170 protein-coding genes, 2 tRNA genes, 6 pseudogenes and 1 riboswitch (1 of these 179 only partly in view) are annotated in these 203364 nt (G+C 72.4%); of the genes and pseudogenes, 70 read left to right on the forward strand and 108 right to left on the reverse strand.

The annotated features are described in order from the left end of the window. From ABZ861_RS00240 to ABZ861_RS00255, 4 genes are all read right to left on the reverse strand, one after another. Positions 1-47: the 5' portion of a hypothetical protein gene (locus tag ABZ861_RS00240; protein WP_361621135.1), read on the reverse strand. The gene continues 196 nt to the left of window position 1, outside the view; only the first 47 of its 243 coding nucleotides appear in the window; its start codon is at positions 45-47; its stop codon lies off the left edge, out of view. Next, on the reverse strand, positions 47-499 hold the full coding sequence (locus ABZ861_RS00245; RefSeq protein WP_361621138.1) for a hypothetical protein: 453 nt from the start codon (positions 497-499) through the stop codon (positions 47-49). Before ABZ861_RS00245 ends, ABZ861_RS00240 begins: the two co-directional genes overlap by 1 nt. A 136-nt stretch (positions 500-635) precedes the next feature. Beyond that, entirely contained in the window at positions 636-2105 is a 1470-nt protein-coding gene (locus ABZ861_RS00250) for a HAMP domain-containing sensor histidine kinase (protein WP_361621141.1), read from the reverse strand. Beyond that, on the reverse strand, positions 2102-2797 hold the full coding sequence (locus ABZ861_RS00255) for a response regulator transcription factor (RefSeq protein ID WP_361621144.1): 696 nt from the start codon (positions 2795-2797) through the stop codon (positions 2102-2104). Before ABZ861_RS00255 ends, ABZ861_RS00250 begins: the two co-directional genes overlap by 4 nt. Before the next feature lie 291 nt (positions 2798-3088). Here ABZ861_RS00255 and ABZ861_RS00260 point away from each other — a divergent pair, with 291 nt between their 5' ends. After that, positions 3089-4924, forward strand: a complete 1836-nt coding sequence (locus ABZ861_RS00260) for a glycoside hydrolase family 18 chitinase (protein WP_361621147.1) — start codon at positions 3089-3091, stop codon at positions 4922-4924. 106 nt (positions 4925-5030) lie between these two features. Here the strand turns inward: ABZ861_RS00260 and ABZ861_RS00265 are convergent, their stop codons facing one another. The 25 genes and pseudogenes from ABZ861_RS00265 to ABZ861_RS00385 all read right to left on the reverse strand — a co-directional run bounded on the left by ABZ861_RS00265 (position 5031) and on the right by ABZ861_RS00385 (position 32495). Next, positions 5031-5477 carry a DUF2550 domain-containing protein gene (locus ABZ861_RS00265; protein WP_361621150.1) on the reverse strand — a complete coding sequence of 149 codons (447 nt, stop codon included), beginning with the start codon at positions 5475-5477 and terminating at the stop codon, positions 5031-5033. 174 nt (positions 5478-5651) lie between these two features. Next, positions 5652-6029, reverse strand: coding sequence for a F0F1 ATP synthase subunit epsilon (locus tag ABZ861_RS00270; protein ID WP_361621153.1), 378 nt, complete (start codon positions 6027-6029; stop codon positions 5652-5654). A gap of 130 nt (positions 6030-6159) precedes the next feature. After that, entirely contained in the window at positions 6160-7608 is a 1449-nt protein-coding gene (gene atpD / locus ABZ861_RS00275) for a F0F1 ATP synthase subunit beta (protein WP_361621156.1), read from the reverse strand. Continuing rightward, positions 7608-8525: a F0F1 ATP synthase subunit gamma gene (locus tag ABZ861_RS00280; RefSeq protein ID WP_361621159.1), complete on the reverse strand. Its 918-nt coding sequence runs from the start codon at positions 8523-8525 to the stop codon at positions 7608-7610. The genes atpD and ABZ861_RS00280 overlap by 1 nt, the downstream gene beginning before the upstream one ends. Positions 8526-8546: 21 nt before the next feature. Continuing rightward, entirely contained in the window at positions 8547-10139 is a 1593-nt protein-coding gene (gene atpA, locus ABZ861_RS00285; RefSeq protein ID WP_361621162.1) for a F0F1 ATP synthase subunit alpha, read from the reverse strand. A gap of 136 nt (positions 10140-10275) precedes the next feature. Then, complete coding sequence (locus ABZ861_RS00290; RefSeq protein ID WP_361621165.1) at positions 10276-11091, reverse strand: F0F1 ATP synthase subunit delta; 816 nt, start codon at positions 11089-11091, stop codon at positions 10276-10278. After that, positions 11088-11648, reverse strand: coding sequence for a F0F1 ATP synthase subunit B (locus ABZ861_RS00295; protein ID WP_361621168.1), 561 nt, complete (start codon positions 11646-11648; stop codon positions 11088-11090). Before ABZ861_RS00295 ends, ABZ861_RS00290 begins: the two co-directional genes overlap by 4 nt. Positions 11649-11687: 39 nt before the next feature. Beyond that, positions 11688-11930, reverse strand: coding sequence for a F0F1 ATP synthase subunit C (locus ABZ861_RS00300; protein ID WP_361621171.1), 243 nt, complete (start codon positions 11928-11930; stop codon positions 11688-11690). An 80-nt stretch (positions 11931-12010) separates the two neighbouring features. Beyond that, complete coding sequence (gene atpB, locus ABZ861_RS00305; RefSeq protein WP_361622384.1) at positions 12011-12781, reverse strand: F0F1 ATP synthase subunit A; 771 nt, start codon at positions 12779-12781, stop codon at positions 12011-12013. A gap of 273 nt (positions 12782-13054) precedes the next feature. Continuing rightward, the gene (locus tag ABZ861_RS00310) at positions 13055-13492 is read right to left on the reverse strand and encodes a hypothetical protein (RefSeq protein WP_361621174.1); all 438 of its coding nucleotides are present in this window, start codon (positions 13490-13492) and stop codon (positions 13055-13057) included. A gap of 322 nt (positions 13493-13814) precedes the next feature. Beyond that, entirely contained in the window at positions 13815-15197 is a 1383-nt protein-coding gene (locus ABZ861_RS00315; protein WP_361621177.1) for an MraY family glycosyltransferase, read from the reverse strand. Between the two features lie 173 nt (positions 15198-15370). Continuing rightward, positions 15371-16609, reverse strand: a complete 1239-nt coding sequence (gene glyA, locus ABZ861_RS00320; RefSeq protein ID WP_361621180.1) for a serine hydroxymethyltransferase — start codon at positions 16607-16609, stop codon at positions 15371-15373. Positions 16610-16718: 109 nt separating this feature from the next. Next, positions 16719-17396, reverse strand: coding sequence for a protein-tyrosine-phosphatase (locus ABZ861_RS00325; RefSeq protein WP_361621183.1), 678 nt, complete (start codon positions 17394-17396; stop codon positions 16719-16721). Then, a complete protein-coding gene (locus tag ABZ861_RS00330; protein ID WP_361621186.1) occupies positions 17393-18040 on the reverse strand; it encodes an L-threonylcarbamoyladenylate synthase in 648 nt (215 codons plus the stop codon). Before ABZ861_RS00330 ends, ABZ861_RS00325 begins: the two co-directional genes overlap by 4 nt. Before the next feature lie 55 nt (positions 18041-18095). Next, positions 18096-18935, reverse strand: a complete 840-nt coding sequence (prmC, locus tag ABZ861_RS00335) for a peptide chain release factor N(5)-glutamine methyltransferase (RefSeq protein ID WP_361622387.1) — start codon at positions 18933-18935, stop codon at positions 18096-18098. Positions 18936-19007: 72 nt separating this feature from the next. Then, positions 19008-20078: a peptide chain release factor 1 gene (prfA, locus tag ABZ861_RS00340; protein WP_361621189.1), complete on the reverse strand. Its 1071-nt coding sequence runs from the start codon at positions 20076-20078 to the stop codon at positions 19008-19010. Between the two features lie 104 nt (positions 20079-20182). Further along, a complete protein-coding gene (gene rpmE, locus ABZ861_RS00345; protein ID WP_093834436.1) occupies positions 20183-20407 on the reverse strand; it encodes a 50S ribosomal protein L31 in 225 nt (74 codons plus the stop codon). A 234-nt stretch (positions 20408-20641) separates the two neighbouring features. After that, positions 20642-21781, reverse strand: a complete 1140-nt coding sequence (locus ABZ861_RS00350; RefSeq protein WP_361621193.1) for an LCP family protein — start codon at positions 21779-21781, stop codon at positions 20642-20644. A 483-nt stretch (positions 21782-22264) separates the two neighbouring features. After that, positions 22265-24304 carry a transcription termination factor Rho gene (gene rho / locus ABZ861_RS00355; RefSeq protein ID WP_361621196.1) on the reverse strand — a complete coding sequence of 680 codons (2040 nt, stop codon included), beginning with the start codon at positions 24302-24304 and terminating at the stop codon, positions 22265-22267. A 407-nt stretch (positions 24305-24711) separates the two neighbouring features. Beyond that, on the reverse strand, positions 24712-25629 hold the full coding sequence (gene thrB, locus ABZ861_RS00360; protein ID WP_361621199.1) for a homoserine kinase: 918 nt from the start codon (positions 25627-25629) through the stop codon (positions 24712-24714). 881 nt (positions 25630-26510) lie between these two features. Then, entirely contained in the window at positions 26511-27569 is a 1059-nt protein-coding gene (thrC, locus tag ABZ861_RS00365; protein ID WP_361621202.1) for a threonine synthase, read from the reverse strand. A 6-nt stretch (positions 27570-27575) separates the two neighbouring features. After that, a complete protein-coding gene (locus ABZ861_RS00370) occupies positions 27576-28868 on the reverse strand; it encodes a homoserine dehydrogenase (protein WP_361621205.1) in 1293 nt (430 codons plus the stop codon). Positions 28869-29224: 356 nt separating this feature from the next. Then, complete coding sequence (lysA, locus tag ABZ861_RS00375; RefSeq protein WP_361621208.1) at positions 29225-30616, reverse strand: diaminopimelate decarboxylase; 1392 nt, start codon at positions 30614-30616, stop codon at positions 29225-29227. 22 nt (positions 30617-30638) lie between these two features. Further along, positions 30639-31928, reverse strand: a complete 1290-nt coding sequence (nrtL, locus tag ABZ861_RS00380; RefSeq protein WP_361621211.1) for an ArgS-related anticodon-binding protein NrtL — start codon at positions 31926-31928, stop codon at positions 30639-30641. A gap of 101 nt (positions 31929-32029) precedes the next feature. Continuing rightward, positions 32030-32495: pseudogene (locus ABZ861_RS00385) on the reverse strand (response regulator). Positions 32496-32674: 179 nt separating this feature from the next. Here ABZ861_RS00385 and ABZ861_RS00390 point away from each other — a divergent pair. The 3 genes and pseudogenes from ABZ861_RS00390 to ABZ861_RS00400 all read left to right on the forward strand — a co-directional run. Next, a tRNA-Arg gene (locus ABZ861_RS00390) sits at positions 32675-32746 on the forward strand. Positions 32747-33676: 930 nt separating this feature from the next. Continuing rightward, positions 33677-34024: a pentapeptide repeat-containing protein gene (locus tag ABZ861_RS00395; protein WP_361621214.1), complete on the forward strand. Its 348-nt coding sequence runs from the start codon at positions 33677-33679 to the stop codon at positions 34022-34024. A 174-nt stretch (positions 34025-34198) separates the two neighbouring features. After that, positions 34199-34291: pseudogene (locus tag ABZ861_RS00400) on the forward strand (IS5/IS1182 family transposase); the annotation flags it as partial. A 188-nt stretch (positions 34292-34479) separates the two neighbouring features. Here ABZ861_RS00400 and ABZ861_RS00405 read toward each other — a convergent pair. Then, positions 34480-35475, reverse strand: a complete 996-nt coding sequence (locus tag ABZ861_RS00405; RefSeq protein ID WP_361621217.1) for a YafY family protein — start codon at positions 35473-35475, stop codon at positions 34480-34482. Positions 35476-35573: 98 nt separating this feature from the next. Between ABZ861_RS00405 and ABZ861_RS00410 the strand changes: the two genes are divergently transcribed. Next, positions 35574-35972 carry a VOC family protein gene (locus tag ABZ861_RS00410; RefSeq protein ID WP_361621220.1) on the forward strand — a complete coding sequence of 133 codons (399 nt, stop codon included), beginning with the start codon at positions 35574-35576 and terminating at the stop codon, positions 35970-35972. A gap of 23 nt (positions 35973-35995) precedes the next feature. On the opposite strand, the gene ABZ861_RS00415 is transcribed toward ABZ861_RS00410, so the two are convergent. The 3 genes from ABZ861_RS00415 to ABZ861_RS00425 form a co-directional block, all read right to left on the reverse strand. Continuing rightward, positions 35996-36559: a DUF3761 domain-containing protein gene (locus tag ABZ861_RS00415; protein WP_361621223.1), complete on the reverse strand. Its 564-nt coding sequence runs from the start codon at positions 36557-36559 to the stop codon at positions 35996-35998. A 618-nt stretch (positions 36560-37177) separates the two neighbouring features. Next, complete coding sequence (locus ABZ861_RS00420) at positions 37178-37909, reverse strand: hypothetical protein (RefSeq protein ID WP_361621226.1); 732 nt, start codon at positions 37907-37909, stop codon at positions 37178-37180. A gap of 226 nt (positions 37910-38135) precedes the next feature. Further along, complete coding sequence (locus ABZ861_RS00425; protein ID WP_361621229.1) at positions 38136-39215, reverse strand: Ku protein; 1080 nt, start codon at positions 39213-39215, stop codon at positions 38136-38138. Positions 39216-39335: 120 nt separating this feature from the next. Between ABZ861_RS00425 and ligD the strand changes: the two genes are divergently transcribed. After that, complete coding sequence (ligD, locus tag ABZ861_RS00430; RefSeq protein ID WP_361621232.1) at positions 39336-40229, forward strand: non-homologous end-joining DNA ligase; 894 nt, start codon at positions 39336-39338, stop codon at positions 40227-40229. 117 nt (positions 40230-40346) lie between these two features. Here ligD and ABZ861_RS00435 read toward each other — a convergent pair whose 3' ends face one another. Next, positions 40347-41186 carry a nuclease-related domain-containing protein gene (locus ABZ861_RS00435; RefSeq protein WP_361621235.1) on the reverse strand — a complete coding sequence of 280 codons (840 nt, stop codon included), beginning with the start codon at positions 41184-41186 and terminating at the stop codon, positions 40347-40349. Positions 41187-41559: 373 nt separating this feature from the next. Here ABZ861_RS00435 and ABZ861_RS00440 point away from each other — a divergent pair, with 373 nt between their 5' ends. From ABZ861_RS00440 to ABZ861_RS00450, 3 genes are all read left to right on the forward strand, one after another. Then, the gene (locus ABZ861_RS00440) at positions 41560-42411 is read left to right on the forward strand and encodes a hypothetical protein (protein WP_361621238.1); all 852 of its coding nucleotides are present in this window, start codon (positions 41560-41562) and stop codon (positions 42409-42411) included. Beyond that, positions 42408-43772: a HAMP domain-containing sensor histidine kinase gene (locus ABZ861_RS00445; protein WP_361621241.1), complete on the forward strand. Its 1365-nt coding sequence runs from the start codon at positions 42408-42410 to the stop codon at positions 43770-43772. The genes ABZ861_RS00440 and ABZ861_RS00445 overlap by 4 nt, the downstream gene beginning before the upstream one ends. A 249-nt stretch (positions 43773-44021) precedes the next feature. Then, positions 44022-44561 (forward strand): SH3 domain-containing protein, encoded by a 540-nt coding sequence (locus ABZ861_RS00450; protein ID WP_361621244.1) that lies wholly within the window; start codon positions 44022-44024, stop codon positions 44559-44561. Positions 44562-44931: 370 nt separating this feature from the next. On the opposite strand, the gene ABZ861_RS00455 is transcribed toward ABZ861_RS00450, so the two are convergent. Beyond that, a complete protein-coding gene (locus tag ABZ861_RS00455; protein ID WP_361621247.1) occupies positions 44932-46041 on the reverse strand; it encodes a ferritin-like domain-containing protein in 1110 nt (369 codons plus the stop codon). Between the two features lie 153 nt (positions 46042-46194). Between ABZ861_RS00455 and ABZ861_RS00460 the strand changes: the two genes are divergently transcribed. The 4 genes from ABZ861_RS00460 (at position 46195) to ABZ861_RS00475 (ending at position 49911) form a co-directional block, all read left to right on the forward strand. After that, the gene (locus ABZ861_RS00460; RefSeq protein WP_361621250.1) at positions 46195-47133 is read left to right on the forward strand and encodes a diiron oxygenase; all 939 of its coding nucleotides are present in this window, start codon (positions 46195-46197) and stop codon (positions 47131-47133) included. 291 nt (positions 47134-47424) lie between these two features. Continuing rightward, positions 47425-48081 (forward strand): helix-turn-helix domain-containing protein, encoded by a 657-nt coding sequence (locus ABZ861_RS00465; RefSeq protein WP_361621253.1) that lies wholly within the window; start codon positions 47425-47427, stop codon positions 48079-48081. A 194-nt stretch (positions 48082-48275) separates the two neighbouring features. Next, the gene (locus tag ABZ861_RS00470; RefSeq protein WP_361621256.1) at positions 48276-48593 is read left to right on the forward strand and encodes a hypothetical protein; all 318 of its coding nucleotides are present in this window, start codon (positions 48276-48278) and stop codon (positions 48591-48593) included. Positions 48594-48702: 109 nt separating this feature from the next. Next, positions 48703-49911: a C40 family peptidase gene (locus tag ABZ861_RS00475; RefSeq protein WP_361621259.1), complete on the forward strand. Its 1209-nt coding sequence runs from the start codon at positions 48703-48705 to the stop codon at positions 49909-49911. 130 nt (positions 49912-50041) lie between these two features. Here the strand turns inward: ABZ861_RS00475 and ABZ861_RS00480 are convergent, their stop codons facing one another. From ABZ861_RS00480 to ABZ861_RS00500, 5 genes are all read right to left on the reverse strand, one after another. Beyond that, positions 50042-51310: a styrene monooxygenase/indole monooxygenase family protein gene (locus ABZ861_RS00480; RefSeq protein ID WP_361621262.1), complete on the reverse strand. Its 1269-nt coding sequence runs from the start codon at positions 51308-51310 to the stop codon at positions 50042-50044. A gap of 40 nt (positions 51311-51350) precedes the next feature. Then, positions 51351-51941 (reverse strand): ATP/GTP-binding protein, encoded by a 591-nt coding sequence (locus ABZ861_RS00485; protein ID WP_361622390.1) that lies wholly within the window; start codon positions 51939-51941, stop codon positions 51351-51353. A 61-nt stretch (positions 51942-52002) separates the two neighbouring features. Beyond that, positions 52003-52428 (reverse strand): DUF742 domain-containing protein, encoded by a 426-nt coding sequence (locus ABZ861_RS00490; protein WP_361622393.1) that lies wholly within the window; start codon positions 52426-52428, stop codon positions 52003-52005. 8 nt (positions 52429-52436) lie between these two features. Beyond that, the gene (locus tag ABZ861_RS00495) at positions 52437-52937 is read right to left on the reverse strand and encodes a roadblock/LC7 domain-containing protein (protein WP_361621265.1); all 501 of its coding nucleotides are present in this window, start codon (positions 52935-52937) and stop codon (positions 52437-52439) included. After that, the gene (locus tag ABZ861_RS00500; RefSeq protein ID WP_361621268.1) at positions 52934-56158 is read right to left on the reverse strand and encodes a nitrate- and nitrite sensing domain-containing protein; all 3225 of its coding nucleotides are present in this window, start codon (positions 56156-56158) and stop codon (positions 52934-52936) included. The genes ABZ861_RS00495 and ABZ861_RS00500 overlap by 4 nt, the downstream gene beginning before the upstream one ends. 413 nt (positions 56159-56571) lie before the next feature. Between ABZ861_RS00500 and ABZ861_RS00505 the strand changes: the two genes are divergently transcribed. Then, on the forward strand, positions 56572-57360 hold the full coding sequence (locus tag ABZ861_RS00505) for a hypothetical protein (protein WP_361621271.1): 789 nt from the start codon (positions 56572-56574) through the stop codon (positions 57358-57360). A gap of 266 nt (positions 57361-57626) precedes the next feature. On the opposite strand, the gene ABZ861_RS00510 is transcribed toward ABZ861_RS00505, so the two are convergent. Beyond that, positions 57627-58097 (reverse strand): MarR family transcriptional regulator, encoded by a 471-nt coding sequence (locus tag ABZ861_RS00510; RefSeq protein WP_361622396.1) that lies wholly within the window; start codon positions 58095-58097, stop codon positions 57627-57629. Between the two features lie 339 nt (positions 58098-58436). Between ABZ861_RS00510 and ABZ861_RS00515 the strand changes: the two genes are divergently transcribed. Next, positions 58437-59258 (forward strand): lysozyme, encoded by an 822-nt coding sequence (locus ABZ861_RS00515; protein ID WP_361621274.1) that lies wholly within the window; start codon positions 58437-58439, stop codon positions 59256-59258. A 139-nt stretch (positions 59259-59397) separates the two neighbouring features. Here ABZ861_RS00515 and lon read toward each other — a convergent pair whose 3' ends face one another. Together lon and ABZ861_RS00525 are read right to left on the reverse strand one after the other, a co-directional pair. Then, the gene (lon, locus tag ABZ861_RS00520) at positions 59398-61839 is read right to left on the reverse strand and encodes an endopeptidase La (protein WP_361621277.1); all 2442 of its coding nucleotides are present in this window, start codon (positions 61837-61839) and stop codon (positions 59398-59400) included. A 244-nt stretch (positions 61840-62083) separates the two neighbouring features. Further along, positions 62084-62767, reverse strand: coding sequence for a rhomboid-like protein (locus ABZ861_RS00525; RefSeq protein WP_361621280.1), 684 nt, complete (start codon positions 62765-62767; stop codon positions 62084-62086). 833 nt (positions 62768-63600) lie between these two features. Between ABZ861_RS00525 and ABZ861_RS00530 the strand changes: the two genes are divergently transcribed. From ABZ861_RS00530 to ABZ861_RS00560, 7 genes are all read left to right on the forward strand, one after another. After that, positions 63601-64278, forward strand: a complete 678-nt coding sequence (locus ABZ861_RS00530) for a spermidine synthase (RefSeq protein WP_361621283.1) — start codon at positions 63601-63603, stop codon at positions 64276-64278. Positions 64279-64400: 122 nt separating this feature from the next. Continuing rightward, positions 64401-65138: a response regulator transcription factor gene (locus tag ABZ861_RS00535; RefSeq protein ID WP_361621286.1), complete on the forward strand. Its 738-nt coding sequence runs from the start codon at positions 64401-64403 to the stop codon at positions 65136-65138. Continuing rightward, positions 65135-66247 carry a HAMP domain-containing sensor histidine kinase gene (locus ABZ861_RS00540; protein ID WP_361621289.1) on the forward strand — a complete coding sequence of 371 codons (1113 nt, stop codon included), beginning with the start codon at positions 65135-65137 and terminating at the stop codon, positions 66245-66247. Before ABZ861_RS00535 ends, ABZ861_RS00540 begins: the two co-directional genes overlap by 4 nt. Before the next feature lie 276 nt (positions 66248-66523). After that, positions 66524-70414 carry a multifunctional oxoglutarate decarboxylase/oxoglutarate dehydrogenase thiamine pyrophosphate-binding subunit/dihydrolipoyllysine-residue succinyltransferase subunit gene (locus ABZ861_RS00545; protein WP_361621292.1) on the forward strand — a complete coding sequence of 1297 codons (3891 nt, stop codon included), beginning with the start codon at positions 66524-66526 and terminating at the stop codon, positions 70412-70414. Positions 70415-70526: 112 nt separating this feature from the next. Further along, complete coding sequence (locus tag ABZ861_RS00550) at positions 70527-70700, forward strand: DUF6104 family protein (protein WP_361621295.1); 174 nt, start codon at positions 70527-70529, stop codon at positions 70698-70700. Positions 70701-70964: 264 nt separating this feature from the next. After that, positions 70965-71873, forward strand: coding sequence for a DUF4097 family beta strand repeat-containing protein (locus tag ABZ861_RS00555; RefSeq protein ID WP_361621298.1), 909 nt, complete (start codon positions 70965-70967; stop codon positions 71871-71873). Position 71874: 1 nt separating this feature from the next. Beyond that, positions 71875-72921 (forward strand): helix-turn-helix transcriptional regulator, encoded by a 1047-nt coding sequence (locus ABZ861_RS00560; protein ID WP_361621301.1) that lies wholly within the window; start codon positions 71875-71877, stop codon positions 72919-72921. Between the two features lie 117 nt (positions 72922-73038). Here ABZ861_RS00560 and ABZ861_RS00565 read toward each other — a convergent pair whose 3' ends face one another. From ABZ861_RS00565 to ABZ861_RS00580, 4 genes are all read right to left on the reverse strand, one after another. After that, the gene (locus ABZ861_RS00565) at positions 73039-73599 is read right to left on the reverse strand and encodes a Clp protease N-terminal domain-containing protein (protein ID WP_361621304.1); all 561 of its coding nucleotides are present in this window, start codon (positions 73597-73599) and stop codon (positions 73039-73041) included. Then, a complete protein-coding gene (locus ABZ861_RS00570; protein ID WP_040248424.1) occupies positions 73599-73808 on the reverse strand; it encodes an HTH domain-containing protein in 210 nt (69 codons plus the stop codon). The genes ABZ861_RS00565 and ABZ861_RS00570 overlap by 1 nt, the downstream gene beginning before the upstream one ends. A 72-nt stretch (positions 73809-73880) precedes the next feature. After that, complete coding sequence (locus tag ABZ861_RS00575) at positions 73881-74846, reverse strand: zinc-binding dehydrogenase (RefSeq protein ID WP_361621307.1); 966 nt, start codon at positions 74844-74846, stop codon at positions 73881-73883. A 504-nt stretch (positions 74847-75350) separates the two neighbouring features. Beyond that, positions 75351-76574 (reverse strand): NADP-dependent malic enzyme, encoded by a 1224-nt coding sequence (locus ABZ861_RS00580; RefSeq protein ID WP_361621310.1) that lies wholly within the window; start codon positions 76572-76574, stop codon positions 75351-75353. Between the two features lie 556 nt (positions 76575-77130). Here ABZ861_RS00580 and ABZ861_RS00585 point away from each other — a divergent pair. From ABZ861_RS00585 to ABZ861_RS00595, 3 genes are read left to right on the forward strand one after another with little or no spacing between them, the layout of a single operon-like run. Further along, entirely contained in the window at positions 77131-78102 is a 972-nt protein-coding gene (locus ABZ861_RS00585; protein WP_361621313.1) for an ABC transporter substrate-binding protein, read from the forward strand. Positions 78103-78135: 33 nt separating this feature from the next. Then, complete coding sequence (locus ABZ861_RS00590; RefSeq protein WP_361621316.1) at positions 78136-79071, forward strand: amino acid ABC transporter permease; 936 nt, start codon at positions 78136-78138, stop codon at positions 79069-79071. 50 nt (positions 79072-79121) lie between these two features. Beyond that, positions 79122-79874, forward strand: a complete 753-nt coding sequence (locus ABZ861_RS00595) for an amino acid ABC transporter ATP-binding protein (protein WP_361622399.1) — start codon at positions 79122-79124, stop codon at positions 79872-79874. 71 nt (positions 79875-79945) lie between these two features. Here ABZ861_RS00595 and ABZ861_RS00600 read toward each other — a convergent pair whose 3' ends face one another. Continuing rightward, positions 79946-80722 (reverse strand): class I SAM-dependent methyltransferase, encoded by a 777-nt coding sequence (locus ABZ861_RS00600; RefSeq protein WP_361622402.1) that lies wholly within the window; start codon positions 80720-80722, stop codon positions 79946-79948. Between the two features lie 115 nt (positions 80723-80837). Here ABZ861_RS00600 and ABZ861_RS00605 point away from each other — a divergent pair, with 115 nt between their 5' ends. Continuing rightward, a complete protein-coding gene (locus tag ABZ861_RS00605) occupies positions 80838-81467 on the forward strand; it encodes a CGNR zinc finger domain-containing protein (protein ID WP_361621319.1) in 630 nt (209 codons plus the stop codon). Here the strand turns inward: ABZ861_RS00605 and sodX are convergent. Continuing rightward, positions 81371-81805 (reverse strand): nickel-type superoxide dismutase maturation protease, encoded by a 435-nt coding sequence (sodX, locus tag ABZ861_RS00610; RefSeq protein WP_361621322.1) that lies wholly within the window; start codon positions 81803-81805, stop codon positions 81371-81373. The two genes, ABZ861_RS00605 and sodX, sit on opposite strands and share 97 nt — an antisense overlap. Positions 81806-81967: 162 nt before the next feature. Between sodX and sodN the strand changes: the two genes are divergently transcribed. Next, positions 81968-82363, forward strand: a complete 396-nt coding sequence (gene sodN, locus ABZ861_RS00615) for a superoxide dismutase, Ni (protein ID WP_361621325.1) — start codon at positions 81968-81970, stop codon at positions 82361-82363. A 7-nt stretch (positions 82364-82370) separates the two neighbouring features. Here the strand turns inward: sodN and ABZ861_RS00620 are convergent. Next, a pseudogene (locus ABZ861_RS00620) lies at positions 82371-83311 on the reverse strand (site-specific integrase); the annotation flags it as partial. Here ABZ861_RS00620 and ABZ861_RS00625 point away from each other — a divergent pair. The 3 genes and pseudogenes from ABZ861_RS00625 to ABZ861_RS00635 form a co-directional block, all read left to right on the forward strand. Next, positions 83312-83869 (forward strand): annotated as a pseudogene (locus ABZ861_RS00625) (DUF3631 domain-containing protein); the annotation flags it as partial. Positions 83870-84047: 178 nt separating this feature from the next. After that, the gene (locus ABZ861_RS00630) at positions 84048-84752 is read left to right on the forward strand and encodes a hypothetical protein (RefSeq protein ID WP_361621328.1); all 705 of its coding nucleotides are present in this window, start codon (positions 84048-84050) and stop codon (positions 84750-84752) included. Then, complete coding sequence (locus ABZ861_RS00635; RefSeq protein WP_361621331.1) at positions 84742-86460, forward strand: mobilization protein; 1719 nt, start codon at positions 84742-84744, stop codon at positions 86458-86460. Before ABZ861_RS00630 ends, ABZ861_RS00635 begins: the two co-directional genes overlap by 11 nt. A gap of 24 nt (positions 86461-86484) precedes the next feature. Here the strand turns inward: ABZ861_RS00635 and ABZ861_RS00640 are convergent, their stop codons facing one another. The 6 genes and pseudogenes from ABZ861_RS00640 to ABZ861_RS00665 form a co-directional block, all read right to left on the reverse strand. Continuing rightward, positions 86485-87015: an ATP-binding protein gene (locus ABZ861_RS00640; RefSeq protein ID WP_361621334.1), complete on the reverse strand. Its 531-nt coding sequence runs from the start codon at positions 87013-87015 to the stop codon at positions 86485-86487. A 47-nt stretch (positions 87016-87062) separates the two neighbouring features. After that, on the reverse strand, positions 87063-87929 hold the full coding sequence (locus ABZ861_RS00645) for a glycosyltransferase family 2 protein (RefSeq protein WP_361621337.1): 867 nt from the start codon (positions 87927-87929) through the stop codon (positions 87063-87065). Then, positions 87930-89159 carry a glycosyltransferase gene (locus ABZ861_RS00650; protein ID WP_361621340.1) on the reverse strand — a complete coding sequence of 410 codons (1230 nt, stop codon included), beginning with the start codon at positions 89157-89159 and terminating at the stop codon, positions 87930-87932. Continuing rightward, on the reverse strand, positions 89156-89860 hold the full coding sequence (locus ABZ861_RS00655) for a hypothetical protein (RefSeq protein WP_361622405.1): 705 nt from the start codon (positions 89858-89860) through the stop codon (positions 89156-89158). Before ABZ861_RS00655 ends, ABZ861_RS00650 begins: the two co-directional genes overlap by 4 nt. Next, complete coding sequence (locus ABZ861_RS00660; RefSeq protein ID WP_361622485.1) at positions 89857-90477, reverse strand: hypothetical protein; 621 nt, start codon at positions 90475-90477, stop codon at positions 89857-89859. Before ABZ861_RS00660 ends, ABZ861_RS00655 begins: the two co-directional genes overlap by 4 nt. 88 nt (positions 90478-90565) lie before the next feature. Continuing rightward, positions 90566-91012: pseudogene (locus ABZ861_RS00665) on the reverse strand (glycosyltransferase); the annotation flags it as partial. A gap of 148 nt (positions 91013-91160) precedes the next feature. Between ABZ861_RS00665 and ABZ861_RS00670 the strand changes: the two are divergent. From ABZ861_RS00670 to ABZ861_RS00695, 6 genes and pseudogenes are all read left to right on the forward strand, one after another. After that, positions 91161-92132, forward strand: coding sequence for a helix-turn-helix transcriptional regulator (locus tag ABZ861_RS00670; protein ID WP_361621343.1), 972 nt, complete (start codon positions 91161-91163; stop codon positions 92130-92132). After that, positions 92129-92692 (forward strand): peptide deformylase, encoded by a 564-nt coding sequence (locus tag ABZ861_RS00675; RefSeq protein ID WP_361621346.1) that lies wholly within the window; start codon positions 92129-92131, stop codon positions 92690-92692. Before ABZ861_RS00670 ends, ABZ861_RS00675 begins: the two co-directional genes overlap by 4 nt. A 38-nt stretch (positions 92693-92730) precedes the next feature. Next, a complete protein-coding gene (locus tag ABZ861_RS00680; RefSeq protein WP_361621349.1) occupies positions 92731-93240 on the forward strand; it encodes an NUDIX domain-containing protein in 510 nt (169 codons plus the stop codon). Between the two features lie 207 nt (positions 93241-93447). After that, entirely contained in the window at positions 93448-95652 is a 2205-nt protein-coding gene (locus ABZ861_RS00685) for an AAA family ATPase (protein WP_361621352.1), read from the forward strand. Between the two features lie 500 nt (positions 95653-96152). After that, positions 96153-96692, forward strand: a pseudogene (locus ABZ861_RS00690) (NUDIX hydrolase). Between the two features lie 241 nt (positions 96693-96933). Next, a complete protein-coding gene (locus tag ABZ861_RS00695; RefSeq protein ID WP_361621355.1) occupies positions 96934-97509 on the forward strand; it encodes a YdeI/OmpD-associated family protein in 576 nt (191 codons plus the stop codon). 183 nt (positions 97510-97692) lie between these two features. Here ABZ861_RS00695 and ABZ861_RS00700 read toward each other — a convergent pair whose 3' ends face one another. The 3 genes from ABZ861_RS00700 to ABZ861_RS00710 form a co-directional block, all read right to left on the reverse strand. Then, positions 97693-98343, reverse strand: a complete 651-nt coding sequence (locus tag ABZ861_RS00700; RefSeq protein ID WP_361621358.1) for a GNAT family N-acetyltransferase — start codon at positions 98341-98343, stop codon at positions 97693-97695. Between the two features lie 204 nt (positions 98344-98547). Next, complete coding sequence (locus tag ABZ861_RS00705) at positions 98548-99741, reverse strand: family 2 encapsulin nanocompartment cargo protein polyprenyl transferase (RefSeq protein WP_361621361.1); 1194 nt, start codon at positions 99739-99741, stop codon at positions 98548-98550. A gap of 115 nt (positions 99742-99856) precedes the next feature. Then, entirely contained in the window at positions 99857-101263 is a 1407-nt protein-coding gene (locus ABZ861_RS00710; RefSeq protein WP_361621364.1) for a family 2B encapsulin nanocompartment shell protein, read from the reverse strand. Positions 101264-101440: 177 nt separating this feature from the next. Here ABZ861_RS00710 and ABZ861_RS00715 point away from each other — a divergent pair, with 177 nt between their 5' ends. Beyond that, complete coding sequence (locus tag ABZ861_RS00715; protein ID WP_361621367.1) at positions 101441-102388, forward strand: pyridoxal-phosphate dependent enzyme; 948 nt, start codon at positions 101441-101443, stop codon at positions 102386-102388. 606 nt (positions 102389-102994) lie between these two features. Here the strand turns inward: ABZ861_RS00715 and ABZ861_RS00720 are convergent. Then, positions 102995-104590, reverse strand: a complete 1596-nt coding sequence (locus ABZ861_RS00720; RefSeq protein ID WP_361621370.1) for a Na+/H+ antiporter — start codon at positions 104588-104590, stop codon at positions 102995-102997. Between the two features lie 66 nt (positions 104591-104656). On the opposite strand from ABZ861_RS00720, the gene ABZ861_RS00725 reads away from it, so the two are divergent. The 3 genes from ABZ861_RS00725 to ABZ861_RS00735 all read left to right on the forward strand — a co-directional run bounded on the left by ABZ861_RS00725 (position 104657) and on the right by ABZ861_RS00735 (position 106809). Next, complete coding sequence (locus tag ABZ861_RS00725) at positions 104657-104917, forward strand: UBP-type zinc finger domain-containing protein (RefSeq protein ID WP_361621373.1); 261 nt, start codon at positions 104657-104659, stop codon at positions 104915-104917. Positions 104918-105202: 285 nt separating this feature from the next. Continuing rightward, complete coding sequence (locus tag ABZ861_RS00730; protein WP_009190566.1) at positions 105203-105619, forward strand: anti-sigma regulatory factor; 417 nt, start codon at positions 105203-105205, stop codon at positions 105617-105619. A gap of 17 nt (positions 105620-105636) precedes the next feature. Beyond that, the gene (locus ABZ861_RS00735) at positions 105637-106809 is read left to right on the forward strand and encodes a SigB/SigF/SigG family RNA polymerase sigma factor (RefSeq protein WP_361622408.1); all 1173 of its coding nucleotides are present in this window, start codon (positions 105637-105639) and stop codon (positions 106807-106809) included. 178 nt (positions 106810-106987) lie between these two features. Here the strand turns inward: ABZ861_RS00735 and ABZ861_RS00740 are convergent, their stop codons facing one another. Then, entirely contained in the window at positions 106988-107440 is a 453-nt protein-coding gene (locus ABZ861_RS00740) for a hypothetical protein (RefSeq protein ID WP_361621376.1), read from the reverse strand. Positions 107441-107555: 115 nt separating this feature from the next. Here ABZ861_RS00740 and ABZ861_RS00745 point away from each other — a divergent pair, with 115 nt between their 5' ends. Both ABZ861_RS00745 and ABZ861_RS00750 read left to right on the forward strand, forming a co-directional pair. Next, positions 107556-108524, forward strand: a complete 969-nt coding sequence (locus tag ABZ861_RS00745; protein ID WP_361621379.1) for a diacylglycerol kinase family protein — start codon at positions 107556-107558, stop codon at positions 108522-108524. Positions 108525-108844: 320 nt separating this feature from the next. Then, positions 108845-109102: a WhiB family transcriptional regulator gene (locus ABZ861_RS00750; protein ID WP_003992873.1), complete on the forward strand. Its 258-nt coding sequence runs from the start codon at positions 108845-108847 to the stop codon at positions 109100-109102. A gap of 216 nt (positions 109103-109318) precedes the next feature. Here ABZ861_RS00750 and ABZ861_RS00755 read toward each other — a convergent pair whose 3' ends face one another. Next, entirely contained in the window at positions 109319-110785 is a 1467-nt protein-coding gene (locus ABZ861_RS00755) for a PAS domain-containing sensor histidine kinase (RefSeq protein ID WP_361622411.1), read from the reverse strand. Between the two features lie 783 nt (positions 110786-111568). On the opposite strand from ABZ861_RS00755, the gene nagB reads away from it, so the two are divergent. Continuing rightward, positions 111569-112354, forward strand: coding sequence for a glucosamine-6-phosphate deaminase (nagB, locus tag ABZ861_RS00760; RefSeq protein WP_361621382.1), 786 nt, complete (start codon positions 111569-111571; stop codon positions 112352-112354). A 454-nt stretch (positions 112355-112808) separates the two neighbouring features. On the opposite strand, the gene ABZ861_RS00765 is transcribed toward nagB, so the two are convergent. The 4 genes from ABZ861_RS00765 to ABZ861_RS00780 form a co-directional block, all read right to left on the reverse strand. Beyond that, entirely contained in the window at positions 112809-114677 is a 1869-nt protein-coding gene (locus ABZ861_RS00765) for a glycoside hydrolase family 3 N-terminal domain-containing protein (RefSeq protein WP_361621385.1), read from the reverse strand. Positions 114678-114686: 9 nt separating this feature from the next. Then, positions 114687-115604: a carbohydrate ABC transporter permease gene (locus ABZ861_RS00770; protein ID WP_361621388.1), complete on the reverse strand. Its 918-nt coding sequence runs from the start codon at positions 115602-115604 to the stop codon at positions 114687-114689. Continuing rightward, positions 115601-116587: a sugar ABC transporter permease gene (locus ABZ861_RS00775; RefSeq protein ID WP_361621391.1), complete on the reverse strand. Its 987-nt coding sequence runs from the start codon at positions 116585-116587 to the stop codon at positions 115601-115603. The genes ABZ861_RS00770 and ABZ861_RS00775 overlap by 4 nt, the downstream gene beginning before the upstream one ends. A 147-nt stretch (positions 116588-116734) precedes the next feature. Continuing rightward, the gene (locus ABZ861_RS00780) at positions 116735-118018 is read right to left on the reverse strand and encodes an extracellular solute-binding protein (RefSeq protein WP_361621394.1); all 1284 of its coding nucleotides are present in this window, start codon (positions 118016-118018) and stop codon (positions 116735-116737) included. Between the two features lie 459 nt (positions 118019-118477). On the opposite strand from ABZ861_RS00780, the gene ABZ861_RS00785 reads away from it, so the two are divergent. The 6 genes from ABZ861_RS00785 (at position 118478) to ABZ861_RS00810 (ending at position 125737) form a co-directional block, all read left to right on the forward strand. Continuing rightward, positions 118478-119242 carry a GntR family transcriptional regulator gene (locus ABZ861_RS00785; RefSeq protein ID WP_361621397.1) on the forward strand — a complete coding sequence of 255 codons (765 nt, stop codon included), beginning with the start codon at positions 118478-118480 and terminating at the stop codon, positions 119240-119242. Between the two features lie 248 nt (positions 119243-119490). Further along, positions 119491-119787, forward strand: a complete 297-nt coding sequence (locus ABZ861_RS00790; RefSeq protein ID WP_361621400.1) for a DUF3311 domain-containing protein — start codon at positions 119491-119493, stop codon at positions 119785-119787. Beyond that, positions 119784-121403, forward strand: a complete 1620-nt coding sequence (mctP, locus tag ABZ861_RS00795; protein ID WP_361621403.1) for a monocarboxylate uptake permease MctP — start codon at positions 119784-119786, stop codon at positions 121401-121403. The genes ABZ861_RS00790 and mctP overlap by 4 nt, the downstream gene beginning before the upstream one ends. A gap of 106 nt (positions 121404-121509) precedes the next feature. Continuing rightward, on the forward strand, positions 121510-122016 hold the full coding sequence (locus ABZ861_RS00800; RefSeq protein WP_361621406.1) for a GNAT family N-acetyltransferase: 507 nt from the start codon (positions 121510-121512) through the stop codon (positions 122014-122016). 27 nt (positions 122017-122043) lie between these two features. Then, positions 122044-122219, forward strand: a riboswitch (cobalamin riboswitch). Between the two features lie 123 nt (positions 122220-122342). Continuing rightward, positions 122343-124718, forward strand: coding sequence for a ribonucleoside-diphosphate reductase subunit alpha (locus ABZ861_RS00805; RefSeq protein ID WP_361621409.1), 2376 nt, complete (start codon positions 122343-122345; stop codon positions 124716-124718). Continuing rightward, on the forward strand, positions 124709-125737 hold the full coding sequence (locus ABZ861_RS00810) for a ribonucleotide-diphosphate reductase subunit beta (protein WP_361621412.1): 1029 nt from the start codon (positions 124709-124711) through the stop codon (positions 125735-125737). The genes ABZ861_RS00805 and ABZ861_RS00810 overlap by 10 nt, the downstream gene beginning before the upstream one ends. 76 nt (positions 125738-125813) lie before the next feature. Here the strand turns inward: ABZ861_RS00810 and ABZ861_RS00815 are convergent, their stop codons facing one another. The 8 genes from ABZ861_RS00815 to ABZ861_RS00850 form a co-directional block, all read right to left on the reverse strand. Next, positions 125814-127190 (reverse strand): cytochrome P450, encoded by a 1377-nt coding sequence (locus ABZ861_RS00815; RefSeq protein ID WP_361621415.1) that lies wholly within the window; start codon positions 127188-127190, stop codon positions 125814-125816. Then, positions 127187-128224: an epi-isozizaene synthase gene (gene cyc1 / locus ABZ861_RS00820; protein WP_361622414.1), complete on the reverse strand. Its 1038-nt coding sequence runs from the start codon at positions 128222-128224 to the stop codon at positions 127187-127189. Before cyc1 ends, ABZ861_RS00815 begins: the two co-directional genes overlap by 4 nt. A 423-nt stretch (positions 128225-128647) precedes the next feature. Further along, positions 128648-129298 (reverse strand): peptide deformylase, encoded by a 651-nt coding sequence (gene def / locus ABZ861_RS00825; protein WP_361621418.1) that lies wholly within the window; start codon positions 129296-129298, stop codon positions 128648-128650. 87 nt (positions 129299-129385) lie between these two features. Beyond that, positions 129386-130366 (reverse strand): hypothetical protein, encoded by a 981-nt coding sequence (locus ABZ861_RS00830; RefSeq protein WP_361621421.1) that lies wholly within the window; start codon positions 130364-130366, stop codon positions 129386-129388. Between the two features lie 396 nt (positions 130367-130762). Further along, complete coding sequence (gene rsrA / locus ABZ861_RS00835; protein WP_361621424.1) at positions 130763-131080, reverse strand: mycothiol system anti-sigma-R factor; 318 nt, start codon at positions 131078-131080, stop codon at positions 130763-130765. Beyond that, a complete protein-coding gene (locus ABZ861_RS00840) occupies positions 131077-131766 on the reverse strand; it encodes a sigma-70 family RNA polymerase sigma factor (protein ID WP_361621427.1) in 690 nt (229 codons plus the stop codon). Before ABZ861_RS00840 ends, rsrA begins: the two co-directional genes overlap by 4 nt. Positions 131767-132251: 485 nt before the next feature. Next, on the reverse strand, positions 132252-132893 hold the full coding sequence (locus tag ABZ861_RS00845) for an alpha/beta family hydrolase (protein ID WP_361621430.1): 642 nt from the start codon (positions 132891-132893) through the stop codon (positions 132252-132254). A 1-nt stretch (position 132894) separates the two neighbouring features. Continuing rightward, positions 132895-133848, reverse strand: a complete 954-nt coding sequence (locus ABZ861_RS00850; protein WP_361621433.1) for an SOS response-associated peptidase — start codon at positions 133846-133848, stop codon at positions 132895-132897. A gap of 51 nt (positions 133849-133899) precedes the next feature. On the opposite strand from ABZ861_RS00850, the gene ABZ861_RS00855 reads away from it, so the two are divergent. The 4 genes from ABZ861_RS00855 (at position 133900) to ABZ861_RS00870 (ending at position 137739) form a co-directional block, all read left to right on the forward strand. Beyond that, a complete protein-coding gene (locus ABZ861_RS00855; RefSeq protein WP_361621436.1) occupies positions 133900-134622 on the forward strand; it encodes a M50 family metallopeptidase in 723 nt (240 codons plus the stop codon). A 197-nt stretch (positions 134623-134819) separates the two neighbouring features. Beyond that, positions 134820-136220 (forward strand): 3-phosphoshikimate 1-carboxyvinyltransferase, encoded by a 1401-nt coding sequence (gene aroA, locus ABZ861_RS00860; RefSeq protein ID WP_361621439.1) that lies wholly within the window; start codon positions 134820-134822, stop codon positions 136218-136220. Positions 136221-136238: 18 nt separating this feature from the next. Further along, positions 136239-137249 (forward strand): ribosome small subunit-dependent GTPase A, encoded by a 1011-nt coding sequence (gene rsgA, locus ABZ861_RS00865; protein WP_361621442.1) that lies wholly within the window; start codon positions 136239-136241, stop codon positions 137247-137249. A 166-nt stretch (positions 137250-137415) separates the two neighbouring features. Next, the gene (locus ABZ861_RS00870) at positions 137416-137739 is read left to right on the forward strand and encodes a multidrug efflux SMR transporter (protein WP_361621445.1); all 324 of its coding nucleotides are present in this window, start codon (positions 137416-137418) and stop codon (positions 137737-137739) included. 52 nt (positions 137740-137791) lie between these two features. On the opposite strand, the gene ABZ861_RS00875 is transcribed toward ABZ861_RS00870, so the two are convergent. Continuing rightward, entirely contained in the window at positions 137792-138409 is a 618-nt protein-coding gene (locus ABZ861_RS00875) for a helix-turn-helix domain-containing protein (protein ID WP_361621448.1), read from the reverse strand. Between the two features lie 241 nt (positions 138410-138650). Here ABZ861_RS00875 and hisN point away from each other — a divergent pair, with 241 nt between their 5' ends. The 3 genes from hisN (at position 138651) to ABZ861_RS00890 (ending at position 140742) form a co-directional block, all read left to right on the forward strand. Beyond that, entirely contained in the window at positions 138651-139451 is an 801-nt protein-coding gene (gene hisN, locus ABZ861_RS00880) for a histidinol-phosphatase (protein WP_361621451.1), read from the forward strand. Positions 139452-139715: 264 nt separating this feature from the next. Then, positions 139716-140117 (forward strand): CBS domain-containing protein, encoded by a 402-nt coding sequence (locus tag ABZ861_RS00885; RefSeq protein WP_361621454.1) that lies wholly within the window; start codon positions 139716-139718, stop codon positions 140115-140117. 208 nt (positions 140118-140325) lie between these two features. Continuing rightward, entirely contained in the window at positions 140326-140742 is a 417-nt protein-coding gene (locus tag ABZ861_RS00890) for a Fur family transcriptional regulator (protein WP_361621457.1), read from the forward strand. A 239-nt stretch (positions 140743-140981) separates the two neighbouring features. Here the strand turns inward: ABZ861_RS00890 and ABZ861_RS00895 are convergent. From ABZ861_RS00895 to ABZ861_RS00905, 3 genes are all read right to left on the reverse strand, one after another. Next, positions 140982-141055: transfer RNA gene (locus ABZ861_RS00895), tRNA-Met, on the reverse strand. Between the two features lie 57 nt (positions 141056-141112). Then, the gene (locus ABZ861_RS00900) at positions 141113-143011 is read right to left on the reverse strand and encodes a tetratricopeptide repeat protein (protein ID WP_361621460.1); all 1899 of its coding nucleotides are present in this window, start codon (positions 143009-143011) and stop codon (positions 141113-141115) included. A 269-nt stretch (positions 143012-143280) separates the two neighbouring features. After that, positions 143281-146274 carry a UPF0182 family protein gene (locus ABZ861_RS00905; RefSeq protein ID WP_361622417.1) on the reverse strand — a complete coding sequence of 998 codons (2994 nt, stop codon included), beginning with the start codon at positions 146272-146274 and terminating at the stop codon, positions 143281-143283. A gap of 186 nt (positions 146275-146460) precedes the next feature. Here ABZ861_RS00905 and ABZ861_RS00910 point away from each other — a divergent pair, with 186 nt between their 5' ends. Further along, positions 146461-147003: a PPA1309 family protein gene (locus ABZ861_RS00910; RefSeq protein WP_361621463.1), complete on the forward strand. Its 543-nt coding sequence runs from the start codon at positions 146461-146463 to the stop codon at positions 147001-147003. A gap of 60 nt (positions 147004-147063) precedes the next feature. On the opposite strand, the gene ABZ861_RS00915 is transcribed toward ABZ861_RS00910, so the two are convergent. The 4 genes from ABZ861_RS00915 to ABZ861_RS00930 all read right to left on the reverse strand — a co-directional run bounded on the left by ABZ861_RS00915 (position 147064) and on the right by ABZ861_RS00930 (position 150473). Beyond that, positions 147064-148161, reverse strand: coding sequence for a PDZ domain-containing protein (locus ABZ861_RS00915; RefSeq protein ID WP_361621466.1), 1098 nt, complete (start codon positions 148159-148161; stop codon positions 147064-147066). Positions 148162-148304: 143 nt separating this feature from the next. Beyond that, complete coding sequence (locus tag ABZ861_RS00920; RefSeq protein WP_361622488.1) at positions 148305-148526, reverse strand: hypothetical protein; 222 nt, start codon at positions 148524-148526, stop codon at positions 148305-148307. Positions 148527-148674: 148 nt separating this feature from the next. Beyond that, positions 148675-149136 (reverse strand): molybdenum cofactor biosynthesis protein MoaE, encoded by a 462-nt coding sequence (locus ABZ861_RS00925; RefSeq protein WP_361621469.1) that lies wholly within the window; start codon positions 149134-149136, stop codon positions 148675-148677. Positions 149137-149360: 224 nt separating this feature from the next. Continuing rightward, the gene (locus tag ABZ861_RS00930) at positions 149361-150473 is read right to left on the reverse strand and encodes an SDR family oxidoreductase (RefSeq protein ID WP_361621472.1); all 1113 of its coding nucleotides are present in this window, start codon (positions 150471-150473) and stop codon (positions 149361-149363) included. Between the two features lie 190 nt (positions 150474-150663). Here ABZ861_RS00930 and ABZ861_RS00935 point away from each other — a divergent pair, with 190 nt between their 5' ends. Both ABZ861_RS00935 and ABZ861_RS00940 read left to right on the forward strand, forming a co-directional pair. Beyond that, on the forward strand, positions 150664-152208 hold the full coding sequence (locus tag ABZ861_RS00935) for a zinc-dependent metalloprotease (RefSeq protein ID WP_361621475.1): 1545 nt from the start codon (positions 150664-150666) through the stop codon (positions 152206-152208). Beyond that, complete coding sequence (locus ABZ861_RS00940) at positions 152205-152747, forward strand: NUDIX hydrolase (protein ID WP_361621478.1); 543 nt, start codon at positions 152205-152207, stop codon at positions 152745-152747. Before ABZ861_RS00935 ends, ABZ861_RS00940 begins: the two co-directional genes overlap by 4 nt. 216 nt (positions 152748-152963) lie before the next feature. Here the strand turns inward: ABZ861_RS00940 and ABZ861_RS00945 are convergent, their stop codons facing one another. The 4 genes from ABZ861_RS00945 to ABZ861_RS00960 form a co-directional block, all read right to left on the reverse strand. Beyond that, positions 152964-153719 carry an AIM24 family protein gene (locus ABZ861_RS00945; RefSeq protein ID WP_361621481.1) on the reverse strand — a complete coding sequence of 252 codons (756 nt, stop codon included), beginning with the start codon at positions 153717-153719 and terminating at the stop codon, positions 152964-152966. A gap of 16 nt (positions 153720-153735) precedes the next feature. Next, entirely contained in the window at positions 153736-154416 is a 681-nt protein-coding gene (locus tag ABZ861_RS00950; RefSeq protein WP_361621484.1) for an AIM24 family protein, read from the reverse strand. Positions 154417-154428: 12 nt separating this feature from the next. After that, a complete protein-coding gene (locus ABZ861_RS00955; protein ID WP_361621487.1) occupies positions 154429-156108 on the reverse strand; it encodes a TerD family protein in 1680 nt (559 codons plus the stop codon). 220 nt (positions 156109-156328) lie between these two features. Beyond that, positions 156329-156949, reverse strand: a complete 621-nt coding sequence (locus ABZ861_RS00960) for a M48 family metallopeptidase (protein ID WP_361621490.1) — start codon at positions 156947-156949, stop codon at positions 156329-156331. A 387-nt stretch (positions 156950-157336) separates the two neighbouring features. On the opposite strand from ABZ861_RS00960, the gene ABZ861_RS00965 reads away from it, so the two are divergent. Both ABZ861_RS00965 and ABZ861_RS00970 read left to right on the forward strand, forming a co-directional pair. Further along, complete coding sequence (locus ABZ861_RS00965; protein WP_361621493.1) at positions 157337-158551, forward strand: ThiF family adenylyltransferase; 1215 nt, start codon at positions 157337-157339, stop codon at positions 158549-158551. Further along, positions 158544-159908 (forward strand): AarF/ABC1/UbiB kinase family protein, encoded by a 1365-nt coding sequence (locus ABZ861_RS00970; protein WP_361621496.1) that lies wholly within the window; start codon positions 158544-158546, stop codon positions 159906-159908. Before ABZ861_RS00965 ends, ABZ861_RS00970 begins: the two co-directional genes overlap by 8 nt. Positions 159909-160383: 475 nt before the next feature. Here the strand turns inward: ABZ861_RS00970 and ABZ861_RS00975 are convergent, their stop codons facing one another. The 4 genes from ABZ861_RS00975 to ABZ861_RS00990 all read right to left on the reverse strand — a co-directional run bounded on the left by ABZ861_RS00975 (position 160384) and on the right by ABZ861_RS00990 (position 163946). Then, a complete protein-coding gene (locus ABZ861_RS00975) occupies positions 160384-160707 on the reverse strand; it encodes a hypothetical protein (RefSeq protein ID WP_361621499.1) in 324 nt (107 codons plus the stop codon). Continuing rightward, positions 160704-161072 (reverse strand): WhiB family transcriptional regulator, encoded by a 369-nt coding sequence (locus ABZ861_RS00980; protein ID WP_361621502.1) that lies wholly within the window; start codon positions 161070-161072, stop codon positions 160704-160706. Before ABZ861_RS00980 ends, ABZ861_RS00975 begins: the two co-directional genes overlap by 4 nt. A gap of 173 nt (positions 161073-161245) precedes the next feature. Then, on the reverse strand, positions 161246-161527 hold the full coding sequence (locus ABZ861_RS00985; protein WP_361622420.1) for a hypothetical protein: 282 nt from the start codon (positions 161525-161527) through the stop codon (positions 161246-161248). 193 nt (positions 161528-161720) lie between these two features. After that, on the reverse strand, positions 161721-163946 hold the full coding sequence (locus ABZ861_RS00990) for an ATP-dependent DNA helicase UvrD2 (RefSeq protein ID WP_361621505.1): 2226 nt from the start codon (positions 163944-163946) through the stop codon (positions 161721-161723). A gap of 235 nt (positions 163947-164181) precedes the next feature. Here ABZ861_RS00990 and ABZ861_RS00995 point away from each other — a divergent pair, with 235 nt between their 5' ends. Beyond that, a complete protein-coding gene (locus ABZ861_RS00995) occupies positions 164182-164424 on the forward strand; it encodes a mycoredoxin (RefSeq protein WP_188276013.1) in 243 nt (80 codons plus the stop codon). A gap of 109 nt (positions 164425-164533) precedes the next feature. On the opposite strand, the gene nudC is transcribed toward ABZ861_RS00995, so the two are convergent. The 5 genes from nudC to ABZ861_RS01020 form a co-directional block, all read right to left on the reverse strand. Continuing rightward, on the reverse strand, positions 164534-165478 hold the full coding sequence (gene nudC, locus ABZ861_RS01000; protein ID WP_361621508.1) for an NAD(+) diphosphatase: 945 nt from the start codon (positions 165476-165478) through the stop codon (positions 164534-164536). Positions 165479-165631: 153 nt separating this feature from the next. Next, complete coding sequence (locus ABZ861_RS01005; protein ID WP_361621511.1) at positions 165632-167035, reverse strand: dipeptidase; 1404 nt, start codon at positions 167033-167035, stop codon at positions 165632-165634. A 10-nt stretch (positions 167036-167045) separates the two neighbouring features. Next, the gene (locus tag ABZ861_RS01010) at positions 167046-170651 is read right to left on the reverse strand and encodes a UvrD-helicase domain-containing protein (protein ID WP_361621514.1); all 3606 of its coding nucleotides are present in this window, start codon (positions 170649-170651) and stop codon (positions 167046-167048) included. Positions 170652-170861: 210 nt separating this feature from the next. Continuing rightward, positions 170862-174164, reverse strand: coding sequence for an ATP-dependent DNA helicase (locus ABZ861_RS01015; protein ID WP_361621517.1), 3303 nt, complete (start codon positions 174162-174164; stop codon positions 170862-170864). Positions 174165-174488: 324 nt separating this feature from the next. Continuing rightward, entirely contained in the window at positions 174489-174878 is a 390-nt protein-coding gene (locus tag ABZ861_RS01020; protein WP_361621520.1) for an MGMT family protein, read from the reverse strand. 185 nt (positions 174879-175063) lie between these two features. Here ABZ861_RS01020 and ABZ861_RS01025 point away from each other — a divergent pair, with 185 nt between their 5' ends. The 3 genes from ABZ861_RS01025 to ABZ861_RS01035 all read left to right on the forward strand — a co-directional run bounded on the left by ABZ861_RS01025 (position 175064) and on the right by ABZ861_RS01035 (position 181488). Further along, on the forward strand, positions 175064-177976 hold the full coding sequence (locus ABZ861_RS01025; protein ID WP_361621523.1) for a lysylphosphatidylglycerol synthase domain-containing protein: 2913 nt from the start codon (positions 175064-175066) through the stop codon (positions 177974-177976). Positions 177977-178129: 153 nt separating this feature from the next. Continuing rightward, positions 178130-179674 carry an alpha/beta hydrolase gene (locus tag ABZ861_RS01030; RefSeq protein ID WP_361621526.1) on the forward strand — a complete coding sequence of 515 codons (1545 nt, stop codon included), beginning with the start codon at positions 178130-178132 and terminating at the stop codon, positions 179672-179674. A 269-nt stretch (positions 179675-179943) separates the two neighbouring features. Continuing rightward, complete coding sequence (locus tag ABZ861_RS01035; protein WP_361621529.1) at positions 179944-181488, forward strand: alpha/beta hydrolase; 1545 nt, start codon at positions 179944-179946, stop codon at positions 181486-181488. Between the two features lie 71 nt (positions 181489-181559). Here ABZ861_RS01035 and moeZ read toward each other — a convergent pair whose 3' ends face one another. The 12 genes from moeZ to ABZ861_RS01095 all read right to left on the reverse strand — a co-directional run bounded on the left by moeZ (position 181560) and on the right by ABZ861_RS01095 (position 197287). Next, the gene (gene moeZ, locus ABZ861_RS01040) at positions 181560-182738 is read right to left on the reverse strand and encodes an adenylyltransferase/sulfurtransferase MoeZ (protein WP_361621532.1); all 1179 of its coding nucleotides are present in this window, start codon (positions 182736-182738) and stop codon (positions 181560-181562) included. 63 nt (positions 182739-182801) lie between these two features. Then, positions 182802-183551, reverse strand: a complete 750-nt coding sequence (locus tag ABZ861_RS01045; RefSeq protein WP_361621535.1) for a spherulation-specific family 4 protein — start codon at positions 183549-183551, stop codon at positions 182802-182804. Then, entirely contained in the window at positions 183539-184498 is a 960-nt protein-coding gene (locus tag ABZ861_RS01050) for an NAD-dependent epimerase/dehydratase family protein (RefSeq protein WP_361621538.1), read from the reverse strand. Before ABZ861_RS01050 ends, ABZ861_RS01045 begins: the two co-directional genes overlap by 13 nt. Before the next feature lie 205 nt (positions 184499-184703). Next, entirely contained in the window at positions 184704-185876 is a 1173-nt protein-coding gene (locus ABZ861_RS01055; RefSeq protein ID WP_361621540.1) for a hypothetical protein, read from the reverse strand. A gap of 269 nt (positions 185877-186145) precedes the next feature. Then, a complete protein-coding gene (locus ABZ861_RS01060) occupies positions 186146-188056 on the reverse strand; it encodes a DUF3492 domain-containing protein (protein ID WP_361621542.1) in 1911 nt (636 codons plus the stop codon). A 228-nt stretch (positions 188057-188284) separates the two neighbouring features. Further along, entirely contained in the window at positions 188285-190006 is a 1722-nt protein-coding gene (locus ABZ861_RS01065) for an ABC transporter ATP-binding protein (RefSeq protein ID WP_361621544.1), read from the reverse strand. Continuing rightward, the gene (locus ABZ861_RS01070) at positions 190003-191001 is read right to left on the reverse strand and encodes an ABC transporter permease (RefSeq protein ID WP_361621547.1); all 999 of its coding nucleotides are present in this window, start codon (positions 190999-191001) and stop codon (positions 190003-190005) included. Before ABZ861_RS01070 ends, ABZ861_RS01065 begins: the two co-directional genes overlap by 4 nt. Then, positions 190998-192086 (reverse strand): ABC transporter permease, encoded by a 1089-nt coding sequence (locus ABZ861_RS01075; RefSeq protein ID WP_361621550.1) that lies wholly within the window; start codon positions 192084-192086, stop codon positions 190998-191000. Before ABZ861_RS01075 ends, ABZ861_RS01070 begins: the two co-directional genes overlap by 4 nt. A gap of 4 nt (positions 192087-192090) precedes the next feature. Further along, complete coding sequence (locus ABZ861_RS01080) at positions 192091-193809, reverse strand: ABC transporter substrate-binding protein (protein WP_361621553.1); 1719 nt, start codon at positions 193807-193809, stop codon at positions 192091-192093. 186 nt (positions 193810-193995) lie between these two features. Beyond that, the gene (locus tag ABZ861_RS01085; protein ID WP_361621556.1) at positions 193996-194088 is read right to left on the reverse strand and encodes an Ms4533A family Cys-rich leader peptide; all 93 of its coding nucleotides are present in this window, start codon (positions 194086-194088) and stop codon (positions 193996-193998) included. 56 nt (positions 194089-194144) lie between these two features. Beyond that, the gene (locus ABZ861_RS01090; protein ID WP_361621559.1) at positions 194145-196244 is read right to left on the reverse strand and encodes a DUF3152 domain-containing protein; all 2100 of its coding nucleotides are present in this window, start codon (positions 196242-196244) and stop codon (positions 194145-194147) included. Between the two features lie 8 nt (positions 196245-196252). Next, on the reverse strand, positions 196253-197287 hold the full coding sequence (locus ABZ861_RS01095) for an alpha/beta hydrolase (RefSeq protein ID WP_361621562.1): 1035 nt from the start codon (positions 197285-197287) through the stop codon (positions 196253-196255). Between the two features lie 234 nt (positions 197288-197521). Between ABZ861_RS01095 and ABZ861_RS01100 the strand changes: the two genes are divergently transcribed. The 4 genes from ABZ861_RS01100 to ABZ861_RS01115 all read left to right on the forward strand — a co-directional run bounded on the left by ABZ861_RS01100 (position 197522) and on the right by ABZ861_RS01115 (position 199691). Further along, complete coding sequence (locus ABZ861_RS01100) at positions 197522-197749, forward strand: hypothetical protein (RefSeq protein ID WP_361621565.1); 228 nt, start codon at positions 197522-197524, stop codon at positions 197747-197749. 330 nt (positions 197750-198079) lie between these two features. Beyond that, positions 198080-198721: a TetR/AcrR family transcriptional regulator gene (locus ABZ861_RS01105; RefSeq protein ID WP_361621568.1), complete on the forward strand. Its 642-nt coding sequence runs from the start codon at positions 198080-198082 to the stop codon at positions 198719-198721. Positions 198722-198847: 126 nt separating this feature from the next. Further along, entirely contained in the window at positions 198848-199075 is a 228-nt protein-coding gene (locus ABZ861_RS01110; RefSeq protein WP_361621571.1) for a DUF3107 domain-containing protein, read from the forward strand. Positions 199076-199421: 346 nt separating this feature from the next. Beyond that, on the forward strand, positions 199422-199691 hold the full coding sequence (locus ABZ861_RS01115; RefSeq protein WP_361621574.1) for a hypothetical protein: 270 nt from the start codon (positions 199422-199424) through the stop codon (positions 199689-199691). Between the two features lie 401 nt (positions 199692-200092). Here the strand turns inward: ABZ861_RS01115 and ABZ861_RS01120 are convergent, their stop codons facing one another. Beyond that, positions 200093-200848, reverse strand: a complete 756-nt coding sequence (locus tag ABZ861_RS01120) for a ferritin-like fold-containing protein (protein WP_361621577.1) — start codon at positions 200846-200848, stop codon at positions 200093-200095. A gap of 492 nt (positions 200849-201340) precedes the next feature. On the opposite strand from ABZ861_RS01120, the gene ABZ861_RS01125 reads away from it, so the two are divergent. Continuing rightward, a partial coding sequence (locus ABZ861_RS01125; RefSeq protein ID WP_361621580.1) for a DEAD/DEAH box helicase occupies positions 201341-203364 on the forward strand: 2024 nt, incomplete at its 3' end.

A 203364-nucleotide genomic window follows, 5' to 3' on the forward strand; every position in this document is an offset into this window, starting at 1 on the left:
GCGAGCACGGCCGCCGCGGCGCCGGCCGCGATCCGCCGGGCGCGCATCAGCCGGCCTTCTTGCCGTTGCCGTGCGCCTTCTTGCCCATGTCGTTCGCCTTGCACCAGGTGTGCACGGAGGCGAGGTCCTTCTTGCGCTGCTCCAGGTTGGTCCGCAGCTCCTTGCGGTGGTTCAGGCGGTCCTGGAGGTAGGTGGCGATCGCGGCGTGGTTCGCCTTCTTGGCGTTGTCGATCCGCTTCTCCAGCCGCGCCACCGAGCCGCGGGTGCCGACGCCCGCGTCCAGCCGCTTCAGCGCCCGGTCGATGCGCCGGTCCAGCTTGGGCACCCGCTTGCACAGGGCGTGGGCGCCGTCGCCCTTGGGGCCGGCCTTGGCGGCGCCGCTCTTGGAGGGGGTCGCCGTGGGGGTGCTGTCGGCCGAGGCGGCGCCCGCGGTGCCCGCGAGGACCGCCGTGACCGCGAGTCCCGTGAGCAGCGTCCGAGTTCCTCGTCGTGCGTCCATCTGCTTCTCCGTCTCTTTCCGTCCGGCTGTCCGACGTCGCGCCGGGCGGATCCGGCCGGCCTCATGTCCGGCGTCGCCGTCCGACAGCGTGTGCCGTCGTGCCGCACGGCCCGTCGTCCGCGCGGCACGATGAACGTTAGAGACGTTCTTTGGGGAAACTCTGTGACCGTTTCGTCCCCGCCGATCCGGCGGCGGTGATCAGCCAGTCCCGCCGTTCGGGCAGCCCGCCGTCGCCGCGCGGCAGCCGCACCGTGAAGCGCGCTCCGCCGCCGGGCGCGTCCGTGACGCTCACCTCGCCCCGGTGCAGGGCGGCCTGCTGGGCGACCAGGGTGAGGCCGAGCCCGGAGCCCGCGCTGTCCGGGCCGCGCCGGAAGCGTTCGAAGACCCGCTGCCGGGCCTCGGGCGGCACGCCGGGCCCGTGGTCGTCCACCGTGATCAGCACCTGGTCGCCGGCCGCGGCGACCCGCACCGCCGCGCGGGTCCGGCCGGCCGGGTCGTGGCCGTGGGCCAGGGCGTTGGCGAGCAGGTTGTCCAGCAGCAGCCGCAGTCCCCGCTCCCAGGCGTGCACGGTGAGCCCGGCCGGGGCGTCCAGGGTGAACACGGAGTCCGGGGCGCGGCGCGCGGCCTCGGCCACGGCGGCGCCGGCCACCTCGGCCACGTCGACGTCGGCGAACGCCTCCGCCTCCACCAGGTCCCCGCGCCCCAGCTCGCGCAGCGTCACCAGCAGGCCGAGCAGCCGGGCGTGCTCGTGGCGCAGGTCGCCGAGGATCTCGGTGCGGTCCAGCTCGGGCAGGTCGGGGTGGCCGGCGAGGATGTCGAGGTTGGTGCCCATGCTCATCAGCGGGGTGCGCAGTTCGTGCGCGGCGGCGGCGGAGAAGGAGCGGGCGGTGTCCAGGGCCTCGGCGGTGCGGGCGGCCTGCTCGTCGTAGCGGGCGAGGACGGTGCGCACGGTGGCGGCCAGGTCGTCGACCTCGGTCACGCCGGTGGGCCGGTGGTCGAGGCGGGCGGCGGAGACCCGCGGGTCGAGTCCGGCGGTGCGGCGGGTGAGCCGGCGCAGCGGCGCCCCGGCGCCGGCGGCCAGGCCCCAGGCGAGCAGGCCGGACAGGGGCGCGGCGAGCAGCGCGGTCAGCACCACCCGGCGGCGGACCGCCTTGAGCTGGGCCTGGTCGGCGGTGTCCGGGGAGGACACCCACAGGGTGCCGTCGGCCGCCGGGCCGCCGACCGGCCGGGACAGCACCCGCCAGCCGCGGCCGCCGGAGCGGACGGTGACCGGCCGGGGCGCGGAGGCGGGCAGCCGGATCCCGGCGTCCGGTTGCGGGCCGCCGCTGAACACGGCGTCCCCGGCCGTCACCCGCACGCCGACGTCCAGGGCCGCGCTGAACAACCGCCGCTCCCGGTTGTCGGCGACCTTCGGGCGGCCCCCCGTGCTCGCGCGCACCAGGGCGCGGGCCTCCGGGGCGATGGCGGCGGCCCGCTGGCGCAGGTGCTCGTCCTCCACCCGGTGCAGGTCGCGTGCGACCAGGTGCAGCAGCAGCCAGCCGGAGGCGGCGACGAGCAGCGGGACGGTGCAGCCGACGGCGAGCCCGATCCGGGTGGAGAGCCTCACACCGCCCCCCGCAGCACGAAGCCGACACCGCGCACGGTGTGGATCATCCGGGGCCGTCCGCCCGCCTCCAGCTTGCGCCGCAGATAGGAGACGAAGGTGTCGACGGCGTCGGTGCGCACGTCGAAGTCGTAGCCCCAGACGCGTTCCAGGAGCTGATCGCGGGTGAGGACCAGCCCGACGTTGCGGGCCAGCACCTCCAGCAGCTCGAACTCGCGCCGGGTCAGGTCCAGCGTCCGGCCGTCGCGCTCGGCGGTGCGGGCGGCGGGGTCCATCACCAGTCCGGCCACCCGCAGCACCTCCCGGGCGGCGGGCGGGCTGCGCCGCAGCAGGGCGTGCAGCCGCAGCACGAGTTCCTGGAGGGCGAACGGCTTGACCAGGTAGTCGTCGCCGCCGGCCTGGAGTCCGGCGATGCGGTCGGCGGTCTCGTCGAGCGCGGAGAGCATCAGCACGGGCAGGTCCTCGCCCTGCGCGCGCAGCCGGGTGCACACGTCGATGCCGCTCATGCCGGGCATCGACACGTCGAGGACCAGGACGTCCGGCGGTTCCTGCCCGAGGGCCGCGAGCGCCTCGGCGCCGCTGCCCGCGCTGCGCACCGCGAACCCGCTGAGCCGGAGTCCGCGCTCCAGGGACCTGCGTATCGCCGCGTCGTCGTCGACGACCAGCACCGCCCCGGCCCGTCCCGCCTGTGTCATCCGTCCTCCTCACCGCCCGGCCAGCGTACGGCCCTCTCCTGTGCGCCGGTCCCGGGCGGCCCCCTCGGGGACCCCGGCGCGGGGGTGCGGCGCGCGCACGAGCGGCCGGAGCGTCCGCCGCGGCCGCGTTCAAGCAGCCTGTGCGGCACCGGAGTTGGAGAGCAGAGAGTTCGCTTCGCGCACTGGTCCAGACCTATTGACCTCTGGTCCGGACCTTCCTACTCTCGCAGCACCGTGGGCATGAAGGCTCAGTCATGTCCCTGTCCTCTCTCTCCCGAGAAGGAGGCGCGCATGCGCTTCAGACACAGAGCCGCGGCAGGGTTCGCGACCCTGTTGCTCCCCCTCGCCGGCCTCGTCGGGATCTCGGGCCACGCCCAGGCCGCGGCCGACGTCTCCTCGGCCACCGCCGTCTTCGCCAAGACCAGCGACTGGGGCACCGGCTTCGGCGGCCAGTGGACCGTGAAGAACACCGGCAGCGCGGCCATCAGCTCCTGGACCGTGGAGTGGGACTACCCCTCCGACACCAAGGTCACCTCCGCCTGGGACGCCACGGTCACCAACTCCGGCACCCACTGGACCGCGAAGAACGCCAACTACAACGGCGCCCTCGCCCCCGGCGCGTCCGTCTCCTTCGGCTTCAACGGCGCCGGCGGCGGCGCCCCGTCCGGCTGCCTGGTCAACGGCGGGAGCTGCGACGGCGGCCCGAGCGCCCCCGGCGACAACCCGCCCTCCGCGCCGGGCACGCCGACCGCCTCCGCCGTCACCGACACCTCGGCGCGGCTCGCCTGGAGCGCGGCCACCGACGACAAGGGCGTCAAGAACTACGACGTCCTGCGCGACGGCACGAAGATCGCCACGGTGACGACGACCTCGTACACCGACACCGGTCTGAGCGCGGGCGCCGACTACTCCTACTCCGTGCTGGCCCGGGACACCGCCGACCAGACCGGCCCGGCCAGCGGCTCGGTCGCCGTGCACACCACCGGCGGCACCACCACACCGCCCCCGTCCGGCGGCGCCAAGGTCAAGCTCGGCTACTTCACCGAGTGGGGCATCTACACCCCCAACTACCAGGTCAAGAACCTGGTGACGTCCGGCTCCGCGGCCAAGATCACGCACATCAACTACGCCTTCGGCAACGTCACCGGCGGCAAGTGCGCGATCGGCGACTCCTACGCCGACTACGACAAGGCGTTCACCGCCGACCAGTCCGTCAGCGGCGCCGCCGACACCTGGGACCAGCCGCTGCGCGGCAACTTCAACCAGTTGCGCGAGCTGAAGGCCAAGTACCCGAACCTCAAGGTGATCTGGTCCTTCGGCGGCTGGACCTGGTCCGGCGGCTTCGGGGAGGCGGCCAAGAACCCGGCGGCCTTCGCCCAGTCCTGCTACGACCTGGTGCACGACCCGCGCTGGGCCGACGTCTTCGACGGCATCGACATCGACTGGGAGTACCCCAACGCCTGCGGCCTGTCCTGCGACGCCAGCGGCCCGGCGGCCTTCAAGAACGTGATGGCCGCGCTGCGCGCCAAGTTCGGCACGCAACTGGTCACCGCCGCCGTCACCGCGGACGGCTCGGCCGGCGGCAAGATCGACGCCACCGACTACGCGGGCGCCAGCCAGTACGTCGACTGGTACAACGTGATGACGTACGACTTCTTCGGCGCCTGGGACGCCCAGGGCCCCACCGCCCCCCACTCCCCGCTCACCTCCTACAGCGGCATCCCGAAGCAGGGCTTCACCACCGCCGACGCGATGGCCAAGTACAAGGCGCAGGGCGTGCCCGCCGGCAAGCTGCTCCTCGGCATCGGCTTCTACGGCCGCGGCTGGACCGGCGTCACCCAGGACGCCCCCGGCGGCACGGCGACCGGCCCCGCGGCGGGCAGCAGCGAGGCCGGCATCGAGAACTACAAGGTCCTCAAGAACTCGTGCCCGGTCACCGGCGCCGTCGCCGGCACCGCCTACGCCCACTGCGGCAGCAACTGGTGGTCCTACGACACCCCGGACACCATCCGGTCCAAGATGGCCTGGGCCAAGAGCCAGGGCCTCGGCGGCGCCTTCTTCTGGGAGTTCAGCGGCGACACCGCCGACGGCGAGCTGGTGAGCGCGCTCAGCAGCGGCCTGTCGTAGGCCCCGCCCGCCCCCAGACGAACCGAAGCTCCCCGCAGAACCGAAGCTCCCCCCGGCCCAGGCCGGGGGGAGCTTCGCCGTCTCGCACAGGCGCCGCGCGGGCGGGCTACGCGACGTTCACCCGCTGGCCGGGCGGGGCCGCCTCCAGCCAGGCGAGGAAACCGGTCAGCGCGTCCTCGCTCATCGCCAGCTCCAGGCGCGTGCCCCGGTGCAGGCAGGTGAGGATCACGGCGTCGGAGAGCAGGGCCAGCTCCTCCTCGCCCTCGGGCAGCCGGCGGCCGGCCACCTCGATCGACCCCCGCTCCAGCGTGCGGCGCGGGCGCAGCGCGTAGGAGAAGACACGGAACCACTCGACGCGGTCGCCGTTGTAGCGGGCGACGCCGTAGCTCCAGCCCTTGCCGCTGACGTCGGGCTGGTCCGCCAGGTCCCAGCGCAGGCTGCAGTCGAAGGTGCCGCCCGAACGCTGGATGATCCGGCGCCGCAGCCCGAAGACGAAGAGTCCCACCAGCACGAGCGCGACCGCGACCGCGCACACAGTCAGAGCGAGGACCACCGGCACCGACCTCCTCGTCTCCTAGGCACTGCTAGGTAATGGAACGGAAAAAACACCCGCATCCACCTCAGCCGCGGCCGGTACCGGATTGCTCCGGTACCGGCCGCGGCTGAGATGGCGAACTCACCGGGTGCTCCCCCCGTGCCGGGACGGCCTGGCGGGAGCCCCCATGACTCATCGCACCGACGTCGCCGCCCGCAGGCGGACGTCCGCTCGGCGCTCGGCGGTGGCGTCGCCCTCCGCCTTCGCGCGCTCCAGCTCCCGCTCGGCGCGCTGGACGTCGATCTCGTCCGACAGCTCGGCGATCTCCGCCAGCAGCGACAGCTTGTCGTCCGCGAAGGAGAGGAAACCGCCGTGCACCGCGGCGACGACCGTGCCGCCCTCGCGCGTGCGGATGGTCACCGGGCCCGACTCCAGCACACCGAGCAGCGGCTGGTGACCGGGCATGACGCCGATGTCGCCGGACGTGGTGCGCGCGACGACCAGGGTGGCCTCGCCGGACCAGACCTGGCGGTCGGCGGCGACCAGCTCGACGTGCAGCTCAGCAGCCAAGAGTGGCTCCTCGGGTCACCACCCGGCGGTAGTGCCGGGTGTCAGGATCAATTCTAAGGGGCGTGGACGAGGGGGCGGGACACGCCCGCCCCCTCGGACGGGCGCCAGGGCCCGCCGTGAGCGCGGCGGCTCAGGAGACGCCCAGCTCCTTGGCGTTGTTCTTCAGGTCCTCGATGCCGCCGCACATGAAGAACGCCTGCTCCGGGAAGTGGTCGTACTCGCCGTCGCAGATCGCGTTGAACGCGGTGATCGACTCCTCCAGCGGCACGTCCGAACCGTCCACGCCGGTGAACTGCTTGGCGACGTGGGTGTTCTGGGACAGGAAGCGCTCCACGCGACGGGCGCGGTGCACGACCAGCTTGTCCTCCTCGCCCAGCTCGTCGATGCCGAGGATCGCGATGATGTCCTGGAGGTCCTTGTACTTCTGCAGGATGTTCTTCACGCGCATGGCCGCGTTGTAGTGGTCCTGCGCGATGTAGCGCGGGTCCAGGATCCGGGACGTGGAGTCCAGCGGGTCCACGGCCGGGTAGATGCCCTTCTCGGAGATCGGACGGGAGAGCACCGTCGTCGCGTCGAGGTGGGCGAAGGTGGTCGCCGGGGCCGGGTCGGTCAGGTCGTCGGCGGGGACGTAGATCGCCTGCATCGAGGTGATCGAGTGACCGCGGGTCGAGGTGATGCGCTCCTGGAGGAGACCCATCTCGTCGGCCAGGTTCGGCTGGTAGCCCACCGCGGACGGCATGCGGCCGAGCAGCGTGGAGACCTCGGAGCCGGCCTGCGTGAAGCGGAAGATGTTGTCGATGAAGAACAGCACGTCCTGCTTCTGGACGTCGCGGAAGTACTCCGCCATCGTCAGGCCCGCCAGGGCCACGCGCAGACGGGTGCCCGGGGGCTCGTCCATCTGGCCGAAGACCAGCGCGGTCTTGTCGATGACGCCCGAGTCGCTCATCTCGTCGATGAGGTCGTTGCCCTCACGGGTGCGCTCGCCGACGCCGGCGAACACCGAGACGCCGTCGTGGTTGTTGGCGACGCGGTAGATCATCTCCTGGATGAGCACCGTCTTGCCGACGCCCGCGCCGCCGAACAGACCGATCTTGCCGCCCTTGACGTACGGGGTCAGCAGGTCGATGACCTTGACGCCGGTCTCGAACATCTCGGTCTTCGACTCGAGCTCGTCGAAGTTGGGCGCCTTGCGGTGGATCGGCCAGCGCTCGCCGTCGTACTGGGCGTCGACGTTCAGCACCTCGCCGAGGGTGTTGAACACCTTGCCCTTGGTGAAGTCGCCGACCGGGACGGAGATGGCCGAACCCGTGTCGGTCACCGAGGACTGGCGGACCAGGCCGTCGGTGGGCTGCATGGAGATCGTCCGGACCAGGCCGTCGCCCAGGTGCTGGGCGACCTCGAGGGTCAGGATCTTCTTCGCGCCCTCGTTCGCCGGGTCGGAGACCTCGACCTTGAGGGCGTTGTAGATCTCCGGCATCGCGTCGACGGGGAACTCCACGTCGACGACCGGGCCGATGACCCGCGCGACGCGGCCGGTGGCCACGCCCGCCGCAGCGGTCGGCTCAACAGTGGTGGTCATTAGTCGTCACTCCCCGCGGTCGCGTCGGCCAGAGCGCTGGCGCCACCGACGATCTCGCTGATTTCCTGGGTGATTTCGGCCTGGCGGGCCGCGTTGGCAAGACGGGACAGCGTGTTGATCAGCTCGCCCGCGTTGTCGGTGGCCGACTTCATCGCGCGCCGCGTGGCGGCGTGCTTCGAAGCGGCCGACTGGAGCAGCGCGTTGTAGATGCGGCTCTCCACATAGCGCGGCAGCAGGGCGTCGAGGACGTCCTCCGCCGAGGGCTCGAACTCGTACAGCGGAAGGATCTCGTCCTTGTTCCGCGACGGCGCCGCGACCTCGTCCAGACGCAGCGGGAGCAGCCGGGGGTCGACCGCCGTCTGCGTCATCATCGAGACGAACTCGGTGTAGACGATGTGGAGTTCGTCCACGCCGCCGTCCGCCGTCTCCCTCTCGATGGACTCGATCAGCGGCGCCGCGACCTTCTTGGCGTCCGCGTACGTCGGCTCGTCGGTGAAGCCCGTGAACGACTCCGCGATCGTGCGCTCGCGGAAGTTGTAGTGGGCGATGCCGCGGCGGCCGACGATGAACGTGTCGACCTGCTTGCCCTCGCGCTCCAGGCGCTCGGTCAGCCTCTCGGCGGCCTTGATGGCGTTGGAGTTGAAGGCGCCGGCCAGACCGCGGTCGCTCGTCAGGAGCAGGACCGCGGCGCGGGCCGGGTTCTCCGCCTCGGTGGTCAGCGGGTGCTTGGTGTTCGAACCGGTGCCGACCGCCGTGACCGCGCGGGTCAGTTCCTGCGCGTACGGCGTGGACGCCGCCACCTTGCGCTGCGCCTTGACGACGCGCGAGGCGGCGATCATCTCCATCGCCTTGGTGATCTTCTTGGTCGCGGTGACGGATCGGATGCGACGCTTGTAGACCCGGAGCTGGGCTCCCATGAGTCAGGTCCCTTCCTTACGTCACTTGGCGGCAGCGGGCGGAGCGTCCTCGCCGAGCAGCTTGCCGTCCGAGGTCTCGAACTGCTTCTTGAACTCCGCGATGGCGTCGGCGATGGCCTGGAGGGTGTCGTCGGACATCTTGCCGCCCTCCTTGATGGAGGTCATGAGGCCCTGCTCCTTGCGGTGCAGGAACTCCAGCAGCTCCCTCTCGAAGCGGCGGATGTCGTTGACCGGAACGTCGTCCATCTTGCCGGTGGTGCCGGCCCACACGGAGACGACCTGGTCCTCGGTGGACATCGGCTCGTACTGGTTCTGCTTCAGCAGCTCGACCATGCGCTGGCCGCGCTCGAGCTGGGACTTGGAGGCCGCGTCCAGGTCGGAGCCGAAGGCGGCGAACGCCTCCAGCTCGCGGAACTGGGCGAGGTCCACGCGCAGCCGGCCGGAGACCTGCTTCATCGCCTTGTGCTGGGCGGAGCCGCCCACGCGGGAGACCGAGATGCCCACGTTCAGCGCGGGGCGCTGACCGGCGTTGAACAGGTCCGACTCCAGGAAGCACTGGCCGTCGGTGATGGAGATGACGTTGGTCGGGATGAACGCCGACACGTCGTTGGCCTTGGTCTCGACGATCGGCAGACCGGTCATCGAACCGGCGCCCATGTCGTCGGAGAGCTTGGCGCAGCGCTCCAGGAGGCGGGAGTGCAGGTAGAAGACGTCGCCCGGGTAGGCCTCGCGGCCCGGCGGGCGGCGCAGCAGCAGGGAGACGGCGCGGTAGGCGTCGGCCTGCTTCGACAGGTCGTCGAAGATGATCAGGACGTGCTTGCCCTGGTACATCCAGTGCTGGCCGATGGCGGAACCGGTGTACGGGGCCAGGTACTTGAAGCCGGCCGGGTCGGACGCCGGGGCGGCCACGATGGTCGTGTACTCCAGCGCGCCGTTCTCCTCCAGCGCGCGGCGGACCGACGCGATGGTGGAGCCCTTCTGGCCGATGGCGACGTAGATGCAGCGGACCTGCTTGTTCGGGTCGCCGGTGCGCCAGTTGTCGCGCTGGTTGATGATCGTGTCGACGGCCAGGGCGGTCTTGCCGGTCTGGCGGTCGCCGATGATGAGCTGACGCTGGCCGCGGCCGACCGGGGTCATGGCGTCGACGGCCTTGTAGCCGGTCTCCATCGGCTCGTGCACCGACTTGCGCTGCATGACCGTGGGGGCCTGAAGTTCGAGGGCGCGGCGGCCGTCGGTCTCGATCTCGCCGAGTCCGTCGATCGGGGCGCCGAGCGGGTCGACCACGCGGCCGAGGTAGCCCTCGCCCACGGGGACCGACAGGACCTCGCCGGTGCGGGTGACCGGCTGGCCCTCCTCGATGCCGCTGAACTCGCCGAGGACGATGGCACCGATCTCGCGCTCCTCGAGGTTGAGGGCGAGGCCGAGGGTGCCGTCCTCGAACTTCAGCAGCTCGTTGGCCATGGCCGAGGGCAGGCCCTCGACCTTCGCGATGCCGTCGCCGGCAAGGCTGACCGTGCCGACCTCTTCGCGCGAGGCCGCGTCCGGCTTGTACGACTGGACGAAGTTCTCCAGCGCGTCCCGGATCTCCTCCGGCCGGATCGTGAGCTCCGCCATCTGGGTTCCCTGCTCTCCTTGTTGGGCCCGAAGTTTCACTTGGGGGTTGCGAGTCACGGGACTCCCCCCATAAGAGGTGAATCCTCTGCACGGCCCAACCAGGGCCGTCGTGTACGTCTTACGTGTTGAGTTGCTGCTAGCTCGCCATGCGGCGGCCGGCGTCGTCGAGCCGGTCCGCGACGGAGCCGTTGACGACCTCGTCGCCTACCTGCACCCGGAGGCCGCCGACCAGCTCGGGGTCCACGTCCAGGTTGAGGTGCATCCGGCGCCCGTAGAGCTTGGCGAGGGCGGCGCCGAGGCGCTGCTTCTGGCCGTCGCTCAGCGGGACCGCCGAGGTGACCACGGCGACCATGCGGTCACGACGCTCGGCCGCCAGCCTGGACAGGGACTCCAGTCCCGCTTCCAGGCTACGTCCCCGCGGCGCGGTCACAAGGCGCGTCACGAGCCGCTCGGTGACGGGCTCCGCCCGGCCGCCGAGCAGTCGGCGCAGCAGTTCGGACTTGGCCGAGGCGCCCGCGGTGCGGTCGGTCAGCGCCGCGCGCAGCTCGGTGTTGGAGGAGACGATCCGGCCGAAGCGGAACAGCTCGTCCTCGACGTCGTCGAGCGAACCGGCCTGCTGGGCGGCGGTGAGGTCGGCGAGACTCGCCAGCTCCTCCAGCGCGTCCACCAGGTCGCGGGACTGCGACCAGCGCGAGCGCACGATGCCGGACACCAGGTCCGCGGTCGCGCCGCCGACCTGGCCGCCGATCAGGCGCTGGACCAGCGCCGCCTTGGCGTCGGCGGGCTGCGCCGGGTCGGTGAGGGCGCGGCGCAGGCCCGGCTCGCGGTGGAGCAGCGCGGTCACGGCCGCCAGCTCCTCGGCGAGCCGCGCGGCGTCGACGGAGGAGGAGTCCGTCAGCGCGTCCAGACGCTCGCGTGCGGCGGTCAGAGCCTCGCGGCTCGCTCCGTTCATCGTGCCGCCTCGGCCTTCGATGCGGCCTCGTCGAGCCCGTCGAGGAAGCGGTCGATCACACGGCTCTGCCGGGCGTGGTCCTCGAGGGACTCGCCGACGAGCTTGCCGGCCAGTTCGGTGGCGAGCCTGCCGACGTCCTGGCGGAGCGAGGCCGCGGCGGTCTTGCGGTCGGCCTCGATCTGGGCGTGGCCGGCGGCGACGATGTCCTCGCGCTGCCGCTGGCCCTCGGCCCGCATCTCGGCGATGAGCGCGGCGCCCTGCTCCTGCGCCTCCTGGCGCAGCCGCGCGGCCTCGTGCCGGGCCTCGGCGAGCTGAGCCTTGTACTGCTCAAGGACGCTCTGGGCCTCGACCTTCATGGCGTCGGCCTCTTCGATACCGCCTTCGATCGCCGCTCGGCGCTCCTCCAGAACCTTGTTGATGTTCGGAAGCAGCTTCTTCCAGAAGAAGAAGAACACGATGGCGAAGGCGATGGTGCCGACGAGCAGCTCGGGGCCGGCCGGGATGAGCGGGTTCTGCTCGGTCTCCTCGGCCGCGAGCTGTGCCAGGTTGGCGATCACATCAATGCCTTTCGTCGATTCGTGTCGGGTAAGAGCTGATTACTTACCGAACACGAACGGCATAACGATGCCGATGAGGGCGAGCGCCTCACAGAAGGCGAAGCCCAGGATCTGGTTGGCGCGGATCAGACCGGCCGCCTCGGGCTGGCGGGCCAGGGCCTGGGTGCCGTTGCCGAAGATGATGCCGACGCCGACGCCGGGGCCGATGGCCGCGAGGCCGTAGCCGATGGAACCGAGGGAGCCGTGGACACCGGTGGCGGCGAGGGTCTGGAGAGCGGACATGCCGGTTCTTCCTTCTCTTTCATGGACCGGTGGGGGTTGGCCACCGGACGTCTGGAGGTGGTGGAGGCGAGCGGTGGGGCTCAGTGCTGCTCGGCGAGAGCGCCCTGGATGTACGAGCAGGCCAGGAGGACGAAGACGTACGCCTGGACCGCCTGCACGAAGAGCTCGAAGCAGATCATGGCCATCGTCATCACGAAGGAGACGCCGGCGGCCGGGACCATCCAACTGTTCAGCAGGTACCAAGAGGCGACGGTGAACATCACCAGCATCAGGTGGCCGGCGAACATGTTGGCGAACAGTCGCACGGCGTGCGTGAACGGGCGGACGATCAGGTTCGAGAGGAACTCGATGACCATGACCAGCGGGAGGACGGCGCCGAGCGACTTGTCGTAGCCCGTGACGTTCTTGAAGAAGCCCACGAAGCCGTGGCGCTTGAAGGTCAGTCCGACCCAGAGGATCCAGACCAGCGCGGCCAGCACGACCGGGAAGGCGAAGACCGAGGCGACCGGGAACTGCGCCAGCGGGATCACGGACCAGATGTTCATGAGCCAGATGAAGAAGAAGAGGGAGACCATGAGCGGCACCCACTTCTCGCCCTCGCGCTTGCCGAGGGTCTCGTACACGATGCCGCGGCGCACGAAGTCGTAGCCGGCCTCGCCGACCATCTGGAGCTTGCCCGGGACGACCTTGGCCTTGCCGAAGGCGGTCCAGAAGAAGACGACGACGAGGGCGGTGGTGACGAGCGCGAGCAGCATCACCTTGTTGAACTCGAAGCCCCCGACCGTGGCGAGCGGCTTGAACAGGAAGGAGTGCAGGCCCGGAGCCGGGAAGCCGCATCCGTTGTCGGACAGGATCCGGCAACTCCAGTCGAAGGCGAGCTGGGTCTGGTCAGCACTCACCGCGGGCTCCTTCGGCGTGACGCATGGGTACGGCAACCTCGTTGTGTCGGCGCGGCGTGCGGCCGCGGATCGGCACCGGACTGGTGTGACGGATGGGGGGGCGGCTGAAGGGCATCGAGCCTCGCGATCGCGCGGGCCTCAGCTCAGGCGCCCGCGTCCGCGATGCCGCAGTTGGCACCGGACGATAGCAGGAGATCCCCCGGGCCCTTATCCCGCCCCTACCCCTCACGACGACGGCCCGGTCTTCTCGTGCCGGTCGCTGTGCGCGGAGTCCGGGTCGATGTAGAAGATCTTGGCCTTCATGTGGGCGCGCGCCTGGGCGGCCATCCACACGACGGTCGCGACGACGAGCGTCACGGCGAACGCCTTCGGGCTGAACAGGGAGGTGTTCTTGAAGACGGCGACGAAGATCAGCAGGAGCAGCAGTTGGGCGACGTAGAGCATCAGGCCCATGGCCTGGAAGAGCTGCGGGAGCGTCTTCGCCGTCCACTGGAGCACGTAGAGGCCGATGCCCATGAACAGGATGGCCAGCACGGCGCCGACGGCCGCCCCCAGGGCGCCCTGACCTCCCGCGACCGCCGCGCTCACGGCGACGGCGATCACGCCGGCGGCCGCTGTGGGCACAGCGATCGACAGGAGGTTCCGGGCGTCACGAGAGGGCATGGCGGCAACTCCGCTTTCACAGGGGGCAGGTGTCGTCATGGACGAGCGTAGTCCCGGGGCGAGTGATCGAGATCTCACGCCAACGGACCATCGCACTCAGGTCCTTCGGCGCTCTCCGGGGTTCTCGTGAACCGTATCACAAACTATTTGATGAGGTCTTTACCTCATCCGTGTGCTGGCCGTCACACATGAGAGTGAGGCCGCGCGTCTGTGCAGGAACCGGGGTGACTTGTCTGGTATCAGGGGCTTCGTACCCCCTTCGTAGCCCCATGAGAGAGCAACGCCTTAGTCAGATTCTTACCTTGGAAGGGTCACGCCGGCGTCAGCTCGGCGTGCTGGCCTTCCGTCCGTCGCGGACCCGCGCACGGTGATCGACGGCGGTCGCGCCGTTCGCTCCCGCCACCCCGGCCATGCTCGCCACGGCCGCGGCGGTGCGCTCCCCCGGCTCGGGATCGGCGGACGGCTCGGCGGCGGCGTGCGCCGCGGGGGCCCCGGCGTCGGGGGTCGCGAGGGCCCCGGCGTCGGCGGCCGGGCGTCCGCGGCGGCGGTAGCGCGGCGGCACGAAGCGCTCGGCCCAGCGCGGGGCGCGCGGCGTGAACCGCGGCAGCAGGAGCAGCACCAGTCCGATGGAGCTGAGCAGCGCGACGCCCAGCACGATCCACATGGACGCGGAGTTGACCGAGTAGCCGAGCGCGCCGAAGCCGATCAGCGCGGCCCAGAAGTACATGATCAGCACGGCGCGGCTGTGCGAGTGGCCGATCTGGAGCAGGCGGTGGTGCAGGTGGCCCCGGTCGGCGGCGAACGGCGACTGACCGCGCCAGGTGCGCCGCACGACCGCGAAGACGAAGTCGGAGGCCGGGATCGCGATGATCGTCAGCGGCATCAGCAGCGGGATGTAGACGGGCACCATCGCGTGCACCGCGTTGCGCTCGGAGCCGGAGAACAGCTTCATCACGTCCGGGTCGACCTGCCCGGTCACCGAGATCGCGCCCGCCGCGAGCACCAGCCCGATCAGCATCGAGCCCGAGTCGCCCATGAACACGCGCGCGGGGTGCATGTTGTGCGGCAGGAAGCCCAGGCACATGCCCATCAGGACGGCCGCGAACAGGGTGGCCGGGGCGGCGGCCTCGATGCCGTACGAGTACCAGATGCGGTAGGCGTACATGAAGAACGCGGCGGCGGCGATGCACACCATGCCCGCCGCCAGGCCGTCCAGGCCGTCCACGAAGTTGACCGCGTTGATGGTGATGACCACCAGCGCCACCGTAAGCAGCGTGCCCTGCCACTGGGTCAGCGCCACCGTGCCCACACCGGGCACCGGCAGCCACAGGATCGTCAGTCCCTGCATGACCATCACGCCGGCGGCGATCATCTGGCCGCCCAGCTTGATCAGGGCGTCGATCTCGAACTTGTCGTCCAGGACGCCGATCAGCCAGATCAGCGCCGCCCCGGAGAGCAGCGCGCGCGGCTCGTTGGACTTGGCGAAGACCTCGTTGAGGTTGTTCAGGTGGTCGGCCACCAGGAGACCCGCGCACAGGCCGAAGAACATCGCGATCCCGCCGAGCCGCGGAGTGGGCTCCCGGTGCACGTCGCGTGCCCGGATCTCCGGCATCGCTCCCGCCACGATCGCGAACTTGCGCACCGGCCCTGTCAGCAGGTACGTCACCGCGGCCGTGATGCAGAGCGTCAGCAGGTATTCACGCACAGGCTTCCCCACAGGTCTCGCTGGCCATCTCCGCCCCACCCTAGCGACGCAGGCATATGTATGGGGACTTACGGGTAACGACGATGGTTGCATGAACGGCGGCCGACGGCGGCCCGGGGCCCGGCGCGGGCCGCTCCCGTCCGGTCCGCCCCCGCTCAGGCGGGGGACGGCGGTCAGGGCGGGTAGGGCGGGAACCGTCCGGTGAGTTCGCGCACGTCCACGCGGGCGCGCGCCGGATCCAGCTCGCCGCGCAGCACCTTGCCGCACAGCAGCGCGATCCGCCGCATCTCCTCCTGCCCCATGCCCTGGGTGGTGACCGCCGCGGCGCCCAGCCGCAGCCCGCGGGCGTCGGCGTGCGGCAGGGCGCAGCAGTCCAGCACGATGCCGGCCGCGGCCAGCAGCCCGCGCGCGGCCCGCGCGTCCACGCCCAGCGGCGCCGGGTCGGCGGTGATCAGATGGGTGTCGGTGCCGCCGGTGGTGAGGTGCAGCCCCTCGGCGCCCAGGTACGCGGCCAGCACCCGGGCGTTGGCGACCACCTGGTGGGCGTAGGCCGCGTACGCCGGGGAGGCCGCCTCGCCGAACGCCACGGCCTTCGCGGCGACCGCGTGCATCTGGGCGCCGCACTGGGTGAAGGGGAACACCGCCCGGTCCACCCGCTCGGCCAGGTCGGCGCCGCACAGGATCATGCCGCCGCGCGGCCCGCGCAGCACCTTGTGGGTGGTGGCGCACACCACGTCGGCATACGGCACCGGGCTGGGCGCCGCTCCCCCGGCGACCAGGCCGAGGGTGTGCGCGGCGTCCGCGATCAGGTAGGCGCCCACCTCGTCGGCGACCTCGCGGAAGAAGGCGTGGTCGAGGTGGCGCGGGTAGGCGATCGACCCGCACACGATCGCCTTGGGGCGGTGCGTGCGGGCCAGGGCGCGCACCTGGTCGTGGTCGATGAACCCGGACTCGGCGTCGACGCCGTAGCCGACGAAGTCGAACCAGCTCCCGGAGAAGTTCGCGGGCGAGCCGTGGGTGAGGTGGCCGCCGTGCGGCAGTCCGAGGGCGAGGACGGTGTCGCCGGGGCGCAGCAGCGCGGCGTAGGCGGCGAGCACCGCGGAGGACCCCGAGTGCGGCTGCACGTTGGCGTGCTCGGCGCCGAACAGGGCCTTGGCCCGCTCCACCGCGAGCCGTTCGGCCACGTCGACGATCTCGCAGCCGCCGTGGTGCCGGGCGCCGGGGTAGCCCTCGGCGTACTTGTTCGCCAGCGGCGAGCCGAGCGCGGCCAGCACTGCGGGCGAGGTGAAGTTCTCCGCCGCGATCAGTTGCAGGGTCGTCGACTGCCGCTCCAGCTCCGCCAGCAGCAGCTCGGCCACTTCCGGATCCTGCCGGAGCAGGACATCGGCCTCGGGGGCGGGGATGACCGACATGGGCGGGCTCCGGGCGGTCGACGGCGGCGTACGTCCAATGTAGGCCCGCCCCGCACGCTCCGCGCGGTCGCCTGCGCCTCGCGGGCGCGCCGGCGCCTCCCGGGGCGTCTCAGGCCCGCGCCGGCACTCCCGTCAGCGCCGTCACGACCGGATCGAGCGCCTGGTGTATCTCGTCGCCGATCGACCGGAAGAAGGGCAGCGGCGCCCCGTAGGGGTCGTACACCTCGTCCGCCTCGGCGGTGGGGGCGAGCAGCCAGCCGCGCAGCGCCGCGGCGGCCCGGACCAGGGCCCGCGCGCGCTCGACCATTCCCTCCTCCAGCGGGGGCAGCGTCGCGGGGTCGATCGCCTTCACCAGGCGGGTGAACTCCTTGAGCGTGAAGGTGCGCAGGCCCGCCGAGTGGCCCATGGAGATCACCTGCGCTCGGTGGTCGCGGGTGGCGGTGAGCACCAGGTCGGCCGTGATCACGTGCTCGTCCAGCAGTTCGCGGCCGGTGAAGCCCGAGGCGTCGGCCCCGAAGTCCGCGAGCACCGCCTCCGCGTTGCTCTCCATCGGCGCGCCCTCGTGGCCCCAGGTGCCCGCGCTCTCCACGATCAGGCCGCCGCCCGCCGGGTCGCCGAGCCGGTCCGCCAGGAAGTGCCTGGTCAACCGCTCGGTGATGGGCGAGCGGCATACGTTGCCGGTGCTGACGTGGAGAATCCGGAAGGCGCCGTCGGCGCCGCCGGGCTGGGCCGGGAACCGGGTCGCGTCCTGCCCGCCTATGCCGCGCCCCGCTTCGGGGGCCGTCAATTCGCCACCTCGAGGTCGGGGACGACCTTCCTCAGCTCCTCGGGCGTCAGCGCGCCCGCGCGGAGCAGCACGGGCACCTCGCGGGTCACGTCGACGATGGAGGACGGGACGTTGCCGGGGGTGGGGCCGCCGTCGAGGTACACGGAGACGGAGTCGCCGAGCATGTCCTGGGCGGCGTCGCAGGTCTCCGGCGCGGGGTGGCCGGTGAGGTTCGCCGAGGAGACGGCCATCGGACCGAACTCGCTCAGCAGCTCGATGGCGACCGGGTGCAGCGGCATCCGCACGGCGACGGTGCCCCGGGTGTCGCCGAGGTCCCACTGGAGCGAGGGCTGGTGCCGGGCGACCAGGGTCAGCGCGCCCGGCCAGAACGCGTCGACCAGCTCCCAGGCCATCTCCGAGAAGTCCGTGACCAGGCCGTGCAGCGTGTTCGGGGAGCCGATGAGCACGGGCGTGGGCATGTTCCGCCCGCGGCCCTTGGCGGCGAGCAGGTCGGCGACGGCCTCGGAGGAGAACGCGTCGGCGCCGACGCCGTACACCGTGTCGGTGGGCAGCACCACGAGTTCGCCCCGGCGGACGGCGGACGCGGCCTCGCGCAGACCCGTCACACGGTCGGTCGCGTCATTGGTGTCGTATCGCCGTGCCATGGTCAGCGGTCCTCCTCGTACGCGTACTGCTGGTCTGTGGTCCTGGTGGGCGCGGTCACGGCAGCGCCTTGCGGGCGGTGGCGAACCGGGGCCGGTTGTTCAGGTCGGGGTGGTCGGCCGCGTCGGCCCAGCCCCGCTCCTCGGCGAAGATCCACGGCACCTGGCCGCCCTGGGTGTCGGCGTGCTCGATCACGACGACCCCGCCCGGACGCAGCAGCCGGTGGGCGGTGCGCTCGATGCCCCGGATCAGCTCGAGGCCGTCCTCCCCGGAGAACAGCGCCAGCTCCGGGTCGTAGTCGCGGGCCTCGGGGGCGACGTACTCCCATTCGGTGAGCGGGATGTACGGCGGGTTGGAGACGACGAGGTCGACCTGGCCGTCGAGGTCGGGGAACGCGCTCAGCGCGTCGCCCTGGCGCAGGTCGACCCGGGAGCCCTCGGTGTTCTTGCGGGTCCAGGTCAGCGCCTCCTCGCTCAGCTCCACGGCGTGCACGCGCGAGCGCGGCACCTCCTGGGCGAGGGCCAGGGCGATGGCGCCCGAGCCGGTGCACAGGTCGACGATGCACGGCTCGACCACGTCCATGGCGCGCACCGCGTCTATCGCCCAGCCGACCACGGACTCGGTCTCCGGGCGCGGCACGAAGACGCCGGGGCCGACCTGGAGCTCCAGATAGCGGAAGTAGGCGAGTCCGGTGATGTGCTGGAGCGGCTCGCGCTGCTCGCGCCGGGCGACGACCTCCCAGTAGCGGGCGTCGAAGTCCGCGTCCTTCACCGAGTGCAGGGCGCCGCGTTTGACGCCGTGCACGAACGCGGCCAGCTCCTCGGCGTCGGTGCGCGGCGAGGGCACGCCGGCGTCCGCCAGCCGCTGGGTGGCCTGGGCCACCTCGGCGAGCAGCACACTGCGGGGACTGGGGGGGCGGCCCCCGGGTTCTAGCTGCACGCAAGTCCTCCGGACGTCCTCGTACGAGCCTTACGCGGCCGCGAGCTTCGCGGCCGAGTCCGCGTCCACGCAGGCCTGGATGACCGCGGCCAGCTCACCGTCGAGGACCTGGTCGAGGTTGTACGCCTTGAAGCCGACGCGGTGGTCCGAGATGCGGTTCTCCGGGAAGTTGTACGTGCGGATCTTCTCGGAGCGGTCGACGGTGCGGACCTGGCTGCGGCGGGCGTCCGCGGCCTCCCGCTCGGCCTCCTCCTGCGCCGCGGCGAGCAGCCGGGAGCGCAGGATGCGCATCGCCTGCTCCTTGTTCTGGAGCTGGCTCTTCTCGTTCTGGCAGGAGGCGACGACGCCGGTGGGCAGGTGTGTGATGCGCACCGCGGAGTCGGTGGTGTTCACGGACTGGCCGCCGGGGCCGGAGGACCGGTAGACGTCGATGCGGAGGTCGTTCGGATTGATCTCGACGTCGACCTCCTCGGCCTCCGGGGTCACCAGGACGCCCGCGGCCGAGGTGTGGATGCGGCCCTGGGACTCGGTGGCCGGCACGCGCTGCACGCGGTGCACCCCGCCCTCGTACTTCAGGCGGGCCCACACGCCCTGGCCGGGCTCGCTCTGGCCGCCGCGGGCCTTCACCGCGACCTGCACGTCCTTGTAGCCGCCCAGCTCGGACTCGGTGGCGTCGATGATCTCGGTCTTCCAGCCGACGCGCTCGGCGTAGCGCAGGTACATGCGCAGCAGGTCGCCGGCGAACAGCGCGGACTCGTCGCCGCCCGCGCCCGCCTTGATCTCCAGGATGACGTCCTTGTCGTCGCTGGGGTCGCGCGGGACGAGCAGCAGACGCAGCTTCTCGGTCAGCTCCTCGCGCTGCTTCTCCAGCTCCTTGACCTCGGCGGCGAAGTCGGGGTCGTCGGCGGCGAGTTCGCGAGCGGTGCCGATGTCGTCGCCGGTCTGCTTCCAGGAGCGGAACGAAGCGACGATCGGGGTCAGCTCGGCGTACCGCTTGTTCAGCTTGCGCGCGTTCGCCTGGTCGGCGTGGACCGACGGTTCGGCGAGCTTCTTCTCCAGGTCGGCGTGCTCGGTGACGAGCTCCTCGACGGCCTCGAACATCTTTCGGCTCCTGATACGGCGGGACGGGAAGGCGGGCGACCAAAAACGCCGGTCCCGGCGCACCCCGGCGACGGGGCGGCCGTGGACCGGCGAATGGGGGCTCGCTACTTCTTGGAGCCGGCGGCAGCCTTGCCGAAGCGGGCCTCGAAGCGGGCCACGCGGCCACCGGTGTCGAGGATCTTCTGCTTGCCCGTGTAGAACGGGTGGCACTCGGAGCAGACCTCGGCCCGGACGGTGCCGGAGTCGATGGTGCTGCGGGTGGTGAACGACGCGCCGCAGGTGCAGCTCACCTGCGTCTCGACGTACTCGGGGTGGATGTCGCGCTTCAAGGTGTCTCCTAGGTTCGGGAGGGCGCCGGGTCGCAGACCGCGGGATGCGGGAGCGTGAACCGGAGCCGACGGACCAGTCTGCCAGGACTGGCGCCTTCTCCCCAAACCGGGGGGTCCGGCCGTCTATTCCCCGCCCGTCGCGACGCCTCCCGCCGCACGTCCCGCGATGCCTCCCGGCGCACGTCTCGCGGCACGTCCCGTGGCACGTCCCGGGCGCGGGCGCCGGAGCGCCCTCTAGGACGATGTGACGACGCCCGCGGCGCCGCCGCTCGCCGTGCCCTCGCGGGCCGCCTCGGGGACCGGCCGGTCGGCCTTCAGGGCGTTCCACACCAGACGGGCCTTGCGCTGGTCGACGACGACCCGGTTGGCGTCGGCGGTGTCGTACTGCACGGGCATCGTGACCGTGCTCATGTGCGAGGAGTCGACGCCCTTGAGGCCGTCGGCGAAGGCGATCAGCCGGTTCACCGAGCCGATGTCGGAGTCGGTGGTGACGGTCCTGGTGGCGGTGTCGGCGAGGTCGTAGAGCCGCTTGGGGTCGCTGAACAGGCCGATGTGCTTGACCTGCGATACCAGCGCCTTGACGAACGCCTGCTGGAGCTGGATGCGGCCGAGGTCGGAGCCGTCGCCCACGCCGTGCCGGGTACGGACCAGGCCGAGCGCCTGGCGCCCGTCGAGGGTGTGCGGGCCCGCGGCGAGGTCGAGGTGGCTGTTCGGGTCGTGGATGGCCCTGGCCGTGCTGATCCGGACGCCGCCGAGGTCGTCGACGAGCTTCTGGAAGCCCTTGAAGTCGACCTCCAGGTAGTGGTCCATGCGCATGCCGGTGAGCGACTCGACGGTCTTCACCGCGCAAGCGGCCCCGCCGGTGGAGTACGCCTCGTTGAACATCACGTCGCGGGCGGCCGGGTGCGCGTCGCCGCGGGAATCGGTGCACTCGGGGCGGTCGACGAGGGTGTCGCGGGGGATGGAGACCACGGTGGCGTTCTTGTGGTCCTCGTCCACGTGCACGATCATCGCCGTGTCGGAGCGGGCGCTGCCGTCGTCGGCGCCGCCGCCCAGCTTCTCGTTGCCGCCCGCGCGGCTGTCGGAGCCGAGGACCAGGATGTTCTCGGCGCCGGTGGCGGCCTTGGCGGGCCGGTCGGCGCCGAGCGCCTGGTTGATGTCGACCGTCTTGAGGTTGTCGTTGAGCTTGTAGTAGAGGAAGCCCGCGCCGGCGCCGCCGAGCACGACGATCCCCGCGGCCGTCCAGGCCGTGGCCGTCAGCGCCTTGCGCCGTCTCGCGAGCGGCGTGCGGCGGCCGCCCTCGGCGGCGCCGCGGGCGCTCGTGGAGCCGGACTCTCCCGGTGTGCCGGGACCCGGCGTGCTCTCGGCGGACATGTGCTCCTCAGCTCTCGTCTCCGGTCGGTCACCCCCTGCGTCAGGGTTCGGCCACCCGCATCGCACCATCGTCGCTCGAATGGAGGGACGGGGGAACTCGAGCCAGCGTTGCACAACGCTCCGTATCGATCGTGTACGGATACGGCGACGCAGCGTAGGCGACGGTGCGGAGAGCCCCCGCCTCACCTGCGGTTCCCGCATCCGGCCGAGATCACGCGCTGTCGGCGCCGTGAGTGAGACCTGTGGCAAAGCTCTCGCGTGGTCCGGCCCATGGGCCGGGAGCGACGGAAGGCGCGCCGCCGCGGGGAGGACAGCCGGGAGCGGCGGAAGGCCCGCGGCGGCGAGGAGGACGGCCGGGCGACCGGAGGCGCGCGGCCGCGGGCACGGCGGCCGGGCGTCTTCGCGCACCCGGCGACCGCCGCCGCCGACACGGCGAAGGGCCGCCCCCGTGCGGGAGCGGCCCTTCGGGCTGATCGCGAGGACTCAGTCGCCGTTGCCCGGCGTCGGGGTCGTCTTCTGGATCTGCATCAGGAACTCGATGTTCGACTTCGTCTGCTTCATCTTGTCCAGGAGCAGTTCGATCGCCTGCTGCTGGTCGAGCGCGTGCAGCACCCGGCGCAGCTTCCAGACGATGGCCAACTCCTCGTTGCCGAGCAGGATCTCCTCCTTGCGGGTGCCGGACGCGTCCACGTCCACCGCCGGGAAGATGCGCTTGTCGGCGAGCTTCCGGTCGAGCTTCAGCTCCATGTTGCCGGTGCCCTTGAACTCCTCGAAGATCACCTCGTCCATCCGGGACCCGGTCTCCACCAGGGCGGTGGCGAGGATGGTCAGCGAGCCGCCGTCCTCGATGTTGCGCGCCGCGCCGAAGAAGCGCTTCGGCGGGTACAGCGCGGTCGAGTCGACGCCGCCGGAGAGGATGCGGCCGGAGGCGGGCGCGGCGAGGTTGTACGCACGGCCCAGACGCGTGATCGAGTCCAGCAGCACGACGACGTCGTGGCCCAGCTCCACCAGGCGCTTGGCGCGCTCGATGGCCAGCTCGGCGACCGTGGTGTGGTCCTCGGCCGGACGGTCGAAGGTCGAGGAGATGACCTCGCCCTTGACCGACCGCTGCATGTCGGTGACCTCTTCGGGACGCTCGTCGACGAGGACGACCATCAGGTGGCACTCGGGGTTGTTGTGCGTGATCGCGTTGGCGACCGCCTGCATGATCATGGTCTTGCCGGTCTTCGGCGGGGCCACGATCAGACCGCGCTGGCCCTTGCCGATCGGCGACACCAGGTCGATGATCCGGGTCGTCAGCACACCGGGGTCGGTCTCCAGGCGGAGCCGGTCCTGCGGGTACAGCGGCGTCAGCTTGGTGAACTCCGGCCGTCCGCGGCCGTGTTCGGGCGCCATGCCGTTGACCGAGTCCAGGCGGACCAGCGCGTTGAACTTCTCGCGCCGCTCGCCGTCCTTCGGCTGGCGGACCGCGCCGGTGACGTGGTCGCCCTTGCGCAGGCCGCTCTTGCGGACCTGGGCGAGGGAGACGTACACGTCGTTCGGGCCGGGCAGGTAGCCGGAGGTGCGGATGAACGCGTAGTTGTCGAGGATGTCGAGGATGCCGGCGACCGGGATCAGGACGTCGTCGTCGGTGATCTGCGGCTCGGACACCTCGTCACGGCCGCGGCGGCCGCGACGGTCGCGGTAGCGGCCGCGGCGGCCGCGGCGGCCGCCCTCGAAGTCGTCGTCGTCCTGCGGACCGACGGCGCGGTCCGGCCGGCCGCCGCTCTGCTGCTGGCTCTGCTGCTGACCCTGCTGGCGCTGCCCGGCCTGCTGGTCGTCGCCCTTGCCGCGACGGTCGCGGTCCCCGGCGCGCTCACGGTCTCCGCCACGGTCGCGGTCCCCGCCGCGGTCGCGGTCTCCGCCGCGCTCTCGGTCGCGGCCTCGCTCGCGGCGGTCGCGGCGGCGGCCCTCGCCGTCGCCCGCGTCGCCCTTGGCGTCGCCCTGCTGCTGGCCCTGGGCCTGCTGCTGCGCGGGGGCCTCGGACTTCGCCTCGCTCTTGGCCTCGGCGACGACGGTCTCGGGGCTGCCCGCCTCGGCAGCCCGGCGCCGGCGGCGGTCCGCGGGAGCGTCCTCGCTGGCCGGCTGGCCGGGGATGTCGATCTGCTGCTGAGCGGCGGCCTGGTCGGCCGGCGCCTCGGCCGCCTTCTTCGCGGCGGGCGCCTCGTCGCCGGTGCGGGCACGGGAGGTGGCGCGGCGCTTCGGCTTGGCCTCGGCGGCCTCGTCGGCCTTCGCGGGGGCGGCGCCCCCTCCGGCCTGCGCGTCCTTGATGACCTCGATGAGCTGGCTCTTGCGCATGCGCGCGGTGCCCTTGATGCCGAGGCCCGAGGCGACCTGCTGAAGCTCGGCCAGCACCATGCCGTCGAGGCCGGTACCGCGGCGCCGCCGCGAGCCGGCACCAGCAGCAGGCGCGGAGGCGTCCGTGGCGGGCGCGGCAGCGGTCTCCTCGACACGTGCGCCCATCAGATCGGTGGTGTCGCTCACGAAGGGTCCTTCCCTGGAGCGGACGTCGGCCTGTCTGGCTCGGCGACCGTTTGTGCTGTCCGGCGGCGGTCCTGGCTGTACGGATCGCGCCGGGGCGGTGGTCCGCCCGGAACGGCGGAAGAGATAACTGGTGAGTGGCGCTGCCCCGACGGGCCGTGGCATCGAGTGTCACGTGGCGTGGTAGCGCCTGTTCCGGAGCGTGCCCTGCGGACCGCTCAGCGCTCGCGTACGGCGTACTGCCCAGGCACGGAGTACGGAACACGGAGTGGCGTGGGGAGCTCCCGGAAGAATGTCAGTCCCGGACGGGGACACGACGCACCTCGCCATAGTGAGGTCGGGTGCAGACTTGAGATTAACACTACCGGATCCAACAAACATTCCCCCTCTCGAAAACCGGCAATCGCGTGTCAGCCCGACAGCGGCATCACGCTCGCGCCCTGCCGGTCCAGGCTCAGCCGGTTGGCCGCCCATTCGGGTCCCGCGAGCCGCTCCACCTTGTCGGCGCTGTCCGCGTCGGCCAGCGCCATCACCGTCGGTCCCGCGCCGGAGATGACCGCGGGCACGCCGTCGGCGCGCAGGCGCTCCATCAGCGCCGCGCTCTCCGGCATCGCCGAGGCGCGGTACTCCTGGTGCAGGCGGTCCTCGGTGGCGGGCAGCAGCAGCTCGGGGCGCCGCGTGAGGGCCTCGACGAGCAGCGCGGCGCGGCCCGCGTTGACGGCCGCGTCGACGTGCGGGACGGTGCGCGGGAGCAGGCCGCGCGCGGTCTCGGTCAGCACCGGCTTGCCCGGCACGAAGACCACCGGAACGACGGAGTCGCCGGGGTCCATCCTGATGGCGCGCGCGGCGCCGGCCTCCATCCAGGACAGGGTGAACCCGCCCAGCAGACAGGCCGCCACGTTGTCCGGGTGGCCCTCGATCTCGGTGGCCAGCTCCAGCAGCGCGGTGTCGTCGAGCCGGGCCTCGCCGCCTATGGTCACCGCGCGCGCGGCGACGATGCCGGCGCAGATGGCGGCGGAGGAGGAGCCCAGACCGCGGCCGTGCGGAATGCGGTTGGCGCAGACGATCTCCAGCCCGCGCGGCTGTCCGCCGAGGACGTCGAAGGCGGCGCGCAGCGCTCGTACCAGCAGGTGCTTCTCGTCGCGCGGCAGCGTCTCGCCGCCCTCGCCCGCGATGTCGATGTGCAGCCCGGAGTCGGCCACCCGGACCACCACGTCGTCGTAGAGCCCCAGCGCGAGGCCGAGGGCGTCGAAGCCCGGCCCGAGGTTGGCGCTGGTGGCGGGGACGCGCACCCGTACGGCGGCGGCGCGGAACGCTGGACCGGCCATCGCTCGTTGACTCTCCTTGCACTGCGTGAGGGCGGGGGACGCGACGGAATCCGGCGGAGTCCGGCAGCCCTTCGCCCGACGTTCACTGGGGGTTCGACTGGGGAAGCGGGAGGTTCGACTGGGGGGATACGGCTGGGGGGTTCGACTGAGGGTCTCGGCTTGGGGGGCGGCTGACGTCCGGCCAGCCGGGCGTGCCGCGGGGCCTGCGGGTTGCGACCGCGCGGACGACGCGGCGGGCCCGGCTGGGCATATGCGGCGGGCGGGTTCGCCACAGCCTATCGAAGGAAGGTTCTGTGGCGACATAGGGCGCACGGGAGGCGCACGAAGCGTGTCGCAAGCCCCTCGTGCACCCGTATGAGCGCCCCTGGGTGGCGACGCTTCGGGCGCCGCCGCGCGAGGTCACGGGGGTGCGCGGGGCGCGCGGCGCGCGGCGCGGGGCGCGGGGCGCGCGGCGCGGGGCGCGCGGGGCCGGGCGGCGACGCGGCGCCCGCTGCGGCGGCGTCACGCCTCGGCACCGGGGGCATCACGCCTCGCGCCCGGGGGCGTCCCGCCTCGGGCCCGGGGGCTCCCGGCTCCTCCGCCGTCCCGCACCTCCGCCGGTGCGCCGTATCGCCGTTGGGCGTGTACGCCGGTGCGCGGTCGGGCGTGCCCGACGGTGCGCCGTCCCGCCCGGTGCGCGGTTGAGCGTGTCCGCCGGGGCGTTGTACCGGCGGTGCGCGGTCGGGCTCGTCCGCCGGGGCGTCGTACCGCCGTTGCGCGGTCAGGCTCGTCCGCCGAGACGTCGTACCGCCGTTGCGGCCGTCCGTCGCGCCCGGTGCGGCTCGCTTCGGCGCCTCGACGGGGGTGCGGCCCGCTTTTCGGCGTCTCGGCGTCTCGGCGGGTCAGGTCAGGCCCAGCCGTTCCGCCGCCGTGGCCGCGTCGACCGGGACGGTGACCGGCTGCGGGGCGCCGGCGACGGCCCAGTCGGGGTCCTTCAGCCCGTTGCCGGTGACGGTGCACACGATCCGCTGGCCGGGGTCCACCTCGCCCTGCTCGGCGGCCTTCAGCAGACCGGCGACCGAAGCGGCCGACGCCGGCTCCACGAAGACGCCCTCTTGGGCGGCCAACAGCCGGTAAGCGCGCAGGATCTCACGGTCCGTCACCTCTTCGATCGCGCCGCCTGACTCGTCCCGCGCGGCCAGCGCGAACGCCCAGGAGGCGGGGTTGCCGATGCGGATCGCGGTGGCGATGGTGGACGGGTCCTTGACGACCTCGCCGCGCACGATCGGGGCGCTGCCGGACGCCTGGAACCCCCACATGCGGGGGGCCCTGCTGGAGACGCCGTCGGCGGCGTACTCCTTGTAACCCTTCCAGTAGGCCGTGATGTTGCCCGCGTTCCCGACCGGGAGGACGTGGATGTCGGGCGCGTCGCCGAGCATGTCCACGATCTCGAAGGCGGCCGTCTTCTGGCCCTCGATGCGCACCGGGTTGACCGAGTTGACCAGCGCCACCGGGTAGTCGTCGCTCAGCGCGCGGGCGAGGGTGAGGCAGTCGTCGAAGTTGCCGTCGACCTGGAGGATCTTCGCGCCGTGCACAAGCGCCTGGCCCATCTTGCCGAGCGCGATCTTGCCCCGCGGCACGAGCACCGCGCAGACCATGCCGGCCCGGACGGCGTAGGCGGCAGCGCTGGCGGAGGTGTTGCCGGTGGACGCGCAGATGACGGCCTTGGCGCCCTCCTCCTTCGCCCTGCTGATCGCCATGGTCATGCCCCGGTCCTTGAAGGACCCGGTCGGGTTGGCGCCCTCCACCTTCAGGTGGACCTCGCAGCCGGTGCGCTCGGAGAGCACCTGCGCGGGCACGAGCGGCGTACCGCCCTCCCGAAGCGTCACGACCGGCGTCGCGTCGGACACCGGCAGCCGGTCCCGGTACTCCTCGATGATTCCGCGCCACTGGTGGGTCATCGCTGGTTACTCTCCTTCAACCCGCATGATGCTGGCGACGCCCCGCACGGTGTCGAGGCTGCGCAGCGCCGCGACGGTGCCGGTGAGGGCGGCGTCGGACGCGCGGTGGGTGACGACGACGAGAGACGCCTCGCCGTCCTTGCCCTGCTGGCGGACCGTGTCGATGGACACGCCGTGCTCGGCGAACACGGTGGCGACCTGGGCCAGGACGCCCGGCTTGTCGGCGACGTCCAGGCTGATGTGGTAGCGCGTGACGACGTCCCCCATGGGCGAGACGGGCAGCGCGGCGTACGCGGACTCGCCGGGCCCGGTGCTCCCGCTGAGCCGGTTGCGGCAGACGGCCACCAGGTCGCCGAGCACGGCGGAGGCGGTGGGCGGACCGCCGGCGCCGGGCCCGTAGAACATCAGCCGGCCGGCCGCCTCCGACTCGACGAAGACGGCGTTGTAGGCGCCGCGCACCGAGGCCAGCGGGTGGCTGAACGGGATCATCGCGGGGTGCACGCGCGCGGTGACGGACGCTCCGTCCGCGGCCCGCTCGCAGATCGCGAGCAGTTTGATCGTGCAGCCCATCTCCTTGGCGGAGGCGAAGTCGGCGGCGGTGACCTCGGTCATGCCCTCGCGGTGGACGTCGTCGAGGCGGACCCGGGTGTGGAAGGCGATCCCGGCGAGGATGGCGGCCTTGGCGGCGGCGTCGAACCCCTCGACGTCGGCGGTCGGATCGGCCTCGGCGTAGCCGAGCGCGGTGGCCTCGTCGAGCGCTTCCTGGTAGCCGGCGCCGGTGGAGTCCATCTTGTCGAGGATGAAGTTCGTGGTGCCGTTGACGATGCCGAGCACCCGGTCGACCTTGTCCCCGGCGAGGGATTCGCGCAGCGGCCGGATGAGCGGAATGGCCCCGGCGACGGCGGCCTCGTAGTAGAGGTCCTGGCCGTGCTCGCCGGCCGCCGCGTGCAGGGTGGCGCCGTCCTGGGCGAGCAGGGCCTTGTTGGCGGAGACGACGGAGGCGCCGTGCTCGAAGGCGGTGGTGATGAGGGTCCGCGCGGGCTCGATGCCGCCGATGACCTCGACCACGACGTCGATGTCGCCCCGTTTGACGAGGGCGGTGGCGTCGGCGGTGACGAGGGCGGGGTCGACGCCCTCGCGCACCCGCGACGGGCGGCGGACCGCGACGCCCGCCAGCTCCACGGGCGCACCGATCCGGGCGGCGAGGTCGTCGGCGTGCGTCGTCATGAGGCGCGCCACCTCTGAGCCGACGACCCCACAGCCCAGCAGCGCCACCCTCAGCGGACGCGTACGCATCATGCGACCTCGTTTCCTCATGCCGTGCACGGTGGGACCAGTCTCACCCACCGGATCGGAGTTTCCGCCGGTTGTCCGGATAGTGAGATTCATATTTCATTTCCAGCGGATCGTTTCGGCGAAGATCCTCCGGCTTCGGCGGAGGTCATCCGGTTGCGGCGGAGGTCATCCGGTTGCGGCGGAGGTCATCCGGTTGCGGCGGAGGTCTTCGGCTTCGGCGGCGGTCGTCGGCTTCGGCTTCGGCGGCGGTCGTCGGCTTCGGCTTCGGCGGCGGTCGTCGGCTTCGGCTTCGGCTTCGGCTTCGGCTTCGGCTTCGGCGGGGATCCTTCGGCGCCGCTCGCGCGAGGGGCGCCGGCGGATCAACCGACGTCGAGTCGCAGCAGGTCCTCCTCCGTCTCGCGTCGTACGACGACCCGCGCGGCGCCGTCGCTCACGGCGACGACCGGCGGCCGCAGCGCGTGGTTGTAATTGCTGGCCATGGAGCGGCAGTAGGCGCCCGTGGCCGGTACGGCGATGAGGTCGCCGGGCGCGAGGTCGGCCGGCAGGAACGCGTCCTTGACCACGATGTCCCCGCTCTCGCAGTGCTTGCCGACGACCCGGACGAGCATCGGCTCGGCGTCGGAGGCGCGCGAGACCAGCGCGACGCTGTACTCCGCGTCGTAGAGCGCGGTGCGGATGTTGTCGGACATGCCGCCGTCGACGGAGACGTAGGTGCGCAGCCCCTCCAGCGGCTTGACGGTGCCGACCTCGTAGAGGGTGAAGGCGGTCGGGCCGACGATGGCGCGGCCCGGCTCGACGGAGATACGGGGGGTGCGGAGCCGGGCGGCCTCGCACTCGCGGGAGACGATCTCGGTCAGCGCCTTGGCGATCTCGTGCGGCTCGCGCGGGTCGTCGTCAGCGGTGTAGGCGATGCCGAGGCCGCCGCCGAGGTCGATCTCGGGCAGCTCGACGCCGTGCTCGTCGCGGACGTCCTTCAGCAGGCCCACGACGCGGTGCGCGGCGACCTCGAACCCCGACATGTCGAAGATCTGCGACCCGATGTGGCTGTGGATCCCGATCAGCTCCAGCCCGTCGAGCTGGAGGGCCCGCCGCACGGCCTCGGCGGCCTGGCCCCCGGCGAGCGGGATGCCGAACTTCTGGTCCTCGTGCGCGGTGGCGATGAACTCGTGCGTGTGCGCCTCGACTCCGACGGTGACCCGGATCTGGACGGGCTGGCGGCGGCCCAGCTCCCGCGCGACGTGCGCGACCCGCACGATCTCCTGGAAGGAGTCGAGCACGATCCGCCCGACGCCGGCCTCCACGGCCCGCCGGATCTCCGCGGACGACTTGTTGTTGCCGTGGAAGGCGATGCGCTCGGCGGGCATCCCCGCGGACAGCGCGGTGGCCAGTTCGACGCCGGAGCAGACGTCGAGGTTGAGCCCTTCCTCGTGCAGCCACCGCACGACCGCCCGGGACAGGAACGCCTTGCCCGCGTAGAAGACGTCGGCGTCCTGCCCGAAGGCGGTGCGCCAGGCGCGGGCGCGGGCGCGGAAGTCGGCCTCGTCGAGGATGTAGGCGGGGGTGCCGAACTCCTCGGCGAGCCGCGTGACGGCGATCCCGCCGACGCGCACGACGCCGTCCTCGTCGCGGCCGACGGTCTGCGCCCAGATCTTGGCGTCGAGGGTGTTGAGGTCGGCGGGCGGGGCGGAGTAGTGGCCCTCGGTCAGGACGTCGGCGTAGCGGGGACCGGCGGGATGTGCGGAACGGCTCATGTCGGTGTGTCTCTCTGGCTTCTCAGAGGTGGTCGGGTGCGTCGATGCCGAGCAGGGACAGGCCGCCGGCCAGCACCGTCCCGGCGGCGACGGCGAGCGCGAGCCGGGCGCGGTGGGCGGCCGAGGGTTTCTCCTCCCCGAGCGGCAGCACGCCCGGCAGCAGGGGCAGCACGGCGTCGGCGACGGCGACGAGATGCCGGGCGAGACGGTCGGGGGCACGGTGCGCGCCGGCCTGGGCGAGCACGCGGGGGTGATCGGAGAGCGCGGCGAGCAGGTCCTGACCCGTGGGGTCTCCGTGACTGGGTGGGTTTCCGTGACGCGCGGGGTCTGCGTGACGGGTTGGATTTTCGGGACGCGCGGGGTCTGGGTGACGGGTTGGGTTTTCGTGACGCGCGGGGTATTCGTGACGCGTGGGGTCTTGCTGACCTGCGAGGCATGAGGCAGCACCCATGGGGTCTGTGGCGCTCGTGGGGCGGCCGAGGGCGCCTGGTTCGGGGGCGAACCCGAGGTCGGCGGCGTTGCGGAGCAGCGCCCGAGTGCGGGCGTGGGCGTACCGGACGCGGAAGAGGGGGTTGCCCTCGCGCTGGAGGAGGTGGGTCTCGTCGATCCGGGGCCGGTCGTGCCCGGCGGGCTGGAGCAACGCCCAGCGTCCGGCGTCCCGCCCGAGGGCGAGCAGCCCGGCGATGTCGTCGGCGGCGACGGGCACGGGCCGGACGACGGCGGACATGGGCCGGACGACGGCGGGCACGGGCCGGACGGTGGCGTCGAGGGGCGCCGGCCCGGACTCGTCCACGTGCGCGCCGAGCACGTCCGCCCAGGCGGGCGGGACCGGCTGATCGCGAGGGGTCAGGACGAGGGCGCCCTGGGAGCGCAACAGCCGGGCGGCGACCTCGCCGACGACGAGCGCCCGAACGTCGGCCGCGCAGTGCAGTCGGTGGACCTGTCCCGCGGCCGCCTGCCCGAACCCGTACCGCTGCCCGAGACGCAGCACCTCCGCGACGAGCCGCGCGGCGGCGGAGTCGGCATCGGAGTCGCGCAGGCTGATGTTGAGGAACCCGGGCCCGGTGACGACGACGTCGCGAATGCCGTCGGCGTCGAGGAGATGCGCCCGCAGCGTCTCGGCGACCCGGTGGGCGGGCTGCCCGGCCGCTCGGGCGAGCTGGAGGGCGACGCTGGTGGCGTAGTCCCCGCATCCTCCGGCCCCCGGCCGCGTGACCACGACGCGCTCCGGCGCCTCCGCGCTCAGCTCCCCCAGCTCAACAGCACGACGCACCGCGCACAGCACGGTACGGGAGAGTTCCACGGGCGTCACGGGACAAGCGTAGGGGAGAAGGGGGGTGACCATGCGAGCCGGTTTGGGGTGGGTATCGGCATGTGGACGGGAGGGCGGTCATCCGCTCCCTTGACCGGCGGTCATCCGCTCCCCTGACCGGCGGGCTCGGTGTCCCCGGACCCGCCGGGGCCGACCCCTATCCCTCCGCCGCCTCCGGGCCCGCTCCCCCGCCCGTCGACCAACTGGAGGACCACCCGAACGAGTTCCGAGGGATCGAAGGGCTTCGCCAGGAAGGCGTCCACGCCGACGTCGAGCCCGGTCTCGACCTCGTACGTCGAACAGGCGCTGACGATGGCGAGAGGCAGATCACGGGTACGGGGATCGGCGCGCAGCCGCGCGGCGGTCGCCAGCCCGTCGAGCCGCGGCATGACGACGTCGAGGGTGATGACATCGGGCCGCACCTGGTGCACCACGTCCAGACACTCGGCACCGTCGGCCACGGTCACGACCTCGAGACCCTCAAGCTCGAGGTTGACCCTGATTAGCTGCCGGATGACCTTGTTGTCGTCCACAACAAGCACCCGGCCGGAAGCCCCTGGCACACATCCGAGAGTAGGTCGGGCCCGGCCGCCGCGTCCCGGTTTTCCCGACTTCCACCCCCTGGGGTGACAGCACCGTCCCGAACGGACGCCCCACCACGCACGGCGCCCCGCAAAACGTTCATGACCACCCCCCACGAGCTGGTAGTGTTCTACCCGTCGCCGCGCACACAGCGCGCCCGACCCGCCCCCGTAGCTCAGGGGATAGAGCAACGGCCTCCGGAGCCGTGTGCGCAGGTTCGAATCCTGCCGGGGGCACTTCGCCTCAACCAGCACGATGATGCGGTTGACCAGCGCAGATGCCAAGCATGAAGAGCGGGCCCCAGTCTCACTGGGTCCCGCTCTTTGTCGTTGGCTCGCGCTGACTGCGATAGACCTGCGCGCACCCTCCGCCTTGTGGCCATGTGCATCCCCGCGAGAAGATCCCGACGAATCTTTGCCGCTAGGGGGCCGAAGGTGCGGACGAGGTCAGAGGTGGTTCGGGCCGTTGAAGCTCGATGGAGGAGAAGCCGCCGGTGGGCGGCTGCAGCCGTCGCCATAGTTATCGGGACAGCAGGTGCCCTCATACTCATACTGGGTCCGATCTCCTGGTTTGTGGCTGGCGAGACAGTGCAGCATCTATCCGGAACCGATCGAGCTGATGCGATAAACGCAGTCCGGCAAACGGTCCTAGCCGCCATAGCGGGCGCAACTGTCTTCGCTGGCCTTGCTTACACAGCACGCACATATCTTTTGTCGCGTCGAGGACAAGTGACTGACAGGTATCGGGCTGCAGTCGAGAATCTCGCCTCGGACAAGCTGGAGGTGCGCCTGGGAGCTGTCTACAGCCTCGAACATGTGCTATCAGAGTCTGCAGTGGACCACGAGGCGATCGTCAGAGTGTTGGCGGGGTTCGTAAGGCACAACACACACAGAGGCGCGACAGCCCCGTCTCCAACTCTTCCTGAGCAGCGGAACGGACGCGAGGTCGCATTCAATGAGAGCCCTGAACTCTCCGCAGACATACAGGCTGCGGTTGAGGTTCTGGCTCGCCGACCAAAACGGCCTGAAACCCGGCGCCTCGATCTTCGCCATGCGAAGCTGGCCGGGCTCAGTCTGCGACACTTCGAATTCGAATCCCCGCCACGCCTGGAGTGGATGTTCCTCACTGCAGTAGACCTTCGTCAAGCTGATCTACGAGGCGTGGTCATGAAGGGTAGCATTCTCAACACCGCAGATATGTGCTTTGCGTGGCTTATCGAAGCGCGATGCGATCAGGCAGCCATGTTCAGAGTTGACCTGCGCGGCGCATTCCTGAAAAAATCAACATTTGTCGAAACTTCTCTTGACGGGGCAGATTTGCGGGAAACGAGTGGTCTGACAGCTCAGCAACTTGCCCCAGCATTCATCGATGTCGAGACCCGTCTCCCCGACCATTTGGCGAATGATCCCTGGGTGGCCGCAAGGCTAGCTGACTGTGTGGCGTGGGCGGAGGAAAATGGTGCGAATACCTGCCCGCCGCCCACGCCACAGCCGCCAACCTCAGCATCCATTTGAGATTGACTGCGCCTGACAGACGCTCCGCACTTTGAAGTCGACGCTCACTCCTGTCAGGCGAGCTCCGCCTCGATCTTCCTGTTCACGACCTCTTCTTGATCGTAGATCCGCCCCTCGTCGACGCAGTGGATCACCTCGGGCAAGTTGCCGACCCGACGAGCGACCTCGGCCACGGGCACCTCAGCGTTCAGCCACAAGCACCGCCGGCACGGAGTGAACGTACAGGCGGTCACCGATCCCGATGGCCGACTGCTGTGGCTCTCACCCACCACCTCTCCCGTTGGGCCAGTAGAGGCGTTTCGCTCCCCGCCGACGATGTATCGACGCTGATCGAAAGTCACGTCACCAGCAGTCGCGCCTCTGTCGTCCTGGAGAAGTTGGCGCAGAGCGAGTGCGAACCAACAGCGTCACGTGTCTCCAAATCGAGCTGTTTTCACGCGCGCGCCACCGGGCTCTCACAGACGTGGGCTTCTGCGGGCCGAGTTCGCGAGGCGGGTGGCGAAGGCTTCGGTGAGGCTGCGGAGTTCGGCTGGGCGTTCGATGACGAAGGGGCGGTCCAGTGCGGCGAGGGCTGCGGGGAGCCAGTCGAGGCGTTCTGCGCGGAGTTCGACGCGGCACCAGTGCTCCGTCGGCGGGGACGCCGGGGGCGGGAGTTCGTTCACGACAGCGACGCTGGCGGGGAGTCGGGTGTGGATCTGTTCGGCCGTCGCCTGAATGCGCAGGGTCACCTCGTGCCGGTACGGGACCGTGGCGAGCCCCGTCAGGACGCGGCTCGCCGCGTCGATTCCGGGGGGTGGTTCGAACGAGCCGGGCAAGGCTCTCACATCGGTGACGCGATCCAGTCGGAAGATCCGGTCCTCGCCTGTTGAGACGTCGGCGGCCGTCACGTACCACCTGCCCGAGTGGGCGACGACTCCGTACGGGTGCAGGGTGCGCTCGCTGCGTCGGCCGTCGCCGGCGGTGTACCGGATCATGATCGGCCGGTGATGGTGGACCGCGTCGGCGATCGGGAGGAAGGTCCCGGGTTCCGGGGCAGGCGCCGCTCTGCCGGGCGGATCCGTGAAAGCGAGCGCGCCGAGCACGGCGTCGAGCCTGCGGCGCAGTCGCTCGGGCAGCACTCGCCGAATCTTGGCCGCCGCCGTCTCACTCGCCGTCTCCGCCGTCGCCGTCAGGCCCGATCGCCGGCCGGCTTCCAGGCCGAGCAGCACGGCGAGCGCTTCGTCGTCGCTCAGCATGAGCGGGGGCATGCGGTAGCCGGGGGCGAGCCGGTAGCCGCCGTAGCGGCCGCGCACCGACTCGACGGGCACGTCTAGGTCGACGAGCTGCTGTGCGTAGCGCCGCACGGTGCGTTCGTCGACGTTCAGCCGGGCGGCGAGTTCGGACACGGTCCGGAGGCCGCCTGACTGCAGAAGCTCCAGCAGGGTGAGGACGCGGGCGAGGGGGCGCTGCATGCGGGGAAGTCTTCCGTAGATACCGGGCGGGTTCTGCCCGGTATCGGTCGTAGCGTGCGGTCACGAGCACCGACCGGCCAGACCAGAGGAGAGAACCCGTGCACTTCACGTCCGTCCGCATCATCACCGACGACGTCGCCCGCCTCGTCGACTTCTACGAGCGCGTCACCAAGGCGTCCGCCGCCTGGGCCAACGACGACTTCGCCGAGATCAGGACCGCCTCGGTCACCCTCGCGATCGGCAGCACCCGCACCGTCCCCCTGTTCGCGCCCGGCGCCGCCCGCCCGGCCGACAACCGCAGCGTCATCCTCGAGTTCCTGGTGGACGACGTGGACAGCGTGCACAAGGACCTGAGCGGCTTCGTGGAGGACTTCGTCAACGAGCCGACCACGATGCCCTGGGGAAACCGCTCGCTCCTGTTCCGCGACCCCGACGGCAACCTCGTCAACTTCTTCACCCCGGTCACGCCGGCCGCCATCGAGAAGTTCGCGCGCTGAGGACGGCACGGCGCCGGGTGCGACTACCGGTAGAAGACGGCCACGCCGCCGTGATGCGAGCAGGCCCCCTGATGGTGAGCGGCGTACGAGTACGTACCGTCGTTGCACAGCGCCGTCGCACCGTTGCCCGCTGAACTGGAGCCGCCCGACGAGCCGGAGTCGCCCGACGAGCCGGACCCGCCGCCGGACGACGATCCGCCAGACGACGATCCCCCGGACGTCGAACTACCCCGGACTCCCGACCCCGCGGCAGCGGCGTGCGCGGTGACGGTCACCGTCGTCTTGACCGTCTTCGTCACCGTCGGCCCCGGCTTCGGCGTGGCGGTCTCCGTCGCCGTGGCCGTCGCGGTGACCGTGATCGTGGGCGTCGGCCGCACCTTGGCGTCAGCCACCGACTTCGTCGTGTCGGCCGCCGACTTCGTCGCGTCCGGGTTGTGGCCGGCGGCGCCGGCGCTGCCCATGCCGATGAGGAACGCCAGGCCCAGGGCGGGCAGTACGAATCGCTTGCGGGCCCACTTGGGTGCGGGACGGGCGGCGGGCGGCCCAGGCGGAGGCTGGAACGGCGGCTGAGACTGGTAGTGGCTCATGAGGTCCCCCCTGGTGAGTCCGTGAGGGGCGAAGCTATCTACGCGGACGCATCAGATGTGAGGGATTGGTAAAGACGGTGACGGAGTTGTGACAATCCAACGCTCAACTACCCCTCGCGCCAGCGGCCTCCACCCGCCCGAGCCGCCGCCCCGCCACTTCACTTCGCCACTCCACTCGGCCAACTCCGTGCCGTTGACACTGCTTTGCCGGAGCGCGTGGCGGGGCCCGGGAGACGTATCCAGCTCCCGGGCCCCTGGGGTGCCACCCCTGTGCACACGCCGGTGGCGTTTAAGAGTGCGGATCAGTCAGTCAAGCCGTCGTGTTCTTCCATTGAACTACCGCACCGTGCAGAGGTGCAGACGAGAGTTGAACTCGCATCCGGCGGCGGTCGTCCGTACTCGGTCGATCCGGCGATCGGTGGCGAATGCTGAAGCTGGAGCGAGAGTCTGAGTCTGATCGCGGTCACGGTCCTTCGCCGTCACCCCGGGATTCAGGCTGAACGTCAGTTTCAGCTTGCGCCCGTGACGCGGACCGGATTCTCGTCCGGCTCGCGCCTGGTGCGCACCCCCGCGCTCGCACGCGGGGGCGATCATGGGGCTACCCGGTCCGCCTGCGGTTCAGGCGAACAGGTAGCCGAACACCGCGTCGCCGACCCGCTGGTCGACGACCTCCGTGCCGTTGGCCTCCTCGCGGGCGAACTTCACCGCCTGCTGGAGCTTCTCCACCCGGTCCAGCAGCTCGTTCACCCGCCGGGCGGGCAGCGCGCCGGAGAACTTCACCGTCGTCCAGTACCCGATCGGCACGTCCTCGTAGTAGACCTCGACCTGGGCCGGGTGCTTGTCGGTCGCCTCGGCCTTGACGTGGTTGCGCGGGACCTTCTTCGTGCGGATCGTGCGGACCGGGTCCGTCTTCCACCAGTCCGTCGACGGGTCCAGCGACCAGGACTCGGCCCCGTCCAGCACCGGCAGCCTCTTGACGAAGGCGTGCAGCTCGGTGAGCTGCTTCTCCAGGAACAGCAGGTAACTGACGGGCGCCTCGCCGACGATGGTCCGGCCGTCCACCGTCACGTCCGCGCGAGCCGTGCAGTTCGCCCAGTCCTTCGTCGCCGTCACGTCGAACAGCCGCGTCAGCGAAGCGGACATCTCCCGCAGGATCTCCTCGCCCCTGACCTGCACCCGGGTGGACTCCGGCGGCAGTTGCTCGCCCTCCTCGTCCTTGGGCTGGTAGGCGCGCGAGATGCCGGCGAGCAGCGCGGGCTTCTGCACCTTCTGGTGCGCCGCCGCGCCGTCCTGAACTGCCTTGCTCTTGACGCCCTTTTCGACGGCGATGATCTGATTGAGCTTCGTCACAGCTCCCCCTTCGAACAGGAGCAACGTAACTCAACGGGAAACGGACATCATCTGGTTTTCGTACGAGAGCCGGTGTCCGCCCGCCGGGCCGCTCACGCCGTCCGGCCGCCGGAGCCGCTCACGCCGTCCACTCCGCCGGGGCAGCCGCTCACTCCGCCCGCCGGGGCCGCTCACGCCGTCCGGCCGCCGGGGCCGCTCACGCCGTCCACCCCGCCAGGGCAGCCGCTCACGCCGTCCGCTTCCGGGCCGCCGTCTTCTTCGCCGGGGTCTTCTTCTCCGTCTTGGCCGCCGTCTTCTTGGCCGGCTTCGGCGGCGTCTTCGCCGCGGCCTTCGTGTCCGAGGCCGCCTTCCCGTCCTGCCGGGCCGACTTGGACGACGGCGCCGTCTTCTTCGCCGTCGTCTTCTTCCGCGGCGCCGCCTTCCGTGCGGCGGCCTTCTTCTCCGGCTCGGCGCGCGGGAGTTGCCTGACCTCGGCCTTCTCTCCCTCGTCGGCGGCCCTCCCCGGGGGCGCCTCGCCGTCCTCCTCCTCGCCCCGGGAGTGACGGGCCGCCCGGACGCTGTTCTCCAGGGCCGCCATCAGGTCCAGGACCTTGCCGCCGCGGGCCGGTTCCGGCGTCTCCGGGGGCTGCTCGCCGGTGGCCTTGGCGGCGATGACCTGCTCCACGGCCTCCCGGTACTCGTCGTGCAGGTCGTGCAGGTCCACCTCGCCGAGCGTGTCCATCAGGGCGTCGGCGAGGTCCAGTTCCTTGTCGCGGACCGTCACGTCCACGTCCGGGGCCACTCCCTGCGGGGCGCGGATCTCGTCGGGCCAGAGCAGGCCGTGCATGACGATGACGTCGTCGGCCACGCGCAGCATGCCCAGGCGCTCGCGGCCGCGCAGGGCGAACTTCGCGATGGCGACCCGGTTGCTGCGTCTGAGGGCCTCCCGCAGCAGGGTGTACGGCTTGGCGGCGGGGGCGCCGCTCGCGGCGAGGTAGTAGGCGTGCTCCATCTGGAGCGGGTCGATCTGGTCGGCCGGCACGAAGGCCACGATGTCGATCGTCCGCGCGGTGGGCAGCGGCAGATGGGACAGGTCCTCGTCGGTGATCGGGATGATGGCGCCGTCCGAGTCCTCGTAGCCCTTGCCGATCTCCGCCTGCGCGACCTCGCGGTCCTCCAGTTCGCACACCTTGCGGTAGCGGATGCGGCCGCCGTCCTCCAGGTGGATCTGGCGGAAGGAGATGGCGTGGCTCTCGGTGGCGTTCACCAGCTTGATCGGGATGCTGACCAGGCCGAACGAGATGGCGCCGTTCCAGATGGATCGCACGTGCAGCACCTTCCGGGCGGATCGTCAGAGCGGGTCGTCAGGGGGCGGGGCGTCGTCGAGAGGAGCGACGGGTTCGGCGTTCCGCGGCAGAATCGGCGTTTCGCGTGGTTTTCTTATCATATGGTGCCGATCACGGAGGTGGAGGGGCGACGGCTCGCGCTCAGCAACCTGGCGAAGGTGCTGTATCCCGCGACCGGGTTCACCAAGGGCGAGGTGCTGCACTACTACGCCACCGTCGCCGAGGTGCTGCTCCCCCATCTGCGGGACCGGCCGCTGTCCTTCCTGCGGTATCCGGACGGGCCGGGAGGGCAGGTCTTCTTCACCAAGAACGTGCCGCCCGGTACGCCCGAGTGGGTGACGACCGCCGAGGTGCCCCGCTCGGAGGGGCCGGCCCGGATGGTGCTGGCGCAGGATCTGCCGAGTCTGATGTGGGCGGCCAACCTGGTGACCGAGTTCCACACCCCGCAGTGGCTGATCGGGGCGCCGGGGGCGGCCGACCGGCTGGTGTTCGACCTCGACCCCGGCCCGCCCGCCGACGTCGTGGACTGCTGCGAGGTGGCGCTCTGGCTGCGCGAGCGGCTGGCGGCCGACGGGATCGAGGCGTACGCCAAGACCTCCGGCGCCAAGGGGCTGCATCTGCTGGCCGCCGTGCGCGGGGCCGTCTGCGAGCAGACCTCGCGATACGCCAAACAGGTGGCCGTCGAGGCGGAGGCCGCCCTGCCGGGACTGGCGCTGCACCGGATGACGCGGAGTCTGCGGCCGGGCAAGGTGTTCGTCGACTGGAGCCAGAACGCGGCCCGGAAGACGACCGCGGCCCCCTACACGCTGCGGGCCCGGGACACGCCTACGGTCTCGGCGCCGGTGACCTGGGACGAGGTCGCCGCGTGCCGGTCGCCGGAGCGGCTGGAGCTGCGGGCGGCGGACGTCGCTCCCCGGCTACGGGAGTACGGCGACCTGCTCGCCCCGCTGCTGAACCCGCGGACAGCGCGCCCGCTGCCTGGGGAGGGCCGCTGAGCGGGCTGCTGGTCGTCAGCGCGGCCGCTCACCCGGCCGGACCGCGCTCACCCCCGCCGCGCGCCCCGCTCACCAAGCCACCTGCTCACCAAGCCACCCGCACATCAAGCCCCCCGCTCACACCCGCCCCCACGTGTTCCGGTCGCGGGCCGTCGCGTACAGCGCCTCCACTTCCGCCGGTTTCAGCAGGCCGCCCGAGCGCGCCAGACCCTCGATCTCCTCGTCGCGCAGAATGCGCACGGCCCGCGGCGGGACGGTGATCCGCAGCTCGGCCGGGGCCGTCAGGGCCAGGACCGGGCAGACCTCGGCGGTCAGCGCGTAGGAGGCGCGGTCGGCCAGGGAGCGGGCCAGGCGCAGCAACGGCGCCGGTGCGCCGCGGCCGAGCGCGACGAGCGGATCGCTCACCCGTACGCGCTGCTTGCGGGCATGCACGGCGAGCACGGCGAGCAGGCCGCCGGGGCCGATCGCCAGGTGGTGGATGCGGTCGCCGCCGGGCAGGACGACCGAGTGCAGGGTGCGCCAGCCGGCGCCGTCCAGGCGGTCGAGGGCGTCGCCGACGGCCTGCTCGGCGCCGAGGGCGCGGCGGCGCGGGTCGGGGCGCAGGCGATGGGCGGGGCCGGGTTCGCGGTCGAGCGCGATCAGCAGGGCCTCGCCGGGGCGGTTGGGCGCGAGGTCGTCGTCGGGGTGCAGGCTCAGGCGGGCCAGTTCGGCCGGGGTCGGGACGGGCGGCGGGCCTACCGCGACCGGGCCGGTGAGGAAGGACCCCAGGGCGTCCAGGACGTCCTCCCGCGCGTCCTCGCTGAGCAGGTGGACACGGGCGGCCTCACGGTCGTACCAGGCGACGTTGTGCCCGTCGGGGCGGCAGACGTAGAGCCGCTCCTGCCCGTGCCGCCGGGCCGGTATGACGCGCAGGCCGCCTGGTCCGCGAGGTCCGGGCTGTCGACGTGGTCCGCTCATGCACCATCACCCCTACGACCATGGGAGCAGGCGGGGCGCCCCGGGGCAAGAAGTCGGCCGGACGGGCGATGACGGAACCGGCCGAACTGTCGTCCCCCGTTCCCCGGCGCGTGCCCTCCCCGGCCGCCGCCGTCACCCGGTCCCGCCACCTGTCACCGTCACCCGGTCCCGTCAGCCGGTCCCGCCACCTGTCACCGTCAGCCGGTCCCGTCAGCCGGTTCCGACACCCGTCCCCGTCACCCAGTCCCGACGCCCCTCCCCCACAGCCGTCCCGGACGCCCCGTCCGTGCACGAGAATAAAAAGGACTTCCGTACGAATAAGGTGTACGAGTCGTCCGCCGTCCCCCTCCCGCCCCGAGCCGACCGGAGAGCAGTGTTCCGCAGACGTCCCGCCTTCGTCGTCGCCCTGGTCGCCCTGCTGCTGGCCACGGCGGCGGCCTGCGGCGACGCGGCCGGGCTGCGCTCGGCGGGCGCCACGCCGACGGCGGTCAGCCCGGCCCGGCTCTGGCCCACGCTGCGGCCCGCGGCCAGCCCCGCCTGGCCGTACGGCGAGATGCAGATCGAGACGGTCAAGGGCGTCGGCGCGCCCGGCGAGGACATCCGCAAGGTGGACCCGGTGGCGATCGTGCGGGCCGAGGTCGCGGCGCACCCGGACGACTACCGGGCGGCGAAGGCGCCGTACCGCGAGACGGCCGCGCGGCTGGCCGACTGCGGCGAGGGCGGCGCGCTCGGGAAGCGGTGCCCCGTGCTGACGCCGTACTACCGCGATCTCACCGGCGACGGGCGCGAGGACATGATGCTGGGGTTCCGCCTGTACCCCACCGACCAGACGGCGGTCCGCGTCTACGCCTTCGAGGGGCGCCGGCTCGTGCAGGTCTTCGCGGACGACGACGCGGTGATCGGCGTGGAGCTGGCCGGACGGACGGTGATCATCCGCTCGCCTGCCGGGATCGCCGGGTACGAGTACCGCACCACCTGGGCGTGGGACGCACAGCAGCGGGCGATGGTGTTCTCGCGGGACGAGTTCCTGCGCACGGGCACGCACAAGCCCACTCGCGCGCACACCCCGGCGCCCACCGCCCGTCCCTCGCCCGTCCCCCGGCTGTCGCCGGCCCCGGGCGCGACCCCTTCGGCGGCGTCGCCGCCGTCTCCGGGGGGCGCCGCGTCCTCGGCCGGGGCCTCCGCAGCCGGGGCCTCGCCCGCGTCCTCCGCGAGCGGGCGATGAGGGCGTCGCTGCCCCGGTGGGCCGGGCCGCTGGCGTTGAAGGCCGCGGCGTTCATCACGGTGATGTGCTGTGCGCTGGCCGCGCTGCTCGGCGTCCTGGTGCACGTGTCGGTGACCGACCAGACCGTCGGCCAGGCGCGCGACCTGGCGCTGTCCCGGCTCCAGGACGCGACGACGGCCTTCGAGTCGGGGGACGCGCTGCCGCCGGGCGCCGGCGTCGACCCCGTCGGGCTGCCCCCGGCGCTGCGGCGGCTGGCGGCCGCCGGACGGCGCGGCACGATGGTCGCGCGGCGCCACGGGCAGCCGACGATGTGGGCCGCGGGCCCCGCCGACGGGGGACGGACGCTGGCCGTCGAGGTCGACTACGCGCAGCAGGCGCGCACCATCGCCGGGCTCGACGACTCGATCCTGTGGTCCTCGGGGCTGGCGATCGGGGCGACGCTGATGGTGGGCGCGTTCGCGGTGACCCGGGTGACCCGGCGGCTGCACGCCACCGCACGCGTCGCCCGGCGGATCAGCGCCGGCGACCTCGACGCCCGCGTGCACGACCCGCACACCCGGGACCCCTCCCGCCCGCAGGACGAGGTGGCCGCGGTCGCCGCCGCCCTGGACTCGATGGCGTCGTCGCTCCAGGGCAAGCTGCTGGCCGAGCAGCGGTTCACCGCGGACGTGGCGCACGAGCTGCGCACCCCGCTGACCGGCCTGCACGCGGCGGCCGAGCTGCTGCCGCCGGGCCGACCCACGGAACTGGTCCGCGACCGGGTGGCCGCGCTGCGCACGCTGACCGAGGACCTGCTGGAGATCTCCCGCCTGGACACCGGGCGGGAGCGGCTGGAGCTGGACGGCGAGCGGCTGAGCGCGGTGGCGGAGCGGGCGGTCCGGGCGGCGCGCGCCGCGGGATCGCCCCCGACCGGCACGGCCGCCGCCCCCGAGAGCGCGGCGGAGGGCGACGTACGGCTGCGGGTCGTGCGGGACGTGCACGTGGACACCGACCGGCGGCGGCTGGAGCGGGTCCTCGGCAACCTCGTGGCCAACGCGCTCACGCACGGCAGGCCGCCGGTGGTGCTGACCGTGGACGGCCCGGCCGTCAGCGTGCGGGACCACGGCGACGGCTACCCGGCCTACCTCGTGGAGCACGGCCCGCAGCGCTTCCGCACCGAGGGCGGGGCGACGGGGCACGGCCTCGGCCTGACGATCGCCCGGGGGCAGGCTGAAGTGCTCGGCGCCCGGCTGGACTTCGCCAACGCGGCGGACGGCGGCGCGGTGGCGACCCTGACCCTGCCGCAGACGCCCCCCGAGCCACCGGAGCCGCCGGAGCCACCGGAGAGGCAGTCCGGCCCCGGCGCGGTCGGCTCAGCGTGAACACCGGCGGGCCCTCAGAGACGCCTGGGACGTCAGAGACACCCGAGACGCCCGAGACGCCCGAGTTCAGCGCGCACGCCTCCCTCCGCCGGGCGGCCGAGTCGCTTCACCCGTCCTGACGTCCCCTCATGTAACGGCGTCTCCGATGGCGCAGCACAGGGGGGCACAGCCGTCCCTACGCTCCTAATGTGGCGATCAGTCAGGTGTGTCCGCTGCTGCGGGCCGCGTCGCCTCTGGTGGAGGTCCTTCATGTCCCTGCGCTCCCCCCTCACCCGGCTCGCCGTGGCGGCCGCCGCCGGGGCCCTGCTGGCCGCGGCCTCGGTCGTGCCCGCCGTCGCGCTGAACGGTCCAGCCGGCGCCGGGCCGTCCCCGAGCGGCGGCAAGGGCGCCGGCACGACCGCCGGGGCGCCCGCGGCCAAGCCCGCGCGGGCCGCCGCCGCGCCCCAGGCCGCGGCACGCCCGCAGAGCGCCGGGACCTCGGCCGCGGCCAAGCCGCACACCTCCGGGACCTCGGCCGCGGCCGAGCCGCACACCTCCGGCGACGACGGCGCGTCGTACACCCGGGGGCGGGTGACGGCCCGCGGCGGCCTCGTGCTGCGCAGCCGGCCGGACCAGGGCAGCCAGGTGATCGGGTACGCCCGGCAGGGCGAGATCGTGCGGATCTACTGCCGGACGCGCGGCCAGTTCGTGCGCGGCAACCCGGTCTGGTACCTGCTCGCCGGCGGCGTCTGGGCGTGGGGCTCGGCCCGCTACATCGAGCCCCTCGGAAGCGCGCCGTGCTGGTGCTGACGCCGGACGAAAGGGCCGCCCCCTCTGGAGGGTTCGGCTAGGGGCGGGCACGACGCGTCTCGGTGTGCCCGCGCTCCTCGCGCACGAGGCGGTGCGACGACGGGCGCCGCACACCGCGCGTACGGATGCCGCGCGCCGCGCCGCCACCCCTCGGCAGCGGCGCGGCGCGGCGCGCGGACGTCGGCGGCGGTACGGCGGCGTCCCTCGCTAAGGCGACGAAGGACGCGGCGCCGCGCCCGCAGCACCAGCACCAGCACCAGCACCAGCACCAGCACCAGCACCAACACCAACACCAACACCAACACCAACACCAGGCGTAACGCCTCCCCGGCGGGAAGGCGAGACCACGGGCACCTGACGTGCCGGAGCGTCAGTCGCCGCTCCTCCCCTGCTCGATCGCCTCCGCGACCTCGGCCGACCGCTCGCGTTCCTCCGCCGCGAAGCGTTCCGCGTCCAGCTTCTCGGCGATCTCCTCGTCCTGGGCCATGAGCTGGTCCAGGTTGGAGTCGCCCAGTTCGAAGACGCCCATGTCGACGTACGCCTGTTGCAGGCGCTTGCCCCACAGGCCGATGTCCTTCACGCAGGGGACGATCCGGCTGAAGAGCAACTGGCGGAAGAGCCGCAGGAACTCGGAGTTCTCGCTCAGCTCGTCGGCCTCGGCACGCGGCACGCCGAAGTTCTCCAGGACCTCGACGCCGCGCAGCCGGTCGCGCATCAGGTAGCAGCCCTCGATGACGAACTCCTCGCGCTCGCGCAGTTCGGCGTCGGTGAGCTGCCGGTAGTAGTCGCGCAGCGCCATGCGGCCGAAGGCCACGTGCCGGGCCTCGTCCTGCATGACGTAGGCGAGGATCTGCTGGGGCAGCGGTTTGTCGGTGGTGTCGCGGATCATGCCGAAGGCGGCCAGCGCCAGGCCCTCGATGAGGACCTGCATGCCGAGGTAGGGCATGTCCCAGCGGCTGTCGCGCAGAGTGTCGCCCAGCAGCGACTGGAGGTTGTCGTTGATCGGGTAGAGCATCCCGATCTTCTCGTGCAGGAAACGGCCGTAGATCTCGGCGTGCCGGGCCTCGTCCATGGTCTGGGTCGCCGAGTAGAACTTCGCGTCCAGGTCGGGCGCGGACTCCACGATCCGCGCGGCGCAGATCATGGCGCCCTGCTCGCCGTGCAGGAACTGGCTGAACTGCCAGGACGCGAAGTGCCGGCGCAGCTCGCCCTTGTCCCGGTCGGTCATCTTCGCCCAGTACGGGGTGCCGTAGAGGGTCATCGCCTCCTCGGGAGTGCCCAGAGGATCGTAGGGATCGACGTCCAGGGACCAGTCGATGCGCTTCTGACCGTCCCACTGCTTGTCCTTGCCCTTCTGGTACAGGGCCAGCAGCCGGTCGCGTCCGTCGTCGTACTCGAAGCTGAGGCGGGCCGCCCCGGTCGCGGGCACCGACCAGTGCGCCCCGCCAGGGTCGTTGGCGTACAGATCGAAAGTCGGCATACCTGGCAGGCTCACATGTAGACGGCGGGTCAACAAGTCGTGTGCAAGGGATTGACGAGCTTACTGACAAGCAGTCTCATAAGAGCGGGACGACCTGACTCCTGAGTAACCGCTCGATCCAGCCACATTCCCCTGCGACGAGGTGGGACAGCCATGACGACCGTGCCGGAAGCCGACGCGCTCGCCGGACCGCGCGACGCGCTCGGTCTGCTCAAGGACCGGGAGCAGGTCGCCGAGCGGCTGCTCGCCTCCTCCGCCCGGCACTCCTTCGATCCGGACGAGGAACTGGACTGGGAGGCCCCCTTCGAGGAGGGCAAGTGGTTCTGGCCGCCGGAGCTGGTGTCGCTGTACGGCACCCCGCTGTGGAAGCGGATGGGCGAGGAGCAGCGGATCCTGCTCTCCCGGCACGAGGCCGCCGCGCTCGCCTCGCTCGGCATCTGGTTCGAGCTGATCCTGATGCAGCTCCTCGTCCGGCACGTCTACGACAAGGCGGTCACGAGCGCGCACGTGCGCTACGCCCTGACCGAGATCGAGGACGAGTGCCGGCACTCCAAGATGTTCGCCCGCGTCATCTCGCGCGGCGGCACGCCCTGGTACCCGGTGAGCCGCGCGCACCACCACCTCGGCCGCCTGTTCAAGACGGTCTCCACCACCCCCGGCTCCTTCACCGCGACCCTGCTCGGCGAGGAGGTCCTGGACTGGATGCAGCGGTTGACCTTCCCGGACGAGCGGGTGCAGCCGCTGATCCGCGGGGTCACGCGCATCCACGTCGTGGAGGAGGCGCGGCACGTGCGCTACGCCCGCGAGGAGCTGCGCCGGCAGATGCTGACGGCGCCGCGCTGGTCGAAGGAGTTCACCCGGGTCACCTCCGGCGAGTTCGCCCGGGTGTTCTCGGTCGCGTTCGTCAACCCCGAGGTGTACGCGAACGTCGGCCTGGACCGGCGAGAGGCCATGGCCCAGGTGAGGGCCAGCGGCCACCGGCGCGAGGTCATGCAGTCGGGCGCCAAGCGGCTCACCGACTTCCTCGACGACATCGGGGTCCTGCGGGGCCCCGGACGGCGGCTGTGGAAGGCGTCGGGACTGTTGGCGTAGTCGCGGAGCGCGGACGGCACGCGGACGCCGGGGGGGAACCGCGCGGGCGCGGGGAGCGGGGCGCGTGAGTGCGGGGAGCTTGCCGCGTGAGCGCGGGGAAGGCGCCGCGGGGGCGCGGGAAGCGGAGGACTCCAAGGCGGCGCAGGCGCTGGTGACGTGAAGGCGCCGTGCGGGCGCGGGAAGCGGGCGTCGGCGGCCCCGTTCCCGGCGTCCTCGGCGGAGGCGCCGCGCGGGCGCGGGGAGCACGCGGGCCAGGGGCCGCCGGGCCGGGCGGCGATTACGCTGCGTCTCATGAGCCCTGCCGCGCCCTCTCCCGCCTACCGCCGCCTCAGCGTCGAGGAGCGCCGCGCCCAGCTCCTGGACGCCGCGCTGTCGCTGTTCGCGCACCGGGCGCCCGAAGAGGTGTCGCTGGACGACGTGGCGGAGGCGGCGGGAGTGTCCAGACCGCTGGTGTACCGGTACTTCCCCGGCGGCAAGCAGCAGCTCTACGAGGCCGCTCTGCGCTCCGCCGCCGAGGAGCTGCGGCACTGCTTCGACGCGCCGCGCGAGGGGCCGCTGCTGGGCCGCCTCGGCGGCGCCCTGGACCGCTACCTGGCGTTCGTCGACTCCCACGACGCCGGGTTCACCGCGCTGCTCCAGGGCGGCAGCGTGGTGGAGACGTCCCGCACCAGCGCCATCGTGGACGGGGTGCGCCGGGCCGCCGCCGAGCACATCCTCAGCCACCTGGAGGTCACCGACCCCGGGCCGTGGCTGCGGATGACGGTCCGGGTGTGGATCACGGCCGTGGAGGCGGCCTCGCTGATCTGGCTGGACGAGGGCAAGCAGCCGCCCGCCGCCGACCTGCGGGACTGGCTGGTCGAGGAGTTCACCGCCGTACTGGCGGCGACCGCCGCCCGCGACGAGCAGGCCGCCGAGCTGGTGCGCCGCCTCGCCCCGGCGGACGGCTGACACCGGGCCCGCCGTACGGCCGACGCCGGGCCCAACGGACGGCGGACACCGCGCCCGGCGGACGGCGGACACTGTGCCCGGCGCATGGCTGAGACTCGCCCCGGCGCATGGCCCACACCAGTGCCGGCAGACGGCCGACACCGGTCCCGGCGCATGGCTGAGACTCGTCCCGGCCGATGGCTGACACTGTTGCTGTGAGAAGCGAAGACACCCCGTTCGAGGGCGGCCCCATGGACGGCCGGGTGCTGCCCGTGCTGCTCGGGCCGACCGGGCGCCCGCCGAAGACGTACCGCATCCCGGTGCCGGACCCGGCGGGCGGGCCGCCCGCGGTGCTCGTCTACCGGCTGACGCCTCGCGGACCCGCCGGGCGGCTCGGACTGCCGCGCGGCTGGACGTACACGTTCGACCCGGACCCCGGGGCGGACACCGGCCGGCTGCGGTGGCCGTGGTCCCGGCCGGAGCCCCGTCAGGACCCGCGCACCGGCGCCGAGGGCGAGCCGGGAGACACCTAGGAGTGACGCTGTTGCGCCGCCCGGCGCAACACGGCCACGCGCAGTCGGTTCATACGTCGAATCTGCACGGTGTGGAGCGGACGGACCGCCCCGCACCGGAGGTGATGACGTGTCGGCGAAGGTGCTGCGCCTGGTGTGCACAGCGACGGTGGCGGCGCAGGCCGCGCTCGTCCCGGCGGCCGCTCTGGCCGTGCCCGGACCCCCCGCACCGGGACGGTCCGCCGTGACGGCGCCGGGGGCGACCCCAGCCGACGGGCCGGGTGCCGGGAGCGCGCCCGCGGCCCCCGCGGCGCCCGCGGCCGCCGGGCAGCGGACCACCGCCGCCCTGCTGACGGACTTGCAGAAGCTGTACCGGCAGGCCGAGCAGGCCACCGAGACCTACGACGCCGACGCCGAGCGACTGGTGAAGCAGCGCGCCGAGGCGGACCGGCTGAACGCCGCCCTCACCCGCGCCCGCGTCGCCCTGCGAGAGGGCCGCACGGCGGCCGGACGGCTCGCCCGGCAGCAGTACCAGGGCGGCAGCGGCCTCTCCCCCTACCTGCAACTGCTGCTGGCCCGCGATCCGCAACAGGCCCTGGACCAGGGGCACGTCATCGGGCAGGTCGCGCGGGAGCGCGCCGCGACGGTGGCCCGGCTCGCGGCGCGGGAGAAGGACGCGGACGGCCTCGCCCGCCGGGCGCACGCGGCCCTGAGCGCCCAGTTCGCCGTCGCCCTACGCGAGCGCAAGGCCCGCGACGACGTGCGCGGCCGGCTGCACGCCGTGGAGGGGATGCTCGCCTCGCTCAGCGGCGGACAGCTCGCCGCGCTCGCCGCGTTCGAGCAGAACGGGGTGCTTCAGGCGCAGCGCAAGCTCATGACGTCCGGGGCGCTCGGCACGGACCGGCCGCCGACCGAGGCGGGCGAGCGGGCGGTGAGCTACGCGGTGCGGCAGGTCGGCAAGCCCTACCAGTGGGGCGCGGCGGGCCCGGGGGCCTACGACTGCTCCGGACTGACCTCCCAGGCGTGGGGGCACGCCGGGACCGCGATCCCGCGCACCAGCCAGCAGCAGTGGGCCCGGCTGGAGCGGGTGCCGCTGAACGCGCTGCGCCCCGGCGACCTGGTCGTCTACTTCCCCGAGGCCACCCACGTCGCCCTCTACCTCGGCCGCGGCATGGTGGTGCAGGCGCCGCGGCCGGGCGCGAAGGTGAAGGTGTCGCCGCTGGCCGGCAACCCGGTGCTCGGTGCGGTCCGGCCCGACCCGGGCGAGGCGCCCCTGCGGCGGTACGCGCCGCCGAAGCTCTCCGGGGGAACGCTGGGCGGGCCGGGCGTCAAGCTGTAGGGCTCCCGTCCCCCGCGCGGCGCCCGCCCGGACGGCGGACGACGGGAGCGGGACGCCGGACGCCGCCGCCACGGCCGTGACCGTGGCCGTGACCGGAAAGGCGAGCGGGTGCGCCTTTCCGGTCAGCGCGCTACGCCGCCGACCCGGCGCCCGCGGCGACCTCGGCGAGGTAGCTCTCGGTCTTCGCGGGCTCGTAGAAGAAGTCCTCGAAGTCGGCCGGGTCGTCGAAGCCGTTGGCGAAGCGGTCGGCGACCGGCTGGAGCCGGCCGGCGGCGCCGATCAGGTTCAGGATGTGCTCCGGCGGCGGGGCCAGCATCGCGTTGGTCCACTTGGTGACGTGCTGGGCGGTGTTCCAGTACCGGTCGAACGTCTGCCGCATCCACTCCTCGTCGAACGGCCGGTCGCCGTGTTCGAGGATCGACGCCAGGTAGGCGGCGGCGCACTTGGCGGCCGAGTTGGAGCCCTGGCCGGTGATCGGGTCGTTGGCGACGACGACGTCGGCGACGCCCAGGACCAGGCCGCCGCCGGGCAGCCGGCCGATCGGGTTGCGCACGGTCGGCGCGTAGCGGCCGGCGAGGGTGGCGCCCGCGTCCGTCAGCTCCACGCGCGCGGCCCGCTCGTACTCCCAGGGCGTGAACGTGCGCATGAGGTCCAGCGTCAACGCCAGGTGCTGGGCGGGGTCCTTGACGCCTGCGAAGGCGTCCAGCGGGCCGCCGGGGACGCCCTCCCAGAACAGGATGTCGGCGCGGCCGGAGAGCGTGTACGTCGGCATCACGAACAACTCGCCGACGCCCGGGACCAGGTTGCAGCGGACCGCGTCGAACTCCGGGTGCTCCGGGCGCGGGCCCAGGCCGTGCACGTAGGAGACGGCCAGCGCGCGCTGCGGCTCGGTGTACGGGGACCGGCTCGCGTCCCGCCCGAACATCGACACCAGCTCGCCCTTGCCGGCCGAGACCAGCACGAGATCGTAGGCGCGGGAGAAGTAGTCGAGGTCGCCGACGGCGGCGCCGTGGATGACGAGCTGGCCGCCGCGCTGGGCGAAGGTCTCCATCCAGCCGGCCATCTTCACCCGCTGGTCGACGGACTGCGCGTAGCCGTCGAGCCGCCCCACCCAGTCGATCACGCGCTGCGAGGGCCCGGGGTCGAAGGAGCCGGGGGCGGCGACCGAGACGCCGAGCCCCTCGATCCTGGGCGCCTGCGACTCCCAGAAGTTGAGCTGAAGGTCGCGCTCGTGCTGGAGCGCGGTGGGGAACATGCACTGCGTCGACATGACCCGGCCGGCGCGGATCTCGTCCGCGGTCCGGTTGGACATCAGGGTGACCTCGTACCCGTGCGACTGGAGGCCGAGGGCGAGCTGGAGACCGGACTGGCCGGCCCCCACGACGAGTATCTTCCGCATGCGGGTGACGCCTCCTACGACTTCTGAACTGCCCGAGGGGTCATTGGGGGGATTCCTCGAGCGCGTGGGCGACGAGCGCCAGCAGGGTCTCGACGGCCGAGATCCTGCGCCGCGCGTCCATGATCATGACAGGTATGTGCGCGGGGACCGTGAGCGCTTCCCGCACGTCGTCGGGGTCGAACCGCTCCGTGCCGTCGAAGTGGTTGACCGCCACCACGTACGGCAGCCCGCAGCTCTCGAAGTAGTCCAGCGCCGCGAAGGAGTCCTTCAGGCGGCGGGTGTCGGCCAGTACGACGGCCCCTATCGCGCCGCGCACCAGGTCGTCCCACATGAACCAGAACCGCTGCTGCCCCGGCGTGCCGAACAGGTACAGCACCAGGTCGTCGTCGAGCGTGATGCGGCCGAAGTCCATGGCGACGGTGGTGGTCGACTTGCCCGGCGTGGCGGTGAGGTCGTCGGTCTCCGCGCTGGCCTCGGTCATCAGCGCCTCGGTCTGCAACGGCGTGATCTCCGAGACGGCGGTGACCATGGTGGTCTTCCCCACGCCGAAACCGCCGGCCACCACGATCTTCGTGGCGATCGGGGCGCGGCTGCGGTCCGTCTGCCAGGGCTGCACGGTCTCCTCGGGCACGGCGGCCGGGTAGCCGCCGTAGGGGGCGGCCGCCGGGAAGCCGGGCCCGGAGACGGCGGAGTCAGAGACGGCGGAGTCCACTCAGCACCCTTTCCAGCAGCGCGCGGTCCGGACGGCCGGCGCCGTGACCGGTCCCGGTTCCGTACACACGGATCTTTCCCTGGTCCGCGAGGTCGCTCAGGAGCACGCGGACCACGCCGAGCGGCATCTTCAGCAGCGCGGCGATCTCGGCCACCGTGCGCATGCGGCGGCACAGTTCGACGATGGCCAGCATCTCCGGCATGACCCGGCCGGCGGGGGCGCCGCCGTTCGCCAGCTCCTTGCGCTCCTCGGCGGCCTCCAGGGCGGCCGTGCTCCCGACGAACGTCTCCACCAGGAGGACGTGTCCGAAGCGGGTGCGTCCGCCGGTGAGCGAGTAGGGGCGCACGCGGGCGGGTGTGCGGTCCCCGCCGCGCACCGGGAGCCGCTGTCCCGGCCAGCCGCTCATCGCACTGCTCATCGGGCGCTCCCCGCCGCATCGGACTCCAGGGACCTGCGCAGCTCGCCGCGCAGCTCGGGCGTGAGCACGTGTCCGGCGCGGCCGACGAAGAGCGCCATGTGGTACGCCACCGCGCTCATGTCGCACTCCGCGGAGCCGTGCACGCCGAGCAGCGAGCCGTCACTGATCGACATCACGAACAGGGTGCCCTCGTCCATCGCGACCATCGTGTGCTTGACGGCGCCGGAGTCCATCAGCTTGGCCGCTCCGACGGTCAGGCTGCCGATGCCGGAGACGATGGTGGCGAGGTCCGCGGCGGAGCCGCGGGGTCCGCCGTGGGCGGCGCCGGCCCGGCGGGCCTCCTCCAGGCGCTGCTGGTCGGAGGAGAGCAGCAGCAGGCCGTCGGAGGAGACCACGGCGACCGACTCGATGCCGGGCACCTCCTCCACGAGGTTGGTCAGCAGCCAGTGCAGGTTGCGGGCCTCGCTGCTCAGTCCGAAGGTGGTGGGCGCTGTCAACTGCTTGCCTCCTCGACGGTGCCCCCCGTGGCGTCTTCGACGTGCGGGTGTCCGGCGGGCGCCGGCCGCTGGTGCTGAGCGGTCCGTTCGGCGATCTCCGCCTCCACCTCCCGGTAGCCCGCCTGGGCTCCGCGGCGGAAGCCGCCCAGGCGTCGGCGGAGGGCGTCGGCGTCCACGGATCCGGTGCGCTGGCGGGGGGCGTGGGTAGGGGTCGTGCTCTTGGGGGTCCGCTTGGGCAGGCCCCTGGCGGTGACGGGGTCCTCGTCCGCGCCGACGACCCGCTCGTGCACCGCGTCGGCCGGGCCGGGGGGCGCGGGGGCGTGCGGCAGGGGGGCGTGCGGCGCGGGGTCCGGTGCGGCTGCCTCGCGCGGCGGCGCGCGGAAGCCCTCGGCCGCAGGCGACGGAAGCAGGAGTTCCATCGTCGTCTCGACGGGGGACTCCGGCGGCGCCGCGCCGGGCAGGGAGGCCGCCGCGGGCAAGGGAGCGGCGGCGGGCGCGGGCGCGGACCTCGCGAACGGGTCGCTCAGAGGTCCGGGTACGGGGAAGGGCTCGGCGGGGGGTCCGGGCGCGGCGAAGGGATCGCTCTCCGATCCGGGCGCGGCGAACGACTCGCTGGCGGGGGCGGCCGCCGACGCGGGTGCGGGGCCGGGGGCGGCGCAAGGCTCGGCTGTGGGTCCGGGCGCGGCGAAGGGGACGCCTTCCGACCGAGGCGCGGGGAACGGCGCGTTGGCGGGTCCGGACGCCGGGGCGGGCGAGGCGCCGGGTGCGGCGAAGGGCTCGGCTGTGGATCCGGGCGCGGGGAACGGCGCGCTGGCGGGTCCGGGCTCCGGCACGGCGCCGGGTGCGGCGTAAGGCTCGGGCGCGGCGAATGGCTCGCCCGCGGGTTCGCGGGCCGGAGTGGGCGCGGGTGCGGCGCCGGGGGCCGCGTAGGGCGCGCTCGGGGGCCGGGGGGTCTCGGACTGCCGTACCGCCTGTTCCGCCAGGGTCAGCAGCGGGTCGGCGGGGCCGTCCGTGGGGCGGCCGGGCAGGACGTTGGAGTTCGCCTCGGCGTAGGCGCCCGGCAGGGAGTAGCCCGCGGCGGCGCTGTGCGCCGGACGGGGCGCGGGGACGGCGGCGGCGGGGGCGGCCGCCAGCAGCGGCCGGGGGACGACGACGACCGCCGCGGCGCCGCCCTGCTTCTGCTCGCGCAGCCGCACCCGGGCGCCGTGCCGGTGGGCGAGACGGCCCGCCACGTACAGGCCGAGGCCGAGACCGTCGTCGGTCTCCTGGTCGTAGGGGGTCTCCGGGTCGAACTCGGCGAGGCGGGCGTTGAGCCGGGTCATCCGGTCCTCGGCGATGCCGATGCCCTCGTCCTGCACGGAGAGCATGATCTCGCCGTTCTCCAGGAGCCAGCCGGAGACCTCCACCGGCTGGTCGGGCGGCGAGAACGAGGTGGCGTTCTCAAGGAGTTCCGCCAGCAGGTGGGAGAGGTCGTCGGCGGCGAAGCCGGCCACGTGCGCGTGCGGCGGCAGCACGGCGATGCGCACGCGTTCGTAGCGCTCGATCTCGCTGACCGCGGCGCGCACCACGTCGACCAGCGGGACCGGGCCGGCGTGCTGCTGGACGCGTTCGGCGCCGGCCAGGACGAGGAGGTTCTCGCTGTGCCGGCGCATGACCGTGGCGAAGTGGTCCAGCTTGAACAGGGTGGCGAGCCGCTCCGGGTCCTGCTCGTGCTCCTCCAGGCCCTCGATGACGCCGAGTTGGCGCTCGACCAGGCCCAGGGTGCGCAGCGCCAGGTTGACGAAGGTGGCGCCGATGCTGCCGTGCAGCCGCTGGAGCTGGACGGCGGCGGCGTCGAGTTCGGCGCGCAGTTCCTCGCGGGCGTCGGCCGTCTTCTGGCGCTGGCCGACCAGGTGCTTGCGGTCGGCCTCCAGGGTGGCGACCCGCTGGGCGAGCGCGAGGGCCTGGGCGTGCAGCGTGTTGACGGAGCGGACGACCTGGGCGAACTCGTCGTCGCGGCCGGTGAACGCGATCGGCGCCTCGGCGCTCGCGTCCTCGGCGGCGGCCAGCCGGGCCGAGCCGCGGCGGAGCGCGGACAGCGGGCGGGTGAGGGTGCGGGCCATGGCCGTGGCGACGCCGAGGGAGACCAGGAGCAGCGCGCCCAGCAGGGCGACGCGGATCTCCAGCCCGGTGACGTCGTCGTCGCGGAGCGCCGCGAGGTCCTTGGTGCGGTGGTCGTAGAGCGAGGACTCCGCGCCGCGCATCAGGTCGACCCGGGCGGACAGGGCGGCGTCGACCTTGGCGCTGCTGACGGCGAGGTCGGAGTCGGAGAGCGACGCGGCGGCGGTGAGCTTCTTCAGGTAGCCGTCGGCGGAGTCGACCTCGGGCCCGGTGACCGTGGAGTCGTAGGAGGCGCGGGCGGTCTCGGGGGCGGTGTCGCGGAACTCGGCGAGGGCGGCGTCGGAACGGACCCGGGCCTGCTGGGCGGCGGCGCTCAGCGCGTCGCGCTGCCGGGAGTCGGCCGAGGACGACGAGCTGTGGGCCGGCAGGCCGGTGACCGGGTCGACGCCGCTCCGCGCCGAGTGGGGCACGTGCAGCGCCGCGAGCAGCAGTCCGCGGGCGGCGGCGGCCTGCTGGACGGCGGTGTCCAGCTCGGCCAGGGAGTACGCCCCGCCGCCCGCGCGCGACGTCATCCGCTGGGCCAGTTGCTCGGCGAGCCGGTGCAGGTCGGCGATGACGGCGGAGTACGCCTGGTGGGCCTGGAGGGCGCTGCTCTGGCCGGTGAGCGCCGCGTGCCGCACGGCCGCGATGCCGTCCAGGTCCGCGCGCAGCCAGCCGGGGGCGGCGTCGGCGGTGCGCAGTTCCTCGGTCTGGCGGTCCACCCGGGTGCTGCGCTGCTCGGAGGGCGCCTGGGACTTGGGGCGGCCGGCGGCGACGTAGGAGGTGACCTCGTCGCGCTCGTCGGCGAGGGAGTGGGCGAGGGCGAGCGCGTCCTCGGTCTGCCCGGCGAGGGTGACGAGGCCCTGGGAGTCGCTCAGTCGCCCGGAGGCGGCCACGACGGAGGGGGCGCCGGCCGCGGCGACGGCCGCGGCCACCACGGCGACGGCGACGATGAGGCGGTTGCGCACATGGGTCGGGCGGCCCTTGCCCACGGGGGCGGAGGCGGAGGCGCCGGGCGGCTGCACCGCTCCCCCCGCGGTGGCGGTCTGCCTGCCTGTGCGCCGAGGCCGCTTTTTCTGCACCGGTGCTCGCACTCCTGTACTCGTGTACTCATGGGCCCGGACGCCGCACCGTCCCCTGATGCGACGGGTGCGTACGCCCTCCCCGCTCTCGTCTTCTGTTCGAGCTGGGGACCCGCGTCGGTTTCCGACCCTCCCAGTGCCGGTGGGCAGTGGGCCCGCATCGTCCGACCGGCCACCCGAAGGAGTGAACCCCGGCGAGGAGTTGGCGGGCAAGTCGCCGCGGACCGGTGCGGGGGCTCGTGGCCTGGGCCGGTTGGACGTCGGCCGCAGGCTTTGGCAGTATTCGCCGCCACGCCTTCCCGGAGTGATCCATTCCGCCGTAAAACAGGCACCTGACCTGCGACGTCACGTCAGACCCAAGGTCACTGCGGGGCTTTGGCGCGGTATGTGGAGGGCTCGTGCAGACTGACCGGATGCGCACTGAGGTTGTTTCGGAGCCCGGCGGTCCGGATCGTCCGAACGAGGACTTCGCCGCCCTCGCCCTGCCCGCCTCCGGACAGGGCGGCTGCCTCGTCGTCCTGGACGGCGTGACGCCGCCGAGGACGGAGACGGGCTGTCTGCACTCCGTCCCCTGGTTCACCGCCCGGCTGGGCGGCGCGTTGACCGAACTGACCGTTTCACGCGGAGATCTGACGCTGACGGAGATCCTTGAGCACGCCATCAGCCGTACAGCTCAGGCGCATTCGCTCACCTGTGACCTTTCTCACCCGCGCACTCCGCAGGCGACCGCGGTGCTGGCCCGCTGGTCAGAGGGCCTCCTGGAGTACCTGGTGCTGTCCGACTCGGCGCTCCTGCTGGAGCACGACGACGGCCGGGTCGTCCCCGTGCTCGACGACCGGCTGGCCCGGCTGCCCCGGGCCGCCCTCGCCACGGACGCGCTGGTCGACGCCACCGTGCGCAACAAGGAGGGCGGCTTCTTCACCGCGGCGGCCGACCCCTCGGCGGCGGAGCGGGCGGTGACGGGCACGGCGCCGCTGAGCGGGCTGCGGGCCCTGGCCGCGCTGTCGGACGGGGCGGCGCGCTGGGTGGAGACGTTCCGCGAGGGCGACTGGGCGCAATGCCTCGGCCTGCTGCGCAAGGAAGGGGCGCGCGCCCTGGTGGATCGCGTACGGGCGCTGGAGGCGGTCGACCGGGAGGAGCGGGCGCTGCTGGGGCGGAACAAGACGCACGACGACGCGACGGCGGTCTTCGTGGAGCTGTGAGCGGCGAGCGGCCGCGAAGCGGCGCCGCCCGCGACCGGCCGCCGCTTCGCGGCGCACGCCTGCCCTTCGGCCACCGGCGCCCCACGGCCGACGTCCGCCCCACGGCCGGTGCCCGCCGCACCGCCGACGTCCGCCCCACGGCCGACGTCCCCCCGCACCACCGATGTCCGCCGCAGCGCCGATGTCCGCCGCGCGGCGGACGGTTCCTCTCCGACCGGCGCGCTCGCCGTCCCGTCGTCCTCCCCGCGCTCGGGCGGCGGCGCGGGCTACCTCTCCGTCTTCTTCGTGACGCTGTTCAACTCGTGCAGCAGCCGGGCCAGTTCCGAGACCTCGCGGCGGTCCCAGTGGGCGAGCTGACGGACGTAGCGGGCGCGGCGGGCCTCGCGCACCCGGCCGACGCGGCCGCGGCCCTCGGGGGTGAGGGCCACCAGCCAGGCGCGTCCGTCGGCCGGGTCCGGTTCGCGCTGGACCAGGCCGAGATCCTCCAGGGCGCGGAGCTGGCGGGACATGGTGGCCTTGCCGACGCCCACGTACCCGGCGAGCGCGGTGGCGCGCTGGCCGCCCGCCTCGTCGAGCCGGACCAGCAACCCGTAGGCGGCCGACTCCAGATCGGGATGGACCTCGCGGGCCATCTCGCCCTGGCTGGCGCGGGCGCGTCGCAGCAGCACCGTCAGCTCCCGCTCCAGGGAGAGGAACTCGCGGTCCGCGCCGCCGGGCGGCAGACCGCCGGCGCCCACTGGCCGCTCCTCGTCTCCTGCGTCTTCCCGCACGTCAGCCCCTGCCTGGTGTTTCCCGGTCCTGAAAGTTTCCGTCCCGCGCCGCCATCGCCGCAGCTCCGTCAGTATTTCGCAGGCGTAGACCAACGGCAGCCCCCGGCGCCTCTTCCCACGGCCGGGTCTACGTGCGTAGCTTCTCAGTTGACCGCACTGAGTGGCATGCCCACGCCACGATCGTCCCGGGCGGGTCCTCCGCGTCCCGCCCTCCCCCTCCTCCCCTCGCTCTCCCCCGCTCCCCCCGCGCGACCGTGGGCCTGCCCCCGTCTCCCCACCGAGCACCACCGAACTCGGAGGCACGTCATGCCCGTGCACAGACCCGGAGCGGCCCGCGCGCGACGACTCGCCGTCGCCGGAACCCTGCTCGCGTCGCTCTCCCTCCTCCTGGCCACCCCCTCCTCCGCCGGCACGGCGCCCGCCCGGGGCTCCGCCTACATGGGCATCGGCGTCCTGGCCCACGACGGCCGCGGCAGCGGCACGTCCCACGACCTGAGCGCCGCCCAGACCGAGGGCGTCGACGTCGCCAAATACCAGGGCAACGTGGACTGGCCCACCCTGTGGAACAGCGGGGTGCGCTGGGCCTACACAAAGGCCACGGAGGGGACGTACTACACGAACCCCTTCTTCGCCCAGCAGTACAACGGCTCCTACAACGTGGGCATGATCCGCGGCGCCTACCACTTCGCGACCCCGGACACCACGACCGGCGCCGCACAGGCGAACTACTTCGTCGACCACGGCGGCGGCTGGTCCCGGGACGGCAAGACCCTGCCGGGCGTGCTCGACATCGAGTGGGACCCCTACGGCGACGCCTGCTACGGCAAGTCGGCGAGCGCGATGGTGAGCTGGATCGGCGACTTCCTGAACGCCTACCGGGCGCGCACCGGCCGGGACGCCGTGATCTACACCGCCACGAGCTGGTGGACCCAGTGCACGGGCGACTACGGCGGCTTCGGCGCCGTCAACCCCCTGTGGATAGCCCGTTACGCGGCCGCCCCGGGGACGCTTCCGGCGGGCTGGGGCGTGCAGACGATGTGGCAGTACACCTCGACCGGCCCGACCGTCGGCGACCACGACAGGTTCAACGGCGCGCTGGACCGGGTGCAGGCGCTCGCCAACGGCTGACCTCCGCGCTCGCCGGGGCCCCGAGGGGGGGGTGGGCGAGCGCGGCTCAGGCCCGGGAGCCCCTGGGGGCTCGGCGGGCGCGGCTCAGGCCCGGATCTCCCTCACGAGACCCGGGCCTGAGCGCGTCCGGCGGCGTCCGTCACGCCGCCGCCGGAACCTCCCGCGCCGCGCCGTTCGCGGCCGGCGCGAGCGCCAGCTCCAGGACCTGGCGGACGTCGGTGACGGCGTGCACGTCGAGCGCGTCCAGCACCTCCGCCGGGACGTCGTCCAGGTCGGGCTCGTTGCGCTTGGGGATGATCACGGTGGTCACCCCGGCGCGGTGCGCGGCGAGCAGCTTCTGCTTCACGCCGCCGATCGGCAGCACCCGCCCGGTCAGCGAGACCTCGCCGGTCATCGCCACGTCCGTGCGCACCAGCCGCCCGGAGAGCAGCGAGGCGAGCGCGGTGGTCATCGTGACGCCCGCGCTCGGGCCGTCCTTGGGGACCGCGCCCGCCGGGAAGTGAATGTGCACGCCCCGGTCCTTGAGATCGCCCACCGGCAGCTCCAGCTCGGCGCCGTGGCTGCGCAGGAAGCTGACGGCGATCTGCGCGGACTCCTTCATCACGTCGCCGAGCTGACCGGTCAGGGTCAGTCCCGCCGCGCCGGTCTCCGGGTCGGCCAGGGACGCCTCGACGAACAGGACGTCGCCGCCCGCGCCGGTCACCGCCAGGCCGGTCGCCACGCCCGGCACCGCCGTGCGGCGCTCGGCCGGGTCCTGCGCGGACTCCGGGACGTGGTGCGGCCGCCCGATCAGCGCCCGCAGATCGTCCGCGGCGACGGTGAACGGCAGCTCCCGCTCGCCCCGTTCGTGCTGAGCCGCGATCTTGCGCAGCAGCCGTGCGACGGACCGCTCCAAGGTGCGCACGCCCGCCTCCCGGGTGTACTCCGCGGCCAGCCGGCGCAGCGCGCCGTCGTCGATCGCGACCTCGTCCTGCCGCAGGCCCGCCCGCTCCAGTTGGCGCGGGAGCAGGTGGTCGCGGGCGATGACGACCTTCTCGTCCTCGGTGTAGCCGTCCAGGCGGACGATCTCCATCCGGTCGGCCAGCGCCTCCGGGACGGCCTCCAGGACGTTGGCGGTGGCGAGGAACACCACGTCCGACAGGTCGAGTTCGACCTCCAGGTAGTGGTCGCGGAAGGTGTGGTTCTGGGCCGGGTCGAGGACTTCGAGCAGGGCCGCGGCCGGGTCGCCGCGGAAGTCGGAACCGACCTTGTCGATCTCGTCCAGCAGCACCACCGGGTTCATCGACCCGGCCTCCTTGATCGCCCGGACGATCCGGCCGGGCATCGCGCCGACGTACGTGCGCCGGTGGCCGCGGATCTCCGCCTCGTCGCGGACGCCGCCGAGGGCGACCCGCACGAACTCACGTCCCATGGCGTGGGCCACGGACTGCCCGAGGCTGGTCTTGCCGACGCCGGGCGGCCCGACCAGCGCGAGCACCGCGCCGCCGCGCCGGCCGCCGACCACGCCCAGGCCGCGCTCGCCGCGCCGCTTGCGCACCGCCAGATACTCGACGATCCGCTCCTTGACGTCGTCCAGGCCCGCGTGCTCGGCGTCCAGTACCGCCTGGGCGCCCTGGATGTCGTACGCATCTTCGGTGCGCTCACTCCACGGCATCTCCAGCACGGTGTCCAGCCAGGTGCGGATCCAGGCGCCCTCGGGCGACTGGTCGGAGGCCCGCTCCAGCTTGTCGACCTCCTTCAGGGCGGCCTCGCGGACCTTCTCGGGCAGGTCGGCGGCCTCGACGCGCGCCCGGTAGTCGTCGGACTCCTCGCCCTCCGCGCCGCCGGCCCCTCCGTTCAGCTCCCGCAACTCCTTGCGCACGGCCTCCAACTGGCGGCGCAGCAGGAACTCGCGCTGCTGCTTGTCCACGCCCTCCTGCACGTCCTTGGCGATGGCCTCGGCCACGTCCTGCTCGGCCAGGTGGTCGCGCAACTGCTGGGCGGCGAGTCGCAGCCGGGCCACCGGGTCGGCGGTCTCCAGCAGGACGAGCTTCTGCTCGGTGGTGAGGAAGGGCGAGTACCCGGAGTTGTCGGCGAGGGCGGAGACGTCGTCGATGGCCTGCACCCGGTCGACGATCTGCCAGGCGCCGCGCTGGCGCAGCCAGGCGGTGGCCAGCGCCTTGTACTCCTTGACCAGTTCGGTCGCCTGGCCGGGCAGCGGCTGCGGCACGCTCTCCTCGATCCGGACGCCCTCGACCCAGAGCGCCGCGCCGGGGCCGGTGGTCCCGGCGCCGATCCGCACGCGGCCGCGGCCGCGGATCAGGACGCCCGGGTCGCCGTCCGCCGTCCGGCCGACCTGCTCCACCGTGCCCAGCACGCCGGTCGTGACGTACGTCCCCTCGATCCGCGGCACCAGCAGCACCGTGGGCTTGCCCGGCTCCGCCCGCGCGGCGGCCTGGGCGGCCTCCACCGCGGCGCGCACCTCGGCGTCGCCCAGGTCCAGCGGGACCGCCATCCCGGGCAGCACGACCTCGTCGTCGAGCGGCAGCACGGGCAGGGTGAGCGGTGTGCGCGCCTTGGAACCGGCAGACTCAGCAGCCATGATCTCCCCTTCGGCAGTCAAGTTGAGTTACGCCGACTCAATGCACGGCAGGGGCGGGATGTTCCCGGGGCGCCGTTCGCTGTGAGCGATCACCCGGGGACCTGCCGGGAAGACCTGGAACGCGCACGGGAGCGCACGAGAGCGCACTGGGCCGCCCGGGAGGGCTCGGGACCGCACTGAACCGCACGGGAGTGCTCGGGAGGGCACCGCCGGGAGTGCTCGCAGGGGCACGAGAGCGCTGAGGTCAGCGAACGCCGCGTGCCCGGTCGCGCAGCGCCGGGCGGCTCGCCACGCCGAGAGCGAGGGCGAGGAGGTGCCCGCAACTCGTCATCGGATCCGCGAACGTGAGCAGGTCCTGCGCGGCCGCCGCGGTGAACACGGCCAGCAGGGACCAGCGCGGCCACGGCGGCATGAGGCCCGTCAGGGCGCCGACGCACGCGGCGACGCCGAAGCTGACGCCGTAGTCGAGGCGGTGCAGCGCGCTGCCCGGAAGCAGTCCGGCCAGCACCGCGAGCCCCACCGGGACCTCGGTGGCGAGGGTGGCCACGACGTGCCCGAACGCGAAGACCCCGGCCGTGCGCAGCGCGCCGACCCGGCGCTCCAGCGCGGTGAGCACCAGCAGGAAGCACAGGGAGTAGGGCGAGGCGATCCCGCCCGCGACCCACAGCGCGCTGGCGGCCAGCACCCGCACGGGATCGCGCACGAGGTGGGCGACGTCCGTGCTGGAGTCGCGCAGGAGGGCGTGCACCACGGAGGGGTCGGCGTAGCGGGCGACGAGCGAGGTGACGACGAGCACCGCCGCGTAGCCGAAGGTGAACGGGACGGCGGCGGGGTCGGGCAGCAGCCGCCCGAGCCGCAGGACGCGCAGACGGCCGAACGCCTCGCGGGAACCCGGGCCCCGAAGCCGCGCGCGAAGACGGCCGACCACGTCGGCGGGACCTTCGAGTTCCGTGACGCCGGCGGGGGTTGCGGGGAGGGCTGCCGGCGCTGCGGCAAGGGCGGGGGCCGCGGGGACGGCTAGGGGCGCCGACGCTACGGCGACGGCGGGGGCGGCGAGGGACGCGGAGGCGGCGAAGGCAGCCGACGCTGCCGGAACGGCGGGGGTCGCGGGGGCGGCGAGGGGCGCCGACGCTACGGCGGTAGCGGGAGTCGCGGGGACGGCGGCCGTCGGGACGACCGGATCGCGGGGACCCGCGGGCGCGGGAACGGGCCTGGCGGCAGGCGGCCCGGCGGGCGCGGGAACGGGCCTGGCGGCAGGCACCGCGGCGGGCGCGGGAACGGCCCTCGCAGCAGGCTGCCCGGCGGGCGCCGCGGCAGACTCCGCGACGGGCGCCGTCCGCGGGCGCCGCGGCGGCATGCCGTCCGGGACCGGCGCGGTCGCCGGGTCGGCCGTCGCGGTCCGCTCCACGGTGGCACTCCTTCCGTCCGGCCCCGCCCAGTGCGCCACGGGAGCCTCTTGCGCGACCGGCGCGCCCCATGAGCGCCGGTCGAGGGCGCCGCCTCGCGCACCTAGGGGGCGCCGTCCGGCTCCCGTCGCCCCGAACAGGGAACGTGAGCCGCCGCGCGCACGCGCCTTCAGGCTCCCGATCCCGGGCGCCGGGGGACGCGCGGCGACGGCACGCGACGACGGCGCCCCATGACGCATCGTCAGCCGCAGCCGCCCCATGCGCACCCGCGAACCCTCTTCAACCCGTTACCCGCTCACGCGCCGACCACCGCAATTCACAGGAATGTGACGCCCCGTTGGGGCAGGATGCCCCCATGACCGCCGCGTACGAGCCTCCCGTGGTCCTCGACCGCCGCGAGGGCCCGCACGGCGAGGTCGTCCTGCGCCGGCACGGCGGACTGCTCCAGATCATCGCCAACGGCTGCTTCCTGATGGACACCTCCGACGGCCGGTCGGAGCGGCTGCTGATCGACGCCGCCCTCGCGGCGCTGGACCGGCGGCCGCGCCCGCGCGTGCTGATCGGCGGCCTGGGCGTCGGCTTCTCCCTCGCACACGCGGCCGCCGACCCGCGCTGGGGAGGGATCACGGTGGTCGAGCGGGAACGCGCGATCATCGACTGGCACCGCGGCGGCCCGCTGGCCGAGTTGACCGCGGACGCGCTCGCCGACCCGCGCACCGAGATCGTCGAGGCCGATCTGACCGACTACGTGTATGAGACATCCACCACGTTCGACGCGCTCTGCCTCGACATCGACAACGGCCCCCGCTGGACCGTCACCGAGGACAACCGGAAGCTGTACGCGCCGGACGGACTGGCGAGTTGCGCACGGGCGTTGACGCCCGGAGGCGTGCTCGCGGTGTGGTCGGCCCAGCCGTCCGAGGAATTCGAAGGATGCTTGCGCAATGTCGGGTTCCAGCGGGTGCGCACCGAAGAGATCCCGGTTGCCCGGGGCGTTCCGGACGTCGTGCACCTCGGCATCGGGCCTGGATAGCAAAGGCGCGGTGACTCCCCGTACGCTGCACTCCTGACGCCGATCATTCAAGCGTCAATCGCAACCATGCGCAGTCAAGGAATCACCCCTCGGATTCCGGAAGTACACCTCAGGGGCGGGCGATGGAGCAGACACACACCTCCCACAACGGCACGACGGCCGGGCCCGGCGCACAGCGCCGGGTCCTGGTGGTCGAGGACGACCAGACCATTATGGAAGCCATCGCCACGCGCCTGCGCGCGGAGGGCTTCGCAGTGCAGACGGCGGCCGACGGGCCGTCCGCGGTCGACACCGCGGAGGCATGGCAGCCCGATCTGCTGATCCTCGACATCATGCTGCCCGGCTTCGACGGGCTGGAGGTCTGCCGCCGCGTGCAGGCCCAGCGCCCGCTGCCGGTGCTGATGCTCACCGCGCGGGACGACGAGACCGACATGCTGGTCGGGCTCGGCGTCGGCGCCGACGACTACATGACGAAGCCGTTCTCGATGCGGGAGCTGGCCGCGCGGGTGCACGTGCTGCTGCGCCGCGTGGAGCGCGCGGCGCTGGCCGCGACGACGCCGCGCACCGGCATCCTGCGCCTGGGCGAGCTGGAGATCGACCACGCGCAGCGGCGGGTGCGGGTGCGCAGCGAGGACGTGCACCTGACGCCGACGGAGTTCGACCTCCTGGTGTGCCTGGCGAACACCCCGCGCGCGGTGCTCTCCCGCGAGCAGTTGCTGGCCGAGGTGTGGGACTGGGCGGACGCCTCCGGGACCCGCACCGTCGACAGCCACATCAAGGCGCTGCGCCGCAAGATCGGCGCCGAGCGGATCCGCACCGTGCACGGCGTGGGCTACGCGCTGGAGACGCCCACCCCATGAGCGGCGGGCCGGGCGCTCGGAGGGACCCCGCGCAGTCGTGGGGCGGCGTAAGCCCGTTCTCGGTCAAGACCAAGCTGGGCGCGCTGGTCGTCATCTCGGTGCTGATCACCACGGGTCTGTCGATGATCGCGGTGCACACCAAGACCGAACTGCGCTTCATCATGGTCTTCTCGATGATCGCCACCCTGCTCATCACGCAGTTCGTGGCGCACTCGCTCACCGCGCCGCTGGACGAGATGAACGCGGTGGCCCGCTCCATCTCGAACGGCGACTACACCCGCCGGGTGCGCGAGAGCCGCCGCGACGAACTGGGCGACCTGGCCCAGACGATCAACCGCATGGCGGACGAGCTGGCCGCCCAGGACCAGCAGCGCAAGGAACTCGTGGCGAATGTCTCACACGAGCTGCGCACCCCGATCGCGGGGCTGCGCGCGGTGCTGGAGAACATCGTCGACGGGGTGACCGAGGCGGACGCCGAGACCATGCGCACGGCCCTGAAGCAGACCGAGCGGCTGGGCCGGCTGGTGGAGACGCTGCTGGACCTGTCCCGCCTGGACAACGGCGTGGTGCCGCTGAAGACGCGCCGCTTCGAGGTGTGGCCGTACCTGTCGGGCGTGTTGAAGGAGGCCAACATGGTGGCCTCCGCCCGCGCGGGCATGGCCTCCGGCTCCGGCGGCCACACCCGCACGGACGTCCATCTGCACCTCGACGTCTCCCCGTTGGACCTGACCGGCCACGCGGATCCCGAGCGCATCCACCAGGTGGTCGCCAACCTGATCGACAACGCCGTCAAGCACAGTCCGCCGCACGGACGGGTGACGGTGAAGGCGCGGCGCGGGCCGCGGCCGGAGTCGCTGGAGCTGGAGGTGCTGGACGAGGGTCCCGGCATCCCCCGGTCGGAGTGGCACCGCGTCTTCGAGCGCTTCAACCGGGGCGCGGTGAGACGGCCGCACGGTCCGGGCAGCGACGGCGGCACCGGACTGGGCCTGGCGATCGCCCGCTGGGCGGTGGATCTGCACGGCGGCCGGATCGGCGTGGCCGAATCCGAGCGGGGCTGTCGGATACTCGTCACCCTTCCGGGGGCCCTCCCCGGGGCACAGTTGACGTAAGGTTCGATCCGGAACCGCAAGATCCACGCGCGTTCGCGCAGCCGGACACGTGTGATCAGGCAGGGGCCCGCAGCCCGCGGCGGCCGGGCCCTGCCCAAGTCGTCCCGCGCGGCGGCGAACCACGCTTGTTTCCCGCCATTTCAAGCCCCGAAACACAGCTTTCCATGTGACTTACGCGACGATGAACGGACCCGACCTGACCTTCGCGGTCTTGGAGGCGTAGCCTTGATTCCCGCTGTCCATCACCTTGTGAAGCGGAAGAGGGCGGTTGCCGCCGTGTCGCCACAGTCCCCCAGTAACTCGAGCATCTCCACCGACGACCAGGCCGGGAAGAACCCCGCCGCCGCGTTCGGTGCCAACGAGTGGCTCGTCGACGAGATCTATCAGCAGTACCTCCAGGACCCGAACTCCGTAGACCGCGCCTGGTGGGACTTCTTCGCCGACTACAAGCCGGGGGCAGCCGCGGCCGCCTCCTCGGCCCCGTCGGGTGCTGCGGCCGCGGGGGCCGCAGGAACCGCCGCGACGTCCCAGCAGGCGCCCGCCGCCCCGGCCCGGCCCGCGCAGCAGGCCCTGGCCGCCGCCCAGCCCGCCGCCGCACCGGCCGCCCCGGCGCAGCCCGCCGCCGCTCCGGCGCAGGCCGCAGCCGCTCCGGCGCAGCCCGCCGCGAAGGCGCAGCCCGCCGCCGCTCCGGCCCAGCCCGCCGCGAAGGCCCAGCCCGCGCAGGCCCCGGCGCCCGCGAAGCCCGCCGCCGCGCCCGCGAAGCCGGCCGCGAAGGCCCAGCCGGCCGCCGAGGCGCCCGCGGGTCCCGAGATGGTGACGCTGCGCGGTCCGTCCGCCGCGGTCGCCAAGAACATGAACGCCTCCCTGGAGCTGCCCACGGCCACGTCCGTGCGCGCGGTCCCGGTGAAGCTGCTGTTCGACAACCGCATCGTCATCAACAACCACCTCAAGCGGGCGCGCGGCGGGAAGATCTCCTTCACGCACCTCATCGGCTACGCCATGGTCCAGGCGATCAAGGCCATGCCGGCGATGAACCACTCCTTCGCTCAGAAGGACGGCAAGCCCACCCTGGTCAAGCCGGACCACGTCAACCTGGGCCTGGCCATCGACCTGGTGAAGCCCAACGGCGACCGCCAGCTCGTCGTCGCGGCGATCAAGAAGTCCGAGACGCTGAACTTCTTCGAGTTCTGGCAGGCCTACGAGGACATCGTCCGCCGCGCCCGCGAGGGCAAGCTGACGATGGACGACTTCTCCGGCGTCACCGTCTCCCTCACCAACCCCGGCGGCCTGGGCACCGTGCACTCGGTGCCGCGCCTGATGCCCGGCCAGTCGGTGATCATGGGCGTCGGCTCCATGGACTACCCGGCGGAGTTCCAGGGCACCTCCCAGGACACCCTGAACAAGCTCGGCGTCTCCAAGGTCATGACGCTCACGTCGACCTACGACCACCGGGTGATCCAGGGCGCCGCCTCCGGCGAGTTCCTGCGCCAGGTCGCCAACCTGCTGCTCGGCGAGAACGGCTTCTACGACGAGATCTTCGAGGCGCTGCGCATCCCCTACGAGCCGGTCCGCTGGCTGAGGGACATCGACGCCAGCCACGACGACGACGTCACCAAGGCCGCCCGCGTCTTCGAGCTGATCCACTCCTACCGGGTCCGCGGCCACGTCATGGCCGACACCGACCCGCTGGAGTACCAGCAGCGCAAGCACCCCGACCTGGACGTCACCGAGCACGGGCTCACCCTGTGGGACCTGGAGCGCGAGTTCGCCGTCGGCGGCTTCGCCGGCAAGTCGATGATGAAGCTGCGCGACATCCTCGGCGTGCTGCGCGACTCGTACTGCCGCACGGTCGGCATCGAGTTCATGCACATCCAGGACCCCAAGCAGCGCAAGTGGATCCAGGACCGCGTGGAGCGCCCGCACTCCAAGCCCGAGCGCGAGGAGCAGCTCCGCATCCTGCGCCGGCTGAACGCGGCGGAGGCGTTCGAGACCTTCCTCCAGACCAAGTACGTCGGCCAGAAGCGCTTCTCCCTGGAGGGCGGCGAGTCCGTCATCCCGCTGCTCGACGCGGTCATCGACTCCGCGGCCGAGTCCCGCCTGGACGAGGTCGTCGTCGGCATGGCCCACCGCGGCCGGCTGAACGTGCTGGCCAACATCGTCGGCAAGTCCTACGCGCAGATCTTCCGCGAGTTCGAGGGCAACCTCGACCCGAAGTCGATGCACGGCTCCGGCGACGTGAAGTACCACCTGGGCGCCCAGGGCACCTTCACCGGCCTGGACGGCGAGCAGATCAACGTCTCGCTGGTCGCCAACCCCTCCCACCTGGAGGCCGTCGACCCGGTCCTGGAGGGCGTCGCCCGCGCCAAGCAGGACATCATCAACAAGGGCGGCACGGACTTCACCGTCCTGCCGGTGGCGATCCACGGCGACGCGGCCTTCGCGGGCCAGGGCGTGGTGGCCGAGACCCTGAACATGTCGCAGCTCCGCGGCTACCGCACCGGCGGCTCGGTGCACATCGTCATCAACAACCAGGTCGGCTTCACCGCCGCCCCGGAGTCCTCGCGCTCCTCGATGTACGCCACCGACGTAGCCCGCATGATCGAGGCCCCGATCTTCCACGTGAACGGCGACGACCCCGAGGCCGTCGTCCGGGTCGCGCGGCTGGCGTTCGAGTTCCGCCAGGCGTTCAACAAGGACGTGGTGATCGACCTCATCTGCTACCGCCGTCGCGGTCACAACGAGTCGGACAACCCGGCCTTCACCCAGCCGCTGATGTACGACCTGATCGACAAGAAGCGCTCGGTGCGCAAGCTCTACACCGAGTCGCTGATCGGCCGGGGCGACATCACGCTGGAAGAGGCCGAGCAGGCGCTCCAGGACTACCAGGGCCAGCTCGAGAAGGTCTTCACCGAGGTCCGCGAGGCCACCTCGCAGCCCGCCGCCGGCGACTCCGAGGAGCCGCTGGACGGCTTCCCGGTGCCGGTCCCGTCGGCCGTGTCCGCCGAGGTCGTCAAGCGGATCGCCGAGTCCCAGGTCAACGTGCCGGACCACATCACCGTCCACCCGCGCCTGCTGCCGCAGCTCCAGCGCCGGGCGGCCATGGTGGAGGACGGCACGATCGACTGGGGCATGGGCGAGACCCTGGCCATCGGCTCGCTGCTGCTGGAGGGCGTCCCGGTCCGGCTGTCCGGCCAGGACTCCCGCCGCGGCACCTTCGGCCAGCGGCACGCGGTGATCATCGACCGCGAGACGGGCGAGGACTTCACCCCGCTGCTGTACCTGTCCGAGGACCAGGCCCGGTACAACGTCTACGACTCGCTGCTGTCCGAGTACGCGGCCATGGGCTTCGAGTACGGCTACTCGCTGGCCCGGCCCGAGGCGCTCGTGATGTGGGAGGCGCAGTTCGGCGACTTCGTCAACGGCGCCCAGACCGTCCTGGACGAGTTCGTCTCCTCCGCCGAGCAGAAGTGGGGCCAGACCTCCGGCGTCACCCTGCTGCTCCCGCACGGCTACGAGGGCCAGGGCCCGGACCACTCCTCGGCCCGCCCGGAGCGGTTCCTCCAGCTCTGCGCGCAGAACAACATGACGGTCGCCATGCCGACCCTGCCGTCGAACTACTTCCACCTCCTGCGGTGGCAGGTGCACAACCCGCACCACAAGCCGCTGGTCGTCTTCACCCCGAAGTCGATGCTGCGCCTGAAGGCCGCGGCCTCGAAGGCGGAGGAGTTCACCACGGGCCAGTTCCGCCCGGTCATCGGCGACGAGTCGGTCGACCCGAACGCGGTGCGCAAGGTCGTCTTCTGCGCGGGCAAGGTCTACTACGACCTGGACGCCGAGCGGAAGAGGCGCGGCGCCACGGACACGGCGATCATCCGCATCGAGCGGCTGTACCCGCTGCCCGGCGCCGAGCTTCAGGCGGAGATCAAGAAGTACCCGAACGCCGAGAAGTACCTCTGGACCCAGGAGGAGCCGGCGAACCAGGGCGCCTGGCCGTTCATCGCGCTCAACCTGATCGACCACCTGGACCTGGCGGTCGGCGCGGACGTGCCGCACGGCGAGCGCCTGCGCCGCATCTCCCGTCCGCACAGCTCGTCCCCGGCCGTGGGCTCCGCCAAGCGGCACCAGGCCGAGCAGGAGCAGCTCGCGCGCGAGGTGTTCGAGGCGTAAGCGGCGTCCCAGGCGTCGTCGGCGCGTTGTCGGCGCCTGTCACCGGCGGCCGGGCCGCATCCCCAGTACGGGGGTGCGGCCCGGCCGTCTGTGCGCACTTATCCTTGACCTCATGTACTTCACTGACCGGGGCATCGAAGAGCTGGAGAAGCGGCGGGGCGAGGAGGAGGTCACCTTCGAGTGGCTGGCCGAGCAGCTTCGCGCGTTCGTCGATCTCAATCCGGACTTCGAGGTGCCGGTGGAGCGGCTGGCGACGTGGCTGGCGCGGCTGGACGACGAGGACTAGCCGAGGACCAGCCGAGGACAGGACCAGCCGCGGACTGAGAGCACGACGTGTAGCCGGCACACGGCGAGCAGGCCGAGGCCGATGAGGGGCGCCCCGCGGGGCGCCCTTTCGCGTTGGCTCTTGACTTTCCGTATCCGCGATATATCGTGTGTGACAGAGAACGCGATAGTGCGTGTCCTGACGCTCTCCGGTCGTGCCCCGCCACGTTCCGCACCGCACCGCCGCCTTCAGCCCCGTTCAGCCCCGTACGAGGAGGTACGCACCATGTCCGAGTGGTCCGTGGGCGAGCCCAGCAAGCTCACCTTCGACGAGCCCGTGACCGAGCTTCACGTCCGCGTGGTCAACGGAACGGTGAACGTCGTAGGCACCGACGAGAGTTCCGCTCGCCTGGAGGTCTCCGCCCTCACGGGTCCGCCCCTGGTGGTCAGCCAGCGCGGCGGGGTGCTGACGGTGGCCTACGAGGACCTGCCCTGGAAGGGCTTCCTCACCTGGCTCGACCGCAAGACCTGGCGGCGCAGCGCCGACATCTCCCTGGCCGTCCCGGCGAGCGCGCGCGTCGAGGTCGGCGTGATCGGCGCCGCCGCGATGGTCTCCGGGATGGACGGGCACACGGACGTCAAGGGCGTCCATGGGGACGCCACTCTGGTGGGCGTCACCGGCCCGGTCCGCGCGGACACCGTGTCGGGGAGCGTGGAGGTGCAGGCCCTCTCCGGGGATCTGCGGTTCCACTCGGTCTCCGGCGACCTGACGGTGGTGGAGGGCGCCGGCGCCTCGGTGCGGGCGGACTCGGTCAGCGGGTCGATGATCGTCGACCTGGATCCCGCGGGCCGCGCCACGGACGTGAGCCTGACCAACGTCTCGGGTGAGATCGCCATCCGTCTGCCCCACCCGGCGGACACGGAGGTGGAGGCCAACACCGCGAGCGGCTCGGTGTCCAGCGCCTTCGAGGATCTGCGGGTGAGCGGGCAGTGGGGCGCCAAGCGCATCACCGGCCGCCTCGGCACGGGCCACGGCAAGCTGAAGGCCACGACGGTCTCCGGCTCCATCGCCCTGCTGCGCCGCCCGCCCGCGGAGGACGCGGCCTGGGACGCCGGCTCCGCCGCCGGCCCCACCGGACCCGAAGGCCCCGCCGACGGCACGACCGACGGCACGACCGGCAAGAAGGTGCTCTGACATGCCCCCCGTCTTCGCCCATGGCCGCCTGCGCCTGTATCTGCTCAAGCTGCTCGACGAGGCCCCGCGCCACGGCTACGAGGTGATCCGCCTGCTGGAGGAGCGCTTCCAGGGGCTGTACGCGCCCTCGGCGGGCACCGTCTACCCCCGCCTCGCCAAGCTGGAGGCCGAGGGCCTGGTCACGCACACCACCGAGGGCGGCCGCAAGGTGTACGCCATCACGGACGCGGGCCGCGCCGAGTTGGCCGACCGCAGCGGTGAACTGGCCGATCTGGAGCTGGAGATCCGCGAGTCGGTCGCCGAACTGGCCGCCGAGATCCGGGCCGACGTGCGCGGCGCCGCGGGCGATCTGCGGCGCGAGATGCGCGCGGCCGCCTCCGAGGCCCGGCAGGGCTCCGGCCGCGCCGCCGCGGACGGGGCCGACGACAAGGAAGCGTGGCGCACCGCCAAGGAGGAGATGCGCCGGGTCAAGCAGGAGTGGAAGGAGCAGGCCCGGCGGGCGAAGGACGAGAGCCGCCGCGCCCGCGAGGAGGCGCAGCGGGCCCGGCGCCAGGCCCGGGAGGCGCAGGACCGGGTGCGGACGCAGGCGCAGGAGGAGTTCCAGCGCATCGCCCGGCACGTGCAGGACCAGGTGCAGGACCACTTCGCGCACGGCGACTGGCCCACGGGGGTGCGCGAGGGCCTCACCCAACTGGCCAAGGAGTTCGGCGAGTTCGGCAAGGACTTCGGGAAGGATCTGGGCGGCAACCTCGGCTTCGGCCGTCCGGCGGGCGGCACGGACACCGTGGGCGGGACGGAGGCCGCGGGCGCGCGGTACACGTTCTCCCCGGGGGACTTCCCGGCGGAGTACGAACCGGCCTGGTCGCACGAGGACTCCACTGGCGACCCCGCACGCGACCTGGACCGGCTGCTGGACCGCTTCCGGGACGACATCCGCGACGCGGCCCGCGACCACGGGGTGAGCGCGGACCAGGTACACGACGCCCGCGGCCACCTGTCAGCGGCAGCGGCCCGGATCGCCGCGGTACTGCGCAGCCCGACACCCTGACGCGCCGCGGCGGGCGAGCGCGCCCCGGATCCCGGCCGCCGCTCGACGCCGGGCGTGGCCCGGACCCCGAGGCGGCGTATCGGATGCCCGGCGGCGGAGCCCGGCGGCCGGAGCCTGTCAGCCGGCCGCTCGCGTGTCGCCGTGGAGGACGCGGGTCAGGGCGGCGTGCGTGACGCCGTGGTCGGCCAGGATCTCGGCGGGCAGGCCGGGGCGGGCGGTCAGCGCGAGGAGGATGTGCTCGTCGCCGATGTGCCGGTCGTGGAGGGACACCGCCGCGCGCAGGGCGCCTTCCAGGGTCTCCTTGGCGCCGCGGCCGAAGGCGCGGCGGCCGGTCCACCAGCCCTTGCCCGGCCGGTCGCCGGACATCGCCCCGACGCCGTGCGCCTCCTCCACCCGCGAGACGATCTCCGAGACGTCGATGCCGAGGCCGGCGAGCGCGTCGGTCTCGGCCCGAGACAGCCCGGCCCGGCGCCGCGCCGCGCGCAGCTCGCCGCGGACCGCGTCTTTGTGCCGGTCGAGCCCGAGCGCCGCCAGCGCGAAGGACGCGCGGCTCGCTTCCCGGTCGAGCAGGGCGAGCAGCAGGTGCTCGGCGTCCACGACGCGCGCGCCCGAGTCCTCGGCGTGGCCGACCGCCCCCCGGACGACGGACCGGGCGTCCTGCGTGAATCGTTCGAACATCACTGCCTCCCGTACTTCTTGTGCACAGCCTGCCTGCTGACGCCGAGTTCGGCGGCGATCTCCTGCCAGGACCAGCCCTGGTTGCGTGCGCTGCGCACCTGCACCGCTTCAAGTTGTTCGAGCAGTCGGCGCAGCGCGGCCACGGCGCGCAGCCCGATCCGCGGGTCGCGGTCGCCCGCGCGCTCGGCGAGGTCCGTCGCTTCGGTCATGACGTCAACTTACATTGACAGGGCCGGTCACGTCAACTCGGGTTGACAGTGGCAGGTCAGGGGCAGCGGCGCTCAGGAGGCGGTGAGCACGATCTTGCCGAACTGGTCGCCCGACTCCAGGCGTTCGAAGCCCTCGCGGGCCCGGTCGAGGGGCAGCACCTCGTCGATGACCGGGCGGACGCCGGTGGCGGCGCAGAAGGAGAGCAGGTCCTCCAGTTCGTCCTTGGTTCCCATGGTCGAGCCGACCACCTTCAGCTCCAGGAAGAAGATCCGGGTCAGTTCGGCGTGCGAGGGCCGGTCGCCGCTGGTGGCGCCGGAGATGACGAGCGTGCCGCCGGGGCGCAGCGACTTCACCGAGTGCGACCAGGTGGCCGCGCCGACCGTCTCGATCACGGCGTCCACCCGCTGCGGCAGCCGCGCGCCCGCCTCCAGGGCCTCCACCGCGCCGAGTTCCACGGCCCGCTTGCGCCGCGCCTCGTCCCGGCTGGTAGCGAAGACCCGTAGCCCCGCCGCCTTGCCGAGCACGATGGCGGCCGTGGCGACGCCGCCGCCGGCCCCCTGGACGAGGACGGAGTCCCCCGGGCGCACCCCGGCGTTGGTGAAGAGCATGCGGTAGGCGGTGAGCCAGGCCGTGGGAAGGCAGGCGGCCTCCTCGAAGGACAGCCCCTCGGGCTTGGGCAGGACGTTCCAGGTCGGTACGGCCACCTGCTCGGCGAAGGTCCCCGGGTAGCGCTCGGTCAGGATGGAGCGGGGCTCGAAGGGCCCGACCCCGTGGCCGCTCTGTCCGATGACGGAGTGCAGGACGACCTCGTTGCCGTCCTCGTCGACGCCTGCGGCGTCGCAGCCGAGGATCATCGGCAGCCTGTCCTCGGACAGGCCGACGCCCTTGAGCGACCAGAGGTCGTGGTGGTTCAGGGAGGCGGCTTTGACGTCGACGGTGCTCCAGCCGGGGCGGGCCTCGGGGGCGGGACGCTCCCCCGACTCCAGGCCGTTCAGCGGCCGGTCGCGGTCGATTCGGGCGGCGTAGACAGCGAACATGACCTTGACGATAGGGGCGCTCCCACGCTCACGGAACCAGCGACCCCTGTGACACACACCCTCTTGCCAAGCCGCCCGCACCAGACCCGCGCTCCCGGACAACGGGCCCAGGCCCCCCGCCCCCTGCCAAGCCGCCCGCCGGACTCGCGCACCGCCCGGCGCCGAATCGCACCGGCATGCGCCAGGACCCCACCCGCCCGGGGGTGGGGCCCTGCCGCTCACGTCCGCGTGCGACGGCCCGGGGAACCGGCACCGCCCCCAGCGGGCCCGGCCTCGCCCCCAGCGACCCGGGAGTCCGGCACCGCCCGCAGTGGACCGCTCAGCCCGCCCGGCGCCGCCCCTGACGGCCCCGGCACGCCGAAGGGCCCCACCCGGCCGAGCAGACCCCACCAGGCCGGCAGGCCCCGCGCCGCCTGGCAGGCCCCGCCCCGCCGGGCACCCCCCCCCATGCGGCAGGACCCCACCCGCCCAGGTGGGGCCCTGCCGTTCACGTCCGCGTGCGCGTCAGCGCCGGGCCACGCCCTCCGCGCGGGCGGCCGCCGCGACCGCCGCCGTCACCGCGGGGGCGACCCGCTCGTCGAACGGTGACGGGATGACGTAGTCCGCGGCCAGGTCGTCCCCGACGACCCCGGCCAGCGCCTCGGCCGCCGCGATCTTCATTCCCTCGGTGATCCGCGACGCCCGCACCTGGAGCGCGCCGGCGAAGATGCCGGGGAACGCCAGGACGTTGTTGATCTGGTTGGGGTAGTCCGAGCGGCCGGTGGCCACCACCGCCGCGTACTTGTGCGCGACCTCCGGATGCACCTCGGGGTTCGGGTTGGCCATGGCGAAGACGAAGGCGCCCTCGGCCATCGCCGCCACCGCCGACTCCGCGACCGTGCCGCCGGAGACGCCGATGAAGACGTCGGCGCCGGCCAGCGCGTCCTCCAGGGACCCGCTCAGCCCCGCCTTGTTGGTGAACTCGGCCAGCTCGCGCTTGACCGGCGTCAGGTCGGCCCGGCCGGAGGACACGACGCCCTTGCGGTCGGCCACCGCGACGTCCCCGATGCCGGCCTCGACGAGCATCTTGGCGATGGCGACGCCCGCCGCCCCCGCGCCGGAGATGACGGCGCGCAGCTCGCCGATCCCCCGCCCGCTCAGCCGCGCCGCGTTGCGCAGCGCCGCCAGCGTCACCACGGCGGTGCCGTGCTGGTCGTCGTGGAAGACCGGGATGTCCAGCCGCTCTTGGAGCTTGCGCTCGATCTCGAAGCACCGCGGCGCCGAGATGTCCTCCAGGTTCACGCCGCCGAAGGACGGCGCCAGGCGCACCACGGTCTCGACGATCTCGTCGGCGTCGGTGCAGTCGAGGGCGATCGGCACCGCGTCCACGCCGCCGAACTGCTTGAACAGGATCGCCTTGCCCTCCATCACCGGAAGGGAGGCGTGGGGTCCGATGTCCCCGAGGCCGAGCACGGCCGTCCCGTCGGTCACGACGGCGACCACGGACGACTTCCACGTGTACTCGTTGACCAGGTCCGGCTGCTCGGCGATGGCGGTGCACACCCGCGCGACGCCGGGCGTGTACGCCAGGGACAGGTCGTCCTTGTCACGGACCGGCACGGTGGCCTGCACTGCCATCTTGCCGCCACGGTGCAGCGCGAACGCCGGATCGAAGGAGTCGAGCGGCTCTGCCCCGCCGTCCCGGTCCGTGCCGCCGTCGCTGCGAGGATTGACGATCTCCGCTGCCACTTGGTTTTACCCCTTAATCGTTCATGGTGAGAGGGTGGCCACTCCTGGTGAGGGGTGGGCGGGACCGCGTGCGACCCCATGAGCGATGCGTTCGGGCCGTACGCGACGGGCGCGCCGCACACGCGCCCTGAAGCCCCGGATGAGGGGTGTAAAGAACCTTCTTACCGGACGAACGGGGCCGACGACGAGTCCATACCGCCAAGGTCACATGACAGGGCGCCGACACCTGGCGCGATATGGGGACAAGTCCCGGCCGACGGCTCGACGGGGCCGCGCATTCACCCGTACGCCATGACCCGGTCGGCCGCACGGCGGGAGGAAGCCGGAGATCCTCCGGCGGAGAAGGCGCCCGCGAGAGCACGTGAGACGGCGCGGCGCCGACAGGCCGAACGGCAGCGGCTCACAGGCCGCCCGTTATCCGATTTTGACATCGCAGGTCCCCTGAACGGACCTGCCCGAATGGCAAGATGCGTCAACCACACGGGGTCGCGACACCCGAGGGTGTGCACGCGCCGACCCCATCGGCAGCTCCACCGATCCGCCGGAGGAACCCACCATGACCGCAGGCTCCACCCGCCGCACCACCGCCGCGCACACCCGTCTGGCCGCGGTCGGCGCCATCGCGGTCGCGGGCGCGCTGCTGCTCACCGGCTGCGGTGACCAGACCACGGACAAGAAGACGTCCTCCGCGGGCGCGTCGTCCGGCGGCGCGTCCACCGGCGCCCCGCTCGCCGGCAAGCTGCCGGCGTCCGTCCGCGACAAGGGCGTCGTCAAGGTCGGCTCCGACATCGCGTACGCGCCGGTCGAGTTCAAGGACGGCTCGGGCAAGGTCGTCGGTCTGGACCCCGACGTCGCCGCCGCCCTCGGCAAGCAGCTCGGCGTCACCTTCGAGTTCCAGAACGGCACCTTCGACGCGCTGCTCACCGGCATCCGCTCCAACCGCTACGACATCGCCATGTCCGCGATGACCGACAACAAGAGCCGTCAGCAGGGCGTCGACCCGACCACGGGCAAAAAGGTCGGCGAGGGCGTCGACTTCGTCGACTACCTGACCGCGGGCGTCTCCATCTACACCCGCAAGGGGGACACCGGCGGCATCGCCTCCTGGTCCGACCTGTGCGGCAAGAAGATCGCCCTGGAGCGCGGCACCGTCTCGGAGGACCTCGCCAAGAGCGAGACGAAGAAGTGTCCGAGCGGCAAGAAGATCACCATCGAGGCGTTCGACGACGACCAGCAGGCCCAGACCCGGCTGCGCTCGGGCGGCGCGGACGCGGCCTCCTCGGACTTCCCGGTCGCCGCGTACGCGGTGAAGACCTCCGGCGGCGGCAAGGACTTCCAGGTGGTCGGCGACCAGGTCGAGGCCGCCCCGTACGGCATCGCCGTCGGCAAGAGCAGCACCCAGCTCCGCGACGCGCTCCAGGCCGCGATGAACGCGATCATCAAGAACGGCGAGTACCAGAAGATCCTCCAGAAGTGGGGCGCCCAGGACGGCGCCGTCAAGGAGTCCGTCGTCAACGGCGGCAAGTGACCGCGCCCGAGCGGCCGCTGAAAGGCTTCACCCGTGAGTGCTGACATAGACACGACGGCGGGTCCCGAGGACGCGCCCCCGGCCCGGCCCGAGACCGTCAAGGCGATCCCGGTCCGGCACTACGGGCGGTACGCGACCGCCCTCGTCGCCATCGCCGTCCTCGTCGCGATCGTCTACGCGTTCGGCCAGGGAAAGATCAACTGGCATGCCGTCCCCGACTACTTCTTCGACCACCGGATCGTCACCGGCGTCGGCAAGACCCTGCTGCTGACCGTCCTGTCGATGCTCATCGGCATCGCCGGGGGCATCGTCCTGGCGGTGATGCGCCTGTCGAAGAACCCGGTGACCTCGGCCATCGCCTGGTTCTACATCTGGTTCTTCCGCGGCACCCCGGTCCTGGTCCAGCTCTTCCTCTGGTTCAACCTGGGCCTGGTCTTCGAGTACGTCGACCTGATGCCGTTCTACAAGGACTACTGGTCGAACTTCATGACGCCGCTGCTGACGGCGCTGCTCGGCCTGGGCCTGAACGAGGCGGCCTACATGGCGGAGATCTGCCGCGCCGGGCTGCTCGCCGTCGACGAGGGCCAGACCGAGGCCGCCCACGCGCTGGGCATGAGCCACGGCAGGACGCTGCGCCGGATCGTCATCCCGCAGGCGATGCGGGTGATCGTGCCGCCGACCGGCAACGAGGTCATCAACATGCTGAAGACGACCTCCCTGGTGGCGGCCGTCCAGTACCCGGAGCTGTTCCGCTACGCCCAGGACATCGGCCAGGTCTCCGGCGCCCCGGTGGAGATGTACTTCCTCGCCGCCGCCTGGTACCTGATCATGACCTCCGTGCTGAGCGTGGGCCAGTACTACATCGAGCGGTACTACGCCCGCGGCTCCAGCCGCAGCCTGCCGCCGACGCCGTGGCAGAACGTCAGGGCGCATCTGACGTCCTTCTCCAGCAGGAAGGCCGCGGCATGACCGAGGAGCTACCCCAGCAGGAGGGCGCCGCGGACGGCGCCGCCGCCGCGATGGTCAGGGCCGAGGGCGTGCACAAGTCCTTCGGTCAGGTCGAGGTGCTCAAGGGCATCGACCTGGAGGTCAGACCGGGCGAGGTGTTCTGCCTCATCGGCCCCTCCGGCTCCGGCAAGTCCACCTTCCTGCGCTGCATCAACCACCTGGAGAAGATCAACGCGGGCCGGCTGTACGTCGACGGCGACCTCGTCGGCTACCGCCAGCAGGGCGACCGGCTCCACGAGCTGCGCGACCGCGAGGTCGCCCTGAAGCGCCGGGACATCGGCATGGTCTTCCAGCGCTTCAACCTGTTCCCGCACATGACCGCGCTGGAGAACGTCGTCGAGGCGCCGGTGCAGGTCAAGGGCATGGCCAAGGGCGAGGCGCGGGAGCGGGCGATGCGGCTTCTGGAGCGCGTGGGCCTGGCCGACCGGGCCGGGTACTACCCCTCGCAGCTCTCCGGCGGCCAGCAGCAGCGGGTGGCCATCGCCCGTGCGCTGGCCATGGACCCGAAGCTGATGCTGTTCGACGAGCCGACCTCGGCGCTGGACCCGGAGCTGGTGGGCGACGTCCTCGACGTCATGCGCGACCTCGCCGAGTCCGGCATGACGATGGTCGTGGTCACCCACGAGATGGGCTTCGCCCGCGAGGTCGGCGACAGCCTGGTCTTCATGGACGACGGCGTGGTGGTCGAGTCGGGCCGTCCGCGGGACGTGCTGACCGACCCGCAGCACGAGCGCACGCGCTCGTTCCTGTCCAAGGTGCTGTAGCCGCTCACGCGCGGGGGCGGTGCGCGGACCGTTTCGGGTCCGCGCACCGCCCCTCGGCGCGGCGGCCCGCGTCACCTCACCGCGAGCAGCAGCGTGTCCGACGGCGAGCACCACACCGGCCGCGCCTCGGCGAAGCCCTTCTCGCGCAGCGTGCGCGCGTGCCAGGCGGCCGACGGCATGTCCCCGTCGGCGTGCTCGCCGTAGATCTCGAACCGGCGGGCCGTGGGCCCGGCCAGCGCCGGGTCCTCGGCGGCCAGCCGCCACCACTGGGCCCAGTCCAGGACGCCGTCCCGCTTGGACTGCTCCATCCGGGCGTGCCGCTGGGCGTGTTCGGCCGCGTTGATCCTGGGGGTGGTCTCGTCGGGCATGTGGTCCGCGTTCATGAAGACACCGCCGTCGCGGACCAGTTCCGCGACCTGGCCGTAGAGGGCCGCGAGGGGGTCGGCGTGCAGCCAGTGCAGGGCCGTGGCGGTCAGCACGGCGTCGTAGGAGTCGTACGGCAGCTTCGCCGGCCAGGCGGGGTCTTTGAGGTCGGCGGTCACGAAGGCCGCGCGCTCGTCGCCCTCGAAGGCGCCGCGCGCGATGGCGAGGAGCGCCGGATCGAGGTCGACGCCGGTGCTGGTCGCGCCGGGGAAGCGGTCGAGCAGGCGCGCGGTGATACTGCCGGTGCCGCAGGCCAGGTCGAGGACGCGCGGCGCCGTGCCTGCCAGCGCCTCGACCATGTCGAGCATGATGCGGAAACGGTCCTCGCGGTCGGGCATGTACCACTCCTGCTGGCGGTCCCAGCTCTCCTGCCACGTCCGCCAGTCCGCGCCCGCCGCGGTGGCGTCCGTGCGCGTGCGCGTCATCCTCGTGTGCGTCATCGCTGACTCCCCTGAGCCCCGTCGCGTAATACCCTGAAAGCGCGACCGTCTGTTACCCGACCGCTTTCCAGACCATAGAACGTCTCAGTAAGGACTACAAGTGGAACTGGCCTATTACTCGGACTATGCCGTACGCCTCGTCAACACCGAGGAGCCGGCCCGGGGCAAGGACGACCTGACGTCGGTGGAGGCGGTCCGCGACCTGTTCGGCGCCAACGCCTCGGCGGCCCGCCGCGCCACCGACACGGACGTCACGCGCTTCCGCTCGGTGCGCTCCCGGCTGCGCGCGGTGTTCGACGCGGCCGACCAGGGCGACGAGACCCTCGCGGTGGCCCTGCTGAACTCGCTGCTGCTGGAATTCCCGGTGAGCCCGCAGGTCTCCGGGCACGACCACCGCGACGACGACGGCCGCCCGCTGTGGCACATGCACCTGGCCGACCACCCGTCCAACGCGACCGCCGGCTACGCCGCCATCGCGGCGATGGGCCTGGCCTTCCACCTGACCGAGTACGGCGTGGACCGCCTCGGCCTGTGCGAGGCCGCCCCCTGCCGCAACGCCTACCTGGACACCTCGACCAACCGCTCGCGCCGCTACTGCTCCGACCGGTGCGCCACCCGCGCCAACGTGGCCGCCTACCGGGCCCGCAAGCGCCTGGAGGCCGACCGGTCGGCGAGCACGGGCCTGGCCGCCGACAGCGCCCAGCGCACCAGCGCCAGCGGCGAGCGGTGACCGGACCCGCGCGGCCGGTAGCGGAACCGCACGGTCCCCAGGACCAGCTCCCGGGGCACGCTCCCGTAGTCGGTGCTGTCGCCGCCCGCGTACGGGTTGTCGCCGAGCACCCACCAGCCGCCCTCGCGCAGCTCGGCGGCGCGCTTGACCACCAGCAGGTCCTGCTGGAACGGATGGCGCAGGACGACGACGTCGCCCGGCCGGACACGGGCCCCGTAGTGCACGACGAGCCGGTCCCCGTGGGCGAGCGTCGGCGTCATGGAGGGCCCGGTCACCTCGGCCAGCCCGAAGGGCAGCACGGCGGCCCTGCGCTCGCTCTCCTGCGACGGCTCCGGCATCCTCGGCGCCTCCCCCGTCCGTTCCCGTACCAGTCTCAGTCCTGTACCAGTCTCAGTCTGACCCTGGACTTTTGTCCTAAGCCCCAGGGGGCACTCGGGAAAACAAGCCTTGCACGGAGTAATGTCGCACCTGAGAAGACGATCACGAGGAAGGAACGCTCCATGCTTTCCCGCCTGTTTGCCCCCACGGTCAAGGTCAGCGCGCACTGCGACCTGCCCTGCGGCGTGTACGACCCGGCCCAGGCCCGCATCGAGGCGGAGTCGGTGAAGGCCGTCCAGGAGAAGATGGCCGGCAACGACGACCCGCACTTCCAGACGCGCGCCACCGTCATCAAGGAGCAGCGCGCCGAGCTGGCCAAGCACCACGTCTCGGTCCTGTGGAGCGACTACTTCAAGGCTCCGCACTTCGAGAAGTACCCCGAGCTGAGCCAACTGGTCAACGACACCCTGAAGGCCCTCTCCGCCGCCAAGGCCTCCACCGACCCGGCGACGGGCCAGAAGGCCCTGGACTACATCGCCCAGATCGACAAGATCTTCTGGGAGACGAAGAAGGCCTGATCTTTGGCTAGGCCGTCTGACCTGCGATTTCGCCGGTCAGGCTTCCTACCGGTCCGCACCCGGTCCGCAGGCCGCCGAGCACGGCGTCCACGACGGACCGGGTGCGGTCTTCTTCGCCCGGCCACAGGTGCGCGTAGATCCGCAGCGTGATGACGGCGGACGCGTGGCCGAGGCCGAGCTGCACCTGCTTGACGCTCGCGCCGCCGGCGATGAGCGCGGAGGCGTAGAAGTGCCGCAGGTCGTGGGTGACCATGTGCGGCAGCTCGACGGCCTTACGGCCTTCCCGCTCGGCCACCCTGTTAGCGCCTGCCTGGAGCGCCTTGCGAGCCCCGTTCCACTCGGTCTTCCACCGCCGGTAGTTGAGCGGCTCCCCCTCCTCCATGGTGAACAGCCACTCCCTGACGGACGCGCGGCGAGATGCGCGAGGAGCGCGTCGGTGACGACCTCGCCGACGGGAACCGTGCGGCGGGACTTAGCGGTCTTCGGCGGGCCGATCCTCCCGGACTGCAGCCGCTGCCGCTCGACGCGGATGATGCCGGCCTTGAAGTCGACGTCCGATACCTTCAGGCCGAGCAGCTCGCCGATGCCCAGCCCTGATCCAGCGAGGGTGACGATCGCCGCGCGGATGTACGGCGGCATCACCCGCGCCATCGCCTCAACCTGCTCGACCGTGGGCGGGGTGACCTCCTCGTCCGGCATGGCCGGGAGGGTGATCCGGCGGCACGGGCTGGAGGCGATGACCTTGTCGTCCACGGCCGCCGCCATCACGCGCACGAGGACGTCGTGGACGTTCCGGACACTGCCGGGGCCGAGCTGGTCGGACAGGCGCTTGAAGAGCACCTGTATGTCGTTGCGGCGTATCGCCGCCATGGACCGGGCCCCCAACACTGGTACGAGGTGTAGCCGGAGCGCGTTGTCGGTGATGCGCTCACCCGCCTCGCTCGCGATGTGCCGAAGATGCCCGTCGAGGACCGTCCCGCCGACACCTGGGAACCGCTGGTCATCGTCGCCGATCTCGCCGGTGGACACTGGCCCGCGCGGGCTCGTGCCGCCTGTCTGGCGATGACGCGCAACGAGGTGGTGCAGGACGAGCAGACGACCCTGAAGACGCGGCTGCTGCGGGACATCCGCCGTGTCTTCGATCAGGAGGGCGGCAGGGAGGCTCTGCGCAGCCAGGACCTGCTCGCCGTGCTGATCCAGGACGCCGAGGCTCCGTGGGCGGAGTACGGCACCAAGGGGCTCAACGCCTACCACCTGGCGAACCTGCTCAGGGACTTCGGCATCAGCCCGGCCAACCACCGGTTCGAGAACGGCAGGCAGGCCAAGGCGTACGCCCGCAACCAGTTCGTGGACGCCTGGGCCCGCTACTGCCCTGACTCCGGCCAACCGGCAGCATCCACCGAGCAACCGACCGGCCTCACCCGGGGCAAGCCACCTGCCCCTCCGTGCGGGTCGCTCCCCACCGGCCCGCCCATCGGACCGGGAAGCCCCCGGCCTGCTCGCTGACACCCGAACCGTAGCGATCCGTCGCATCCGTCCCCGCGCAGGTCAGCGCGGGGACGGATCTCCTCGCCGTTACGGATCACCCCGTAGCAGCGGCTCTCTCCGTACCTGTGCTGACCAGCCATGCGACGGAGGCGACGGAGGCGACGACACCACCCCTCACGACTCACGGAGCACCACCATGCCCGAATCCAACGCTGACGACACCACCTCCCGTCGCCGCAGGAAGCTCTTCAGGCTCACCCGACGACCAGCAGCAAGCTGGAGCGAACGAGCCTCTAACGAGGCTTCGTCCGCGCTTGCCCCCGCCCCAGGGGCGGCGGAGGACAAGGCCGAGCGCCAGGGGGCGCCCGAGCCGAAAGAGGAGGTGGCCGAGGACTCCTGCCAGCCTGCAGCCGACTCCGCTCCTCGCCGTACGCCGGCCGATGCCCCACCGCTCGTCGAGCAGCCCTCCTGGCGGGACCTCGACGCCCCCGCCCTGCCCGCGCAGATGAACCGCAAGCGCACCGTGGAGAAGCGCGACCAGGAGAAGACCATCCGCTTCACGCGCACCGCGGTCCAGGTGATCAGCGCCGCCGCTCAGCAGCGCGGTCAGAGGTTCGCCGGATTCGTCGGGGACGCGGCCCTGGCCGTCGCACGAGGCACAGCAGGGATGCTCGGCAGCCCGGAGGACGATCCTCTGCGCCCGCTGATCGAGGCCGTCGAGGCGCACACGGTCGCACTCAACCGCATCGGCAGCAACCTCAACCAGATCACCGCAGCCATCAACCGAGGGACCGTGCCCGAGCGAGCGGAAGCGGTCCTCGACCACGTCGAGCAAGCGGCACAGAACAGCTACCACCTCATGGACCAGCTCCTCGTGGAAGGCGCGCTTCATGGTTCCTGATATCCCCACCGGCTCCGACAGCCGCGGACTGATCGCCTACCTCTTCGGCCCCGGCCGCCGCGACGAGCACACCACCCCCCACATCGTCGCCGCCTGGGACATGGCCGGCGCTCCCGATCCCGGCCGCGACCCGGCAGCCACCTACGCCCAGCTCGCCAGGCGACTCGACCACCACGTCGGCCTCCGCATCCGCGAGCTCGGCGGCAAGAAGCCACCGCAGCACGTCTGGCGCTGCCCGGTCCGCACCGCGCCCGGTGACCGCTACCTCACCGACACCGAGTGGGCCGAGGTCGCCCGCCGCGTCGTGCACGCCACGGGCATCGCCCCCGACGGCGACGAGAGGGCCTGCCGATGGATCGCGGTGCGTCATGCCGACGACCACATCCACATCATGGCGACCACCGTCCGCGCCGACGGACGCCGCCCCCGCACCCACCAGGACGGCCGACGGGCTCAGGCGGAGTGCCGCAGGATCGAGGCCGAGTTCGGCCTGCGCCGCCTGAAGTCCGTTGACCTCACCGCGCCCCGCACCCCCACCGGCGCCGAACGCGCCAAGGCCGAGCGCCAAGGCCAAGCGGTGACGGCACGGCACTGGCTGCGCGAGCGGGCGTACGCGGTCGCCGCCGCCGTACACACCGAGGCCGACTACTTCACCGTGCTGCAGTCCCTCGGCATCAAGATCAAGACCCGCCTCGGCCCCGAGAGCGGCGACGTGATCGGCTACAGCCTCGCCGCACCCGGCGACACCAACAGCGCCGGCGACCCCGTCTGGTACGGCGGCTCAAAGCTCGCCCCAGACCTCTCCATCAACCGCCTCCGCGAACGTCTCCCCGACCAGGAGAAAGCCGACCGCCCCCGGTTCGCGGCAGACCCCGCCGAGCCGTGGCAGCACACCATCACCGCGATACAGACGGCACACACCGCCCTCGACTCCGACGACGATGCCACTGCCCAGGCCCACCTCGCCGCCTTCGGCGACGCCCTCTACAACATCGCCAGCGCCTCACCCGGCCCGCACCGCGCAGAGCTCCGCGCAGCCGCCTCGGCCTTCAACCGCGCCCGCCGATCCGCCACCCGCGCCGACCACCAAGCAGCCCACGCCCTGCGCGCGGCCGCCAAGGAGCTCGCCTACGCCTCCAACGAACCCGGCGGACTCGCCATCGCCCTGCTCTTCGCCACCGTCCACCTGGCCCGCGCCGCCGCCAAATGGCACGAGCAACGCGGCCACCAACAGCAAGCCGCAGCAGCCGACGAAGCCCTCCGCCACCTCCAAGCCGGCTACCAGCAGGCCGCCACACCCGTCCTGGCAGACCTGACCCGCCGCGCCCCACGCCCCGAGACCGCCCACCACTTTGAACAGGACCTCCGCGCCGCCCTCCCCGACCACGCCGACCGGATCCTCGCCGACCCCTCCTGGCCTGCGCTGACCACGACCCTCGCCCGCGCGGAAACCGACGGCCACAACGCGCGCCATCTTCTGGCTGAGGTCTCCGCCCAGAGGGAACTTGTCAGCGCCGAACATCCGGCCGAGGTCCTCAACTGGCGCATCACCGCTCAACCGAACAAGAGGGCTCAGGCGGCGCGCAGGCGAAGCACCACCGAGGGTGCTTCCGCTCGGATCGCTGAGGTGCGGGGCCTCGCACCAGCGGTACCCCGTGCGGCCCACGGCGTTGGCCCAGCGCGCGGGAGCCAGAAGCCCGCCCGGTGATCTCCCGTCGGCCTGAGACCGTGCTCAGCCCTCGGCGTGGTCGGCCGCTGTCAAGGCTGCGAGGAGCACGCCGAGGTCTCCGCTGTAGACGATCATCTCCTCGCCCTCTCCAGGCGGGTCGAATCGGGCGAAGAAGTCGTCGAGGGCTTCTGGGGTGACCGCGAGGGCGTTGGCGTCCTCACGCCGGTTGCGCTCGGTCAGGCGCCGCAGCAGCTCGGCACGGTCAGCCGGCAGGTAGACGACGAAGGGGTGGCCGCCCGCGTCGCGGGCGGCCTGTCGCCAGGCGTCGCGCTCGGCACGGCGCCACAACCCGTGGTCGAGGACGACGTCGTTCCCCGCCCTGATCTCCTTGACGAACCTCTGCTGGATCGCCTCGACGACAGGACGTTCGCGCTCGAAGTAGGTGTGCTCGGGATAGTCCACTCCGTAGCGACCGTGCAGGCGGTGGACCTCCTCGTCGACGGACAACCGGGTGAAGCCGTGGCCGGCGAGGCCCTGGGCGACGGTGGTCTTCCCAGAGCCGGTCAGGCCGGCAAGGAGAACGGCGAGGGGCACGTGGCCATCCCTTCCGGGGCGAGCGGGCGCGAGCAGAGGGAATTGTCTCAGTCCTGGCCGGTTCGCGTGTACGGCCGCCAGCTCGTGAAGATGCCGCGAGCCTCGGCGGGCCAGCCGAACGGCATCCGGTCCAGGCTCACCCGGCGGAAGGCGAACCGCGGGTCGCTGATGTTGATCGCGCCGCCGTTCCGGCCGACGTGTGTCAGCAGGCGGCTTGCCTCATCACGGACAGCCGGCGTGCGCTCCTCCCAGGTGCCCGAGGCGAAGTGCTGGACTCGACGGCGAAGGTCGTCCAGGACGCCCGAACGCCACTTGAAGTGGTGGACGGCGCAGATGCGGTCGTCATCGGGCCGATGACCGGGAGCCCGGTGGTTACCGGAGGCCACGACCACATTGTGGCGGGCAAGGACGATCTTCCTGGGGTCACCGTGCAGGAGTCGGTGGGTGAGGTGGCCGCCGAGGGGAAAGGCGAGGTCGAGCCCGCCTTCGGGTCGCCAGTCGGTCAGGCGTCCGCTCGGGGCGACGCGGTCGAGCATCAGCCCGCCGACCACGTGACGACCGGACTCCTCGGCCTGGGCGATCACCTCGGCGAGCGGGGCGGGGTACTGCTGGAACTCGTCGGCATCTGCGAGCAGGTGCCAGCCCGGCCCGGCCCGGTGCCGCAAGGTGTCTCGAAGCCGGGTGTTGGTGTGCTCGTGCCACGGGCCGACGCTGGTGCCGGTGGGGATGATGCCCAGCTCCCGGGCGGCGGCCTGGAGCTCATGCCGCCGGGCGTCGGGGACATGGTCGGGAAAGTGGAAGGCGAACAGGAACCGCTCGACACCCAGCCATCGGTAGTGACGGACCCAGGCGGCCAGCATGTGCGGCTCGACCGGGCCGACGACGGCGATCAAAGCGGGAGGCACGCTCGGCATTCAGGACTCCTTCGTGCGCAGGGCGAAGAAGGCGCGAGTGAGGAAGTCGGCCTGCCCGGCCGCCGACCGCATGCCCAGCAGGGCGGGGACCTCGGAGCCGGGCCGTGGAGGAGGACGGCGGATGACGGTTCGCAGTGCGTCCGCGAGCGCGACCGGGTCTCCGGCAGGGAACGTGAGAGCCCAGGGCTGCCCTTGCAAACGAGCGGTGAGGGCGCTGTCGTGGTCGGAGACGATCAGAGGGACGCCAAGGCGGGCGGCGTCCATGACGAGCCCGGATTCCTTACCGGCACCCGGGCGGCGGGTGACGAGCGCGACGTCAGCTGCGGCGTACATCAGCCGCAGCACGGATTCGCTGACCGGGCCGGGAACGGAGTGCACCCGCAGGCCGGGCAGGGCTCGCCAACCCTGAATGACACCTTCGTCGAGCGGGGAACCGGTGACCACCAGGTGCAAGGGCTCCCCTACGCGGACCAGAGCGTCGTTGACCACCGAGATGTCCTTATAGGGCCACCAGCCGCCCACCAGACACACGGCCCTCTCGTCAGCGGGGATGTCGAACGCGGCCCGGCCGCCGCCACGTTCAGCAGCGGACAGGCGGTGACCATCGTCGACCGCGAAGCCCCCGACCACGGCGGGCAGGTCGTGGAAGGACGCGGCCAACTGGTCGGCGACGGACTGTGTCGGACAGACCGCGATCACCCGCTCTTCGCCTCGGCGGGCGAGCCGCCCGAGCAGCCGTACGGCAGCGTCTTCGCTGGTGACCGTCTCGTGAACGAAACGCAGATGCGGCTGACCGCCCAAGAGGCCGGCGGCCCCGTGCAGGGCTTCACTCGCGGTCAGGATCACCACCGCGTCGGCGTCGGATACCAGTCGGCGCGCAGCCCGCAGGGTGGACGCTTCGGTGAGGCAGCGGGCGATGAGCGTGATTTGGTGTGGCAGTCGCCGCAGGCGGCGAGGCCAGCGGCGGGACCGGAACAGACGTTGTCCGGCCGAGGAGACCCCGGCCGCCAGCCCGGCAGCGGCCAGCAAAACGTCCGCCACCCACCCGGTGCGTCCGGTGACCAGCCGGGCGCCTGCTTCGCGCAGAGCGCTGACCGCATCGACCGCGATCCCATGCGGGGCGATGACCAGGCTGCCGGGGCGGGCCTGGGCGAGGGCCACCAGCGTGCGCTGATGGTGTCCTCCCAGTCGGCTCGCATACGGTTCGATGAGCACGAGGGGGCCGGTCATCCCGCCACCGCCTGGTCCCCGTGGGCGAAGGTGAACCGCTGCCGCAGCCAGTCGGGATCGTTGAGGCAGTCGAACCGCTCCGGTGCGCGGGCGGCTTGATGGGCGAAGACCACGCCCTCCCTGGCTCCGGCTGCCGCGTAGGCGGCGAACTCACCGCTGTGGCTCAACGTCCATGCCTCGACGCGGCTTTGCGCGTCGGTGTCGGGCATTCCGTATTCGCTCCCACGGGTGAGCATCGCGCACTCGCGGAAGCCCGCCTTCCAGGCGTGGAACGGACTCTGGTTGAACCTGGTGATCCCGGCGGTGTGCCGGGCGAACTCGATGCGGCCGGGCAGGGCGGCGAGGACGTCCACCGCCTCACCCATCTCCCGCAGGGCACTGCGGCGGATCAGCTTGAGCCCCCCGTAGCCGTACGTCAGGCCGTTGACCGCGTTGACCGCCCGCCACACCCTCATGGACACCCCTTCGTCCAGCGGTGCGACGCCCGCCACGTCGAAGCCGTGGTCGATGGCGAAGTCGCCGTCGGAGAGGAAGAACTGCTCACGGTCGACGACCTCGGCGCACAGCCGGTAGGCCCTGCGCATGCCGTGCACGCCGTGCAGGCGTTTGACCGAGCCGCCGAGCGTCCGCTGGAGCCGGGAGTGCAGGGAGCCGGCCATCGGCTCGTCGTAGGAGAGGAAGACGGCGTCGAAGTCGGTCACGAGATGGCCTCCAGATAGCGGGCAGCGACCAGAGCCGGAGCGAAATCGGTGGTGGAGGCGTGGGCTCGCTTGGCGTGCACGGCGTGGAACTCGTCGTCCGAGGCGAGGCGCTCGGCGAGAGCGACCGCCTCGGCCGGAGTGGTGAAGCACAGCTCCGGATCGATGTGCTCGGCCAGCCAGCCCAGTCGGGGCGAGATGACCGGAAGGCCCATGCCCTGGCAGTCGATCACGCTCATCGACCAAGGGCAGCCGGGCCGGAACGGGGCGATGCCGAAGCGGGCGCCGGCCAGCAGATTCTTGTAGCGGACGCGGTCGCCGCGGTCGGAGACGATCTGGACGTGCGGCAGGGCGGCGAGCTTCTCGCGCATCTTCTCCGGGCTGTCGTCCAGGCCCTTCCGCTCCGGCCGGCGCTGGCCGAACAGGTCCATCACCCGCAGCCGGACCGTGCCGGACGCGACCAGGTCGCGGGCCAGGTCCACGAAGCGCTCGGTGCCGTAGTGCGCGTACAGCCGGTGGTTGTAGATGCCGATCGCCGTGCTGGAGGCGGGCCGGACGGTGGCGGAGTCGCAGACCAGGCGCTCGTCGCGGGGGGGCGGGCACCACCCGCAGCTTCTCACCCAGGTCCACGGTCATCCGGGCAGCGGCGGCCGACACCCAGGAGGCGGCCGTGGCGGAGTGGACCATCACGCGGTCGCACGCGGCCAGGCCGGCGGCGAACGCCAGCAGCACGGGCATGCCGAGTCCCGCGTCATTCAGGGAGGGGTCGAGCAGGAGCTGGCCGCCGTCGGCAAAGGAGAACGGCAGGTAGTGGCAGTACCCGGCGAGCAGGGCGTCCGATCCGGCCTCCAGCAGGGCCGTGCGGATCGCCGGGGCCTCCTCGATCTGGTTGGCCACCACCACATCCGGTCGCTCGTCCCGGATCAGCGCCACCAGTTCGTCGATGTCCGCCGAGAACCGGGCCCGATACTTCGTGCCCGGCACCTTGGTCTGGTGGAAGCGGCAGCGGGCGTCCCCGGCCGCCGCCGGTGCCGCGACGGTCACCTCGGCCCCGGCGTCGACCAGGGCCGGGGCCAGCAGGTCCGCGAAGATCCAGCCGGAATCCGCCGACAGCCGGTCGGGGTTGGAAATGTTCAGCAGGTACAGCACGCGCATGGGGCGTCGCCTCCCTCATCTGCCCGGACGGGTCGATCCGGGTCGGTGAAGGAAGGAAACCGGCGACGTGAGCCGTGACGGGATGATGAACTTGGATCACTCACGGTTCATTTATGCTCACCAACAAGTGACGCGGGGCGGGACTTCGATGAACGCGCACAGCGAGGAGATCACCGTCGAGCAGGCGGCCGAGGTGTTCGCGGCCGAGGTGGCGCGGTGGCGGGAGGTACGCGGCATGTCCAAGCGGGCGTTAGCCCAGGCCATGGGCTTCGACCCGTCCTACGTCAGCCACGTGGAGTCCGGCCGCCACAAGCCCACCGAAGAGTTCGCACGGCTCGCCGACGAGGTCCTGAACGCCGGGAAGGCGATCTGGCGGCGCTGGTGCGACTACGAGCAGGCCCGCACCCGCAACCGGCGCCCGCCCGCGCCGCCGGCTTCACACAGGCCCGAGCAGCCGTACGCCACCGGTTCCGCCCTCGTGGTCGAGCACGACGCGGCTCACCTGAAGTACGACGGCAGCTCCTACCGGCTCACCATGCGCAGGCTGCTGCGGAACACCGGTTCCGAGCCCGTGACCCGTTACCTGATCCGTGTCGCCGTCGACCGCTACCCCGGCGATCCCGAGCGCTCCAACGCCCACTACCGGGCGCATCCTTTGACCTGGGAGGAACTCGACCTGACAGCGACTTGTCGGGGCGAGGCGATGCGTTGGCAGGTAAAGCACGACCGCGACGCGTTCAAGGAAGTCTGGCTGGTGTTCGACAACGAACACGGCCGCTTCCCGCTCTACCCCGGCGAGTCCGTGTGGATCGAGTACGCGTACACCGTCGGCGACGACAAGTGGGGCAACTGGTTCCAGCGGGCCGTTCGGCTGCCCACCGAGCAGCTCGAAGTCCAGCTCGCCTTCCCGGTCGCCCTCGACCCAGTGGTCTGGGGAACCGAGACCTCCATGACAGCCGAAGCCTCCCCCCTGCGGACCCCACCCGTCCGCAGTGAGGACGGCGGGCTACGGCAATTCACGTGGATCACGGCCGCACCGGCCCTGCATGCTCGGTACCGTCTTGAGTGGCGCTTCCGGGCCCGACCCGAACGCGAGACAGATCAAAGGGAGTTCAGGTGATCGACGTGCGGCCAAGCCAGCAGATGCGAGACCTCGGAGTCGTCCAACGCGGCGCCGGCATCCTAGCCGAACCGGCCCGCGCCTTCGATCTGCCCGCCGAGCGCAACGAGGCGGAGCGCATCATCGATGAGCTGTTCGCGGCCATGGAGCGGATCGGCCAGGTTCATCCTTTCGCCAAGGGAATGGGCATCGCCGCCCCGCAGATCGGCATCGGTCGCGCTGTAGCCGTCGTCCTGCCGGCCGCTGACGCGCCCGCCATCGTCCTGCTCAACCCGAAGATCACCGATCGCTCCGACGAAACGGACGAGCAGTACGAAGGCTGCCTCAGCTTCTTCGACGTCCGCGGCCACGTCCCCCGTCCGCTGGAGATCACGGTCGAGAGCACGGGCTTGATCGGTGAGGCCGTCACCACCGTGTACGAGCGCGGCCTCGCCCGCCTCGTCCACCACGAAATCGACCACCTCGAAGGCCTGTTGTACACCGCCCGCATGAGGCCAAACGTCGCCCCCATCCCGGTCGAGGAATACCGGCAGACCGGCCGAGCCTGGGCCTACGAGTAGGCCACAGCCATCTCCTCGACCGATAGAAGGGAGCCCCCGTGGCGCAACCGACAACCGATGACCAGCCCAAGGCGCTCGCCCCCGCTCTCGGGTCTATGACCCTGCTGGTCGCCGGGGTCATCGTCCACGACCGGGCCGCGAACCGGGTGGTCATCCTCCAGCGCAGCGAGCACGCCAAGTTCGCCCAAGGCATGTGGGACCTACCGGTCGGCAAGAACGAGCCGGGCGAACCCATCACCGAGACCGCCGTCCGCGAGCTCTACGAGGAGACGGGCCTCACGGTGAAGCCCGAGTCCCTCAAGGTCGCGCACATCATCCACGGCGCCTGGGGCGTCGAGGCCCCCAACGGCTTCCTCACAGTCGTCTTTGCCGCCCACGAGTGGGTCGGGGAGCCCGAAAACCGCGAACCCCGCAAGCACGCCCAGGTCCGCTGGGTCGACGCCGACGCCATCCCTGAGAACTTCGTGGCTACCACCTCATGTGCCCTACACCGATACCTCGCGGAAGGTTCGAAGGTTTCCCTCGACGGCTGGGGCGGCATGCGCTGACCGCCGTTCGAGGGGGTAATAGACCACATCTTCGCGTCCCCGCTAGTTGATCAATCACGCTGGCATGGGGCCTTGCGGCTCCCGCTGAACGCTCGCCAGTGTTTGCCGCGCTCTCGGACCGAACACAGGCCCGAAGGACTTCAGCTGACCTCTTGTCATGAAACGTCGGCACAGTGGTCACATCGCACCCTAGGATATTCACACGCCTTGAACTTCCTCTGGAGCACCATGCGCCTCGAACACATCAGGATTAACAACTTCCGCGGCTTGGGGCAAGTAGACATGCCATTCTCGCAGTTCGGCTGCCTTATCGGAGAGAACAATGCCGGAAAATCATCGGTGTTCCAGGCTCTAAACTTGTTTCTGAGGTCGGGATCGACGACCGAAACTGACTTCCTGACCCTCGCTCAACCCGTGCGCATTCAGCTCACTTTCGCTGGCATCAGAGACGTCGACTTGTTGCGCCTGGAAGAGGGCCACCGAGGCCGCATCGAGCCCGAGATCCATAACGGGCGACTCTCATTGGCTCGAATTTATGCGAGCCCCGGCAAGGGGACGATGCGGTTGATCAAAAAGGTACCTAGAGACGGCCGGTACCACCAAAAGGCCCTCGATGAAATCTTCAAGATCAAGAACGAAGCGGAGCTTCGAGAAAGCATCAGGGCTACTTTCCCAGATATTTACGCAGACCTGTCGCCGGGCCGGATCAATCGCACAGCAGTAAGGAAATCTTGGGCTGACATCGTAGCGAGCCTGACCCCCGACGAGCTGATCGTCGGCGACGAGCCACTGCCAACAGGTCTGGACAAGTCGGTAGCTTCCCTCTTGCCTGAACCCATCTACATTCCGGCAGTGAAAGAGCTTAACGAGGAGGTTAAAACAACCTCCACGGCCACCTTCGGACGACTTCTTTCTATCCTATTCGAAGATATCGGGCATCAACTTCCCGCTCTAGAGTCTTCCTTCGACCAGCTGCGCAATCAGCTTAACGTCGTGACAGACGAGGACGGGAAGGAGTCAGATGAACGACTTCTGGAGGTGCGCCAGATTGAAGCGCACATCCAGCGCAATCTTCAGGAGTCCTTCCCCCGCGCGCGCGTACGCCTGGAGATCCCTCCACCTCGTTTGCGCAGCCTGCTTGAAGAAGCACAGATCGCCGTAGATGACGGAATTGCCGGCCCCTTCAAGACCAAAGGTGATGGCCTTCGAAGGTCGGTGGCGTTCGCCATCTTGCGAGCGTATGTGGATCTGAAGATCGCCAGGCCGTCCACAACTGACAGTGCACAGCAGCCATGTCTGCTGCTATTTGAGGAACCGGAGGTTTTTCTTCACCCGCAGGCTCAACGCAAGCTTTTCGAAGCCCTGACCTTCTTCTCCGAGTACAACGACGTGCTGGTGAGCACACATTCTTCGGCCTTCTACGCACCGGGAGCTACTGGAACGTTCGTGAAGGTGGTGAAAGACCATACGGTGAGTCCGCCGACCAGCCGAACATGCGTCATCGACTTGTCGGAAATGGCCGCTCGCGATCAGTTCGAGATCATCACCTACGAAAACAACGAAGCCGCCTTCTTTGCCAACTCTGTACTGCTCGTAGAAGGCCCGAGCGACCAAGCCCTAATCACTCACATCTCACGAACTCTGAGCCCTCGATGGGATTTCGAAAAGAACGGAGCGACCATCGCGAGGGTCGAGGGCAAGGGCAGTATCGCACGATATCGAAACTTCTTTAGCCGCTTCGAGATGAGAGTTGCAGTCCTCGCGGACCTGGACGCACTTATTGACGGATTCGATAAACTAGGAGCCAGCAAGGAGTGCTGCAAGCTCCGCGATCAGGTCATCTCCAGGGTCCAGAGACTGGCGAAAGATGAAGACGCCGAGGTATCGAGCCAAACCCTCAAAGGTCTGCGTACCAGCGGGTCTGCACGAGAGCTTTGGCAACAAGCGCAAGTCAAGCGACAGGCGCATGCAGAGGGCCTGTGTGACTGGGAAGAGCTTGACGCAGCCGTCTCTGCCTTCTTCGATCGTCCAGCGTCCGGCACAGCGCGACGAATCCTCGCGGAGGCAAAGGATGACCAGTTGAAGGAGGAAAAGCTGAGGCTCTTGGAGATGCTTCGACAGGAGGACATCTACGTTTGGGAGCTGGGAGCCATCGAGGCGTACTACCCGCCGCTCGAGCCCAGTGAGTCGAACAACAAGAATGTTAGAGCCCGCCGCTTCTGCGAGCGCTACGTAACTGCGGACGACATTCGTGGCCTGCCCGTCTTCAAGGACCGATCCGGGTGCAAATTCGAACTAATTTTCGAATCATTCTTCGGGACGCCTCCGCCACAACGCCCTGGCGCTGAAATTCCGTCACAAGTACGAGTCACGCAGATCGCGGCAGCAGACGAGGTCGCCGGGATCGACTGACAGCGAGCGCTCCGTTCGGTTGAACAGCATCGACGGTGCGTAGTGAGGGGTCATCAGACCCCTGCGGTCCGCACAGAGTCCGCAGGACACCCGATCAGGACCATCGCGCCCCATCGCTGACCAGCGGCAAAAGGTCAGTTCAGCGGCCTGCAGGGAACATCCCCGCAGGCCACCGACCTGGCCCGTTACTTGGAGACCAAGAAGGCCTGATCTTCAGCCAGGCGACCTGACCTGCGGTTCCGCACGTCGTAACGCCTACCCGCCCGCACCCGGTCCCCAGCCCGCCGAACACGGCGCCCATGACGGACCGGGTGCGGTCTGCTATGCGCCCGGCCACCCAGACGGGCGTAAACCCGCAACGCGCCGACGACGGACGCGCGCCCGAGGCCGACTTCCCGTTCCTCCCGCTCGTCGGTGTGGGCGAGGGCGCCCAGCCTCACGGACGGATTCTCGTCAAAGTGACACGCTGGGTGCTCAACTGAACCAAGGGGGTTGGGCTCATGCGGTGGACCGTCCATGGTGAGCGGCAGATCTACAGCAATCCCTGGGTGAACCTCTGGCTCCTGGACGTCCAGCAGCCTGACGGGCGGTGATGGGAACACCATGTGGTCCGGATGCGGCATCTGGCCGTAGTGGCCGTGGTCGACGACCAGAAGCGCGTGCTGATGATGTGGCGGCACCGGTTCATCACCGACACCTGGGGCTGGGAGCTTCCGATGGGCCTCATCGAGGCCGACGAGACCCCGGAGCAGGCGGCCGCCCGCGAGGTCGAGGAGGAGACCGGCTGGCGGGTGAAGGGCGTCAAGCCGCTCGTGTACGCGCAACCGGCGAACGGCATCACGGATTCCGAGCATCTCGTCTTTCGTGCCGAGACCGCCTCGTATGCGGGCCCACCGACCGAGGTGAACGAGTCCGACCGGATCGATTGGATCCCGATCTCGGAGATCCGGGGAATGATCGACCGCCTCGAGGTCGTCAGCAGCGGCAGCCTGGTCGGCCTGCTGTATCTGCTGCTGGACGAAGCGACCGGCAGCTCGTAGGGGGTCAGCCGAGGGCGCCGCGCATACGTTGCTCGAAGGCGAGGACGGGGGCCTCGCGTGCCCAGGGCAGCATGCGGCGGTGAAGCTCCCGGACGTGACCGCTCACGCACGGCGAGTCGATGGCCGCGGTGAGGTCGAGGGCGAGGCCGGCGCTGGTGTATGCCTCGTCGAGTTTGCCCGGACATGGCCGACTGCGGCTGTTCGAACTTGGCGGGATCGGAGAGCGTGGTTCACTGTCGGGGTGGCTGAAGACCTGGAGATCTCGTCGTTCGCGTCCGCCGAGACCTTCGAGGCATGGCTCGACCGGCATCACGATTCCTCGCCCGGGATCTGGCTGAAGCTCAGGAAGAAGTCCCCCGGGGTCGTAGCCCTGGACTACGCCCAGGCCCTTGATGTCGCACTCTGCTTCGGCTGGATCGACGGGCAGAAGGCCAAGTTCGACGACGAGTTCTGGCTGCAGCGGTTCACTCCGCGCAAGGCCAGGAGTAAGTGGTCCAAGATCAACCGTGACAAGGTGACGGCGCTGGTCGAGCGGGGGCTGATGCGGACCTCGGGGCTGGCCGAGGTCGAACGTGCCAAGGCCGACGGTCGTTGGGAGGCCGCATACGACGGGGCGAGGTCCGCCGAAGTGCCGGACGACCTGGCCGAGGCGCTCGCGGCGAACACGGCTGCGGCCGAGTTCTTCGAGACGCTCGACGGGCAGAACCGCTATGCGATCCTGTACCGAATCCAGGACGCGAAGAAGGCCGAGACCAGGGTGCGGCGGATCGAGAAGTTCGTGACGATGCTGGCCGAGAAGAAGAAACTCCACCCCTGATCACCTGGCCCAGCCCGTGACTTCAGTGCACCGCGGTGCAGGAGCCGATCGTCCCCGGCGCTGGATTCCTCATTCGGCGAGCGTCAGATCCAGGTTTCGCCGGTCAGCGGCGAGCGCCGACGTGTTCGTGGCAGCCTGCACCGCAACTGGTGGACAGTCTCAGCAGAGGCCCGAGAACTCCGGTCACCTATCCGCGCCGATTCCGTGGGCGCTGGGCTCCCGCCACATCGGCCACATCTGCGGGCCGTCCGGCAGGTTCAGGGTGCGGTCGGCGGCGGCGAAGCCGAGACGCTTGTAGAGCCTGATGCTGCGGGCGCTGCTGGCCTCCAGGTAGGCCGGAAGGCCCTCCTGGTCGCAGCGGGCCAGAACGTGTTCGATGAGCGCGCTCCCCAGCCCCTCCCCCTGGCGCTCCGGCCGGACGCCGATCATCCACAGGTAGGCGTGGGCGCGGTCGGCCGGGTGGGACTCGGCCATCAGGCGGGTGCTCTCCTCCACACGAGAATTGGCCGGGTCCACGGCTTCCCGCATCCTGACGGCCTCGTCGGTCTCTCGCGACTCGTCCGCTCCGTCCGCTCCCCCATCGCCTGCCGCCTCGCCGTCGGCCGGGATCGACAGCCACAGCGCGCATGCCGAGCCGTCCTCGGTGACGTCGATCCAGCCCTCGTCCAGCACGACGTCGGTGAAGGCGGCCATCAAACGGCGGTGGGTCGCACGGCGGTACTCCTCGCCGGGAAAGACCCACCTGCTCACCGGATCGTTCTGGAACGCCTCGTCCAACAGCCGCACGACCAGGGCGCGGTCGGTCTCCCCGGCCGTCCGGATCCCCACGCCCATCTCACGCTCCCCACGTCCACGAGACGACTGCATGCGGGCGTTGAGCGTACCCGGGAGGTCGGGGGGGTCGACCCGGCGGCGGTCCCGCACATCGCCCGGGGGGGGTGTGCGAGATTCACTGGGCTGGCGCCGCCGGGTCCCTGCGGGGCCAGGAGCCGTAGGGCCCGGTGCCTCAAGGTCCGGCAGGGCGCCTCGGCGGGCGGCTCAGGCAGTGCGTCTGGTCACGAACTCGGCCAGCGTCAGCAGTTCGTCCGCGGCTGCCGGGTCCGGGACGGCACGGGACAGCTCCTGGACGGCCTGGGCCATCCGGTCGGCCGCCTCGGACTGGGCCCAGTCCCGGCCTCCGGCCCGTTCCACCAGCAGCGCGGCGTGCTCCTCCTCTCCTTGCGTGTGGGGGCGGGCGTAGATCTCGGCGAGTTCGCGGGCGGCCGGGGCGCCGGAGGTGAGCGCCGCTACCACCGGCAGGGACTTCTTTCGGGCGACGAGATCGGCCCGCGCGGGTTTGCCGGTACGGGCGGGGTCTCCCCATATGTCGATCACGTCGTCGATGAGCTGGAAGGCGAGCCCCGCCTGCCGGCCGAAGGCGTCCAGCGCCTCCGTCTTCTCCGCGTCCGCTCCCGCGTACAGCGCGCCGAGGGCGCAGGCGCATCCCAGCAGCGCCCCCGTCTTCGCCTCGGCCATGGCGAGCACCTCGGCGAGCGTGACCTCGTCGAGCGGGCGCCGCTCCAGCGCGGTGTCCGCCCGCTGGCCCTCGCACAGCTCGATCACGCAGGTCGTGAGCCGGGCCATCGCGCTTCTCGCCGCCGAATGCCGGTCCTCCGCGAGCGTCCGCAGGGCGAGCGCCTGCACGGCGTCCCCGGCGAGGAGGGCGTCGGCGTCGCCGAACAACGCCCACGCGGTGGGGCGATGCCTGCGGGCGGCGTCCCGGTCCATCACGTCGTCGTGCAGCAGCGTGAAGTTGTGGACCAGTTCCACCGCGGCGGCGGCTCGCGCCGCGTCCGCGCGCGCCGGGGGGCCGCCGAGCGCCGCGGCGGCGGCCAGGACCAGCGCCGGGCGGATCGCCTTGCCCGCGTTCCCCGCCGCCGTCGATCCGTCCGCGTGCTCCCAGCCGAAGTGGTGGCGCGCGATGCGGCGCATCGCGGTGGGCAACGAGGCGACCGCCTGCCGCAGTTCGGGGTCGACCGAGCGCCGGGCGCGGTCGAGGATCGCCGGCGCGTCGTGCCCGTCGTCTCCGCCCGCCGGGAGGGCGCCGGACGCGGCCGCGGGGTCATCCCGGCAGGCCGCCGCACGTGGCGGGGGCGGCGCCCCGGCGGGCTGCGGGACGCCCGGCCGCGCGGTGTCCGCGGTCCGCCGTGCGCCGGGCGGCCGCGCGGCCGTCTCGGTCATGAACTCGGCCATCCGCTCTCCCTCCCCGCGTGCGGGGACGGCGGCGTCCATGCCGCCGGGACCGGGCACGCGCCCCTCGGGTGTGCCTGGACCGGCCGGCGGCGACGGAGACGGCCGGTCCCGGCCGTCAGCGCCAACGCCCGACCTCGATGTTCTCCAGAACCCCCAGCGCGTCCGGGACCAGCACCGCCGCCGAGAAGTAGGAGGTCACCAAGTACTTGATGATCGCCTGCTCGTTGATGCCCATGAACCGCACGGACAGGCTGGGCTCGATCTCGTCCGGGATGCCCTTGGCGCGCAGCCCGATGACGCCTTGGTCGTCCTCGCCGGTGCGCAGCGCGATGATGGAGCTGGTGCGGGCGTCGGTGACCGGGATCTTGTTGCACGGGAAGATCGGCACTCCACGCCAGGTGGGGATCCGGTTGCCGCCCATGTCGACGGTCTCGGGCGCCAGTCCCCGTTTGTTCAGCTCGCGGCCGAAGGCGGCGATGGCCCGCGGGTGCGCCAGCAGCAGCTTGGTGCCGCGCCGCCGGCTCAGCAGCTCGTCCATGTCGTCCGGGCTGGGGACCCCGTCGTGCGGCTGGATGCGCTGGTCGTACTCGCAGTTGTGGAGCAGGCCGAAGTCGCGGTGGTTGATCAGCTCGTGCTCCTGGCGCTCCTTCAACGCCTCGACGGTGAGCCTGATCTGCTGCTCCGTCTGGTTCATCGGCTGGTTGTAGAGGTCGGCCACGCGGGTGTGGATGCGCAGGACGGTCTGCGCGATGCTCAGTTCGTACTCGCGGGGCCTGGCCTCGTAGTCGACGAAGGTGTGCGGGATGTCCGGCTCGCCGCTGTGGCCCGCGGCCAGCTCCACCGCCTTCTCCCCGTACTTGTTGGTGCGCTGGCCGGGGATCGAACGCAGCCGCCGCAGGTGCTCGCTCAGCGAGTCCGAACGCTCCGCGACCTGTGCGAAGTCGTGCCGGGACAGAATGAGCACGGTGCAGGCGGTGGCCGCGCGCGTCGTGTACTCCCAGATGGCGTCCGGGTCGAGGAGCGCCAGGGCGCCGAAGTGCGCGCCGTCGGCGAGGACGCCGAGGACCTGGTCGTCGCCGTATGGTCCGGTGCCGACCTTCTCGACCCTGCCGTGCGCCAGCAGGTACACCTCATCGGCCTGGCTGCCGAACGAGGCGATCACCTGGCCCGCGTCGATCTCCCGCTGGCGGCAGCGCTGGGCGAGTTCGCAGAGCACGTCGACGTCCTCGTACCCGCGCAGCGCGGGCAGCTCGCCGAGTTCGGCGGGGATCACCTCGACGCGGTCGCCGGTCTTCACAAAGGTGATTCTGCCGTCGCCGACGGCGTAGCTGAGACGCCGGTTCACCCGGTACGCGCCGCCCTGTACGTCGACCCAGGGCAGCATGCGCAGCAGCCAGCGCGAGCTGATCTCCTGCATCTGGGGAACGGACTTGGTGGTGGTGGCCAGGTTCCGCGCGGCCCCGGTGCCGAGGCTCTGCTGCGGATGGCCCTGCTCCGCGCGGACTTCTTCGCCTACCGACATAGAGAATCGCCCTTCCGATCATGCCCGGCGCCGCGGCGCCCGGCATCGATTGCCACAGCCCAAGCCTTTCATCACGCAAAGTGTTCGTGCCATTACACGAAAGAGCGGGAATGGATCACGCCGCGCCGGGCAGGCTCGGGCCCGCGTCCGGTGGGGCCCGGCGGTGACAATGGCCGTGTGACCAGCTCCGACGCCTTCGATCACGTGGCCGCCGATCCGGCGTCGCTGTTCCCCCGCTTGCCCTCTCCCGTGCAGGAGCTGAACGACGAGCGGTTCACCCGTCGGGACCTGCGCCTGCTGCTCAAACGGGACGACCTGATCCACCCGGAGCTGATCGGCAACAAGTGGCGCAAGCTGGTCCCGAACCTGCGCGCCGCGGGCGGCCGGACGATCCTCACCTTCGGCGGCGCCTACTCCAACCACCTGCGCGCCACCGCTGCGGCGGGCCGCCTCCTCGGTCTGGACACGGTGGGGGTGGTGCGCGGCGAGGAGCTCGCCGACCGCCCCCTCAACCCCTCCCTCGCCCGGTGCGCGGCCGACGGGATGCGGCTGCACTTCGTCGAGCGGTCGGCCTACCGCCGCAAGGCCGAGCCGGACACGCTGGCGGCCCTGACCCGTGCGGCCGGAGCCGAGGACGCCTACGTCGTGCCGGAAGGCGGCAGCAATGCCCTGGCCGTGCGCGGCTGCCGGGCGCTCGGCGCCGAACTCGGCGAGCGTGCGGACGTCGTCGCGGTGGCCTGCGGCACCGGCGGCACCCTTGCCGGGCTGGCCGCCGGACTGCCGCCCGGCCGGCTCGCCCTGGGGGTGCCGGTCCTCAAGGGCGGGTTCCTGGAAGGCGAGGTGCGCGCCTTGCAGGAACGGTCCTTCGGCGGCCGCCGCGGCGCCTGGCGGCTCGACGACCGCTTCCACTTCGGCGGCTACGCCCGGACCGCCCCCGCCCTTGACGCGTTCGCCGAGGACTTCACCGCCCGCCACGGCGTCCCCCTCGAACGCCTCTACGTCGCCAAGATGCTGTACGGCCTGCTCACCCTGGCCGAGGAGGGCGCCTTCCCGCGCGGGACCACGCTCGCCGCGGTGGTGACGGGGCGCCCCTTCGAGGCGGGGGACCGCTCGTCCGGCGCGTGACACCGGGGCACGGACGTCCGGAGGTCGCGCGGGCGCGTGGGGGCCCGGCATCAGGGCTTCACGCGCGGGCGCCTTGCCCGGCGCCCTCCCCGGGCTGGCCGCCGGACTGCCGCCGGGCCGGCTCGCCCTGGGGGTGCCTGCTGTCGCACGGCGCCCCTTCGGAGAGCCGCCCGCGCGTGGCGCGTGGCCTCCTCGCTGACGGGCCCGTACGCGGTCACGACCGGCCGCCACGCCGTGCCCGGCGCGCATCCCGGGCGCCCAGCGGATCGGCTTCGCTCGACGCTCACCCCGCGCGCACGCGCGATGCCGCCCTGGAGGTGCATACCGAACCCCAGGCCGAACGCTCACCCCGCGCGCATGCGCGATGCAGCTCGGCGCGAGGTGGACGTCCCGTCAGGACGTCGCTCACCCCGCGCGCACGCGCGATGCAAAGGCATCCTTGGTGGTGGCCCCGGGCTCGGGCGCTCACCCCGCGCGTACGCCCGAGGCTCCCCTAGGCACTGTGTTCACGAGCAAGGCAACGCCCACTTGCCCGCACGCGCGACGCTCGGGGCGGACCCGCGCTCGGCCGCCGCCCTCAACGGCGGCCAGGCTCGCGCGACGCCCTCACACGGCCTCCCGGTAGGCGGCCGCCTCCTCCAGGTCCAGTCGGCGCAGCAGCGTGCGCAGCATCTCGTCGTCGATGTAGCGGCCGTCGCGCAGGCGGACGAAGACCTCGCGCTCGGAGCTGATCATCTCGCGGGACAGCCGGCGGTAGGTGTCGTCCGCCGACTCCCCGGTCACCGGGTTGGTGTGGCCGAGGCGTTCCCAGACCGAGTTGCGGCGGCGCTCCAGCACCGCGCGGAGCCGGTCCGCGAGCGGGGTGGGCAGAGCGTTGCGCTCGTCGGCGAGGAGTTCCTCCAGGCGGCGTTCGGCGGCCAGGGACGCCTGCGCCTGGGCGTTCGCCTCGGCGAGCGTGGCGGCCTGCGCGTCGCGGCCGGGGATCCTCAGCAGCCGGATCAGCGGCGGCAGGGTGAGTCCCTGCACCACCAGGGTCCCGATGACCGTGGTGAAGGTCAGGAAGAGCAGCAGGTTGCGCTGCGGGAACGGGGCGCCGCCGTGCACCGCGACCGGGATCGAGAAGGCGATGGCCAAGGACACCACGCCGCGCATCCCGGCCCATCCGGTGATCATGGCGCCCCTCCAGGTGGGGTTCTCCTCCCGCTCCCGGACCCGCCGGGACAGCACGCGCGGCAGGAGGGCCACCGGGTACACCCAGGCGAACCGGGCGGCGACGACCACCAGGAAGACGGCCACGGCGTACCAGGCGGCTTCCAGGCCGGTGGACGCGTCGAGCCCCTTCAGGACGATCGGCAACTGAAGTCCGATCAGAGCGAAGACCGCCGACTCCAGGACGAAGGCCACCATCTTCCACACCGCCTCCTCCTGGAGCCGGGTGGCGAAGTCCACCTCCCAGGCGCGATGGCCGAGGTAGAGCGCGACGGCGACGACCGCGAGCACCCCGGAGGCGTGCGCCTGCTCGGCGACGCTGTAGGCGACGAACGGGATCAGCAGGGAGAGCGTGTTCTGGAGCAGCGCCTCCTTGAGGTGCGTGCGCAGCCAGTGCAGCGGCGCCGTGAGGAGCAGCCCGATTCCGACGCCGCCGACCGCCGCGAACAGGAACTCCTTCATTCCCGAAGACCAGGTCGCGCCCTCTCCGACGGCCGCGGCCACCGCCACCTTGTAGGCGGTGATCGCGGTCGCGTCGTTGAGCAGGGACTCGCCCTGGAGGATCGTGGTGATCCTTGAGGGCAGCCCGACCCGGCGCGCGATCGCCGTCGCGGAGACGGCGTCCGGCGGCGCCACGACCGCGCCCAGCACCAGCGCGGCCGTCAGAGGCAGCCCCGGCACGACCAGATAGGCCGCCCAGCCGACCGCGAGGGTCGCGAACAGCACGTGGCCGACCGAGAGCAGGGTCACGGGTCGCAACTGCGCCCGCAGGTCCAGATAGGAGCTGTCCACGGCCGACGTGTAGAGCAGCGGGGGCAGCAGCAGCGGCAGGACCACCCCGGGGTCCAGGGTGTAGCCGGGCACCCCGGGGAGGTAGGAGACCGCCAGTCCGGCGGCGACCAGGAGCAGGGGCGCCGGCACGGGGGTGCGCCGCGCCGCCCCGGCCACCGCGGCACTGCCCGCCACCAGCAACAGCAGCGGCATCACGTCCATGGTCCTCGCCCGCCCCTCGTGTCCGTCCCGCCGCTCTTTCGGCGCGGCCGTCGTAATCTGGCAATCATGAAACAGTGCACGCATACCGACGCGCTGCCGCACCCGGAACCCGAGCCGCTGGACGAGACGTGTCCGGGTTGCCTGGCGGCCGGCACGCATCCGGTGCAACTACGGCTGTGCCTCACCTGTGGCCACGTGGGATGCTGCGACTCGTCCACATGGCAGCACGCGACGAAGCACTACCAGGACACCGGGCACCCGGTGATGCGAACCTTCGAGCCCGGCGAGGAATGGCGTTGGTGCTTCGTGGACCACGTGCTCGTGTGACTCATGGGATCCGTGGGACTCCTGGGACTCGTGTGAGCGGAATCCCCGACGATTCGACCGCCTGACGTGTGGGTACGTCAACCCGACGCGTGTTGTTCCCATTTGGGCCCGCCAACCCTCTAGCCACGGAGCGTATCCGTAGGTTTACTATGAGTGACAGAACGGGATGGGGGCCCGGGGACAGAAACGTCGAGCGCGCGATAGCGTCACCGCTGAACCACCCATCGCGTGACCCGGGGGGCGACCCTCGGCCCTGAGAAGCTTTGTACCACCTTGGAGGTGAGGGTGTCCCAGATCGCAGGCGAGCCCGCGGCGAACCAGGACTTCGTGGAGGTCCGGCTGCCGGCTGCGGGTGCCTACCTGTCGGTGCTGCGGACGGCCACGGCCGGCCTCGCGGCCCGTTTGGACTTCACCCTCGACGAGATCGAGGACCTGCGCATCGCGGTGGACGAGGCCTGCGCGATCCTGCTCCAGCAGGCTGTGCCCGGCTCGGTGCTGAGCTGTGTCTTCCGACTGGTCGACGACTCGCTCGAGGTGACCGTCTCGGCCCCGACCACGGACGGCCACGCCCCCTCGCGGGACACTTTCGCCTGGACCGTCCTGTCCGCGCTCGCGGGCAAGGTCTCCTCCGCCGTGGACGAGGACAAGACCGTTTCGATCAGCCTCTACAAACAGCGCGGCGCGGGACCCGGGCCGGCGTGAGGAACGGGGACGGGCCGGTGCGGGACGACGAGCGCGGCACACGGGAGTTGCGGGCCGAGGGCGGTACGCCGCCCGGCGCGGACGAGTCCGCGGTCCGGGGCGGGGACGCCCCGGGCGCCGCGGCGGGGTCCTCGCGCCCCGCCGGGGTCGACGGCATCCCCGAGCAGGCCAGGCCCCACCCGGAGGACGACGCGCTCGACCTCGGCCTCCCGGACGGCGGACGGCGCGCCGGAGAGGCCGCGCAGGGCGCACCCGCGCAGAGCGCGCCCGCACCGGGGCGGGGCCCCGCCGGACAGGGAGACTCCCCCATCCGGGCCACGCCGAAGGCGGGAGAGGGGGCGAGGGGCCGGGGAAGGGCGACGGGCGGGACGATGAGCGAGCACGGGCGAGACTCCGGGGACGACGCGCGCGGCCCCCAGGGCGCCCAGCACGTCCCCGCGGACCGCAACGGCGCCCGCGCGCTGTTCGTCGAGCTGCGCGCGCTGAACGAGGGCAGCCCGCAGTACGGGGAACTGCGCAACCAGCTCGTCCGCATGCACCTGCCGCTCGTCGAGCACCTGGCGCGCCGCTTCCGCAACCGCGGGGAGCCGCTGGACGACCTCACCCAGGTCGCCACCATCGGCCTGATCAAGTCGGTCGACCGCTTCGACCCGGACCGCGGGGTCGAGTTCTCGACGTACGCCACGCCGACCGTCGTCGGCGAGATCAAGCGGCACTTCCGGGACAAGGGCTGGGCGGTGCGGGTGCCGCGCCGGCTCCAGGAGCTGCGGCTCGCGCTGACCACGGCGACGGCCGAGCTGTCGCAGTTGCACGGCCGCTCCCCCACGGTGCACGAACTCGCCGAGAAGCTGGCCATCTCCGAGGAGGAGGTCCTGGAGGGCCTGGAGTCGGCGAACGCCTACTCGACGCTGTCCCTGGACGTCCCCGACACCGACGACGAGTCCCCCGCGGTCGCCGACACCCTGGGCGCCGAGGACGAGGCGCTGGAGGGGGTGGAGTACCGGGAGTCGCTGAAGCCGCTCCTGGAAGACCTCCCGCCGCGCGAGAAGCGCATCCTGCTGCTGCGCTTCTTCGGCAACATGACTCAGTCGCAGATCGCGCAGGAGGTCGGCATCTCGCAGATGCACGTCTCCCGGCTGCTGGCCCGCACTCTGGCCCAGTTGCGGGAGAAGCTGCTGGTGGAGGAGTAGCGCGGCGACAGGCGCACCGCCGGACGCCCCGGCCCGGGGAGGACGCTTTTCCAGGGCGCCGGTCCGAAAGCGGCGCCCTCCAAAGGCACCGGCCGAGAGTGGCGCTCTCCCGCGGCCGCGGCGGCCGGAAAGGTTCACGGCTCACGGCCTCCGGCAGACCGTTCTGGCCACGACAGCCCTAGCGCTGCCCGCTCTCCCCGGTGCGTCCCGGGCCCTTGATCCCCAGCGCACGGGTGGTGGCGGGGTGCACCAGCAGGACCAGGGCGAGCACCGCCACGACCGCCAGCGCGATGCCGGCCGGGACGGCCACGCTGTTCGCCTGGAGCAGGCTGTAGGCGACGGGCAGCGCCATGATCTGGGTGATGACCGCCGGACCCCGGCTCCAGGTGCGCCGCAGCAGCAGGCCGCGACCGGCCAGCAGCGGCAGCAGGGCGAGGACGAGCACGGTGATCCCGACGGTGACGGCCTGCTGTCGCCCGCCGCCAGAGGCGCCGAGGACGAGCAGCCAGACGCCGCCGACGACGAGCGCCAGCCCCTCCAGCCCGCACAGTGCGGCCGCGCAGGTCAGTCGGCGTGGACGGGCGCCGACGGCGTCCGCGGTCTGCGGGGCGGGGTTCTGCTCGCTGCTCACCCTGTGAAGCGTAGCCCGCACGCCGGGGGCCGCCGTGCGCAGGCTCGCGCTCGTCCTCTTACCCCCTCCCTACCCGGCCTGGGCCGGGTACCGCCCAGTAGGTACGCTGCCTTCCATGCGTGCACTTCTTGTGGTCAATCCGGCGGCAACCACTACAAGCGCACGTACGCGCGACGTCCTGATCCACGCGCTCGCCAGCGAGATGAAGCTGGACGCGATCACCACCGAATACCGCGGTCACGCCCGCGACCTGGCCCGGCAGGCGGCGGACAGCGGGGAGATCGACCTGGTCGTGGCCCTGGGCGGCGACGGCACGGTCAACGAGGTCGTCAACGGCCTGCTGCACCGGGGCCCCGATCCGGAGAACCTGCCGCGCCTGGCCGTGGTGCCCGGCGGGTCCACGAACGTCTTCGCCCGCGCCCTCGGCCTGCCCAACGACGCCGTGGAGGCGACCGGTGCCATTCTGGACGCGCTGCGGGACGGCGGCGAGCGCACCGTCGGCCTGGGCCTCGCCTCGGGGACGCCGGGCACCGACGACGCGGCGGCCCCGGAGCGGTGGTTCACCTTCAACGCCGGGCTCGGCTTCGACGCCGGCGTGGTCGGGCGGGTGGAGCAGCAGCGCGAACGCGGCAAGAAATCCACGCACGCCCTGTACGTGCGGCAGGTGGTCCGTCAGTTCCTGGGCGAGCCGAACCGGCGGCGTGGCGCGATCACCGTGGAGCGGCCCGGCGAGGACCCGGTCGCCGATCTGGTGGTGGCCATAGTCTCGAACACCTCGCCGTGGACGTATCTGGGCAGCCGCGCGATGTACACCTCCCCCCAGGCGTCTTTCGACACGGGACTCGACGTGCTCGGTCTCAGCCGCCTGTCCTCGGCTTCGGTGGCCCGGTATGCCACCCAGTTGCTCACTTCGTCCCCGGAGCGCGGACCTCACGGAAGGCACGCCGTCTCCTTGCATGACTTGAGCCGCTTCACCTTGCATTCGAAGGTCCCGCTGCCCCTTCAGATGGACGGCGACCACCTGGGGCTACGGACTAGCGTGACGTTCACAGGCGTACGCCGTGCACTGCGTGTGATTGTGTGAGTGGAACTGCCGGAAAGCCTTTCACTCGAACGTTTAGACCAGCATCCACCCCATAGAAGTACGGCTGTGACCTAGTCGACACCGAGGAATCAAAAAAAACTTTCCAGAAGGGGTTGTATCCGCCGCTGAGGTTTGCGAGTCTCTACGTGGCGATCGGGACGGCCCATCACATCGGGCTCTGGAGATCGCCGGAATCCCACTTCACAACCCAAGGACGACGACAGGGAAGTCTGTCGGTCGGCCCTTCACTTGTTGAGGGATTCGTGAAAGCGTTCACATTCACAAGCAATGTGCAGTAATACCACGGAGAGGTAGCAGCCATGGACTGGCGTCACAACGCCGTTTGCCGCGAGGAAGACCCCGAGCTCTTCTTCCCCATCGGCAACACCGGTCCTGCGCTGCTGCAGATCGAGGAAGCCAAGGCCGTCTGCCGTCGCTGCCCGGTGATCGAGCAGTGCTTGCAGTGGGCGCTCGAGTCCGGTCAGGACTCTGGCGTCTGGGGTGGTCTCAGCGAGGACGAGCGTCGTGCCATGAAGCGCCGCGCCGCCCGCAACCGGGCCCGTCAGGCCTCCGCCTGACCACGGCCACCCTGCCGACAGCCTGAGCTTGGCGGCGCGTACAGCGCGTACGCATCTCCCGCCCCCGAGCCGCAGCGCGCAGTACCCCGTTGATCCCCCGGCTCTTCGAGCAGGGGGCACGTCCATCGAGACGGGCAGCACGAACGACTGGCCCCGGACCCCACCAGGTTCGGGGCTTTTCGCTGCGGTCCCCCGCCGACTCCCGCGTGCCGGCGGCTACTTGTCGGCGTCGATGGGGATGTCCAGGAGCACGCGCGTACCGCCCTCCGGCGCCGCGACCATGTCGAAGGCGCCGCCCAACTCGCCCTCGACCAGGGTGCGCACGATCTGGAGGCCGAGATTGCCGGAGCGCTGCGGGTCGAAGCCCTCGGGCAGCCCCACGCCGTCGTCCTGGACGGTGACCAGAAGGCGGGCGTCGCGCGAGGTGCCGCCGCGGGCCGCGGAGACCTCGACGGCGCCGGTGTCGCCTTCGCGGAAACCGTGCTCCAGCGCGTTCTGGAGGATCTCGGTCAGCACCATCGACAGCGGGGTGGCGACTTCGGCGTCCAGGATTCCGAAGCGGCCGCTGCGACGGCCGGTCACCTTGCCCGGCGAGATCTCGGCGACCATCGCCAGCACCCGGTCGGCGATCTCGTCGAACTCCACGCGCTCATCCAGATTCTGAGACAGCGTCTCGTGCACGATCGCGATCGACCCGACCCTGCGCACCGCCTCCTCCAGGGCCTCCCGGCCGCGCTCGGATCCGATGCGGCGGGCCTGGAGGCGCAGCAGGGCGGCGACCGTCTGGAGGTTGTTCTTGACCCGGTGGTGGATCTCCCGGATCGTCGCGTCCTTGGTGATCAACTCGCGTTCACGACGGCGCAGTTCGGTCACGTCCCGGAGCAGGACCAGCGAACCGATGCGGGTTCCCTTGGGCTTGAGCGGGATCGCCCGGAACTGGATCACCCCGTCGTCGCCCTCGATCTCGAACTCGCGGGGCGCCCAGCCGCTGGCCAGTTTCACCAGCGCCTCGTCCACCGGCGCGCGGGACGGGGCGAGTTCGGCCGTGGCCTCGCCGAGATGCTGGCCGACCAGGTCGGCGGCGAGGCCCAGACGGTGGTAGGCGGACAGCGCGTTGGGCGAGGCGTACTGGACGACGCCGTCCGCGTCCAGCCGGATCAGCCCGTCGCCGACGCGCGGCGAGGCGTCCATGTCGACCTGCTGGTCGGGGAAGGGAAAGGCGCCCGCCGCGATCATCTGCGCCAGGTCGGAGGCGCTCTGGAGATACGTCAGCTCCAGACGGCTGGGCGTGCGCACGGTGAGCAGGTTGGTGTTGCGCGCGATGACACCGAGGACGCGCCCGTCCCGCCGCACCGGGATCGACTCGACGCGGACCGGAACCTCCTCGCGCCACTCCGGGTCGCCCTCGCGGACGATCCTGCCCTCGTCGAGCGCCGCGTCCAGCATCGGACGCCGGCCGCGCGGGACGAGGTGGCCGATCATGTCGTCCTGGTAGGAGGTGGGGCCGGTGTTGGGCCGCATCTGGGCGACGGAGACGTAACGGGCGCCGTCCCGCGTCGGAACCCACAGGACCAGGTCGGCGAAGGAGAGGTCGGAGAGGAGCTGCCACTCCGAGACCAGCAGGTGGAGCCACTCGAGATCGGAGTCGTCGAGTGCGGTGTGCTGGCGTACGAGTTCGTTCATGGAGGGCACGTGTGCGAGCGTACCCGGGGATGCGCACTGGCTTGAAACAGACGATCGAGCACCGCGCCTGCGCTCGGGAACACCCGCGGGCCGCGGCGCCTGGGAGGGACCCTCAACCCTCCCGGCACCGCAGCCCGGAGCTGTATCGGCCGCGGGTGTGCGGTCCCGGTCGGCCGAAGGTCGAGGAGCCGGGGCAGTCAGGGCAGAGAGCACCGGTTCCTCGGTCCGCCCTCCTGTGCGGGGAGGACGGAGGCTTGCGCGCGCGCCTCGGGTGGGCGGACGGCGACGGGGGCGGTCCGCTGTCCGAGGCCGTACAGCGATTGTGGACTAGACCAGTTCGCCCTGTCCATGCGCGGGGGGATGTTCGTCGCCGTTTCTTCCTCGTAACGCTGAGTCGATCAGACGCCCGAGCGGGGCCCGCGGTCCCGGCTCGCCGGACGTCCCGGCGTCCCGCACCTCGAAGCCTAGCCCCTCCCGACTCGTCCACGGGGCCGGTGGGCCATGGCGATTTCCGCGAGCGCCTCCGGTTCCGCCCGGTTCGCGCCGTCGCGCGCTGCCGTGCGCCGTCGGACGCTGGAGAGAGAAGGCGGGTCGTCGTACCAAGGTCCACCGGCGTGCGGGGAAGCGCTCAGGAGCAAGGGAACGACTGTGTTCCGAGGCGCGGACCGGGCGTTGCGCCGAGGGTTCCGGGAAAGGCCGTTCTGCTAGATTGGTCTAAACCACAGGGCCCCTCGTGGCGGGCCCGTCCTCCCTCCCGGCTCTCCTCAGATCGGCAGGCCCAGCGTGGAAGTTGTCATCGTTCCGGACGCCAGAGCGGGCGGCGAGCTGATCGCCGAGGCCATGGCCCGACTGCTGCGACGCACGCCCGACGCCCTGCTCGGCGTGGCCACCGGCTCCACCCCGCTGCCCGTCTACGAGGCGCTGGCGGCCCAGGTGCGCTCCGGGGCCGCGGACGCCTCGCGGGCGCGGATCGCCCAGCTCGACGAGTACGTGGGGCTGCCCGCCGACCACCCCGAGTCCTACCGCTCCGTGCTCCGGCGGGAGGTGCTGGCGCCGCTCGGGATCCCGATGGAGGCGTTCCTCGGTCCGGACGGCGCCGCCGAGGACGTCCAGGCGGCGTGCGCGGCGTACGACAGGATGCTGGCCGAGGCGGGCGGGGTGGATCTGCAACTGCTGGGAATCGGCACCGACGGGCACATCGGGTTCAACGAGCCGTGCTCCTCGCTCGCCTCCAGGACGCGGATCAAGACGCTGACCCAGCAGACCCGCGTGGACAACGCGCGCTTCTTCGACGGCGACGTCGACCAGGTGCCGCACCATGTCATCACCCAGGGCATCGGGACGATCCTGGAGGCCCGGCACCTGGTGCTGCTGGCCACCGGGGAAGGCAAGGCCGACGCGGTGGCCGCGACGGTCGAGGGACCGGTCGCCGCGGTCTGCCCGGCCTCCGCGCTGCAACTGCACCCGCACGCCACGGTCGTGGTCGACGAGGCCGCCGCCGGCGAACTGAAGCTCGCCGACTACTTCCGCCACACCTACGCCGACAAGCCGGAGTGGCAGGGCCTCTAGGCGCCCGGCACCCGGCACCCGCTGCCTGGCACCCGGCACCTGGCACCCGCCGCCTGGCACCCGGCACCTGGCACCCGCCGCCTGGCACCTGGCACCTGGCACCTGGCACCTGGCACCTGGCACCTGGCCATCACACCCGGCGGCCCCGGAGCGCCGTCAGGGCCGGACGGCGCCCCGGGGCGCGGAAAGGCCGGTCGGCGCCTCTGGACCCGGGAGGGCTGAACGGCACCCGGGGCCCGGGAGGGCCGGTCGGCGCCGGGGCGGGGGGAGGCTGGTCGGCACCCCGGACCCAAGAAGGCCGAACGGCACCCAGGGCCCGGGAGGGCCGGTCGGCGCTGGGGCGCGGGGAGGCTGGTCGGCGCCCGCGGCCGCGGGGGAGGCCGGTCGGCGCCCGGGACCCAGGAAGGCCGGTCGGCGCGGCGGCCACGGCGTCCGCGGCCGCGCGACGGCGCCCTTACGCGCCCGCGATGAACTCCGCGGCCGCCCGGCCGCAGACGCGGGCCGCGCCGTGGGTGGCCAGGTGGAGGGCGCCTCGCGGGGGCGCCTGGGGGACGCCCATCTCGACCACGATCGTGTCGGGGCGGGCGGCGAGGAGCGTGCCGAGGGCGGCCGCCATCCAGGGGTGGCGGTGCTCGTCGCGGACGACGGCCACCACACGCCGGGTGCCGGCCGTCTCCAGGACGGCGCGTCCGGCGTCCTCGCCGGTGAAGCTGCCCGTCTCGGTGCCGGGGAGCAGCCGGGACAGCTCCGCGGCTACGCCCCACGGGGTCTCGTCGCCGACCGCGATGTTGGCGACCGGCGTGAGAGCGGCGACGAAGGGCGGCGCCGTGAGCGGGGCGAAGGCGTCCGGAGACGTGGCCCGCAGCGCCCGCCGGGCCGCCCGCAGGCCGACCTCCGGATCAGCGGCGCCCGGCGAAGCGACCACACCAGCCGCACCCGTCACACCGGACTCGCCAGCCGCATCTCTCACACCGGCCCCACCGGACCCGCCAGCCGCGCCCCTCACACCGGTCACACCGGACCCGTCAGCCGCACCCGTCCTCTCGGCCGCACCCATCGCGTCAGCCGAACCGGTCGCACCCCCGGCGCCAACCGAACCCGGCCCACCGGCCACACCAGACCCGCCAGCCGCATCCCTCACACCAGCCGCACCGGACCCGCCAGCCATACTCATCCCACTGGCCGCCTCGGACCCGCCAGCCGCCCTCACCGCACCCGCCGCACCCGCCGCACCGTCAGCCTCGCCTGCCGTCCGGCCGGCGGCCGGGCGATCTGTGGCCGGGCGGCCTGCGGTCGCGGTCCAGGCGGCGAGGGAGCGGACCCGTTCCGCCGCGTCCGCGAGGCGTTCCTCGGGCAGTTCGCCGGAGTGGACCGCCGCGACCAGGGCGTCGCACAGGGCGCGCACGGTGTCGTCGTCGGCGAGGCCGCCGCCCACGCAGATCGCGTCGGCGCCGGCGGCCACCGCGAGGACGCTGCCCCGCTCGATGCCGTAGACGTCGGCGATGGCCCGCATCTCCATGCCGTCGGTGACGATCAGGCCCTGGTAGCCCAGTTCGCCGCGCAGCAGGTCGGTGAGCACCCGGCGGGACAGGGTGCCCGGACGCTCCGGGTCCAGGGCGGGGACCAGGATGTGGGCGCTCATCACGGCCTTGGTCCCGGCGGCGATGGCCGCGCGGAAGGGGGCCAGTTCGCGGCCTTGCAGGACGTCGGCGCCGGCGTCGATGCGGGGCAGCGCGTGGTGGGAGTCCACGGCGGTGTCGCCGTGACCCGGGAAGTGCTTGGTGCAGGCGGCGACCCCGGCCGACTGGAGGCCGGTGACGTAGGCGGCGGTGTGCCGGGCGACCAGGTCGGTGGCGGCGCCGAAGGACCGGACGCCGATGACCGGGTTGCCGGGATTGGAGTTGACGTCGGCGGAGGGCGCCCAGTTGAGGTTGACTCCGCACTCGGCGAGCCGTCTGCCCAGTTCGTGGGCCACGGCGCGGGTCAGCTCCACGTCGTCCACGGCGCCGAGGGCGTGGTTGCCGGGGAAGCTGGAGCCGGTGCGCACTTCGAGGCGGGTGACGTCGCCGCCCTCCTCGTCGATGGCGACCAGGACGTCGTCGCGTTCGGCGCGCAGTTGGGCGGTGAGGGCGGCCAGTTGCTCGGGGGCGGCGATGTTGCGGCCGAACAGGCCGACCGAGGCCAGACCCTGCCCCAGGCGGCGCAGCAGCCAGTCGGGGGCGGTGGTGCCGGTGAAACCGGGCTGGAGGACGGTGAGCGCGTCCCGGGTCAGGCTGTCCCTGCCCGGGTCGGACGCGGTGGCGCCGGCGGCGAATGTCGTCATCGGGTGGCGTTATCCCTTCACGGCGCCCGCGGTCAGGCCCGCGGCCATCTTGCGCTGGACGAGGAGGAACAGGACGACGATGGGCACGGCCATCATGGTGGCGCCGGCCATCATCGGGGCGTATTCGGTGCCGTGCTTGGTGGTGAAGTTGCCGAGCCAGACGGTCGCGGTCTGGTGCTCCTGGCTCAGCAGCATCAGGGCGTACAGGTACTCGTTCCACGCCTGGATGAAGCCGTAGACCGAGGTGGCGACCATGCCCGGGGCGAGCAGCGGGAAGACCACGCGGAGGAAGGCGCCGGTGCGGGAGCAGCCGTCGACCATGGCCGCCTCCTCCAGTTCCCGGGGGATGTTGACGATGAAGCCGCGCAGCGTCCACACCGTGAAGGGGAGGATGAAGGTCAGGTAGGTGAGGATGAGGCCGGTCAGCTTGTCGTACTGACCTAGGTCGTTGAGCAGCAGGAAGACCGGGATGATCATGGCGACCAGGGGCACCATCTGCACCGCCAGGATGCCTACGATCACGATCGTGCGGCCGCGGAAGGCGAAGCGGGAGAGGGCGAGCGCGGCCAGCAGGCCGACCGCCATGCCGATCACCACCACAGCCAGCGACACGGTCAGGCTGCGCCCGACCGGCCCCCAGAAGTCGGCGATGTCCAGCGCCCGCCGGAAGTTGTCCAGGGTGGCGCCGGTCGGCAGCAGGCTCGGGTTCGGGTCGATGGCGTCCTTGGCGGGCTTGAACGCCGTGTCGAGCATCCAGTAGAGCGGGAAGCCGATGACGAGGAAGGCGAGGAGGCCGAGGAGGTTCCAGCCGAGCTTCGAGGTCCCGCGCCGGCGGCCTCGCGCTGGGGCGCCCCGGCCGCCCGCGCCGCCGAGGACGCTCGTTCCGCGGGCGCCGCTCGCCCCGGTCGCGCCGATCGCACCGCTCACTGGACTTCCCCGATCTTCAGCATCTGGCGCATGTAGACGGCGACCACGCCCAGCAGCAGCAACACGGTGATCAGGGCGATCGCCGAGCCCTGCGCGTAGTCGTCGACCACGAAGGCCCGGTCGTAGGAGTAGGTGTTGAGGACCTGGAACTCCGCCTCGGGGTGCCCGCCGCGCATGACGAAAACCTGGGGGAAGACGCCCATGTCCCAGATCACCGACAGCGTCGTGAGCATCACGATGATCGGCTTGAGGATCGGCAGGGTGACGTAGCGGAAGACGCCCCAGGCGCCCGCCCCGTCCAGACGCGCGGCCTCCTCCAGCTCCCTGGGCACCTGGGTCAGTCCCGCGCCGAGCGTGATGACCACGAAGGGCACCGCGCCCCACACCACCAGGAGCATGATCACGGCCAGGCCCTGGGGGCCGCTGGCGAACCAGTTGTGGCCGACCAGATCCACTCCGGGCAGCCTGCTGAGCAGCGCGTTGAGGACGCCGTAGTCGGAGTCGAAGAGCCATTTGAAGACGGTGGTGGCGACGATGACGGGCATGCCCCAGCTCGCCACCAGCACGATGCTGAGCAGGGTCCGCATCCAGCCGGAGACCCGCTGCTGGAGCAGTGCGAGCGCCATGCCGATCACCATGGTGAGCACGACGCAGCCGACGGCGAAGACGATCGTGCGCAGCACGACGGCCCAGAACTCGCCGTCGCCGAGCACCGCGGCGAAGTTGTGGAAGCCGACCCAGTCGGCGGACTGGAAGCCCCAGAGCTGCGCCTGGCCGAACTTCTCGAAGGACAGGGCCACCAGCCGCGCCAGCGGATAGACCATGACCAGGGCCAGGACCAGCAGGCAGGGCGCGAGCAGCAGCCACGGGGTCGCGGCCCCGCCCGCCGTCCGCCGTGCGCGGGGCCGGTCGGGGGCGCTCGGCGGCGGCGCCTGCGGCGGTGGCGGCGCCGTGGCGGGGGTGGTCGTGTCTGCGGCACTCATCACGCGCTCCTCAGCGGTCCCTCAAGGTCGTACGTAGGCGGGTCTCGTGCGAGGGCGGGGCCCGGCACGGCCGCGCGGGCGCCGGGCCCCGCCGGGCGGCCGCGCGTGCGGCAGGGCCCCGCCCGGCGGCGGGACCCTGCGCCCGGGTCACTTGGTGTTGATGACCTTGTCGATCGCGGCGTCCGCGTCCTTTGCGGCGTCCGCGACCGACTTCTTACCGGTGCCGATGCTCTGGAGCATGGTCTGGAGGATCTGGGCCTTCTCGACCTGGCCCCAGCCCGGCGCCATCGGGACGAACCAGTTGGACTCGGCCGCGGTGGCCGGGACGGCGGTCGCCGGGTCGTTCTTCAGCGTCGCGAGGTCCGTCTTGTTGTTGGGCAGGTTGCCCTTGGCGATCAGCCCCTTCTGGCCGGAGGGCCCGGTGAAGGCGTTGATCCACTCGGCGGCGAGCGCCTGGGCCTTGGACTTCACCGGCACGGCGAGGTCCGAGCCGCCCAGGAACACCGGCATGTTCTTGCCGGACGGACCGGGCATCACGAAGTTCTCAAGGTCGTTCTTGAGCTTGCCGGTCTTGTCGTTCTTGGGGTCGGCCGCGGTCGCGCCCTCCCAGGCGGCGCCGAAGATCATGCCGGACTTGCCCTGGCCGTAGACGATGTAGCGGTCGGCCTCGTCCTTGGTCTTGTCGCCGTGCATGTACGAGTCGACGACCTTCTTGAACTCGTTCAGGCCCTTGAGGGACTCCGGCGAGGACAGACTGGCCTTCCACTGGCCGCCCTGGTTCTGGGCGATGGCGCCGCCGGCGTCGTAGACGAAGGACATGGCCGCGTACCAGTCGCGGGTGGGCTGGTACCAGGCGCTGAACTTGTCGCCCTGCTTCTTCTGCACCTTGTCCAGGTCGGCGGTCAGCTCCTGGTAGGTCTTCGGCGGCGTCTTCACGCCGGACGCGGCGAAGACGTCCTTGCGCCAGTTCGCGACCCGGCCGCCCGCGTAGTAGGGGACGCCGTAGGTCTTGCCGTCGTAGGTCACGGACGCCTTGAGGCCGTCCAGCCAGGCGGAGGAGCTGTCGAACTTCGCCGGCTCGACGGGGGCGAAGGCGCCCTTGACCATGTAGCCGAGCATCTCGGTGTTGCCCATCTCGACCACGTCGGGGACCTTGTCGGTGGCGAGGACCGCGTCGAGCTTGGTGTTCTTGTCCGGCCAGCCGTAGTACTCGTGCTTGATCTTCAGGCCGGGGTGCTGCTTGGCCACCGCGTCGTCGGCGGCCTTGACCAGCTCGGGCCAGTTGTTCTGCGCGTCGACGGTGAGCCAGACGGTCAGCTCCTTGGCGTCCGCCCCCTTGTCCGAGCCCCCGCCCTTGCCGTTGCTCCCGCACGCCGCGATGGAGACCATCATGCCCGCGATACCGATCGCGGCAACCAGCTTGCGCTTCACGCCAACCTCCTCAAGGGATGCCCCAAACCCCCCTGCCTCCCCGCGGTTGAGCGACGGCCGAGCGTCTGCGCACCGCCCATGGGGCCGGGACCTGGACCAATGGTGTAGACCAGCACCGGGAGCTTGGCCCAGACCATTTGGGCTGTCAAGGGTGTGCAGAGCGACCCAGGGGGTCCGTTATGGGACCGCGATATGCAGGGACCTTTCATTGCTCATCCGGCCAAACGAACGCCCCCTCCCCAGTGGACCACTCACCGTCATCTCCCGGCGCACGACGGCCGGTTGACGTGTACCACCGGGACGCCGGACGGCGATGGACTAGACCATCTCGGGTCACGGCGGTATACAGAGGAGATCACGGAGCGTGGGCGCCACCGCCCGCCGCGGGAAGCCGTGCCACGATGTGAGCCGTGGCCGACGGACGTCGGCCGCTTCGGCACCGGAGCGGGAAGGCGGAGCATGAGCACCGACGTCAGCAGTGCGGAGAACGAGAGTGGGGCGACCGTCCGTACCGCGCGCGTGCCCAAGTACTACCGTCTGAAGAAGCATCTGCTCGACATCACCCGGACCCAGGCGCCCGGCACGCCGGTGCCGCCCGAGCGGACGCTCGCGGCCGAGTTCGACACCTCGCGCACGACCGTGCGCCAGGCCCTCCAGGAGCTGGTCGTCGAAGGGCGCCTGGAGCGCATCCAGGGCAAGGGCACCTTCGTCGCCAAGCCCAAGGTCTCCCAGGCGCTGCAACTGACCTCGTACACCGAGGACATGCGCGCCCAGGGCCTGGAGCCGACCTCGCAACTGCTGGACATCGGCTACATCACCGCCGACGACGGGCTGGCGGAACTGCTCGACATCACCGCCGGCGGACGCGTGCTGCGCATCGAGCGGCTGCGCATGGCCAACGGCGAGCCCATGGCCATCGAGACCACGCACCTGTCGGCCAAGCGCTTCCCGGCGCTGCGCCGCAGCCTGGTCAAGTACACCTCCCTCTACACCGCTCTCGCCGAGGTCTACGACGTGCACTTGGCCGAGGCCGAGGAGACCATCGAGACCTCGCTGGCCACCCCGCGCGAGGCGGGCCTGCTCGGCACCGACGTGGGCCTGCCGATGCTGCTGCTCTCCCGGCACTCGCTGGACCGCACCGGGCGGCCGGTGGAGTGGGTCCGCTCGGTGTACCGCGGCGACCGCTACAAGTTCGTGGCGCGGCTCAAGCGCCCGGCGGACTGACGGGCGCCGGACCCCGTCCCTCGGCTCGTCCGCCGTGATCGCGGCCCGACCACCGTGATCGCGGACTGTCAACCGTGCTCGCGGACCGTCCCTTATGCACAGAGGCCGCCCACCGTGCACAGCGACTGTCGTCCATCCTGCTCACAGGTCGTCAACCGTTGTGCGGACAAGGGGTTCCGTTCCCTGCTCGCCGTGACCTACATTGCCTGCGCATTGCACCGGTGAGCAGCGACGGGACGGAGCCGCACATGTCAGATGCCCCAGGAGTAGGCAGAGGGGCGGTGACACCCGTGCGGGTCGTCATCGGCCTCTGCCTCGCCGCGCCCTTCGTGGCGATGCTGTGGGTGGGTTCGTACGCCAGGACCGGCCCCGCGTTCATCGGCATCCCGTTCTTCTACTGGTACCAGGTGCTGTGGGTGCCCCTGTCCACCGTGCTGACGGTGACCGCGTACCGGCTGTGGCAGCGCGACCAGCGTGCCCGCGGCGCCGCGGGCGCTCCCGCGAGCGCCGCCGGCGCACCCGCGAAGGGCGGTGCCGCGGAATGAAGGACGGCGTCAACGGCGTCGCGCTCGGCGTCTTCCTCTTCTTCTTCGTGCTCGTCACCGTCCTGGGCTTCGTGGCCGCCCGCTGGCGGCGGGCCGAGAACGAGCACAGCCTGGACGAGTGGGGCCTGGGCGGCCGGTCGTTCGGCACCTGGATCACCTGGTTCCTGCTCGGCGGCGACCTGTACACCGCGTACACGTTCGTCGCCGTCCCGGCGGCGGTCTACGCGACCGGCGCGGCCGGGTTCTTCGCGGTGCCGTACACGATCCTGGTCTACCCGCTGATCTTCACGTTCCTGCCCCGCCTGTGGTCGGTCTCGCACCGGCACGGGTACGTGACGACCTCGGACTTCGTGCGCGGCCGGTTCGGCTCCAAGGGGCTCTCGCTGGCCGTGGCGCTCACCGGCATCCTGGCGACCATGCCGTACATCGCCCTCCAGCTCGTCGGCATCCAGGCGGTGCTGGACGTGATGGGCGTGGGCGGCGGCAGCGGGTTCGGCAAGGACCTGCCGCTGCTGATCGCCTTCGGCGTGCTGGCCGCCTACACCTACTCCTCGGGACTGCGCGCTCCGGCGCTGATCGCGTTCGTGAAGGACGCGCTCATCTACCTCGTCATCGCGGTCGCGATCATCTACATCCCGATCAAGCTGGGCGGGTTCGACGACGTCTTCGCCAAGGCGACCGCCGCGCTCGGCCACGCCAATCCCCTCACCGGCAAGCCGCGGGGCGCCCTGGTGCCGCCCGAGGCGGGCCAGTGGACGTACGCCACGCTCGCCCTGGGCTCCGCGCTGGCGCTGTTCATGTACCCGCACTCGATCACCGCGACGCTCTCCTCGCGCAGCCGCGAGGTGATCCGGCGCAACACCACGATCCTGCCGCTGTACTCGCTGATGCTCGGACTGCTCGCGCTGCTCGGCTTCATGGCCATCGCGGCGGGCGTCAAGGTGACCAACGGCCAGCTCGCCATTCCGCAGCTCTTCGAGGACATGTTCCCGGACTGGTTCGCGGGCGTCGCCTTCGCGGCGATCGGCATCGGCGCGCTGGTCCCGGCGGCCATCATGTCGATCGCCGCCGCGAACCTGTTCACCCGCAACATCTACAAGGACTTCATCCGGCCGGACGCCACGGCGCGGGAGGAGACCCGGGTCTCCAAGATCGTGTCCCTGCTGGTGAAGGTGGGCGCGCTGGTCTTCGTCCTCACCATGGACAAGACGGTGGCCATCAACTTCCAGCTCCTGGGCGGCATCTGGATCCTCCAGACCTTCCCGGCCCTGGTGGGCGGCCTGTTCACCCGGTGGTTCCACCGCTGGGCGCTGCTGGCCGGCTGGGCGGTCGGCATGGCCTACGGCACGCTGGCGGCCTACGGGGTCGCCTCGCCGACGCAGAAGCACTTCGGCGGCTCGGCCAAGGAGATCCCCGGCATCGGGGAGATCGGCTACATCGGCCTGACGGCGTTCGTGCTCAACGCGGCGGTCGCGGCGGTGCTGACCCTCGTGCTCCGGGCGGTCAAGGCGCCCGAGGGCGTGGACGAGACGGCGCCGGAGGACTACACGGCGGACGCCGGGGACCCCGGCGTCGCGGTGGACCTGCCCCCGGCGACCGCGGACTCCGCGCACTAGGGAAGGCATCCCCGCACTCGCCGGGGAAGCCGCTCCCGCGCACCGCACGGGCCGCCGACGACTCGCCGGCGGCCCGTTGTCGTACCCCTGCGGGACACTCGGAGGCATGGACTTCACGATCCGGCCGGCCGACCCCGGCGAGTACGGCGCCCTCGGCGAGATCACCGCTCAGGTGTATCTGCGCGACGGCCTGCTCGACTTCGGGGAGAGCGACGGCTACCTCGCGGAGCTGAGGGACGTCGCCGCGCGGGCGGCCGACGCCGAGGTGCTCGTGGCGGCGGCGGACGGGCGGGTGCTCGGCGGGGTCGCCTTCGTGCCGTCCGGGGGCCCCATGGCGGACATCGCGGGGCCCGGCGAGGCCGAGATACGGATGCTCGCGGTCGCGCACGCGGCGCGCGGCCGGGGCTGCGGCGAGGCCCTGGTGCGCGCCTGCGTGGCCCGCGCGCGGACCGCCGGGGACTGCGTCCGGGTCGTGCTGTCCACGCAGCGCACCATGGCCGCCGCCCACCGGATCTACGAGCGCCTGGGGTTCGTCCGGACGCCGGAGCGGGACTGGAACCCGGATCCGGAGTGCGACGACATCGCGCTGCTCACCTATGCGTTGACGCTCTGACACGCTCCGCAACCGGTGCGACACAACATATGGGGGTGGCTTTCCGGCCCGGCACAAGATGTATGCTCATGCTCGCTGTCGCCGCAGGGGAATCCGGTGCGAATCCGGAACTGTCCCGCAACGGTGTACTTGTGCGCATCCGTCCTCCTGGGCGGAGCGTGCTCGCGTCAGTCCGAACGCCTGCCGACAGCCGCGCCCGGCCGTCCGGTCCGGGCGTCCGACGTCCGGGCCTCGTGGAATGGGCCGGTGGGCGCGGCGCCGTCGTGCGCTCGTGAACTGCCCCCTGCCCTCGGCGAGGCTCCGTGCCGAGCGAGGGAGTGCCCCACGTGACCATCGCGCCAGCCGACCCGGCTTCAGCCGTTGGCCTGGAGCCCGAAGGTCCCGGCGCCGCGCTGCTGCGGACCCTGACCGAGCTGACCGCCGACCTCCCCGACGCCGACCCGAGCAGGGTGGCCGCCGCCGCGCTGCGCGGCCGTTCGGCCCGCGCCGACGAGGCGGAACTGCGGGAACTCGCCACCGAGGCGGCCGCCGGCCTCATCTCCGAGGACCCCGCCTACTCCCGGCTGGCCGCCCGGCTGCTGACCCTGTCCCTCCGCGCCGAGGCCGCCTCGCAGGGCGTCGCCTCGTTCACCGGGTCCGTGGCCGTGGGCCGCCGCGAGGGGCTGATCGCGGACCGCACCGCCGCGTTCGTCCAGGCGCACGCCGACCGCCTGGACGCGCTGATCGACCCGGGCGCCGACGACCGCTTCGGCTACTTCGGCCTGCGCACCCTGTACAGCCGCTACCTGCTGCGGCACCCGATCACCCGCAAGGTGATCGAGACGCCCCAGCACTTCCTGCTGCGGGTCGCGAGCGGCCTCGCCGAGGACGACACCGCCCGCTCCGTCGACGAGGCGGCCGCGCTCTACGGCCTGATGAGCCGCCTGGAGTACCTGCCCTCCTCCCCCACGCTCTTCAACTCCGGCACCCGGCACCCCCAGATGTCGTCCTGCTACCTGCTGGACTCCCCGCTGGACGAGCTGGACAGCATCTACGAGCGCTACCACCAGGTCGCCCGCCTCTCCAAGCACGCCGGCGGCATCGGCATCTCCTACTCCCGCGTCCGCGCCCGCGGTTCGCTGATCCGCGGCACCAACGGGCACTCCAACGGCATCGTGCCGTTCCTGAAGACGCTGGACGCCTCGGTGGCGGCCGTCAACCAGGGCGGCCGGCGCAAGGGCGCCGCGGCGGTCTACCTGGAGACCTGGCACTCCGACGTCGAGGAGTTCCTGGAGCTGCGCGACAACACCGGCGAGGACGCCCGGCGCACGCACAACCTCAACCTGGCGCACTGGATCCCGGACGAGTTCATGCGCCGGGTCGGCGCCGACGAGCAGTGGTCGCTGTTCTCGCCCGCGGACGTGCCGGAGCTGACCGACCTGTGGGGCGCGGAGTTCGACGCCGCCTACCGCCGGGCCGAGGCGGCCGGGCTGGCGCAGAAGACGATGCCCGCCCGGGAGCTGTACGGCCGCATGATGCGCACCCTCGCGCAGACCGGCAACGGCTGGATGACCTTCAAGGACGCCGCCAACCGCACCGCCAACCAGACCGCCGTGGCCGGCCGCGTCGTCCACTCCTCGAACCTCTGCACGGAGATCCTGGAGGTCACCGACGACGGCGAGACCGCGGTCTGCAACCTGGGCTCGGTCAACCTGGGCGCCTTCGTCGACGCCGCCTCCCGGGACGTCGACTGGGCGCGGCTGGACGAGGCGGTCCGCACCGCCGTGACCTTCCTGGACCGCGTGGTCGACGTCAACTTCTACCCGACCGAGCAGGCCGGGCGCTCCAACGCCCGCTGGCGGCCGGTCGGTCTGGGCGCCATGGGCCTCCAGGACGTCTTCTTCAAGCTGCGGCTGCCCTTCGACTCCCCGGAGGCGAAGGCGCTGTCCACCAGGATCGCCGAGCGGATCATGCTCGCCGCCTACGAGGCGTCCGCCGGCCTGGCCGAGCGCAGCGGCCCGCTGCCGGCCTGGGAGGAGACCCGCACCGCACGCGGCGTGCTGCACCCCGACCACTACGGCGTCGAGCCGGCCTGGCCGCAGCGGTGGGCGGCGCTGCGCGCCCGCGTCGCCGCGACCGGCCTGCGCAACTCCCTGCTGCTTGCCATCGCGCCGACCGCGACCATCGCGTCCCTCGCGGGCGCGTACGAGTGCATCGAGCCGCAGGTGTCCAACCTGTTCAAGCGCGAGACCCTGTCCGGCGAGTTCCTCCAGGTCAACTCCTACCTGGTGAACGACCTGAAGGCGCTGGGCGTCTGGGACGCCCGCACCCGCGAGGCGCTGCGGGAGGCGAGCGGCTCGGTGCAGGACTTCGCCTGGATCCCGGCCGAGGTGCGGGCGCTGTACCGCACGGCCTGGGAGATCCCGCAGCGCGGCCTGATCGACATGGCCGCGGCGCGCACCCCGTACCTGGACCAGGCGCAGTCGCTGAACCTGTTCATGGAGACGCCGACCATCGGCAAGCTCTCCTCGATGTACGCCTACGCCTGGAAGCAGGGCCTGAAGACGACGTACTACCTGCGGTCGCGCCCGGCGACCCGCATCGCCCGCGCCGCGGGCGGCCAGGCGCGGGCCCAGGCCCCGATCCCGGCCCAGCAGACGGCCGACCCCGAGGCCGTCGCCTGCTCCCTTGAGAACCCCGAGTCCTGCGAGGCATGCCAGTGACGACCAGCACCGACCGACGCCGGAACCTCCTCGACCCGGGCTTCGAACTGACGCTGCGCCCGATGCGCTACCCCGGCTTCTACGAGCGCTACCGGGACGCCGTCCGGAACACCTGGACCGTGGAGGAGGTCGACCTCCACTCGGACGTCGCCGACCTCGCCAAGCTCAGCGCCGGCGAGCAGCACCTGATCGGCCGGCTGGTGGCGTTCTTCGCCACCGGCGACTCGATCGTGGCCAACAACCTGGTGCTGACGCTGTACAAGCACGTCAACTCCCCCGAGGCGCGCCTGTACCTGTCGCGCCAGTTGTTCGAGGAGGCCGTGCACGTCCAGTTCTATCTGACGCTGCTGGACACCTACCTGCCCGACCCGGAGGACCGCGCGGCGGCCTTCGCGGCCGTGGAGAACATCCCCTCCATCCGCGAGAAGGCCGAGTTCTGCTTCCGCTGGATGGACTCGGTCGAGAAGCTGGACCGGCTGGAGACCGCGGCGGACCGCCGCCGCTTCCTGCTCAACCTGATCTGCTTCGCCGCGTGCATCGAGGGACTGTTCTTCTACGGCGCCTTCGCCTATGTGTACTGGTTCCGCGGCCGCGGCCTGCTGCACGGCCTGGCCACCGGCACCAACTGGGTCTTCCGCGACGAGACGATGCACATGTCGTTCGCCTTCGACGTGGTGGACACCGTCCGCGAGGAGGAGCCGGAGCTGTTCGACGACCGGCTCCGGGAGCAGGTCACGGACATGCTGCGGGAGGCCGTCGAGGCCGAGCTCCAGTTCGCGCGCGACCTGTGCGGGGACGGCCTGCCCGGGATGAACGCCGAGTCGATGCGGCAGTACCTGGAGTGCGTCGCCGACCAGCGTCTGACGCGCCTCGGCTTCGCCCCCGTGTACGGATCGGAGAACCCGTTCTCCTTCATGGAGTTGCAGGGGGTTCAGGAGCTGACGAACTTCTTCGAGCGCCGCCCGTCGGCGTACCAGGTGGCGGTGGAGGGCAGCGTCGACCTGGACGAGGACTTCTGAGACTCCGGGCGCCCGCGGCCGCGCGTTCAGGGGCTTCGTCGCCCCCGAACGCGCGGTCCGCCGCCCGCCGGTCCGGTCAGCGGGGCAGGGCGCGCAGCATCAGACGGCGCGGGCGCAGCGTGATGCCGATCCGCGGCCTGGGATCGGAGCCGGGGGCCTGCTCGAAGCGGTAGGCGGCGGCGAGGGCGGCGGTGATCAGCGTCAGCTCGGCCATCGAGAAGTGGTCGCTCGGGCACTTGCGGTTGCCCACGCTGAACGGGCTCATCGCGTGCTTGGGGACCTCCTTGGCCCGTTCCGGGAGCCAGCGGTCGGGGTCGAACTCCTCGTGCCGCGGGTAGGAGCGGTGGTCGCGCTGGACGGCGTAGGGGCTGTAGATGACGTCGGCGCCGGCGGGTATGCGGTATCCGCCGAGTTCGGTGTCGGCCACCGTGCGGCGGGTGAGGATCCAGACGGCCGGGTACAGCCGCATCGTCTCGACGATGACACGGGTGGTATACGTCAGTTTTCGGACGTCGTCGAATGCGATCGGGCGGTCGCCCACGACGTTTTCCACCTCGTCGCGGATCCGGTCTCCGAGATGCGGGTGATCGGTGAGAACGAGGAGCAGCGACATGACCATGGAGCCGACGGTTTCGCTGCCCGGTGTGAGGATCGCGATGACCTGGTCGTGGATCTCCTGTTCCCCGATGGGCTCGCCATTCTCGTCCTTCGCCTCCAGCAAAGCCGTCAGCAAGTCGTCCGGTTTCTGACCGCTCGCCCGGCGGTCGGCGACGATCTCGTCGACCAGAAGATGCAAATCGGCCAGCGCCCGGTTGAATTCGCGGTTGCTCGGCACCGGTATGCGGTAAAGCGGCCCGAGGGGGACGACCATGCGCTGGTACATGCCGCTGAAGAGGGTGGCGAGCGCGGCGCAGATGCGCTCGGCGCGGGCGTCCATGTAGCTGCCGCGCATCAGGCACCGGGCGGCCACGCGGACGGCCACGCGGAAGGACTCCGCGGTGACGTCGAGGACCTCGCCCGCGCTCCAGCGCCGCACCAGCGCGTGCGCCTCCTCGGCCATGATCGGCCCGTACTCGGGGATCACATCGAGCCGGAAGGCGGGCTGGACGGTGCGCCGCTGGCGCCGGTGCAGCGGGCCGTTGGCGGTGGCCACGCCCTCCTTGCCGAGCAGGCTCTCCAGCGACTCCCACAGCGGGCCGGCGATGATGTAGTCGGGGCTGAGCGCCAGCTCGCCGGTGAGGTGCGGCGCGGTGACGGCGTACACCGTCTTCGGGCCGAGCCGGAGCCGGACGACGTCGCCGTGGTCCCGGAGCTGGGCCAGGAAGGCCAGGGGGTCGCGGGCCAGTTTCAGGCCGTGGCCGAGGAAGGGCACGGCGCCTCCGGCCACCGGGGGCCGGCCCAGGTCCGCCGCTGTCCCGGAGGGGGTCTCGGGCTGCACCGACTCGACGGTCATTTCTCACCTTCCGCTGCGTTGTCGACGTAAGGGGGCGTGGACCGGTCGTCCCAGCTCTCGACCATGTACCGGCCGGACTCGTGGTGGAACCAGTACACGGAACTGAACCAGTTGCGCATATTCCCGACGCAGGCCAGCACGGCGGCGCTGAGTTCCTTTCCGCACACCGTGCCGTCCGCCAGACCGTCGGCGAACCGTAACGCCTCCTGCTCCGCGACGAGGAAATCGGAAATGCATTCCTCGACCCGGCGGCGAATGTCCGCCACCGCTTCGTCCAGGGTCATTCCCTGGTGCCGGACGAGACTTATCCCCAGGTTGTGGACTTCTTTTCCGGCTATTTCCTTGGGCAGCGAGCAGAGGTCGTTGTACCAGGCGGCGAATTCCTGGCTGAGCAGCGCGGGGCGCCGGTAGGCGGGGTGCGTGCGCACGGCGTCGGGGAGTTCGCGGCCCGCGCTGGGCTCCAGCAGGTCGGTCCAGATGGAGTGCGCGAACGTGAGCCGGCGCAGCGCGAGGTACTCCTCGACCGGGGGCACCACGCCCTCGGTGCGGTTGCGGAACTCCCGGTCGTACGCCTCGATCACCGCGTGGAAGTGCCGGGCGAAGCGCGCGTTCCAGGTCGCCGGCAGGAATGAGAACAGCCGCAGCACGCTGTCGGCGAAGGCCGCGACCAAGGCGTCCTGGTGGCGCAGGTGGTCCCGGGGCGCGTCGAGCGCCGCGTGCAGCGCGTGCCGCAGCCGCCGCCAGGCGTGCGGCCGGCCGTGCACGATGTCACGGTCGTGCCGGTCGTCCCAGACGAAGAACCAGGCGCTGTAGTCCGCGATGGCCTGGAGCACCTCGTCCGGGGCGCCGAGGTAGTACCCCGCCATGAGGTCGGTGTAGCGGAGGCCGTCGGCGTGCTGCTGGACCTTGTCCGCCGGCATGAGCCGCCATTCCCGCAGCCAGCGGCGGGTCTCCTCCTGGAGCCTGGGCCAATAGGCGTGCAGTCGCCGGGGAAACGTGGCCTCGATCACCGGGAGTGCGAGTGAGGGCGGCACGGCGGCCGCCGTCGACGTGGGTGTGGTGCGGTCTGGGAAAGCCGGTGTGGTGCGGTGTGGGAAACCTGGCACGAACAACCCCTCTCAGCCCCGGCGCCGCTCGCCGCTCCGCTGTGTCCGGCGCACGCCGTCGCGTATCCCCGCACTTCCATTCAGCACCACAACTGACCTATTTGGGAACGCATTTGGCCCACTCGACACCTTGGATGCCGAAAATTTCCACCGCCGCGACCGCGGCGGATCAGTCGGGACGCGGAAGGGATCGAACGACCCGCACACGTGTACGGAAAGGGGTGCGGACACGTGTGCGGGAACGGGTGCGGGAACCACGACGGCGCCCGACCGGGGGTCCGGTCGGGCGCCGTGGAGGCAGGACGCGCGCCGCGCGCGAGGGACGCTCGCGCGCCTGTGGCCGAGCGGCCTTCAGTCGTTGGCGACGACGGGGTAGCGCGGCTCGTTCTCGGCCATCTGGCGCAGCGCCTCCTTGCGCTCGCGCTTGGAGAGCCGGTCGATGTAGAGGGAGCCGTAGAGGTGGTCGGTCTCGTGCTGGAGGCAGCGCGCGAAGTAGCCCGTGCCGCGGACCCGGATCGGGTTGCCCCGCTCGTCCTGGCCGGTCACCTCGGCGTAGTCGGGCCGGGCGAGCGGCGCGTAGGCGGCCGGCACGGACAGGCAGCCCTCGTTGCTGTCGTCCAGGCGGCGCCGGTCCGCCGGCAGCTCGGCCAGCCGGGGGTTGCAGACCACGCCGACGTGCCGGACCCCGTCGTCGTCCGGGCAGTCGTAGACGAAGACCTTCCGGTCGACGCCGATCTGGTTGGCGGCCAGGCCGACGCCCTCGGCGGTGCGCTGGCTCGCGAACATGTCGGCCACCAGTCGCCGGAGTTCGTCGCCGAACTCGGTGACGTCCTCGCACTCCTTGTGCAGCACGGGGTTGCCGACCACGGTGATCGGCCGCGAGGCGCCGCGCCCGCGCCAGGCCGCCTCGCGCTCCTCGCAGTCCCCCGTGTCGACGACGTAGCCCTCGTCGTCGACGGGGAGCACGCCCGCCTGCTGCTGATCGGTGTCCTGCTGCGCCATGACCGACGTACGCCTTCCTGCAAGCCTGAGAGATTGTGCGGGGAACAGCCTAAGCGGACCGGAGGACGCCGCCGGTGCGCGCGAGGGTCAGCAGACCTCCTCCAGGTCCCGCCAGTCCCGCGAGTCCGGGCTGTCCGCGACCCAGCCGTCCAGCAGCCCGCGGACCAGCGAGGCCGGCGCCGCCACCCCGCACTCCCGCTCGGGCGCCCAGAGCTGCCCGTCGGTGCGGTGGCCCAGCGGCCCGGGGTGTCCCGGCTCGCTGTGGTCGTGCGGGTCCAGGTGCACGCCGTCGCCCTCGTCGGACGGCATCCGCGACTCCGAGCAGGTCCGGCACAGCAGCCGCACGGAGGACGACCAGTCCTCGGCGGCGAAGCCCGCGTCGGCGGCGAGCTGTTCCAGGGCGTCCCGGTCGGCCTCGGTGGCGGCCTCCAGCAGGACCACCCAGGTCGGCACGGGCGAGGGGGCCCACAGTTCGATCTCGTCGAAGACCGGGTAGCTGTGCCCGGCCGCGGTGGTCCGCTCGCCATGGGGCACCCCGTCGTGCAGGACGACCTCGCCCCAGCGCCGCCCGGAGGAGGGCAGCGGGATGGACAGCACCTCGATGCGGGCCGGGTCCAGACGCCTGCCCCAGACGACCTCGGCCTCGCCCTCCGGCGACAGCCGCACGGCCGCGCTGCCCAGTTCCATGCCCACCGGCTCTCCGGCCGCGGTCGCGCCGCCCGGCACCTTCAGGCCGTACGCCTGCCAGGCGCGGCGGGCCAGCGGCCAGTCCTGGAGGGCTGTGGCGGCGATGCCCACGTTCCACCAGTCGGGCGCCCCGTTCTCCTTCTCCAGCAGGGCCACGGCCCGCAGCCCGGCCGTCCTGGCCTGCTCCCAGTCATGCCGGAACTTGTGCAGCAGGGCCAGGTTGAACCAGGACTCCGACAGCCACGGCTCCAGGTCGGCGGCGCGCGTCAGGAGCGCGCCCGCGTCCTCGTACCGTCCGTCGCCGATCAGCGTGAACGCGCGGTCGGTGGCCTGCCGCCACGAGGGGGAGGGCCGGTGCCGTCCCTTGCCGAAGATCCTCACGATTCCCGCCTGCCGGTTCCGTCGTATGGGCTGGCGTCTGCCCCCGGACACCCTTTCCTTTCCTTCGCATCCAACCACGTAGGTCTTCGAGGGCGCTCATTACCCGTGGGTTACCCCGTGACGGGCAAGGTCAGACGCGCCGTCGACCGCATCGGGCCGGTGACGCGGCCGCCTCCGGAGCGCGGTCACCGGCCGCGGCGGAGGCGAGCGCACCGGAGGCGGCAGCGGGAAGCCGCCTCCGGTAGGGAGAGGAGTGGGCGCGGGGGCGGCGTCACCTGCATACGCCCGAACGGGTGATGCCGGTCCGGTCGCGGCGGCGCGGCGCCGGAAGCCGAGGTCAGAGCGAACGGCGGGGCGGGTCGGCCGAACAGAGGGAGCCGGGCCGGGAGAAGCCGGTCAGGACTCCTGGGTGGTCACCGGGGTCTCGGCGACGGTGACGTCACGCTCGGGGATCGGCTGCCCGGAGCGGATCAGGTCGAGCCGGCCCAGCACCTTGGCGCGCAGGTCGGCGGGCACGTCGTCATGGCCGCAGCACCGCTTGACCAGCTTCTTCACGGCCTGCTCCAGGCCGTACTTCTCCAGGCACGGGGAGCATTCCTCGAAGTGGTGCTGAAACTTGTCGCGGTCGACGGCCGGCACTTCGCTGTCGAGGAACTCGTACAGATGGTCGAGTACTTCACTGCAGTCCGTCTCGTGCGGGTCTCCGCAGCTCATGAGCCCGAGCCTTTCGCTTCGTCCGACTCTCCGACGCCGGCCGGGACCAGTCCGCGCTCACGGGCGTAGTCCTCCAGCATGCCGCGCAACTGGCGGCGGCCCCGGTGCAGCCGCGACATCACCGTGCCGATGGGTGTCCCCATGATGTCCGCGATCTCCTTGTAGGCAAAGCCCTCGACGTCCGCCAGGTAGACGGCGATGCGGAACTCCTCGGGGATCGTCTGGAGCGCCGTCTTCACGTCCGAGTCGGGCAGGTGGTCGAGCGCCTGCGACTCGGCGGAGCGCAGGCCGGTCGACATGTGCGACTCGGCGCGGGCGAGCTGCCAGTCCTCGATCTCCTCCGCGGCGGAGCGCTGCGGCTCGCGCTGCTTCTTGCGGTAGGAGTTGATGAAGGTGTTGGTGAGGATGCGGTACAGCCACGCCTTGAGGTTGGTGCCCTCGCGGAACTGGTGGAAGGACGCGTACGCCTTGGCGTAGGTCTCCTGCACCAGGTCCTCGGCGTCGGCCGGGTTGCGCGTCATGCGCAGCGCGGCCGAGTACATCTGGTCGAGGAACTCCAGCGCGTCCCGCTCGAAGCGGGCGCTGCGCTGCGCGGTCGTCTCCGTGGACGCGCCCGCGCCCCGGCCCTCGGGCAGCTCCGCCTGGCCGTTGTCGGTCCCTGCGTCGGTACCGGGAACCGGACCCACCTCCTCAAGCGACGGCGTGGCCCCGAACGCGGCCCCACTCGTTTCGGAGGATAGACGACGATCCGGTCCGCCCGCCGCCCGAACAGGGGCGGTCCTGGCCGCGTGCAGCACCGACCACTCCAGGTCAGCGCGGCTGCTGCGGTTCGGGCAGATGATCGAACCCATGCGGCGGACTCCCTACTTCCGACGGCTTCCGACTGCTTGCGACTGCTTATGACTGCTGTGACGGCCCGTGCGGGGACGCCGCTGCGGGTGACCGGCACTCACATGGGGCTTAACAGTGCGCGACGGCGTTGCATTCCCGGGGCGGGGCGGGGTGGGACGCCGTCATTCCCGGGGCGGGAGGGGGCGCGATGGGGCGCCGTCATTTCCGGCGCGAGGTGGCTTGGGGGGGGGTGGCCGCATGCTGGTGCTCGTCCGCGTGCCGGTGCTCAGCCGTGCCCCGAGGCCCAGCCTTGCCGCCAGGCTCAGCCGTGCCGCCAGGCTCAGTCGCGCGGCTCGATCGACGCGAGCCACCGGGCGACGCCCTCGGCGAGGAGGTCGAGGGCCTGCTCCTGGGTGGTCTCCGCGCGCTTCGGCACGGCGAAGCCGTGGTCGGCGTCGGGGATCTCCACCATCTCGTAGGGCCCCTCGGGGAACTCGTGCGGCCTGCCGAACGGGTCGTTCGCGCCCTGTACGACCAGGGTGGGCGCCCCGGCCCCGAGCAGTTCCGCGGCGCGGGACTTCTCCGGCCTGCCCGGCGGGTGCAGCGGGAAGCTGAGCGCCAGCACGGCGTGCGCGCCCAGCTCGGCCGCCGTGCGGCAGGCGACGCGCGCACCGGCGCTGCGGCCGCCGGAGACGACCGGCGCCCCTGCCGCGGCGAGCGCGGGCCAGATCGCGCGCCAGCCGACGTCCAGCGTCTTCGGGGCGGGCGCCACCTTCTTGCCGGCCACCCGCCAGGGCTGCTCGACGAGCGCCACGCTGACCCCGCGGCCGGGCAGCACCCGGGCGAGCGCGTGCAGGTCCCGCGCCTCGACGCCGCCCCCCGCGCCGTGGCTCACGGCGAGGACCAGCCGCGCCCGCGAGGCCCGGCGCCAGGTGATGCGGGCCGGGCCCGCGGGAGTCTCGACGCTCTCGCTCTCGCTCACGTCAGAAGAGTGTGCCCTCTTCCGGTGCGGCCAGCTCCTTCACCAGCTCCGGGCCGTTGTTGCGGACGTTGCTGACGGCGGTGGACACCGGGTAGGCGCGCATCAGTCCGGCGGGCGGCGGGGCCAGCAGACCGCGCGCCTCCTCGGGGTCCGTGCGGCTCGGGTCCAGCCAGGCGTCCCAGCGGTCGGGGGTGAGCATCAGCGGCATCCGGGGGTGGATGTCGGCCAGCGAGCGCGGTCCCTCGGCCGGGGCGACGGCCAGCGGTGTCTGCTCCGCCTCCGTGGTGATCACCGAGCAGGTCGCCCACCACGCCCGCGGGTGGTCGTCGGGCAGCGTGCGGTCCCGCCAGAACTCGTAGAGCCCGGCCATCGCGAACACCGACCCGTCGGCGGGCGTCACGAAGTACGGCTGCTTGCGCGGACGCTTGCGCTTGCCCTCGGCCTCCAGCTCGCGCTCCTGGGCGCCGGTGACCCATTCGTAGTAGCCGTCGGCGGGCACGATGCAGCGCCGCGCGGCGAAGGCGCGCCGGTACGACGGCTTCTCGTGCACGGTCTCCGCCCGTGCGTTGATCAACCGGGCGGCGCCCTCGGGCGACTTCGCCCAGGAGGGCACCAGTCCCCACTTGACCGTGCGGAGCTGGCGGACCGGCCGCGGGTCCGGGGCGTCCCTCAAGGGACGGTCCAGGACGACGTAGACCTCTTTGGTCGGGGCCACGTTGTAGTCGGCGTGATCGGCGTTGTCGGCGTGATCGGCATGGCCGCTGTGGTCGGCGTCGTCGGCATGGCCGCTGTGGTCAGCCTGGTCGACGCGGCCTTGCTCGGCGCGGTCCCCGCCGTCCTCCGCGGCTTCTGCGTCCCCTGCGGACTCGGCAGGCTCGTCGGGCGCCCACCGCTCTATCCCGAAGACGCCCGCGAGATCTTCTGGACTCCTACTGGCCGCATACCGTCCGCACATGCGTGCCACACTGCCAGACTCCGTCCACGCACAAGGAGCGACCCGGAAAATATGGCCAGCATCGCCGCCACCGCGCTGCCCAACCTCTGGGACCGCCTCGTGGGCGCCCAGTCCGGCCCCGACCTGTGGGTGGTGGTCGCCACCGCGGTCGCCGCCCTCGCCGTCGTCGTGCCGCACCCGGTGTGGCGCCTCTCCCGCAACGCCGTGACCATCGCCCACGAGGGAGGCCACGGCCTGGTGGCCCTGCTCACCGGCCGCAGTCTGACCGGCATACGCCTGCACTCCGACACCAGCGGCCTGACGGTGAGCCGCGGCAAGCCGTACGGCCTCGGCATGATCCTCACCGCGGCGGCCGGCTACACCGCTCCCCCGCTGCTCGGCCTGGGCGGCGCCGCCCTGCTGGCCGCGGGGCGCATCACGCTGCTGCTGTGGGCGGCGACGGCGCTGCTGCTGGCCATGCTGGTGATGATCCGCAACGCCTACGGGGCGCTGACCGTGGTCCTCACCGGCGGCACGTTCCTCCTGGTGTCCTGGCTGACCGGGCCCCAGGTGCAGGCCGCGTTCGCGTATGCGGTCGTGTGGTTCCTGCTGCTCGGCGGGGTGCGGCCGGCCTTCGAGCTCCAGGCCAAGCGGTTCCGCGGAGGGGCCGGCGACTCGGACGCGGACCAGCTCTCGCGGCTCACCCACGTCCCGGCGGGCCTGTGGCTGTTCCTGTTCCACGCGGTGTCGCTGTGCTCGCTGATGGGCGGCGGGCGGTGGCTGCTGGAACGGTGAGGCGCCGCCACGCCACGGCGGTGAGGCCCGTCTGGAACGGTGAGGCCCCGCCGCGCCACGGCGGTGAAGCCGCCACGACACGGCGGTGAGGCCCGTAGCGACGCGCGACGCCGCTCCCGTCGCGCCACGGTCGGCGGGGGCGGCGGCGCGCGGCCCGAGCCGGGGCCCGCCGCCCGGGGGCCTTATAGAGTGGGCCCATGGCCCCGAACCCCGCGCACACCGCCCTCTGGCCCGCCCCGTACGCGAGCGGCGCGGTCGACGCGACCGTCCACGTGCCCGGGTCGAAATCGGTCACCAACCGCGCCTTGGTGCTCGCCGCCCTCGCCTCCGAGCCGGGCTGGCTGCGCCGCCCGCTGCGCTCGCGCGACACCCTGCTGATGGCGGCCGCCCTGCGGGCGATGGGCGTGGGCATCGAGGAGACGGTGTCCTCCGCGTCCTCGCCGGCCTTGTTGTCGTCGCAGCCCTCGCTGTCCTCACCCTCGTCGGCGTCCTTCACGTCCCACGCCCCCGGAACCCGTGCTTCCGGCGAGGCGTGGCGGGTGATCCCGGCGGGCCTGCACGGTCCGGCCGCGGTCGACGTCGGCAACGCCGGGACGGTGATGCGCTTCCTGCCGCCGGTGGCCACGCTGGCCGACGGCCCGATCCGCTTCGACGGCGACCCCCGCTCCTACGAGCGTCCGCTGCACGGCGTGATCGACGCGCTGCGCGCCCTCGGCGCCCGGATCGACGACGACGGCCGCGGCGCGCTGCCGCTGACCGTGCACGGCGGCGGCGCCCTGGACGGCGGACCGGTCGAGATCGACGCCTCCTCCTCGTCGCAGTTCGTCAGCGCCCTGCTGCTGTCCGGACCCCGCTTCAACCAGGGCGTCGAGGTCCGGCACGTCGGCTCGGCGCTGCCGTCGGCGCCGCACATCCGGATGACGGTCGACATGCTGCGCGCGGTGGGCGTGGCGGTGGACACCCCGGAGTCGGGCGGCGAGCCGGACGTGTGGCGGGTGACGCCGGGCGCGCTGCTCGGCCGGGACCTGACCGTGGAGCCGGACCTGTCCAACGCGCAGCCGTTTCTGGCGGCGGCCCTGGTGACCGGCGGCAAGGTGGTGATCCCGGACTGGCCGGAGCACACCACCCAGCCGGGTGACCGGCTGCGGGAGATCTTCACCGAGATGGGCGGTTCCTGCGAACTGAGCGAGTACGGCCTGGCGTTCTCCGGCTCCGGCGCCGTGCACGGCATCGACGTCGACCTGAGCGAGGTCGGGGAGCTGACCCCGGGCGTCGCCGCGGTCGCCGCGCTCGCCGACTCGCCCTCCACCCTGCGCGGCGTGGCCCACCTGCGGCTGCACGAGACCGACCGGCTGGCCGCGCTGACCAAGGAGATCAACGAGCTGGGCGGGGACGTGACCGAGACCGCCGACGGCCTGCGCATCCAGCCCCGCCGACTGCACGGCGGCGTCTTCCACACGTACGACGACCACCGCATGGCGACCGCCGGGGCGATCATCGGCCTGGCGGTCGAGGGCGTGCAGATCGAGAACGTGGCGACGACGGCGAAGACCCTCCCGGACTTCCCCGAGCTGTGGACCGGGATGCTCGGGGCGTAGGGCGCGGGGAAACAGGTCATGCGCCGCTACGGCAAGCACACCGACGAGGACGACATCCGCGCCCGGCCCAACCGGCGCGGCAACCGGCCTCGCACGCACATCCGCCCCAAGCACGAGGACGCCGCCGAGGGCATGGTGCTCACCGTCGACCGCGGCCGGCTGACCTGCCTGGTCGACGGGCGCACGGTCACCGCGATGAAGGCCCGCGAACTGGGCCGCAAGGCCGCCGTCGTGGGCGACCGGGTGGCCCTGGTCGGCGATCTGTCCGGGACCAAGGACACCCTCGCGCGCATCGTCCGCATCCAGGAGCGCGACTCGGTGCTGCGCCGCACCGCGGACGACGACGACCCCTTCGAGCGGGTGGTCGTGGCCAACGCCGACCAGTTGGCCATCGTGACCGCGCTCGCCGATCCCGAGCCGCGCCCGCGGCTGATCGACCGCTGCCTGGTGGCCGCGTACGACGGCGGTCTGGAACCGCTGCTCGTCCTGACCAAGTCGGATCTGGCCTCGCCGGAGAAGCTGCTGGAGTCGTACGGGGCGCTGGACATCCCGTACGTCGTCACCCACCGCGAGGAGCTGCGCAGCGGGGACGCGGCGGACCGGGTGCGCGCGCAGCTCGACGGCAGGGTCACGGCGTTCGTGGGCCACTCCGGCGTCGGCAAGACGACGCTGGTCAACGCGCTGGTGCCCGAGGACCGCCGACGGGTGACGGGGCACGTCAACGCGGTGACCGGCCGGGGCCGGCACACCACCACCTCGGCGCTCGCGCTGCCGCTGGCGGACGGCACGGGCTGGGTCGTCGACACCCCGGGCGTGCGGTCCTTCGGGCTGGCCCACATCGACCCCTCCCGGGTCATCCACGCCTTCCCCGACCTGGAACCGGGCACGGAGGGCTGCCCGCGCGCGTGCAGCCACGACGAGCCGGACTGCGCGCTGGACGCGTGGGTCGCCGAGGGCCACGCGGACCCGGCCCGGCTGTACTCGCTGCGCCGGCTGCTGGCCACCCGGGAGCGCACGGAGGGCGACTGACCCGGCGATCTCCGCGTTGTGCGTGTCCGCGGCGATCACGCACGTGCATAATCGCCCGGGGTCCCGGCGAGCGGCCCCCGCCCCCTGGGCCGACGGCGGGCGGACGGCGGGACGTCGATCACGGGGCGCGGCGGTCGCGGGACGCGGACACACGGAAGGACGGCACATGGCGTGGCTGCTGGTCATCGTCGCGGGACTGCTGGAGACCGGCTTCGCGGTGTGCCTGAAGCTGTCGCACGGCTTCACCCGGCTCTGGCCGACCGTCGCCTTCGCCTGCTTCGCCCTCGGCAGCTTCGGACTGCTCACCCTCTCGCTGCGCAAGCTCGACGTGGGCCCGGCGTACGCGGTGTGGACCGGCATCGGGGCGGCGGGCACGGCGATCTACGGCATGGTCTTCCTCGGCGACCTGGTGTCCGTGCTGAAGCTCGTGTCGATCAGCTTCGTCATCGTCGGCGTGATCGGGTTGCAGGTGTCGGGGTCGGCCCACTGAGCCGCCGCCGGGCAGGCGTCCGGCTCCGCCGGTCCTGCCCGTTCCCACGGACTCAGACCAGGTGCGGGCGCTGCCGGTGCAGTGTGCCGCGCACCAGATCGGCCACGGCGCCCTCGTCCGGCGGCGCCGTCACGCAGGACAGCGCGAGGCGCATCACCAGTTCGCAGACGGCGGCCAGCTCCGCGGGGTCCGCCGGGGGCGGGCCGGGCGGGGCCAGGACCGCCACGGCGCGGTCGCGGACGATCGCCAGGAAGTCGCCGGGCGAGGGCAGGGCGCCGTCGTCCCGGCGCTGCGCCGGGACGGGGGAGGCGGAGCGGACTGCGGACAGTCCCGGCGCGGGCAGCCGCTCGCTCCAGCACCCGGTCAGCATGGCCTTCACCAGCGGGTTCTCCCGGGCGGCCGACGCGGTCCATTCGGCGGCGGCGACCAGCCGCTCGCTCGGGTCGGCGGTGGTGGCCAGGGCGCGGTCGGCCCCGGCGAGATAGCCCTCCGCCGCCCGCCGGACCAGCGCCCGCGCCAGACCGTCCTTGCTGCCGAACTCGTTGTAGAGCGTCTGCCGGGACACCCCGGCCGCCGCCGCCACCTCGACCATCCGCACCGCGGACCACGGCCGGCGCGCCAGCGCCGCGTGGGCGGCGTCGAGCAGGGAATCGCGCGCTAACGGCATCATCGTCTCCCGGGGGCGAGCGACAGTGCGCTTAGATTTGACGGGGGCGGGAGCACTGTCAAGGGTGCGCGGCGCACCTGGAGCGCGCCGCGTACCGTACGCGCCTTGTACGCGCGCTGGCCGCGCGCTCCCGGCCGCCCGTCCGGCGAGCGCGCCTCTGGGTCCGGCTGCGCGGCCGTGGGGTCCGGCGCGCGCCGCCGCGCCTTGTGGACCCGTGTCGCCGCAGGCCGATAACGTGCCGTATATGCCGGACTATCTCGATGATCTGCGCCTGGCCCACGTTCTCGCGGACGCGGCCGACGCCGTCACCATGGACCGCTTCAAGGCCCTCGACCTGAAGGTGGAGACGAAGCCGGACATGACGCCGGTCAGCGAAGCGGACAAGGCGGCCGAAGAGCTGATCCGGAGCCAGTTGCAGCGCGCCCGGCCGCGGGACGCCGTCCTCGGCGAGGAGTACGGCGCCGAGGGCACCGGTCCGCGCCGCTGGGTCGTCGACCCGATCGACGGCACCAAGAACTACGTGCGCGGCGTGCCCGTCTGGGCCACGCTCATCTCGCTGACGGAGGCCGGCGAGGGCGGCTTCCATCCCGTCGTCGGAGTCGTGTCCGCGCCCGCGCTCGGGCGGCGCTGGTGGGCCGCGAAGGGGCACGGCGCGTTCAGCGGGCGGAGCCTGTCGCGGGCGTCCCGGCTGCACGTCTCCAGCGTCGCGGACCTGCCGGACGCCTCCTTCGCGTACTCCTCGCTCGGCGGCTGGGAGGAGCAGGGCCGGCTGAACGGCTTCCTGGACCTGACCCGCCAGGTGTGGCGCACCCGCGCGTACGGCGACTTCTGGCCGTACATGATGGTCGCCGAGGGCTCGGTCGACCTCTGCGCCGAGCCCGAGCTGTCGCTGTGGGACATGGCCGCCAACGCGATCATCGTGACCGAGGCGGGCGGCGCCTTCACCGGCCTGGACGGCCGCCCCGGCCCGTACGGCGGGAACGCGGCCGCGTCCAACGGGCTGCTGCACGACGAGATGCTCGCGTACCTGAACCGCCTTCGCTGAGGCGCGGACAACCCGCGGCGCGCGTCGCCCAGCCGGGGGACGGCGCGCATCCCTTGGACGCGGCAGGAGTTCGCGGCGCGTGGGACGTGGCAGGAGTTCGCGGCGCGCGTCACCGAGGCGCGTAAGGCGGTGGCGCGCGCCCTGGGACGGCCGCACGCGCCCCCTTGTTGGCTCGTGCTCCACCTGCGAATCTGACAGTCCCCCACTTTGTGAGCTTGTGAATCCGGTCACGCGCCGGATCCACAGAGGAGGTGGCTCCATCCCATGCTCGTACGCGACGCCATGAGCACGGCGGTCCTCACCATCGGCCCCGCCCACACCCTTCGCCAGGCCGCCGCTTCGATGTCCGCACGCCGGGTCGGCGCGGCCGTCGTGCACGATCCGGACGCCGGCGGCATCGGCATCCTCACCGAGCGCGACGTCCTCAACTCCGTCGGCCTGGGCCAGAACCCGGACGAGGAGCCCGTGCACGCCCACACCACCGCGGACGTGGTCTTCGCCGACCCGTCCTGGACCCTGGAGGAGGCGGCCCGCGCCATGGCGCACGGCGGTTTCCGCCATCTGATCGTCCTCGACGACGACGAGCCGGTCGGCGTCGTCTCGGTCCGCGACATCATCCGCTGCTGGGCCCCGGACCGCCCGCGCGTCCAGCACACGCCCGCCTGAACGCGCGGCGGCGGGCCGGATCACGGCGAATTCCGGCCCGCCGCCGCGACGCCCGCTCAGCCCCGGCGGTCGGCCGTGCAGTTCCCGCACCGGCCCCGCACAGGTCCCGCACCGCGGCCACCGGCCGCTTGGACTACGTCTAAATCAAGCAAGCATCCAAAGTCACACTCATTCGGAAATTGTTCCCGGTGACTGCTACGCTGGGGACATGAGCGACCTTCTGGAACGGCTGCGCGGACGCGGATGGCGGATGACCGCGCAGCGACGCATCGTGGCCGAGGTCCTGGACGGCGAGCACGTCCACCTGACGGCCGACGAGGTGCACGCGCGGGCCGTCGCGAAGCTGCCCGAGATCTCCCGAGCGACCGTGTACAACACGCTGGGCGAACTGGTGTCCCTGGGCGAGGTGCTGGAGGTGAGCACGGACCGGCGCGCCAAGCGGTACGACCCGAACGCCCACCGGCCGCACCACCATCTGGTCTGCGCCGGCTGCGGCGCGATCCGGGACGTGCACCCGGGGGGCGACCCGCTGGCCGACCTCCCGGACTCCGAGCGCTTCGGCTTCTCGGTCTCCGACGTCGAGGTGACCTATCGCGGAATGTGCCCGAACTGCGCGGGAGCGTGACCGCGACGGACGCGTGACGCGCGCGGCGACAGAAGCCGCGAGAGAAGGGGGCCGCGAGTCCCCTTCTTTGCTTTCCGGCATCTCCGGAAGTCTCCCTTGCCGGCCTCTCCGGAAGTCTTCGGACGCGCGGACTCACAGACTCGTCGCACAGGGCGCGCCCCACCCCTGCACGCGCCGAGGGCCGGATACACGCACCGAGGGCCGGAATCCGTGATCGGATTCCGGCCCTCGGCCTTCAGTAGCGGGGACAGGATTTGAACCTGCGACCTCTGGGTTATGAGCCCAGCGAGCTACCGAGCTGCTCCACCCCGCGTCGATGAATAGAACACTACGTGACCGACGGGGAAAGAAGCAAATCCCTTCCCCCGTGTCACGCCGACAGCTCCTGGCGCAGCGCGTCCCTGAGCCGGGCGGCGCGCTCTGCGACCCCCGCGGGCCCCAGCGCGACCGCCCGATCGGCCCACCGCTGCCCCTCCGCCAGCTCGGCCCGCCGCGCGAAGACGAGGGCGAGGCGCAGCGCCGCCCGCCCGTGCCCCGCCTCGGCGGCCCGCGTCCACCACACGACGGCCTCCGGCTCGCTGCCCTCGCGCGCCAGCAGCAGCCCCAGGTTGAAGGCGCCGTTGCGGGACCCCGCCTCCGCCGCCGTCCGGTACCAGCGCGCCGCCTCGACCACGTCCCCGCGGGCCGCCGCCAGCATGCCCACCCGCACCTGGGCGCGGCGGTGGCCCTGCGCGGCCGCCCGCTCGTACCACTCCTCGCACTCGCTCTTCTCCTGGAGCGCCGACTCCCCCAGCTCGTGCGCCGGCGCCGGGGGCCGGCGGGCGTCGAGCAGCGTCGCCAGCCGGTACGCCGCCTCCGCGCTCCCGCCGCCGGCCGCGCAGCGCAGATGCCGCTCGGCCTCCTGCTCGTCGCCGCCGCGCAGCCGGGCGATGCCGGCCTGGAGCGCCGCCTCCGTGTGCCCGGCGGCGGCCGCCTGCTCGTACCACCGCAGCGCCTCGTCGTCCAGGTCGCGTCCGGCGTAGAGGATGCCGAGGTTGAACGCGGCGTCCACGCTGCCGGACTCCGCGGCGCGGGAGAACCACGGCTCGGCGCCCCCGGCGTCCCCGCCCTGGAGGAGCAGGACGGCCAGCGCGTTCGACGCCTCCCGGTGACCGGCGTAGGCGGCGCGGCGGTACCACTGCTCGGCCTGGACGGTGCGGCCCTGCTCGGCGCAGAGCAGCCCGAGGTTGTAGGCGCCGTTCACGTCGCCCGCGTCCATCGCGGCCCGGTACCAGCGCTCGGCGGTCTGGGTCTCCCCGCGCTCGGCGTGCAGCGCGCCCAGCGCGTTCGCCGCGTTGCCGTCTCCGTCCTTCGCCGCGCGCAGCCACCACACGGCCGCGCTCTCGCCGTCCCCGGCGTCGCGCAGCAGGAACCCGAGGGCGCAGGCGGCCCGCGCCTCGCCGTCCTTGGCGGACGTCAGGTACCAGCGGCCCGCCTCCTTCAGCTCGCCGCGCGTCTCCAGGATCGCGCCGAGGTGCAGCGCCGCCCGCCGGTGCCCTCGGGCGGCGGCCTGGCGGTACCACTGCTCGGCCTCGGTCCGGGCGCCGTCGCCGCCGGTCGCGGCGCCGGTGTCCGCGACTCCGGGGTCCGCGGCGCCGGGGTCCGTGGCGCCCTCCTGCGTCCGCCGGTCCAGGGCCCGCGCCAGCCGGTAGGCGGCCTCGCGGTGGCCGTGCTCGGCGGCCATCCGCATCCAGCGGTCGGCGTCGGGGTCCGCGCGGTGCTCCAGCAGCTCGGCGAGCCCGTAGACGCCCAGGATGTGCCCCTGCTCCGCGGACTGGCGCAGCCAGTACTCGGCGGCGGGCTCGTCGCCGCGCTCGCGGTGGTGGCGGCCGAGTGCGTGCGCGGCGGGGGCGGACCCGGCGACGGCGGCGATGCGCCACCAGCCGGCCGCCTCGTCGGCGTAGCCCCGCTGGTGGAGGAGGACTCCCAGGTTGTTGGCGGCGGCCCGGTCCCCAGCCGCGGTGGCGGCCCGCAGGTGCGGCTCGGCCGCGTCCAGGTCGCCGCGGCGCAGCAGCATGGCGCCGAGGACGCTCATCGCCTCGACGTCGCCGGCCTCGGCGGCGAGCCGTCGGCGGGCCAGCTCGGCGACCTCGTCGGCGGCCTCGGCGGTCTCGTCCGGGACCGCGCCGATCCCCTCGCCTCCCGCGCCCCCCTCGGTCCGGCGGGGAGCGGACTTCTGCGCAAATCGCCCTGTCCCGAACAGAGTTACCTTGTCCCCCATAACGTCCATCGTCGCACCACCCGTAACCCGGGTACACCTGGTATACCGCAGCCAGTGAGGTCACTTCAGCGTTTTGTCGACATGCCCACAGAGAGATAAGTCAAACACAGTCCACCCAACTCCCCACGGCGGCGCGGCGGTCCAGCGCATCGGTTCATCTGTTCGCACACGGCCGGATACCCCCGAACAGGGCGAAGACCCGGGTCCTTTCGGGAACCCGGGTCTTCGGTGCGGCGGACGGACGCGCGCGGGCGGTCAGCCGCCGCTCGCGCGTGCGGTCAGCCGCCGCTCGCGCCGCCGCCGGGCGCCTTCCCGGCGCCGTCCTGGCCGTCTCCCCCGGCGCTCTTGCCGTTCCCGCCCGCGCTCTGGCCGTTCTTGTCGGCGCTCTGACCGTTCTTGCCCGCGCTCTGGCCGTCGGCTCGGGCCTGGGCTTCCTCGGCCCGCTTGAGCGCGGCTTGAAGATCCTTCTGCGCTTTGGCGTAGGCGGTCCAGTCGGGACCGCCCTGCCGGGTGAGGGCGGCCTGCCCGTCGTCGAACGCCTTCTGCGCGTCCTTCAGCGCCTGTTGGGCCGTCGGGTTGGCCGGCGGGTTCGTGGCGCCGGCGCCCTGCGGGGGCGCCGAACCGGACGTCCCGAAGACCTTGTCGAGGGCCGCGCCGAGGCTGTCCTCGAACGCGGTGGCGCCGCCGTAGGTCACCAGGACCTTGCGCATCAGCGGGTACTTGAGCTGGCCGCCGCGCACATAGACCGGCTCCACGTAGAGCAGTCCCCCGTCGAGCGGGATGGTCAGCAGGTTGCCGTACTCGATCTCCGAGTCACCGCCTCGGATAAGCCGGACGAACTCGGCGATGTTCTGCTGGGAGTTGGAGTTGAACTGGCTCTGCACCTGCTTCGGGCCGCCGACCGTCGTGCTGGTCGGCAGCTTCAGGATTCTGATCTTGCCGTAGTCGGGCGTGCCCGCCTGGGAGTCCACCGCCATGAAGGCGCTGAGGTTGTCCCGGCCGTTCGGCGTGAACGTCGTCGTCAGCGAGAACGCCTGCGCGCTCTGGTCGGGCATCTTCATGGTCAGGTAGTACGGCGGCACCGCGTTGCCCGACTTGTTGGTCGGGTCGTCCGGCACCTGCCACACCTCGCTGCTGCTGAGGAAGGTCTGCGCGTCCTGCACGTGGTAGCGGGTGAGCAGTTCGCGCTGGACCTTGAACAGGTCCTGCGGGTAGCGCAGGTGGTCCATCAGCTCCGGCGAGATCTCCGACTTGGGCCGCACCGTGTGCGGGAACGCCTTCATCCAGGTCTTCAGCACCGGGTCCTCGGCGTCCCACTGGTACAGCTTGACCTCGCCGGTGTAGGCGTCGACGGTCGCCTTGACCGAGTTGCGGATGTAGTTGACCTGGTTCTGCTGGGCCACCACCGCGCGCTGGTCGTTGTTGTAGGTCAGCGAGTCGGCCGTGGTGTCGCCGAGGGTGGTGCGGGAGGCGTACGGATAGCCGTTGGTGGTCGTGTACGCGTCGACGATCCACTGGATGCGGCCGTCCACCACCGCCGGGTAGGCGTCGCCGTCGATGGTCAGCCAGGGCGCCACCGCCTCCACGCGCTCCTTGGGCGTGCGGTTGTACAGGATCCGCGAGCCGTGGCCGATGGCCCCGGAGTAGAGGATCTGCGGCTCGCCGAGCGCCATCGCGTAGGCGGCGCGGTTGAGCGGGCTGGACAGGCCGACGCCGCTGCCGCCGCGGTAACTGGTGGCCTTCTCGCCGTTGTCGTCGGAGTAGTCGATCTCCTTCTGCGGGCCGCCGACGATCGAGTACGCGGTGGTCTTCTCGCCGTAGTAGACCCGCTGCTGGTACGACCCCAGGTCGCCCGAGGAGGGCAAGTTGCTCTCGGTGAAGACCGGCTCGCCGTTGTCGGCCTCGGTGCCCTTGGCCGCGACCACGCCGTACCCGTGGGTGTACCGGAAGTGGTCGTTGATCCAGTTCCGCTTCGGCAGACCGGCCAGGTTCAGCTCGCGCAGGCCGACGACCGTGTCCTGGACCCCGTGGTCCGCGGTGCGGTAGCGGTCGACGTCCAGGTTGTTGGGGAACGTGTAGTAGTTCCGGATCTGCTGAAGCTGCTGGAAGGTCGGCGAGACGATGTTGGGGTCGAGGATGCGGATGCTCGCCGTCTTGCCGACGTCGTCGCGCAGCGCGGAGGTGTCCTTGGTCCTGCTCGTGCCCTGGTAGTCGGAGACCTTCGCGTCGTCGATGCCGTACGCCTGGCGCGTCGCCGCGATGTTCTTCGCGACGTACGGGGCCTCCTTGGCCTGCTCGTTGGGCTGGACCTGGAACTTCTGCACGATCGCCGGGTACAGGCCGCCGATGAGGACCGCCGAGAGCACCATCAGGCCGAAGCCGATGACGGGGAGCTGCCAGGTGCGCCGCCACAGCGTCGCGAAGAACAGCAGGGCGCAGATGACCGCGATGCAGAACAGGATCGTCTTGGCCGGCAGGTAGGCGTGGGCGTCGACGTACCGCAGGCCGGTCCAGTTGTCGGTGGACTTGAAACCGCTGGACTTGACCGCGAGCCCGTACCGGTCGAGCCAGTACGCGACGGCCTTCAGGGCGACGAAGACGCCGAGCAGCACCGACAGGTGCCCGGTCGCCGCCGCCGTGGCTCGGGCGCCGGGCGAGGTGATCCGCAGCCCGCCGTACAGGTAGTGGGTCAGCACGGCGGCGATCAGGGACAGCACGGTCGCGGCGAAGCCGAAGGCCAGCAGGAACCGGTACCAGGGCAGGTCGAAGGCGTAGAAGGACACGTCCAGGTGGAACTGCGGATCGGCCTTGCCGAACGGCACGCCGTCGACCCACATCAGCCAGGTCCGCCACTGGCCGGCCGCGGAGGCGCCCGCGATCAGGCCCACCAGGACGGTGGCGCCGCACAGCAGCCACGCCTTGTAGGGCGCGATGCCCATGCGGTAGCGGTCCAGGCTCTGCTGCTCCATGGACATGGCGCTGAGTGGGGGCCGCAGCCGGTGCGCGAGCCACACGTTGAGGCCGACGGCGGCGGCCATCAGCAGTCCGAAGACGAAGAACAGCCCGATCTTGGTCAACAGTGTGGTGGTGAACACCGACGAGTAGTGCACCGACCGATACCACAGCCAGTCCGTCCAGAAGCCCGCGAACATCGTGAACGCCATGCCGAGGAGGGCGAGCACGCCCAGGGTCAGCAGCAGGGCACGGGCTCGCCGGGACGGACGGCCGACTCTGATCCGCGGCCCGGACGGGCCTTGGCCGCGGTCCGGCATCTGGAAAGCCAAGGTGCGCACCTCGAAGTTCGCTGGTGGTTCGCTGTGGGTCTGCTGTCGCTGCGTCAGGCCCCCGGGTTCCGCGGACCGTACGGCGCGCTCCCGGTGATGAGCGCACACCTATGCAACTTACTCACGGCTTACTCGGTTCCCGCCCGGGGCCGGTAACGAGGCAGGATTGTGACCATGTCCAACACTCCCATGGCAGCGAGCCCCCTCACCCAGGCCGTACTAGAGATCGACGAGTACGCCTCCGGCCTCGGCTGGGACCAGCCCGCCCGCCTCTTCGCCCTCGTAGACACCGCACGGCTGCGGACCCAGGAACCCGCCCTCGCCGCCCAGCTCGGCCTGGAGGACGAGCAGGAGACCTCCGGTCTCACCCCGATCGAGCAGGACGAGATTCCGGCGGACCGGCCGCTGGACGAGTTCCTGGGCACCATCGCCTGGCCCGACGCGGTGGCCGGCTGCGCGCTGACCGTGGAGCGCCTGATGCTGCCGCCGTCCGCCGAGGCCCAGGTTCCGCCGGGCCTGAACGAGGCCAAGCTGGCCGAGTGGGTGGCCGAGCACCCCGAGCGCCAGGAGGTCCGCATGACGGTGGCGGTGCTGCGCGACGGCGCCCGCGAGTCGGCGCTGCGGCTGCGCGAGAAGGACTCGGCCACGGAGGTGCTCACCGGGGCCGGTCTGGTGCCGGGCCTCGCGGAGGCGCTGGCGGCTACGTTCGAGGGCTGAGACCCGGCGGGCGGCGGCGCGGGCGGCCGGGGGCGACCCGGGCCGCCCGCGGGGCGCCGGTCAGCCCTTGGCCGCGCACGCCGGCAGGTCGGCGGTCTTCCCCGCGCGGATGTCCTTCAGCGCGCCGAGGGCGTCGTCGATGGTGCGCACCTTGACGAGGGTGAGTCCGGAGGGGGTGTCCGCGGCGGCGGCCGCGCAGTTGTCGGCGGGCGTCAGGAAGTACTGCGCGCCCTTGTCGCGCGCCCCGACGGTCTTCATCTCGATCCCGCCGATCGGGCCGACCTTGCCCGCGTCGTCGATCGTGCCGGTGCCGGCCACGAACTTTCCGCCGGTCAGGTCGCCGGGGGTGAGCTTGTCGTAGATGCCGAGGGCGAACATCAGACCCGCGCTGGGGCCGCCGACGTCCGCGAGCTTGATGTCGATCGAGAACGGGAACGTGTGGTCGGTCCCGGCGGAGATCCCGACGACGGCGCGCGGGGCGCCGCCGTCCTGGGACCGGGCCGTGGTGACGGTGACCTGCTCGGCGGCCGTCGCCGTCTTGTGCTGCTTCTGCGCGGCGGCCTGGTCCTTCGCGCTGACCACGGTGAACACGACGTTCTGGCCGGGCTTGTGCCGGGTGACCAGCTTGGCCACGTCGGAGGGCTGCTTGACCGCGACGCCGTCCACGGCCTTGATCACGTCGCCGGCGTGCAGCCTGCCCTGGGCGGGGCTGCCCTTGACGACGGTGGACACGATCACCCAGGACGTCACCGGGATGCCGAGTTCCTTCAGGGCCGCCACCTTGGCGCTCTCCTGGGACTGGCTGAACTCCTCGGCGTTCTCCTGGGTCGACTGCTCCTCCGTCTTGCCGTCGGGGTAGAGCGTGTCGTGCGGGACCACCCTGCTGTCGTGCGCCAGCCAGCCGTAGACGGCCTCCACCAGGTTCATCCGGTAGTCGGCGCTGGTGACCCGGACGGTGGTCATGTTGAGGTGGCCGTCCGTCGGATAGGTCTGGTGGCCGGAGATCTGGAGGACCGGCTCGCCGCCGTGCTCGCCGAGCGTGTTGACCGTCGGCCCCGGGGACAGTTCCGAGTACGGCACGGGGAGGAACACCCCCGCGCACAGGAGCGCGATCAGCATCAGGGTGGAGGCGAGCATCGTCGCGGTGCGGCGTGGCATGAGTCGACAGTACGGGACGTGTCTGTCAGCGCACCGTCAGGGAGGCGGTCCGTGGACGGTCAGGAGGCTGGCCGTGGCGCGTCGGCGCAGGTCGGCCGTGGCGCGTCGGCGCGGGCGGCGCGATCAGCCGTGGTTTTCGTCTCTCAGGTCCCGGACGTGGACCTCTCCATGGCCTCGCGGAAGCGCGCGTAGCCGTCCAGCTCGGGTCCGTCGCTGCGTGTGCCGCGGGTGCGGTTCGCCCAGACCCCCCACAGTCCGGCGGCTATCGCAGCCACCAGTGGAATAAGCAACCAGGCGAGCGCCGCCATGCCGACCTCCTTGCCCCGTACGCGCGACCGCAACCAACTGATCAGCAGATTAACCATCCGCTCTGACAACACTCGGGGCCGGGGTGCGGTTACGCAACTGGAGTCCCGGCGGGGCTCCACACCGTCCCGGCGGGGTCCCGCACGGTCGCGGCGGGGTCCCCCGCGCGGTCGGTCGGCGCCGCGGTGTGCGGCCTTCGGCCGGGCCTCAGCAGGCGCCGACCCACTCCTCGGTGCCGTCGGAGAACCTCTGGTGCTTCCAGATCGGCGCCTCGCGCTTGACGTCGTCGATCAGCCTCCGGGACGCCTCGAACGCCTCCGCGCGGTGCGGGCAGGACACGGCGACGACGACCGCGAGGTCCCCGACCTCCAGGTCCCCCACACGGTGGACGGCGGCGAGCGCGCGCACCGGGTAGTCGGCGGCGACCTTCTCGGCGATCCGCCGCATCTCCGCCTCGGCGCTGGGGTGGCTGGAGTAGCCGAGCCCGTCGACGTCGGCGCCCCCGTCGTGGTTGCGGACGGTCCCCACGAAGAGCGCGGTGCCGCCGGCCGCGTCGTCCCCGACGGCCCGGAAGACCTCGTCCAGCGAGAGCGGGGTCTCCCGGACGGCGATCAGCCTGATCGGATCGTCGGCGGCCTGCTCGCCGGGGTGGTCGTCGGTGGATGCCATGCCTCCATCGTGCCGCACGCGCGGGACGACCGTGAAAGCGTGATCGTCCAGCACGCGCGCGGGTGTGCGCACGCCCGCCCCCGGTGCGCACCGCGTCCGCGTACCTGGTGCACGCCGCGTCCGTGTATCTGGTGCGCCGCATCCGCGTACCCGGTGCGCGCCGCGTCCGCACACCTTGTGCACGCCGCATGCGCTCACCTGGCGTCGCCCACCGGTGCGCGGTCTCAGATCCTGCGCCGCGCCTTGCGGGCCCGGCGGACCACCGCCGCCGCGCCCAGCAGCGCGACCGTGGCGCCCGCGGCCCCCGCCGCCGTCGCGTCCTTGCGCCCCAGCCGTCGCCCGGCCACCGTGTGCCGCCCGGACACCTCCTGAAGCAGCTCGGCCAGCACCTCCTCGTTGGTCCATTCGGGGCGCCACCCCGCGTCGTGGAGACGGCTGCCGCTCACCACCCAGGGATACATCGTGTACGCCAGGTCCCCCGCGGGGGACGGGGTGAGCCCGATCCGGTGCAGGCGGGCCGCCGCGCCCAGGGCGACCGCAGAGGGCAGCTCCATCCGCCGGATCCCGCTGAGCTGCTCGACCTCCTCCTGCTCCAGCCAGCCGTCGCACCCGACGGCGAGTTCCCCGTCGACCTTCTCCAGCACGGCGTACTCCAGCGCGCTGCACAGGTCCTCGACGTGGCAGAACTGCCAGGCAGGCCGCGAACCGGCCGCCACCAGCAGTCGCGGTGACTCGAAGTACCTGGTCAGCGCGGTGTCGGTGCCTCCGACCAGGAGAGCGGGGCGCACTACGGTGACGTTCAGGCCCGGGTGCGCCCGCGGTGCGCGCCGGGCCAGCCGCTCGACCTCCAGCAGGTCGCCGACCCCGGTCGCCTCGGCGGTCGCGCGCAGCTCCGCGTCCTCCGACAGCGGCAGCTCGTTGTCCGGCAGCGCCCCGTACACCATCGCGGAGGTGCACAGCACGACCCGGTGCACACCGGCCGCCGCGGCGGCGGTCAGCACGGTCTGCGTGCCGCGGACGTTGAAGGCCGTACGGGCGGCGGGGTCGGTCTCCAGATCCAGATCGAGCGCCAGGTGCACTACGACGTCGGCGCCGCGCAGCCGCTCGGCGATCGCCGGGTCCCGCACGTCGAGGATGTGCCACTGCGCCGTCGCGCACTCCCCGCGCCGCTCGTCGACGGCGATGACCCGGCTGACCGCGTCGGACGCGGCCAGCCGCTCGGTGAGCAGGGCGCCGACGCCGCTCGCGGCGCCGGTGACCGCGACGACGGGCCCGCGCGCGGCGGGCGGGCTTGCATGGTTTCGCGCTGCGCGAACCTGCGGATCTGGGGAACTCACCGGGCGTCTCCAGCGGTTGTCTTCCATACGGGCGCGAATGACGCGTACGTACCAGGTGGCATCCATCCTGCCGCAGGCGCCCCGTCGGCGAAGCACCGAGGCCCGAACGGCTCGCGGTGTCTACGCTGGGTGGTGTTGTCGGGCAGCCGCCGCCGGAGAGAACCGGTGGCCTAACCAGCCGAGGAACCCCGTGAGTGACACCCCATTCGGATTCGGCCTTCCGCCGGAGGAGCCGGACGACGGCGACGAGGGCAAGAAGAAGGACCAGGAGAGCGGTGGTGGGCAGGGGCCGGCCAACCCGTTCGGCTTCGGGTTCCCCGGAGCCGGGGGCCTGGGCGGACCGGGCGGCGACAATCCGCTCGCAGCCATGTTCGGCTCGCTGAACCCCACCGACCTGGGCGCCGCCTTCCAGCAGCTCGGCCAGATGCTCTCCTACGAGGGCGGCCCGGTGAACTGGGACATGGCCAAGCAGATCGCCCGCCAGACGGTCTCCCAGGGCACGCCGGACGGCGTCAAGGACGCCAGTGTCGGCCCCGCCGAGCGCTCCGCCGTCCAGGAGGCGGTCCGGCTGGCCGACCTGTGGCTGGACGACGCCACGTCGCTGCCGTCCGGCGCCGGAACCTCGGTGGCATGGTCCCGCGCGGAGTGGGTCGAGGCGACGCTGCCGGCCTGGCAGGAGCTGGTCGACCCGGTCGCCGAGCGGGTGGGCGCCGCCATGGGCGACGTGCTGCCGGAGGAGATGCAGGCCATGGCCGGCCCGCTGATCGGCATGATGCGCTCCATGGGCGGCGCCATGTTCGGCAGCCAGATCGGGCAGGCCGTCGGCGTGCTGGCCGGCGAGGTCGTCGGCTCCACCGACATCGGTCTGCCGCTCGGCCCCGCCGGGAAGGCGGCGCTGCTGCCGGTCAACGTCGAGAAGTTCGGCCAGGACCTGGGCGTGCCGCGGGACGAGGTGCGGCTGTACCTCGCCCTGCGCGAGGCCGCGCACCAGCGTCTGTTCGCGCACGTGCCGTGGCTGCACTCGCACCTGTTCGGCGCGGTCGACGGGTACGCGCGCGGGATCAAGGTCGACACCGCCAAGCTGGAGGACGTGGTCGGCCAGTTCGACCCGCAGAACCCCGAGCAGTTGCAGGACGCCTTGCAGCAGGGCATGTTCCAGCCCGAGGACACCCCCCAGCAGAAGGCGGCCCTGGCGCGTCTTGAGACCGCTCTGGCGCTCGTGGAGGGCTGGGTGGACGCGGTGGTGCACGCCGCCGCCAAACCCCGCCTGTCGTCCGCGGACGCCCTGCGCGAGACGCTTCGCCGCCGCCGGGCCTCGGGCGGTCCGGCCGAGCAGACGTTCGCCACGCTGATCGGCCTGGAGCTGCGCCCCCGCCGGCTGCGCGACGCCTCCCGCCTGTGGGCCTCGCTCACGGACGCGCGCGGCGTGGAGGGCCGCGACGACCTGTGGGGCCACCCGGACATGCTGCCGACGGCCGCCGACCTGGACGACCCCGACGGCTTCGTGCACCGCGAGCACATGGACTTCTCCGAGCTGGACAAGATGCTCGGCGAGGCGGCGGGCGGCGCCGCGCCCGAGCCGGAGCCCGAGCCGGACGCCCCCCGGTCCGCTCCGAGCGGGCCGGACGCGCCGGAGCGGAAGGACACCGGCGGCCAGACGGGCCGGAGCGGTCAGACGGGTCAGACGAGTCAGACCGGTGACGACGCCGAGGGCAAGGACGACGGGACCGAGTGAGCCTGTACGACGACGCCGTCCTCGTACTCAAGAGCTATGAGGACGGCGGGGACGGCGGCGACCGTGAGGGCCAGGCGGAACTACGCCAGGCGTATCTCGATCATCTGACCGCGTACCCCGACGGCATGTGGAAGAGGTGTGCGGACGGCCACATCACCGCGAGCGCCCTGGTGATCGATCCCGAGCGCGGCCGGGTGCTGCTGACGCTGCACAGGAAGCTGCGGATGTGGCTTCAGATGGGCGGCCACTGCGAACCGGAGGACGCCACGCTGGCGGGCGCCGCCCTGCGCGAGGCGACCGAGGAGTCGGGCATCGCCGGGCTCGCCCTGCTGCCCGGCGGCCCGGTCCGTCTGGACCGCCATCACACCCCGTGCGCCTGGCACCTGGACGTGCAGTACGCGGCGGTCGCCGCGCCCGGCGCTGTGGAGGCGATCAGCGACGAGTCCCTGGACCTGCGCTGGTTCGCCTACGACGCGGTAGGCGAGGTCGCGGACGCGTCGGTCCTACGGCTGCTGGAGGCGACCCGGGCCAGGCTCTGAGCCGCCGGAGCCGCCGCCCGGCTGATCGCATGGCGGGCACGCGTAAGGGGTGACCACAGTGGTGGTCACCCCTTACCGCTGTCCCGGCAGTTCCCGCTGTCCCGTCAGTCGTGTGCGGCCGCCGTCGTCGTTCCCGGTGAGCCTGTGTTCCAGGTGTGCTCGGTGTGCCCGGTGTGCTTGTTATGCCCGCGTCCGTGCGGCCGCTCCGCCCGGGGCTCAGCTCCAGACGTTGCCCTGGTTCTGTCCTCGCGCCCCCTGCTGCCCCATGCCGAACTGGGCGGCGAGGCCCTGCCCGATCACCGCGTTCTGCGGCGGGAGCAGTTCACTCGGCTGGACGAGCGCGAAGCCGCTGCCCATGAAGCTCAGCTCCCAGCCCTCCCCCGTGCTGCCGCGTCGCCGCCACACCCCCGTGGAGTGCGTCTGAGCCTGCATCTGCACCCGCAGCCCGGTGGACCAGGCGACGATGGCGTCGGCGTCGCAGTTGACGTACTTGTCCGGCGTCACCTGCATCATCAGCGGCGCGCCAGAGGTCATCAGGGCGACCTTGCCGCGGCCGGTGACGTTGAGCTGGTACTTCCCCGAGCCGGAGATCCCGTACAGGCTGTCGACGGCGACGACCTCGTGGTGCAGCGAGGAGTCCATCGCCAGCACATAGCCGCTGTCGACCGTCAGGCCGTCCTGCTCGACGTCCATGACGTGGACGTACTGCCCGAGATTGGCGAGGTAGACCGTGCCCTGCCCGTGGCAGCGCATCAGGTCCAGCCCCTCCCCGGTGTACGCCCGCGCGCGTGCCTGGTAGTCGCTGCGGTACTCGGCGTCGAACTCGACGAGACCCTGGTAGGCGACCATGGCGCCCTTGCGGGCGAGGATGTCGTCGTGCCCCTCCAGGGTCACGCGCAGCATCTGCTGGTTCTGGAGGCTCCAACGGTCCGGCGCCTGGGTGTCGTTGAAGGCGAAAAGCGGGCTCTGCATCTGTCCTGTATCCCCCTCAGCCCCGGAACCGCAGGCGGTCGGTGCTGTCCTCGCTGGGCTGCACGACGACGATCCCCTGGCCGGAGAAGGCCATCTGGTACGCCTCGCCGCTGCCCCGGCCGATCAGGGACTGCGCCTTGAAGCTGCGCTTGCCCTTCACCTTGAGGTTCGGCGACCAGGCGACGAGCGCGTCCGGGTCGACGTACGTCTCGTTCTCGCCGCTGCCGCAGTCGACGACGATCGGAGTGCCCCGGGAGGTCAGCGCGACCCAGCCCTGCCCGGAGATCTTCGTGTTCCACAGGCCCTGACCGGCGAACTTGGCCAGCCCCTTGACTCGCTCGACGCCCCACTGGAGCTTCGCGTCGAAGGCGAGCAGATTGGTGGCGTTGACCGAGAGGGCGTCGCCGCCCAGGTTGATCACGACGACGTTGGCCCCGTAGTCGGCGAGGTAGAGCAGACCGTCGCCGGAGCACTTCATCAGGGGCGCGCCCTCGCCGGTGATCCAGTCGCGCGCGATCTGGCGCACGGCGGGCGGGTTGGGCTCGTACTGGATGAAGCCTTCGTAGGCTGCCATCGACCCCACGCGCGCGAGGAGGTCGTCGCCCGCCGTCATGGCGACCTTCAGCATGTGGCTTCCGTGGTTCTCCATGCGGGCGGTGACGGGTGCGGGGGCGTAGCCCGCGAGCGGCTGGTTCATGACGGGCTCCCTCTAGACCTCGTAGGGCTGGACGACGACGAAGTTGCCGGGTGCGGCGCGGAACTGGAGGTTGACGCCCTCTCCGGTGTGCCCGGGGTAGGCGTTGCGGCGCATGCGCACCTGGCTGGAGACGATCACCTGAGCGGCGGCGGACCAAGCCACCAGGGCGTTGGAGTCGACGAAGGTCGTCGGCGTCACGGGCAGCACGACGGGCGTGCCGTGCGTCTTGACGACCAGCGTCCCAGTGCCTTGGAACTGTATGGTGAACAGGGCGCCGCCGGGGATTCCGTGGCCCTCGATGCGGCGGACCTCGTACTGGAGGCTCTCGTCGAAGGCGAGCACGTTCTCCGCGGAGACGCAGAGGGCGTCACCCTGGAGCTCGACCGGGTGCAGGTGGGCGGAGTTCTCGGCGAAGAACACCTGGCCCTGGCCGGTGCAGCGCATGAGCTGCATCTCCTGGCCGGTGGCGTTGCCGACGACGCGACCGGCGAAGCCCGCGCCCTTGTAGTGGAAGTCGACCTTGCCCTGGTAGAGCACCATGCTGCCCTGCCGGGCCAGCACGGGCTGACCTCCCATGCCGAGGTCGGCGCGGATCAGCTTGCCGTTCTGGAGCGTCCAGCGCTGGCCGGTCGGCGTCTCCTTGAACTTCTGGAGCGCGGCCCCGACGCCGGGCTGCGTGGGGGTACTCTGCGGCGCTCCGTAGGGCGCGGGCTGGCCCGGCCCCTGACCGTACGGGGGCTGGCCATAAGTCTGCTGGCCGTGGCCCGACGGCGGGGGCGCCTGGGGCTGCCCATAGCCAGGGGGCGGCGGCGCGCCCGGACCGGGGGGCTGGTGGCCGTACGGCGACTGCCGGCCGGGGAGGTGGTGCGGCGCCGGCGCCGGGGCGGGCGGCGGAACGGCGCCGCCGGGCGGGGTCATGGGCGCGATGAGGGTCGGCGCGGCGTGCATGGAGGGCGCGGGCGCCGACGGCGAGGGCGGCGGCGGTGTCTGGCCGGGGGCCAGGGCATGCCCCGGAGCGGCGGGCTGCGGCGGGGACGCGGCCGGTCCAGCCGGGGTGCCGAAGGCCGGAGGCGGGGAGGGCTGGGCGGGCGGTGCGAAGCCCGGGGCCGCGCCCGGCTGCGGCCACCCGGCGGACGCCGCGGCGGGGGCGGCGGGCGGCTCCTCTTCCAGGACTTCGCCGCCGAAGTTCTTCAGCAGCGCCTCCAGGCCGCCGTCGAAGCCCTGTCCGACCGCGGCGAACCGCCACACGTCCTTGAGGTAGACGTCGCCGAGCATCACCGCGCGCTCAGTGGAGAACTCCGAGCCGTCGAAGGAGTACCGGGCGACCTCTTCGCCGCCGGCCACGATGCGCAGGTATCCGGGGGCGATCTGCGACATCTGCCCGGCGCCGTCGATGGTCGCCGTGAACGCCAGCTTCTTGATCTGCGGCGGGACGCGGTCGAGCGTGACCCGGAAGGACTCCGTGTCACCCGCCTGTGCGCCCAGCAGTTGGACGGCCTCCTCGGGCGACTTCGGCTGGTTGAAGAAGACGAAGTACCGGTCGTCGGAGAGGCGCTCGTCGGCGTCGAGGCCGAAGCAGCTTATGTCGAAGGTCAGTCCGGGAGCGGAGATCTGCACGCCGACGTACAGATCCATGCCCGCGGTCAGGTCGCTGATCCTGGCCTTGTGGCCGCGCTGGAATTCCCTGGTCATGCGTAACGACCGTCCCCCATCCCGAATGCGAGTGCGTCGCGCCAGGCTAACGGCTGGATACGACATCGGACCAAGCCGGTACGAACCCGGTACACAATCCCCGCCTGCACGCGCGGTACGGTCCCCGCCGCCGCGCCGACGTCCTCCGCACGGCGCGCGATCGGCGCGGCGATCGGTCACCCGTCCCCGTCGCGTAGGGCGCACGCCGTGGGGCGACCGGTCACGCGTCGCGCGCAGCCGGCGGATGCGGCAGGCGCGGCGCGGCGACCACGCCTTCGAGATAGCCCCGGGCCCGCTCGGTGCGCGGGTACGCGTCGAGGAGCCGCCAGAAGTCGGGGCCGTGGCCGGGCACGAGGAGGTGGGCCAGCTCGTGCAGCAGGACGTAGTCGACGACGTACTCCGGCATGCCCTGGAGGCGGTGCGACAGGCGGATGCTGCCCTCCGCGGGGGTGCAGGACCCCCAGCGCGTGTTCTGGTTGGCGACCCAGCGGACCGAGGCCGGGCGGGCCCGGCCGCCGAGGTACTGGGCCGACAACCGCCCGGCGCGCTCGGTCAGCTCGGTGTCGCCGAGCGTGCGCCGGCTCTCCTGGGCGGCGAGCTTGTCCAGCATGACGGCCACCCAGCGCCGCTCCTCCGCCTCGGACATCTTGGCGGGGATGAGGACGATGGTGCGGTCGCCCTCGCGGTACGCGGAGACCGTCCTGCGGCGGCGGGCGCTCCTGCGCACCTCGATCGCGCCCGCGGCCGATCCGTCGGGCGGCGGGCTGGCGGCGGAGCGCTGCGGGGGGCTGGCGGCGGTGCGCTGCGGCGTTCCGGCATGGTGCAGGGGGTCGGCGGACACGGGTCGACCGTACCGGGTGCCCGTGCGGGAAGTCCCCCGCCGGGAGTGCTTCGCTTCCGTCACCCCCACCGAGCGCCTGATTCATATGACGAATATGGGGCGCCTGTGGACAAACCCGCACACCGCCGGGCCGACCCGGGCATGCTGGCAGACGTCGGGCGATCCGTTCACCGACAACGCCCAACACAGCCAGACAACGCCCGAGAACGCCTCGGGAACGTCCGACGACGACCGACGAGGTCCGCCGACGCTCAGCGACGACCAGCGATCACGACCAGCGATCTCTGGCGACGGCCGCCGGTCTCGTCGGCGGCCGGGACGTTCCCGGATTCCGTGATCGGGAAATCCCTGGTTCTCATCCACTCATCAAGGCAACGGGGGCCGCAGATGCATCCGATGGTGAAACCCGCGCTCCGGCGCGGCTGGCGCGATCTCAACACCGTGCAGTTCGGGATGACTCCCGCGCACGCACTGACGTGGGGACCGGTCGACACGGCGACGGGGAGCTTCCTCGAACTGCTCAACGGCGCCCGCGGTCTGCCCCTGCTCCGGGAGGAGGGACGGCGCATGGGGCTGCCGGACGGCCATGTCGATCTGCTCGTGACGCGGCTGGCCCGAGCCGGGCTCTTGGACGACGCGCGGGGCGGCGGCCCGGCGGCGTGCTCCCTGCGGGAGGAGGAGCAGGTCATGGACCGGCTCCGGCCTGACCTCGCCGCGCTGTCCCTGGTGGCGCGTGCACCGGGCGAGGCAGCCGACCTCCTGGCCGCCCGCCGCGACCGGCGAGTGCAGGTGCGCGGCGCGGGCCGGGTGGGCGCCGTGCTGGCCGCACTGCTGTCCGGCGCGGGCATCGGCCAGGTGGACGTGCTCGACGGGGGATGCGTCGAACCGTGGGACGTGGCGCCGGGCGGACTGCCCGCCGAGGCGGTCGGCGAGCGCCGGGACGCCGCGGCACGGCGAGTCGTGCGCAGAGCGGCGCCGGATCGCACCGCGCGCCGCGACCGCCGAACACCGTTCGGCGAGGACGCCTCAAGCCACTCGCTGGTGGTGCTCGCGCCCCGTGACGACCTCGCCGTGCACGCGCCCGACCCGGCGACGGTCGCGCCGCTGATCGCGTCGGGCACACCCCATCTGTACGCCGGGGTCGTGGAGGCCACCGGCGTCGTCGGCCCGCTGGTGCTGCCCGGTCAGACCGGCTGCGCCGAATGCCTGCACCGGTGCCGCACGGACGCGGACGAGACCTGGCCGCGCCTGACAGCGCAGTGGCGGTCGGGCGGGCCCCGCCCGCCCAGACCCTGCGACCTGGCGCTCGCCACGGCCGTCGCCGGCCTTGCGGCCGCCCACGCGCTCGCCTTCCTGGACAGCGACTCCTCCGGCGCCGCGGGCGTGCGCTGGGAGGCTTCCGCGCCCGGTCTGCACTGGCATGCGCGCCCGGTCTGGCCGCATCGGGACTGCCCGTGCGGCGCGGCTCGCGAAGCCGTGGCGGAAGACACCTCTGATGAGGGCGCACCACGCGCGACAATGGCTGGGCAACGGCCGTCATCGCCGTCCTGCCGCCAGGCAGGCGCGACGCGGCTCGCTGGGACTTGGAGGGCGCATGTCTGATCTTCCCCGGAAGGCGGTCACCCGGACCGCCAAGCTCGCCGCGCTCCCGCTCGGTTTCGCAGGGAGAGCGACCTGGGGCCTCGGCAAGAGGATCGTCGGCGAGTCCGCGGATCTGGTCGGCCGCGAGCTACAGCAGCGCACGGCGGAGCAGTTGTTCAAAGTGCTCGGTGAGCTGAAGGGCGGCGCGATGAAGTTCGGGCAGGCCCTGTCCGTCTTCGAGTCCGCGCTGCCCGAGGAGGTCGCCGGGCCTTACCGCGCCGCGCTGACCAAGCTCCAGGAGGCGGCGCCGCCGATGCCGACGCGCACCATGCACGGGGTGCTGGAGCAACGGCTGGGCCCGGACTGGCGGGAGATGTTCGAGGAGTTCGACGACAAGCCGGCCGCGGCGGCCTCGATCGGGCAGGTGCACCGGGCGGTGTGGCGCGACGGCCGCGAGGTGGCGGTCAAGGTCCAGTACCCGGGCGCCGGCGAGGCCCTGCTGTCCGACCTCGGGCAGCTCAGCAGGTTCGCCCGCCTCCTCGGGCCGCTGATCCCCGGCATGGACATCAAGCCGCTGATCTCCGAGCTGAAGGACCGCGTCTCCGAAGAACTGGACTACGCCCTGGAGGCGCAGGCCCAGCGGGCTCACGCGGAGGAGTTCCGGGACGACCCGGACGTGCTCGTGCCGGACGTGGTCCACCAGTGCGATCAGGTGCTGATCACCGAGTGGATCGACGGCGTCCCGCTGTCGGAGGTGATCGCGGACGGCACCCGGGAGCAGCGCGACCGCGCCGGTCAGCTCCTGGCCCGCTTCCTGTTCTCCGGCCCGGCCCGCACCGGCCTGCTGCACGCCGACCCGCATCCGGGCAACTTCCGCCTGCTGCCCGGCGGTCCGGACGGCGACGACGGCTGGCGCCTGGGCGTCCTCGACTTCGGCACCGTCGATCGTCTGCCCGGCGGTCTGCCGACGCCGATCGGGGAGTCCCTGCGGCTGACCCTGGACGGCCGGGCCGCGTCGGTCTACCTCCTGCTGTGCGCGGAGGGATTCGTCAAGGAGTCGATCGAGCTGGAGCCCGACGCGGTCCTCGACTACCTCCTGCCGATCATCGAACCGGCCCAGGCAGAGGAGTTCACCTTCACCCGCGGGTGGATGCGCAACCAGGCGGCGCGCGTCGCCGACCCCCGCTCCCCCGCCTACCAGCTCGGCAAGCGGCTCAACCTGCCTCCGGCGTACCTCCTGATCCACCGGGTCACGCTCAGCACGATCGGGGTGCTGTGCCAGTTGGGGGCCACGGTGCGGCTGAGGGAAGAACTGGAGCAGTGGCTGCCGGGCTTCGTGGCGGACCCGGCGGCCGAGGACTCCGCCGTCCAGGCCTGAGCGGCCGGGACCCGAGCAAAGGGCACGCGCGAAGGGATGCGGGCGAGGGACGGGTCGGCCGGTTCACCACTGAGCCGAGTCGAGCCGTCCCTCGATCGACCGGAGGTTCGCCCGGGAACAGGCGTCGCAGTAGTAGCGGCGAGCGCCGTCCTCGACGGAGCAGGTCCAGGTGAGAGGCGGGCCCTCACCCTGGGCTCCGCAACGCGCGCACGACACCGCGGGACGCCGCGCGGCGCCCTCGCCGTGCTGGAGCTCGCCGTGCTCGGGAGAGGGCTCGCCGTGGTGGGGCTCGCCAGGCTCTGGCTCTCCGCGCGGACTCGTCACCCGGCGACGGTACCGCCGCCCTCCAGGGCGGGCGACCCCGCGCACGGGCGGGACCCCTCGCATGGTGGGGGCCGGTCCGTCTGCGACGGACCGGCCCCCACGAGCAGAGATCGCCTCCCGTCGGGAGGCTTACGCCAGGCGGCGTCGGCTGTTACTGCATGACCGCCAGGGCCAGCGCACGGCGGGCACGCCGCGAGGCGCGCTCGGCGCGGCGCTGCATCCGGCGGGCGGTCACCAGGCGCGCGGCATGGCGTTCCTGCTCCGCCTCATGGAGTCGCTCGTACATATGCGCACGAGCCAGGGCTTCTGGAATGAGTTGCATCTCTCGGGTCCTGTTCTGACGCGAGTCGTTCGCGCCGGCAGTGGTGACGTCGTGGGCCGCGGGGACCGCGGGCTCGCTGGTGGACGGCTTCATCGGGGCCTGCTTCTGGGGGTCGAGCGTGAGAGGGCGGTCGATCGTTCCTGTGATGTTCATGCTGTGACCGGGTTCTTGCGCGGGCGGCCACGCGGGCGCTTCTTGGCCACGACGACACCCTGGACGAAGAGTTCGCCGCCCCAGACGCCCCAGGGCTCGCGCCGCTCCTTGGCACCGGCGAGGCATGCCTCGATCAGCGGGCAGGTGCGGCAGAGGGACTTGGCGTACTCCACGTCCGCGGGCGACTCGGCGAAGAAGACTTCCGGGTCGTAGGAACGGCAGGGAACGGGCACGCCGAGGTTCTCGATGGCGTCGTCGAGCGCGGTGAGCGCGGTGAGCGGGATCAAGGCGGGGTCCTCCGTGAGACCGGGCTGGGGGATCGTGCCGGAAGGCGGTACGGCCGGGGCGTGTGCTTCGAGTCGCACGGGTCGTCTTCCTCGTCTTGTCGGTCCGGCCGGTGGGCCGGTATCGGCTGGGTGCCGGGGCATTTCTTGTCCCGAGGCCCTTTTCGCCCCGTCATCCCCGTGCGGGGAAAACAGAAGGGCCGCGGATCCCTGGTGGGGTTCCGCGGCCCTGAAGGCGCCCGCCTGATCGACGATCAGGCTGGATCACTCCAGGGTTCTGGCCCACGGAAGGCCCACATCGGGTGGTGCTGCGTCGCCTGCTTCCGGTTTCGGGCACCGGTGGCCGTAAAGGCATAGGCCTGCGCCTGCGCCGCTACTGCGCCCAGTGCCTTGGTCGGTCGCTCATCACGCTCACGGACGGGAAGGCCCGCGAGGGACACGGAGGACATCGGACGCTCGACACGAATGCCGGACAGACCGGTGCCCTGGTCAGAGACGCCGAGCATGCACAGGGAGACGACCGCGCGATCGGTCATTTTCGGGGTGCTCACGATGCTGATCACTTCAATCGCCTCCTCTCGGCGTCTGAGGGGACTGACGTGAGCCAGTCCACATGGATGCATAAGTACAGCACGGAAGAGGGGCCTTCAGGAAGGCCGCCGTTCCCGTGACCAAGAACCTATGGGGATTCCCGGGGCGTGCGCAAACTATTTTTTCGACGAGTTCGGCTCAGTCCGACGCGTCTTCGTCCGCACCCCGCCGGCCTGCGCAGATGGCGAGTACGTCGGCCCCGTGACGGCGCAGCTTGCGCATCCCGACACCGGGGATGCGCACCAGCTCCCGCTCGTCGTCGGGGGCCGCCTCGGCGATCGCCATCAGGGTCCGGTCGGTGAAGACGCAGAAGGCGGGCTGCCCGCTGCGCCGGGCCTGCTCCGCCCGCCATTCGCGCAGCCGCTCGTACAGCCCCTCGTCCATGTCCGAGGGGCAGTCGTCGCAGCGCATCAGCTTCATCTCGCCGGCGTCGGTCAGCGTCCGGCCGCAGACCCGGCACCGGGCCGGGGTGCGCTGCGTGCGGCGCGGCCCGGCCGCCGGGGCCCGCACCGCCCCCGCGCCTGCCGTGCTCGCGGCGAAGCCGCGCTCGACGCCGCCGGAGGTCCCCACGGGGCCGCGGCCGGCCGGGCCCCCGGCGGAGCCGGGGCGCAGGCCGTCGAGGAAGCGGCTGGGGCGGCGGTTCGGACGGCCGCCGGGCGAGCGGGACAGCGCCCAGGACACGTGCAGCCGCTCCCGGGCGCGGGTCACGCCGACGTAGAGGAGGCGGCGCTCCTCCTCGATCTGCTCGTCGGTTCTCGCGTAGCTGATCGGCATCATGCCCTCGGCGACGCCGACCAAGAACACGACGTCCCACTCCAGGCCCTTGGCCGAGTGCAGTGAGGCCAGGGTGACTCCCTGGACGGTGGGGGCGTGCTGGGCGTTCGCCCGTTCGTCCAGCTCCGCCACCAGGTCGCTCAAGGTGGCGCCCGACCGGGCGGCGGCGAAGTCCTGCGCGAGGTTGACCAGGGCGGCCAGCGACTCCCAGCGCTCCCGGGCGGCGCCGGAACCGGCCGGAGGGTGCGACGTCCAGCCCTCCCCGGAGAGCACAGCCCTTACCTGCGAGGGGAGGTCGACGGCGTCGTCGAGGAGGGCGTCGTTGCCGCCGAAGCGGGCGGCGCCGCGCAGGGCGACGCCCGCCTTGCGCACCTCGGGGCGGTCGAAGAAGCGCTCGGCGCCCCGCACCTGGTAGGGCACGCCGACGTCCGCGAGGGCCTGCTCGTAGGTCTCGGACTGGGAGTTCGTCCGGAACAGGATCGCGATCTCGCTCGCCGGGACGCCGGAGGCGACCAAGTCGCGGATCCGGCGGGCCGCGCCCTCGGCCTCGGCGGGCTCGTCGGCGTACTCGGCGTACCCGGGCTCCGGTCCCGCGGGCCGCTGGGAGACCAGTTCCAGCCGGTGGTCGGCGGCCCGGCCGCGGGCCTGGGCGAGCAGGCCGTTGGCCAGATGGACGACCTGCGGAGTGGAGCGGTAGTCCCGCACCAGCTTGACGAGGGTGGCGCCGGGGTGGCGGGCACGGAAGTCGAGCAGGTGGTCGGGCGTTGCTCCCGTGAACGAGTAGATGGTCTGGCTGGCGTCGCCCACGACGCACAGGTTGTCCCGCTCGCCCAGCCACAGTTCAAGGAGCCGCTGCTGGAGCGGGCTGACGTCCTGGTACTCGTCCACCACGAAGTGCTGGTACTGGGAACGGACCTGGTCGGCGATGTCCCGCCGGTCCTGGAGGACGGCGACGGTCAGCAGCAGGACGTCCTCGAAGTCGATCACCGAGCGGGCGCGCTTGAGGTCCTCGTAGACGGAGTAGAGCTGGGCGATCTCGGCCGGGTCGCGGGGCGCCTCGCGGCCGGCCTTCGCGGCTGCGAGGGCGTAGTCGGCCGGCACGGTCTGGGTGACCTTGGACCACTCGATCTCCGCGGTGACGTCCCGCAGCTCGTTGCGGTCCAGACGGATGCGGCAGGCCGCCGCGGCGTCCGCGACGATCTGGACCTTGCGGTCCACGAGCCGGGGCAGCGTGCCGCCGATCGCTTTCGGCCAGAAGAACTGGAGCTGGCGCAGGGCGGCGGAGTGGAAGGTGCGGGCCTGAACGCCGTGGGCGCCGAGCTGGCGCAGCCGGCCGCGCATCTCCCCGGCGGCCCGGTTGGTGAAGGTGACGGCGAGCACGCTGGACGGCTGGAGGACGCCGGCGCGGACGCCGTAGGCGATGCGGTGGGTGATCGCGCGGGTCTTGCCGGTCCCGGCCCCGGCCAGCACGCACACCGGCCCGTGCAGCGCGGTGGCGACCTCGCGCTGCTCGGGGTCGAGCCCGTCGAGCACCGCGTCGGCGGAGTCCGGTACCCGCGGGAAGAGAGGGGAGTGCGTTGCTGCTGTCACACCGCCATGCTGCCAGGTCCCGGGAGACGGACGAGTCGGTTGTCCACAGGCGACTCCTCGCAGTCATATGAACACGGCCGAGGTCGCACGGTCCCGTCCCCGCCCCGCTCCCTCTCCGACTCGCCGCACCGCGCACCGCGCCCGTCCCCGCCCCTGCGGGAATGCCGGGCCGATGACGGACGTTCCCGCACTGCGACTACCCAACGTCCCCGACCGCCGAAGGAGCGCGAGACACATGCCGGGCACCGTGACGATGTACAGCACCACGTGGTGCGGCTACTGCCGCCGGCTGAAGAGCCAGATGGACCGCGAAGGCATCGCGTACAACGAGATCAACATCGAGCAGGACCCGGAGTCCGCGGCCTTCGTCGAGAAGGCGAACGGGGGGAACCAGACCGTTCCCACCGTGCTCTTCGCGGACGGCTCGACGCTGACGAACCCCTCCCTCGCGCAGGTCAAGCAGAAGGTCGGCGTCTGACGCGGGGACGTCCCCGCTGGTCTGGCGGCCTCGGGCCGTGCACGTGTGAGAAGGCGGTCCCCGATCGGTTCGGGGGCCGCCTTCTCGTCGTTCGGCTGAACCCCGGCTGTCAGACGGCGCTCCGCATCGGCAGAGGCTCGCCGTACCACCGTTCGATGAGCCGGGCCGCGATCGAGATGCCGTACGGAGGCAGGACCTCGCCCGACTCAAAGGCCGCGCCCAGTTCCTCCCGGGAGAACCAGCGGGCCTCGTGGATCTCGTCGCCGTCGACGTTGATCTCCGTCGAGGTGGCCCGGCCCGTGAAGCCCAGCATGAGGCTGGAGGGGAACGGCCACGGCTGGCTGGCCACGTACTGGACCTCGCCGACGACGACGCCGACCTCCTCCCAGACCTCCCGGCGCACCGACTGCTCGATGGACTCGCCGGGCTCGACGAAGCCGGCCAGCGTGGAGAAGCGGCCCTCGGGCCAGTGCATCTGGCGGCCGAGCAGGATGCGGTCCTGGTCGTCGGTGACCGCCATGATCACCGCGGGGTCGGTGCGCGGGTAGTGCTCGGCGCCGCAGGCCGGGCAGCGCCGGATGTGGCCGGCGGCGGCGATCACGGTGCGCTCGCCGCAGCGCGAGCAGAAGCGGTGCAGCCGCTGCCAGTTCTCCAGGGCCACCGCGTGCACCATCAGTGCCGCGTCGCGCGGCGACAGCAGCAGGCCGGCCTCGCGCAGTCCCGCCGGGCGGGCGGACTGGTCCATCCGGCCGGGCAGGGAGTCCTTCTGGAGCGCGAAGTAGCTGACGCCGTCCTCGTCGGCGCCCAGGAAATAGCGGTGCGCCTCGGTGAGGGGGGCGTCGAACGACGCGGTCATGACGAGTTCGGTGCCGCCGTCGGGCGTCTCGTCGATGAGCGCCTGGCCGCCGGAGATCACGAAGCAGCGGGTCGTGGGATGGCTCCAGGCCGCGGCGAGCCATGCCTCGTCGAGGCGGTGGTGGGCCGCCCGGTCGATGCCGCTGGGCGCGGTGAGCGAGATGGGCCGGTCGGCGGTGTGGTCGATCCTGGTGGTCACGTGTGCTTCCAACTCCCCCGGTGCGGCGGGCGGTTCGGCGACGGTTCAGCGGGAGGCGCGGCAGGGGCGGTCGGCGCCGGCGGCGCCTGGGGCTGCGGGTCGGCGCCTACGGGGTGCGCCCCGCGGGCAGGCGCCCCTGATCGCGGCGGCGCGTCAGGGCGCATCGCGCCAGTGCTCGGCGAGGTCGCTCCACAGGTAAGCGCTGGTCTCGACGCCCTTGAACAGCAGGTCCAGCTCGATCTTCTCGTTCGGCGCGTGCCAGCCGTCGGACGGGACCGAGACGCCGAGGAAGAGGACGGGTGCGCCGAGGACGTCCTGGAGGTCCGCGGCCGGTCCGGAGCCGCCCTCGCGGGTGTAGCGCACCGGTGCGCCGAAGGCACGGCTCATGGCGCGGGCGACGGACCGCAGGGCCGGGTGGTCCAGCGGGGTCAGGCACGGGCGGGTGGCGGCGCCGAACACCGTCTCAAGCTGGATCCCGTCGGGCACGCAACGGTCGGCCCAGGCGCGGACGGCCTGCTCGATGTGGTCGGGGTCCTGCCCGGCGACCAGACGGAAGGACAGCTTCACCATCGCCGTGGACGGGATGATCGTCTTGCTGCCGGGCCCCTGGTAGCCGCCGCCGATGCCGTTGACCTCGGCGGTGGGGCGGGCCCAGACGCGCTCCAGCGTCGAGTAGCCCGCCTCGCCGTGCGCGGCGTGCGACTGGGCGGTGCTCAGCCACTGCTTCTCGTCGAAGGGCAGCTCGGCGAACAACTCGCGCTCTCGGTCGGTCAGCTCGACGACGCCGTCGTAGAAGCCGGGGATCGCCACGCGCGCGTGCTCGTCGTGCAGGGCGGCGACGAGGCGGGCGGCCGCGGTCGCCGGGTTGGGCACGGCGCCGCCGAAGGAGCCGGAGTGGATGTCCTGGTCCGGTCCGGCGAGCCGGATCTCGCATTCGGCGAGGCCGCGCATGCCGGTGCACACCGTGGGGGTGTCCTCGGACCACATACCGGTGTCGGACACGATCACCGTGTCGGCGGCCAGCCGGTCGGCGCGGCTCTCGATCAGCTCGCGGAAGTGCGGGGAGCCGGACTCCTCCTCGCCCTCGATCAGCATCTTGAGGTGGACGGCCGGCGCGGTGCGGCCCGAGGCGGCGAGGTGGGCGCGCACGCCGAGTGTGTGGAAGAAGACCTGGCCCTTGTCGTCGGCCGCCCCGCGCGCGTAGAGGCGTCCGTCGCGGACGACCGGCTCGAAGGGCTCGCTGCCCCAGCCGTCCTCGCGGGCGGCGGGCTGGACGTCGTGATGCCCGTAGACGAGGACGGTGGGGGCGTCGGGGTCGTCGGAGGGCCACTCCGCGAAGACGGCCGGGGCGCCCGCGGTCGGCCAGACCTCGACGGTGGGGAAGCCGGTCTCCGCCAGCTTGGCGGCGAGCCATTCGGCGCTGCGCCGTACATCGGGCGCGTGGTCGGGCTGGGCCGACACGGAGGGGATGCGCAGCCACGCGGCGAGGTCGTCGAGGAAGGCGGCGCGGTGCTGTTCGATGTACGTACGGACGGCGCTGTCCGGGGTCTGGCTCATATTCCCGAGCCTATCGGCCCACGACGGCATCACGGTCGGGCGATTCGTCACACTGCCGCCCGTCGCGCGGCCCGCTGGGCGGCTCCTCCAGCAGCAGTCGCTCCAGCGCCGCCCGGTCCGGGAGGTCGGCGAACCGGACGACCTCCCCGGTGCGCACGTACAGGAACGCCGCCCCGACCCGCTCCAGCGGCACGCCGTGGCGCTCCGCCCAGGCCAGCCGATATACGGCGATCTGGAGCGGGTCGGCGCTCCGCTCGCGGCCGGTCTTCCAGTCCACGATCTCGTACGCCGTCCCCGCGCCCGCGCCGTCGTCGCCGTCTTCCTTAGAGACGGCGTCGATCTTGTAGACGGCGTCGATCCGGCCGCGGACGACGCGACCCGCGATCTCGATCTGGAAGGGCGCCTCGACGCGGTACGGCGTCCGGCGGGCGTACTCGCTGCGCTCGAACGCCTCCTTAAGGGCCTCCAGGTCGCGTTCGTCGGCGATCTCGGCGTCATCCGCGCCAGGCGGTTCCTCGGCGTCCAGCAGGGGCAGCTCCAGCTCCTCGTAGCGTGCTTCGACCCAGGCGTGGAAACGGACGCCCCGGCGCGCGGCGGGCTGCGGAGGGCGCGGCATGGGGCGCGCCAGTTCCCTGGCGAAGCCGTCCGGATCGGCGGCCAGGTGCAGGACCTGCGTCGCGGTCAGGGCAGCGGGCAGCGGTACGTCGGTGACGCTCTGCCGAGCGCGCCGCAGCTCGCCGGCGAGCGCGTCGAGGTCGCGGTCCCAGGACGCGACGGTGCGCGCCTCCTCCTGGGTCAGCGAGTCAGGGGCGTCGCCGTGGTCCGACGCGTGGTTCGGCTCGCGGTTCGGCTCGGCGCCTGGCTTCGGGGCGGGTACGTGATCGGGTGCGGGACCGCGCACGTGAGCCGGTGCGGTGGCCTGGTGCGGGATCGCGGGGCGCTCGCCGCTCCAGGAGTCCCAGGAGCCGGGGTCGTCGTCCTCTCCTGGAGGGGCGTCCTCGGAGGGGGGTTCGTCGTCGTGGCCGGGCGGCTCGTCGTCCTCCGGGGGCGGCCAGTCCGGGTGGTCGGGGGTCTCCGCCCCGTGCTCGGTCGTGCGGTGGACGTCGCCGGTGCGGGCGGCGAGTGCGTCCAGGTGGGCCAGGACGGTCGCGGCGGCTGCGCGGCGGCGGGCGAGTGCTTCCCCGTCCAGCGGCAGGGGCCAGACCTGGTCGGCGTCGCCCCGGTGCAGAGCGGGGTTCTCCTCGCCCTCCTCGGGGGGCGCCTCCCATGCCTCGATCTCGCCGTGCCCGGTGGCGCAGTGGTGGTACAGGGCCTGGAGGAAGTCCGACGGGCCGCGGGGCCTCTTCTGGCTGGGGCCCCACCAGTGGCCGGAGCCCAGCAGCAGGGAGCGCGGGCGGGTGAAGGTCACGTAGCCGAGGCGCAGCTCCTCGGTGTGCTGGTGCTCCTTCATCGCCTCGTGGAAGGCCCTCATGCCCCGTGCGTCCCAGCTCACGACGTCGGGGAGGGTGTCGGAGTCGCCGCGCAGCGCGTGCGGGAGCGCCTTGCCCTGGCTGGTCCACTTCTCGCGGCCCTGTCCACTGGGGAAGACGCCGGTGACCAGGCCCGGAACGGCGACGACGTCCCACTCCAGGCCCTTGGACCGGTGCGCGGTGAGCACCTTGACGGTGTTCTCCCCGCCGGGCAGCGCGTTGTCCAGGCCCTTCTCGTACTGGGCGGCCGTGCGCAGGAAGCCGAGGAAGGCCAGCAGGCTCGTCTCGCTTCCGCCTGCGGCGAAGGACGCGGCGACGTCCAGGAAGTTGGACAGGGTCTCGCGGCGGCGGGCGGCCAGGGCGTGCGGGGAGGCGGCCAGCTCCACCTCCAGGCCGGTGACGGCCAGGACTCGGTGCAGGACGTCCATCAGGGGGTCGGACAGGGACCGGCGCAGGTCGCGCAGCTCGGCCGCGAGCCGGGCGAACCGCACGCGGGCGTCCGGCGAGAACGGCAGCCCGTCGTCGTCGCCGCGGCCGTCCAGGGGACTCTCCAGGAACGTGTCGAGGGCGTCGGCGAGGGAGATCACCTCGGCCGGGTCGACGCCCTCGACCGCCTCGGCGAGCCTGCGGTCGGGGTCGTCGTCGGCCACGCGCGCGTGCGCGACGAGCATCCGGGCCCGGCGGCCGAGGAGCGCCAGGTCGCGCGGGCCGATCCGCCATCGGGGGCCGGTCAGCAGCCGTACCAGGGAAGCGTTGGCGCCGGGGTCCTGGAGCACCTCGCAGACGGCGACGAGGTCGGCGACCTCGGGCAGGTGCAGCAACCCGGACAGGCCGACCACCTCGACGGGGACGTCCCGGGCGACCAGCGCGCCCTGGATCTCGGCGAAGTCGGTCGCCGTGCGGCACAGGACGGCGATCTCGCAGGGGGCCTTGCCGGTCCGCACGAGGTGGGCGATCGACTCGGCGATCCAGTCGATCTCCTCGGCGTGCGTGCGCAGCAGCGCGCAGCGCACCAGGCCGTCCCGTTCGGCGCCGGGCGCCGGGCGCAGGGCGGCCACGCCCGCGTGCATCGCGCGCAGGGGCTCGGCGAGGCCGTTCGCGAGGTCGAGCAGGCGGCCGCCGCTGCGGCGGTTCTCGCTGAGCGCCTGGCGGGCGGCGGGGCGGCCGTCGGCGTGGGCGAAGTGCTCGGGGAAGTCGTCCAGGTTGGCGACGGAGGCGCCGCGCCAGCCGTAGATCGCCTGGCAGGGGTCGCCGACCGCGGTGACGGGATGGCCGGTCCGGTCGCCGAACAGGCCGGCCAGCAGGATGCGCTGGGCGACCGAGGTGTCCTGGTACTCGTCCAGCAGGACCACCCGGAAGTCCTCGCGCAGCAGGCGGCCGACCTCGGGGAGCCGGGCGAGACGTGCCGCGAGGGCGATCTGGTCGCCGAAGTCGAGCAGGTCCCGCTCGCGTTTGGCGGCCCGGTAGCGCACCACCAGCTCGGCCAGTTCACGGCGGGCGGCGGACGTCTCGGGGACCTTGCGCAGGTCGGCGTTGGTCAGCTTGGCGCCCTCCAGGGCGCCCAGCAGCCCGGCGTCCCAGGCTCGCAGGTCGTCGGGGTCCACGAGGTGCTCGGCCAGCTCGGAGTCGAGGGCGAGGAGGTCGCTGACCAGGTCGGGGAAGGAGCGGGTGAGCGCGGGGAACGGGCCCGGCGCCTCGCGCAGGACGCGGGCGGCGAGCTGGTAGCGGCTGGCGTCGGCGAGCAGGCGGGTGCTGGGTTCGAGTCCGAGGCGCAGGCCGTGGTCGGTCAGGAGGCGGCCGGCGAAGGCGTGGTAGGTCGAGATCAGGGGCTCGCCCGGCGGGTCGTCCGGGTCGAGGGCGTCGGGGTCGGTGACGCCGGCCGCGGTCAGCGCCTTGCGGACACGCTCGGCCAGCTCGCCGGCGGCCTTGTTGGTGAAGGTGAGGCCGAGGACCTGTTCGGGGGCGACCTGGCCGGTGCCGACCAGCCACACCACGCGGGCCGCCATCACAGTCGTCTTCCCCGACCCGGCGCCGGCCACGATCACCTGCGGGGCGGGCGGCGCGGTGATGCAGGCCGTCTGCTCCGGGGTGAACGGGATGCCGAGGAGCTCCTTGAGCTGCTCGGGATCGCTGATACGGGCGGGCATGTCGAAAAGGCTAGCGGCGGGCACTGACAACCGGTGCCTCGTGCGCCTCCGGGGGACGAAGAAGCGCAGCTCGGCGCGGGTGGTGGGGTACGTCACCCAGGTCCCGTGGCTGGGTTCGCGGGCGGGGCGCGACGCGTGCGTCGGGTGCATCAGACGTGCCGGGTGCGCCGCACGCCTCGCACGTGCCGCGTGCACCGCCTGAGCCGCGCGTCACTCCACGACGTGCCGTCCCTCGGGCCGGGCGCTGCACGACGCCTGGAAGGAGCAGTGCGCGCAGTGCTGGCCGGTGTTCGGGGCGAACCGTTCGTCGAGGACCTTGCCGGCGGCGGTGGCCAGCAGGTCGCCGACCCACGTGCCGTCCAGCGGCCCCTGGGCCTGGACCTTCGGCAGGCTGTCGCCGCCCTCCCGTGTGGCCGCGCCCTGGCGGAGCTGGACGAGTTCGGCGCCGCCGGGCTCGGGGCGCGTCCCGTCGAAGGCGTCGTCGACGGCACCTTCGCGCACGGCGAGCTGGTACACGGCGAGCTGCGGGTGGCGGGCCACGTCGGCCGCGGTGGGGGTCTGCTTGCCCGTCTTGAAGTCGACGACGTAGGCGTGACCCGCACCGTCGGCCTCGACGCGGTCCATGGACCCGCGGACGCGCACCCGGTAGTCGCCCGCCGTGAGCGTCACGTCGAACTCGTGCTCGCTGGCCACCGGGGTGCGGCCGCCGCGCTCCAGGACATGCCACTGGAGGAAGCGTTCGAGCGCCGCGCGCGCGTGCTCCTTCTCCTGCGCCGACTTCCACGGCGCGTCGAAGGCGAGCGTGTTCCACACCGAGTCCAGCCGCTCCATGAGAACGGCCAGGTCGGCGGGGGTGCGTCCGGAGGCCACCTCGTCGGCCAGGACGTGCACCACGTTGCCGAAGCCCTGGGCGGCGCTCGCGGGCTCGGCGGCCTTCACCTCACGGCCGAGGAACCATTGCAGCGCGCAGGTATTGGCCAACTGGTCCAGGGCGCTTCCGGACAGCGCGACGGGCTGGTCGCGGTCGCGCAGCGGCGCCTTGCTCTCGGTCGGCTCCGCCATGCCCCACCAGCGGTAGGGGTGGGCCGAGGGGACCAGGGGGCGACCGTCGTCGTCGGCGAGCGCCGCGAGCCGGGCCAGCCGGTGCGCGGCAGCCTCCCGAAGCTCGTCGGACACGCGGGGGTCGACGGTGGTGGCGCGCAGTTCGGCGACCAGGGCGGCCACGGACAGCGGCCGGCGGGGGCGGCCGGTGACGTCCCGGGGCTCGACGCCGAGTTCGGTGAGCAGGCGGGAGGGCTGGTCGCCATCGTCGGCCGGGGCCTTGACCGCGGTGGCGATCAGGCGTTCGCGCGCGCGGGTGGCGGCCACGTAGAACAGTCGGCGCTCCTCCGCCAGGAGGGCCTTCGGTGTGAGCGGCTCGGCGAGTCCGTCGCGGCCGATGCGGTCGGCCTCCAGCAGCGAGCCGCGGCGGCGCAGGTCGGGCCACAGTCCCTCCTGGACGCCGGCGACGACGACGAGCCGCCATTGGAGCCCCTTGGAGCGGTGGGCGGTCATCAGCCGCACGGCGCCGGGCCGCACGGCGCGCCGGGTGAGCGTGTCGGCGGCGATGTCCTGGGCGTCGACCTCCTCCAGGAAGTTCAGGGCGCCCCGGCCGCCGGTGCGCTCCTCGGCGCGGGCGGCGGTCGCGAACAGCGCGCACACTGCGTCCAGGTCCCGGTCCGCGTTACGGCCCGCGGCGCCGCCGCGCCGGGCGGTGCGCTCCAGTCGCGCGGGCCACGGCGTGCCCTCCCACAGGTCCCACAGCGCCTCTTCGGCCGTGCCGCCGCCCGCGAGGCGCTCCCTGGCCTTGCGGAGCAGCGCGCCGAGGCGCTGGGCGCCCCGCGCGTACGCGGGGTCGTGCGCGACCAGGCGCTCCGGTGCGGCGAGGGCGCGCGCGAGGAGTTCGTCCGAGGGCGGCGGCAGCGCGTTGCCCGCGCTGCGCTCCTCCTCGCGCAGCGCACGGCCCAGGCGGCGCAGGTCGGCGGCGTCCATGCCGGCCAGCGGCGAGGCGAGGAGGGTGAGGGCGGTCTCGGTGCCGAGCCAGCAGGCGTCCGGCTCCGGCGCGTCCCCGGGGATGCGCGCCGCTTCCGCCGCGGCCACCGCGCGCAGCGCCGTCAGCAGCGGGGCGACGGCCGGTTCGTGGCGCAGCGGCAGGTCGTCGCCGTCGACCTCCAGGGGCACGCCGGCCGCCGTCAGGGCGCGACGCAGGGTGGGTATGCGGGCGCCGGCCCTGACCAGGACGGCCATCTCGCTCCACGGAACGCCGTCCTCCAAGTGGGCACGGCGCAAGAGGTCAGCGATGTGCTCGACCTCAGCGCCCGCCGTCGGATACGTCTGCACCTCGACGCGCCCGCCGTCGCGTACCGCGGTCAGCTCCCGGTGGGCGCGCGCCTTGTCGGCCGGGAGCCGGTTGAGCGGCATGCGCCGGGTCAGCGTCCGGGTCGCGGCCAGCAGCGCGTCGCTGGAGCGCCGGGAGGTGCGCAGGACGGCGACGGGCGCGGGGCGGCCGTCCGCGCGCGGGAACATGTGCGGGAACTCGAGGATGCCGCCCACGTCCGCGCCCCGGAACGCGTAGATCGACTGGTCGGGGTCGCCGAAGGCGAGCAGGGTCCGGCCGCCCCCGGCCAGCGCCCGCAGCAGCCTCACCTGTGCCGGGTCGGTGTCCTGGTACTCGTCGACATAGACCGCGTCGTAGTGCGCGGCGAGCCGCTGGGCGACCTCCGGGCGGTGGGCGAGGAGCACCGCGCGATGCACGAGTTCGGCGTAGTCGAGCACGCCCTGGAGGTCGAGGACGTCGAGGTACTCGGCGAGGAAGGAGGCCGCCGCCTGCCAGTCCGGCCGGCCGATGCGGCGCGCGAAGGCGGCCAGGGAGTCCGGTCCGAGGCCCAGCTCACGGCTGCGGGCGAGCACCGCGCGGACCTCGTCGGCGAAGCCGCGGGCAGTCAGGCAGGCGCGCAGCTCTCCGGGCCAGCGCACGTGCGCGAGGCCGAGCTTCTCCAGGTCGGCCTGGCCGGCCAGCAGCTCGCGGACGGCCACATCCTGTTCGGGGCCGGACAGCAGGCGCAGCGGTTCGGCGGACGCGTCGCTGTCCTGGTAGGCGCGGACCAGGGCGTAGCAGAATGAGTGGAAGGTGGTCGCCCGCGGGGCGCGTGCCGCCCCGGTGCGCAGCGCCATGCGGTCGCGCAGCTCCACGGCCGCCTTGCGGCTGAAGGTCAGGACCAGGACGCGCTCGGGGTCCTGGCCGCGGTCGATCCGCTCGGCCACGGACTCCACCAAGGTGGTGGTCTTGCCGGTGCCCGGACCGGCGAGGACGAGCAGCGGGCCGGTCCGGTGGTCGGCCACCGCGCGCTGGGCGGCGTCCAGAAGAAGGGGGTCCGGCCGGGTCGGCGGGGTGCGCACCAGTCGGTAGGCGCCACGGCCCCCCTGCCGCGCGGGGGAGCGCGGCGGGCGGCTGGCTGAGGAAGAGGTGCTCACGTGGTTCGCCGGTCCTGGTGGGTGTGCTGGGGTCGGTCGCTGCGGGCGCGCGCGGCGGCAGGGTCGCGGGGAGGGCCGCCGGTCGGGCGGCGGTGACCGCGTGGTCACGGGGACGCGCGGTGCCGACGGTACGCCCGCGTCCGGTGCGGAAGCGGGGCTTCGGTCGCTTCCCGCCTCGTTCACCGCCGTGCGCCCGGGGCCCTGCGGACCCTGCCGTCACTCGCGTCCCCCGACGCACGAACGTACGGCATCGCCTGCGTGTGCCCATATCGCCCGTACGGGCGAATCAGGGGTCCCCATAGGACCGCCGGATGACGGAAGCTGTCAGGTGTGACCCTGCTCACGTCCGTCGACGCCGTCCCAGCGGGCCCGCCTCATGTCCAGGCGCAGCATGCGGCCCTCGGCCGCCCTGCTCGCCTCGCGCAGGGGCGTGCCCTCCGCGCGGTAGTGGCCCAGCGCCCGCAGCTCGTGGCCGGTCAGCAGGGTCCCGTCCGCGCGGACGACCCTCCACCACGGGACGGCGCCGCCGTAGAGGGCCATCACCCGGCCGACCTGCCGGGGGCCGCCCTCCTCCAGCCATTCGGCGACGTCCGCGTAGGTCATCACGCGGCCCGGCGGGATCAGCTCGGCGACCTCCAGAACCCGTTCGGCGTACGCGGGCAGCGCCCCGGGGGGCCCGGTCCGGTCGTCGTCCGAAACGCTCACTTCGCTCATCCGCCCCATCCTGCCCGATGCCGCCGACAGGGCGGCGGGCCTGCGGCGGAGCGTGCCCCTCGCCCCGGGGCGGCGCTTCGGGCAGACTGTCGCACCCGCATATGCACCCTGATGCCCCCGTGTGTCGGTGGGGCATGCCACCATCGTGCGGGCGGTGACCGGTGATTCGAGACCAAGAAGAGACCATGAAGCAGCAGGGTGTGCACCCCGACGGCGCGGAAGGCGCCTCCGGGGTCTCGCCGCGCCCGGACGCCGACATGGCGGCGGCCGCCGCCATGGGGCGAGCGGACCGCGAGGACGGGTCCGGCGGCCGTGATCGCGTGAACCCCGCCCCGAAGCCCGCGGCGGCCTCGGAACCCGCATCCGAGCCCACAGCGGCCTCGGAATCCGCTTTCAAGCCCACGGCAGCCCCGGAACCCGCGTCCAAGCCCACAGCGGCCTCCGAACCCGCGTCCAAGCCCACGGCGGGCAGGAAGCCCGTCGAGGACGCCGACGTGGCGCACATCGACGAGCTGGAGAACGACGAGCCGCTGCTGCCCGCGCGCGTGCACCGTCCCTCGGACCTGATGCGGCTGCTGGTGGGCGTGCTCGCCATCGCCGTGCTGCTCGCCATCGCCGCGTTCGCGCACGGCACCACCTCGGGTTTCGAACAGGACATCAACAAGAGCACCGGTCAGGCCCCGGACCTGCTGATCAGGTTCGCCGGACTGGCGTCCAGCATCGCGATCCTGCTGGTGCCGGTCGCCTTCGCGATCGAACGGCTGATCAAGCGGGACGGGCTGCGAATCGCCGACGGCGTGCTGGCGGCGGTCCTCGCGCACGGGGTGACCCTGGCCACCGACCTGTGGGTGGCCAAGGCGGCCCCGCACTCCCTTCAGGAGGCGCTCACCCAGCCCTCCCCCGGCGACCTCCACGCGCTGACCGATCCGGTGCACGGCTACCTCGCCCCCGTCATCGCGTACATGACGGCGGTCGGCATGTCCCGCAGACCGCGCTGGCGCTCGGTGCTGTGGATGGTGCTCCTGCTCGACGCCTTCTCCATGCTGGTGACCGGCTACACCACGCCCTTCTCGATCATCCTGACGGTGCTGATCGGCTGGACCATCGCCTACGGCACCCTGTACGCGGTGGGCTCGCCGAACGTCCGGCCCACCGGGCGGACGCTGATGGCCGGGCTGCGCACGGTCGGCTTCCGCCCGGTCAGCGCGGCCCGCGAGGACGCGGCCGAGACCGCGGACGGCGGCGACCGAGGACGGCGCTACTTCGTCACCCTGGAGGACGGCCCGCCGCTGGACGTCACCGTCGTCGACCGCGAGCAGCAGGCGCAGGGTTTCTTCTACCGCGTGTGGCGCAACCTCACCCTGCGCGGCTTCGCGACCCGCAGCAGCCTCCAGTCGCTGCGACAGGCCCTGGAGCAGGAGGCGCTGCTCGCCTACGCGGCCATCGCGGCCGGCGCCCACGCGCCCAAGCTGATCGCGACCTCCGAACTGGGCCCCGACGCCGTGATGCTCGTCTACGAGCACACCGGCGGCCGCACTCTCGACTCGCTGGCGGACGAGGAGATCACCGACGATCTGCTGCGCCACACCTGGGAGCAGGTGGGGGCGCTCCAGTCCCGGCGCATCGCGCACCGCAGGCTGGCGGGCGACGCCATCGTGGTGGATCGTTCCGGCACGGTGATCCTCACCGATCTGCGCGGCGGCGAGATCGCCGCCGGCGAGCTGCTGCTGCGCATGGACGTCGCCCAGTTGCTGACGACGCTCGGCCTCCGGGTGGGCGCCGAGCGCGCCGTGGCGTCCGCCGTCGCGGTCCTGGGCCCCGACGCGGTCGCCGACTGCCTGCCCATGCTCCAGCCCATCGCCCTGACCCGCGCCACCCGCGCCACGCTGCGCAGACTGGCCCGGGAGCGGGCGCAGCGGGAGCGCGACGCCGTCCTGGAGGCGTCCCAGAAGGCCAAGCAGGACCGGCTGGAGCAGGCGGCGGCCGGCGCCGGGCCGGTCGTGCTGGAGAAGCCGGACAAGAAGATCGAGCGGGCCGAGGCGCGGGCGGAGAAGCGGGCCATCGACGAGGCCATAGACGAGGCCCGCGAAGAGGACCTGCTGACCCAGATCCGCCACCAGGTGCTGCGGATCAGGCCCCAGGCGCCGGTCGAGCCGGCCCGCCTGGAGCGGGTCCGGCCGCGCACCCTGATCAGTTTCATCGCGGGCGCCATCGGCGCGTACTACCTCCTCTCGCAGCTCACGCACATCAAGTACGCCACCCTCTTCGCGCACGCCCAGTGGGGCTGGCTGGCGGCGGCTGTGGCGTTCTCCGCGCTCAGCTACGTGGCGGCGGCGATGGCGCTGCTCGGGTTCGTGCCGGAGCGGGTGCCGTTCGTGCGGACGACGGCGGCCCAGGTCGCCGGATCGTTCGTGAAGATCGTGGCCCCGGCCGCGGTGGGCGGCGTGGCCCTCAACACGCGGTTCCTCCAGCGGGCGGGCGTGCGCCCCGGGCTCGCGGTGGCCAGTGTGGGCGCCTCGCAGTTGTTCGGGCTGGGCTGCCACATCCTGATGCTGCTGTCCTTCGGCTATCTGACCGGCACCGAGAAGACGCCGTCGCTGTCCCCGTCCCGGACGGTCATCGCGGGGCTGCTGACCGTGGCGGTCATGTTGCTGGTCGTCACCTCGGTGCCGTTCCTGCGGAAGTTCGTCCTCACGCGCGTGCGGTCGCTCTTCGCGGGCGTGGTGCCGCGCATGCTGGACGTGCTGCAACGGCCCCAGAAGCTCGTCACCGGCATCGGCGGCATGCTGCTGCTGACCGCCTGCTTCGTGATGTGCCTGGACGCCTCGATCCGGGCGTTCGGCGACCAGGCGGCCTCGCTGAGCATCGCCAGCGTCGCGGTCGTCTTCCTGGCCGGCAACGCGCTAGGGTCGGCCGCTCCGACCCCGGGCGGGGTGGGCGCGGTCGAGGCGACGCTGACGGTGGGTCTGATCGCCGTCGGTCTGCCCAAGGAGGTGGCGGCGCCCGCGGTGCTGATGTTCCGGCTGCTGACGCTGTGGCTGCCGGTGCTGCCGGGCTGGCTGGCCTTCAACCACCTGAGCCGCAAGGGCGCCTTGTAGGCGGGTGCACAAGGGTGCCTAGTAGGCGGATGTGCGAGGACGCCTTCCCCCTGCGGACTGGTCGCCGGGCGGCCGTGCGCCAGGCCCGCGCGGGCTTACTCCAGACGGCCCGCGCCCCGCGCGGGCGGCGCCGCGCGGCGTGAGGATGAAGCCATGCCGAACCCCGCCGGGCCGCGCGCAGCCGCCCTGACCGCGACCGCCGTCCTGCTAGCCGCCCTGACGGCGGGGTGCGGCGGAGACGGTCCCGAGCACGGGGATCCGGCCGCCCAGAAACTGGACTGGACGGACTGCTCGGCCCCGTCCGCCTCGGAGGGCGGCGGCAGTGCGCCCTCCCCGCTCCCGGGAGGCGCCCGGTGGCAGTGCGCCACCATGAAGGCGCCCCTGGACTGGAGCAAGCCCAAGGGCGAGACGATCGACATCGCCCTGATCCGGGCGACGGCGAGCGGACCGGGCCAGCGCATCGGCTCGCTGATCTTCAACTTCGGCGGTCCGGGCGGCTCCGGCGTCAGCACGCTGCCCTCGTTCGCCCAGGACTACGCCACGCTGCGCACCCGCTACGACCTGGTGAGCTTCGACCCGCGCGGAGTGGGCCGCAGCGCCGGGGTGCGGTGCGAGAGCGACGCACAGCTCGACGCGTACTTCCAGCAGGACTCGACGCCCGAGAACGCCGGCGAGCGCGACACGCTGCTCAAGGACACCGAGCAGTTCAACGCGAGCTGCGAGAAGAACTCCGGGAAGATCCTTCCGCATGTGCGCACCACCGACGCGGCCCGCGACATGGATCTCATGCGCCACGTCCTCGGCGACGCGAAACTGCACTACTTCGGCATCTCCTACGGCACCGAACTCGGCGCCGTGTACGCCCACCTGTTCCCGCGCAACGTGGGCCGCGCGGTCTTTGACGCGGTGGTGAACCCCACCGAGACGCCCGAGCAGAGCGCACTGGGCCAGGCCCGCGGATTCCAGCTCGCCATGGACAACTTCGCGCGGGACTGCGTCTCCCAGAGCACCAAGTGCCCCATCGGCGACTCGGCGCAGGACGTCGAGAAGCGCGTCGCCGCGCTGCTGAAGAACCTGGACGCCAAGCCGATCCCCGGCGTCTTCCCGCGGCGGCTGACCCAGACCGCCGCCGTCAACGGCATCGCCCAGGCCCTGTATTCCAAGGAGTTGTGGCAGCCGCTCACCGAAGCGCTCCAGCAGGCGTACACCGGCGACGGCAAGATCCTCATGCTGCTGTCCGACGCGATGAACGGCCGCAGCGAGAACGGGGAGTACAGCAACCTCACCGCCGCGAACGTCGCCATCAACTGCGCCGACGACAAGCAGCGCTACGACGTCGCCTACGTGCAGAAGAAGCAGCCCGAGTTCCGGTCCGCCTCCCCGCTGTTCGGCGACTTCCTCGCCTGGTCCATGCTGAGCTGCACCGGGTGGGCGGTGCCCGGTGCGGCCGACCATCCCGATGTGAGCGCGCCCGGATCGGCGCCCATCCTCGTCGTGGGCAACACCGGCGACCCGGCCACCCCGTACGCGGGCGCGCAGAAGATGGTGGACGCGCTGGGCAAGGGCGTCGGCGTCGAACTCACCTACAAGGGGCAGGGGCACGGCGCCTACGACAGCAAGAACAAGTGCGTGCAGAACGCGGTGAACGGCTATCTGCTCGACGGGAAGGTCCCGGCGGCGGGGACCGTCTGCTCCTGACCGCCTCGATGGCGGGGACGGTCCGCTCCTGACCGCCTCGGCGCCGGACGGCCGCGGCCTCGTCGCCCGGCTCCCTCTTCCCCTCGCGGCCATGCTCTCCGTACGCACCCGTCTTCCCCTCCCACAGCCTGGGACGAGACCGCCCGACCTGGAAAAGCACCAGGTCAGGGCGTTATCCACAGGCCCACACGGCCGGAGTGCGGGCCGCCTACCATGGCGTGACAGCTCCCCCGCGGCCGATCCGCGGGGGCTTGCCAGGGGGGTGCGCCATGTCGCGTTTCGTGCGTTGGACGGCTGTGGGGACAGCCGCGCTGCTGCTGGCCGCATGCGGTGCGGAATCGTCCGGGACCGGGGACGCGGGAAAGGGCGGCCCCGATCCCACGGCTTCGCCGCGGAGTTCGCCCGGTGCCGGCGCCCCGCCGCCCGCGTCGCTCGCCGCGCAACGGCTCCACTGGCGCCAGTGCGCGGCCGGCGCCGACGCGCCAGCCGCGGGTGGGGACTGGCGGTGCGCCACGCTCACGGCGCCGCTCGACTGGTCCCGCCCGGACGGCGAGACGATCGGCATCGCCCTCATCCGCGGCAAGGCAACCGGCGAGCGCGCCGGCTCCCTGCTGTTCGACTTCGGAGGCCCCGGCGGCTCGGGCGTGGCCGCGCTGCCGGCGTACGCGTCCGCGGTCAGCACGCTCCGGCAGCGCTACGACCTGGTGAGCTGGGACCCCCGCGGGGTCGGCGCGAGCAGAGGCGTCCGCTGCCGCGACGACCGGCGGATCCAGGCAGCCGAGGCCGTCGACGCGACCCCGGACACCCCAGCCGAAGAGCGCGCCTACTTCCACGACGCGGCCGACTTCGGCAGGGGCTGCGCGCGAGCCGCCGGAACACTCCTCGGCCACGTCTCGACGACCGACACGGCCCACGACATGGACCTGATGCGTCATGTCCTCGGCGACACGAGACTGCATTACTTCGGCATCTCCTACGGCACCGAACTCGGCGGCGTGTACTCCCATCTGTTCCCGCGGCACGTCGGGCGGATGGTGCTCGACGCGGTCGTCGACCCGGGCGCCGACACGGTGGGTCACGCCGAGAACCAGACCCGAGGCTTCCAGCGAGCGCTGAACGACTACCTCACGTCCACCGGGCAGGACCCCGAGCGAGGCACGCGGAAGATCGCGGACCTGGTACGGCGGCTCGACGCCGACCCACTGCCCGCCTCCGCCGGGCGGAAGCTGACGCAGACCCTGGCACTGACCGGCGTCGTGCAGGCGCTGTACAGCAGGAGCAGTTGGCCCACGCTGTCCGCCGCGCTGAGGGCGGCGGAGAAGAGGGACGGCTCGGGGCTGCTGGCGCTCGCCGACGCCTACGACGAGCGGGACGCATACGGCCACTACGGCACGACGACCCATGCTCAACGGGTCATATCGTGCCTGGACGACAGGCAGCGGCCGACCGCCGAGGCGACGAGGAAACTGCTTCCGGAGTTCGAGAGGATCTCCCCCGTGTTCGGCGACTACCTGGCATGGGACACGGCCGGCTGGTGCCACGACTGGCCGGTCGCCGGGCAGTACGACACGCCTCGGGTCGCCGCACCGGGCGCCCCGCCGATCCTGGTGATCGGCAACACGGGCGACCCGGCGACCCCCTACGAGGGCGCGCGGAGGATGGCGGACGAACTGGGCAGGGGCGTCGGAGTGGAACTGACCTGGAAGGGCGAGGGACACGGCGCCTATGGCAGCGGCAGCGACTGCGTGGACTCGGCGGTGAACGCCTACCTGCTGTACGGCTCGGCGCCGCGGGACGGCGCGGTGTGCTCATGACGGCGGCGGGGGCCGCGAGCGCACCTGGCGCACACGGCCCCCGCCGCCGGAAAGAGAGGGCGGGTCCGGGGTCAGTAGACCGGCTTCTGCGGCTCGATCTGGTTGACCCAGCCGATCACGCCGCCGCCCACGTGCACGGCGTCCGCGAAGCCCGCGGACTTCAGCACGGCGAGCACTTCCGCACTGCGGACACCCGTCTTGCAGTTCAATACGATCTTCTTGTCGTGCGGGAGGCCCTCCAGGGCGCTGCCCATGAGGAACTCGTTCTTCGGGATCAGCCGGGCGCCGGGGATGGCGACGATCTCGAACTCGTTCGGCTCGCGGACGTCGATGAGGTCGATGTTCTCGCCGTCGTCGATCCACTCCTTGAGCTGCTTGGGAGTGATGGTCGAGTCGGCGGCGGCCGCCTGGGCCTCTTCGGAGACGACGCCGCAGAAGGCCTCGTAGTCGATGAGTTCGGTGACCGTGGGGTTCTCGCCGCAGACGGCGCAGTCGGGGTCCTTGCGGACCTTGACCTGGCGGTACTGCATCTCCAGTGCGTCGTAGATCATCAGGCGGCCGACCAGCGGATCGCCGATGCCGGCCAGCAGCTTGATGGCCTCGTTGACCTGGATGGAGCCGATGGACGCGCACAGCACGCCCAGGACGCCGCCCTCGGCGCAGGAGGGGACCATGCCGGGGGGCGGGGGCTCCGGGTACAGGCAGCGGTAGCAGGGGCCGTGCTCGGACCAGAAGACCGACGCCTGACCGTCGAAGCGGTAGATGGAGCCCCACACGTACGGCTTGCCGAGCAGCACGCAGGCGTCGTTGACGAGGTAGCGGGTGGCGAAGTTGTCCGTGCCGTCGACGATCAGGTCGTACTGGCTGAAGATTTCCATCACGTTGTCGGCCTCGAGCCGCTCTTCGTGAAGGACCACGTTCACGTACGGGTTGATGCCCTTGACGGTGTCCCGCGCGGACTGCGCCTTGGAACGGCCGATGTCGGCCTGGCTGTGGATCACCTGACGCTGGAGGTTCGACTCGTCGACCTCGTCGAACTCCACGATGCCGAGCGTGCCCACGCCCGCCGCCGCCAGGTACATCAGGGCCGGGGAGCCCAGGCCGCCGGCGCCGACGCAGAGCACCTTGGCGTTCTTGAGCCGCTTCTGCCCGTCCATCCCGACATCGGGGATGATCAGGTGGCGGGAGTACCTGCGGACCTCGTCTACGGTGAGCTCGGAAGCCGGCTCGACCAGGGGTGGCAGCGACACGGTGGCTCCGTTGGTCGGTCGATCACTACGGTTGTTCTCTTGGCAACACTGCCACGCCCTTCTTCATTCCGAGACACCCGGTCCGACCCGCGAGACGATCTCGTCCCAGTAGCCGGGCAGCGCCTCCCAGGGGTCGTCCCGGCCGCCGCGGTCCGTGCGGTCGGTGAGCCAGATCGTCCCCGCGCCCAGCCACCGGGCGGTGCGCAGCGCCTCCTCGAGGTGTCCGCGCGGGACGCCGTGCACCAGGTGGCAGAACCGCTCGGGTGGGTGGTCGGCGGTCCACTGCGCGGTCTGCCAGAAGCGGTAGGCGCTCCACGGGCCGCTGAAGGTCACCAGTTGGTCGGCGCACTCGGCGTAAAGGGGATCCGGGCAGGCGCCGTGCCCGAGGACGAGGTGCGCGCCGTCGCGCAGGGCGCGCAGCGAGGCGACCGTGCGGCGGGTCTCCGGCAGCCCGGCGCGGTCCGCGGGGCAGCGCTCCAGCAGGAAGCCGTCGACCTGGTACCACTCCAGGAACCGGTGCGCGCCGACGATCACTTCGGTCCGGGAGCGCAGGCCGTGGGCGACGTCGAGCCGGCCGAGGACCCGGACTCCGGCGTCGCGCAGCCGCCGGGCCGCGTCCCGGCAGTGCGGATCGGGCCGGACCCCGGGGCCGCCGGCGACGTCGAGGACGACCCAGTCGAGCGGCGTTCCCGGCCGGGCGAGCGCGTGCCACTCGGCCGGGGCGAGCAGCGGGTGGGCGCAGCCGGGCGAACCGAGCCCGGTGCGGACGCCAGTGGCCGACGGACCGGGCGGACCGCTGGTCAGATGCGGCATGCCGCTTCCATCCAGATGTCGGCGAGGGATTCCTCCAGACTGATCCGGGGACGCCAGCCGAGCCGGTCGCGCGCGGTGCGCACGTCGGCCTGCTGCCAGCTCCCGCAGCCGTCGGGATACGGGTACGCGGCGGGAGACGGATGGTCCGGGTCGCTGCGCGGGTGCCCGATGGCGGGCCTGAGATGGCCGCCGGGCCCGTCGAGCTCGTGCAGAGCGCCGCCGTATCCGGCCACGCGGGCCAGGACCGAGGCGGCGTCGCGCAGCCGTACGGCGCGGCCGGAGCCGATGTTAATGACGCCTTGGGCGGCCGAGAGCGAGGCGGCGTGCACGGCGCGGGCGACGTCCCGCACGTCGATGAAGTCGCGCTGGGTGCCCAGACCGCCGAGTTTCAGGTCGCCGTCGCCCGCCTGCATGGCGCGGCGCATGGCCTCGGCGAGGCGGCCGAGCGGCGAACCCGCAGGGGTGCCGGGTCCGGCGGGCGAGAAGATCCGCAGCACGACGGCGTCGAGGCCGGAGCCGAGGACCAGTTCGGTGGCGGCGAGCTTGCTGACCCCGTACGGGCCGCCCGGTCGGGGCACGGCGTCCTCGGCGGTGGAGGATCCGGGCTGGCTGGGACCGTATTCGGCGCCGCAGCCGATCTGGACCAGACGGGCGCCGCAGCCGCTGCGGCGCAGCGCCTCGCAGACGGTGGCGACGGCGACGGTGTTGTGCCGGGTGAGTTCGCGGGCACCGCCCCGGGTGGCGCCCGCGCAGTTGATGACGACGCCGGGGTGGACCGCGTCCAGGAAGCGGGTCAGGGCGCCCGGACTGCCCGTGGCGAGGTCGAACCGGACGTCGGCGTCGTCGCCGCGGCCGAGGGCGGTGAGCTGGACGGCCGGGTCGGCGAGCAGGCGGTCGGCGACGAACCGGCCGATGTAGCCGTTGGCTCCGATCAGCAGAACCCTCATCGGGCGGCTCCCGGGGTGTGCGCTCCGGTGGCTCCGGATGCTCCGGACGCCCCGGATCGGGCGGTGGTCATGTGGTGTTCTCCTTCGAGGGGGTGGTGCGATCGGCGCCGGTCGCGGGGGCCGGAGGCCCGCGGTTCGGGGGACGGATCCGGCTGCGGCTGCCGTGCGGCGGGCGGCCGCCGGGTGCACCGCGGACGGGCGCTCGTCACGGCTGCTCTCCCGCCGCTCGTGCGTGGGCCGAGGCCCTGCTGAGGGTGCGGGTCGCGTGAACCAGCAGGGCCAGGGCCGCGGCTGCGCAGGCGAGGGTCGGCACGTAGCCCGGCCCGCCGGCGTCGACCAGCATGTCGACCGGGACGCCGAGCGGACCGCAGCCGGGGAGGCGGGCGGCGAAGACGCTCGCGAGGGCGATCGTCTCGGTCCCGGCCGCGGCGCCGAGGGCGACGGCCGGGGCGTGCGCGAAGCCGTGCGCGGTGAGCAGACGGGCGAGCAGCAGCAGAGCGCCGAGCGTGAGGGCCTGGGCGAGACCGGCGGGCTCGTGCAGAACGGCGCCGCACACGGCGAGCAGTGCGGCCAGCGCGCACAGGAACAGCCCGAAGGCGGCGAGGAACAGGGGCCGTACCGAGGCGGCGAACTCCGCCAGGCCGCGGCTGGCCGTCAGCCGGCGCCGGGCGAGCACGGCGAAGAGGTGGGCGGCCCCGGCTGCCGGAGCGCAGGCGAACGAGAGGGCCAGGACGGGAGCCGCGGCCAGGGGCCAGGGGCCGGACGCGGCGCCGTCGGGCAGTCCGTCCGGGCCGCCGCCTACGGCCGCGCCGAGCAGACCGTCGCCGAGCGCGGCGTAGGCGACGAGCCAGCAGGTCCCGGCGCGGGCGGCGGGGGCGCGCGTGCCGGACGGCGGCCAGCCGACGGGACTCAGCGGGCCATGGCGCAGCAGGGTGCGGACGGCCGCCGCCACGGCGAGAACCCCGGCCGCGGCCACCGCGAGGCGAGTTCTGCCTTCGGTCAGATGCAGCCCGGCCAGCGCCGCCGCGCACAGGGCGCCGGGCAACAGGGCGAGCAGGATCCAGCCGAGTGCGGGCCTGGGCGCCTCGGCGGGCTCGGGGGGCGGCGGGGCGTCGGTGTCGCGTGCGACCCGGGCGTACATCTCCTCGGCGAGGGAGAACACGTCGCGGTGACGGAAGCGAGCGGCGGTGCGGTCGGTGACGCCGTGCGCCTCCAGGCACGCGGCGATCTCCAACGGGTCGACGGCACGATCGCAGAGGTCGCGGTGGCGGTGCATCAGGGCCTTGACGGGGTCGACGGCGCCGCGCCGTCCGGCAGCCGGGGGATGCGGGTCGGGGACGGGAGCGGCGGCGAACGCGGGGGTGGGGCCGGTCCCCACGCCCGCCCTCACCGCGGTCCCGGGACGCGGGGCGAGAAGGCCATGCGTGGTGCGAGCGACGCCCTGCCCGGGTGCAGGCGCCTCCGGGGCGACGCCGAGTGCGCCCGGTCCGGAGCCGGGGCTGAGGCCAGGTGCGTTTCGGTCCGTCCACGGCAGTGGGGCAGACGTGGCGCTCAGGTTCCGGTTCGTCCACCGCTGTGAGTGCGGCGGGGGATTCCAGGGGGCTGCGCCGCCCGGGGTGGGTGGCTGGTCGGGTTCTCTCGGGGCGGTCATCGGGCGGTCTCCGGGGCGGCGGCGGGGGCCGGGGTTCCGGTGGCGGCGGGGGTGGTCTGTGCCCAGGCGGCGCGCGGGCGGGAAGCGGCAGGCGCGGGGCGGGCGGCCGGGCCGGTCCAGTGGCCGGGGACATGGGCCTCGGCGGGGGCGGCGAACGGGAGGGGATCGCCGGCGCCGTCCAGGAGGACGCGGCGCACCGGGCTGTGCGAGACGACCTCCAGATACATGCCGCGGAACGCCGCGACGTTCTGCTCGACGGTGAACAGCTCCAGTGCGCGGGCGCGTGCGGCGGCGCCCAGGCGCGCACGGCGCTCGGGGTCGCGGAGCAGCGACACACACGTCTCGGCGAGCGCCCGCGGATTGCGCGGCGGCACCACCAGGCCGGTGCCGCCCACGGCTTCGACGACGGCGCCGACGTCCGTGGAGACCGTCGCGCAGCCGCAGAACATGGCCTCGACGAGTCCGGCCGGGAAGCCCTCGACGACGCTGGACAGGACGGTCACGGCGCCCGAGGCGTACACGTCGGCCAGGCTGGGGGCCTCCGGGGCGCCGATCTCCTCGAAGGAGACGGGGTTGTCGCCCACGGTGTGCGGGCCTTCGGCCTCGTCGGGGAACAACTGGGCAGCCAGCGCTTTGCAGTGGCCCAGGTAGGCGGTGCCGTCGGCGTCCGTCGCGGCGCCCACGACCCGCAGCCGGGCCGCCGGGTGCGCCCAGCGGACTTCGGCGAAGGCGTGCAGCAGGGACACCAGGTCCTTGGTGGGCTCGACGCGGCCGACCCACACCAGCGTGTCCGCGTCCGCGACCGCCGGCGCCTCACCCACCTCGGCGAACGGGCTGGCGTCCATGCCGGGGTGGACGGTGCGCAGCCTGGCGCGGTCGGCGCCGGAGCGTTCCTGCCAGCGGCGGGTGTGGGCGTTGCCGTGGGTGATCAGGGCGGCCCGCCGGTAGACCTCGGCGGCGAGCCGGCCGTGGAAGGCGGCCAGCAGGGCACGGACGGCGGGCGGGGTTCCCTCGGCGCCGGAGGTCAGGTAGTGCGCGCGCAGCGGAGCGCCGTACTCGGTGACCAGCAGGGGCACGTCGCAGAAGTGGCGGGCGAGCAGACCGGGGAGGGCCGCGGCGCCGCCGGCCGCGGTGTGGCAGAGGTCGGCCGCGCCGAGGCCGTCGTCCTCGTACCAGTCGAGCGAGAGGGGGCGCAGGGCCTGCTCGACGAGGGTGGCGACCGCGAGCAGGTCCGATACCCGCGCGCCGCGCGCTGCCCGCAGCGCGCCGGGCGCGCGACAGGCGCGCTCCAGCGCGCGGACGGCAGTCTCCGAGCGCAGCGCGCTCCCGAGGCCGCCCTCGTCGCGGGCGAGTTCCGCCAAGCCGTACAACGCGGTGGCGAAACGGTCCGCCTGGGCGTCTGAACGATCCGAACTCTCCTTGACGCCCGGACCGACCGGACTCCCCCAACCGGCCTGACTCCCCCAACCAGCCGAACTCCCCGGCCTGCCCGGACGATCGGGACCGCCGGGGTTCCTCCGACCATCCGCGGCCACACCGTTCGCGGCCACGTCGTCCGCGGCGGCGCCCACGGCCGCAGCATCCGCGGCCGCGCCGTCTCCGGACTCCAGAGCGTCGGCCCCGCACAGCGCCGCCGCCAAGTGCTCGTAGCACTCGGTGAAGCGACGGCGCGCACGGCGTCCGTACCGCACGCCGTCGTCGTGGGGGGCCCACAGGGAGGCCGTGTGGACGCGGTTCACCTGCTGCGGCAGCGGGACCCAGCCCTCGTTCTCCTGCCGGCTGCTGCGGCTGAGCGCGTAGAGGTCGAACTCGTGCTGCCCGAGCCCGCGCACGAGGCGCTCGCACCACGGTCCGGCGTCACCGCCCGCATGCGGGTAGCCGCCTTGCGTCACCAGTCCTACGCGCACGCGTGCACCCCCGCTCCCGTTCGTCTCTTCCGTCGCCGCCACGCAGGCGTTCAGGGCGCCGTCGGTCGCTCCGACGGCTCACAACGGGACGAACGTATGCGGACATGCAGGTGGCGCGACGGACGGTTGTCCATCGCGCCACCAAAAGGGGTGAACGGTCGTAACTTTCCCGCGTGTGCAGCGTTGGAGCGCGCTAGGGAAGAGCCCGCACCGTCCGGACCGGCCGCGTCAGGCCGGGGCCAGCTCCCTTCGCAGAGCGCGGCGGCGCGCGGCGACCTCGGGGTCCAGCGTCGGCACGGCGGCCAGAAGCCGCTTGGTGTACGGGTGTTCGGGTGACTCGTACACGACCCCGGCCGGGCCCTCCTCGACGATCCGGCCGTCGCGCATCACGGCGACCCGGTCGCTGACCTGGCGCACCACGGCGAGGTCATGGGCGACGAAGACCAGCGCGATCCCCAGTTCCCGTTGCAGCTCGGCGAGGAGGGCGATGACCTGGGCCTGGGTGGTGACGTCGAGCGCGGAGACGGGTTCGTCGCACACGATCACGCGCGGATCGGCGGCCAGCGCCCGCGCGACGCCCACGCGTTGGCGCTGGCCGCCGCTGAACTCGTGCGGATAGCGGTCGCGGTGCGCTCCTTCGAGACCCACGCGCGCCAGGAGTTCGCCGACGCGCTCCTGGACGCGCCGCTCGTCGCGTTCGCCCCGCGCGCGCAGCGGGTCGGCGATGGACTCGCCCACGGTGCGGCGGGGGTTGAGGGAGGAGACCGGGTCCTGGAAGACCATCTGCACCTCGGGGTTCACGCCGGTGTGCGGGCGCCCCGCGTAGCGGATCTCGCCCGCGCTCGGCGCCAGCAGCCCGACCAGCATCCGGCCCAGGGTGGTCTTGCCGCTGCCGCTCTCCCCGACGACGCCGAGGGTCTCGCCCCGGCGGACGGTCAGCGAGACGCCGTCCACGGCCGCGAGCGCCCGCTTGCCGCGCCCGAACTCGCGCCGGAGTCCGGCGGCCTCCAGGACGATCTCACCGGCAGAGAAGGCATCAGCGGTGTCGGCGGCGTCCCGGGCCCGGTCAGCCCCCTCAGCCCCCTCAGCCTTGTCGGCCTCACCGGCCTGAGCAGCCGCGTCGGCACGGACGGCCGCACCGGCGTGGCCGGGCTCTTCCGCCGCAGCGGCTCGCGGAGCGTCCACGCGCGGGACCGCGTCCAGGAGGGCGCGGGTGTACGCATCGACGGGCGCCCCGAGGACCGTGCCGACCGGGCCGTGTTCGACGGCCCTCCCCCGCCGCATGACCAGCACCTCGTCCACGCTCTCGGCGGCGACGCCGACGTCGTGCGTGACGAGCAGCAGGCCCATGCCGGTCTCCTCGCGCACCGTGTGCAGCAGGTCGAGGATCTGGGCCTGGACGGTCACGTCGAGAGCGGTGGTGGGCTCGTCGGCGATCAGCAGCTCGGGCGAGCAGGCGAGCGCCATGGCGATCAGGGCGCGCTGGCGCATGCCGCCGCTGAACTCGTGCGGGCGGGACCGCGAGCGGCGCGCGGCGTCCGGGATGCCGACCCGGTCCAGCACCTCCACGGCACGCGCGCGTGCGGCGCGGCGCGACGCGCGGGCGTGCGTGCGGTAGACCTCGGCGATCTGGTCGCCGATCGCGTAGTACGGGTCGAGCGAGGACAGCGGGTCCTGGAAGACCATGGCCGCCCTCGGGCCGCGCAGCCGCCGCAGTTCGGCGTCCGGGGCGGCCTGGACGTCCGTGCCGGCCACGCGGACCGAGCCGGCGACCCGGGCGCCGGTGCCCCGGTGCAGGCCGAGCAGGGCGCCGGCGACCGTGGACTTCCCGGAGCCGGACTCGCCGACGAGCGCCAGGGCGGCGCCCTTCTCCAGGCTGAAGGAGAGTCCGTCCACGGCCCGCAGGGACCCGAACGCGACCGTCAGGTCCGTCACTTCCACCAGGCTCATGCCAGCACCACCCGTCGGTCGGCCACCGCGTACAGCACGTCGGCGACGGCGTTGGCGATGACCACGAAGAAGCCGATGACCAGGACCATGCCGACGACCACCGGCAGGTCGACGACATTGACCGCGTGGACCAGTTCCTGGCCGATGCCGGGCAGGCCGAACAGGGTCTCGGTGAGCACGGCGCCGCCGACGGCCGAGCCGACGGTGTTGGCGTTCAGCGCGATCACGGGCGCCAGGGCGCCCCGCAGGGCGTGCCGTCCGACCACCGAGCGCTCGCCCACGCCGTACGCGCGGAAGGTGCGGATGTGGTCCTCGGCCAGGGTCTCCAGCATCGCGGCGCGGGTGAGGCGGGCGAAGGCGGCGGCCTCGATCAGGGCGAGCGAGAGCCACGGCAGCAGCAGGTTCCACGCCCACTGCTCGGGGTCGTCGCCGAAGGCCACGTACTGCGGGAAGGGCAGCAGCCGCAGTTGGCCGCAGACGACGATCATCAGCACCAAGCCGAGGACGAACACCGGGGTGGCGGTGCCCGCGAGGGTGATCGCGGTCAGCACGCGCTCGGAGAAGCGGCCCCGCCGCCAGGCGGAGAGCACGCCGGTGCCGACGCCGAGGACGAGCCACAGCACCATGGCGCCGGCCACGAGCGACAGGCTGACCGGCAGCTTGGTCAGGATGAGCGGGAGCACCTGCTGGTCGGTCTGGTACGACCGTCCCAGGCAGGGCGCGGCGCAGTGCTCCACAGATGTGCCCGTGGAGAAGTCACGGCCCGCGACGAGTCCTTCCAGGAAGTGCCAGTAGCGCAGGTAGAGCGGGTCGCCGAGCTGCAACTGCTGGGCGACCTGGTGCACCTGCTCCGGAGAGCAGCGCGGGCCGCAGGTGATCTGGGCGACGTTGCCGGGGGTGGCGTAGAAGACGACGTAGACGATGACCGAGATGGCGAGCAGAGTGATCACCGTGCCCGCGGCCCGGCGCAGCAGGAACCCCGTGAAGCCGCTCATGCGGTCCCCTCCTTCGCGTCCTTCGCGTCCTTCGCGGCGTCCGCGCCCCTCGCGCCGTCCGCGTCCTTCGCGCCGTCGCCGGGGCTGGTCGCCGCCGCCGCGACGGGGTCCTTGTGGCCGGTGCCGACGCGCAGGCGGGAGGCCGCGCGCGGGTCGAGGGCGGTGCGCACCGCGTCGCCGAGCACGGTGAGGGCGAGCACGGTGACGAACAGGGCGCCGGCCGGGTAGAGCAGGTACTGCGGCGCCGCCTGGTACCAGACGTCGGCGGCGGTGAGCATCTGTCCCCAGGACGGCGTCGGCGGCTTCACGCCCACGCCGAGGAAGGACAGGGCGGCCTCGACGGTGATGTTGACGGGGATGAGCAGGGCTCCATAGGTGATGACGGGCGCGGCGAGTCCGGGCAGCAGCTCGCGGCGGGCGATGCGCCAGGCGCTCCAGCCGCTCAGCCGGGCGGCGGAGACGTAGTCGAGACCCTTCAGGGTGAGGGTCTGCGCGCGCACGATCTTCGCCACCGTGCCCCAGGCGATGAGGCCGATGACGAGGGCGACCAGCACGGGGCGCGGAAAGCTCGACGGCACGATCGCCAGCAGGGCCAGCGACATGATCATGAGCGGCATGGACACGATGATGTCCGTAACACGACTCAACAGTTGATCAACCCATCGACTCCCGAGCGCGGCCGTCACGCCGACCGCGACCCCGATCGTGATCTGCACCAGGGTCGCGGCCAGGGCGACGCTCAGGGACACCCGCGCGCCGTACGCCAGGCGCGCGAACAGGTCGCGTCCTGTCTGCGGCTCGACGCCCAGCCAGTGGTCGCCGCTGACGCCGCCGAACGAGCCGAGGGGCACGCCGCCGCGGGCGGAGTCGACGAGCGCGGGGTGGTACGTGGTCGGGTCCTGCCCCTCCAGGGCGGTGAGCAGCGGGGCCGCGAGGGCCACCAGGACGAGCAGCGCGACGACGGCCGCGGCGACCAGGGCGGCGCGCTGCGCGCGCAGCCGCCGCCAGAACTGACGGGCCCCCGAGGCCCCCGGGACGGGTATGTCCGCCCCGGGGGCCTCAGCGGCGACAAGTGCCTCGCTCACGGCGCTACTTCACCGCGACCTGGGAAACGTCCAGCACGCCGGTCCAGTCGCTGATCACGATGTTCTTGACGTCCTTGCCGTACAGCCGCTTGTAGACGGGGTGGAACAGCGGCACGGTCAGGGCCTGGGCGCCGATCTTCTCGTCCAGGGCGCCCCAGCGCTTGGCGGCGGCGTCAAGATCGGTCAACTTGTTGATCGCGTCAATCTCGGAGTTGACCGACGGGTCGTTCAGCAGTCCGGTGTTGAAGTTGGCACCGTCCTTGACGATCTGCCGTCCGTCGAAGATCGGGGCCAGGAAGGGGCCGCCGGAGGGCCAGTCGGCGCCCCAGTGGGCGAGGAAGAGGCCGGGCTCCGTCTTGACACTGTGGATCTTGTCCTTGTAGTCGTTGTCCTCCAGGCCCTGGAGCCTGACGGTGATGCCGGCCTTCTTGAGCGCGTCCTGGACCGCGGTGGCGATCTCGGGGCTGGTCTCGAAGTCCTTGCTGTTGGAGTGGGTCAGGGTAATGGTGAGGCCGTGCGCGTAGCCGGCCTCCTTCAGCAGCTCACGGGCCTTGGCCGGGGCGCCGGACGCGCCCGCCGGGAAGAGGTCGTAGGGCGTGTAGCCGAAGGACTTCTGGTTCGGCAGGAAGGTGGTGGCGGGCTCGGCGAGCGCCGAGCCGCCGGCCGCGTTGACGACCGAGGAGCGGTCGACGGCGTACGAGATCGCCTGGCGCACCTTGACGTCGTCGAACGGCTTGATCTTCGGGTTGAACGCCAGGTAGTTGGTGTAGCCGAAGTGTCCGGTGCCGACGCGTGCGGCCAGTTGACTGTCGCTCGTGGTCTTGGCGAGTTCGGCCGGGCCGAGGTTGGTGTCGGTGGTGACCGCGGCGGCGTCCGCCCCTTGAGACGCGGACAGCCGCTGGTTGATCACCGAGGAGTCGAGTCCGGAGCGCACGTCGATCCGGTCCGGGTACGCCTTGCGCTCGGAGTCGGTGGCGGCCGACCAGGCGGGGTTGCGCTCCAGCAGGAGGCGCTCGCCGTCGTTCTCGTTCCGGATCACCTTGTACGGCCCGGAGGAGACCGGGTGGTTCTCGTACTTGGTGCCGGTGTCCTTGCTCTTCGGCACCGGCGTGAACTGCGTCTGGGTGGCCAGCAGCGGGAACTCGCCCTCGGGCTTGTTCAGGTGGAAGACGAGCGTCCGGCTGTCCGGCGTCTCGATCGCGCTCAGGCCCTTCTTGTCCTTGTACGGGCCCTGATAGTCGGCCGCGCCGGTCAGCCAGTCGCGCAGGTAGGGGGCGCCGCCGGAGAGTTCGGGGGCGAAGGAGCGCTCGACGCCGTACTTGACGTCGGCCGAGGTGATGGGCGTGCCGTCCTCGAACTTCAGGCCCTTCTTCAGGGTGTACGTCCACACGGTCGCGTCCTTGTTGGGACGCCCGGTGTCGGTGGCGAGGTCCGGGACGACCTTGGCGCCGGCGGCGCCGTTCGCGCGGTGCCGGGTGGTGAGCGTGCGGAACACCAGGGAGGGGATGTTGCCGCCGCCGGAGGTGTACAGCCGCGCGGGGTCGAAGTCCTGCTGCGGCTGCGCGTTCAGAACGCTGAGGACGCCGCCCTTGCGGGGCTTGGAGTCGCCGCCGGCGCCCTGGGCGCCGCTGTCCTTCGGCCCGCAGGCGACGGCGCCCGCGGCCACCACCAGGCTGACGGATACCGCGGCGACGCGGCGGGCGGGGACGGACGGTTGACGCATCGGAATGACGACCTCTCGTGAGGACTCGGCACGCTCGTCTCGGATCGCGAGACGGCGGGAGCGAGGAGTGAGACGGGAAACGGCAGACGTCTGCCCGGCGACGGTCGTCGAGTCATCGAGAGGCCGGGGACCGCGAGCGGGTTCCGGCGGGAGGCGAGGGTCGCGACGCGCACCTGAAGGCGGGCGTCAGCGACAGAGGATGTCGGCTACACAGAGCGGGGTCACGCCGATCAGCGCCAGCTCTATGGCGGCGCGGACGGGGGCGTGGCAGGGCGACATGCCCAGAAATATGTATGAACTTTGCGCCCATGTCAAAGTGACGTCCGAGCCCTGTCTCAACTACTGGGATACGGCCACGGGTTCGGCAGGCAGTGGATCCCGTCGTGATCGAGGAACTTCGTCTGCTGCTGCATGACCGGGGCCAGCTCGCCGTCCTTCTGACACGTGACGTGATTGTGACCCAGCCGGTGGCCGACCTCGTGGTTGATCAACATCTGCCGGTAGGCGTGCATCTTGTCGCCGTAGGTCTTCGAACCCTGCGCCCAGCGGTAAGCGTTGATCATCACGCGGTAGGTGGCGGCCGAGTCGCAGGAGACGTTGTCCTCGGCGGTGTCCAGACCCGACTTGGCGCACCAGGCGGCCGTGGTGCCGGGGCTGGCGAGGGTGATCACGAAGTCGGGACGGCCGGAGGAGACGCGCTCGAAGGTGCGGACGCCGCCGTGCGCCCAACTGCGGTCGTCGTTCAGCGTCTTCTGCACGGCGTCGGCGAAGAGCCCGCCGTCCAGACCGAGTCCCTGCTCCACGTCGACGCGGTAGGCGTACTTGCGCCCCCGGCCGGGCGCCTTGGCGAAGCCCGGCACCGTCTCGAACCTGCCTGACCCCTTGAGCGTGGGACCGAGTGCGTACTTCAGGGCCATCTTCTGGTCGTAGCTCAGCTCCGGCGCGACGGCCGCGGAGGGCGGGACCGCGCGCCGACCCGCGCCCACGCCGGCGCCGGGCCGTCCGGTGGCGGCCGACGCTCGCGCTCGGGCGTCGCCGCCGGTCCGCCCCTCGGCGACCTGTCCGGCGACGACGACGGCGAGCACAGTGATCACGGCGGCTGCCGCGATCCCGGTGAACGTGCGCCCCTTGGCGCCCTTGCCGCCCTTGCCGCGCGCGGGACCGTCGCCGGACGGCTCGCCGCCCTCGCCGCTCCCGTCGGGGCCGCCTTGGCCGCCCTGGCCGCCACCGGAACCGGCCGGTGACGCCGGGCCGGCCGGTGACGCCTGGGCGGTCCGTGCGGCCCGGGAGGTCTTCCCCGGGAGGGGAGCGCTAGCGGGTGCCGCGCCGGACCGGGGCTGGGCGCGGGGCGGTGGGACGGCGAAGGCGTGGGCGTCCTCGTCGAAGGCGTCGAGGTACTCCTGGCGGGGACCCCGTTGCCGGGGAATCGACGCACGGGAGGGCGCGGAGGGGGAGGCTGCGGGACCGGTGGCAGGGGTAGCTCCGGCGGCATCGGTGCGGTCGGGGGCCCCGGTTGCGCCGCCTACGCCGGTCGCGCCGCCGACGCCGGTCGCGCCCTGCCGCTTGGGCGCCGTGCCGCGTATTCGACAAGTCCCGCTGGTCTCACCAGCCCCGCCTGTCCCACGAGTCTCACCAGGGCCGCCCGTCCCACCGGTCCCGGCAGCTTCGCTGCTCCCGCCAGCCTCGTTGCTCCCGCTGGTTGTGCCTATTCGCTCAGCACGCGACGCCGAATGGCCCCAGCCGCCCCCGGCTTCCCGCTGCTCGGGGTGTCCTCCGCAAACCTGCGGAACACCCCGCGCGGGAGTGCCGTCGGATATGCGGGCGCCATGCGCGGAAGTGCTGCCGGATGCACGGGGCGTGCCGTGCGCGGGAGTGCCGTCGGGAAAGCGCGGGGTGCCGTGGGCGGGCGTGCCGTTGGAGAAGCGCGGGTTACCAGGCGCGGGCGTGCTCGCGGGGCGGCGAGGCGACCCCTGCGGGGGCGTGCCGCTCTGGAAGCGGGGAGTCCCCTGCTCGGGCGTGCCGTCCGGCACGCGAGACGTTCCGCGCGTGGGCGGGCCGTCAGAGCGGCGCGGGGTCCCCTGCCCTGACGCCGAAGGCGCGGAAGGTGCGGAACTCGCAGGAGGCGGGGCGCCCTGCCCCGGCACCGGGAAGCGCCCGCTGAGCGCGCCGCGGCCGTCACCGCCCGGCCGTCGCTGGGCCTGAAGCGGCAAGCCGCCGCGCCCCGGGCCCCGCACCGGTCCCCCGCCCGAAGGGGCAGTGCCCGGAACGGCGCCCGAGCCGGGCGCACTGGCGTCTCGCGCGTCGGCGTCCCACGCGCCGCGGGCCCGCTCGTCAGGGCCGGCCTGAGCACCCCTGGGCGCCCGGCCGTCCTGTCCTGCTGTCGCGTCCGCGTCGCCGCCCTTCGGGGCGGGTCCGCGGCGGCTGTGACGTCCCACGTCCCCCCTCAGCCCCCTATGCTCACGCCGGAAGTCCCGTCGTCCGTATCCGTCCCCGCACTGTGCGAGCCCGCGCCCGGCGCCCGCGACTCCCCGGTGTCCGCCAGGAGTTCCCTGAACGCCGTCGCCACCGTCTCCGGGTATTCCATCATCGCCACGTGCCCCGCGTCCGGCAGGGTCAGCAGGCGTGAGTCGCGGAAGGCCCGCACCGCCCGCCGGGCCATGCGGTAGCCGACGAGCTGGTCCCGGCCGCCGTAGATCAGCAGCGTGGGCGCCAGCACCCGTTCCGCCTGGCGCCACAGTCCGTGCTGGCCGCCCAGTGTGTACGCGTCCACGATCCCGCGCGCGGAGCGCGCCATCGCGTCCCAGAAGTATGGCAGTTGAAGCCGCCGCTCCATTTCCTGCACCGCGTTGCGGAACCCCTCGGGCGTGACCCGGTCCGGATCGCCGTAGCAGAGGGCAGTGACGCCGCGGACGCGTTGTTCGGCCGTCCACTCGCGGGTCAGCCGGGTGAAGAAGGCGGCCATGCCGGGCAGCGCGAGCAGCCCGGTCGGCACGGCGGTGCGCTGGATCCGCAGTTCGGGCAGCGCGGGCGAGACCAACGTCAGAGTGCGAACGAGATCGGGGCGCTGCGCGGCGACGCGGGTGGAGACGGCGCCGCCGAGCGAGTTGCCGAACAGGTGGACCGGCCCGCGGCCGGAGTGCTCCAGGAGGCGGATCACCGCGCGCGCGTGCCCGCTGACGGAGTAGTTGCCGTCGTCCGGCGGCGACGAGTCCCCGAAGCCGGGCAGGTCGAGCGCCTCGCCGTCGACCACGTCGTCGAGCTGCGCCATCAGCGACGACCAGTTCAGCGAGGAGCCGCCGAGCCCGTGGACGTACAGCGCGGGCGGCAGGTCCTGGCGCGCGGGCGGCCGGGAGCGCACCGCCAGCGTCAGCCCCGGCAGTTCGACCGACCGCAGCCGTTCGCCCTCTTCGGCCCTGACGGGCGCCACCCGGGGGAGAACGTTGGCGGCCGGCACGGAAGGCAGCTCGGTCGAAGACATGCGGCAATGTTACGAGACGATCACGCGATGGCCCCTGTGTCCGCCGTCACAAGCGGCACGGTGCGGGCGGCCCCGGCGCGGCGGGAACGGTGCGCCGCGCACCGTGGACCGAGCCCTTGCCGGAGGCCGCCGAACCGCATGGCGTGCACATCGGGTGTCTCCTAGGCTCGTAGGCAGGGCACCCCCATACCGCCCCTGTCGCCTTCAGGGACACCCGCAGGAAGGGAGCCCAGCATGACCATCGACCCCACCGATCCCGAGACGTTCGAGGACGGGAACGGGAGGCGCAACGGCGCCGAGATCGACGTGGAGGCCCCGGAGGGCGACTCCGCGGAGCAGCGGGCGGACATCGCTCCCCAGCACGACGATCCCCTGACCGGCGCCGACCCGGACCGGGCGAACGAGGCGGACCTCGCCGAGCAGGCACGAGTCGTGTCCCTGGACGAGGACGACTACCGGTGACGGGCCGCGCACCGGTGGGCGCGGAATCGAAGCCGAGGGCGAGATAAGCGAGATTTCCGACGGGCGAGGGACAGGCACCGAGCGCGGGACCGTCGACGCGCGGCGGGTCGGCGCCGTGCGCGGAGACACCGTCAGGCGGGGGCGGGGCTGACGCCGGACGCCCCCGCAGCCGACCGCGCTGGGCCGCTTTGCCGCTTTCTGCGCCGTTTCCACGCTGTTTCCGCGCCGCCCGGTCCGTGAAATTCTGCGCTCACACCGCGCGCGGCGGGGTTACCGAAAAGTACGATGGCGGCGCGGCGCACACCGCGGAGGACGACTTTGGGAGGCGGCGTGACAGCCATCGAGCAGACAGAGGCGGCACGCCCGCGCGGCACGCGCCTGCCGCGCCGTGCCCGCCGGAACCAGTTGCTGGGCGCGGCCCAGGAGGTCTTCGTAGCGCAGGGCTACCACGCCGCGGCCATGGACGACATCGCCGAGCGCGCCGGGGTCAGCAAGCCGGTGCTGTACCAGCACTTCCCGGGCAAGCTCGACCTCTACCTGGCGCTGCTCGACCAGCACTGCGAGTCGCTCATCCAGGCCGTGCGCAGCGCGCTGGCCTCCACGAGCGACAACAAGCAGCGCGTGCGCGCCACGATGGACGCCTACTTCGCCTACGTGGAGGACGACGGCGGCGCCTTCCGGCTGGTCTTCGAGTCGGACCTGACGAACGAGCCCGCTGTGCGCGCCCGCGTGGACAAGGTGACCACCGAGTGCGCCGAGGCGATCTGCGAGGTCATCGCGGAGGACACCGGCCTCTCGCGCGCCGAGTCCATGCTGCTCGCCTCCGGGCTCGGCGGCCTCGCGCAGGTCGTGGCCCGCTCCTGGCTGCACAGCGACCGCAGCGTGCCGCGCGACCAGGCGGTGCAGTTGCTGGCGTCCCTGGCGTGGCGCGGCATCGCGGGCTTCCCGCTGCACGGCAACGAACACCACTGACCGGCGCCGCGGTCTGTTCGCTCCTGGCGTTGCCCGGCCCAGCGTGTCCGTCCCCTCACCGGGCTAATGTGTGCGGGTACGGCGCGGAAGGTCGCGCACTTCACTGACCGTCGGAGGGACATAGCCGTGGAGGTCAAGATCGGCGTGCAGCACGCGCCTCGCGAGATCGTTCTGGACAGCGGTCAGAGCGCTGAGGAGGTCGAGCGGGCGGTGGCCGAGGCGCTGGCCGGCAAGTCCCAGCTCCTGACTCTCGTGGACGAGCACGGCCGCAAGGTACTGGTTCCGGCCGAGCGCCTCGCGTACGTCGAGCTGGGCGAGCCCTCCCCGCGCAAGGTGGGCTTCGGCGCGCTGTAGTCCGCCGCGAGCGGCGCGCGAGCGCCCGGCCGGCATGCGGGACGGGAAGAGGGGTCCGGCGGCACTGCCGCTGGGCCCCTCTTCGTGTCTCCGGACTGCTTGGTCGTGGTGCCGCCGGGGCGCATGCCGTTCCCGCTGCCGAACGCCGTGCCGCAACGCCCTCCCGGTGGTCCGGCGGGGCGCGGAAGGTGCGGAAGGGGCGTAGACGGGGGCGCGTGCGGGGAGCGCGCATACACCTCTGCGGGCATCCCCCGAACGGCCTACACGGGAGGGTTGTGCTCCGCAGGTCAGGGGTATGACCGGCTAGGACCGTCAGGCTTGGGCGACCGTGTGGGAGGGACTCTTCATGCTCTTGGCAACGTTCGGCTCCGCCGTGCTCGGCCTGCTGCTCGGCTGGGCGGCGTTCCGCCGCCTGTCCCACCGTCTGCCGTCCCGTCGGCTGGTGCTCTTCACCGGCGTCGCGGGCGCGCTGTTCGGCGGCTTCGTCACGCGCAGTGCGATCGGCTCCGGCGGTCTGCTGGCGAGCCTGGCCGGTGCGGCGGTGGTGGCCGCCGCCGCTCTGTCGCTGCTGCTGCGCCCCTCGGGAGCACTGCGCCGGTGGTCCGCGCCGGCCTGATCCGGCGCCGCCGCCGGCGCGTCCGCTGACCGACCGCGCCGGGCCCGGCGCACCAGCGCTATGCGCGGACGGTCCACCCCAGGCCACACCGGGTCGCACTGGCCCACCCCCGCCGGGCCGCACTGGCCCATCCCGGCGCGCGCCGACCGGCTGGGGCCGCAGGCGCCGAATCCGGAGCGCGGCGCCCGCGCCCTCCGGACCCGCGCGCGGACCCATGAGCGGCGGGTGCCCCCGCCCCCCACCGTCCGCGTCAGGCGCCCGCCCCGAGCAGCCGCGTCAGGCGGCCACGTCAGGCGTCTGCCTCGGGCGTCCGCATAAGGCGTCCGCCTCGCGCGCCCGCGCCAGGCCCGGGGTGCACGCCCCGACCTGGGTGGCCCCGGAGTCTGCCTCGCGCGCCCGCGTCAGGCGGCCAGCCCCAGCGCGGCCATCCGCTTGGTGTGCGCGTCTGTGATGCGGGAGAACATCCGGCCGACCTCGGCCAGGTCGAACCCGTCGGCGACCCCGCCTACGAGCATCGTGGACAGCGCGTCGCGGTCGGCCACGACCCGCTGCGACTGCGACAGCGCCTCGCCCATCAGGCGCCGCGCCCACAGCGCCAGCCGGCCGCCCAGGCGCGGGTCCGCGTCGATGGCCGCGCGGACCTTCTCCACGGCGAAGCCGGCGTGCCCGGTGTCGTCCAGGACCGCCAGGACCAGCTCGCGGGTGTCGGAGTCCAGGCGCACCGCGACCTCGCGGTAGAAGTCGCTGGCGATCGAGTCGCCGACGTAGGCCTTGACGAGCCCCTCCAGCCAGTCCGAGGGCGCCGTCTGGCGGTGGAAGCCGTCGAGCGCGGCGACGAAGGGGTCCATCGCGGCCGTCGGCTCCTCGCCGATCTCCCTGAGCCGGTCGCGCAGCCGCTCGAAGTGGTGGAACTCGGCCGAGGCCATCTTCGCCAGCTCGGCCTTGTCGGCGAGGGTGGGCGCCAGCTTGGCGTCCTCCGCGAGCCGCTCGAACGCGGCCATCTCCCCGTAGGCGAGCGCGCCGAGCAGGTCGACGACCGCGGCGTGGTACTGCGGGTCGGCGCCGGCCGTCGCCCAGCCCTGGGCGGCGATCCCGGTGCGCCCGGCGGGGGCGTCGGCGGCGTTCTCAGAGGCAGCGGGCTTGTCAGGGGTCGTCATGGAGCGCACAATAGCTCGCCCGCCCCTGCCCTGAGGGACCTGGTCGACGAGTGTGACGGCGGGTACGTGACCAAATCGGCCATCGCGTGTGCGTGAATCCGGGGTATGGTGGTAATGCGCCTGCCGAGTATGCCGACGTCGTTCAGCATGCCTCGACGCGGCGCACGCATGAGGATGCCCGGTCGGTGGCCCGATCGGCTCCGACCCGACAGCCCTCCCTGACCGTACGGCACCGCGCGTACGACGATCGGAGGGACCTCCCAGCGGTTCGAGCGCTAGAGCGTCGGCTGTGGTCCCGTGCCATGCGGTCCGCCCCGTGGGCGACCGGCGTCCCCGGCACGGTCGGACGACACGACCCCCGCGCTCGCCTCGCGCCGCACACACAGAAGAGGCAGCACCCTGACTACGACGTTTCGATCCCTCGGGATCCTCCCCGAGACGGCCGAGGCCCTGGAAGCCGTCGGCATCACCACTCCCTTCCCCATCCAGGAGATGACGCTCCCGGTCGCCCTCTCGGGCACGGACGTGATCGGCCAGGCCAAGACGGGCACCGGAAAGACGCTCGGCTTCGGCCTTCCGCTCCTGGAGCGGGTGACCGTCCCGGCCGACGTCGAGGCGGGCCGCGCCAAGCCGGAGGCGCTCACCGACGCCCCCCAGGCGCTCATCGTCGTCCCCACGCGCGAGCTGTGCGTCCAGGTCACCAACGACCTGTTGACCGCCGGCAAGGTGCGCAACGTGCGGGTCACCGCGATCTACGGCGGCCGGGCCTACGAGCCGCAGGTCGAGACCCTGAGGAAGGGCGTCGACGTGGTCGTCGGCACCCCGGGCCGGCTGCTCGACCTGGCCGGTCAGAAGAAGCTGAACCTGAAGCACGTCAAGTGCCTGGTGCTCGACGAGGCCGACGAGATGCTCGACCTGGGCTTCCTGCCCGACGTCGAGCGGATCATCGCCATGCTGCCGGCCAAGCGGCAGACCATGCTGTTCTCGGCCACCATGCCGGGCGCGGTGATCGGTCTCGCCCGCCGTTACATGTCGCGGCCCACCCACATCCGCGCCACCGCCCCGGACGACGAGGGCGTGACGGTCGCCAACATCAAGCAGTTCGTCTACCGCGCGCACTCCATGGACAAGGCGGAGATGGTCGCCCGGATGCTCCAGGCCGAGGGCCGAGGCCTGGCGATGGTCTTCTGCCGCACCAAGCGCACGGCGGCGGACATCGCCGAGCAGCTCCAGCGCCGCGGCTTCGCCTCCGGCTCGGTGCACGGCGACCTCGGCCAGGGCGCCCGCGAGCAGGCGCTGCGCGCCTTCCGCAACGGCAAGGTCGACGTGCTGGTGTGCACCGACGTCGCGGCGCGCGGCATCGACGTCGAGGGCGTCACGCACGTCGTCAACTACCAGTCGCCCGAGGACGAGAAGACGTACCTGCACCGCATCGGCCGCACCGGCCGGGCGGGCAACAAGGGCACGGCGGTCACGCTGGTCGACTGGGACGACATCCCGCGCTGGCAGCTCATCAACAAGGCGCTGGAACTCAAGTTCAACGACCCGCCGGAGACGTACTCCACCTCTCCGCACCTCTTCGCCGACCTGGGCATCCCGCAGGGCACCAAGGGCATCCTGCCCCGCTCGGAGCGCACCCGCGCCGGGCTGGACGCGGAGGAGCTGGAGGACCTCGGCGAGACCGGCGGCCGCGGCGCCCGCGGCCATGGTGGCCGGGACGGCCGGGGCGGCCGGGACGAGGTCCGTTCGGCCGGAGGCGACCGCGAACGCGAGCGTCCGGCGCGCACCCCGCGCCGACGGCGCCGCACCCGGAGCGGAGCGCCGCTCGACGGCGCCGCCGCGGCGTCCGGTACGGCGGCGGTCACCGAGGCGGCCGCGTCCGCCGGTCCCGCACCGCTGGAGTCCCCGGCCACGGAGGAGAGCGGCGCCCGCACCCCCCGTCGCCGTCGGCGCACGCGGGGCGGCGCAGCCGGACGCCCGGCGGCGTCCGGCGCGGCGACGGCGACCGAGCCGGTGGCCTCCACCGCTCCCTCGTCGCCGCAGACCGCCGCGACCGTGGAGGCGGTCGCCCTCCCGGGCGCCGCCGAGTCCGCGGTGACGACGGCGGAGAACCGGGCCGTCGAGGCGACCGAGGCCGCCCTGGCCCCGGAGGCGCCGCGCCGCCGACGCACCCGTAAGGCGGCGGAGTCCCCGACGACGGCGGAGTCCCCGGCGACGTCCGCGCCGGTCGAGGCCGCGGTCTCCTCGCAGGCGCCGGAACCGGCCGCCGCGCAGCCCGCCGCCGAGGTCCCGGCGACCGAGCCGGCGCCGCGCCGCACCCGTACCCGCACGAAGGCGGTCGCCGCCGAGGCGGCCGTGACCACGGCCGAGGGCGTGGCGGACGCTGCCGAGTCGACCACGTCCGCGCCCCGGCGCCGCACCCGCAAGGCCGCCGTGGCCGTCGTCGCCGCACCGGCCGACGCCGGCACGGTGACCGACGCGGCGGACGGCGCGGCCGAGGCCGCGCCCAAGCGGAC

Origin of the sequence: Streptomyces sp. NPDC046985 (assembly GCF_040644415.1) — a bacterium.
GTDB lineage: Bacteria > Actinomycetota > Actinomycetes > Streptomycetales > Streptomycetaceae > Streptomyces.

Excerpts from the sequence above, each read along its gene's own strand:
- ABZ861_RS01010 (WP_361621514.1), bottom strand. The coding sequence starts at position 170,651 with ATGCCCGCCCGTATCAGCGATCCCGAGCAGCTCAAGGAGCTCCTCGGC.
- atpD (WP_361621156.1), bottom strand. The coding sequence starts at position 7,608 with ATGACCACCACTGTTGAGCCGACCGCTGCGGCGGGCGTGGCCACCGGC.
- ABZ861_RS00490 (WP_361622393.1), bottom strand. The coding sequence starts at position 52,428 with ATGAGCGGCTGGCCGGGACAGCGGCTCCCGGTGCGCGGCGGGGACCGC.
- ABZ861_RS00595 (WP_361622399.1), top strand. The coding sequence starts at position 79,122 with ATGGTCAGGGCCGAGGGCGTGCACAAGTCCTTCGGTCAGGTCGAGGTG.
- ABZ861_RS00455 (WP_361621247.1), bottom strand. The coding sequence starts at position 46,041 with ATGCCGACTTTCGATCTGTACGCCAACGACCCTGGCGGGGCGCACTGG.
- ABZ861_RS00900 (WP_361621460.1), bottom strand. The coding sequence starts at position 143,011 with ATGGACGTTATGGGGGACAAGGTAACTCTGTTCGGGACAGGGCGATTT.
- ABZ861_RS00910 (WP_361621463.1), top strand. The coding sequence starts at position 146,461 with ATGTCCAACACTCCCATGGCAGCGAGCCCCCTCACCCAGGCCGTACTA.
- ABZ861_RS00395 (WP_361621214.1), top strand. The coding sequence starts at position 33,677 with ATGAAGGGTAGCATTCTCAACACCGCAGATATGTGCTTTGCGTGGCTT.
- ABZ861_RS00460 (WP_361621250.1), top strand. The coding sequence starts at position 46,195 with ATGACGACCGTGCCGGAAGCCGACGCGCTCGCCGGACCGCGCGACGCG.
- ABZ861_RS00810 (WP_361621412.1), top strand. The coding sequence starts at position 124,709 with ATGCCAGTGACGACCAGCACCGACCGACGCCGGAACCTCCTCGACCCG.
- ABZ861_RS00700 (WP_361621358.1), bottom strand. The coding sequence starts at position 98,343 with ATGGGCGTGGGGATCCGGACGGCCGGGGAGACCGACCGCGCCCTGGTC.
- ABZ861_RS00505 (WP_361621271.1), top strand. The coding sequence starts at position 56,572 with ATGCGCACTGAGGTTGTTTCGGAGCCCGGCGGTCCGGATCGTCCGAAC.
- ABZ861_RS01050 (WP_361621538.1), bottom strand. The coding sequence starts at position 184,498 with ATGAGGGTTCTGCTGATCGGAGCCAACGGCTACATCGGCCGGTTCGTC.
- ABZ861_RS00915 (WP_361621466.1), bottom strand. The coding sequence starts at position 148,161 with ATGCCACGCCGCACCGCGACGATGCTCGCCTCCACCCTGATGCTGATC.
- ABZ861_RS00965 (WP_361621493.1), top strand. The coding sequence starts at position 157,337 with ATGCATCCGATGGTGAAACCCGCGCTCCGGCGCGGCTGGCGCGATCTC.
- ABZ861_RS00905 (WP_361622417.1), bottom strand. The coding sequence starts at position 146,274 with ATGCCGGACCGCGGCCAAGGCCCGTCCGGGCCGCGGATCAGAGTCGGC.
- rsgA (WP_361621442.1), top strand. The coding sequence starts at position 136,239 with ATGCGCCGCTACGGCAAGCACACCGACGAGGACGACATCCGCGCCCGG.
- ABZ861_RS00575 (WP_361621307.1), bottom strand. The coding sequence starts at position 74,846 with ATGTTCGCTGTCTACGCCGCCCGAATCGACCGCGACCGGCCGCTGAAC.
- ABZ861_RS00725 (WP_361621373.1), top strand. The coding sequence starts at position 104,657 with ATGAAACAGTGCACGCATACCGACGCGCTGCCGCACCCGGAACCCGAG.
- ABZ861_RS00985 (WP_361622420.1), bottom strand. The coding sequence starts at position 161,527 with ATGACCGATCGCGCGGTCGTCTCCCTGTGCATGCTCGGCGTCTCTGAC.
- glyA (WP_361621180.1), bottom strand. The coding sequence starts at position 16,609 with ATGTCGGTCATCCCCGCCCCCGAGGCCGATGTCCTGCTCCGGCAGGAT.
- ABZ861_RS00540 (WP_361621289.1), top strand. The coding sequence starts at position 65,135 with ATGAGCGGCGGGCCGGGCGCTCGGAGGGACCCCGCGCAGTCGTGGGGC.
- ABZ861_RS01085 (WP_361621556.1), bottom strand. The coding sequence starts at position 194,088 with ATGTCGCCCTGCCACGCCCCCGTCCGCGCCGCCATAGAGCTGGCGCTG.
- ABZ861_RS00260 (WP_361621147.1), top strand. The coding sequence starts at position 3,089 with ATGCGCTTCAGACACAGAGCCGCGGCAGGGTTCGCGACCCTGTTGCTC.
- ABZ861_RS00565 (WP_361621304.1), bottom strand. The coding sequence starts at position 73,599 with ATGTTCGAACGATTCACGCAGGACGCCCGGTCCGTCGTCCGGGGGGCG.
- ABZ861_RS00445 (WP_361621241.1), top strand. The coding sequence starts at position 42,408 with ATGAGGGCGTCGCTGCCCCGGTGGGCCGGGCCGCTGGCGTTGAAGGCC.
- ABZ861_RS00245 (WP_361621138.1), bottom strand. The coding sequence starts at position 499 with ATGGACGCACGACGAGGAACTCGGACGCTGCTCACGGGACTCGCGGTC.
- ABZ861_RS00350 (WP_361621193.1), bottom strand. The coding sequence starts at position 21,781 with ATGTCCGCCGAGAGCACGCCGGGTCCCGGCACACCGGGAGAGTCCGGC.
- sodN (WP_361621325.1), top strand. The coding sequence starts at position 81,968 with ATGCTTTCCCGCCTGTTTGCCCCCACGGTCAAGGTCAGCGCGCACTGC.
- ABZ861_RS00570 (WP_040248424.1), bottom strand. The coding sequence starts at position 73,808 with ATGACCGAAGCGACGGACCTCGCCGAGCGCGCGGGCGACCGCGACCCG.
- ABZ861_RS01025 (WP_361621523.1), top strand. The coding sequence starts at position 175,064 with ATGAAGCAGCAGGGTGTGCACCCCGACGGCGCGGAAGGCGCCTCCGGG.
- ABZ861_RS00550 (WP_361621295.1), top strand. The coding sequence starts at position 70,527 with ATGTACTTCACTGACCGGGGCATCGAAGAGCTGGAGAAGCGGCGGGGC.
- ABZ861_RS00255 (WP_361621144.1), bottom strand. The coding sequence starts at position 2,797 with ATGACACAGGCGGGACGGGCCGGGGCGGTGCTGGTCGTCGACGACGAC.
- ABZ861_RS00875 (WP_361621448.1), bottom strand. The coding sequence starts at position 138,409 with ATGATGCCGTTAGCGCGCGATTCCCTGCTCGACGCCGCCCACGCGGCG.
- ABZ861_RS00975 (WP_361621499.1), bottom strand. The coding sequence starts at position 160,707 with ATGAACATCACAGGAACGATCGACCGCCCTCTCACGCTCGACCCCCAG.
- rsrA (WP_361621424.1), bottom strand. The coding sequence starts at position 131,080 with ATGAGCTGCGGAGACCCGCACGAGACGGACTGCAGTGAAGTACTCGAC.
- ABZ861_RS01020 (WP_361621520.1), bottom strand. The coding sequence starts at position 174,878 with ATGAGCGAAGTGAGCGTTTCGGACGACGACCGGACCGGGCCCCCCGGG.
- ABZ861_RS01115 (WP_361621574.1), top strand. The coding sequence starts at position 199,422 with ATGCTCTTGGCAACGTTCGGCTCCGCCGTGCTCGGCCTGCTGCTCGGC.
- ABZ861_RS00370 (WP_361621205.1), bottom strand. The coding sequence starts at position 28,868 with ATGATGCGTACGCGTCCGCTGAGGGTGGCGCTGCTGGGCTGTGGGGTC.
- ABZ861_RS00650 (WP_361621340.1), bottom strand. The coding sequence starts at position 89,159 with ATGACCGGCCCCCTCGTGCTCATCGAACCGTATGCGAGCCGACTGGGA.
- ABZ861_RS00755 (WP_361622411.1), bottom strand. The coding sequence starts at position 110,785 with ATGAACGAACTCGTACGCCAGCACACCGCACTCGACGACTCCGATCTC.
- prfA (WP_361621189.1), bottom strand. The coding sequence starts at position 20,078 with ATGTTCGAGGCCGTCGAGGAGCTCGTCACCGAGCACGCCGACCTGGAG.
- ABZ861_RS00280 (WP_361621159.1), bottom strand. The coding sequence starts at position 8,525 with ATGGGAGCCCAGCTCCGGGTCTACAAGCGTCGCATCCGATCCGTCACC.
- ABZ861_RS00405 (WP_361621217.1), bottom strand. The coding sequence starts at position 35,475 with ATGCAGCGCCCCCTCGCCCGCGTCCTCACCCTGCTGGAGCTTCTGCAG.
- sodX (WP_361621322.1), bottom strand. The coding sequence starts at position 81,805 with ATGCCGGAGCCGTCGCAGGAGAGCGAGCGCAGGGCCGCCGTGCTGCCC.
- ABZ861_RS00645 (WP_361621337.1), bottom strand. The coding sequence starts at position 87,929 with ATGCCGAGCGTGCCTCCCGCTTTGATCGCCGTCGTCGGCCCGGTCGAG.
- atpA (WP_361621162.1), bottom strand. The coding sequence starts at position 10,139 with ATGGCGGAGCTCACGATCCGGCCGGAGGAGATCCGGGACGCGCTGGAG.
- ABZ861_RS00535 (WP_361621286.1), top strand. The coding sequence starts at position 64,401 with ATGGAGCAGACACACACCTCCCACAACGGCACGACGGCCGGGCCCGGC.
- ABZ861_RS01035 (WP_361621529.1), top strand. The coding sequence starts at position 179,944 with ATGTCGCGTTTCGTGCGTTGGACGGCTGTGGGGACAGCCGCGCTGCTG.
- ABZ861_RS00815 (WP_361621415.1), bottom strand. The coding sequence starts at position 127,190 with ATGACCGTCGAGTCGGTGCAGCCCGAGACCCCCTCCGGGACAGCGGCG.
- ABZ861_RS00885 (WP_361621454.1), top strand. The coding sequence starts at position 139,716 with ATGCTCGTACGCGACGCCATGAGCACGGCGGTCCTCACCATCGGCCCC.
- ABZ861_RS01095 (WP_361621562.1), bottom strand. The coding sequence starts at position 197,287 with ATGTCTTCGACCGAGCTGCCTTCCGTGCCGGCCGCCAACGTTCTCCCC.
- ABZ861_RS00600 (WP_361622402.1), bottom strand. The coding sequence starts at position 80,722 with ATGACGCGCACGCGCACGGACGCCACCGCGGCGGGCGCGGACTGGCGG.
- ABZ861_RS00710 (WP_361621364.1), bottom strand. The coding sequence starts at position 101,263 with ATGTCGGTAGGCGAAGAAGTCCGCGCGGAGCAGGGCCATCCGCAGCAG.
- ABZ861_RS00955 (WP_361621487.1), bottom strand. The coding sequence starts at position 156,108 with ATGACCAGGGAATTCCAGCGCGGCCACAAGGCCAGGATCAGCGACCTG.
- ABZ861_RS00870 (WP_361621445.1), top strand. The coding sequence starts at position 137,416 with ATGGCGTGGCTGCTGGTCATCGTCGCGGGACTGCTGGAGACCGGCTTC.
- ABZ861_RS00670 (WP_361621343.1), top strand. The coding sequence starts at position 91,161 with ATGAACGCGCACAGCGAGGAGATCACCGTCGAGCAGGCGGCCGAGGTG.
- ABZ861_RS00970 (WP_361621496.1), top strand. The coding sequence starts at position 158,544 with ATGTCTGATCTTCCCCGGAAGGCGGTCACCCGGACCGCCAAGCTCGCC.
- ABZ861_RS00855 (WP_361621436.1), top strand. The coding sequence starts at position 133,900 with ATGGCCAGCATCGCCGCCACCGCGCTGCCCAACCTCTGGGACCGCCTC.
- ABZ861_RS00555 (WP_361621298.1), top strand. The coding sequence starts at position 70,965 with ATGTCCGAGTGGTCCGTGGGCGAGCCCAGCAAGCTCACCTTCGACGAG.
- hisN (WP_361621451.1), top strand. The coding sequence starts at position 138,651 with ATGCCGGACTATCTCGATGATCTGCGCCTGGCCCACGTTCTCGCGGAC.
- ABZ861_RS00785 (WP_361621397.1), top strand. The coding sequence starts at position 118,478 with ATGAGCACCGACGTCAGCAGTGCGGAGAACGAGAGTGGGGCGACCGTC.
- ABZ861_RS01065 (WP_361621544.1), bottom strand. The coding sequence starts at position 190,006 with ATGAGCCTGGTGGAAGTGACGGACCTGACGGTCGCGTTCGGGTCCCTG.
- ABZ861_RS00720 (WP_361621370.1), bottom strand. The coding sequence starts at position 104,590 with ATGGACGTGATGCCGCTGCTGTTGCTGGTGGCGGGCAGTGCCGCGGTG.
- ABZ861_RS00330 (WP_361621186.1), bottom strand. The coding sequence starts at position 18,040 with ATGGCACGGCGATACGACACCAATGACGCGACCGACCGTGTGACGGGT.
- ABZ861_RS00800 (WP_361621406.1), top strand. The coding sequence starts at position 121,510 with ATGGACTTCACGATCCGGCCGGCCGACCCCGGCGAGTACGGCGCCCTC.
- ABZ861_RS00945 (WP_361621481.1), bottom strand. The coding sequence starts at position 153,719 with ATGCAGAGCCCGCTTTTCGCCTTCAACGACACCCAGGCGCCGGACCGT.
- ABZ861_RS00995 (WP_188276013.1), top strand. The coding sequence starts at position 164,182 with ATGCCGGGCACCGTGACGATGTACAGCACCACGTGGTGCGGCTACTGC.
- ABZ861_RS00415 (WP_361621223.1), bottom strand. The coding sequence starts at position 36,559 with ATGAGCCACTACCAGTCTCAGCCGCCGTTCCAGCCTCCGCCTGGGCCG.
- lysA (WP_361621208.1), bottom strand. The coding sequence starts at position 30,616 with ATGAGCCGTTCCGCACATCCCGCCGGTCCCCGCTACGCCGACGTCCTG.
- thrB (WP_361621199.1), bottom strand. The coding sequence starts at position 25,629 with ATGGCCGGTCCAGCGTTCCGCGCCGCCGCCGTACGGGTGCGCGTCCCC.
- ABZ861_RS00515 (WP_361621274.1), top strand. The coding sequence starts at position 58,437 with ATGCCCGTGCACAGACCCGGAGCGGCCCGCGCGCGACGACTCGCCGTC.
- aroA (WP_361621439.1), top strand. The coding sequence starts at position 134,820 with ATGGCCCCGAACCCCGCGCACACCGCCCTCTGGCCCGCCCCGTACGCG.
- ABZ861_RS00290 (WP_361621165.1), bottom strand. The coding sequence starts at position 11,091 with ATGAACGGAGCGAGCCGCGAGGCTCTGACCGCCGCACGCGAGCGTCTG.
- ABZ861_RS00630 (WP_361621328.1), top strand. The coding sequence starts at position 84,048 with ATGCCCGAATCCAACGCTGACGACACCACCTCCCGTCGCCGCAGGAAG.
- ABZ861_RS00750 (WP_003992873.1), top strand. The coding sequence starts at position 108,845 with ATGGACTGGCGTCACAACGCCGTTTGCCGCGAGGAAGACCCCGAGCTC.
- ABZ861_RS00635 (WP_361621331.1), top strand. The coding sequence starts at position 84,742 with ATGGTTCCTGATATCCCCACCGGCTCCGACAGCCGCGGACTGATCGCC.
- ABZ861_RS00765 (WP_361621385.1), bottom strand. The coding sequence starts at position 114,677 with ATGACGACATTCGCCGCCGGCGCCACCGCGTCCGACCCGGGCAGGGAC.
- ABZ861_RS00950 (WP_361621484.1), bottom strand. The coding sequence starts at position 154,416 with ATGAACCAGCCGCTCGCGGGCTACGCCCCCGCACCCGTCACCGCCCGC.
- ABZ861_RS00480 (WP_361621262.1), bottom strand. The coding sequence starts at position 51,310 with ATGCGGAAGATACTCGTCGTGGGGGCCGGCCAGTCCGGTCTCCAGCTC.
- ABZ861_RS00790 (WP_361621400.1), top strand. The coding sequence starts at position 119,491 with ATGTCAGATGCCCCAGGAGTAGGCAGAGGGGCGGTGACACCCGTGCGG.
- ABZ861_RS00920 (WP_361622488.1), bottom strand. The coding sequence starts at position 148,526 with ATGGTTAATCTGCTGATCAGTTGGTTGCGGTCGCGCGTACGGGGCAAG.
- ABZ861_RS01045 (WP_361621535.1), bottom strand. The coding sequence starts at position 183,551 with ATGCCGCATCTGACCAGCGGTCCGCCCGGTCCGTCGGCCACTGGCGTC.
- ABZ861_RS00585 (WP_361621313.1), top strand. The coding sequence starts at position 77,131 with ATGACCGCAGGCTCCACCCGCCGCACCACCGCCGCGCACACCCGTCTG.
- ABZ861_RS00465 (WP_361621253.1), top strand. The coding sequence starts at position 47,425 with ATGAGCCCTGCCGCGCCCTCTCCCGCCTACCGCCGCCTCAGCGTCGAG.
- ligD (WP_361621232.1), top strand. The coding sequence starts at position 39,336 with ATGGTGCCGATCACGGAGGTGGAGGGGCGACGGCTCGCGCTCAGCAAC.
- ABZ861_RS00775 (WP_361621391.1), bottom strand. The coding sequence starts at position 116,587 with ATGAGTGCCGCAGACACGACCACCCCCGCCACGGCGCCGCCACCGCCG.
- thrC (WP_361621202.1), bottom strand. The coding sequence starts at position 27,569 with ATGACCCACCAGTGGCGCGGAATCATCGAGGAGTACCGGGACCGGCTG.
- ABZ861_RS00705 (WP_361621361.1), bottom strand. The coding sequence starts at position 99,741 with ATGGCCGAGTTCATGACCGAGACGGCCGCGCGGCCGCCCGGCGCACGG.
- ABZ861_RS01100 (WP_361621565.1), top strand. The coding sequence starts at position 197,522 with ATGACCATCGACCCCACCGATCCCGAGACGTTCGAGGACGGGAACGGG.
- lon (WP_361621277.1), bottom strand. The coding sequence starts at position 61,839 with ATGGCTGCTGAGTCTGCCGGTTCCAAGGCGCGCACACCGCTCACCCTG.
- ABZ861_RS00745 (WP_361621379.1), top strand. The coding sequence starts at position 107,556 with ATGCGTGCACTTCTTGTGGTCAATCCGGCGGCAACCACTACAAGCGCA.
- ABZ861_RS00850 (WP_361621433.1), bottom strand. The coding sequence starts at position 133,848 with ATGTGCGGACGGTATGCGGCCAGTAGGAGTCCAGAAGATCTCGCGGGC.
- ABZ861_RS00435 (WP_361621235.1), bottom strand. The coding sequence starts at position 41,186 with ATGAGCGGACCACGTCGACAGCCCGGACCTCGCGGACCAGGCGGCCTG.
- ABZ861_RS00450 (WP_361621244.1), top strand. The coding sequence starts at position 44,022 with ATGTCCCTGCGCTCCCCCCTCACCCGGCTCGCCGTGGCGGCCGCCGCC.
- ABZ861_RS01120 (WP_361621577.1), bottom strand. The coding sequence starts at position 200,848 with ATGACGACCCCTGACAAGCCCGCTGCCTCTGAGAACGCCGCCGACGCC.
- ABZ861_RS00530 (WP_361621283.1), top strand. The coding sequence starts at position 63,601 with ATGACCGCCGCGTACGAGCCTCCCGTGGTCCTCGACCGCCGCGAGGGC.
- ABZ861_RS01080 (WP_361621553.1), bottom strand. The coding sequence starts at position 193,809 with ATGCGTCAACCGTCCGTCCCCGCCCGCCGCGTCGCCGCGGTATCCGTC.
- ABZ861_RS00310 (WP_361621174.1), bottom strand. The coding sequence starts at position 13,492 with ATGCCCTCTCGTGACGCCCGGAACCTCCTGTCGATCGCTGTGCCCACA.
- def (WP_361621418.1), bottom strand. The coding sequence starts at position 129,298 with ATGGCGCAGCAGGACACCGATCAGCAGCAGGCGGGCGTGCTCCCCGTC.
- ABZ861_RS00300 (WP_361621171.1), bottom strand. The coding sequence starts at position 11,930 with ATGTCCGCTCTCCAGACCCTCGCCGCCACCGGTGTCCACGGCTCCCTC.
- ABZ861_RS00925 (WP_361621469.1), bottom strand. The coding sequence starts at position 149,136 with ATGGCATCCACCGACGACCACCCCGGCGAGCAGGCCGCCGACGATCCG.
- ABZ861_RS01005 (WP_361621511.1), bottom strand. The coding sequence starts at position 167,035 with ATGAGCCAGACCCCGGACAGCGCCGTCCGTACGTACATCGAACAGCAC.
- ABZ861_RS01030 (WP_361621526.1), top strand. The coding sequence starts at position 178,130 with ATGCCGAACCCCGCCGGGCCGCGCGCAGCCGCCCTGACCGCGACCGCC.
- mctP (WP_361621403.1), top strand. The coding sequence starts at position 119,784 with ATGAAGGACGGCGTCAACGGCGTCGCGCTCGGCGTCTTCCTCTTCTTC.
- ABZ861_RS00560 (WP_361621301.1), top strand. The coding sequence starts at position 71,875 with ATGCCCCCCGTCTTCGCCCATGGCCGCCTGCGCCTGTATCTGCTCAAG.
- ABZ861_RS00890 (WP_361621457.1), top strand. The coding sequence starts at position 140,326 with ATGAGCGACCTTCTGGAACGGCTGCGCGGACGCGGATGGCGGATGACC.
- ABZ861_RS01070 (WP_361621547.1), bottom strand. The coding sequence starts at position 191,001 with ATGAGCGGCTTCACGGGGTTCCTGCTGCGCCGGGCCGCGGGCACGGTG.